The following is a 230,686-nucleotide window of genomic DNA, read 5'->3' as shown; positions in this document are numbered from 1 at the left end:
CGAAGAAGTGCTCGATGACCTGCAAATTAAGAGGGAAGAGACCAACGCACAGATTGAAGTCCAGCCGCTGCCAATGATCCAAGCTGACCCAATGCAGATGTCTCAACTATTCCTCAATCTAATCGGGAATGCGCTCAAATTTATAAAACCGGATAACACCCCAATCATTCGGGTTGAATGCGAGAAAGCGGAAATTTCTCACGCAGATATCACCGTGCCAGGATACCGTATTACCGTAAGCGACAATGGTATTGGCTTTGATGAGCAATACGTTGAAAAAGTTTTTTCAGCGTTTCAACGGCTGCATGGTCGCAATGAATACGAAGGGACGGGCATAGGCCTCGCCATCTGCAGAAGAATCATGGAGCGTCATTGCGGAGAAATTGACGCTAGCAGTACACCAGGGGTGGGAACAACTTTCGAACTATTAATACCAGAAACACCCCCTGTACAAGTAGAATATAATGATTCTGAACCGCGCTTACTCGATACCGGTTCGCAGTCGTATCAGAGCATTAAACTTTAAGAGAATGATTTATGCAGGCAGCCAAATCCATCAACATTGTCCTCGCGGATGATGACAAGGACGATCAGCTACTCACTCGCGAAGCGCTCGAAGAAAGCCTCGTTAAAAGCGAGCTCTCCATCGTAAATGATGGCGTTGAGTTATTATCATTTTTAAAACGGGAAGGCGAGTACGAACACCTTTCCAATGAATCTCTGCCCGACCTTATCCTGCTGGATTTAAATATGCCGCGCATGGATGGTCGCCAGGCGCTTGCGGCCATCAAAGCAGACCCGGATTTTCGGCGTATCCCGGTGGTGATTCTCACAACCTCTAAAGCCGAAGAAGACATGCTCAAGTCCTATGATCTTGGTGCAGCTTCCTATTTATCAAAGCCGGTCACCTTCGAGGGATTGGTAGACTTGATGCGCTCTTTGGGTCGTTACTGGGTCGAATTCGTTGAGTTTCCTGGTAAGCAACGGAGTTACCAGTAATATCCTTCCCCGCGGGGTACCAATAAATTAATCAGTCAGGCAGGTTGTTGAGATGAGCGTCACCAGGTTACTGCTGGTAGAAGATGACGAAGACGATTTTATTATTGCACGGGATCTTCTGCAGGACATTAATCCTGATGGCTACCAGATTGTGTGGGCTCGCTCGCCAGAAGAGGCTCACAAGCATTTTTGTTCCAGCAACTTCGATGTATGCCTGCTCGACTACTCCTTGGGGGCATTTACCGGCCTGCAGATTCTGGCAGAGGCCCAGCGACAGGGATTCGATGCCCCAATTATTATGCTCACCGGCCACGACGATAGCGCTCTCGATGCAGAGGCGCTATCAGCCGGCGCTGTCGACTATCTGGTAAAGTCCCAGCTCACCGCGGCCCGACTGAGCCGGGCTATCCGCTATGCAGTGGCGCGTCGGGATATGGAACAGGAGCGTTTGGAACGACTCAAAGCCGAAGCAGAGAACAAGTCAAAAAGTGAATTTCTGGCCCATCTGAGCCACGAATTGCGCACACCTTTAACCTCTATATTGGGCTATACCGACCTCCTACTACAAAATCAACCGGAGCAGCCACAGCTAGATCACCTGAGCATTATCAAGCGCAATGGCTACCATCTGCTGAGTTTATTAAACGATGTACTCGATTTATCAAAAATAGAAGCGGGCCGACTGGAAATACAATCCAGCGAACTGGCACTTCCCAGCTTTCTAACAGAACTCTATCAATTAATCACCATCAAGGCAGAAGACAAAGGCATTCGCTTTCACATAGAGGCCCTCACAGAACTCCCCTCCCAGATCATTACCGATGCAACGCGACTGAGGCAAATTCTATTAAATTTTCTCAGTAACGCTGTAAAATTCACAGATGAAGGAGAGGTGCGTCTCGATATTTTTGCCACCCGCTTAGAGGACAGCTGCCGTTTAAGCTTTCGTGTAATCGATACCGGGATTGGTATATCTCCAAGCGAACAGAAAAAACTATTCACCCCATTTGTTCAGGCCAAAGGTGAAAGTTACCGTTCAGAGCTGGGTTCAGGCCTGGGGCTTGCTATTAGTCAACAGTTAGCCCATCTGCTGGGAGGAGAAATATCCTTGCAAAGTGAAATTGGGGCCGGCAGCTGTTTCACCCTCACACTAGAGTGCAAACATCCCACAGAGTATCACTACCAAACCTGGGATCTTCAACAGCCAACAGCATCCATTCACTTTGAATCACCCTGTTTATCCGGTCAGGTATTAGTCGTCGATGACCTGAGAGAAATTCGCGAACTGGTCGCCCACTTATTGGAAGGCGCCGGCTGTAAGGTTCAACAGGCTGCGAATGGCCGTGAAGCAATAAACCTATTACAGATGGCTCGCGATAATAACAAGCCATTCGATTTGGTCGTGATGGATGTTCAGATGCCGGTGATGGACGGCCTCACCGCTACCCAGGAATTACGAAAACTGGAATTTGAAATACCCATTATTGCGCTCACCGCACAAACAATGCTTGGCGAACGGCAGCGCTGTCTGGATGCGGGCTGTAGTGAACACCTGGGTAAACCTGTGCAGCCAGACCAATTATTTGACCTTCTTGCGAAGTACCTCTCGGATTCAACAGTCGACAAAAAGCTAATTCTTATTGAAGACGATGAGGATGCGCGCAGTGCAACCCAGCAACTGCTCTCGGCATTGGGCTGGGAAGCGAAAGCTTGTGGTGATGGTGAATCTGCGCTGCAGCTCTTTGAAACTTACCAGCCAAGTCTCATTTTAATGGACATAAATCTCCCAGATATAGATGGTTTCACACTGGCCAAAAGAATGCGAGACATGGCCTACACCGGTAGACTCTTGGCCGCTACCGGCGAAATCCCGAGCTCAGACAAACTTGCCGAGTCTGGATTTGATGGCGTTCTCAGTAAACCCTATGACCTTAGTAAGCTCGCCCAACTATAATGGCCAACACTTTTTGCGATCCTTTTCCCATTTGTTCTTTTATCGGAACTGGAAACAGGTTTTCGTGAAAGATTTTTAAGCATGCCAAAATTGGGGCAGCCATAAGTGCCCCTCCAACACCCCAAATCCAAGTCCAAAAGACCACGGCCATAAAGACCGAGATTGGGGAGAGTTTCAATCTTTGCCCAACAATTGAGGGGGTAATCAAATGTCCCTCAAGCGTCGTAATCACCATAAAGGCTGCTGGCGCTAAAAGCCCCGCCCATAGCGTTTCATAGGACACCAATCCAACGATTGTTAGCAGGCAAACCGTTATTAGTGGACCGACATAGGGAGCAAAATTCAAAAGTCCTGCCAGACAACCCCATAATAAAGGGTTTGGGAAATTCAACATCCATAATACGAATGATGTAATAATCGCCTGCGCCAGATTGACTAACGCGATCGTATTTAAATAGGTTGATATTTGTCTTCTAATCTGCGTGGCAATACTCATTAAATGCCGGCGCCCTTGAAAATCACGACCAAACTGACCAATATGCCGGGCAATACTGCCGCGACTGGAGAGCAGAAAAAAAGTTAGAACAATAATGATCAATGCTTGACTGGACAGAGTTGGAATATCATCGGTAACAACACTTTTCAGCCAGCTTTCTTTTTCAACCGATACTGTTACATGGCTTTGATCTTCCGACTTACCCAGCTTCGCCACTTCATCCCCTGCCTTACGTAAATCCAGCAGGGGTTTTTGTACGATATTGAGTTTTTCTCGAACTTCAGCAGTTTTTTGTGGCCACCGCTCTATCCAATCACTAGCGGGTTCAGCCAATAGACGCCCTGCAAGAAATATCATAAACACAGCGATAAGAACCAAAACACCTGCAGAGATAGGGTTAGGTATCCCTTTTTGCGATGTCCAACGGACAATAGGGGACAATAGAAGAGAGCTCATCCACGCTAAAGTGAATGGCAGAAGGACTGTTCGCCCCAGGTAAAGGGCTGCTATGACCGCCAGAGCCGTTAATATAACGATGCAGGTGGTAAGAACTTTGAACTGTCGACCACCTCCAGTTTCAGCACAAATATTGGGAGATCCTATAGATTCTCGATTAATACTATCTTGTTCATTCACTCAGATATCCATCCTCGTTGAACCACCTATATACAGGCCCCCAACATATAATCTCTCACCAAGGTCTACTGATCTCCCCTCAAAGCTGTCACCCTATATAAACTTCTTATGACTTGTTTCTTCAAGAAGCAGCTGACCCGTCTTCGTTAAACTCATCCCAAAGCTGAAGGCCATAATCCACCAGGATGCTGTAGCTCAACCCAGAAAATAGGACTTTCAACCTTTCCTTACCTAACCCGGTAAATGCTCGCTCCGAAGCAAAACCTGCGCTACATATTGCCGCTAAGCTAATTGGTTTCACCGCAATTTTTTCCGAACAAGTTTTTAATCCAAACAAAGCTTTCTTAGTGTTAATCAAGCCATTTTTTTCAGTTAGCCTCGCTGCCTCGACAGCTGCTTTTTCATTTTTCAGTAGGAGATCCAGCATCGGGGGCCTCACTTTCAAAAACATTGAGATCAATAGTAATCAGGCGTAATAGACGCCTGCTTTGGCGCCACAACAGTACTATTGCCAGTAATTGCATACAAAAAATAACCGGCAAACCCCAGGCCCAATGACCCAGTAATTGCCATATGGCATAGGCTGCACTAAGGGAAAGAGCAAACCAGCTGAGCGCAATAACAGCACCAAGGCTTACGAGGGTAACCAGGGAAAGGGAGACGGCCGCCAGACTCAATCTCCACTGAGCCCCAATTAATGCCAAACGCCCTCTGAGCACTTGCTCTAATGCTGACAACAGCGCCTGAGCCGTTACGCTCAGACGCTGCCAGTCAGACACCTCAACAGAGTCCTCTACTCCAGAGCTGCATTGCTGTGCGTTTTTAAAGTCCGTCATATTTTAACGACGACGAATTAAGGCGCTGACAATCGCGCCAGTAGCAAACGCTATACCTGCGGCTGCCCATGGATTTTTCTTCGCAAATCCCTCTACTTCTGAACGGGTTTGGCTTGCCGTCTGCTTGAACTGGTCCCGTTTTTGCGCGAGAGAATCAGAGGAGCTTGCTGCGGTTTCCCGAATCTTCTCCTCCGCTACCGCCGCTCTATCAGAGAGACTATCTACCGCCGAGTGAGCTCGTTCTCTCGCCATTTCGGATAGAAGCGCTTCATCTCGTGCAACATCTTTACCGTTCACACTTTTATTCGCATTTTTTGAGTTCGCTGCTGTAGCCATGTGTATCACCTATTTTGCAAAGTTCGCTGAGGAACTTGCAGGTAGCATGCCAACTCCATTTCTGTCGCCCAAAGCTCTTTATAGCCTCTCTATAACCACCATAGAGACGCATCATTTAACAAAAGCAGGTTATAGCGTGGAAAGTTTTCACTTTTTACAAACAAGAAAATAATAATTTTGAAAATCTTACACAGGTGAATCAACTACCACGGGGGTTCAAATTATTTAATAAGCCTAAGGATCCACCTTCCTGAGTGCTTTTCACAAATTGAATTTACCTGAAACCCAATAAGCATGCGGGTTTCAGGGCAACCAAGAAAAAATTAACCTCCCTCTCCACAAAAGTTGGCATACCGGTTGCAACCATCACATCAAGCTTCACAGCTTAGAATCAAAAATACTTTTTTCGGTTTAGCCCTACAGGGAACACACCGACAAGTAGTGCAAATATTTTCATCTGAGGATTATTGTTATGAACTATGGAAAACTATTAGCTGCAATCACACTGACTACTGGACTTGCCGGACAAGCTGTTGCACAAGAAAGCTTTGACCGCACCAAGTCTGAATTTTATGTAGGTGGTGGTTACGGCCAATACTCCATTAAGTGGGATAACGAAGAAACCGATTTCGATGAAGATGCTGAAGTAGTCAAAATTTACGGCGGGATGAAAATCAATGAGTATCTCGGTGCTGAAATTGGTTACCTGAACTTTGATGAAGCCAACGATTTCGACAATAACGCAGAAATTGATGGCTTTACCTTTGCCGGAATTTTATCTGCACCACTTCATGAGCGTGTCTCTGTGTATCTAAAAGGTGGTTGGTTTACCTGGGAAGCTGAAGTGAAATCTGACCTACCTGTTATCGGCCGGGTTTCTGAAGACTTGGACGGCGGTGATTGGTTCTACGGAGCTGGGGTAAAAGTAGGTGTAATGGAAAATCTTGATCTGCGCTTAGAGTATGAACGCTTTGATCTGGATGATGACATTGAGCCGCAAATTGATATTGCTTCCGCTTCCTTGCAGTTCGCCTTTTAAAACGGGAAATCCACTTCACTGTAGAGGTACATGGACGTGCCTCTATCAGTGAATACCTAATTCATCACAGAAGGAGACAGACATGAAGTCACCAAAACTATTCGGCAGCCTGGCATTAGTCGCAGTAATTTCTGGCTGCGCCACAGGAACCATGCCCAGCAATGAGATTGCAGAGGCGAAAGTACATATCTCCACGGCCGAGGCCGATAAAAGTGAGAAATTCGCCGCTCAACACCTCGCTACCGCGAAGGAACATTTAGGCAGTGCGCAGAGTGCGGCCGATAAACATCAATTTGATCAGGCACGCATGTTCGCAGAGAAGGCTACAGCAGATGCCAAGCTAGCCAGTGCCCAAGCGCGCTCTGAGACAACCAAGCTGAAACTCCGTGAGCTGAATGCCACGCTCTTGCAGCTCAAACGTGAAATAGATCAGGGATCTTGATCTAGCCCATACATGCAAATATCACTGCTATTTGCCATTCAACAGATAGGATTTGATCATGAATAAGTCGTTAATCTCTCTTGGCCTCGCCACTGCAGTAGTAAGCGGCTGTGCGAGCACAGATATTCCAAAACCTTTGGCCGAAGTTGAACATCAATACCAGCTCATGAGTAACAATGAAATGGCCAATCGCCATGCGGCGACACCGCTCAGAGCTGCGGGTAAAAGCGTTAGTGAGGCCAAGACAGCGTGGCAGGATGGCAATGAAAAAAGTATGGCGCATCAGGTCTATCTTGCCGAAAGAATGCTAGGCGTGGTTGAGCATGAAATCGATATTGCCGATATGGAAGCTCAATTCAAGAACGCAGACATGGTACGCGCCGGCCTTGTGCTGCAGGGTAAAAATTCTGAACTCACTCAAAAGAATCAGGAACTGAAAGAGCTGAAGAAAGAGCTCGAAAAAATGGGCAGCAAGCAAAACTCTGAAGGCAACGTCCTCACTCTTGGCGATGTACTCTTCGCCTTCGATGACCACAAGTTGCAGCCAGGTGCCAAACCCACAGTGAGAAAAGTGGCTGACTTCTTAAGCGCCCATGAAAACACCAGAGTTGTGATTGAAGGGTACACCGACTCCCTTGGTAGTGAAGAATATAATGTCGGCTTATCTGTTAAGCGTGCACAGTCAATCCAAAAGGCCCTCGTCAAGGCCGGCGTGACTAACGAACGTATTACGGTTAAAGGCTACGGAGAATCCAATCCGGTCGCCAGTAACAAATCCGCTGTAGGACGACAGCACAACCGACGCGTAGAGGTCGTACTACTCAGTGAAAATGAAACCTATGAATCCCCAACCGTTGCGCGCATGAACTAATCCTCTCCGCTACCTCCCCCAAGGTAGCCTCGAAGGCCCATCCTTCGACCCTTTTGCCACGGACCGCCAATATCCGTGGCTTTTTTATTCCCGCCCCTAAATTCCATCAATGTTGGCTATGTTTATCAAGTCGAATTTTGGCCCAGGGAGTCAATGCTGATATAACAGGAATTTTCTTAGAAAACACGCATCAAAAGAGTGGAATCTAAGAATTACCGCACGAGGCTAGAAGCTTACAGGAAAGATTCAGAGTGCGTCTCTGGAGCAGTGTACCCCTCCCTTTTGATCCGGTGGAATTGCTAATTATGTAAAAAATAAAGTCCAAAATAAGTAAGAAAAAACTGTGAGTCCCATTCAGCTGGAAAAACCTAAAGATCTCTCTAAGGCCTGTAACAACTTGAGCATTTGGCTCACCCCTTACAAAGATCTGGCAAAGAGAGGCAAATAAAATAGGGAGGACTGATAAAAATTTGGAATGGATAAAAAGAAAGCCAGGAAAAAAGCCAAAAAAGAAAGGAGGCAAGATGCCTCCTTTCTTTAGTGAACTTACTTCACTACCCGCAGGGCGGGCTTTTTCACCGATTTCTTACCCAAACTGGTGGGTGGTGTCGGCTCTGGTGGCTCTGGAGTTTCCTCAGGCTCAAATACCATACCCTGTCCATTTTCGCGGGCATAGATACCAATAACCGCCCCCACGGGGACCTGTATATCGGTGGGCACGCCGCCAAAGCGCGCATTGAACCTGATGGCATAGTTATCCATCGTCAGGCCAACCACAGCGCTCTCCGAGACATTCAGTACTATCTGTCCGTCATCGTTGACATGCTGCTGGGGCACTAGGACACCAGACAGGTGGGTATCCACCAGGATATAGGGAGTGCACCGGTTATCGGTTATCCACTCATAGAATGCCCGCAAAATATAGGGGCGATTGGATGTCATAGCCGGCTTACTCACAGAAGTATCCTCAACGCATTTCCCGTTCGTACTCGGTCAGGCTCTGCTGGAAAGCCTCGCGAGCGAACAGGCGATCCATATAATCCAGCAGTGGCTTAACCTGCTTGGTTTTGGGCAGGCTGATTTCAAATTGTTCGAGACGCCACAACAGGGGGGCCATGCAGCAATCTACCAGGGAGAACTCTTCATTAAAGAAGTACGGCAACTCGGTAAACATCGGCGCGATGCCCACGAAACTATCGCGCAGTTCCTTCCGGGCGGAAGCTGCATCCTTCCCACCGGCCAGAATCTTATCCACTAACGGACACCAGTCGCGCTCAATGCGGTGCATGATCTGGCGGCTCTGAGCGCGGGCAACCGGGTAAACCGGCAGTAGCGGCGGGTGTGGGAAACGCTCGTCCAGGTATTCCATCATTACCTTGGTTTCAAACAACACCAAATCGCGGTCTACCAGGGTCGGCAACGAATTGTAAGGGTTGAGGTCAGCGAGCTCGGCTGGTTTATCATCGGGATCGACATCAATGATATCGACGGAAACTCCCTTTTCTGCAAGCACAATGCGCACACGGTGGCTGTAGTGGCTGCGACCATCGGAAAAGAAGGTCATTGAGGAGCGCTTGTTGGTAGGCACACCCATGTTCAATCTACCTCAAACTAGTCGGTCGGCAGGCGCCAACCTTTTATTCAAAATATAAAAGGGTGGCGGAGCAACTCCACCACCCATCAAAGAGAAACCGGCGAAACTTAGTGGTGTATGTCTTTCCAGTACTCGCGGTTCAACAGCCAAGCGAAGATAAAGAATACAAAAATAAACGCCAGCACGTAGAAACCAATGCGCTTGCGATCTTCAGCCATAGGCTCGGCAATGTACTCCATAAAGTTAACCAAGTCATACATAGCTTGGTCGAACTCTTCAGGATTCATGGAGCCCTTCACGCTGCCCACTTTCAGGCTGCCACAATCCGCATCCATAATGGGGTTGCCCAGCTCATCGCGCACAATCTTACCGTGGTCGCGCTTAGGGCCGGGAGCACACTCCGGCAAACCCTGCAGCTCCATCAAAACATGGGGCATAGCGACACTGGGGAATACCAGGTTGTTCACACCGGTAGCCCGACTGTCATCCTTGTAGAAACTGCGGAGATAAGTGTAGAGCCATTCCGGGGAGCGGGAACGAGCCACCAGCGTCAGGTCCGGCGGCGTGGCGCCGAACCATACTTTGGAGTCGTCTGGGCGCATGGAGATCTCCATCAGGTTACCGATCTTGTCGTTGCCCAGAACCAGATTCTGCATCATCAGCTCATTAGGGATATCCAGATCGGTGGCAACGCGCTCCCAACGGGAGTAGTTGGCACTGTGACAGCCCATGCAGTAGTTGACGAAGTACTTGGCACCGCGCTGCAGGGACGGCTTGTCCTGCAGGTCGATATCGATGTGGTCCAGCTCAACGCTGGACTCGGCACCAACCGCCTTAATCGGGATAAGGGTCAGTAGTCCGACAACCACGATACCAATAAACAGGATACCGAAAGTCTTCGCACCAGACGGGCTGGTTACACGCTCAGGCTCCGGATATACGTCATCGCGGTTAGTAATCCACGGCAGAGCGGCAAAGAAGCCCGCCAGCAGAAGGGTTACCACAGCCATGAAGGTATTCACAGAGAGGTTGGCAACGGCCATCCACAGGAACAGTACACCGAAGCCGATGCTTACAACCCAGGAACCAATGCCTTTTTTGCTCTTCGGATTCGTCCAGACCGGCATGGTCAGGAAGAAGGCGAAGTAGAACAGAGTCGCCACCTGAGACAGGAAGTTGCGTTCAGGGGTCGGAGATTTAACACCAAGATAACCGAGGATAATAAATACCGCAGCGAACACCAGCAGCAATGCCTTGGGCAACCAGCCTTTGTAGCGGATGGAACGCACCGGGCTCTTATCCAGCCAGGGCAATACAAACAGCACAGCAATCGCCGCGCCCATAGCAACAGTACCGAGGAATTTAGCCGGCAGAGGACCAATATCCATAGTTACTGCGCGCAACACAGCATAGAAAGGTGTGAAGTACCAAACCGGGGCGATGTGCGGCGGTGTCTTCAGCGGGTTTGCCTCTTCGAAGTTAGCGTACTCCAGGAAGAAGCCGCCCATCTCGGGGAAGAAGAACACCACGGTTGCGAAGATAAACAGGAATACCGCAATACCAACCAGGTCGTGAACAGAGTAATAGGGATGGAAAGGCACACCGTCTTTGGGGATACCGTTCTCGTCCTTGTTCTTCTTGATCTCGATACCGTCTGGGTTATTGGAGCCCACTTCGTGCAGCGCAAGAATGTGCAATACCACCAACAATACCAGTACCAGAGGCAGGGCAATGACGTGCAGGGAGAAGAAGCGGGTCAGAGTAATACCGGAAATCAGGTAGTCACCACGAATCCACTCCACCAGGGTGTCACCGATACCGGGAATAGCGCCAAACAGGGATACGATCACCTGGGCTCCCCAGTAGGACATCTGGCCCCAGGGCAGTACGTAGCCCATAAAGGCTTCCGCCATCAGCACCAGGTAGATACACATACCGAAGATCCACACCAGCTCGCGGGGCGGCTTATAAGAGCCGTACATCAGACCGCGGAACATATGTAGATACACCACCACGAAGAAGGCAGACGCACCCGTCGAGTGGAGGTATCGGATCAACCAACCCCACTCCACATCGCGCATGATGTATTCCACGGAGGCAAAGGCATCTTCCGCAGAAGGTGTATAGCTCATAACCAGCCAGATACCGGTCAGCAGCTGGTTGACCAGTACCAGCAGGGAGAATACGCCGAAGAAGTACCAGAGGTTAAAGTTTTTGGGCGCGTAGTACTTGCCCATATGCTTATCCCAGGCTTGGTAGATCGGCAGACGCTGATCAACCCAGTCACCGAAATTTGCTAGCCATTTCATGCAGCGCCCTCCTGGTCTACACCAATCACGATTACAGCATCGCTCTCATAGGAATAAGGCGGAACCTCCAGATTGGTAGGCGCCGGAACACCAGCGTATACACGGCCAGCCATATCGTACTTGGAACCGTGACAGGGACAGAAGAAGCCCCCCATCCAGTCGTCACCACCCAGGTCGGCAGCACCGACTTCAGGGCGGTACATCGGCGCACAGCCCAGGTGGGTACACAGGCCAACCAGAACCAACAGCTTCGGCTTGATAGAGCGGTTTTCCGGGTTTACATAAGCCGGCTGGATAGACTCCTCGGAATTGGGGTCCCGCAATAGCGGTTCCACCTTTTCCAGGTCTTGCAAAATCTCGTCGGTACGACGGACCACATATACCGGCTTGCCACGCCACTCAACGGTGACCATCTGGCCCGGCTCAATTTTGCTAATGTTGTACTTAACCGGAGCACCCGCAGCTTTCGCCTTGGCACTCGGCTTCCAGGAAGCGACGAAAGGTACGGCCACCCCAACCGCACCCGCACCACCAACTACAGAGGTAGCAGCGGTTAAGAAACGGCGCCGTCCTACATTTACACCGTCATCACTCATGACGTAGTTCTCCCATCACAGCGATCCCAGACAAGCCGGAAATGCGCTGGCCCAAACCCAAAAAGTCTTGAAAGAAGTCCCGCTCCGGCAGATTGCCCGCGCGAATAAACCCCACAAATCAAGCGGATACAAATCCGCGCAATGTTAAAGAAAATGCCATTTTGATACAAGGCAAAGACCTGGGGAACGTCTGGAATTGCGCGGTGAAATTGCGAGAAATTGAACAATTCCCGGTTGGAAATTCCAAATCACAACTACCGGATAGAAAAAAGCCCGGCAGTTGCCGGGCCAAAAAGAAAGCTTAACGCTTGGAGAATTGCGGCTTCTTACGCGCTTTGCGCAGACCCACTTTCTTACGTTCAACTTCACGGGCGTCGCGGGTAACAAAACCAGCGGCGCGCAGCGGTTGACGCAGCTCCTCATCGTACTGCATCAGGGCGCGGGTCAGGCCGTGACGGATTGCACCCGCCTGACCGAAGGAACCACCACCTTTAACAGTTGCGATGATGTCGAATTTCTCGACCATGTCGACCTTTTCCAGCGGCTGACGCACGATCATGCGAGCCACCTGGCGGCCAAAGTATTCGTCCAGGCTGCGACCATTTACGCTGATCTTGCCTTCACCGGGTACGATGAATACACGAGCAGTGGAGGTCTTGCGGCGGCCGGTACCGTAGTATTGAGTAGTTGCCATCAGATTTCTTCCCGTTTAGATCGCCAGTTCAATCGGCTGTTGCGCCGTGTGAGGATGTTCACTACCGCCGTATACTTTCAGCTTCTTGAACATGGCGCGACCCAGAGGACCTTTCGGCAGCATGCCTTTAACGGCGCTTTGAATGGTGCGCTCGGGCGCTTTTTCGATCAGCTTTTCGAAGCTGATGGACTTGAGACCACCGGGATAGCCGGAGTGGCTGTGGTAGATCTTGTCTTTGGCCTTGTTGCCGGTCACGCGAACCTTCTCGGCATTGATCACAATGATGTAATCGCCAGTGTCCACGTGGGGCGTGTATTCAGGCTTGTGCTTGCCGCGCAGGCGGTGGGCGATCTCGGCGGAAATACGGCCGAGGGTCTTGTCCGCAGCGTCAACAATGTACCAGTCGCGTTTTACCGCTTCTGGCTTGGCACTGTATGTCTTCATGTTATAAACACCTGTAATATGACCCCCTGGTATTAGGGGCCGTCCCACAAAAGAGCGCGGATAGTACAAAAGGAGTGCTCGCTTTTCAAGCGGTTTATACGATGGGGCTATTCCGGGCGGTGCGCCCTTTCCAGGTACTCCCTGGACTGCATTTCCAGTAGTCGACTGACCGTACGTTCGAACTCAAAACGCAGGTGCTGCCCGCCATAGAGTGTCTCTGCCGGCACCTCCGCAGAGATCACCAGTTTTACGCAACGATCGTAAAATTCATCCACCAAATTGATAAAACGGCGCGCCTGGGCATCCATACGCTCATCAAACTTCGGCACCGCCGCCAGAAGAACCGTCTGGAATTCCCGTGCCAGTTCTATGTAATCATTTTGTGAGCGGGGACCATCGCAAAGATCGGTAAAGTTGAACCAGGCAACATCATCCGCCACCTTTAGAGCCCGAATGGGGCGCCCCTCAACCTGCAAGTCCACATTACTGCGCACCTCGCAACCGTCCACGATTAGCCGGGAGAAACTGTTGGACAGGTTTTCGTCTGCCGCCTTGTCGAGCGGTGCGTGATAAAGCTCCAACAGTTCCAGGGTACGCAACCGGTAATCGGTGCCACCATCCACATTCACCACCTTGGTGTGGCGCTGTAAAAGGTCGATTGCCGGCAGGAAGCGGGCCCGCTGCAGGCCATCTTTATAGAGCCCCTCCGGCACAATATTGGAGGTCGCCACCAGCGTTACCCCACGACGGAACAAGGCCTCCAGAAGGCCCGCTAGGATCATGGCATCGGCAATATCGGACACAAAGAACTCATCAAAGCAGAGCACCCGTACCCTTCGCGCAATCTTGTCGGCCACCTTTTCCAGCGGGTTTTTCTCCCCCGCATACTCTTTCAGATCCTGATGCACCTGGCGCATAAACCTGTGAAAATGGGTACGCTGCTTCTGCTCAAACGGCAGAGACTCATAGAAGGCATCCATCAGATAGGTCTTACCCCGCCCTACCCCGCCCCAGAAATAGAGGCCCCGCTCAGGACCGACATCGGCGCCGCGCAAGCGTGAAACCAGACTTGCGAGAAAACCCCGCTTAGCCCTGGCCACCAGGCGCAGGTGTAGATCCTGCAGTTCCTGAACCGCCGCCCGCTGGGATAGGTCCTCAATAAAATCAGGGCGCTGCAGGTCGCTCTCATAGCGTTCAAGGGGGGAATGTAAGAGAGGTTTGGCGGGCAACATAGATGAAAATTTCTTCAACAACCGAGTAACAGGCGCGCACTCTAACAAATTCACCACCGAGCCGCCTAGGCGGCGAAGTTGCAATATATAGGTAGTACCCTTAGACCCTACCAATTATCTGATCCCCGTCCGATTCGCCAGCCAATACCGGCGATTCGGAACTGGCGGTAAATTGGCGTGTCGCAATTAACCAACAATCTTAATTGTCGGATTAATAATCGCGTATACTGGGCCCGCTAACAGGGGGCGACAGCCACTTGCAGATGGCTACCCAGGGTCCCAAGCAATAACATTGCCCAGGTAACCACCATCCATCACCATGCACCAGGGATCGCCAGTGCCATATAAGAGCAAGTTCGGGAGGTAGGAAGTGCACTCTACATCGGTATTAATTTTAGTTGGCATCCTCGGCATGACGCTGGGTGCTTTCTTGGCCTACCTGGCGATTCGGGGACGCACAAGTGTCGATCGCACTCAGGAGCTGGAGCAACGCCTGCGCGAGGCCAATAACAAACTCGAGGATTTTCAGCTGCAGGTCAATGAACACTTCGACCAAACCTCTCAGTTGGTTCACAACCTGACCGAAAGCTACAAAGAAGTTCACGAATACCTGTCCAACAGCGCCTTGAGACTATCCAATCAGGATATAGGCCGACAAATGCTGGAAGCGGGTAGTGGCAAGCTGAAAGAAGATGACAAGCAACTCCAAGAGATGGGACCGCCGAAAGATTGGGCGCCCAAAGAACCCGGTGCCAAAGGCACCCTCGACGAGGACTACGGCCTTGAAAAAGAGGCGCATGTAGGCAGCTAACCGCTACATCTTCAAAATTTCTGATCTCACTTTTTCAGTTGAGACCAGAAGAAAGGCAAAGAAAAAGGCGGGGTGACCCGCCTTTTCTCATTGAGCCTGAAGAATTACAGGCTCTGGTAATAATCCATCAGGATCTGCGCCACTTCCGGACGGGAGAATTCCGGCGGCGGGGCAATACCATCCCCAAGCATCTCACGCACCTTGGTGCCAGACAGCAGAATAAAGTCTTCTTTGGTGTGATCCGGCACATCACGCATCATCACCACCTTATTGAGCTTCTTTGAGTAAGCGGTGTGGTCGGCACGGAAGATTTCTATTTCCAAAGCCCCTTCAGGAACCTTCTCATCGAAAATAGTCTGGGCATCAAAAGCGCCGTAGTAATCTCCAACACCAGCGTGATCGCGACCTACGATCAGGTGGCTACAACCACAGTTCTGGCGGAATAACGCATGTAGCACGGCTTCACGAGGGCCTGCATAGAGCATATCGAAACCATAACCTGTTACCATCACGGTATTGGCTGGGAAGTACAGCTCTACCATCTTGCGAATCGAAGCATCGCGTACCGGCGCCGGAATATCACCGGGTTTCAACTGCCCCAGCAACATGTGAATCAAAACTCCGTCCGCCTCGACGGCCTCAAGAGCCATCTTGCACAGCTCTTCGTGGGCGCGGTGCATAGGGTTACGGGTTTGGAAGGCGACCACCTTGCTCCAGCCGCGCTCGGCAAATTCGTTGCGAATTTCCACTGCTGTACGGAAGGTATCCGGGAAGTCACTAATGAAATAACTAAAGTTCAGTACCTCAATCGGGCCTGAGATGAGCTTGCGACCAGCAGACTTAAAGGTGGCTACACCGGGGTGCTTATCATCCAGGGTACCGAAGACCTGTTCGGCCATGGTGTCCATCTGCTCATCGGAAACGGTTTCGATCGCCTCCACGTCCATAACCGCCAATACAGGATTGCCTTCAACATTCGGATCACGTAAGGCAATTCGAGACGCGCCCTCAATTGCGCTGGTGTCTTCAACAACATTTAGTACTGGTACCGGCCAAAACAAACCATCGACTGTGCGCAGGGTGGCAGCCACACTCAGGGCATCGGCAAGATTCATATAACCGTGCAGGGGATTGAAGTAGCCCGCACCCAGCATTACCGCGTTGGCGGCAGCGGCAGAGCTGACCACAATAGAGGGCAACGACTCCGCTTCATGCATCAACTGGTGATGCCGCTCGCTGTCATAAACAAAGCGAGGCTGCAGCTCAACACTGCCGTGGGGACGAACTAAGGACATTTTGGTCTCCAAATACAAAATTTGCCGGTTAGTCAATTATCGACTGGCTATTATACGCATCTGCACAGACTGACCAATGTCAAACCGATACAGAGAGGGCAGTATAGACCCCAGCTCTTTGGAGTTCGGCCGGCACAGGGAATACCAGCAACCAAAGATCCACCTCAACTATAAATACTCCAGCAAGCCGTCACTTCGGCAAGGGCGCAATTTCAAAAGGCGACGCATTGCTTAAACTGCAGCCCCACAGAGAAGAGCCTGTGAAATACAAGCCTCCGAAGAAGTATCGAGGGCTAATAACAGTAATCGTGAAATAGGGAGAGCACAGAGGAGCAACGCTAAACTTTTGCGCAGAAGCTCCCAATCAATCCCATAGAAAAGCTAAGAGGCTTTTAAAAGATTGGGGATTGATCTAGAGATGCCCGTAGAAATTATTTGGAGGATTTACAGTAAATAGTGATTGATAGAGCTGCTCTGAATACTAGCCCTCTATGAATAATACCTTTTAAGAACCAGGGCCCCCAAGAATAGATAGTCAATAAGCTTTACAGCGGCCCATTCATAGAAGCCACGAATGAGCACCTACTTTTCATTCCGATTAACTCTTCCTCGGTTCCTATGCAACACCACCAAAACAGCAGCAGGCTCCCTTCTCGGCGAATCCCCGACAAGACGTGTGTATAATCAGCGCAAAGAGGAGTCTCGAGTGTCCCAAAATCGCTTTTTACAGGATTGGGCCCTGCCTGCCCTGATCGGCTTGGCTATGGCCGCCCTGCTATTGGTTATATTTCCGCAACTGCGTGGCGTAAACCCCAAACCCTCCCAGGAGGATTGGCAGGGGCCGGTATCCTATGCCCAGGCGGTGAATATGGCTGGGCCCGCCGTAGTCAACATTTATACCCGCATGGCCCTGCCACAGCGGCAACACCCGTTATTTAATGACCCCCTTTTTCGCCGTTTGTTCGATAACATGAACGTCCCACAGAGGGAGCGCATGCAGTCAAACCTGGGCTCCGGGGTTATCGTCAGTGACAATGGCTATATTCTCACCAACCACCATGTGGTCGACCAGGCAGACGCGATCGTCATTCTGCTGGCCGATGGTCGCGAGGCGCAGGCACGCATGGTCGGCAGTGATGCTGACTTTGACCTTGCGGTTTTGAAAATTGAACTGGACGGCCTCACTTCTATCTCGGTAGGCGAGCCCGAAGCTGCCCAGGTAGGTGATGTGGTACTGGCAATCGGCAACCCCTTTGGAGTCGGTCAGACTGTGACCCAAGGCATTATCAGTGCCAAAGGGCGCCACCTGGAAAACTCCGGCACCGGCAGCCACCTGCAAAACTTCCTGCAAACTGACGCAGCAGTGAATCCCGGCAACTCTGGAGGGGCACTAGTGGATTCTCGTGGGCGCCTGCTCGGTATCAACACCTCAATCCTGAACCAGTCTGGATATTCCGGCGGAATCAGCTTCGCTATTCCCGCCAATATCGCCTTCAAAGTAATGCAGGACATCATTGCCTACGGCCGGGTTGTGCCCGGCTGGTTAGGCATTGAAGCCAGCGCGATCAGCCCGCAGATGGCCAAGGAATTCAACCTCGCCTCCACCGGAGGGGTCATGATCACTGCTATCTACAACGAAAGCCCTGCCCACAATGCAGGGCTCAAGCCCGGGGACGTAATCACCCACATTGATGGACTGCCTATTGGCGATGGAAAACAGGGCGAAGCCACCATGGCTACCCTGCGACCTGGAGACACCATTTCCATCACATTCACTCGTGAGGGGGCATCCCATACCGTGGAGGCGACAGTGTCAGTCAAACCAGATACGACAACCCCCGCAGAGTAATCCTTTAAGAAGCAAGGAAGCCAAGCTATGCGCGCAATCACGCTAACCCTTCTCCTGATTATGGCTGCGGGGCAGTCTAGAGCCGATGACAGAGAGGATCTCCAGAAACTGCTGCACCATTTTATCGACAATGCCGCTAGCAGTGCAGAAGCCCATCAACGCTTTTGGGCTGAGGACCTTATCTACACCAGCTCCGCAGGCAAGCGATTTGGTAAAGAGCAAATCATGCAGGGCATGGAAAAGGGCGCAGATGAGCCGATGACGGTGAGTTACGCTGCGGAAGATATCGATATCCGCCTGCTGGGAGATACGGCAGTAGTGGCATTCAAATTGGTAGCCAATGATAGCGGCAAAGGGGAGAAAAATTATTACTTCAACACGGGCACCTTTGTGAAGCGCCAGGGAGACTGGCATGTACTCGCCTGGCAGGCAACCCAAATTCCCAAGGAAGGGAGCAAGCCAATAAATTAACGGACCGCGAGGGCCGGGCTAGTTCCCGGCCTGTCTCTCGCGCCAGCTCTCACGAACATTGGCCATAAAGCGAGACTCACTGGGAACGTTCGCCTTGGCAATTAATCCCCGCGCAAAAGCCTCAACTTCTTCCCTACCTCTCCCCTCGCCGGAAAAAGAGGCACGCACTTTAATAAACTTATCCTGACGCACAAATAAATAGGTGTGGGTATCAAAGCGCTCCCCGTCTGCGGCAAGAAAATAACCTGAAAGCCTGGTTACAGGCAGGTCCTGCCCCTGGACATGCCAGGTTTCAGAGGCTTCCTCGTTAAGATCCAGCGCCTGCCACTGCGCCTCTTTCTCCACTAAGTGCAACTCCTGGCGAACTCTATCCAACTCCCGCACCTGTGCCAGCTGCAGATCCCCCCATTCCCAATTTGGGATTGGATAGACAAACACATCGACCGAGTCGAACTGAAACTGACGATGCACGTAGCGCGTCTGGGCACCAAATAAAGGATGACTGGCAAGCACCAGGGGATTGCTCACATACTCGCCGACCGACTCAGGCAAATTAAGAGTCGTGTGGTAATCACTCGCTCCAATTGACTGATAGAGATATTCCGGCTCCATTGCCCTATCGCCCTGTAGCTGCGAAATTAACTGGGATGCCACCACCTTGGCTAAATCTCGCTTCGCATTGACAGGAGAACTCAACAGACTGATTGTTGTTGTGAATGGAAATTCCAGTTGGTAGCGCTTTAAGGGCAGGCCATGCCAAGTCAGGATTGCATCTACATGGATGTCCCGGGTAGTTCGCACAGGAGCCAGCATCATGGTGGCCCCAGCAATCACTGCCTCACCGATATCCTCTATACCCTCTTCGGAATATCCAGCTGAGCTTACCAATAATTGATAGGGAACATCGTCATTGCCGAAATGCACAGAATTAAAGACGGTGGAGGCCTCCAACTCGTTAAACAATTCCGTGTAATCCACTACATCGTATTGGCAGTGTTTAAGTAAAGAGCTTTCAGAATAGTCATTACAGCGCCGTTCAAAATCCTCTTCAGGCATCTTGGCAAAGAGAGATAAAGAGGGAAGACTTTGCTCCGCATTAGCATACTCTGCCACGTTATTTTCATCAGTTGTCACACAACCAAACAACGACAGGACGGCCAAACACAGAAATAGTTTACGCATGATGTACCTTACTGGTGCCAGATACCGCAACAAGGTGAACGCTTACTTCTTGACCCGAAAGGCGGCAGATCGAGCATGGGCTTCCAACCCCTCACCCCGTGCGAGAGTGGCAGCCACACGACCGAGCTGATCGGCACCTTGCGGAGAACAAAAAATAATCGAACTGCGCTTCTGAAAATCGTAAACACCCAAGGGCGAAGAGAATCGCGCTGTACCACTGGTAGGTAATACATGATTGGGACCAGCACAATAGTCCCCCAGAGCTTCTGCAGTATAGCGGCCCAGGAAAATCGCACCGGCATGGCGAATTTTCGGCAGTAGAGATTCCGGATTCGCTACGGAAACTTCCAAATGCTCGGGAGCAATGCGGTTGGAAATTTTCAGCGCCTGCTCAAGGGAATCCACCAGGATCAGAGCACCGCGATCGAGAAGAGATTTGGCCGCTATTGATGCGCGAGGCAATTCTGCCAGCTGACGTTGCAGAGATGACTCCACCGCATCGAGAAATTCAGAATCGGGGCACAACAGTATGGATTGTGCCTGTTCGTCATGTTCGGCCTGGGACAACAAATCCATTGCGATCCAGTCCGGATCGGTAGCGCCATCACAAATAACCAAAATTTCCGAAGGTCCAGCAATCATATCGATCGCCACATGGCCAAAGACCGAGCGCTTAGCGCTAGCCACATAAATATTGCCGGGACCGACTATCTTATCTACCGGAGCAATTGTCTCGGTGCCATAGGCCAGCGCAGCCACGGCTTGTGCGCCACCGATGGTGAGTACTCGATCCACCCCGGCAATAGCCGCTGCGGCCAATACCAAATCACTGATCTCACCCTCAGGAGCCGGAACCACCATCGTCACTAAATCCACACCAGCAACCTTGGCCGGTATAGCATTCATTAACACAGAAGACGGGTAACTGGCTTTGCCACCAGGCACGTAAATGCCAACGCGTTCCATCGGGGTAATCTGTTGGCCGAGTACCGTGCCATCTGCCTCGGTATAACGCCAGGACTCCTGCTTTTGATGCTCGTGATACTCGCGCACGCGCTGGGCGGATATTTCCAGGGCTTCGCGTTCTTCTGAGCCGATACGTCTAAGGGCCTCACCCAGTACCTGCGGCGTTAACAAAAAGTCTTCTGCCTGAGTAAGATGACGACGGTCAAAGCGATTGGTGTATTCGATAACCGCAGCATCACCGCGAGTGCGCACCTGCTGCAGGATCTCAGCAACCGTTGCCTCAACCTGCTCATTGGCGACTGCCTCCCAGGCGAGCAGTTGCTTTAGTTGCACATCAAAATTTGTGTCAGTGGCATTCAGCCGGCGAATAACCTTGCGAGTCATAACTTCAAAATCTTCTAGTTTTGCGCGACAGCCGCCGACAATTTTTCGATCAGCTCACTAATGGGCTGATACTTCATCTTCATTGCAGCCTTATTGACGATCAAACGACTACTGATATGTGCAATCATTTCGCGAGCCTCCAGGCCATTAGCCTTTAAGGTATTACCGCTATCGACAATATCCACAATCTCATCGGCCAGATCCATCAGTGGGGCTAGCTCCATGGCGCCATACAACTTAATAATGTCTGCCTGCCTTCCCTGAGCTGCATAATGGCGCTTGGCACTCTCGACAAATTTCGTCGCCACTTTGATCCGCCCTGTTGGCAGGGCAGCCCCCTTCACTCCCGCAGTCATCAAGCGGCAGCGCGCGATACCCAAATCCAGGGGCTCATAGATGCCATCGGCGCGATGCTCCAGCAGAGTATCTTTGCCGGCAACGCCCATATCCGCGGCGCCATGCTGCACGTAAGTAGGAACATCAACACCGCGCAGGAGGAGCAGGCGCACCCCCTCGCAGTTGGTAGGGAAGATCAACTTACGACTTTTCCCCAGGTCTTCGAGTGGTTCCAGGCCCGCCGCCGCAAGTAAGGGTAGGGTTTCTTGCAGAATGCGCCCCTTGGTCAGGGCGATAGTGATTTGCATAGTCATTATTAAAGCCGGCTTATTTTCGAGGGCCGCCCTTGGCAAAAGGCGGCCGCCTCAATTTGCTAACCAGGCACTCGGCGAATATTCGCCCCCAGTTGCTGTAATTTTTCCTCGATACACTCATAACCCCGGTCGATATGATAAATACGGTCGACCGTGGTGGTACCTTCAGCCACCATTCCCGCAATCACCAAACTTGCCGAAGCGCGTAAATCCGAAGCCATCACGGGTGCCCCTTTAAGCTTTTCGACACCGGTGACAAACGCCGTATTGCCCTCAAGAGTGATATCCGCGCCCATACGATTCAACTCGTGTACTTGTATCAGGCGATTCTCAAAAATGGTCTCCACCACTGCAGCCTTGCCCTCGGCGACGGCATTCATAGCGGTAAACTGCGACTGCATATCAGTGGGAAACGCCGGATACGGTGCGGTACGGAAGCTGACCGCCTTAGGGCGATTGCCCTTCATATCCAACTCAATCCAGTCGTCACCGCAGCTCAGATGCGCCCCCGCCTCTTCAAACTTTAACAGTACTGCATCGAGGATATCCGCGCGCGTGTGTAGAAGGCGAACCTTGCCGCGAGCTGCAGCCGCCGCTGCGAGGAAAGTACCGGTTTCGATACGATCCGGCATAACACTGAAGGTGCATGGAGCCAGCTTGGGAACACCGTGAATACGCATGGTGTCAGTGCCAACACCTTCTATCTGAGCACCCATGGCAATCAGGAATTCCGCCAGATCGACGATCTCGGGTTCGCGCGCTGCGTTGTGTAATACCGTGGTGCCTTCGGCTAAGACCGCAGCCATCAGTAGGTTTTCCGTACCGCCTACAGTGACCTTCTCCATAACGATATTGGCGCCTTTTAGGCGGCCGTTAGAGCGGGCCCGGATAAAGCCACCATCAATCGTTATTTCGGCGCCCATCGCCTCTAACCCTTTCAGGTGGATATCCACCGGGCGACTGCCGATAGCGCAGCCACCGGGGAAAGAGACATTGGCTACACCGTGGCGGGCCAGCAGCGGGCCCAACACCAAAATCGAGGCGCGCATGGTTTTTACCAGCTCGTAGGGCGCCGTCAGATCGTTGACCGAACGGGGGTCTATTTCTACACCCAGCTTCTCATCAACCGTGATATCACACCCCATACAGCGCAGCAGGGTAATCATCGTAGTGATGTCATTAAGGTGTGGCAGGTTGTGAATATGCACCGGACCATCAGCCAAAAGTGCAGCGGCCAAAATTGGCAGTGCAGAATTCTTTGCACCAGAGATTCGCAGGGTGCCGGAAATTGGACTACCACCCTCTATTATTAACTTATCCATTCGGTCTCATATTTCGGGGGTCGCCTGGATACAGGCGACAGGTTATCGACTGGCTTCTTCTGGAGTAAGGGTCTGCATTTGCACGGCATGCAAGGTGCCGTCAGCAATTTTGTCGTTTAGCGCGGCATAAACCAGCTGCTGCTTTTTTAAGCGGCTCAGACCTTCGAAGGCACTACTCACCACAGTTACCATCAGGTGACTACCTTCAAAGGCGACATCGACATTACTCTCGGGGATATGACCCTCAATGAGGGCTTTGATTTCATCTGGTTGCATAGGAGGGATTTGCGTTAGTTGAAAAACAGCACGCAAGTGTACTTGAATCGAGGAGGGTGCGCAGCTGCGCACCCTGAAGTTCGCCGACTAGCTCACTTTATCGGCAACATCCTGCCCAGCGGACCAGTTGGAGATTACCTTATCGATATCCCCGTAGGACTGCATAGACTGGGAAAACTGGCTGCGGAAAGTTTTACCTAAATTAACACCATTCAAGATAACGTTGATCAGTTTCCACTCACCTGCACGGTTGCGCACCAGGGTGTAGGAGACTTTGGTGATACCTTCCTTGCTGCGCACTTCCTGCAAAACGTTAACCCGGTTACCGCTGGGTAAAGTCCCAGGGTTTACCACTTTCACATCGAGGTCGCCAAAATTCGCCACACCGCGGGCAAATGTTGCCACCAGATCCCGACGGAAAGTGCTGGCAAAGCGGGAGCGTTGGGTCGCGGTAGCCTGCTTGGCATAACGCCCCATAACACCGCGCGCAATAAAGTCAAAATCCACCACTGGGGTCAACACGCCCTCAACGGCGTTGTAGTACCTCTGCGGGTCAGAGTTGGCATATTGGGCATTTGAGCGAATAACACCCAGCAGCTTTTGGGAAACCCCCTCAATCATTACATAAGGGTTTTGATCGGCATTCGCAGCGGGGACCACAGCAGACACCAATGCTGCGCAAAGTACAAATCTTAGCCATCGGGAAAACCCGTACCGACCAATCCAAAATGATGTATTCACAAATACTCTCCAATTAGCAAATCATTCCTTGGACGCACACAGCGTAAATAAGTGCCATGACGAGACTGCTGGCATTTCTCCCCAGAAGTGGGGATTTGTCGTTCATCCGCTGAGTGACATAGCTGACAGCAGCGGCGGCAGACTATACCATGACCGCGCCCGGTGGTGTGGCAGTGTACGAGCGTGTCATTTGGCACTTCGGCTAGCGCCTGTGTTCCGACATACCTGTTACCTATTAGGAGTAGGCGCTCGTATCTCGTATATAGATTAGCACGACAATCACACCTGCTGCCGCGGCAAACACAAAGCAGGACGCCGGCATCCTGCTGGGCGAAGAAAGCCAGCAAAAATATCTTATAAAATCAGAAGTTATTTAATTAGAAGTCAGTTACCAGAGGCACCCAATGACCCAGGATTTGATATTGCAGGCTGGGCGACGCACCGTTCGTATGGAAACGGAAGCTGTCGCCGCACTGGAACAAAGGATCAACGGCAACTTCCAGCGCGCCTGTGAGATGATCCTGCAATGTCCCGGCCGCACCATCGTAACGGGTATGGGCAAATCGGGGCATATCGGGAGAAAAATAGCGGCAACCCTCGCCAGCACTGGCACCCCGAGTTTCTTTGTACACCCCGGAGAAGCGAGCCACGGCGATTTAGGGATGATTACCCGGGACGATCTGGTAATCGCTATCTCCAACTCGGGCTCTTCCGCAGAGGTACTCACTTTACTGCCGCTGCTAAAACGCCTGAGCATCCCCATGATCAGCATGACAGGCAAGACTGACTCGCCCCTGGCACAGGCAGCAGAAGTCAATCTGGATATTTCAGTCCAAACTGAGGCCTGCCCTCTTAACCTAGCGCCAACCTCCTCAACCACCGTCACTCTGGTCATGGGCGACGCACTGGCGGTAGCCCTACTTGAAGCAAGGGGCTTCACCGCCGAAGACTTTGCCTTCTCCCACCCAGGCGGAGCCCTTGGCCGACGTCTATTGCTAAAAGTAGAAGATGTCATGCATGCCGGGGAAGAGCTGCCCCAGGTCCAGCCAGACACTCTGCTGTCCAAAGCCCTACTGGAGATGACCAGCAAAGGGTTTGGTATGACCACCATTGTCGATCCAAAGGGAGAACTACTTGGTGTATTTACCGACGGTGACTTGCGCCGCGTGATCGACCACAAGATCGAGCTGGACAAGGCCACTATGGATCAAGTGATGAGCCGCCGCCCTAAAACGGTATCCGCCGAGACCCTGGCGGCAGAAGCACTGCGTATCATGGAAGATTACAAAATCACCGCACTCGTCGTAGAGGATGAAGCGCACTTCCCCGTAGGCGTATTGCATATGCACGATATACTGCGCGCCGGCGTAATCTGAGATAATCAAAAGATTTGCGGGGCAAAATGCCGCACCGCAAACAGCAAGTAAGGATAACTCTGGTGGTTTCAGAAAAAGAAATAAACGCGGCTCTGCAGAAAGTGCGCTGGCTGGTATTGGATGTAGATGGCGTCCTCACCGACGGCAAACTCTATTTTGACAACAATGGCAATGAGCTGAAAACCTTTAACACCCTCGACGGACACGGCATTAAGATGCTGCAAAACTCCGGGGTTCGCGTAGCCATTATCACAGGACGGCGCAGCTCCGTGGTGGAGCGCCGCGCTCACGACTTGGGTATCAATAAGCTGATTCAGGGGCGCGAAGATAAATTTACCGCGCTGCAGGAACTTTTGGCCGAGGAACCCTGCCGCTTAGAAGATATCGCCTACATTGGCGATGATTATCCGGATCTCCTGGTGATGACCCGCATCGGATGCCCCATAGCTCCTCCCAATGCCGCAGCCCCCGTCAGGGAGCGCGCTCTGTGGGTAACCCGAGCTCGCGGCGGAGAAGGCGCTGTGCGCGAAGCCTGTGATCGAATCATGCAGGCGCAGGGAACCTTTGACTCGGCTCTCGCCCCCTATATTGGAGAGCAATAATGCGCACCTGGCTGCCGCTGCTATTAGTAGTATCGCTAATCAGTGTTGGCCTGTGGCTTTCGGAAAGCCCGCCCGATCAGCTGCTGGGGATACGACCGACCCCCCAGCAGCATGACAAGGCCGCAGAACTGATCATCCGAAATGCCAAGACACGGCACTTCAATGAGGAAGGAAATCTCGCCTACCGGGTAGATGCGGATCAGATTACCTACTACCAGTTTAAACGTCGTGACCGGGCAGACCTGGCGGAACCCCGCATGCTCTTTTACCAGGATGACCAGCCGAAGTGGCGTACCGAGTCTCGGAAAGGGGTCGCTTACAATCGCGGTGAACGAGTAGTCTTGGATGGCGATGTCGTAATTGATGAACTACCCGCCCCCGGCGGTATCAAACTGGAAACATCGAGCATTACGATTCTGCCCGCGAAGGAATTCGCCGAGACAGACAAAGTTGTTACTATTAGCTCTGGCCCTAACCGCACAACGGGTAGGGGTATGCGCGCTTACCTGAATGAAGACCGGATGGAAATCCTATCCGACGTAAAGAGCATCTATGACACTGACTAAATACCGCCACCTGCTAAGAATCTCCGCTATTACCGCACTAGCGCTCATAGCTTCAACGGCTGTTGCACTGCCAGAAGATCGCCAACAGCGGATCAATATCAGTTCTGATGCAATGAATGCCGGCCTCAACAATAACTTGGTGGTATATAGCAACAATGTTGTTATCACTCAGGGTTCGCTGAAAATTCAGGCTGACCGCGTCGAGGTTTACTTCACTCCAGAAAAAGAAATCAGTCGCGTGATAGCCGTAGGCAAGCCCGCGCATTTCCAACAAAAGATTCTTCAGGGCGAAAATCCCGTCAAAGCTAGAGCCCAACGTATTGTTTACCAGGTGAGCTCTGAGGAACTGCAGCTCACAGGCAAGGCCCACGTTGACCGTGAGGGCAATACACTGGCCGCAGAAAAAATTGACTACGATCTCTCTACCGAACAAATGAGTGCCAAAGGGCAAACCGGTAAGGGGCGCGTAGAAATGACATGGAAGCCCGAGAAAAAAGAGAACACGCAAGGCGCCAGTGATAACCAGGAGCAGCAAACCCCCTAATTCTCACTCAGGCACTAAGCAACAGATATTATTTGCACCGGCGGGCATCACTCTGCCCGCGGCATGGATAGATTTCGGTACACACTATGCCAACGCTCAAAGCGTTACACCTCGCGAAACAGTATAAAAAAAGAAAAGTTGTCCAGGATGTCACCGTCAGTGTTTCCAGCGGGCAGGTTGTCGGGCTTCTAGGCCCTAATGGCGCCGGTAAAACCACCTGTTTTTATATGATTGCCGGGCTGGTTCAGGCCGATGCAGGTAGGGTGATGATCGACGATGAAGATATTACCCGACTGTCTATGCACGGGCGCGCACGCAAAGGCATCGGCTATCTTCCCCAGGAAGCCTCCGTATTTCGCCGCCTGAGCGTAAAAGACAATATTCTCGCCATCCTAGAAACCCGCAAAGACCTCTCACGAGCCGAGCGACAGCAACAGGCTCAAGCCCTGCTTGAGGAATTTAACATTACTCATATTGAGCAGAGCTTGGGCATGGCACTCTCTGGGGGGGAACGCCGCAGAGTGGAAATTGCCCGCGCCCTGGCCACCAATCCCAGTTTTGTCCTGTTAGACGAACCTTTTGCCGGCGTGGACCCCATATCGGTAAACGATATCAAAGAAATCATCCGCCACCTGCGGGATCGAGATATCGGAGTACTCATTACCGACCACAATGTGCGCGAGACCCTCGATATTTGCGAGACCGCCTACATTGTCAGCGAGGGCCACATCATCGCTGAAGGCACACCAGAAGATGTTCTTGCCAACCAGCAGGTTCGAGAAGTTTATTTAGGACATGAATTTACCATTTAAGATGAAGCGGCAATCCCCATCCTTAAATTCTTCAATTTGAGCTTAATTGCTCATGCTTCAGCCACTTCGAGCCTAACATTTATCACCGGGTCGGCACGTTTATTGCTTGTAATAAATTAGAGGGAGGGGTAGTCTGCGCCATCTTAGGACAAATTGATCTAAACACTGTCTTATCGGCCAGCGGCTCTCCACTATGAAGCAGTCACTCCAGCTCAAGCTCGGCACACAACTGACTATGACTCCCCAGTTGCAACAGGCGATCCGCCTTCTGCAACTGTCTACCCTCGACCTTCAGCAGGAGGTCCAGGCGGCGTTAGATAGCAATCCAATGCTGGAGGCGGATAGCGAGGAACAACCCTCAAAGCTGGAGAATGGCCAATCTCTGGCTGAGCACGAGTCAGAGCGGGTGCAGGACCATACTTCACAAGCGGCTGAGGAACGAGAGCTTGCTGAGGGGGACTGGGACCAGGCAATTCCCGACGAGCTTCCTGTCGACTCCCGATGGGATGATATCTACACCAGTCACAGCGGGAACCCAGAGCTGGATACCTCCAGCTACGAACGCAACTCCACCTCTGTCGACTTACAAGGCCACCTGCGCTGGCAGCTGAACCTGACGCCTTTATCCGAGCAGGATAAGTGGATCGGTGAAAACCTGATTGACAGCATAAGTCCCAGCGGCCTCCTGGGCACCTCGTTAGAGGAGGTTGCCTCCTCTTTAGCTGTAGATGAAGATGAAGTACTGGCAGTCTTAAAGACCATCCAACAGTTCGAGCCTGCCGGCTGTGGGGCTCGGGACCTAAAAGAATGCCTGCAATTACAACTGCAACAGTTACCGCCAACCACCCCCTGGCTCGACCAAGCGCAAAGCATCATTGAAAAACACTTAGACTTGCTCGGCAAAAGAGATTTTCGCCAGCTGAGTCGGCGCACACGCCTTAACGAGGCCCAGCTCGGCGAGGCCATTCGCCTCATCCAGACGCTAAACCCGAATCCGGGAGAGAGCTTTGGCGGGCAGGAGCCGGACTATGTGATCCCGGATATCATCGTTTCCCGCAAGGCCCTGCGCTGGCAAGTGGAATTGAATGCAGAGATCACTCCTAAGATTCGAATCAACAACCACTATGCCTCAATGGTTAAGCGTGCGGACAACTCGAGAGATAACAACTTTTTGCGCGACCACCTGCAAGAAGCTCGCTGGTTTATGAAGAGTCTGCAGAGCCGCCACGAGACCCTGCTAAAAGTCGCCAATTGTATTGTCGAAAAGCAGCAAGGCTTTTTTGAGGAAGGACCAGAAGCCATGCGCCCCATGGTGCTGGCAGACGTTGCCGAGTCCATTGGCATGCACGAGTCCACCATCTCCCGGGTAACCACCCAAAAGTACATGCTCACACCCCGTGGAGTGTTCGAACTCAAGTATTTCTTTTCAAGTCACGTGAGTACAGACTCCGGTGAGGATGCCTCCTCAACCGCCATTCGCGCCCTGATCAAAAAGCTGATTGATTCGGAAACACCGCGCAAGCCGCTATCCGACAATAAAATTACCCAGGAACTAGACCAGCAGGGCATCAAAGTAGCCCGCCGCACAGTAGCCAAGTATCGCGAATCAATGGGTATCCCCTCCTCCAGTGAAAGGAAGCGCCTAGTTTAATTTGCCCTTACCGGGCACGACCAAAAAGGCGGAGCAAGTCATAACCTGGCGCCAGTAGCGACGTCTTCACAACCGAACTCCAAACTTTGAGTGTATCCTTCCATTCTGGGCCACTTCCTAGTAGGGTTGCGACCCGAAAGGAGGCTCGCCGTATTGTGATGCACCTGGTAAGGAGAAATCCATGCAGATCAACATTAGTGGTCACCACGTCGACGTTAGCTCACCAATGCGCAACTACTGTGAGAACAAGCTGGAAAAGCTCTCAAGGCATTATGACAACATAACCAACGCGCAAGTTATTCTATCTGTAGATAAATTGATCCAGAAAGCTGAAGCCCGAGTACATATCAATGGTCACGACCTCTGTGCGGGTTCGGAAGACAAAGACATGTACGCAGCCATCGATGCGCTTACAGATAAGTTGGACCGCCAACTGAAAAAACACAAAGAGAAGTTGCAGAACCACCGCTAAATTATGACACTGGAAGCTTTACTTTCTCCCCGCCTGAGTCTTTGCCACCTGGCGGGGAGCAGCAAAAAGAAATTGCTGCTCAATATTGCCCAAGCCATTGCCGAACAATATCCACAGCATGACTCCGACACAACATTCAATCAATTGATCGCTCGAGAGCGCCTGGGTTCGACGGGTATTGGCGAGGGGGTAGCCATACCTCACTGCCGCCTTCCTGGCTGTGAGCAACCTATAGGCGTGCTTTGCACAATCGAACCCGCCATAGATTTCGACGCTATCGATAGACAACCTGTCGACTTACTCTTTGTCTTACTCGTCCCTGAAGATTCAGAACAACAACATCTGGACACACTGGCAGAAATCGCTGCGCTTTTTTCCAACAGCCAAGTCCGGGATAAGTTGAGAAAAGCCGACAGTAGTGATGAGCTCTACGCCCTAGCCATAGATTCTGCCGCAGCAGCCTGATTCTGGTTTTGTACTTTTATTCTGGTAACAACTGAGATTCTACTGAGTCGCTCCTTAAATTACCGTTAGGAATAAAAACACCATTTCTCAAGCGATTAAATGGTATAAAGAGCTAAAAAGAGGGGGTCCCCATGCGCTTGGTCATTATCAGCGGCCGCTCCGGCTCCGGTAAAAGCTCCGCACTACAATTGCTCGAAGATGTGGGCTTTAACTGCATTGACAACCTACCGATCAGCCTGCTGCCCGAACTAATTAAGCGGGCCGAGCAACAAACCCCAAAGGGAGACACTCCCCTAGCCTTGGGAATAGACGCACGCAACCTCTGGCAGGATATCAAGCAGGCTCCACGTGTCATAGAAGCCTTGCGCAGCACAGGTGTCCAGTGTGACATTATCTACCTGGATGCCCGTGAACCCGTCCTCGTTCAGCGCTTCAGCGAGACTCGCCGAAAACACCCCCTCAGCAATGACTGCACCCACTTACTCGAGGCCTTAAAACAAGAAAGGGAATTGCTGACACCGATCTCAGCCATGGCGGATATGGTGATCGATACCAGTAGCCTCGGCCTACATGAGTTGCGAGAGCTAATTAAAAGCCGAGTGGTGGGCGAACACTCAGAGGGAATGGCAATCCTTTTTCAGTCGTTCGGCTTTAAATACGGCGTTCCCGTGGATGCCGACTTGATGTTCGACTTGCGCTGCCTGCCAAATCCCTATTGGGAACCCAGTCTGAGAAAAAAAACCGGATTGGACCCCGAAGTAGCCGAGTTTTTACGCTCCCATCCAAAAACCAACAAAATGGAAGCGGACATCACAGGCTTTTTAGAAAACTGGCTGCCCTCCTTCCAAGAGAGCAACCGCAGCTATACCTGCATTTCCATTGGCTGTACCGGAGGAAGGCACCGCTCGGTATATATGGTTGAGCAACTAGCCCGTACTTTTCTGCATAAATTTGGCAATATTCAAGTCCGTCACCGCGAACAACAGAGATAGTCGAAACACCGCAAGCCCCTATGCAAAAGCAGCGTCTCATCATCATTAACAAACTCGGGCTACACGCCCGCGCAGCCAGTAAATTTGCCCAGACTTCTGCCCGCTTTTCTTCAAATATCAAAGTGAACTGCGGAGACAGATCCGTGGACGGTAAAAGCGTGATGGCGCTCATGTTGCTCGCCGCCGGCCAGGGTACTGAACTGGAGCTGGAGGTGGAGGGCCGTGATGAGAGCGACGCACTCGATGCCATCTGCACCCTGGTCTCTGAGCGCTTCGGCGAAGCCGAGTAGTTTGCAAAGGCAACCGGCAGTGGATAGAGTCCGCCATGGTATCAAAACGCCACGACCTTTCTGTGGCCTCTGCCCCCCTAATCACCGCTGAGCAGTAAGGATTTATCGTGTCCAGCCCACCCCAAGCCGAAATCAAGTTCCGCGCGCAAAACCAGCTCAGTGAGTTGTTCGCCGCTCTCGATAGTGGTACCGGGCAGGAAGTCCGGCGCATGCTCAAGACCCTTACACCCCAGAGCATTGCGCAACTGTTGGAAAGCTCACCTCCGCGTATCCGCCAGGTTCTGTGGAATCTGATCGACCGGGATGTCGAGGGTGAGGTTCTGCAAGAGCTGACCGATGAAGTGCGCAGCCAGATCCTCGACACCATGGATACTGAGGAGATGGTAGAGATCATGGAGGGGCTGGACGCGGACGATATCGCCGATATCCTCCAGCAGCTCCCCGAGCGTGTCGTCTCGGAAGTCCTCTCGGCAATGAGCGAAACAGACCGCCTGCGGGTGGAAAGTGTTCTCGCTTACGATGAGAACACCGCTGGCGGCCTGATGGACACCGATACCATATCGGTGCGGCCCAACCTGAGCCTGGATGTAGTACTGCGTTACCTGCGCCGTCATGAACAGCTGCCGGAGTCCACAGACAGCTTGTTTGTGGTCAATCGCCAGGGCCAATATATCGGTCTACTTCCGCTTTCCAAGCTTCTCACTACAGACCCATCCGTCACAGTTCGCGAGGTGGTCAATACCGATGTGGAACCGATACCCGCAGATATGCGCGATACCGAAGTCGCCCGGTTGTTTGAAAAGTATGACTGGATCACCGCACCGGTAGTGGATGAGGACAACCGCCTACTGGGCCGTATCACTATCGACGATATCGTCGACGTCATCCGCGAGGGTGCCGATCACTCTCTAATGAGCATGGCGGGTCTCGATGAAGAAGAGGATACTTTTGCCCCGGTTAGACGCACTGCCCGTAGACGCGCTCTATGGCTCGGTATCAACCTACTTACCGCCCTGCTAGCCTCCTGGGTCATCAGCCTGTTTCAGAATACGCTAGATAAAGTCGTTGCCCTTGCCGTTTTAATGCCCATCGTCGCAAGTATGGGCGGGGTGGCTGGCAGCCAAACACTCACCGTAGTGATCAGGGGTATGGCGCTGGGGCAGATTGGCAAGAGCAACCTCAGTTGGCTACTCTCGCGGGAACTCGGATCAGCAGCTCTAAACGCCCTACTTTGGTCCCTGGTGATGGGGCTGATCGCCGCGCTATGGTTTGACGACATTACCATTGCTGTCATCATTGTTGCCGCAATGGTCATTAATTTGATCGTAGCGGCGATGGCAGGGGCAATCTTGCCGGTTGTATTGCGGGCAATACGAATCGATCCGGCACTGGCCGGTAGCGTCGCACTGACAACCGTTACCGATGTGGTGGGGTTCATGTCCTTCCTGGGCCTCGCCACCTGGCATTTTGGCTGAGAGGCAATACACTGCCTGCTCAAACAGAACCGGGGCAGCCCGGAACCTATACACGGAACTCCAGATGTACGAATACGACGATGAAGACCTGCCTAAGAGTAAGACGCAGGTAAAGCAGGAAATGCACGAGCTGCAGGCCCTGGGCAAGCAATTGACCGAGCTATCCAAAACCCAGCTCGCTGAAGTGCCCATTGATGAGGATATGCGCGAGGCGATTGATACCCTGGGACGAATCAAGTCTAACGAGGCGCGCCGCCGTCAAATGCAATATATCGGTAAACTGATGCGCAGTGCTGACCACGAAGCCATTGAAGCCGTACTGAATAAATTCAAAGAGCGAGATCAGCAACACCTACGCTTTGACAAGATGGCAGAAGACTGGCGCGGGCGCTTACTCGAAGAGGGCAACAGTGCCCAAGAAGCTTTCTTTGATCAGTACCCCCAGGTAGACCACCAACAACTTCGTCAACTGGTGCGTGATTCCCTGCGCGAGATCAAAAATAGCAAGCCCCCCAGCAATCAGCGCAAGCTGTTCCGCTATTTGCGGGACTTTTTTATTCAGTCTTCACAGTAACCCAGCATCACTCTTGCACCGCTCGGGCGGCCTGGCACCGCCCAAAAATCTTTATATTGCAACATTGGCTAATGCTAAAACCAATCTAGCAACCGATAAGCGTTGCTAAAAAAGTTCCATTCTTTTTAACCGCCGTTTCAATTGGCTACAAGCCCAGTTGGTTACTGTTCACGCCCCTTTGCAGGTTCAAAGTCCAGGGCCAGAGAATTCAGACAGTACCTCAAGTTTGTCGGAGGGGGGCCGTCCTTAAAAACATGCCCCAGGTGCTCACCGCATTTCGATAATACTTCTGTACGCCTAAGCCCCCAGCTGAAATCGTCTTTTAATACGATATTTTGCGGGTAGGCTACATCCCAAAAACTGGGCCAGCCTGTGCCCGATTTAAATTTGTGCTCGGAGCTGAATACCGGCAGACGGCAACCTGCCGTAATGTAGACTCCTTCTTTTTCGTTGTATAACAACTTGCCGCTAAAAGCCCGCTCGGTATCCCCTTTCCAAAGAACTTTATATCGATCCTCAGGGAGTAATTGTTTCCACACCGACTTGGGAATCTGCTCCAGGCCTTTGCCCTCAGCGATACGTGTCTTAGCCTCTGCCACTGTCATATCTTGAATTCTCTGATCATCGGCCTCGGAACAGGCCGATAAAACCAGGATTAACACCACTAGAAGCGATAGCGTCGAAGTCTTCACCATATTGCAAACTCCTGTCCTCATTAGGTCATTACCTTAAAAGGTTAGAAAGCTGCGTTCACAGGCTTTCGGAGTCCTCCCCCCCAGACTTGTTAGCTCAATCAACAAGCGGGTTAAGAGCCGGCTCCGTCAGCTAACGGAGGGGATGGGGTATGGCTGGAATCCGCCACCCCCTGCTCTTGTCTTGCCTCTTTTCCAGATGCCTCAGAGGCCGCTCCCTGGCGCTCAGCGCCATCTCTATCAAAGAGTTTTTCAAAGCGCATCTGTGGATCGGCCCAGTCACCGCTAATGCGATAACTGACGCTGGCCATTTTCTTCACCTGCTTTTTAAAGGCTTTACTAATGAGGTAAACGCCCGCCGCGGCCGGGAGTCCTCCGGCCAGTGCAGCAACCAAAGCGAGGTTATTACTTACCGGCAGGGTAGCGACTAGAGTCAGATCCAAATCTTCACGTACCAAATTCACCCGCCCAGCCATCTGCAGCTCACTGGTGGGTCCCTCAACCTGGATAGGTACTGCAATTAACAGCTGCCCATCTCCTTCGAAAACCACCTCACCGCGCACCCGGTCAAAAGCCATACCACTTTTGTAAAGGTCAGAAAAATCCAAGCGCAGGCGGCGGGCCCAGGTGTCGAAATTAAATAGCGACAATAACCTTAGGACGGTTGAGCCTGCGGTACCGGTTGAACGAAGGAAGCGGCCATCGCGAATGTCTATTTTCAAATCTCCCGAGAACAAGCTGCCCCTGGCCATCGCGGGAGATCCGTCCCAGCGCAATGCCGTATCAAAGGTAGCGGATTTACTCTCAATCAGCGGCTCATGCCCCATTTCACGCTGAATATCCGCCAGGTCATCGGCTGCCAGACGCCCGATAAACTGGGATGAATTGTTACCCTCAGCATCACGCATCCACATCAGCTGCGCTCCCAGGGCTTTTTCACCACCGCCACGCCCCTGTAACTGGAAACCGCGCACACTGCCACGAATATTACTCAACACCAGGCGCTCTTTAGATGGCCGCACTTCAAGGGACCAACGTCCAAGCTCTTCCTCGCCTAAGCGCAGACTTTCCGTACTGAAATCAATCGATGGCAAGCTCTGGAAGTTAAAGTTCGCCCAGGGGTCCACCGACTCTTCTGAAAGGGGCAACTCAGTAGAAGCCTCCCCTGAAGCAGCCTGTTTTTTTTCAGGAGTGGGAAGACGCAGATGCGCCAATTTCATACGGAGAGGCTTTTTCCCCCCTAGCGTTCCAGAGAGTCTCCCCGCCGCCATTTCGCTATCGAAATCCAACTGCCACTTGGCACCCACCCCTCGGCCAGTGACATGTATATGCTCAATTTCCGCAGTGCCCAACTGCAGGCGGTCAGTACTGAGATCAAGGCTTACCGGTAAAGGACTGGATACTCTGGCCGTTGCCAGCGCACTTTGGGAAGAAGCTGTTTCGCCCTGGCTATCGGTCTTCAATTCAGGACTCTGTGTGAGCGTTTGCCCAGACTGAGTAGAGGGCTCAGACACCGCCGGTGCATCATCGCGGTATACACTCAACAGTTTTTCCCAGCGGGGCAGATCAACACTGGAGATATCCCCAAGAATACTTAGCCCCCTCTCTTCAGGCAGTTTCGCCTCGGCATTGAGTGCTATTGCTGCACGCTCAAGAGCCCCATCCACCAACCAAAACTGACCTTGCAGGTGTTCACCGTAATTCAAATGGAACAAACTACCCTGATCACCGATGGGGGCGCGCAGCACAAAATTTGTTTTTCTCTCAGCAGCTTTACCGAGGGGCTCAGGAAGATTGACTGCGACACTGGCAAGATTCGAGGTCAACTCAAAAACTGCAGCGTAGGGGGCCTCTTTTGATCTTGCCGGAATGGTCACCAATGCCCGGTAATCCATGGCACCATCTAACCATTTCAGCTCGGGGCGCTGACTCCAGCGGTAGATCGACTCGGTAGTAGCATTCCCATCCACTACCACCTGAGTATCCCGGGAATCGCCCTCACCAAAGTGACGAATACTCGCTTTTATCGGCCGGCCCCAGAGCTCGCCTTTCAGTTGAGTTCCCTCGAGACCAGCATCGCTGTCATAGATCACATCGCCAGCCAAAGCTTCAGCATGTAAACGCAGGTTCTGTAGCTGCAAATCACCACGATTAAGCTGCAAATCAACTCTTTGACTTGGGGATAATGCCGCGCCGCCGAGGGGCTGGGAGAGTCTCAGTTGTCCACGAATATCCCCAGACAACTGCCACTCATCAAATGCACTGCCTAGTTGCTTACGCAGAGGAGATTCCTTCAATAGACGCAATCCATCCTCAGCTGGCCCCTGTAGCTGTGCGGTTACATCCAGGCGTGACCCTTTCTCAGGTTGTGGGGTTACTTCAACTAAAACCCCATGGGCATCCACACCCCATATGCGCGCCTTATTGGCGCTGACGGATACGTTTCCGTCATCCAGCGAAAGGCGGCCATCCACCGACTGAACCCTGGGCCATTCATCGGCATACTTGAGACTGGCGTTGGAAAAGTCCGCGGCCAGCTGTACCGTTTGGCGCTGTGTATGAGCCCCCAGAGCGCGTAGAGACTCCTCCTTGCCATCTTTTGGATAATTGCTACCTCGATAGATAAACGCGGCAGTCTCAACCCGTCCAGGATTCTCGGCACCCAAACCGTCTTTTAGCCAACTGCGTAGGTCTTCACTAACCGTTGTCGGAACCAGTTTCTCTTGGGTTCCTACGCTGGCATCACGCAACGACAGGGACAAGGCCAAATCCGCCGCACGAGTATGTGGGCGAAAAGGCAGGGACAGCAAAAACTGTCCACGCACTTCTCCCACCTCACCATCCAACTGTAAGGGGCCAGAGAAGACATTGATTTCATTCGCACTCTTGTCCAGATTCCAAGCCAAGGTGCCGCTGGCCCGCTCAAAAGAAAATGTCTCGGTATACAAATTTGGAAAGCCCGCTTGTAAGCTGGAGCCATCAAGCTCCACCCGGCCGTCGCCCCCGGCAAATTCCAGGTAGCCACTCAATCCCGCCACCGAGGGAGCTCCGCGGTAGGCCTGAGTGGCTATATTGTGCAAATTAGCACTCAAGCTCACTGTCCCATCAGCTTCTTTTCGCAGCTGTACACGGCGCAGCTGGCCCTCGGGTTCCAGTGACTTTAACCAATCACCTGCAGCCCCCTGCAATACGTCCAGCCGCCTGAGAATATCGCTCCATCCCGCCAAGTCGATCACGTCTGCCGACAATGCAGTCCCCTGCCGATCACTACTTACCTGCAGGTTTAGCGGCGGCATTTGCAGGCCCTGCCAATCTACTTGGGTACTCTGTAGAGCCAGACGCCAGTGCTCACCGGGCAGCCAGCGACCTGAAATATCTCCAGAGAGCGCGCGCAGCGGAGCCATTATGTGGTCACCACCTTCCGTCAGCTCACCAGTGTTCCGCTGACCTTTCTCCAGCTCCACCTGTGTTTCATCCAGGTTTTCCACCTGGGCGAGGCCTACTCGCCCAAGCAGGCGATAGCCTTTATTGGCATCACTGTGCAGCCATAGGCGTCCATCCGCCCACTTGCGCCCCTGCCAATGGAATCGATCGGGAAGTGGGGTCAGCTGGTGAAGGAGAGAAACAATATCTTGGTCCAGTAGCAGCTCGTTGAGCTGCATATAGCCTCTCAGTGAAAAATCTTTTTTGTTTCGCGGATTACCGCGTCCCTCTACAACCAAACGAAGAGTCTCGGAATTGCTTGTGGGCTCTTCCCCCTCACGGGCAATAAAGGCGCGGGCAGTTAGGCGGTGAAAATCCCCTCGGTTTTCCAAAGAGATTTCCGGCAAATTGATCTCGGCGATCTGCTCATCAGGCAGCCTGACGGTGATTGCCGCATCGCTAATCCAAACCTTGGGACTGAGCTGGAAGAGCCGTGCCGGATCGGCCGCTTTGGGGTTGGACACAACTCTGCCGTCGGGCTTCAAGGAGATATCAGGAAAGCCGTCCAGGCGCCACTCTCCCTGTTCATTTCGACTGAGGCCGGCGGCAAAAGCGTGCATTTGCAGGTCTTTCCACACCAGCTCCCGGTTCCAAAGACTGGCGAGCAGATCCAGCTGGAACAATCCGTGCCCCATACGTAACTCGCCCTTCTCTCCCAGACGCAAGCCATCGAGCTGTAATGACACTTGTAGTGCCTCCCAGCGTAGGGAGATCCGATCCATCTGCACCGGCACTCCCAACTGGCCGGTGAGCCAGCGGCTGATCTGCGGGCGATATTCTTCCACTTGAGGGGATAGCAGGCGTCCAGTTTGCACAAGGATTGCCAGGGCAATCACCAGGCTTACCGACAACAACCAGAACTTTCGCGCGAGCCAGCGCAACAGGATCATTATCACCTCCACTCACTCATGGGGCGGCCGCAGGCATCGCAACGGCCAGTACCGAAAAGCTGTGAGGAGACGAAAAATGATTTATACAAGAACAATGTCGTACTGCTCCTGGTTGTAGATAGGCTCTACTTGAAACTGTATGGGCCTGCGAATAAATTCCTCCAGATCGGCGACGTTTGCCGACTCCTCATCCAGCAGCAAGTCGATCACCACTTGGCTAGCCAGAACCATGATCTTTTCACTGTCGTAGGCGCGTGCCTCGCGAATAATTTCCCGGAAGATCTCGAAACAAACCGTTTCTGCACTCTTTAGAGTCCCGCGGCCCTCGCACACCGGGCAGGGCTCGCACAGAATTTGACCCAGTGATTCCCGTGTACGCTTGCGGGTCATTTCCACCAAACCGAGCTCGGAGACCCCGGTAATACTGGACTTAGCGTGATCCCGCTCCAGGGCTTTTTCCAAGGTGCGCAATACTTGGCGTTGGTGTTCCGGGTCCTTCATATCGATAAAGTCGATAATGATAATTCCCCCCAGATTACGCAGGCGCAGCTGGCGGGCGATTGCTGTCGCCGCCTCCAAATTCGTCTTGAAGATAGTCTCTTCCAGGTTGCGATGACCCACAAATGCGCCGGTATTGACATCGATGGTACTCATCGCCTCGGTTTGTTCGACGATGAGGTAGCCCCCTGACTTCAGTGTCACCTTATGCTGCAGGGCACGGCGGATTTCCTCCTCAACCCCATAGAGATCAAACAAGGGTCGCTCACCGGGATAATGCTCAAGTCGCCCGGCTATTTCGGGTGCGTACTTACCGGCAAACTCTGCAGCGCGGCCGTGCGCCTCGCGGGAGTCTATACGAATCTTCTCGGTATAAGGGCGCGCAAGATCACGCAGGGCACGCATGAACAGTGGCAAATCCTCATAAATTACGGATGGCACGGCCCGCTCTTTGATACGCTGTTCCAACTCCCCCCAGAGTTTGTAAAGAAAGGGGATATCACGCAGCAATTCCTCCTCGCTGACGCCCTCCGCCACGGTGCGCAAAATAAAGCCGCCGTCAGCGGAAAGACCATCCTCAGCGAGGCGTGATGAGGCGGCTTCCACCAACTGTCGCAGGCGTTCCCGCTCACCTTCATCCTCTATACGATTGGAAATCCCAATGTGGCGGGTTTGCGGCATATAAACGAGATAGCGTGCAGATACCGACAAATGGGTGGTTAATCTCGCCCCTTTACTACTAATAGGATCCTTGACTACCTGTACAACTAAGGGTTGACCCTCCCGCACAAGAGCACGAATATCTGCCACTTCGGCATCCCTGGACTCCATGCCCTCATCATCCAGCGGGGCAATATCGGAGGCGTGAATAAAGCCGGCGCGTTCCAAGCCAATATCCACAAAGGCCGCCTGCATCCCCGGCAGTACCCGGATCACTTTGCCCTTATAGATATTGCCGACGATACCTCGGCGCGCACTGCGCTCCAGGTAAACCTCCTGCAGCACACCGTTTTCTACCAGTGCCACCCGGGTCTCAGTGGGCGCAACGTTGATTAATAATTCTTCGCTCAAGACTCGGCCTCCTGCCAGTAGGGAATTCCGGCCTGTTCCAACATCGGAACCAGTGCCTCCAGGGGCAGGCCAACCACATTGCTATAACTGCCGCTGATAGACTCCACCAATGCGCCCCCCCTGCCCTGAATACCGTATCCGCCGGCTTTATCGGTAGGCTCGCCTGTCTGCCAGTAGCCTTGAATGGTCTGGTGTGACAAATGGCGAAACCGCACACGGGTTTCCACCAGGCGGCTAAACTGCCGCTCTTGATTACGCAGGCAAATAGCGCTCATTACAGAGTGCTCCCTGCCAGACAGGGCCAACATCATGGACTCAAAGTCAGTGAAATTCTGTGGCTTCTCAAGCAGGCGATCACCACAAAGTACAACCGTATCGGCACCCAGCGCCCAGATCCCGGACTGCTCAGACGCCGTCAATAACCCGGCTGCAGACTTATCCTGAGCCAAGCGCTGAATATATTCTTGAGGAGTCTCTGAAGCTTGTTTCTGTTCAGGCACAGACGGGGGGCACTGAGAAAATGCAACGCCTATCTGTGCCAATAATTCGGCCCGGCGCGGCGATCCCGAGGCGAGAAGAAGACGGTTTGAAGAGGTGGTATTCGTCACTGTACTACATATTCCCTGTGGGCCAGCGGCTGATTATAGCGAAGTTGATCGAAAAATGATCAGAGTTTTACATTGATTTACAGACTGGGGAGACGCTCAGCGGACCTGCAACCGACCACAGAGGCGGTGCAACAGCGGCGCCACCCAAGGCCATAGCAGGGCCGTGGTGAGCGCGGGCCATAGGAAGGTTAATCCGGGGACGGTTTTTCCCTCCAAACCGTGCACCCAGTTACCCACCACCTGGTGGATACCCACCAATACAAACACCCATAAAAGCTGCTGGGCAGGATTGAAGGCCCTGGTACGCTGGTAGGTTAACAGGCTGAAATAGGCCAGAACCGCCAGAGCTAGCGCATGGGTGCCGAGACTGGCCCCACTAATCAGGTCTTCCAGTATCCCCACCAGCCAGGCAAAACCGACGCCCAAAGCCTGGGGCATACGAGTAACCCAGAAAATAACCAGGAGGGCCGGAAATGCCGGGCGAAACCACAGCCACTGCTGTGGTAAAGGCATAACCACAAGCAGCATCGAGAGGAAGAGCGTGAGCGCGATAAACCAGCGATTATTCGCCTGCAAGGCCCTACCCCCCATCCCCGATCACCGCCAGAACGAAGCGGCTGCGACTCATACGTCCGCGCGGAAGTACTTCCGCCTCGGCAAATGGTTGACCTGGATCTCGAGTGATCGACATTACCTCACCCACCGGGTAGCCCGCCGGAAAACGTCCACCGAGACCGGAACTGAGTAGCAGGTCCCCCTCGCGGATATCGCTGGTGTTCGCAAGATGCCTGAGCTTGAGTCGATAGAGGTCGCCAGTGCCCTCGGCGACAGCGCGCATACTGTTGCGCAGCACCTGAACGGGAATTGCGTGGCTGGAGTCGGTAATCAGGAGAATCCGGCTGGAGGTATCCCCAGCCTCAATCACCTGCCCGAGCAGGCCACTGGCGTCCATCACCGGTGTGCCTACATCGATACCGTGATCGCGCCCTTTGTCGATCAATAACACATGCTCGAGAGGGTCCGGTGAGACACCGATGACCTGGGCCACCAGTACCCGGTCATCAACCATTTCCGCCGAATTCATCAGCTCTTTCAAACGCGTATTTTCCGCTTTTACCGCGGCTAACAACTGGCTGCGCTGCTCCAGCAGCAGTACTTGGCGCTTAAGGCGGTCATTCTCTTCAAGTAATTCTTCGCGGGAACGAAACTGCTCACCAGCCCAGTCCCCAACGCGTTCCGGGGCACCAGTGATCCAATAAAGCGGGGCCGTAACACCGGAAAGGCGCTCGCGGGTGGACTGAAACCAATTGGTGTAGTGGTCGGCAACGATCAGAGCGATTGCCAGGGGCACTAATAACAGGAGGCGGAACTCAGGGGAGGGGCCGCGGGTAAAAAGCGGTTTCAAGGGCAGCCCCCTTTGTACAGGTCAGTGATTATTGGTCTCACAATATATCGGATGTCCCTGAAACGTGAAACTAACTGCCGACAGGACTACCGCAATTATCGCTAGGGTAACCTGCCGGCTTCAATCGACTCAGTTGGACATCAGGTACAAACGGCTGCGATCCAGCATATCCAGGGCCTTGCCGCCACCTCGGGCAACACAGGTGAGGGGGTCATCGGCAACGATTACCGGAAGGCCAGATTCCTCCATCAGCAAGCGATCCAGGTCCCGCAACAGGGCGCCGCCGCCGGTCAACACCATGCCGCGCTCAGCGATATCCGAAGCCAGCTCTGGAGGAGATTGTTCCAGGGCACTTTTCACCGCTTGAACAATTCCAGTCAGCGGCTCCTGCAGTGCCTCAAGAATTTCATCGGAATTCAGGGTAAAACTACGGGGCACCCCTTCTGCCAGATTGCGGCCGCGCACATCGATCTCCCGAACCTCACTGCCCGCGTAGGCGCAACCAATTTCTTCTTTAATACGTTCAGCAGTGGCATCACCGATAACGCTGCCGTAATTGCGGCGCACATAGTTGACGATAGCTTCGTCAAAGCGGTCGCCACCGATACGCACGGAATCGGAGTAAACCACACCGTTAAGAGAGATAATGGCAATCTCTGTCGTACCACCACCGATATCCACCACCATAGAACCGCTGGCCTCTTCCACATTCAGGCCAGCACCGATCGCCGCCGCCATCGGCTCTTCGATCAGGGATACTTCGCGGGCGCCTGCACCCAGGGCAGATTCGCGAATCGCACGGCGCTCCACCTCGGTGGACTGACAGGGAACGCATACCAGCACGCGGGGGCTCGGTCGCATCCAGCTGTTCTCATGCACTTTCTTGATAAAGTGCTGCAACATCTTCTCGGTAACCTGGAAATCGGCAATCACACCGTCCTTTAGAGGGCGAATCGCGGTGATATTGCCAGGGGTACGGCCGAGCATGCGCTTGGCTTCCACTCCAACTGCCTCAACGATTTTCTGGCCATTATAGTGACGGATTGCGACGACAGAGGGCTCGTCGAGAACTACGCCGCGATCGCGAACGTAAATCAGCGTATTGGCGGTTCCCAGGTCGATGGAGAGGTCACTGGAGAACATGCCCCGCAAACGTTTAAACATGGAATTCGATTACCTTGTACTAATTGTCAGCCCCCAGGTCGGGCACTGCGGGCGCGGCTTATTTTATGGATACAAATCCTAGTTAGTCCACGCAAATAATTCTGAGTTCCGAGCCGCATTTCGAATCGGAATTTACGCAATACGCCGGAGTCTCTGGGCGCCCGGCAGGATTGGGCAAACTCTAACAACGGCGCCGGTTCAGAGCAAGGCTGAAGCCCCGCTAATCGATTGCAGATTTACCCCTATAGCTGAGCCGGTGAGAATAGCAGCCTATTGTGCTAAATTTGCCGGCCCTGCCCCGTCCTTATACGGAGCAACCCAGATTCGCAACTGAAGCCGGAGGAGCTCTATTGCCATGGCTGTGGATACGCAAACCGTAGAGAAGCTGGCGGAACTCGCCCGCATCGCCATATCCGAAGAAACTATCGAAGAAGTCAGCGGCCGCCTTGGGGATATCCTGCAGCTGGTGGACCAGTTGCAGGCCGTCAACACTGACGGCGTCGCCCCCATGGCGCACCCGCTTGATGAAGTGCAGACCCTGCGCACCGACGCGGTAACAGAAACTGACCAACGCCAGAGTTTCCTGAACTTGGCCCCGCAATCTGAAGAAGGACTTTATCTAGTCCCCAAAGTCATCGACTGAACAGGGCCCCAAGCAAGCACCTAATTATTCGATTTCGCCCTGAGCCCGCCCAGAGCCTTTTAAGGGAATAACATGCACCAGCTTACTATTGCCGAGATGATCCGCGGCCTGCAGAGTAAGGCATTCTCCAGTGTGGAGCTAACTCGCCATCTACTCGCACGAATCCAACAGCTAGACAGCAACTACAACAGCTTTATTACCGTAACCGAAGAACTCGCCCTATCCCAGGCCGAAACCGCCGATCAACGCTTGGCTAAAGGCGGAGCACCCGCGCTGTGTGGGGTCCCCATTGCCCATAAAGACATCATCTGCACCAACGGCGTACGCACCAGTTGCGCCTCAAGGATGCTGGATAATTTTATTCCGCCGTACGATGCCACTATAGTGGAGAACCTCAATGCCGCCGGCACCGTAACCCTGGGCAAAACCAATATGGATGAGTTCGCCATGGGCTCTTCCAACGAAAGCAGCTTTTATGGCCCGGTGAAAAACCCTTGGAATACCCGTTGTGTACCGGGCGGCTCGTCCGGTGGTTCCGCAGCAGCGGTTGCAGCGCTACTGGTACCCGGCGCCACCGGCACTGACACTGGTGGCTCCATTCGACAACCCGCCGCTTTAACCAACACCACCGGCCTAAAACCCACTTACGGCCGTACATCCCGCTGGGGTATCGTCGCTTACGCTTCCAGCCTGGACCAGGCCGGCCCTATTGCACGCAATGCGGAAGATGCAGCTTATTTATTATCCGCCATGGCCGGCCACGACCCGAAAGATTCCACCAGCCTGAATCGCTCGCAAGAAGACTTCACCGTGGGACTGAACAACGCCATCGCCGGTCTCAAAATCGGTGTACCCAAAGAATACTTTGGGGAAGGCTTGAACTCTGAAACAGCCACCCGCGTACAGGATGCTCTTAAGGAATTTGAAAAACTCGGGGCCGAGCTGGTGGATATCAGCCTACCCCATACAGAGTTGGCTATACCGGCTTACTATGTCATCGCCCCAGCCGAAGCCTCCGCCAACCTGTCCCGCTTCGACGGGGTGCGCTATGGGCACCGTTGTGAAAACCCCAAAGATTTGCGCGATTTATATATGCGCTCCCGTGGGGAGGGCTTTGGCGAAGAAGTCCAGCGCCGTATTTTGGTTGGCACTTATGCATTGTCAGCTGGCTATTACGATGCCTATTACAACAAGGCCCAGCAGGTACGCCGCCTGATAAAACAGGATTTTGTAAAGGCCTTTGAAAAAGTCGATGTCATTATGGGGCCCACCACACCCTCCCCCGCTTTCGAGCTGGGTGCCAAAGGCGCCGATCCGGTGGCCATGTACCTGGAGGATATCTATACCATCGCCACCAATCTGGCGGGCTTACCAGGTATGTCTATCCCATGCGGATTGGTAAACAATTTACCCGTGGGGCTTCAGATTACCGGTAACTACCTGGGTGAATCTCGCATGCTCAATGTTGCGCATCAATACCAACAGGTAACCGACTGGCACCAAGCCAGCGCCGTATAAGGAGATCTATCGTGGAATGGGAAATCGTTATCGGGCTGGAAATTCACGTACAGTTATCCACCCAATCCAAACTTTTTTCCGGCGCAAGCACCCGTTTCGGTGCAGCACCGAATAGCCAGGCCTGCGCCGTGGACTTGGCCATGCCTGGAACCTTGCCTGTACCCAATGAAGAGGCCTTTCGCTACGCGGTAATGTTTGGCTTAGCGATGAATGCGGAAATTGGCAAGCGCTCTGTTTTTGAGCGTAAAAATTATTTTTATCCAGACCTACCCAAAGGCTACCAGACAACCCAGCTGGAACAACCTATCGTCGGGGCTGGCGAAGTTGAGATTCACCTGGAGGACGGCAGCAGTAAAAAGGTGCGCCTGCACCACGCCCACCTGGAGGAAGATGCCGGCAAGTCTCTGCATGAAGATTTCCACGGCATGTCCGGAATCGATCTGAATCGTGCGGGCACACCGCTGATAGAAATTGTCTCAGAGCCCGATATGCGCAGCGCCGCCGAAGCGGTCGCCTATTTGAAAAAAATCCATAGTATCGTCACCTATCTGGGCATCTCCGATGGAGATATGTCCCAAGGCTCCCTGCGCTGTGATGCCAACGTTTCTGTGCGATTAAAAGGTGAGGAAAAACTGGGCACACGCACCGAGCTAAAAAACATCAACTCCTTCCGCTTTGTTGAACGTGCTATCAAAGTCGAAGCCGAGCGCCAAATCGATACTCTCGAAGACGGCGGCAGCATAGTGCAGGAAACCCGATTGTATGATGCGGAGAAAAATGAAACCCGCTCCATGCGCAGTAAAGAAGTTGCCAATGACTATCGCTATTTCCCCTGCCCCGATCTATTGCCGGTAGTGATCACCGACACTTACATAGAGCAACTACGCGAACTGTTACCAGAACTGCCCGATGCCAAAGCCGAGCGCTTCCAATCAGAGTACAGCTTATCTGCTTACGACGCCGATCAGTTGACCCAGGAGCGCATAATTGCGGACTACTTTGAAGAGGTTTGCAAATCCTGCGGGGAACCAAAACTGGCCGCTAACTGGGTTACCGGTGAGTTAGCCGCACTGCTGAACCGCCAGGAAATCTCTATACAGGAGTCCCCGGTTAGCCCCCAGCAACTCGCCGGGTTAATCGTACGAGTCAAAGACAACACCATCTCCAGCAAGATTGCCAAACAGGTTTTTGAAGCTATGGCAGAGGGCGAGGGCAGCGCAGATGAAGTTATCGAGAAGCGCGGCCTCAAGCAGGTATCCGATACTGGTGCCATTGAACAGATGGTAGAGGCGGTTATCGCCGCAAGCGGCGCCCAAGTGGATAACTACCGCAAAGCCGACGAATCCAAGCGCCCCAAAATGATGGGCTATTTTGTCGGTCAAATCATGAAAGCCTCCAAGGGCCAAGCAAATCCACAGATGATCAATAAGATCCTCAAGGAAAAGCTCGACGCATTGCTTTAGACCTTTTAAACACAAAGCCAGGTCCGCGCCTGGCTATTCTCACAGAAGTAAGGAATTGATTTTGAGCCTGAAAAAAGACAAGCAAAAAGTCCTCGGCGAAGTGTTTGACGAGGAGCGAATTGCCGGCTTCCTGGTGGGGGAAGCACCTGAAAATACCAACCGGGATTTTCATTTACTTGAGCGCGCCTACCGCAGTATGAAAGCGGAAAGTTTTGCCACTTTTGTACAATTGTTTCTCGCCGATGGCCACGACCTCAACAGCACGGGACCCGATGGCAATACCCTGTTAACCCGCATAAGCGAGCACCGCCAGAGTAACGAGTATATAGAAATCCTAAAAGCCGCTGGCGCAAAAGACTGATTAACTGCCGCGCTCCCGCGAGAGGTAATTTTATGACTTCAAATCCAGTCCACGGTATTGACGCGCTGGTGCGCGGCGCCCGCTTGTTAACCCGGCGCGAGCTGCGCCCATTTATCCTTGTCCCCCTGCTGATTAACCTGGTGCTGTTTATTGTAATCAGCAGCATCATGATTACTCAGCTTGGCGGCCTCAGTGACTATATCAGCAGTCTCCTATCACACACCCCAGTAGATACCACCAATATGTCCTGGTGGGAAGCCGTCATGGCTAAAGGCGCCGCCTGGACCGCCAGCATTTTTCGCTGGCTCGCCTGGATTATTGCCATTCTGGTTTTATTTTTATTCTTCCTCGCTTATGGCTATTTGTTTGGAATAATCACCAATATTATTGCGGCCCCTTTTAATGGCCTCCTAGCCGAGAAAGTCGAAGAACTTCTCACCGGCAAAGCGCCTCCTGCTGAACCAATGATACAGATGGTATGGCGCACACTGGGACGGGAAATGCGCAAACTGGGTTACTTTATTTTCTGGGGAGTGATCATTTTTCTGATATCCACAGTAACCAGCTGGACCATAATTATCCCTGCCGTCCTGGCTGCAGTATGGGGTGCTTGGTGTATGGCAATACAATATGTTGACTACCCTCTCGATAATCACCAGCGTCCTTTTGGAGAATTAAAAAGTGTATTACGCCGGCGCAAACTAACCACGCTCGCCTTTGGCGGAACCGTGATGCTGGCCAAGATGGTACCGATTTTAAATATCTTTGTGATGCCCGCTGCAGTAGCTGGGGGTACCGCACTCTGGGTAGAGCGGCTGCGGAGAGAGGGAGATCCCGGCACAAACTCTCACCAATACCCAGCCTAGATAGAAACGATACATAGAAACAAGGTAATTGTCTGTCTCTTGATCTCTACCTAAATGTTTCCTCAACTCCAGTGAGTGGCAGAATAAGTCTGCCACTCACTAAAAATGCATAACACTGGCTAGGCAGTTACTCACTCATCTAATTATTAGTACAAGCGTTAATGAATATCCTAATGATTACCAATGAATTCCCACCCTCCATCGGTGGGGTTCAGACTCATGTGCTCGAACTCTCTAGAGCGCTTGCCAAGCTCAATCACTCAGTACACGTACTGACCAGAAAGCCTTATGAGAACACTCCCGGAACAGACTGTTTTGACGATGTAACTGTTGAGCGCCTGAAGTTGCCAGATAGTCATCTACTCTACGACTGGCTATTACGCAGAAAAATTCGCCAACAAGTACGTGAACGTAAAGTTGACATTGTGCATGTGCACGGCATGCGCCCTTTAAATGCCTGCAAGGGGCTAGATGTTCCCGTTATTTTCACCAATCATACCTCCTCATTTGTCAAAAGAGCACAAAAAGGGAAGAAAGCGCTCAAGAAGATGCGCAAACAATTGGATATTACTTCTAGCATACTTGCTGTCAGTGAAACCCTTATTGCCAACACTAAAGAAACTGGCTACCAAAAACCGATAAGCTTCACCTGTAATGGCGTAGATACTTCTGTATTTCATCCGGGAGAATCCTCCCTCAGAGAACAGTTATCGATCCCAGCAAGTGCTTATGTTATTGCTATCGGCTGTCGACTCGAGCGGGTAAAAGGTGTGCGTTTTTTAGCTGCGGCAGTTGCAGCGATTGATGACCCTCAATTGTATCTGGTTGTTGCTGGTGAGGGTAAAGAGTCAGCAGAAATTAAAGAGTTACTAAAAGATAAAATAAGCTCAGGACACGCACACTTTCTCGGTAATGTAAGCAACAAGGAGATGTCAAACATTTACCGTGCAGCAAACGCCTCTTCGCTACCTTCTTTTATGGAGGGAATGAGTATCGCCGGGCTGGAAGCAATGGCCTCGGGACTCCCCCTGATAGCCTCAAATGTTGGCGGCACGCCTTATATTGTCAACGATGGCATTACAGGCATTTTGACAAGGCCTGGCTCTGTGGAGGATCTACAAGGAGCCATTAAGCAACTAATGAATGATAGAAATTTGAGCAATCGTATGGGGGATGCCGCACTTGCCGTGGTACAAGAGAAATTCAGCTGGGAGAAAGTTGCCCACCAAGTACTCGCTCACTACAAACAGTTGACTCGCAAATAAAAAACCAGCTGGTACCAGAAAGCACTTACAGTAGAAATCAGCTTCGAAGAGACCACAACCGGGGTACATCAACTGGCTTATCTTTAATAACGGGGGACAAGCATCTCACAATTCCTTCAAGCTCACGTAATAACAATGGGTTTTCGGGGTACTCTCCCATCAGGCTTTGCAGAGATTCTCTTAACAGAGCATCGCGCAACTGTTGGGGATGCCTCACACCGGCAGATAGAATCTGCGGTAACCAAGAGGATAAATCCTGCAGGGTTAAATAGTCATTTCCCTCTTCTGGATACCCAGAAAAGTCATCACTAAATGCCAAACCCGAAGAATGTTTAAGAAAATTATTGTTAAGCGATTTATTACAGCACTCAAATCGCCTAAAGAAGCGCTCTGCCTCAACTTTTGCAGGGTAAGGCTCCAAAACTTCCAACCTCATCATCGGCTTGAGTTTTTTAATCTCCGACTTAGAAACGCCAAGCTCTATTAACTTATTAGTTAACAGAAATTCCTTTCGGCCGACTCCCTCATTCACACGAACAGATGGGATGCAAAAATCCACTCCAAGCAATGAGCAAAAATCACTAACCACATCGCCTTCACGCAAGAACTCAGTAGAGAAATCCCGCACATTCAGGGCAGCTTCCCCAAAAGCTGCAGCCCATATTTTTAACTTTGAAAAATAGTCAAAATACATCATTAAGTCAGTACTGAGATGTGGGAAAGCGCCTTCGCAATGCCCAAATAACAAGCTGGAGGGACTGACATCAGGTGCTGCCGCCCGTGCAGCCTGTCTTTTAAATGAGAATGCCTGTAAATCCTGCCGTCGCAAATAAACAACGACTTGGCAGCGATCGAAAAATCTTCGACACTCCTTGTAGAGGCTATCAATATCTTCAAAAGTATGCAGAAAACACAGGTGCTCCGCAGATACAACGACATTATCACCGCGACTTGATGCCAGTAAGTCACTAAGTCGCCGGTTCAGACGATAGGACATTCGGCCATTTTTTTTCTGGATATCTACAGTGCGAGAGGAACTGCCTTTTTTTCCAAGAGACAGGAATTCTATCCCTCTCGAACTTAATAACTTTGTGGATTGTTTTAAAGCAAGCTGTAGTGCACTAGAGCCAGTTTTATGGAAACCGATGTGAAGGAAGAGAGTTCGCATTCGAGTCTTTTTGATTTTACATAGGTAAAAACATCCGAACTCAAGGCCAATTAATTCAAGTATCAAAAAAACCTGACAGCCTACGGAATGGTGGTCCCAACAACAGAAAAAATCTTTTCAAGTGTAGTTCAAAGTAAGAGAGGGGAAGAAAGGAGAAAGAAAAAAAGACAAAAATTGGTACATTGACCACGATTTAAGTTAATAAAGTACTCAAATACCTGAGGGCGCCAATAGGCCATAATGACCTATTGGCATAATTAAGATCAGTAGCGAGAGCGCCCTCGGCCACCACCGCGGCGATTACCGTGCCCTCCACGATGATCCCTGTCGCCACCACTGCGACGCACTTCAACTCTCGGAGGCTCCTGTAGTAGCTCTTCCGGTGGCACTTCGCATTTGAGCTTCTGCCCCAGTAGCTGTTCGATTGGCTCCAATCGCATGGCATCATCTTCACAGGCGAAGCTGATGGAAGTACCCGTCTTGCCGGCTCGTCCTGTACGGCCGATACGATGCACGTAGTCCTCCGGCTCTTCCGGAAGGGTGAAGTTCACGACATGACTAATGCCGTCGATATGGATACCACGGCCGGCCACATCCGTGGCTACCAATACCTTGGTTTTACCCGACTTAAAGTCATCGAGAGTACGTACGCGCTTGTTCTGTGCCACTTCGCCGGAGAGTAGACCGGCGGAAATGCCGTGGGCAAGCAGGTGTTCATGCAAACGGCGACACTGATCCCGGCGATTGGCGAAGACAATCAGGCTGTCCACCTCATCCCGCTGCAAGATATTGTAGAGAAGTGCGTACTTCTCCTCACTAGCTGCCAGATAGACATGCTGCTCAACGGAATCGGTGGCAACCCGCTCCGGTTCGATTTCTACCACTACCGGCTCTTCGGTCCACTGCTCCACCAGGTCATCGACCTCTGGGGTGAAAGTAGCGGAGAAAAACATGGTCTGGCGATGGGTCTTGCGGGGTGTCTGACGAACGATTCGGCGCACCTGGGGAATGAAGCCCATATCCAGCATGCGGTCAGCTTCATCAATCACCAGCACTTCTACCTGATCCAGGAAGCAATCGCGGTTGCCGACAAAGTCCAACAGACGACCCGGTGTCGCCACCAAAATATCCACCAAACGCTCATTGAGATTACGCTGCTGCTTCTCGTAATCCATCCCTCCAACCAGGGTATGAATCTCCAGACCGGTGTATTTGCACAGCGCCTTGGCATCATCGGCGATCTGCATCACCAACTCGCGGGTAGGCGCGATAATCAGGGAGCGGGCCTCGCCGGCGTAGCGCTCCCCATCAAAGGGGTGGCGCAACAGATCATCAATAACGGTTATCAGGAAGGCTGCGGTCTTACCGGTGCCTGTCTGGGCCTTACCCACTAAGTCGTGGCCATTCAGGGTATGAGGTAGAGAACGCCCCTGGATCGGCGAGCAGTACTGGAATCCCAAGTCGTGAATACCACGCATTAATTCTGCTGGTAAACCCAGATCATGGAAACGGACCTTGCCCTCCTGTTCTGGAATCTGAAAGTCGTCCAGAGACCAGGGCGTTGCTGCTTCCGACTTGGGGGTATGGGTGCGCTGGCGCCCTCTATGGGAGCCTTTGCCGCTGCCCCGGCGTGAGCTCCCCTCACCTTGACCAGATTTCCCCTCGGCTTTTTGGCCCTTACGGGGCTTACTGGAGGGATTCTGGCCACTTTTACGCTGCTGGGAGCGTTCATCTCCCTGGCGGGGGCTCTTCTCCTCAGTAGAGGAGGAACGACGGAACAACTTTCCTATCAAGTGAAATACTCGCTCAAATGTTCAAATAATCGGCGAGTATACCACCACTCTATGTGGATTCTCGCCCGCTACAGTGGCGGCACAGCCAATAATCAATACTGAAGAAACGCCCGGCCCCACTGCACAGAAGTACCAACAGCATAATGAAGTAAGTCGCCGAAAACTCAATACCATTCTTCAGGACGGTGAAGCCGCCGGTCTCTGACAACCATTCATAGTTACCATGCTCTTTTAATAACTCTATGGCTTTCTCCTTGCGGGTAATGGCCTCATCAATCAGGTCCTTACGCCACTCCCAGGGGGGCATCAGGGTTTTATCCGGCAAAGCTGACCAACCATTCTCCCAGTGTGCAGTGACCGCAGCCACTGCCATCACAAACATCAGGGGGATTGCCACCAGCCGGGTGGCGAAGCCCAGGAGTATGGCAATGCCGCCAAAAAACTCCGTCAGTGCCGCCGCCCAGGCCATGAACAGGGGGGCCGGTAAGCCCAGCCCCCAATCTGGATTGCCAAACCAAGCGGCCACGCTGTCGATGTCCCCCATCTTGTTGAGCCCGGCCAAAATAAAAATCGGCGCCAAATAAATTCGCAATGCCAGCGGCCCCAGCCAGTCAATCTTCTGAACCCAGTGCACAAAGCAACCATACCAACGACCCAGGGTATTCATAACAGGACCATCCTTATCACCCTCTCTTCAGTGTATGTGTTCACTTTAGTCGAGCGACCCAAGCATCTCTTACACTGCCTCTGACTAAGCTTGTTCTTCCAGGTGACGGGATGAGGTCAGTACAAAGTGAATACCTACCTATTGGTGCATGGCTTATTTCTCGGGGGATGGTGTTGGGCCCCCGTGGCCAGGTTGCTGATTGCCGGCGGGCATCGAGTATTCACCCCCACCCAGACAGGTCTGGGGGAGAGGCATCACTTGCTTTCACCCTCGATTGGTTTGGATACCTTTATCCAGGACCTGGTGAATGTGATCGAGTTTGAGGAACTAGATCAGGTGATTTTAGTGGGGCACAGTTTTGGGGGCATGGCGGCCGCGGGCGCCGCTGACGCACTCCCCGAACGCATTCGTCATCTCGTTTACCTGGATGGAGCTATCCCCAAGCCCGACCAAGCGTTTATCGAACAATTGCCAGAAAATTTACGAGAGAAACGCCTGGCAGAAGCCAAAGAGATTTGTGGTACCCGCTGCTTTTTACCCATGGACCCGGCTCAGTTGGGAATTAGGGACCAGGAAATATTAAATTGGCTGCGTCGTCATATGACCCCGCACCCGGTGAAGACCTATTTGGACCCCATCCAAATAAAAGTGCCCCCTGAGCAGGGGCCGGCCTGCACCTATATTCGCTGCACCAAACCCCACTATCCCCCAGCAAATAAGAGCGGGGAGCGCGCACAAAAAATTCCGGGGTGGCACTACCGGGAAATTGACGCTAGCCATGGATGTATCTTTCTCACACCGCACAAAATTGCCAGATTATTAGAGGATATTTCTCAGTAGCGGCTGGGAGAAAACGCGAATTGGCCGTAGAATAATCTGCCTTTTTAGCGGCGGAATATCCGTGCTATAGAGTCCCTTACAGCCCCTCACCCCGCTTTAAGGGTTATTTGGCACAACTGACTGCCCAATTATTTTTTTCTGCCCAATCCCGGCTGAACTTGGCTGATATACCAAAATCATCGACAGGCTCCGCCTTAATAAATCTGGTTTTTCCCTTGCTCAAGATTTACCGACGCGCCATCTCCACCGAACTCTCGCACCTCACCACATTGGGAGGCCCCCTGGTTGTTAGTAACCTGGCCGTGGTGAGCATGGGCGTTGTGGACACGATTGTCGCCGGCAACGCCGGAGAGGTGAACCTGGCCGGACTGGCATTGGGCTCCAGCATCTGGGCTGTGTGCGCGGTTACCCTTATCGGTCTACTCGCCGCGGTTTCCCCGGTTGTCGCCCACCTGCGCGGCGGCCGCGATGAAGAGGGCTGCGCCGCCCAGCTACACCAGGCGCTTTGGATCGGCTTAGTCGGCGGCATATTGGTGCTGCTCGCCCTACTCGCCGTTCCGGTGTGGAGCCAGTGGATCGACACTGAAGAGCCAGTCCGGCAGGTATTGCAGGGTTATATCCTGGCACTCACCGTGGGCACACTGCCCTTCGCCTTGGGAACCGCCCTGCGCGGCTACTGTGAGGGTATGGGGCAGGTTCGCCCGGTCATGCGTATTTACCTGGCCGCCGCCCTACTCAATATTCCTTTGGATATTCTCTTTGTCTTTGGTGCCGGCCCCATACCCGCCATGGGAGGCGCAGGCTGCGGCTGGGCAACCGCTGCGGTCAGTACTCTGATCGCCATCGCCCTGTTCTGGCACGCCGCGACAGATCCGGCCTATCACCAGCTCAAACTTAAACTGATACCACCCAAGCCCGATTGGCCTATCTTGAGGCACCTTTTGGCAGTCGGGCTGCCAGTGTGTGTCGGCGCCGCCAGTGAGGTGACATTTTTTGCCAGCCTGACAATTCTACTCGCCCCCTATGGCGCAGCCATTGTGGCGGCTCACCAGATTGGTATGAGTATCGGCTCAATTTTTTACCTGGTAGCACTGGCACTGGCACAGGCTCTAAGTATTCGTACAGCACACCTGCTCGGGCAGAACCGCCCAAAGAGAGCGCTGTTTGCCGGTAAAGTGGGGATCGGCAGCGGTGTGGTATATGCCCTCGGTACCGGGGTATTGCTGATCACCTTTCGCCACCTGTTTGTCCAGGCTTATACCAACAACGCGGAAATTATCGCAGTGGCTTCTAACCTACTGCTGCTCTGCGCTGCCTACCAGCTGGTGGACGCCGCCCAGGCCATGGCCTGGGGCGCGTTGCGAGGCTACAAGGACACCCGCGTGCCCATGTATATCCAGTTGTTCTCATACTGGCTGGTGGGGCTCTCCAGTGCCTATTGGCTGGGCGAAAACTTCTGGGGGGTTTATGGCTACTGGACGGGCGTCTGTATCGGCCTGGGTACTGCCTCAATCCTTTTGGCGCTACGCCTGCGCCGCACTAGCCGCAAGGCAATCTCCAAAACCTGGGGAGTAGGGGCTAGATCACATTCCCAGGGAACACTTTGACTATACTGGCGCTCCAAGTCCCCAAGCGTGCCGGGCAACAACAATAACCGGCACTGCCCGCACATGTTGTTAACCGGAGTTACCGAATGATCCCGCGCCCTATTCCCAACAGGCCCCGGCGCCTGTTGAGCCTCGCCCTGCTATTGACCTCAGCCCAGACCTGGGCCCTGAGTGACTCCAGCGGCGCGCAAGAAAAACCCCAAGAAAAGGTGCAGGAAAAAGTACAGGAAGAAAATCAGGCGGAAGCAGTCTCCAAGGCGGAAAACTTAAAGCTGGACCAACCAGTAATCAACGAACTGGGCCCACCCACCGGCGTCGCAGAGCAAAATGAAAATCCGCAGGCAAATGCAGAAGAGCCCTCGCAGGAGTCCCTGCCCCAGGCGGAAAACCTACAATTAGACCAGCCCATCGGCGAGTTCGAAGGGACTCCAACAGGCTCCACAAACCAAGAGGCGCAAGCCAAACCCGCGGAAAAACCGGCAACTCCGCCAGAAGCCCCCCCAACCGGGAATGTTTCCCTGGAAGTGGAAAAGGCCAAGCCCCTGCGCCTACTCGGTGCCGAAGTTGCCCCGGCAACCTCCACCCGCCTGGCCTGGTCCCCCAGCCAGCACTTTGAGGGCGTCTACAGTCCCACCGCCGTATTGGTTGTCAACGGCGCCAATCCTGGGCCAGTACTCTGTTTGACCGCCGCCGTACATGGGGATGAATTAAATGGCGTGGAGACGGTGCGCAGGGTCATGTACAACCTGGATGCGAAGCAGTTGAGCGGCGCCGTGATTGGCGTACCCATCGTCAACCTGCAGGGTTTCCATCGCAGCTCCCGCTACCTCACCGATCGCCGCGACCTGAACCGGCACTTCCCCGGAGACCCCAACGGCTCCTCCGCTTCACGGATCGCCAATTCTTTTTTCCACGAGATTATCAGCCACTGTAATGCCGTGGTTGACCTGCACACCGGCTCTTTTTATCGCACTAACCTGCCGCAATTACGCGGTGATCTGACCAACCCGAGAATCGTGAAAATGACCAAGGGCTTCGGCTCCACGGTGGTGTTACACAGCGCCGGGGCCAAGGGCACTCTGCGCCGCGCCGCTGTGGAAGCGGGTATTCCCACAGTCACCTTGGAAGCTGGCGCCCCCATGGTGTTGGACGAGCGCTCAGTCAGCCATAGCGTGAAAGGGATTCGCACACTGCTCAACCAGCTGGGCATGGTAAATAAATTCCGCCTGTGGGGAGACCCGGAGCCCGTGTACTACAACTCCACCTGGCAGCGCTCCTCTACCGGCGGCATTATTTTCAGCGAGGTAGAGTTGGGAGAATTTGTGCGCAAAGGGGACTTGCTGGGCACCGTAACCAATCCCATCACCAATGTGCGTACGGAAATCCGCTCACAGCACTACGGCCGCATCCTCGGCATGGCGCTGGATCAGGTGGTACAACCGGGCTTCGCCGCTTACCACATCGGCATCCAGGCTCCGCAGGAGCAAATCAGCCCTCCAGAAGAGGTGGTCGCAGAAGAACCACCGGTGCAAAAGCCCCAGTCCCAGGCAACGAATGCTGCGAGCGAGCCTGGCGATGGCACCGCCGAATTAAGGGGTGACGAGGATTAGCCCACTACTGTGGATTACTCACCTTGTCGATAATCCTGGGCTGGGGCTGTACGAGAGGCTCCGGCTGCAGGGTGATGTGATCAATATCAAAGCGTTTGATTAAAGTCTCCCGCAAGCGCTCCAGCACCGCCGGCCAGGCGGTTAGATCATCCACCACAATATGTGCCGACAGGGAGATGGTGCTGGAGTCCAGGCGCCAGATATGCAGGTCGTGTACTGAGCGCACACCGACCACAGCTGCCAGGGTCTCACCCACCACTGGCAGGCTCAATTCCCGCGGCACACGCTCCATTAGCACATCCACCGCGTCACGCAGCAGACGCACGCAAGAAATCAGAATCAGAAAACAGATCAATAGCGATAACAACGGATCAATAGGTACCCAGCCAGTGAAGTAAATCACCGCACCCGAAACCAGGGCGGCTACTGAGCCGAGCATATCCCCCATCACATGAAGCAATGCGCCACGAATATTGAGTGTGCGTTCGCCACGCAGTAGTACCCAAGCCGCCAGAATATTGATCAACAGACCCGCTGCAGCAATCAACATCACCGTACTGCCATGCACCGGCTGGGGATTGCGCAGGCGATTGATCGCCATAAAGGAGATTCCCACTACAATCAGCAACATAATCAGGCTATTTGTCACTGCTGCCAATACTTCCGCACGCCCCCAACCAAACGACAATTCACGATCTGCCGGCTTTTTTGCCAGCACCGCGGCAATAGCACCCAGTGCCAAGGCAAAAGTATCTGTGAGCATATGGGCGGCATCCCCAAGTAGCGCCAGGGAGCCCGACAGCCATCCACCGATGGCCTCAACAATTGAAAAACTAAGCGTCAGAATCAGAGCAATAATTAGCGGGCGGAGGGCGCCATTTCCATTGCGATGGTGAACGTGATCGTGCATGAGTTCCCTCCCTTTAAATTCCTAGTAATACCCGCCCGACTAGTTTTTGCGTCCTAGGGTTATACGCTCCCAGCCGGAATAATCTTTGCGGCTCTCAACCGCGCAGTAACCCGCGGCGCTAAAAATTTCCCGTACAGACTCGGCCTGCTGCCAACCGTGTTCAACCATCAACCAGCCGCCGCCTTGCAAAAAGTCTGCAGCGCCTCTGGCGATCCTCTCTATATCCGCCAACCCCTCATGCGGAGCAACCAGCGCAGAGTGCGGCTCGAAGCGCACATCACCTTGGGCCAAATGTGGATCGGCCGCATCGATATAGGGGGGATTACTGACGATCAGGCCAAATTGCTGGGGCTGCAACTGTGCAAACCAATCGCTTTCAAGAACCTGAACATTGGCAAAGCCGAGCCGTTTTCGGTTTTCCTCAGCAAGTGCCAGGGCGGCTGGGGATTTCTCCGCGGCGACAATCTGCCAACCGGGCTTTTCCGAGGCCAGCGCCAGGGCTATGGCACCGGTACCAGTGCCCAGGTCGAGTGCGCACAATTTCTCTTGAGGGCAGAGTTCCAGGGCGGTCTCCACCAACAATTCGGTATCCGGCCGTGGAATTAATGTGGAAGCGTCGACCTTCAAAGTGAGCGACCAAAATTCCCGCACGCCAGTCAGGTGGGCCACTGGCTCACCGTTTTTACGTCGCGCCAGTAGGGCATCCAATTCCTCCTGCTCACTCGGGCTCAGCTCGTATTCCGGCCAGGTATAGAGCCAAGTGCGCTCGCGACCGAGAATATGCGCGAGCAGCACCTCTATATCGAGACGCGCCGACTCGCTATCGGTGAGTTCAATACTGCGGGAAAGATTGCCCTTCACACTGCTCATAGGAAAGTGCTACCCAATAGCGGCAAACAAAACGTCAACTATTGTCCCATCGCCGCCAGCTGATCCGCCTGGTGTTCGGTACGCAGCGGCTCAATCACCTCTTCCAGGGCACCCTGCATCACTTCATCAAGCTTGTACAAGGTCAGTCCAATACGGTGGTCGGTCACCCGGCCCTGGGGATAGTTGTAGGTACGAATACGCTCGGAACGATCGCCGCTGCCCACCAGGCTGCGGCGCGCGTCAGAAATTTCCCGCGCGGCGGCTGCTTCCTGCTCACTGGAGAGCTTGGCCTGTAACAGCGCCATCGCCTTGGCTTTGTTTTTGTGCTGGGAGCGTTCATCCTGACACTCCACGACGATACCACTAGGGAGGTGGGTCAGGCGCACGGCGGAGTCGGTTTTGTTAACGTGCTGACCGCCTGCACCGGAGGCGCGGTAAGTATCCACACGCAGATCAGCCTTATTGATCTCGATCGCGTCGCGCTCGTCCGGCTCCGGCATCACCGCTACGGTACAGGCGGAAGTGTGAATACGTCCCTGGGACTCGGTTTCCGGCACCCGCTGCACACGGTGTGCACCGGATTCAAATTTCAGTTTGGCGTAGACATCCTCACCGGCCACACGGGTGATAACCTCTTTGTAGCCACCGTGTTCCCCAGCATTCTCACTGACAATCTCGATGCGCCAGCCCTGTTTTTCCGCATAGCGAGAGTACATGCGGAACAGATCGCCAGAAAAAATCGCCGCCTCATCGCCGCCGGTACCGGCGCGAATTTCCAGGAAGACGTTCTTGCGATCATTGGGGTCGCGGGGCAGCAGCAGGGTCTGCAGCTCGCGCTCCATGGGCTCAACCTGAACCTCCGCCTCGCGCAACTCCTCCTGGGCCATTTCGCGCATTTCCGGGTCACTCTCGCCGAGCATTTCCCGCGCCGCCGCCATATCCTCCTGCAGCTGCTTGTAGCGGCCGTAGCACTTGACCACCTCTTCCAGCTCGGAGTATTCCCGCGACAGCTCGCGGAACTGGTCCTGATCGGAGATCACACTGGCATCACCGAGCAGCGCGGAAACCTCTTCGTGGCGCTCTTGCAAATTCTCCAGCTTGTTCAGTAGGGATTCTTTCATTTCTGTTTTTTCTCTAATTCGGTATCGGCGAGGTCGTCGAGCCCCACCACTTCGCGGGCAATACGCAGCCGCTCCAGGTCACCATCCGCAGTCGCTTTTCTCAGGCTGATCGTGGGAGCATGAATTAATTTATTGGTCAGTGAGCGGGCCAGCTGCTCCATCAAGCGCCTGGGATCTTCGCCCTTATCGAGCTGTAACAGGACTCGCTCAAGCTCGGCCCCACTGATTTGCTGGGCGCGCTGGCGGTAGCTGCGAATCGTATCCACCGCTCCGAGGGCGCGTCCCTCTTTGGTAAATTCCGCCGCAGCGCTATCTACGATCTCCCCGGCGGCCTCGGCGGCGCGCTCACGGGAGCGCATTCCTTCATCGATCACACCGCGCAGATCGTCAACGCTATACAGGTAGACATCGTCGAGTTCACCGACCTCGGTTTCGATATCCCGCGGCACCGCGATATCCACCATAAACATGGGGCTGTGGCGGCGCTTGCGCAGGGCGGACTCCACCGCGCCCTTGCCCAAAATCGGCAGCTGGCTGGCGGTGGAACTGATCACGATATCGGCACGAGCCAGGTGCTCGGGAATATCTGCCAACAGTATTGCTTCAGCGCCAAAGTTTTCCGCCAGTAACTGTGCGCGGCTCAGGGTGCGGTTGGCCACAATCAACTGCTTGATGCCCTGGTCCAACAGGTGACGCGCCACCAACTCCACCGTCTCACCGGCACCGATCAACAGTGCGGTCTGTTTCTTCAGGTCAGTAAAAATACGCGAGGCCAAGGACACCGCCGCATAGGCGACAGAGACCGGGTTTTCACCGATTGCCGTCTCGGTGCGCACCTTTTTCGCTATGGTAAACACCCGCTGGAAGACCCGGTGTAACTCGCTGCCGACACTGCCACACTCCCGCGCCACGGCGTAGGCTGACTTGAACTGACCGAGAATCTGCGGCTCCCCAAGAACCAGTGAATCGAGACCGCAGGCCACACGCATCATATGGCGCACCGCCTCCTCGCCGGTGTGGATATAGCTGCAACCCCGCAGCTGCTCCAGTGGTACCTGATGGTATTGCGCCAACCACTGCAGCAGCGGCTCCGCTTCCACATTCCCATAGATCTCGGTGCGGTTGCAGGTGGAGAGAATGGCGAGTTCCCGGCAGTCGAGCGCCTTGCGCGCATCCCCCAGGGCACCGGGCATCACCTCGGGCGCAAAAGCGACCCGTTCGCGCACCTCGATAGGCGCACTGTCGTGGTTGATCCCCAGGGTAACAATTGGCATAGAGTTCCGTCGGCTAAATCTAGAGGCGCGTCATCCGCATTGGGGGCGCATTTTCACGGGCTGTCGCTTCGCTTGCAAGCTGGTGATACGGTTTAATTGTGCGCTGATTTGTGCAACCGGCCCAGGGCCCGCACTCCAGGAGCGGATTCACGGCTAGAATTATATGGCGATAAACGTTTAAAACGCGCCACTCTTACACCGCTTCTCCGCAGCAGCCATGTATGGATACGATCTATGCTCCCATCCCGTCAGCCGCACAACCCTTGTAGAATCAAAGCTCCATCGCTCTGCGCATTCTGCCTGTCACTCGCCTACCTGCTGGGTGCCTGTGCTCAAGCGCCATCTCAACCGGCAACTAGCGAAGAGTCCCAACGCCAGACACAGGAACAGCGCAGCGATGAGCAGACGACTGTCGCCGCGGAAGAGAGCGAAGCTCGCAGCTTTCCCATCGATACCTTTTACACACTGCTGGTAGCCGAAGTCGCCGGTATCCGCGAACAGTATGACGTAGCTCTAGCCAACTACTATCACCAGGCTGAGGTCACCAAAGATGCCGGCGTTGCAGCCCGTGCGACCCGCATTGCACGTTTTCTCAATGCCCGTCAGGCCGCTCTGCGCTCAGCGCAGCTATGGGCCGAACTGGAGCCGGATAATGCCGATGCCCAGCTGGCACTAACTGCAGAGCTCACCCTAGCAGGGGAATTTTTAGAGGCCCTGAAACACGCGGAGAAGGCACTGGCTCTCGGCGGTAAAGCGCCGATGCAATCCCTCGCCGCCACCGCCATCGGCCACGAACAACTGGATGATAAGCTCCGTGCAGAATTTGCTCGGCTCGCCGAGATTTACCCCTACAACGATGAAGTGGTCATGGCCCACGCCATAGTGCTGCGCGATGCCAAACAGTACCGGCGGGCCCTCTCTCTGGTCCGCCGTGTTCAGGAGCAACACCCAGACCAGCTGGATGCCCCACTGCTGCAGAGCCACTTACTGGTGGACCTGGATAGACGCATAGAAGCTATCCAGCTACTGGAAAATTTAGTCAAAATTTACCCGGAAGAAACCCGTTTACGTTTGCAATACGCGCGCCTGCTCATCCGCGAAGATCTGGCCCTCGCACGCCAGCAATTCGCCGAGTTGGTCAAGCAACGCCCAGAAGACGGTAACCTGATTTTATCCCTGGCGCTGATCCACTATGAAACCAACCAGCTCGCTGAAGCCAAACCTTTACTCGACCGGCTACTAGAACTGGAGCAGCACGAATCCGCGGCACACTTTTACCTCGGTGGACTCGCGGAGAAACAGGGCGACAACGTCACCGCCGCCGCGCATCTCAAGCAAGTGGAGCCCGGAGCTGATTATGTAGAGGCCATCACCACGGGCACCAAATTGCTCGCAGCCAGTGGAAAACACCTCGAAAACAGCCAATGGTTTGCCGAGTTACGCGAGCGACACCCCGTACAGGCAGAACATTTTTTCCTGATGGAGGTCGAATTGCTGCGCAAGAGTGGCGAACCACAGATGGCGCTGCAACTGGCTGATCAAGCTGTAGCCACTCTGAGTAACAGCGGCCGCTTGATTTATACCCGCGCCCTGCTTAACGACCAGCTCGGCAATAGCGCGGAGTTTGAGCGGGACTTGCGCAAGCTGCTGGAACGCGACCCAGACAACGCCACGGTTTTAAACGCACTGGGCTACAAGTTGATCGATGATGAATCCCGTCGCCCGGAGGCCCTGCAGTTGATCAGCCGAGCCCTGGAACTGGAGCCCGAGGACCCGGCCATCATCGACAGCATGGGCTGGGTGCAGTACCGTCTGGGAAATTATCGCGCCGCGGAAAAATATTTGCGCCGGGCTCTGGAGAAACTGCCGGATCACGAAATCTCCGCCCACTTGGGAGAAGTACTCTGGGTTCTGGGGGATCGCGATGCTGCGCTCAAAGTCTGGAAAGACGGGTTGACCGCCAACCCCGAGAGCAAGATCATCCCGGCAGCGATGAAACGTCTGCAAATCAAAGAAACACTGGAACAACATGCATCTGACAACTGACGCCGCCAACCGTAAGTTTTCTTTTCTACTGGTAACAGTCCTCACCCTGTTGATCTCCGCCTGTGCCGGTCAGAAGACCAAGGAACCCGCTGCGTCGGAAAGCCCCGGCGAAACTGCAGCGCCCACATCGGTTGCCCAACTCAAGCAGTGGAGTATTAAAGGCAAGCTAGGTGTGCGCTCTCCGGCTGATAACGGCAGTGCCAACCTGACCTGGCAGCAGAGCGGCCCGCAAAATTTTCGTATTCACCTGAGCGGCCCTCTCGGTGCCGGTACTACGGTGATATCCGGTTCCGCTGGAGGTGTCAGCCTGGTGCGCGGCAATGAAGCCCCTGTGGTGGCCCGCGACGCTGCCCAACTCACCCAACAGACCCTGGGTTGGCCCCTGCCCGCCAAGGAAATGTTCTACTGGGTGCGTGGCCTTCCCGCGCCCGGCCCCAGAGGCGCGGAAAAACATAACGGCCGGGGAGAGCTTCAGAGCCTGCAGCAATCCGGCTGGTCCCTGCGCTTTAGCGATTACCGCCAAAACGGTCCCTACCTCCTTCCCACTCGCATTAAAGCCCAGACTAACGGTGTCGCCGGACCGGTACAGGTGACTCTGGTGATCAAGGAGTGGGGTTTTTAAATGCCGAACCCCTAGCATGCGGGTATTATGGTGCCACCAGAATTAACCGGCCCACTCATCCCGCATGCTGACTTTACCCGCCCCCGCCAAGCTCAACTTAATCCTGCGCATACTCGGCCGTCGCCCCGATGGCTACCACGAGCTGCAGACCCTTTTCCAAATACTCGATTACGGCGACAGCCTTGAATTCTCCCTGCGGGACGATGGGGTTATTAGCGTCGACGCGGGAACTCTGGATGTTCCCGAGCAGGACAATCTGGTCTACCGCGCAGCCCAGTTGCTTCGTAAAAATATACAGAAGCAAGATGTCGCTCTTCCCGGTGCTCATATCCGCCTGAATAAAAAACTGCCACACGGTGGTGGTATTGGCGGCGGCAGTAGCGATGCTGCCACTACACTGCTCGGCCTTAATTATCTTTGGCAATGTCATTTATCGATCGAAAGCCTCGCCGAGCTGGGCCGACAACTCGGTGCGGATATACCGGTGTTTGTGCGCGGGCGCACTGCCTGGGCTGAGGGTGTCGGGGAAAAACTCACACCACTTTGCACAGAAAAACGCCACTATCTAGTCGTAGCTCCCGGCTGCCAAGTGAGCACTGCAAAAATTTTTTCCGATTCCCGTTTGACAAGAGATTCCGTCGCAATTACATTAGCGGCCCTTCGCGAGGGGCAGCTCAATGAAAAGCCACTCAGCAGCAAGAAACTGGAAGCTTTTTCCGGTAACGATTGCCAGGCGCTCGTTGAGAGTCTCTACCCTGAAGTTCGCGATGCCCGAGAGTGGCTGCAGCAATTTGCTCCAGCACAACTCACCGGCACCGGAGGCTGTGTTTTTGCCGCCTTCGAAACTGAGCAAGCAGCCCAAACGGCACTTGCCAGGTTACCGCGAAAATGGCAGGGTTTTGTTGCAGCCGGCGTACAGGTTTCACCGGTACACCAGCGACTCGCGAAATTAACCTCAAGCGATTGAGGAAAGATGCTGGGGCGTAGCCAAGCGGTAAGGCAGCGGGTTTTGATCCCGTCATGCGAAGGTTCGAATCCTTCCGCCCCAGCCATTTTCTTTTACGCAGTGGCACCAGCAAAAACCCGGTTCCGACATGTTCCAGTCGACACTGACCCAACCGGCCAAGGCCACCCGTAACGGGCTGCAAAAAGCCTATCCCCGAATTCAAAGAAACAATGTCGAAGGCAGCTTTGCGCGCAAACCCCTGCCGGCGACCCGGAGGCTCTCCGAACGTCAAAGCAACCACCTGGGCGATCCGGGGCGGCCAGCGCATGTACCCGCTTCGCTACCCGTACTATCGCCCCCTATTAAAAGTGGTGCTATCGCATCCTAACTGCTAGCAAAAAATGCCGGCATCTACACTTCAACTCACTTCAAGACAGAATTAAAGGAACTCGCAGTGGCTGACTTAATGGTCTTTACCGGCAACGCAAACCCGGAACTGGCACAAAAGGTTGTCGACCATATGGCGATCCCCTTGGGCGAAGCTACGGTCAAGCGCTTCTCCGATGGCGAGATCGCTGTTGAAATTACCGATAACGTGCGCGGCCGCGATGTTTTCGTGGTGCAGTCCACCTGCCAGCCCACCAATCGCAACCTGATGGAGTTGATCCTGCTAGTAGACGCCCTGCGCCGCGCATCCGCCGGCCGCGTTACCGCAGTGGTACCCTACTTCGGCTACGCCCGTCAGGATCGCCGCGTGCGTTCCCAGCGAGTGCCGATCTCTGCAAAAGTGGTTGCCGATATGATGGTGAGTGTGGGCATCGACCGCGTACTGACCGTCGATCTGCACGCCGAGCAGATTCAGGGCTTCTTCGATGTCCCTGTGGATAACGTTTACGGTTCCTCCGTATTGCTCGACGATATCGAGCGTCAGAAGTACCAGAACCTGGTTGTGGTCTCCCCGGACATCGGCGGTGTTGTACGCGCCCGCGCCGTGGCCAAGAGCCTCGACTGCGACCTGGCCATCATCGACAAACGCCGCCCCGCCGCCAACGTTGCCGAAGTGATGAACATCATCGGTGAAGTCAGCGGCCGCACCTGCCTGCTGGTCGATGACATGGTCGACACCGCCGGCACCCTGTGCAACGCCGCCAACGCCCTGAAAGAACACGGCGCAGAAAAAGTCGTGGCCTACTGTACCCACCCGGTACTATCCGGCAACGCCATCAGCAACCTGAACAATTCTGTTCTGGACGAGCTGGTTGTTACCGACTCTATCCCGCTGGGTGACAAGATGGAAAAAGCCCCGAAAATTCGCCAGCTGACTCTGGCTGCCATGCTGGCTGAATCCATGCGTCGCATCAGCAACGAGGAATCCCTCTCCGCGATGTTCCGCTAAGAGCGCCCCATCAGGGGTCTCCAGTCGACAACCGGCAAATAGTTAAAGTGCCCCGCATCGCCGGGGCACTTTGCGTTTGGGCCCGATTCCCGTAGAATACGCGCCCGCCCGGCCTAGCCGGGCAATTACTTTTGGGCAAACGCCCAATTTACATAAACACCAGAGCGGTCCGGTCGCAGGTCTCTCTGGACAGACAACCCGAGGTTTTACCCATGTCTGATATCAAACTGAACGCCATTGCCCGCAGCGATGAAGGGAAAGGTGCGAGCCGCCGCCTGCGTCGCCTGGAAGGCCGTGTACCCGGCATCATTTACGGTGGCGAAGTTGAGCCGCAATCCGTATCCCTGCTGCAAAAGGACCTGTTCAAGGCCCTGGAAAACGAAGCTTTCTTCTCCTCCATGCTGACCATCGACGTCGACGGCAAAGAAGAGAAAGTTATTCTGCGCGATCTGCAACGTCACCCTGCCAAGCAACTGCTGCTGCACATTGACTTCCAGCGCGTTTCCGCCAGCACCAAAGTACACGTGAAAGTGCCTCTGCACTTCCTCAACGAAGACACCTGCAAAGGCGTTAAGGCCGGCGGCATCGTTTCTCACACCCTGACCGAACTGGAAGTCAATGCTCCTGCCGGCAAACTGCCCGAGTTCATCGAAGTGGACCTGGCGGACCTGGAGCTGGATGGCATCCTGCACATCTCCGACCTGAAACTGCCGGAAGGTGTTGAGTCTGCGGATCTGAGCCACGGCGAAGACCACAACCTGGTTGTAGCTTCTATTCACAAGCCTCGCGGCGCTGTTGAAGCTGAAGCCGAAGAAGCTGGCGAAGGCGAAGAGTAATCACCTTGGCTGCGGCACCGGATACTCCGATCCAGTTGATTGTCGGCCTGGGCAACCCCGGGCCGGAATACGACCGGACAAGACATAACGCCGGTGCCGACTTTGTTGTCGAGCTGGCACGCCGCCACGGCACTCAGCTCAGCTCCGACAGCAAATACCACGGCCTCACCGGCCGTGTGCGGATCGGCAACCGGGAAGTCCGGCTGCTGATTCCCACCACCTATATGAATCGCAGTGGCCAGGCTGTAGGCCCGCTGGCGAACTTCTTCAAAATTCCCCCGGAAGCCATATTGGTCGCTCACGACGAGCTGGATCTGGCCCCCGGTATCGCGCGCCTGAAAGCTGGCGGCGGTCACGGCGGACACAACGGCTTGCGGGACATTATTGCCGCACTGGGCAACAACCGGGATTTTATGCGCCTGCGACTCGGCATCGGCCATCCCGGAAGCGCCAGCGAAGTGGCGCGCTTTGTCCTCCAGCGCGCCCCCAGGGCGGAACAGGAAACTCTGGCTGACGCCATCGATCGCGCGATCGACGTGCTGCCCACCGCCGCCAGCGGCGACTGGGGCGCAGCCATGAAAACGCTGCACACCGCCAAATAGATCCCCCCGGGCGGCTTGCCTTTTGTCCCGGAAATCTCGATAGTGTGCTGCGCCAAATTGCCGGTATTTTCCCGGCTGGCCCGGATCATTCGGAGGCCGTGCTAACCAGCCCGCCCAGACTCCCGCCAGCGCAATCACTACCGGACTTCTAACGCAATTAGCAGAGCGCGCGGTACGCGCCTCGGGCAAACGGAAAAATATCACCATGGGTTTTACTTGCGGTATTGTCGGCCTGCCTAACGTGGGCAAATCCACCCTCTTCAACGCACTGACCAAAGCGGGAATCGACGCAGAGAACTTCCCCTTCTGCACCATCGAGCCCAACGCCGGCGTAGTGCCAGTGCCGGATCCCCGCCTCGACAAGCTGGCGGAGATCGTCAAGCCTCAAAAGGTGATTCCAACCACCATGGAATTCACCGATATCGCCGGACTGGTTGCAGGTGCTTCCAAGGGTGAAGGCTTGGGGAACAAGTTCCTCGCCAATATCCGCGAGACCGACGCCATCGCCCATGTCGTGCGCTGCTTCGAAGACGACAATGTCATCCACGTGGCCAACCAGGTACACCCGGTATCCGATATCGAAGTGATCAACACCGAGCTAGCCCTCGCCGACCTGGACACCGTAGAAAAAGCCCTGCAGCGCTTTACTCGCGCCGCCAAGGGGCAGGACAAGCACGCCATCAAGATGAAAGCGCTGCTGGAAAAAATCCTGCCGCACCTGAATGAAGCCAAACCGCTGCGCTCCTTCGGCTTGTCCGAAGATGAACTGGCGGACCTGCGTGAACTGAGCCTGCTCACGGTAAAGCCCACTATGTACATCGCCAACGTGCACGAAGACGGCTTCGAAAATAATCCACACCTGGACGCCGTAGCCGCCATTGCCGCTGAAGAGAACGCTGTACTGGTGCCTATCTGCAACAAGCTTGAAGCGGAAATCGCCGAACTGGACGACGATGAGAAGCAGGAGTTCTTGGAAGAACTGGGTATGGAAGAGCCCGGCCTGAACCGGGTGATCCGCGCCGGTTACCAGCTGCTGGGCCTGCACACCTACTTCACCGCCGGCGTGAAGGAAGTGCGCGCCTGGACCATTCCGCTGGGAGCCACCGCTCCGAATGCCGCTGGCAAAATCCACACGGATTTCGAAAAGGGCTTTATCCGCGCCGAAGTGATTAGCTACAGCGACTTTGTCGATCACAAGGGTGAGGCCGGAGCCAAAGACGCGGGTAAATGGCGCCTGGAAGGTAAAGATTATGTTGTCGCCGATGGTGACGTGATTCACTTCCGCTTCAACGTCTAATACCCTCCCACCTATCTTTCGCCTCCCCACCCGGGGAGGCAGTCCCTGCGGCGTAAAATCCATGGCGCAATCAAACTGGAAGATCGGCCTGCCCCTGGCGCTGATTACAGTGTTTATGTGGGCAGCCCTGCCCATCGCCCTCAAAGGCCTTCTGGAGCATATCAGCCCTGAGACCGCCACTTGGTATCGTTTTGCCGGCGCAGCACTGCTGGCGGGGCTCTACTATGGCCGTGCACGGCAATTGAAATTGAAAACACTCTTCAGCCGTGGCCTGCTGTTATTCACCCTGCTCGCCGTGGCCGGACTGCTGCTCAACTATCTCACCTATGCCAGCGGCCTCAACTACATCACCCCCGGTGCAGCACAGATCGTGATTCAGCTGGCGCCCCTGTTGCTGTTGATCTCCAGTGTGCTGTGGTTGGATGAGCGTTTTTCGCCGCGACAGTGGTGCGGCGTGGCCCTGGTGGTGATGGGCTTGCTGTTATTTTTCAACCAGCGCCTCACCGAGCTGGGCAGCGGTGCCGATAGCAACTACCTGCTGGGGCTTGGGCTGATCCTGATCGCCGCCATATCCTGGGCGGTGTATGGCTTTTTCCAGAAGAAAATCCTCAGCCGCGCCACGCCGCAGGATTTGCTGGTATTAATTTATATCGCCGGCACTCTGTGTTTCCTACCGATGGCCGATCCGCTAGATGTCGCCCACCTGGGCTGGCTGGATTGGTTGCTGCTGGCGTTCCTGACCGCCAACACCCTGATCGCCTATGGCGCTTTCAGCAAGGCCCTGGCCCACTGGGAGGCCTCCAGTGTCAGCGCTACCCTGTCACTGGTGCCAGTGATCACACTGTTGTTCAGCACCCTGGTAAGCAGCATCTGGCCCAATTACATCGCCGTGGAGCCGCTCAATTGGATCAGCTGGAGTGGTGCCGCCGCGGTAGTATTGGGCTCTGCCCTCGCCGCCATCCGTTCCGGGCGCCGTGCTTAAGGGTCGCTGACTCCAGATGAAAAAATCGCTAACTAACTGAAAAGAATACAAAAAAAGTGTTGACACACCCAGCCCATCGATTAATAATGCGCGCCCTCGGGACAGCCGAGACAACAAAAGAAATGGCAAGGTAGCTCAGCCGGTTAGAGCGCAGCACTCATAATGCTGAGGTCGGGAGTTCGAGTCTCCCCCTTGCTACCATTTCAAATCACAGAGTCTATTCTTTGTGAACCTTGAAACTGGGGCGTAGCCAAGCGGTAAGGCAGCGGGTTTTGATCCCGTCATGCGAAGGTTCGAATCCTTCCGCCCCAGCCATCTTACAGAATTTATCCCGCAGGCCCGATCCAGGGCAGCACTCAAAACTAGATTCTTCGTCAGCCGACATCTTTGTTCGTTGATATCAGCTTATCGCTGCCAGCACGCAATTGCGTACCAGCCACCACCAAGCATCCCTACCCGGCTTTAACGCCCGGCGCCAAGCTTTCCTCTATTGCAGCCGCCTCAGCTTCCGTAGCCGACGCAAATTCTGAGATGGCTCCACGACTGTGCTCGCGGCGCAATCCCAGCGCGCGCAGCCACTCAAACCCCAGTAGACACAACAGCAGCGCCAGCAGTACCAGCGGGCCGCCCAGACCACTCAGCGCCTGCCGCTCAGACACGCAAGTCCACACAAGCTGCACAACACACAGTAGAGCCACAATCAGTAGTGTGGGCCTGCGTCCGAGAAGACTCACGACAAAAACGCCCAGCGGTGCCCCCAAGGCCACCACCGGCGCCGCCGCCAGCCAATTGCCAAAGACCCCCGGCTGCCAATCACCGGCCAGCGATTTCACCAACACGCCCAGCACAGAGCAGAAGGCCATAATCACTACCGAAGTGGGGATCGCCACTTTCAGATCCACACGACTCAAAAGCACCAGAGCCGCATACACTAGCATATCCACACCCACGCCGGTCACGGAGACCACACAAAAACCAGCAAAAGCCCCCAGCAAAAAACCTACACGAAAATCCGTTGGGCACTGCGGATCACCCTTGTGCTCACAATCGGTAATCTCAGCGAGGCGGTATAAATGAAACACCCCAAAGCTACCCCAAAGCACTGCGAAGGAGAGTTTTACCCACAATTCAGGGATCAGTGGGGCGAACAGTAATATACCTGCGGGGATAGCCAATAAAGAACCGAGCAGAGCGCCGCGCAACATCGACCAGGCCAGCGCCTGTCGCCGACAGAGAATAAACAGGCTGGCACTGACCATACCGATGGACTGCACCGCAAAACTGAAATCGCGGCCGAGACTGGCCGGCATATCAAATAGCAGCACCAACACCGGAAAGCCAACAGTGCCTCCGCCCATGGGCGTGGAACCAGCGGCATAGCTGCCGAGCGCCATGGCCAGTGCCATGGACCAATGTTCCAGTGCCAGGGCCAGATTATCCCCCTGTAAAACAAGGAACAGCCACACTCCGTAAAACAAAACCAACCAGGCAAACCAGTAGCGGAGAGATAACCGCGCTAGGAATTTCATCTTATTATTCGCGAACTTAAACGTCAGAGGGGCTAATAGTGGTATGAGTGTAAAGCGGGATCAAGGTGGGAAAGTGACCGCTGATAACTACATCGCGAAAAGACGATGCGGAAAGACCACCCGGCAACCGCAGTCACCGGGCTTTACAGGATCAGTTCAGGCGCTTTTTGCGAATCAGATTTTGAACCTGCATGGAGGACATCATGGAAGCGTAAATCGCCGGCAGAGCACCGCGCTTACGCAGCTCCAGGAAGTCTTCATCAGACAAATTGTTCAGCTTCTCTTCGTCAATCACGTAGAAACCGGTCAGGTCGTAGGGCTTATCCTCTTCGTTAATACGCAGAGTCAGCTTCTTCTGGGTCAGCAGATCCTTGGATACCAGGAACTCGATAAAAGACTCGGTAACAGACACACGCTGGGCAGTTTCCACCACCGCCTGGGCACGGTTCTTCAGGTAGTCGGTCTGCTCACCTTCACCGTCGAACAGGGCCTCACCTTCGGCTTCACTCAGCATCTTGGAGTCTTCATCAATACACAGTACCGCCTGATCGGTATTCTCTGGGTTCTTCACCAGTACGAATGGGTAGGTGCGAACCTGCAGAGGAATGTAGCTGCCGTTCCAGCCGTCAGCGCCGGAGAACAGGTTTTCACCGGGACGCAGGCCAGTGAGGGCAACCACTTTGAACTGATCGGTGTTCTGGTCTTTTACGAACAGGATCGGATAGCTCTGGGCCGCTTGAACAATCTCCTGAACCACCAGCGGCAAAATATGATTGCTGCTCACATGGTCAAAAGTGATGTCCTGGGTGAGTTTCAGGTTGGCATGTGCCTTTTTATCCAAAGCTTTGATCTGTGCCATAAGTACAACTCCTAGCTACTTTTATAGTTACTTAATTTTCAGAGATACCCTAACGTACCACTTAATTGGCTTATAAACGATGACAAGCGCTTTCCTCTAGCCGTCGAATAGTCGCCGGAAACCAAAGCCAGCATTAAACAGCGAAGCGGCCCAACAGGCAATCTCGGCCAGTGGTAATTTATCTAAAGACAAATTTTCACCGACATGCCTCTCCCTGCTGAGACTAGGGTTTCAGCACACAGTAGGGGGAATAGGGAATAACAGCCCTGACCAGCGAAGGAAACCATCGGTGCACAATTATTTAAGGTGCCTCAAATAGCTAAGCAGCCCAGCCTGCCCTACAGCTAAAAAGCAACCCATAGGCAGGTCAGAACTGTTCAATAAATACGCAGTCAGAGAGCTGAGCCAGCGATCGAGCTTTTTAAGTCAGCGAAAGCCCTTTCCAGCACTTGGTCCTCACCTGATCGCACAGTATCCAGTGTGCGCTCTACAAGTATATCTGGCTGGATACCGTAGCCAACAAACTCCCGCCCATCAGGGTAAGTATCCCGCTTGGTACAGACTCTGAAGGTACCACCTCCAGGAAGGTCTACGAACATAGGTTCTCCCGTACTGCCAAAAGTGGGCTCACCTACAGTAGTGAAATGTTCGAGAGAATCTGCATACACCAAGAAATCTTCAGCGGCTGAAACGGTATTTCGACCGATCAACACATAGGTTGGCACTATGTGGTTGCTATCCAATTTGGGCTCAACTATATCCCCGGACTCCTCACTAAATTCCCATGAAGCACCCTCGGCATAGGGGCGATACTTCTCAAATTGCTCGAACTGATTGGCAAATGATCCCCAAGCTTTATAAGCCGCAATATGTTTGGGAGTTTTCCAAACAGAGCCGGGTAAATCCCGATCAGCCAAATAAGAGATTATCTCTCCGGCAAAAGCAGAGTTACCTCCACTATTAAAGCGCAGATCAATAATCAACCCTTTAGACTTAGTAATCTCCTCGTAGTGAGATTTAAACTGCGCAACAATCGCTTCATCATGAAAACCATTTAGCGCTACATAACCAATATCATTCTCCAGCCATTTGAACTCAAACAGCTCACCATTGGAGGCGGGCTGTTTGATTGAGGCATATTCGATCTCCCTACCCCGTGCATCCCGCTTAACCTGGATACTCTTGGTTGCCCCATTTGGAGTTTGAATAGTGAATTGGGCCATGCTGCCCGGCTTTCCATCAAGAGCATCCCGAACCGCAGTATCCCAGAGAATAGGCTGAGTAGAGCTGGCAATATATGGCATCACCTGCTCTTTTAAATGAGCTTCCACGGACTGCCCATCGATCGCGACGATAATTGAGCCAGGTGGAATTTGTGACTCCAGCCCCTTTTCAACTCCTGTGATCACTGCCTTACCCCCGGCCTCAGTTAAGCGAATAGCTGGCCAGTCTATATAGCTGGAGGACATACCCTTTGGATAATAAATATTGGTATGACCATCCTGCAGGAAGGCATTGAGGCGCTTCAATTCGCGGTAATATTCATAGGTGTTTTGTGTTGCTAAAACCCGTGGAATAAATTCCCGATACTTAGCATCGAAGTCCAACTCGGGAACCTGGTCGAAGAAAGCGAAGTTATAGCTAACCTCCTTCCAATAGAGAGAAAGCCCAAATAGTTTATCTGCATCAGATAAATTATCTTGAACTTTATTGGTATCCTCTGCACAAACAATACCAGCAGAGAAAGCAGCCATAGAAAACGCCAAAACAATTTTTTTAAGCACAGCAAAAGCTCGATAAATAAAAGGATTTATATTTTAGGACTTGGGGATAGATGGTAAATACCGGCTACCGTTAAAAACCTGCAATTTGTCGACTATGAAAATATAATATGGCTGTATTTTCCATCTAATAGCCCCTCCTATTTGGAAGCCCTGGAAATAAGTGCTAGAACTTCGTTTACCACCATATCCGGCTCATCATTTTGAGGGTAGTGATAACTCTTTTCTGTCAGCACCACCCGCCCCTGTGGAAATGCATGGGCCCAGTTTGAGTGTAATTCGCCCCACATATTTCGAGCCTCATCAGTAAAAAAGAGTAGCTGAGGGTCGTCATACTTCTTGATTGAAGCAATCACAGTAACGGGGATATCGGGAATTTGCGGGTAATCTGGCAAGGGACGCTTGGACCAAAAATCCAAGTACTGATTCGACATGCCATTCTTCATATCATCCAGTTTTACCTGAGCAATCTGCTTCTCAGCCAGCTCCAAATCCAGAGCACGCATAATATCTACATCGTGCTCAGAAGAGGGCTCAACCAACATCAAGGCAGCCAATTTCTCTGGATACTGCGCAGCAAAAGTTCGAGCAACATTTGCACCATAGGAATGTGCAATATAGATAACCTTACCTTTAACGCCCAGAGCTTCCAGTAAAGTCTTAACCCCTTGGGCATAATCCTCAGAGCTAAAATGCTTCCTAATAGCTGTGGAATTGCCATTACCAACACGAGAGTAACGTATGACTCTTGCGTGCTCCGCCAGCTTATCATAGATTGGATTCCAATCAGACATACCAGCCGAACCACCCGCTTCTAGAAATAAAGTAGCCTCGCCAGCCCCCTTGATCTCGTATTCAATACGGTATTCACCAACAGAAATTTTTTCTGGTACCGCAAAAACACCCAGGGGAAGAGCAAACATTATGAATAGCAGGACTAGACGCATATACAACCTCTAATAACGACCAAAGAATCGGGAGCCAAAATAGCAGGGTGCCGCTATGTTGCAGCTACTCTCTGCCCCAAACGCGCTTCGTTGCCGGGTCCAGGTTGCTCAGGCACCAACTGCGCCAACCCCAGCGAAACCAAAGCCATCAAAGATCCTGCAAAGAACACCATGGCCGGAGAGGTGAGCCATAGCAGACCGAACAGAACCGGTATAACAACCGCAGCGATATGATTAATGGTAAAGCTGACTCCAGCGGATGCAGCTATATCACGTTCATCCACGATCTTTTGGAAATAAGTCTTGATCGCTATTGCCATAGAAAAGAACAGGTGATCAATAATATAGAGTGCTGCAGCCATCGCCGCACTCTCCACCAGTGCATAGCCAGCGAAAACCAGTATTAAGCCGAGATATTCCAAAGTAAGAATACGGCGCTCTCCAAAACGGACAATAAATTGGCCTACTTTTGGTGCAATATATAAGTTAAGCAGGTGATTCACTGCATAGAGGGCAGCTATTTCGCCCACACTGTAACCAAATTTTTCCACCATCAAAAAACCAGCGAAGACAATAAAGATTTGCCGGCGCGCGCCACTCATCATTGTCAGAACGTAGTAAAGCCAATAACGTTTCCGCACTATCAGCTGCTTTCGCTGGCTGTGAGGCTGGGGAAACTGAGGAAAGAGTATCCAAGCTACCAAAGCAACCAAGACTGTAGTACCACCTCCAATCAGGTAAACCCAAGAATAATCCAATCCAGCCAAATTCATTAAGCACCAAACCAAGCCATAGGCCAGCAACGCGGCAAAGGAACCCGCCGCAGCCATACGCCCCATCCAAATTGCCGAGGTCTGTTTGGGAAACCACTGCAGGGCTAATGAAGTCTGCAAAGTTTCATAGAAGTGAAACCCAATGGACATCAATAGGGTTGTCAGTAACAGCCCTGTAAGTGAAGGGAAAAATCCTGTCAGCATGACTCCCACTCCCGTCGCAATGAGCGAAAGAAGCGCCAACCGCTGCTCACGGATGAGTAACAATACAAAGATTACCGTGAAAGCGAGGAAGCCCGGTATTTCCCGCACGCTTTGCAACAGACCAATATCAGCTCCAGTAAAGGAGGCCTTAGTAATTACAAAATTATTGAGCAGAGTATTCCATACGGAGAAAGAAAGGGGCATTGAAGCAGCCAAGAGCAACAATAATATTTCTGGCCGGCGGAGACGTTGTAACATAGCGAGACTCCTACATTAGGGGTTGCAATATACGCTATAGGTTACAGACGTGTAAATTGAGCCGAATTACTTAGAATGAGGAAGGAAATAGTACTCTTCATTTGGGATGCATATAGTTTATAGATCCTGGCCATTGAAAAGTAGAATCTTTCAACCACGTGCCTTAGGGGCCATGCGCTCATTCATTATATACAGGCAATAGAGTATAAAACCATACCGGGTATAAAAATACTAAATGATGTTGCTGGCCACACGTGAAAACTAGACTCAAGAGCTCTTTGGAAAACCCCTGCATAACTCCCAATATCTTTTTTCTTATGAGACACCATTAATCATCTAAGCTATGAACAACCTCTATCAGCCATACTCTCGATATCAACCACGGTAGCAAGTCTTTGTCCTTTAGAGGCGCTTAGTCAACGGAGCTGCTAAATGAATATATTCACTAAAATTTCCAGCTTATTGCTTCAAATTGCCATCTCTATCCTTTATGCGTTATCCACAGTCTCCTATGCCTCTCCCCAGGCCAATGCCCTGCCGGATCGCCTCACCTTAAAGGAATGGAAAGTGCCTTGGGAGGGGTTACCAAGGGACCCGCATGTGGATAACCAACAACAAGTCTGGTTCTGTGGACAGGCAGGCAACTATATTGGTCGATTTAATCCGACTAATAAAGAATTCAAGCAATTTGAGGTACCCGAAGGGACTCACCCACACAACTTGATTGTGGATAACCAAGATCAGATCTGGTACGCCGGTAACCGCAGCGCACATATTGGCCGGATGAATCCAGAGGACGGCAAAATTCATCAGTATGCTATGCCTGAAGGGGTTAATGATCCACATACACTGGTCTTTAACCAGGAGGGGAATATCTGGTTTACCGCCCAACAGAGTAATCGGATTGGCTTATTGAATGTATCCACCGGTCGTGTACAGATCGCCACGCCACAAACCAGTAATGCGCGCCCCTATGGCATTAAGGTAGACCAACAAGATCGCCCCTGGGTAGCCTTATTTGGCACCAACAAGCTTGCCTGGGTAGACCCCAAAACCATGGCGGTAACAGAAGTTTCTCTTCCACGCTCAAAAGCCCGCCCGCGCAGGTTGGAAATCGATCAATCTGGCAATATATGGTATGTGGATTACCCAGAGGGTTATATCGGTCGATATATTCCCAGTACAAAAAAATTCAAGGAGTGGAAAGTTCCCTCTGAAAACCCTCGACCTTACGGCACTGCACTGGACGATAAAGGCCAGCTCTGGATAGCGGACACTGGAGCTACGCCGAATATTATCTTTGCCTTTGATACCAAAACCGAGAAATTTACCAGCCAAACCGCAGTGCCAAGCGGTGGCAATATCCGCTACATGTATTTTAATAACAAAGATGGAAGTTTCTGGTTTGGAGTTGATACAGGATATCTAGATCAAGGCATACCTAAGAGCTAAACCCTCAAAGAAACACATGGAAAATACCTAAAAGTAAAGAGCCCAACCCTATTTAATACAAGCATAGGGCCCTAATTGTAAGGAGGTTGCCAATTGATCACAGGGGGATATGATTTATCTTCACACAACCAAATCACGGCTCGGACCCCAGGGCGAAGACCACTCTCTGGGGCAGAGACTTTTTGCCAATCACTCGGCTTAAATACGTTTCCCACAAGGCGAAACTGTTCTAGCAGCTCACTCCAACCAGACATAGAGAGTTTTAGATGCTCACTGGTGCCGTAATCAGTTTCCATCCACAACTCAAAGCTACCATTTACCAGCTTTAATTTAGACACCTTCCCTTGCCAAGAGGTTAGCTTATTCCTATCACAAGTAACGTAATCCGGTACGGCAAGCCGCTGAGCCTCAGTACCGATACTCAGTAAACACAGAGCATAAAGAATTAAGAAAAATCGAATGTTTCGCATAAGATAAAATATATCGGGGGGGGAGATCCCCCCGATTACCCCCTACAGCCCGCGATAAGTCGCGCTTTGCTGGTCTGCTCGTGTAGCCTGCCCTTCAGTGAACTCATACATGCAGCTATCGTCGGTATAATCCATGAAGTTTGTCACCGGGTCTAGCCCATCAGCATTTCTTCCCCGTGTACAGGAATCCCGCCCTATCGGACAGCCATAGGCGGCAGATCTTTCTGCGGGAGTATCTGAAACATAGTCTCCCCTGCCTCCACATCCCCCTTGGAAAGTATGATAAAGACCCAACCAGTGACCAACTTCATGAGTCAAAGTATCACCTTCATTGTAAGGGGCCGCATCACCACCAGGCACCGATCCAGTTAAAATCACCACCCCATCATCGAAGGGATCAGAGGCATAGCTGCTTGGAAAAGTTGCCCACCCCAATAAACCGTCACTAATTTCAGCTACATAAACATTTAAATCCCCAGCATCACCAACGCGCAAAGCATTTTTCATATTACTCTCTGCGGAGGAACCATAACCCACGTTATACCAAGAATTGTTAGCTGTTACCGAGGTAGAAACTAGATTAAAAGTAAAGGGGGTGTTTGCATATGCATTATTCAGCACATCCATTTGTGCATTGATAACATTGCTGGGAAGGGATCCATTATTGGAAGAATCAGTAATTACATGGAAGTACACATCAATACTAACGGAGCCATTCGGTCGTAATGTATGGCCTCCATCAGCAACAGCTGATTTCTGCCGCAAAGCAGTAAAATGCTGCTCTTTCAGCGCAGCCTCCTGAATAGATGGATGCTGAGTACCACAGTGCTTATATTTTGCTTTGCCATTACTACGCTCAATGTCTGAAATATTTTCAGCGAGACCAATAGAGGATGAAGTTAACAGACAAAGAGACAATACAGTTTTCATTGAAACTGAGAGAGCAGTCTTACTCATAACCTGGACCTTAAATTTATTATTGAAATTAGGTACCCCAAACAGCCCGTCAACTTTCTATGCTTAAACCAACTACTGTCAATAGTACCAACTCACAAAACCAGGATAATGACATCGGTTTCTTTAATGAGGCAGTAAGCTCAACCAAATGGCATGAAAAGTATTAGGATTAAGCAATCATTAAAATGAAGCCACTACAGCAGAAACACAATAAAGACAGGAAAAATAGTTTCACATGAAAACATATACATATGTGAAAGATAGTTACATATGAAAGCATGTGAAGCCATACATCTCGTAATGAGCAGGCACCATTACAGAAATAAAATAAAAAGACGATTGACAAAAACCCGAACTATCCACCTAGCAAATAACATAAAAACCTAACCAACCCTATCTTCACACGACCAAAATTCGAAAGGCGAAAATTTTGGTTATTTAACTTAGATAAAAATAAACATGGCACTTTAAGATTTCTTGGTTTCGGATAATAAGTGCAATTAGTAAAGAAGGCCTCAGCTAGTAGAGTCGGCACCTCTCATGACCAAGAGGAAGACTCTAATGAGCTACTACCAACTGAGCGAGAACGAACGATACAAGGTTTACAGCCTAAGAAAGCCGAACACTCTTAGAAAGCAATAGCAAAAGTGTTAGAGAGACATCCCTCGACGATCAGCCGAGAGCTATAACGCAATATAGGCTTGCAAAGATATCGCCCAGGGCAAGCACATAAGCTTGCAGAACTGAGACACCAGAAAACTGAAAGCTATTTAAAGAGACTTACAGCTGTATCGTTACATCATAAGACGATCTATCAACTAATTTATTTAGATCAGGCAAATGATGGAGACTTATATAAACACCTTAAGATTGCATCAAACGCTATCATAAGCGATACAGAAACGCGGAAAGATTAAAAACAAAGTGAGCATAGATGAACGGCCAGCGGTTATTGATCGGATGAATCGGATAGGTGACTGGGAAGGTGATACCATAATAGGCAAGGGACGTGGTGGAGCTTTGCTGACCATGGTTGAACGCAAGACGTTATTTACTGTTATTGTCAGATTAACGGGTAAACGATCAGACTTATTGGCTGAAGCAGCGGTTAGTCACATGGTGAGCTTCAAAGATAAAATCAGAACAATTACCTTCGATAATGGTCTTGAATTTTCTGGTCATGAAACAATTGCAGAAGGCTTAGGAGCTAATATTTATTTTGCTCACCCATATTCATCTTGGGAGAAGGGTATTAATGAAAATACAAACGGTCTCATTCGACAGTATTTCCCAAAGGATACCAACTTCAATAAAGTAACAAATGAGCAGGTTCAATTTGTAATGGATCGCCTGAATAGTAGACCAAGAGCGAGTCTGGGTGGGAGGTCACCGAATGAGTTATTTATGGGGCTGCAAGATGATCTGCTTGCGTTATAAAAGGATTGCACTTAATAGTTGAAACCAAGATCATTAGAATCGTACCTCGTGTTTCACTTTCTGAATACTTTATCAATAACACCTGGTTCCATCCATTTTCTTTTTGCATGCTCTAGTGTATCGAGACAACTCAACCGAATAATTCGATTATTATAACAAAAAAGCAGTTGAGTTATCATAAATATCAAAAGCCGCCTCTAAATCTACCCCCCCTTAAAGAAGGATTTAAAAAATCTCCATCTTCCAGGTTGTCACTTATCTTATATGAAGCTCTATATGCTAATACCTACCTATCCATAGAGTTAGACTCCTTTTAAATTAACAATATCACATTCCTCATAAAACGGCCTCCCTGCATAATAGGCAACCAATTCATCTGCAAAATAATAAAAAAGGTGAGGCTTAGATAACTTTTTTATAAAGTGAAAAGGAATTTTTGACTCTCCATAAAAAGCACCAGCTAGTTGGCCATATATTGCACCTACGGTATCGCTATCTCCACCAAGATTTACAGCTTTAACGAGTCCATCTTCAAAATTTGAAGAATTATAAAAAGCCCATAAGGCAGCTTCCATAGAGTCAATTACATAACCTGAAGAAACTATCTCGCCTCTTGCTTTCCCCTTATATGACCCGCATGCAACTTTTTTGACTTTAGAGCAAAGGGGATGAAACTCCCAATAGCGATCAACTGGTGCATACATCTCACTCAAAAGCACATCTTTTTTTTCACCATATAGAGCACCAAGGATTAAAGATGAGAAATACCGACATGAATCTACACACTCAACTGCACCATGAGTAGTTCTTGAGCTTTCACCGGACATTTGAATGCCATCCTGAGGCATGCTTGCAAAAAAAAGGGGGACAGGAGCCAACCTCATCAGAGATCCATTACCTGCAGATCTTTCGTGGTTAGATCCAGAAAATTCTAGCCCTGTATCACAAAATTTTCTGAGCGCTCTAACTGTAGTGTTCCCTATATCAAAGCAATTTCCCGTAGAGCTAAAAAGACCCTCTTTCCACCAGGCCACATATAGTTCCATTTGGTTTTTTGCATCAAAAGATTTTCTATCAAGCAAGCTATAGGCCAAGCAGAGAGCCATACTTGTATCATCAGTCCATTGGCCAGGTTTCAAATTAAATGGCCCCCCCCCTACAATCTCTTTTAAATCCTCTTCATCTCGCCTTTCACTAAACTCTAAAGTTGTCCCCAGGGCGTCACCAATAGCCAAACCCAGTAAGGAGCCTCTATAGCGATCAGCTAGAATGCTAGAGTTCTTTCCCATTGACCGAATAAAATTAAATAACTCAACTGGTGACCGAGAAGATTCTCGATAGATAAAGTAATTTAATAGCCACTGATTTTTAGTTTGACTTTCCTCATTAAATTTATTGGACAATGGGGGAATATTCACTTTAACAACCATCATTCTTCTTCCAATTCAATTCGCCAGATACCATTTTCATCTTTTTCTTTCTTAGTTATTTTAAATTCTGTTTCTGGGCGGAACAAAACCTCATCCTCAGAGGGGACAGCAGATATATCGTCTATCTTTACACCAGTCTTTGACTTTATAGTCATCTGTACATTTCCAGAAAAAGCTTTATCGGGGTCTGAAGTTGAGCTACTAAGCCCTTTATCTGAATATGTTTGTCCAACACCAGGAAAACGTTCATGAACTTTTTCTTCTTTCATTGGGGCACCGAGGTAAGTCATTCCCTCAAAGTTCCTTAAGGAATCAGCAGAGAGTTTTTCAAGCGCTCTACTTGCTGCACTATTAACAGGAGCCCACGTATCCGTTATTTCAGGGTACTTTCCTCTTAGTGCCCCATTCATTTGCTTATAGTAAGGACCAGTATAAGTACGAAGTGCTAAAAACTCATGCTGATAAAGATTTTCTGGTAATCCCTCTAGAGAGTCCTGTAACTGATTACTATTGTCGACAAAAGAGAAACCTGCATGTTGCTCAACGACATTATTGACATTTAAATCTTCAAGAAAATCAAAGTCATCTGGTATTTCATTTACTTCAGCCTTGGGGCAATCATCACTTTTTGCAGTAAGCCCAAATGGATCAACCCATCTCAGTGGATTAGGCGCATACTGATAATTATTAACCCCACCCAATAGCCCAATCGGGTCCTGCTAAGTAAACTCCCCAACCTGCGGATCGTAAGGCTAAACGGTTGCCTTTGACCTGAGTGGCGCTGGTCTGCCTCTTGGCTTCGTCTTTCGAGTTGGCGGCGGCCAGAATATTGTGTGCGGGGTCGTGCACAAAGTATTCGGGGTTGGGGCCGTCTACCTGGGTGAGGCGGTCGAGGGCGTCGTAGTGGTAGCTGCGGGTGCCGCGCAGGCTGTCCTCAATTTGAGCGATCTGGCCAGCTTTGTTGTACTGGTAGCTGCGCTCCAGGATGGAATTTGGCTGAGTCGGATCTGATACCGGACCATTGGCCTTGCCCAGGCGCAGTTTTTGCAAGCGGCCCTGAGGATCGTAGTCTCTCTGGCTTTCCAGCCCATTGCCGTGCTGGCGCTGGCTTTCCCTACCCTGTTCATCGTGGTTGATGCTGGTGATCAGTTGATCAGCGTCACCACCGACAGGGCGGCGGTGCAGGCTTTGGAATTGGCCGGCGGAGTTGAAAGCGAAGTTCAGTACTTCACCATCGGGTAATGTTGTGGCAATACGATTACCGGCGGCATCGTATTGGTGGCTCAGTTTGTCTTTGCCCTGCCAATCGGCCACAACGCGGCCATTGGCATCGTACTCCCAGCGCAATTTACGATGGGCATTTTCCGCTTCAATTAACTGCCCACTGCGGTTGTAGCGGAAGTTAGTAATGCCGTCTGGAGTGACTTCTTCTAACAGGCGGCCGAAGGGATCGCGCTCGAAGGTGGTGTCGATACCCCTACCAGTATCAGTGTCGGTTACGGCTCTGAAGCTGATCAGTTGGCCGGTGCGATTGTAGGCATAACGGGTAACGCGGCCATCGAAGCCGGTCGGCCAACACCCTCCGAGGGATTGAGACTGTATTGGGTGCGGGCATCACCTGCGCAGATTACCGCCTGGATACGATCCTGAGCATCGTATACGTAGACAGTAATCAGAAACCTGATTAAAGATTAATTAAACACCAATAATTTACTCTGATCCCAACTATTACCATCTGGAGTAATTAGCGCATGGATAAAATCCTTTGCATCGTACTCACAGCCGGTATTTAGAAGCCTAATTAAAGGTTAAAGAAACGTCAATATTTTATCCTGCCCCTATTATTCAGCTTGACTCCAAACATGACATCGCGCCACCCATCCACAATCATATGACCACCGGCATAACAGCCCAACAATCATTTCTTGAATATTTTATCCAAAACACCAAGTTCCTCCCATTTTCTTTTTGCATATCCCGGAACGTCGGCATGATTTAGCAAGTAAGGAGACAAACTGTGCAAGAGAGCGTACTCAAAATATCCCTTTTTTTTAGGTGACGTGTAAATGAACACTTCTTTTCTTGACAAATTAAACTCAACCTCTATCGAGTTTTTAAACTTCTTACAGTGAACAAAAACAGTATCCTTATCGCATATTTCTAGATCCACATTTAGACCGGTATTAACCTCAAAAATCGACTTTAAAACACTCAGATCTATCTGATCATCTTTTAGCTTATAAATCTCTCTACATAAAGCCATTATTGAAACCACTTATGAATTAATGAAGGAGTTTTTGCCCACCATGGAGGGTTTACCCCTCCCGCTTTTAATATGTCACATACAGCAGAGGTGCAACTATTATTGATTAAGTTGTATGGGCCAGCTGTTTCTTGAAAACTCATTTCATCTGCCTTATAAAGAGCCGCCCTGGCCTGTTCAATATCTACTTCCCTAGTCGCAACTTTGGTATTTTTTGAAATTTTTGCGCCATGCCTCAGAATTGTATCTTGCCCTCCGCGAATCAGGCCCATAACACCTCCTGCAGACTCTGTCATGACTAAATCAAACCATTGTGTTTCCTGCCCTGGCAGAGTGATACCGATATAAATATGCCCAACTGGTTTGTTAGGCCGATAAGCGACATGAATTTGTGCTTTTTGTTCCTCACATTTTAGGCCTAGAGGGTCGGTCCAACCTGTTGGGTTTGGTGCATACCGATAATTATTAACTTCACCTAAAAGTCCAATAGGATCCTGTTGAGTAAACTCCCCAAAAGGCTAAACGGTTGCCTTTGACCTGAGTGGCGCTGGCCTGCCTCTTGGCTTCGTCTTTCGAGTTGGCGGCGGCCAAAATATTGTGTACGGGGTCGTGCACAAAGTATTCGGGGTTGGGGCCGTCTACCTGGGTGAGGTGGTCGAGGGCGTCGTAGTGGTATTCCGGGCGGCTGCCATCTGGGTTGGTGCGGGTCTTAACCTGGCTTAGGCCGTCATAGGCGTAGCTGGTACTGCGACCTACGGAGTCGGTAACTTCGGCCAGCAACCCCCTGAGGGTTGTAGCTGTATTGGGTGCGGGCACCATCTGGAGTGATTACCGCAAGGATGTAATCCTGAGCATCGTATTCGTAGCCAGTGATCAGAAACCCGATTAAAGATTAATTAACGTCAATAATTTACTCTGACCCCAATTATTTTTGATAAATTGTATGTGATTTTTAGATTTTTTATTAACTTCTACTCATCACAACTCAAAATCACTCCATCCAGAAAAGGAGCCAGGAGGAGCTTTACGGCGAGAATTTTTACAATAAGGTGCTTTCACAAAATAAACAGGTTCAACTTTATCTTTATTTAGGAACTTGGAGAACCAAGCTCTCCAGAATGTACCATCTATCCCTTTCTCTACTCCTCCGCTCAACATTGAAGATTCTATAGATGAAATTAGACTTTCCGGGCAACTGGATCTTACTTCACTACCTAAGATGTGATTTAAAAATAGTTCAGGCATTTCGATATAATGATGCGTAAAGTAATGCAACAACCCTTTCTGCCAAACCCAAGTCCCATCGGTGTGGTATGACTCATAAATAAGATCTTCACATCCAAAAGGGCAATGCCTAATCCCAAGGAAGGGAACAGCGCAAGGACTTTCTTCTAAGTAATCGTAAATTTTTCTCACATTCTCCTGGGTATATGGATAACCACACCCTCCGTGCCTAACCAACAATTCATATTTATCATTATTCCCTAAGCTCTTTACGCTTTTCATTGCTACCCACCCTCCCCAGGCCTATACATAGTGAATTTATCGCTTCCCTCTAGCAGAATTACCTCTTCACTATCTGGGTTTTCTTCTAGATATATCTTAGTCGCCTTTTCATCTACAACCCCAATCGAACCATCATCGCCGACACCCATTCGTCCGTTGCCTGCCTATACTGGAACTCCTAAAGTATCTGCCAAGGCCTGCCTTGCAGGCCCTGGTTCACGACAACAAGCTATCACCTCAACACTATTAGGTGTAAAACCATATTGCTTAAGCTTGCCCCCGAGTTGCTAACCAGATACAAATAATGCTTTCTTTCGATACTTAGGCACAAATACCACGTGGTACCCGCAATAATGCTTCACGTGAGCTTGGCACTGCAAATCTCGCATATGGCCTCCTTTATAGAACTTGCTGGTTCATGGAGACCATATTTTTCATTCTGCACGCCGGAACGGCAGAGCCCTATCAAGTCTCACCGCCAGAGGCGGTGGTTTACCTATGTATTAATTAAATTGCGCTCGCCGTCGTAGTGGTATGCCAGGCGGCTGCCTTCCGAGTTGGTGCGGATCTTAACCTGGCTGAGACCATCATAGGCGTAGCAGGCACTGTGGCCTTGGGCGTCGGTAACTTCGATCAGTAACCCCTGGGAGTTGTAACTGTATTGGGCGCGAGTACCATCTGGGGTGATTACCGCATGGATGCAATCCTGAGCATCGTATTCTTAGCCAGTGATCAGAAAACTGCTTAAAGGTTAATTAAACGACAATAGTTTACTCTGACCCCATTTATTCTAAATACTGCCCGAATACTGATCATAATAAGAAAAATTATGAAACTGACTCGACACAAATACCAGCCTCACGAAAAAAATCAATTAAAATACCTTTATCTTTTACAGCTTTAGCCACCCCAAGCATAATTTCTTTAGGTTTACTTTTAGTTATCAAACCTAGCCGCCATCGAACAGGATGTTTTTTTTTCATATTTTCATTCCAGGTTTTATTTTCCTTCATATAAACTCGAAATTCAGCCTTCCCACCCGGTCGTTCTTTGGCAAGGATTTTCCTTATATTTTTCATTGGAAGCACTCCCTTCCCCCCTGACAACTGAATTTCTTTGCTACTTATTGTGCACACAACCTCATTAACATCTGTAGGCTTTTTCAACCACAAACAGCCTTCAGAATAAATTTCAACATGAAAGTCAGATCCATAAGCTTTATCCATCATTCTTCTCACTTGAACTAACTAGCTTTTTAATTGAGGAGTGTAGTTTTTTCGGCCTACGAACTATCTTACCTGCATCAGGAGGAGTCACTCCTGCAGCCTCACTAACCTCACAAGCAAAAATTGCACACTGTCGATTAAGTAGATTATATTTAAATTCTCCTGACTCTGTTTTATCCGCATATTCATAAATTTTCTCAAGTGCCTTATCAGCCTGCTCTCTTGTAATTGGAGTAGATAATGTCGCAAAATCTGGATTTCTTGCAGATATTTCAGCCAAAGTACCAGAATGAATATATCCTGGCGATCCCTTCAAACCATTAAATAAATCTTTAGGCCCAGTATAATTCTCCATAGATAAACCAGCTAAAATTTCATTTGGCATCGTACTCCCAACGCAATTTACGGTGGGCATTTTCCGCCTCAATTAATTGCCCACTGCGGCTGTAGCGGAAGTTGGTAATGCCGTCTGGAGTGACTTCTTCTAAAAGGCGGCCGAAGGGGTCGCGCTCGAAGATGGTGTCGATACCCTTACCAGTATCAGTGTCGGTTACGGCTCTGGAGCTGATTAAGTGGCCAGCGCGATTATAGGCATAGCGGGTCACGCGGCCATCGAAGCCGACTTCTTCAATCAGGCGCTCATTGAGATCGTATTTAAGCTGGTAGCGCTCTCCGTAGTAGTGGCACTCCAGGTGGCTGCCGACCTGGTTGATACGCGTCTTAACCTGACTGAGGCCGTCGTAGGCGTAACAAGTACTGCGACCTTCGGAGTCGGTAACTTCGGCCAGTAACCCCTGAGTGTTGTAGCTGTATTGGGTGCGGGCACCATCTGGGGTGATTACCGCATGGACGTAATCCTGAGCATCGTATTCGTAGCCAGTGATCAGAAACCCGATTAAAAGTTAATTAAACGTCAATAATTTACTCTGCCCCCATTATTTTTCAGTGTCTGCAGCTCGAAGCTGCCAGCGGGGCTTTTTATGGTTTTTGAGGTGGTGCCATTCTTGCGGTTGGGCTTATCCTTGCTGGCGAGGTGCTCCTCCAGCTCCGCTTTCATGGCAGCTTCAGTGAGTTGTTTGATCAGAGGGGTGAGGATGCCATCTTTGCCGCCAAGGTCTTTACCCTCAGCCAAGGCTTTGACCGCGGCATCCATATCGAAAGCAGGTTTGGTCATGGGTCATCTCTTTTTTGTTAATAGTAAAGAAATGACACAGAATTCTGAACACTACCAGCCAGTAGCCCTTGGGAGTTGTAGCTGTATTGAGCGCGGACACCGTCTCGGGTAATTACCGTATGGATCATCGTAATCTTAGCCAGCAATCTGAAACCTGATTACAGGATTAATTAAACGCCAAAATAATACTCTGACCTCATTTCTTCAATTTATCAGAAACCAAATAGCGCCAATAAACCTTCAGATCACAGCAAAAACTCATCATTCCGTCCCTGAACCCAAAATACCAGTGCAATTCAACCTCCGCCAATCCTTTCTACTTCCTCAGATATTGCATCCACAAATCCAGGCGGAGGCTTATAACCATACTTTGCTACCGCAAAAATTACACTTGAGTCAAAGTAATAATTATCACCGCAGTTATTATCAACCAATATGTCACACCTACCTATACCCTGGTGAAATCTTTGACCTTCTATATCAATATCCAGAAAACAGGCCTCCTCTTCGCCATTAGGCAAGCGTAAACTTGCAATATGCCTTCTTATATTTGCTTTACGCCCATTTTCAATAAGAAATAGCATATTTCGCAACAACTCAAATTTCTTAAGTTCTTCACTACCAGAAAAATACATCCCTCCTTGAAAAGGTTTTATCTCAATAAAATACTCTGGGTGCACTGTCACACCCCCCGGAGATCTTTTATTCATCATTCAACTTTAATCCAATCATTACCAGAGCTTTTATAAAAACCGTCTGCAGTTTCCTTGTAAACTCCATCCGTGTGATAAATGAGGTTCGAATTTGGCGAACTTGAATCATATGTACATGCTGCCCAGTGACATTCCCCCATATTTTCTCTAAGTAATTTATCTAATGTGATTGGACTATCAACCGTAACAGATGAGGAAGATATAGTTAGCTCTCCATGAGAGGGGTATAAAGTAAACTCTGGGACTTTATCACCGGGGCCATATACCTTTTTATAAGCATCATTCAGAGGAAGGTTATTCTCAATTGCAACACCTAAATCATCTGTTATTGTAGCCCCGTTTTTACTATATACGATAAGTGTAGTCCCTTCAGGAATGACTAGTTGTTTTTTTTCATTCACACTACCATGCCCAGCAAATACCGTTCGATTCTCTTCACAAGCAAGCCCAAAGGGATCAATCCATTTAATCGGGTTAGGTACATACCTATAATTATTATCCCCCCCTAAAAGCCCTATCGGGTCCTGCTGAGTAAACTCCCCAACCTGCGGATCGTAATACCTAAACCGGTTGTAGTGCAGGCCAGTCTCTTCATCAAAGTACTGCCCCTGGAAACGAATCGGTTGCTCTATCTGATTTTCATGGGCCAGAGCAATATTGCCATAACTCTTGTAGGCAACACTCCATACCACTTCACCATCCTGATTAGTGAGGGTATCTGGAGTTCCCAGGTGATCCAGATGGTAGTGATAAACCTCCTCTTTATCTTGTTTGTTTTCTTTTAATCCAACAGGTTTAAATGTGCCCGGCTCAAAGTAGTAGGTACGGGTATTGAGATCCTGCTTGGCTTGGGCATCACTTTTGTTTTCCTGCAGGAGGACATCGCCATCCCAGAGAAAATCGGTTTGTTCGCTTTCATTCGCTTTACCAATACGGCGGCCCAAGGGGTCGTATTGGTAGTGGATCACCTGCTGGAACTGTTCTGTGCCGTTTTCTACCTTAAGCTTTTCTATACGGGCCAGCTGTTGGCGGTGGTTGTAGTGGTAGCGGGTTTGCAGTTTTTGCCCTTTACCGCGCAGTTCGGCGATGCGGTTGCCATGAATATCGTAGCGGTAGTGGGTATCACCACGAAAAGCGAGGCGGTTGCCTTTGACCTGGGTGGCACTGGCCTGTTGTTTAGCTTCGTCTTTCGAGTTCGCGGCAGCAAGAATATTATGTGCGGGGTCATGCACAAAGTATTCGGGGTTGGGGCCGTCTACCTGAGTGAGACGATTGAGGGCGTCGTAATGGTAGCTGCGGGTGCCGCGCAGGCTGTCCTCAATTTGCGCGATCTGGCCGGCTTTGTTGTACTGGTAGCCACGCTCCAGGATGGAATTTGGCTGAGCTGGATCTGATACCGGACCATTGGCCTTGCCCAGGCGCAGCTTTTGTAGGCGGCCCTGAGGATCGTAGTCTCTCTGGCTTTCCAGCCCATTGCCGTGCTGACGCTGGCTTTCCCTGCCCTGCTCATCGTGACTGATGCTAGTGATCAGCTGATCGGAATCGCTGCCCAGTGGGCGGCGGTGCAGGCTTTGGAATTGGCCGGCGGGGTTGAAAGCGAAGTTCAGTACTTCACCATCGGGTAATGTTGTGGCAATACGATTACCGACAGCATCGTATTGGTGACTCAGTTTGTCTTTTCCTTGCCAGTCGGCCACAACACGCCCATTGGCGTCGTACTCCCAACGCAATTTACGGTGGGCATTTTCCGCTTCGATTAGCTGACCGCTGTGGTTGTAGCGGAAGTTGGTAATGCCGTCTGGAGTGACTTCTTCTAACAGGCGGCCGAAGGGGTCGCGCTCGAAGATGGTGTCGATACCCTTACCAGTATCAGTGTCGGTTACGGCTCTGGAGCTGATTAAGTGGCCAGCGCGATTATAGGCATAGCGGGTCACGCGGCCGTCGAAGCCGACTTCTTCAATCAAGCGCTCATTGAGATCGTATTTAAGCTGGTAGCGCTCTCCATTTTCATTGGTGAGGCCGACTAAGTTGCGCTCACCGTCATAGTGATATTCCAGGCGGCTACCGTCCTGATTAGTGCGGGTCTTAACCTGACTGAGGCCATCGTAGGCGTAGCTGGTACTGCGACCTTCGGAGTCGGTAACTTCGGCCAGTAACCCCTGGGGGTTGTAACTGTATTGGGTGCGGGCGCCATCTGGGGTAATTACCGCATGGATGCGATCCTGGGCATCGTATTCGTAGCGAGTGACTTGGCCGGGGGCATGCTGCACTTCTTCCAGGCGGCGAGCATTGTCGTAGCGGTAGTGCTGGGCACGGCCCATGGGGTCTTTAACTGCGGCCAGTTTACCCTCGGGGTTCCACAAGTAGCGGGTGGTATTTCCCAATGGGTCGGTAACGCTGCCGATCAGACCAACGGGGTTATAACCGTATTGGGTAGTGTTGCCGAGAGGATCTTTAGTGGCAACGATCTGACCTTTTTTGTTGTACTCGCGTTGCCACTTATTGCCTGCAGGGTCAGTAACTTTTGCGGGCAGACCTTCGCTATTGTATTCAATGCGGCGCTTATTGCCGGCGGCATCGGTTTTTTGTATCAGGCGGCCTTGATCGTCGTATTGATAAATCTCTTCGCGCAAACTGCCATCGTCGCATGGCAGCTGTACCTTAGTGATCTGGCCCAGGTCGTTGTAACTGTAAAGGGTCTCGGCACCTTCCGGGTCGCGGTGATAAATGGGCAGGGCGCGATCATTGAAGCGATAACGCTCTTTACCGCCGCGGGTATCAGTTACGGTGACACCCTTGCCATCATCATCCCAATCAAACTGGTAGTTGTATGTGGCCTGCCCATCGATAGGATCGCCCCACTGGCGTACACAGCGGGCCGAGGGACCTTCGGCATCCCATTCGAAGTGGAAGCGGTAGCCGGTTTTTAGGGTACGCTGCTTAATAACATGCTGGTGGTACTGATACTGCTCGCTGTGGCCATCGGCATCTGTGGCTTTGATCAGGTCACCTTCATCACTGTACTCATAGTTGGCGAGTACTTTAATGCGGCCATCGCGGGTTTCTTTTTTCAGTTCACCAATACGCAGACTGTTAGCCTGCCCTTCTGGTGGGCTGATATGCAGGGCTTCACCTAGACTGCTCTCAATGCAGATTAAACGCTCATCGATATAGTGGAACAGGTAGAAGTTGCCGTAGCCATCGCGAATTTCTGCGAGCTTAAGAGTCCCCTTATCCCCGATAGCTTTAAAATGCTTCTGCACTCCATTGGGGGCGCCGTAGGGGGTCACTATCCAATGTTCATCATTAACGCGAGTAAGCGTTAACTGCTCCACCACATTGTGGCTGCGGCCACTGTCACCCGGTGCCGGCAAGTTAATCACTCGGCCCTCGGCGTCGTGGAGCTGCACCGCTTTACCAGGCCGCCAAAGCAGTTTTTCACCCAGGGTATGGGTCCAGCCGTGTCCCAGGCCGAAGTCCTTGGGGTTACTGCTGCGGTAGGTGCGCGCTAAGGTAAGAGGCAGTGGGCCGTCCAATACCGTATCTACAAGCGAGAGGAACTCCTCACCAGTTTTTAAATTAACCGGATCACCACCATGGTGAGAGTTCTTAGCACACTGAGCCTTTTTACCATCAGGAGTCTCGCCGGTTTCACTATTGGCACTATCCGGCTCATTGGAAGTGGAACTGCCGTTGGCCTGGCTCCCACCATCGGCATTGGAGCCTGAACCACTACCCTGGCTGCTTTGATTGCCATTACTGGAATTACTGGAGGAGCTATTGCTAGAAGTAGAGCTACTGGAGGAAGAATTACTCGACGAGGGGCCGCCGGACGAAGTTGGTACCGCAGCTTCAGAGGAACTCAGGTCAGAGAAGCTGGCACCATTGCCCTTAGCATTACCGCCGCGTTTTTTGGAGAGCAGGTTGTGCTGTTTTTTCAGCTTGGCAAAATCCATCATCAGATCGCCGATGCCGCCAAAGGCTTTCAGCAGGCGTGTATTTTTGGCCATAGCGGCTACCGCACCAATGCCACCAGTAGCCGCCGCTAACACGATAGTGAGAATAATCTCAAAGGCACCACCGCCCGCTATTTCGGTGATTTCCAAGCTATGTTGGGCACTCGCGTAATCTTTGGCAAAGCGGATGAAGGTATCGCGCAGGGCTGGATCTTCATATATCAGCTCAGCCACCTCAACAGCCAGATCAAATTGCTGCTTGGTGATTTTGGTAGGGTCGAAGCCGAGCACATCCACGGCTTCCCGCTGGACCGCGGATAAATATTCCCGCTGGGACTCTACCAAGCTTTTATCATTGAGCAGGTAATTGACAATGGCTTTATTTTGCTCAAAGGACTGACGTATAGGATTAACCAGCGCCGCTACCTCGAGTACATCCTTACTCCAAACTACCAAACCCCAGGCAGCGTTGCCCAGGCCGGTAGCGCCGCGATCAATATAGGCACCCACCTTCTCAAGATCCGAGCGCTGTTCATGGCGCTGCTGAATCAGCGCGGCCTCCGCTCTCTCCTGGGCGATAATCTGCTGAAGCCCTAAGCGGATTTTACTCAGCAACTCAGCCTGCTTATCGGCCAATGCGGTGGCAGCAAATGGGGCTTCTTCAATAATCAGGCGGTTTTGCACCAGGGCCAGGTAGATTTCTTTTTCCCGGCTGCTTAGGTGCCCCGGCGCTTCACTCAGGGGCCCAAGATAAACCGTTCCGGCTTGGCTGGACTGAATACTGACACTCAGCGTATTGCAGGAAATACCATTCAGGCCGAAAAAGTGTTCATAGATTTCCTGAATGGCAACGTCCTCAAACATGGAGAGCAGTTGGGTGGCATCAACCTGCATGGGGATACCCATCTGGTACGCCCAGCCAACTCTCACCATATAACGAATGCCTTGCCTGTTCTCGACACTTAGCTGCATGGATAATCCTTCAAACGCCGTAAGCCCGCTTTGCGCCAGCTTCTTGTTATCTTTGCCAGATCCAATAAATCATCCCGACTTATCTTCTCATCTATCAACAACCCAGCCCCCGGGGCCTGGTACCGTCCCAACCCAAAATTGTTCAATTTACACACAGCAAACTGATTACTGCCCGCTGTAGTGCGTCAAATTTTGTTGGATTAGGGTATTCACAATTTGTGAAATCTAAAATAGTGAATCTCATTACCCCGAAAGTTTATGGAAAACTACTTGTCAATAGTTCCAATTCACCGGTACCTGGATGGGATGAGGCCAAAGCTACCGGTAAGGGATACCTGAAATTGCGACCTATCCGGGCAGATTACCGCAAATAGATGAAGGGGGGTAGATAAACGGCATTACACGAGTACGACAGCAGGGATTAAAATGAAGATCAACAAAATAATAAAATTATTTTGAATTGAGAGTATCAAGTTAATACTCAGACACCCAAACAGCAGATAATTTATTACAAAGCTCTAAAAGAAAAATCAAATTCGAATTAAACCAATCAATTTCAATTCAAATAATGCCAATCCAAATTAAAAGAGCACCGGATTCTGCAGTTTTCCTCATCACTTAAAGTAGCAAGTGATAATTGGAGCTATAGGGGCATTTAAAGACAAAAAAGATTGTGAACAGCATCACAATATGCTCTCAGGAAGGTGTGAAAAATAAAGATGAGGTTTAGCAGCAGGTGGGTCTAATGGCAGCTAAAAATATGCAGAAAAACTAATTGATAATCTTTTTATAGGCCAAAAGCCATTACTATTTTCGGATGCCCCAAAGTAAGTAATGGCTTACACCTAAGAATTTATTCGATCTCTTTAATGCGCATCGAATTGGTATGTCCACCCACATTGAGGCGCTCACCTTGGGTGATCAGCACGCGCTGACCTTTTTGCAGGTCGATACGCGAGCCCAGCACTTCAATAATAGATTCTGTGAGATGCCCGAGTGGTACTGTGGATGGGTCATAGCTGATGGGCTCTACTCCACGCAAAAGTACCAGCTGGCGTGCAACATTGGGGTGCCTTGTCATGGCATAAATCGGTAGGCGGGTATTGGCGCGGGACATCATACGCGGAGTACGGCCGGACTCGGTCAAGGCGGCCACCGCGCAGAGATTCTCTACACGGGAGGCCACATCAATCGCGGCCTGGGCAATCACCGTATCGATACGGTCCGAAGCGCCATGCTCCTCCGGTGCATAAGGCACACTGCCCAGATACTGCTCTGCCCCCACAATCACCTCGCTCATGGATTCCACCGCAGATACCGGGTAATCGCCAGCTGCGGTTTCGGCGGAGAGCATCACCGCATCGGTGCCATCCAATACAGCATTGGCCACGTCCATCACTTCCGCACGGGTGGGGGTCGGGCTGGTGATCATGGACTCCATCATTTGCGTCGCAGTGATTACACCGCGATTAAGCACATTGGCACGGTGGATCAGTTTTTTCTGTACTCCCACCAGAGCCGGATCGCCAATCTCCACCCCCAGATCACCGCGGGCCACCATAATCGCATCGGAGGCGAGAATCAGGGCATCCATCTGCGCATCGTTGGCAACAGCCTCAGCCCGTTCAATCTTGGCCACAATGGCGGCCTCACTACCAGCGGCCTGCATGGCTTTGCGCGCAGTCTCAAGATCCTCGGCGCAGCGGGGGAAACTCACCGCGAGGAAATCCACTTCCAATTCCGCAGCCAGTTCGATATCCCGATAATCCTTTTCCGTCAGAGCCGGCGCGGACAAGCCACCGCCGAGTAAGTTAATACCCTTGTTGTTGGAAAGCTTGCCGCCCTGCAACACACGGCAAAACAACTTGCTCGCGGTGGTGCCGGTTACCTCTAGGCGAATCTTGCCATCATCGAGCAGAAGAATATTGCCGGAATGGCAATCACTGATCAGGCTGGGATAATCGACCCCTACACGATGCTCATCGCCACCTTCTGCAGGGCAGTCGAGGTCCAGGGTGAATTCGTCATTGTTCTCAAGCGTCACACTGCCTGTGGCAAAGCGGGCAATACGAATTTTGGGCCCCTGCAAATCGCCCAATACTCCGACTGTTTTCCCCTGTGCTTCAGCGGCATCGCGCACTTCCCGCACCCGGCGACGATGGTCATCGGCGGTACCGTGGGAAAAGTTTAAGCGCACAACATTGACGCCGGCACGAATCATTTCATCGATCACTCGCGGCTTATCGGTGCCGGGCCCCAGGGTGGCGACAATTTTTGTATGGCGAATCATATGGTCCCATCAGATGTTTGAAGGAAAAAGAATTTCTGTGGCCGGCTAAGTTCTGCATAAAGTGAATTTAGCCTGCCCGCTAGTGTACAAGACGAACTCACAGGTTTTCCCACAGCAATTTTCCGATGCCGGGCCAACCAACCCATGACAAGTGTATGTTCAGGCAGATTCCGCCACCGGCATATCAAGCTGCAGGGCCGCCGCCATGGCCAGGCTGGTATCCAGCATACGGTGAGAGAAACCCCACTCGTTGTCATACCAGGCCATCACCTTCACCAGGTTGCCGTTCACTCGCGTGTGATTGGCATCGAAGTGGCTGGAAGCGGTGGTGTGATTAAAATCCACGGATACCAGAGGCTGGTCACAATAGCTGAGAACGCCGCCGCTAAGCTCTGCGGCGCTTTGCATAATACGGTTTACCTCTTCAACCGTAGTATCGCGGCCCGCGATAAACTGGCAGTCCACCAGGGAGACATTACTTACCGGCACCCGTACCGCCATTCCATCCAAGCGGCCTTTTAATTCCGGAAGCACCAAGCCTACGGCTGCCGCCGCACCGGTCTTGGTGGGGATCATATTATCGGCCGCGGCACGCGCCCGATAAATATCCGCATGCACCGCATCCTGGGTATTTTGATCGTTGGTATAGGCATGCACCGTGGTCATAAAGCCGCGTTCAATACCCAGCTCGCGATGCAGGGCCTGTGCCACAGGCGCAAGGCAATTGGTGGTGCAGGAAGCGTTGGAAACCACGCGGTGATCCGCCGTCAGGTTGCTATCATTTACGCCGTAAACCACGGTGAGATCCGCATCTTGTGAGGGGGCGGAAATCAGCACTGCGGCAGCACCGGCTTCGATATGTGCTGAAGCAGAAGACTTATCGGTAAAGCGGCCGGTACATTCCAGCACCAGATCCACTCCCAGTTTTTTCCAGGGCAGCTTAGCCGGATCGCGCTCCTGACAGACCTGTACTCGATCCCCGCCAATAATCAGTGCATCGCCATCCACTTTAACTTCGGTGGCAAAGCGGCCGTGAATAGTATCGAAACGAGTTAGATGCGCATTGGAGGCAACTGGAGCCAGATCATTAATCGCAACCAGCTGGATACGATCGCTATAGCCAGACTCGTAAATGGCACGGGTGACGTTGCGGCCGATACGGCCGTAACCATTGATGGCGACTTTAATTTTCATCTGGCTTTAACCTTTCTTATTAGCTTCTGGTTTTCCCCTGTTGCATCCATTGACGAATGCAGCCTAGCGAACTTTTATGACGATTTGGCTGGAGATAGAGCGCCCCTGTATCAGTCGTTGAAGTGCCACCGGATTAATACTGTGGTCGGCACTCAGCGCAGGTACCGAATTAAGATTTCAATGCCGTAGCCTGCTGCGACAGTCGGGTGATCTCGGCCCAGTTTTTCTCTCGCACCAGAGCGCTGGAGGCCATCCAGGAACCGCCCACACAAACCACGTTATTAAGGGCCAGGTAATCCGCAGCATTATTGGGGCTCACTCCGCCTGTTGGACAAAAACGCACTTCCGCCAATGGGCCGGCAAGGGATTTCAACATGGGCACACCACCGGCAGCCTGGGCAGGGAAAAACTTCTGGAAGCGGTAACCGCGCTCGTAAAGGCGCATTACTTCTGAAGCACTAGCGGCGCCGGGCAATAGAGGCACATCGCTTTCGTCGGCGGCTGCCAGTAATTTTTCTGTAGCGCCGGGACTTACCATAAAGCCCGCTCCGGCATCGACAGAGCGACGTAGGTCATCGCTATTTAATACTGTGCCAGTGCCCACATGTGCCTCGGGCAGGTGTTTGGCAATCTGCTCCACCGCGGCCAGTGCTGCTTCTGTACGCAGCGTAACCTCCAGAACATTCAAGCCGCCTTTAAGCAAGGCCTCCGCCAGGGGCAGCGCATCCTCAGCCTGTTCGATAACCAACACTGGGACAACGCCAGCAGGCTGCAAAATGTTGGCGATATTTTTCTGCATCAATCAATTCCAAATCGTTCGTTAAGGCGCCCAATACACAGTGACCGGTTTCAGCCCCTGCTTGAGAATACTGCGCACCGGCATCTCCAGCTCATCACTACCGAGCAGAGCTTCACGATAAACCTTGAGTTTTTCCTCACCGGTAATCAGCAGCTTGATGTTTTTTGCCTGCAAAATAGCGTTTAGGGTTAGCGTCATACGCTCGGTATTGGCACCAGTCACTGCACTCTGCTGCGCGGTGATTGCGCTACACAATTTATCGGAGTCCGGGTTAAGTGCTTCAGCAAGGCCCTGTGCACGGGGAAATAAAGAAGCTGTGTGACCATCATTGCCCATTCCTAGGATGCACACATCGAAGGGGCGCAGCAGCTCGCCATAAGCACGTTCACAGTCAGCTTCACCCTCTGCGGCACTGCTATGCGGATTTTTCATACCCAGCAAGGTGGCCTTAGCGGCATCATTCTGTATCAGGCTGTTTTCAATAAAGGCCTGATTGCTACCGCTATGGGTTTTATCTACCCAGCGCTCATCTACCAGCGCGGCGGTAATTTTTGACCAGGGCAATGGGCGCTTGGAAAGTTCACGATAAACCGGTTCCGGGGTGCTGCCTCCCGATACCAGAAAGGTAGCTTGGCCAGACTCTTTAATGCCTTTTTGCAGCTCGCAGGCACAATCGTGGACCAACGCCTGCACCAGGCGCTCGCGATCAGTAAAAAATTTTTCTTCTGCCATGAATATTTCCATTCATCATTGTGGATCACCGAAAAAAAGCCGGGTAATCCACAGATTCGTTACTTGGCGTTAAACCAGTGACGACCACTGCGGGCCAGTAATTCATTGGCCTCCTCTGGTCCCCAGCTGCCCGCAGGATAGGGCTTGGGCTGATTGTTGGTTTCACGCCAGTGTTCAATAATCGGGTCTACCCAGGCCCAGGCCGCCGCCACTTCATCGCGGTGAATAAATAGGGCCGAATTATTGGCGGCGGCATCCAGCATTAACCGCTTATAGGCATCACTGCGAAAACTGTCATAAGTGTCGGACAGGGTTAAGTTCAACTCCGCCGGTTGCAGCTCTGTAGTGAGGCTATCCATTTTTTTTGCCATCAGAATCAGTTTGATACTCTCTTCCGGCTGCAGGCGGATAACCAGGCGATTGGGAGTTACATTTCCCGCGCTTTCGTTATAGACGTGGTGAGAAACTTTTTTATACTGCACCACAATTTCTGCACAGCGTTTTTCCATTCGCTTGCCGGTACGCAGGAAAAACGGCACTCCCGCCCAGCGCCAACTGTCAATATGCGCTCGCAGTGCTACAAAGGTTTCAGTGGCGCTGGCACCATCGGCTAAATCATCCAGGTAACCGGGCACCTTTTGCCCATCGATTTCTCCGGCCATATACTGGCCGCGCACCACGTTCTCATTCACCAAATCACCTTTCAGTGGACGCAGCGCTTCCAGCACCTTGATTTTTTCTGCGCGAATATTTTTCGCCGTCATGGAGTTGGGGGACTCCATAGCGATCAGACACAGCAACTGCAAAAGGTGGTTTTGCACCATATCCCGCAGCGCACCGGTTTCATCGTAAAACCCGGCGCGGCCTTCCAGGCCGACAGTTTCAGAAATACTGATCTGAATATGATCGATGGTTTTTGCATCCCAAAGATGCTCGAACAAAACATTACTAAAACGCAGAGCCAGTAGGTTTTGAACGGTTTCCTTGCCCAGGTAGTGATCGATACGAAAAATACTACTCTCTGGGAAATAGCTCGCCATCTTGCTATTGATTTCTTCAGCAGTCTGCGCGTTATAACCAAGAGGTTTTTCCACTACTACCCGGGAATTTTTGCTAATTAATCCTTTAGCTGAGAGGTTTTCACAGCAGGGGCCAAAGACGCCCGGGGGAATGGCCAAATAAAAAATTCGCACTCGGTCCGGGTCTGATTCGAGGATATCTGACAAATGCGTCCACTGCTGGTCGGGTATAGAAATATCCAGGGCCACTGGGCGTAGTAACTGACTGAAACCTGTCCAGATAGAATTACAATACTCACCATCGCGCAAATATTGCTGCAGGGACTGAAGGGCCACATTTAAATATTGATCAGCGTCTTCCTGGCGGCGACAAACGGGGAGAATGCGGCAGCCCTCTGCCAAGCTGCCCTCCCGGTAAGCACGATACAGTGCCGGAATCAGCTTGCGCAGGGCAAGATCACCACCGCCACCAAACAACACCATATCAAATGGGTTAGACATAAAATTTGCTCTGAAATCGTTTCTCTTGCACCGCTATCTATGGGCGGCACACTTTAATAAAGAATACTGGCGCCGCTCTCGGCACCACTGGCAATAGCGCGCATATTGGCGAATAGCTCGCGCCCCATTCCACGGGTACTGCCCGACAAATCGCACTGCGCAAGTTCGCGCGCATTAAATTCCGCTTCATCCACCAGGACACGCAACACCCCGGCCTCAGCATCCAGTTCCACCAAGTCACCATCGCGTACTTTGGCGATCGGACCACCTTCGACTGCTTCCGGAGACATATGGATTGCCGCCGGCACCTTGCCGGATGCACCGGACATACGCCCGTCAGTGACCAGGGCCACTTTGAAACCGCGATCCTGTAACACCCCCAGGGTTGGGGTCAGCTTATGTAGCTCCGGCATGCCATTGGCTTGCGGCCCTTGAAAGCGCACTACGGCAACAAAATCCCGCTCCAACTCGCCGGCCTTAAATCGCTCCAGCAGTTCATCCTGGTTGTGCAGCACAATCGCCGGCGCCTTCACCTTGAGGTGCTGTGGTTTAATCGCAGAAACCTTAATGACACTGCGGCCGAGATTGCCCTCCAGTAACTGCAAACCGCCGTGATGGGAGAAGGGTTCACTCACCGGGCGAATCACCGTGGTGTCGGCACTCTCTTGCGCTGTTGGACGCCAAACCACACCATCACCGGCCTCATTAAGGAAGGGGTCCTGGCAGTAGGGCTCCAGGCCGGAATCGCCCATTACTGTGTGTACATCGCCGTGTAGCAGGCCTGCAGCAAGTAGCTCACTAATCAGGAACTGCATACCACCAGCGGCTGCAAAGTGATTGATATCAGCCGTGCCGTTCGGGTAGACATGGCACAACAGAGGCACGACTTCGGAGAGGTCCGCCATATCCTGCCAGGTAATCTGAATTCCGGCGGCACGCGCCATCGCGATTAAATGCAACGTATGGTTAGTGGAGCCGCCCGTGGAGAGCAGCCCCACAATGCCGTTAACAAAGGCTTTTTCTGTGAGAATTTTTGCGATGGGCGTGTGATGGCTGGGTTCGGTAATTTTGGCCAGTTGGGCCACAGCCGCTTCGTTCAATGCATCGCGCAGGCCAGTACCGGGATTCACAAAAGAACTGCCCGGCAGCTGCAGGCCCATAATTTCCACCAGCATCTGGTTGCTGTTGGCGGTGCCGTAGAAAGTGCAGGTACCGGCACTGTGATAAGAAGCGCTCTCCGCCTCCAACAACTCTGCACGGCCTACCTTGCCCTCGGCATAGAGCTGGCGAACCCGCACTTTTTCCGCATTGGAAAGCCCAGTGGGCATTGGACCCGCCGGAATAAAGATTGAGGGCAGGTGCCCAAAAGCGAGGGCACCGATGACCAGTCCCGGCACAATCTTGTCGCAGATACCGAGGAACATAGCGCCTTCAAAGACATCGTGGGAAAGTGCTATGGCGGTGGACATGGCGATTACATCGCGGGAAAAGAGGCTCAACTCCATACCCGGGCGCCCCTGGGTCACCCCATCGCACATCGCCGGCACTCCGCCGGCCACCTGTGCAGTGGCGCCGTGGCGCGCCGCCGCCTCTTTCAGGCGTGGTGGGTAGGTGCCGTAGGGTTGGTGCGCGGAAAGCATGTCGTTATAAGCGGTGACAATCCCCAGGTTGGGGCCGCGCCCGGAAGCAATAAGTTGCTTGTCCTTTTCTGGAGAGGCTGCAATGGCATGGGCCAGGTTACCGCAGGACAAGTGCTCAGTGGCACGCCCTTCAATATGCGCTTTTTCCACCTGGGCCAAGTACTGAGCGCGAGTTTCCTCACTGCGCTGGATAATGCGCTCGGTAACCGCCTGAACCTTGCTGTGAACCATGACTCTTCCGTATTAATTCTGCTGCGGTGCAGCCTGAGACCGGCACCGATGCCATATTGCGATGACCAAATAGCCACCAGTGATCTTTCTTCCCTGAAAGGGCCTGCGGCAAAAAGTCCCGCCGCTTGACTGGGTTGTAGTGCGGCCCGCGCCCTATCACCCGACTGAAGATGGAGAAACCGGAGAACTCCATTACCCATCTTGTGAAGAAATTGCGTTCCTGCTTCAAGAAGAAATAAAAGAGCACAGTTAAAGCCTATTTGAAGCTCTAAGTACGCACTTTCTTGCCAGAACCAATTTTTGCCGCTGCCCTCCAAGCCCACCAGATACTAGTGGGTCGACAAGAGCTAAACCTCCCCCTTCCTGGTGGAGTAGAGACTTCAGGATCTATGAGAAGTACAGCAGTAATGTCCGGCAAGCTGATGGAGCGCATTATGTAGTAAAACTACAAAAAAGATCAAGGGGCCTCTGGTGAGCAATACGATTATCCAGCTGGAAACTGCTGGATACCCAAAATTAGCGCTAATTGTCTCAATATAGAAAATCAAGCGCCATAAGACCGAGTAATACAGGAATAATTTTTTGGTGCCAAAAGGCAAAAATGTAAGAAAATTACAAAAAGATGAATGAGTGATAAGCCTTCATCACTCGCCAGCAGCGCCCACCCGGCCTGCCTTTCCAATAAAAGAATGTAAAGCCCCTTTGCACTGCCCCTGTGCCATATTCAATTGTTGTTAGAATCCGCCGCCAGCCGAGATTGTGAACAGCTGCCAAACTGTCTACACCGGGCACTCTCCATTGTTTCGGGTGGCTGAAGTAACAGAGAGAGCGATGAACAGGAGGCCTGCGCCTCCCCACGACGGGTTTTGCAAGAGGAAACGGTGCCGATGAAAGTCACCATTAACGATGTGGCCGAACGCGCAGGCGTATCGATCAAGACTGTTTCGCGGGTCATCAACAATGAACCCTCTGTGCGACCCAGTACCCGCGAGCGGGTTATGCGGGCGGTAGAGGCACTCAATTACCGCCCCAATTTGGCGGCGCGCAACTTGGCCGGCACGCACACCTATTCCATCGCCTTTATTTATGACAACCCCAATGCCTACTACGTGATCGACATGCAAAACGGCATTCTCGAAGCCTGTCGCGAACAGGGTTACGAACTGCTTATTCATCCAGGCAGTGGCCAAAGAGACACTATTCACGAAGAGTTACGCAAACTGGTGGAACAAAGCCGGGTTGCCGGGCTGGTGCTCACCCCCCCTTTTTCCGAGACTCAGGAAGTCATCGATACATTGAAATCCCTAAATGTGGAATTCGTGCGGATAATTTCCTCGGAGGGTTGCAGCCAGGGAGAAGAAAATTGTATTGAGATTGATGACGAGGCAGCCGCCTTCACCATTACCCAACATTTGTTGCAGCTGGGCCACAAGCGAATCGCCTATCTTGGCGGCGGCTCCGAGCATTTATCCACACACAGCCGACTCACGGGTTACAAGCACGCTTTACAAAAAGCAGGCCTACCTTTTGTAAAAGAACTGGTGATTGAGGGCGAGTATTCTTTTGATTCTGGTGTGGCCGGGGCTACCGCTTTGCTGCACTCCGCCAATCCCCCTACCGCTATTTTTGCCGGTAACGATGAAATGGCCGCAGGAGCACTGTTTGCCGCACGCATGCTAAATATTGAGGTACCACAACAGCTTTCCATCGCCGGCTTCGAAGACAGCCCCTTTTCACGCCAAACCTGGCCCAAACTCACCACCGCCCATCAACCCAACGAAGATATTGCCCGCTGCGCAGCAGAACTGGTGCTTGAACGCATTCAGTGCCGGGGAAGCCAGGAAAAAGAACAGCAAGTAAGAGCAAAGACGGACAGCAATTGTCGCAGCTTTACTCCCACTCTAATTGTGCGGGACTCCAGCGGGCCTGCGATGGAAGAAGTTTTTAACCAACAGGTGTAAGGCAGCCTTAAGAAATTAAGGAAAAGTCAAAGGGTTAATCACCATAAACCTGGCGCCCCCCTATCCAGGTTTTCTGTACCTGCAAATCCCGGTCGAGCAGAATAAAATCCGCTCTGGCACCGGGAGCAATCTTGCCGCTTTGCAAGCCCAGAAACTGGGACGGGTAGAGGCTCGCCATGCGCAGCGATTCATAAATATCCAAATCGCACCAACCGCTGATATTGCGCACCGCTCCCATCATATCCAGGTGCGAACCGGCGAGCTCACCGGTACTGGAAGTCAGCTTGTCCCCCTCTCGGGTCACCACCCGATCAAATAGCGGGAAACTTAGCGCATCGCTTCCCACCAGGGACATGGCATCCGTAACTAGCAAAAGTTTTCCGCGCGGCTTGGCCTTGAGAGCCAGGGTAATGGCCTCAGCACTGACATGATGGCCATCGGCAATAATGCCGCACCAGGCCTTATCGCTAATTAAGGCAGAGCCCACCATACCGGGCTCGCGGGAGTGCAACGGCGACATGGCATTGTACAAATGCGTAAAACCCACAGCGCCGGCCTGCAATGCCGAATGCACGGTTTTGCCATCGGCATTGGAGTGCCCCAGGCAAACCCGCACCCCCAGCGAGGCCAGCCTGTAAATATCCTCCACAGGTACAGTTTCCGGCGCCAGGGTAACCACCTTGATACCCAGATCCCCGCGCTCATAAATTTCCCACTCCTCATTACTGAGAGGGCGAATAAATGACTGCTCATGGGTACCCTTCTTGGGCACACTCAGGTGTGGCCCTTCAAAGTGGATACCGACCACGCCAGGCACCTGCTGACTCAATGCGGAACTGACCGCATTTGCGGCATTCTGCATAACATCGAGGCGGTCGGTAATCAGGGTGGGCAGGAAGGCGGTGGTGCCATAGCGGGCATGGGCTTCAGCCATGGTACGCAGCCCCTCGACAGTGGGCTCCTGATTAAACAGTACGCCACCGCCACCATTCACCTGTATATCCACCAGCCCAGGTGCCAGCAGTCCATGGAGATAGGGTGCTGGGGACTGCGGGTCTTCACCAATGGAAGCAATGCGGCCGTCATCGCCCACAACTAGGGGCACATCCTCCAGGATTTTTTCGCCCTCAAAAAGTTTTTCTGCGACCAAGGCAAAAGCCACAGCCCCTCCTTAACTCTGACTTACTAAATAAGGGGGAAGGAAAGGATACACTGCGCTCGGGACCGTATGAGGCATGGATGCCGATTACGAGCTTACAGGGATGTATTCACAGCGCGTCTTGAGCGCAGTGTATTCTTTCCTTCTGACCCAGTAGTAACTCTGAGTATTTTTTGTCGTTGGATTTCCGGCAGATTATTACACGGTCTGCGTGACCTTTTTCAGCCCCGCCGGCTCATCGGGATTAATACCGCGGTTTACCGCCACATGGGCAACATCGATATAAAAGCGCTGCAGCAAGGCCAGGGGCGCGACGCGAGGGTGCACCCCTTTGCTGGGCACGTGAAGATTAATCAGGCTTGCCCCCCTATGCACTATGTCATCAATCTGTTCGCTGTGCGCCGTGAATGACTCATCCTCAATAGGGACATTCACTACCGTCAGCTTGTCCTCAACGAGAGTAACCGGTCCGTGTAAGAACTCCGCACTGGAAAAAGACTCCGCGTGAATATTGCAAACTTCCTTCAACTTCAGCGCCAGCTCCCGGGTTATGGCATAACCGGGACCACGCCCGAGCACTACCAGGTTCTGTACTGAGGCCAGATCTTCGGGCCTCAACTGAATCTCTGCGCGCACCGCCGCCTGTAGCGTTTCGGGCAATTTTTCCAGCGCCTCACGCAGCGCTTTGTCACCACTCCAGCAGGCCACCAGCTGCAAAATTGCCGAGAGCGTGGCCAGATAACTCTTGGTGGCCGCCACCGCTTTCTCCGGACCCGCCTTCAAGGGAATCAGCAAATCGACGATATCCTTGATTGGCGCCTGTTCATCATTCACCAAAGCCACGGTATAGGCGCCGCACTCCTTGGCCATCTTGGCCTGAGCGAGGATATCTGGGCTGCGCCCCGACTGGGAGATCACCAGTACCAACGCCCCTTCCAATTTAAGCTCGCGGCCATACACACTGGAAACCGAGGGTGCTGCGGCAAAAGTAGGGGTCCCAGTTTCTATTTCTATCAAATACTTGGCAAAGACACCGGCATGATCGGAAGAGCCACGCCCAACAATCATGACAAAGCGCGGAGCATGAGCCCGCAAGCGCTCCCCAAGTTGCTCCATGACTTTGGCATTGCCTTGTAACTGCTCAGCAATTCTTGCCGGAGCCTCACGGGCTTCGGCCTCCATGATCGTCGTAGTCATTCCATCATTCACCCAGGCTGTCTATTCCTCCCGCTACAACCGAATTCACCCGCGCTAAACCAAGGAGGATTACAACTATCAGTCTATGTGCTGGCTAGACAGAGTGAGCGGCTGTGATGACTGCAGGAAATGTCATTGTCATCTTTTTTATCTATTCAACCCAGGAGCTGCTATTTATGGATCTGGCAAGGCCCGAAGAGTCCAGCTACACACAAGTCAAAACGAGTAATTTCACGCCATAAGAAGCCGATTACCCGATCATCTATGCTTTCTAATAATTCCCCGGCATCAGTCGGGCAATGTCTATAGGAAAAATCGATGACAAAGCTGGATGGCGCGCCAATACACCACTTCTGGCGTGTTATTGCACTTTTACTCTTCTTACTATTTATCAATAGTTGTTCCAGCATCCAATTTGCCTACAACAATGTGGATTATTGGATTCGCTGGAAAACCCAGAAATATGTGGAGTTGGACCGAGCCCAAAAAAGTGAGCTGCAGGGCGCCCTCAACAGCTTTTTTCGATGGCATCGACAAACCCAACTGCCCCGCTATGCCGACTTCCTGAACAATCTGGCGGAAAGGGTCGATAAAGGGGCATTGGAAAACCCACAGTTACAACCTGTCGAAGAGCAGGTCCACCAGTTTTTAGCCGCGGCCAGTGAAAATGCTTACAACCTAATGTTGCCACTGGCGGCGCAGCTCAATGAACAGCAAATCAACGAGCTGCAGGGCAATATGTGGAAAAAAGAGCAGAAGACCCTGGAAAAGTGGCAGCGATCACCGGAAAAAATACAACAAAAGCGAGACAAGATTATCCGCAGGGAAAGTGTTCGCTGGCTCGGTACCCTTACCGAAGAGCAAAAAAACCTGATTACTGCATGGGTTTCCAAAATGGAATACAGCCCCCTGCAGCGCATTGAGCAGCGAAGGCTCTGGCAATCAAAAACCTTCGAATTGTTACGCACTAAACCCGAGGGATACCTGGAAAAAATCCGCAGCCTGCTACTTAACCCGGAACAACTATGGTCACCTGAATATCGTCAAGCCCAGGAGCAACGCCAACAGCAGGCGCAGGTACTGGCAAAAAAAATATTAACGAGCACTAGCCTTGAGCAGCGCCGTCACCTCAGCCGCACCCTCAGGGAGTATGCCCAGGATTTCCACTCACTGGCTAATCAATAAGCGGCCGGAAAACAAAGATAAAAAGAACCATCCACGTGGTTATTACCCTCACATACCCGCGTAAGAAACCCCTGAAGACTCAGCCATGGGGCTGACGAAACCAGGCCCATACTGCTAAGCTCGCCACCTCTAATGACCAGTCAGGGGACATCACGTGCAAATCGAATCCGCCAGTATTGACCAGTTAGCGGAGTGGGAGAAAGAGCTGAGCACCCACTACGAGCGCATCCGCCAACACGAACTGAATCTGGATATCACCCGCGGCAAGCCTTCAACCGAACAGTTAAATTTATCGGATAAGCTCGACGGCATCCTCTGCAGCGATTACCGCGCCGCCGGCGGGACCGACACCCGCAACTACGGTGGTTTGATCGGGCTTACCTGTGCCCGTGAACTGGGCGCGGATATGCTGCAAGTGCCCACGGAAGAAGTCATTGCCGGAGGCAATAGCTCGCTCACCCTGATGTATCACGCGGTGTTGACCGGTTACCTGTTCGGCTTTGCCGGCAATACTCCCTGGCGTGAACTCAAAGCGCCAAAATTCCTCTGCCCGGTACCCGGATACGATCGACACTTCACCATCTGTGAACAGTTGGGGGTTGGCATGATCAATATTCCCATGAATGGGCAAGGACCGGATATGGACCTTGTAGAAAAACATATTCGCGAGGACAACGAAATTATCGGCATCTGGTGTGTGCCCAAGTATTCCAACCCCAACGGCGTCACCTACAGCAATGAAACCGTAGAGCGCCTGGCGCAGCTGGGGCAAATCGCCAATCCGGGCTTTCGTATTTTCTGGGATAACGCCTATGCCGTGCACGACCTGGGCCACTATGTCAGCCTAGCCAGTATCCGTGCGGCCGCTCTGGAAAATGACACTGTGGACTCAGTACTTCAATTTGCCTCCACCTCCAAAGTGACCCATGCGGGAGCCGGTGTGGCATTTGTCAGCGCCAGCAGCGCCAATCTGCAATCTTTGCAACAGCAGATGCAAGCGATGACTATTGGCCCAGATAAAGTGAACCAGCTGCGCCACTCTCGCTTCTTTACCGAGTTCACCACCCTTAAGGAACACATGCGCAAGCATGCGAATATCCTCAAGCCCAAGTTTGACTGTGTGCTGGAACACCTACACAAGGGGCTGGGCGATACGGATTTAGGCCAATGGGAAAAACCTGAGGGAGGCTATTTTGTCTCCTTTAACACGCGTCCGGGCTGCGCCAAGGCGGTGGTCAAGCTGGCAGCGGAGGCCGGAGTAAAACTGACTCCAGCCGGGGCCACCTTCCCCTACGGCAAAGACCCTGAGGATAGCAATATTCGTATAGCACCGAGTTTCCCCCCACTGGAAGAACTCGATACCGCCATGTCTGTGTTCGTAATATGCGTGAAACTAGCCAGTGTGCGCCAGAAACTGGAGCAACTGCGAAAGGCGGGATAGCAACCGAAAATAATTTTGGCAATCAATTAAGAGGGCGGCTCTTATAACCGCCCTCTTGAATTAAGCGGCATTTTCGCTGGAGAGGTAGCGCCGCGCGAACTTCTCATCGGCAAGGTGCAAGTCAACCACCACAAGCCCATCGACGGAATCACAGAAATCCGGATCGACATTAAAGGCGTGAAAGCTGGTGCCGCCCGGTTTCGTCAATGCGGCGTACTTTTTGAAAAGTGGTGGTAAAACCACCCCCTCTTCGCGCAACACCACCTTTAACTGGCGCATATCTGCGATAGAGTCCCCAGAAAGATCTGGCAGGGGTGCACCGGCTTGTAGAAAGGGCAGGCGCGCATCACCCAGTGAATTTTGTGGAGCGAAATAATGGGAGAAATATCTTACGATCGCCGACTTAGCCCGCACCGAAAATGTTCCCGGCATAGAGACAGGGCCAAATAAATAGCGCACATTATTGCGTAAAACCCACTGACCGATAGCACTCCAAAGCAGGTCTAACCCCTTTCCTCTCCAGTATTCCGGCAGTAAGAAACTGCGGCCCAGTTCCGCCGAGCCCGGTAGGCACTGACACGGTGGCGAGGGATAATTGAATAAGGTGCTGCTGTAGATTTCATCCTCCGCCAGGCTCTCGGTGCCAGCAATGCGGTAAGCACCAGCTATCTGCTTGTTCTTATGGTCCCACAGCAGCAAGTGGTCATAGTGTGCATCAAATGCATCCCAGTCCCGGCTCTGTCCGGTTCCCTCACCCACTGCGCGGAAGGCCACCTCACGTGTACGCGCCAACTCACGCATTACCGGGCAATCCGGCCTCTGGCGATATAAGCGCACGGAAAAGTCCCCTTGGGCGGTCAGGGCTTCACAGCTCTCTATAATTCTCTCCACCTCGCCACGAGGCTCCGCAGCAGCGATAAGATCGGGACCCAGGGGCGCGGGAGACCGATGTAGCGTGTATACATGTTTGCGCCATAGCGCGGCCTGGGCGCGAGGGGTTAGCGGCCAACTGCGAAAATGTTCCGCTTCCAGGGGGCGGCCAATTCGGATATCAATGCCACGACTGGCCTGCTTGAACATTTCTCGAATAAGCCAGAGGGTCGAAAGGGGTTTATTCAGCATCGACAGACCGTAAAACCACCAGGAATTTCTGCCGAGTACTTGTACCGGCAGAATCGGCGCATTCGCCTTCTCCGCGAAGCGCACAAATCCAGGGTTCCAGCGCCCATCACGCACACCCTGGGGACTGAGGCGCGAAACCTCACCGGCGGGGAAAATAATTACAGCCCCACCCTGCCCCAGATAATCGTAAATACCCTGCACATCCGAACGGCGGGTGCGCCCATTAAAATTATCCACCGGCAAAAAATAGGGGCGCAGCGGATGAATATTCCATAAAAGCTGGCTGGCAATTGCACGCACATCCTTGCGCACCCGGGCAACCATATCAATCAAGGCCAGGCCATCCAGGCTGCCCAACGGGTGATTCGCCACAATAATCAGGGGGCCTGTCACAGGCACCCGTTCCAATTCCGAGGGATTTAATTCATAGCGGAAATTAAGGTCACTAAATAGCTGGCGAATAAAATCCAGCCCTCCCAGATGGGGGTAACGCCGTCCAAACTCTACAATTTGCTCCTCGCAACAAATTTTTTTAAGAGTGGCGGAAACCAGTTTCCGTGTTGGCTTCTGCGGCGCTGCGCTATACCAGGCATTTTTTTGCAACAGTGTTTCGAGCTGAATCATGCGGCCACCACCTCTGTCATTATGCTGGCTATTTTGGGGGCCCGGTACCAATGGAGCAGTTCCAGGCTGCCATCTTGTTGTTCTACCACGGCACTCATCGAATCGACCCAATCGCCGCAATTGGCGTAGGTCACAGTGCGCTCGCCCTTGTTTTTACTGCGCAGTGCGGGGCGATGAATGTGTCCACAGATAACCCCATCCATGCCTTTGGCCGCTGCTTCAGCCACGGCGATATTTTCGAAATCGCTCATCATTTGCCTGGCAGCGCCAACGCGGTTTTTTACCTGGCTGGCCAGAGACCACCAGGGTTTATTGAAACGACTACGCCAGTAATTAATCCAGCGATTAAATCGCAGCATCAGATAGTAACTGCGGTCCCCAATGTGGTAACTGAGCGGATTAATTTTGATGTGGTGTTCAAATTGGTCTCCGTGGGTTACCCAGTAACGTTTACCGCTAGCAGCTGTGTGAATCCAATCGCGCTCGATACGGATATTACCCAGGCGTTTGCCCGCCCAGCTGCGCATGGGGGCATCGTGATTTCCGGGAATATAAATAACTTCCGGGGTGAGACTACTTAACTCCGAAAGCATACCCAGCAACATGGAAGATGCCTGACACCAGGTGCCCTTCCCTTTGGACAGGGCGTACATATCGAAAATATCCCCCACCAGGTAAACCTTGTCAGCACGATTTTGTGCCAGGAAATCTGCTAATCGGTGGGGCTCACTGTCTCTACTACCCAAATGGACATCCGATATCCACAACGCGCGGTAGCGATTGCTCATAGCAAGGTTCCAGCCATTAACCCGTAATCAGCTCGTGTAAAGACAGATAATCAGCCTGGCGCGCCAACCTGGCGCTACAGTGGAATTTATCAGTCAATAGCTTGCAAGCCGCGAACAGGCGAGTACTTATTAGATATCGATTAAATACCAATAAGTCCGGTGATCGCCTGCGCTGTCACTTTGCAGCGATTTGATGACAGTCCGGAGGACCTTTATTGAAGCTTATATTGCAGTGAAACCCGGCAGACTGCGAGGGTTTTAGGCGCCCGAATCAGCCTGCCCGAAGGCCCGCTGATCCGGTGAAAAGAATGGTTGATTACTCGGTATCCTGGGGATGGCGAATGGGCGGCGCGAAGGGAAATTTAGCTACTTTATCGCCTTTAACCTCGACAATTTTGCCGGTCCCCTCTTTTTCCACTTCATCGATTCGCACGATGCTGTGCATAGGAATATAGGAACGGGTTACCGAGGCAAACTCGGTTTTCAGCTTTTCTTCGCTGGGGTCCACTACCAGCTGGGCCTTCTCCCCAAATACGAACTCCTCGACCTCGATAAAGCCGTACATATCGCTCTGATAAATCGCCCGGGCATAGAGTTCATATACCTGGTTCTGGTTGTGGAAAATCACTTTATATATCGGGTTGGCCATAAGTCTCTCAGGATGGGGAATACCCCGAAGCTCGAAGTTGTTCAGAAAGCGGGCAATGCCCGAAAAAGCGCGCAAGAATAGCACAGGTTCTCAAGCGCTAATATAGCCATCTATGCAGTGCCGGGTCCTGTCGCTATAATGCCCCACCCGTTTAATTGACCAGTTTTTAATCAGGCACGATATGTCCGATACACCGGCGAAAAAGCTATACATCAAAACCCACGGCTGCCAAATGAATGAGTACGATTCCGCCAGGATGCGCGATCTGCTCGGCGAGTCACACGCGATGGTACCCACCGACGATCCCGAAGAGGCGGACGTACTACTGGTCAATACCTGTTCTATTCGCGAGAAGGCCCAGGAAAAACTGTTCCATCAGTTGGGTCGCTGGAGACGTCTCAAGGAGAAAAATCCCGAGCTGGTTATCGGCGTTGGTGGCTGCGTGGCCAGCCAGGAAGGCGAGGCAATCGCCAAGCGCGCCCCCTATGTTGACCTGATCTTCGGCCCACAAACTCTGCACCGCCTGCCGGAAATGATGGAAACCAAAGAGCAGAAAAATGGCGTAGTGGTTGTGGATATCAGCTTCCCGGAGATCGAGAAATTCGACCGGCTGCCGCAACCCGAGGCCGATGGCGCCACCGCCTTTGTCTCCATTATGGAAGGTTGCTCCAAGTACTGCACCTTCTGTGTAGTGCCCTACACCCGCGGCGAGGAAGTGAGCCGGCCAGTTGCCGATGTGCTGGAGGAAGTCGCCCACCTGGCAGAGCAGGGCGTGCGCGAAGTCAACCTGCTGGGCCAGAACGTCAATGCCTACCGCGCTGCCGGAGTGGATGGACAAGAGGTGGATTTCGCCGAGCTGATCACCTATGTAGCCGCAATAGACGGTATCGACCGCATTCGCTACACCACTTCGCACCCGGTGGAGTTCTCTGACGCTTTGATCGACGTCTATGCTCAGGTACCAGAACTGGTCAGCCACCTGCATCTGCCGGTACAAAGTGGTTCCGATCGCATTTTGATGGCGATGAAACGCGGCCACACCGCATTGGAGTACAAGTCTAAGATCCGCCGCCTGAAGAAAATACGCCCGGATATCTGCCTGTCCTCTGACTTTATCGTGGGCTTCCCCGGTGAAACTGACAGGGACTTCGAAGCCACTATGAATCTGATTCAGGAAGTGGGCTTTGACCTCTCTTTCAGCTTTATCTACTCACCGCGCCCAGGCACCCCGGCAGCTGATCTGCCCGACGACACCCCGGAAGAGGTCAAAAAAGAGCGCCTGCAGCTACTGCAAAACCGTATCAACCAGCAGGCCCAGGCCATCGCGCGGCATATGGTCGGCAATACCGAACGGGTTCTTGTGACCGGAGTTTCCAAGAAAGACCCCGGTCAGCTGCAAGGGCGCACCGAGAACAACCGAGTGGTTAACTTCCGCGCCGACGACCTGGCCCTGATTGGCAAATTTGCCGATGTCCTGATTGAGGATGCCCTGCCTAACTCCCTGCGCGGCACACTGATTACCTCGGAGCTGGAAGAGGACCTGTTCTAAGGGGTGGGGATTACTTTAAATCCAGGCAAGGTGTGCTTAAAAACCACACCTTGCCGCCCAAATATCCTAACAGCACCACTGAAATTACAAGCTGTAATTAAAATCGGGTAAAGTTAGAACCTATTGGTAACACCCAAAGCTTTCCCATACAGGGAAAATGGGTATACCCTAGCAATGAACCCTACAGATTAAGGTGCCGGAAACCAGTTTGGAAACGCAAACCCTCGCTCACAGTATCACCCTCGAGCCCAACGACGCTCGCCGCCTCGCCAACCTCTGCGGTCAGTTCGACCAACACCTACGCCAAATAGAGCAGCGACTGGACATTGAGATCCGCAATCGCGGCAATCAGTTTGCCGTCTACGGTGAGCCAGATAAAGCCAAGGCCGCCTGTGAATTGTTGAGCTTTCTCTACAAGGAAACCGGTTCGCGCGATCAACTGACCCCCGATGAGATCCACCTGGCCCTACAACAGGCCGGTGTGGAGGAACTGCTAAATAAGGGGGAGAAGGGCGAATCCAGCGAAGCCGACCAAGTGGTACTGATTCGTACCAAAAAGTGTTCTGTTCGCCCCCGAGGCCTGAACCAGCGCAAGTATGTGCAGGCGGTTCAGAGCAACGATATCAATTTCGGCATAGGCCCAGCCGGTACCGGCAAGACTTATCTGGCAGTGGCCTGTGCAGTCGAAGCCCTGCTCAAAGACCAGGTAGAGCGCATCCTGCTGGTGCGCCCAGCAGTAGAAGCCGGTGAGAAACTCGGCTTCCTTCCCGGTGACCTGAGCCAGAAAGTGGACCCTTACCTGCGACCACTGTACGACGCACTCTACGAAATGCTCGGTTTTGAAACCGTCGGCAAACTGATCGAGCGCAATGTGATTGAGGTAGCGCCCCTGGCTTATATGCGCGGACGTACCCTCAACAACGCCTTTGTGATCCTCGACGAGAGTCAGAACACAACCCGTGAGCAGATGAAAATGTTCCTGACCCGGATTGGTTTCGGCTCCACTGCGGTGATTACCGGTGACCCGAGCCAGGTCGACCTCCCGCGAGGACAGGCCTCAGGGCTGCGCCACGCGGTAGAAGTCCTCGGCAAGGTTAACGGTATCAGCTTTACCCATTTCGGCGCTAAAGATGTTGTCCGCCACCCCCTCGTGCAGCGCATCGTAGAAGCTTACGATATTCACGAAGCCGAGCGGGAAGTTAATATCGGTAGCAAAACCGACGAGAATGCCGCCTGAGGTTCCCCCGCAGAGTTATGATTGATTTGACCCTTGATGTGCAGCGTGCCAGCCGCTGCACAAACCTGCCCCCCGATGAAAAGATCCGCACCTGGGTCACCAACGCCCTGTCCGGCCGGCGCAAAGAGGCTGAAATGGCTGTGCGCATCGTCGACGAAGCGGAGAGCCAACAGCTCAACTTTCAGTATCGCGGCAAAGACAAGCCGACCAATGTTCTGTCTTTTCAAACAGACTTTCCCGCCGAATTAAACCTACCAATACTGGGCGACTTAGTCATTTGTGCTCCAGTTGTGGAAAAGGAAGCGGAGCAACAGAACAAAACGACTGAGGCGCACTGGGCACATATGCTGGTCCATGGCACACTGCACCTTCTGGGTTATGACCATATCGAAGATAGCGATGCGGAAATCATGGAAAAGCTGGAAACGGGCCTGTTGACCCACCTCGGCTTTGCCGACCCCTACACCCCTCTCGATGAGGCGGGATGACAAGGGGTCAAAATGAAATTACCCACTTACGATTATTGATTGAAATAGACGAGAGATATCCGGAGCATGGCCACTTCCATGACCACAGACGAGCCCCCAAGTAGTCACTCTTCCAGCAAACCCCGGTCGAGTGAGAAGAACTGGCTGGAAAGATTGTTTGGTGCATTTTCTGCCGAACCCAAGTCCCGCGATGAACTGCTGGATATCATCAAGGACGCCGCTGAAAATCAGCTGGTCGATGCCGAGGCTCTATCCATCATCGAGGGTGCCCTGGATGTGTCCAACCAGCAGGTGCGGGAGATAATGATCCCCCGCTCGCAGATGGTGGTTGTGGGACTGCAAGATAAGCCCGAGGTATTTCTGCCCAAGATTATCGAGTCGGGCCACTCCCGCTTCCCCGTTGTCGGTGAGAGTATCGACGATATCCGCGGGATACTGCTGGCCAAAGATCTGCTCCCCCTCCTTCTCAAAGGCGTTGAAGCATTCCAGCTAGAAGACATCATTCGCCCGGCCAATATCATCCCCGAGAGTAAGCGCCTGAATATCCTCCTGCGGGAGTTCCGTGAAAATCGCTACCATATGGCCGTTGTAATCGACGAATATGGCGGCGTTTCCGGCGTTGTGACCATTGAAGATATCCTTGAGGAAATCGTCGGTGAGATCGAAGACGAAACCGATGAGGAAGAAGCGGATAGCTTTATCCGCCGGGTGGGTGAAAATGACTACATCGTCAAGGCACTCACGCCCATCGAGGAATTCAATGAATTTTTTGATTCCGAATTCAGCGATGAAGAATTCGACACGGTTGGCGGTCTGATTATGCAGTCTTTCGGCCATCTGCCCGGCCGCGATGAAGTCACCCGCCTCGGAGACTTCCTGTTCCGGGTACTCTACGCGGACAGCCGGCAAATCCACCTGCTGCGCGTAGCCCATATGCGTAAGCCGCCCGATGAAGACTGAACTGGGCACCTATAGATCTAGTCAAAACATTCTCTGCTAGGGATACAGTCGCAGCTGCGGCTACCGATTAAGCGAGTCTATGCGAAGAATACTATTATCTCTCGCCGGTGCGGGTGCCGGCGGGCTAATGACACTTTCCCTGGCACCCTTCAACTATTGGGTGTGTGGACTCCTGTCTCTCGCCCTATTTGCCTGGCTGCTCCTGTTCGCCTCCCGCGGTCAGCCAATGCGCGGACGCAGCACCTTCTGGTTGGCCTTCTGTTATGGGCTTGGCCTGTATGCGACTGGTGGCTCCTGGGTCTATGTCTCAATCACTAACTTCGGCAACTCTTCGCCTCCCCTGGGGTTTGCGCTCACCGGCGGGTTTGTCGCACTCATGGCGGTACTCCTGGCGGCGCCTTTCTCTTTTCTCGGTCGCTTTACCGCCAACAAATTTAGCTTTGCTCTCGCCTTTGCCGCGCTCTGGTTTATCAGTGAATGGTTCCGCAGCTGGATGTTTACCGGCTTCCCCTGGCTATTCGCCGGCTATGCCCATCTTGGCACCTGGATGTCTGGCTGGGCGCCAGTATTGAGTGTCTATGGTATCGGGCTGTTACTGGCCCTCTCTGGAGCCGTGCTCGCTCTAGCCACCAGCGGCCGTCTGGCTCCCCTCAAGCGACCGGCGCATATAGCACTGATTGGTGCAGCAGTGCTGCCCTGGCCTCTCGGAGCTGCCCTCGCCAATATTCAGTGGACCCAGGCCGAGGGGGGCATAATCACCGTTGGGATGGTCCAGGCCAATATTCCCCAGGAAAAAAAGTGGCTGCCGGAGTTTCGCGGAGAAACTATCAGTCGCTACCAGGAGGGCACTCGCTCACTGAGCGAACGGGATGTGGATGTCATTATCTGGCCGGAAGCGGCACTGCCTATGCTTTACGGCCAGGCCCCAAACCTGATGCAAGCCCTGCAGCGCAATGCCGAGAAAACCGGTATCGATCTGATCAGCGGTATTCTCTACGACACCCATAACTCCGAGGATGGTACCCGCAAGGTACATAACTCCGCTGCAGTCTTTGGACGCAGCCCCAGTGTTTACCACAAGCGTCACCTGGTGCCTTTTGGCGAGTATGTCCCTCTGGAGAACCTGATCAGGGGTACTATTGAATTCTTCAATTTGCCCACTTCTTTTATTCGTTCCGGGCCCGACCAGCAAGGGCCTCTCAATGCCGGGGGAGCCAGCTGGGCGCCTCTTATCTGCTATGAGATCGTCTATCCCCGCCTGGTGGCGGATAGCGCTCTCGCTTCCCAGGTACTCCTAACCATCAGTAACGATGCTTGGTTTGGCGAGTCCATAGGGCCGCTGCAACATATGCAAATGGCGCAAATGCGCGCGCTAGAGACCGGCCGCTATCTTGTGCGTGGCACCAATACCGGGGTCACCGCGATCGTCGACCCCCGCGGGCGTATCATCGAGCAGCTACCCCAATTTGAGCGGGCAAATATGACCGGTGATATACGCGCAATGCGCGGCTCAACGCCTTTCATGCTCGCCAGCATTTTCTCGGTGTTTGCCCTGGCCCTGCCTATGTTGGCCCTAGCACTCCTTCTCAGCCGCAAGCGGTCCGATACTGCTGATAAGCCCATCCCCGGAGGAATCACCGAGTAATCATCTTCTGCCACCAATCACTTCACCGCATGCTGCCAAAACACCCCGCAATTGGGGATGACTGCTATGCTGCATGCAATTTACCTGTGAAATTTTGGCGGGGATGGGCTGTTTATGCATTGCTTGATCAGTGGTGGCACCGGCCTAATTGGTAGACTCTTTTGCCAGCGCTGGCTAGCCCGTGGCGATACTCTTACAGTACTAAGTCGCAACCCCGATAAAGTGCACCAACTCTGCGGCGAATCCGTCAATGCCTGCAGCTCGCCGGAAGAAGTACAAGAACCGGTAGATGTCGTGGTGAATCTGGCCGGGGAACCCATCTCCACTCGCTGGACCGAGAAACGTCGCGCCGAGATTCGCAATTCCCGTCTAAATATTACCGAACAACTCGTGCGATGGGCCCTCGCCCAGAGAGAGCGCCCCAGTTACTTCCTTTCAGGATCGGCTATCGGTTATTACGGAGATCGCGGCGGCGAACTGCTCAAGGAGGACAGCCCACCGGGAGGAGGGTTTTCCGCACAATTATGCCGTGACTGGGAAGCGGCCACGCTGCCACTACAACGGGCTGGGATGTGTGTTGGAACCATACGCACCGCAATTGTGCTCTCCAGGCGCGGCGGTGCACTACCAAAGATGCTCCCAGCCTTTCGCCTGGGACTCGGTGGGCCAATGGGTTCTGGTGAGCACTGGATGAGCTGGATTCACGAAGAAGATGAAGTGGGTTTATTACTCCACGCTATCGACCAGCGTCTGTGTATACCTTTCAACGCGAGCGCCCCAGAGGCGGTTACCAATAACAGCTTTAGCCGCTTACTAGCAAAACAACTACACCGCCCATGCCTATTCCGTTCACCCGCCTGGTTGCTGAAAACACTATTTGGGGAAATGGCAGAAGAGCTACTCCTCGCCAGCGAAAGGGTGGAGCCTCACGCCGCCCTCAATAGCGGCTACAGCTTCCAGTTTCCCACACTGGAACAAGCATTGGCCGACCTACTGGATAAAGACAATGCCAGTAACAAGGTGCGCGCCTAGAAGCAGACTATTGTTGCCAAAGTGCTCAAGCCTTTTGGTTTAAGCCGCAACTACACCGCTCTCCAGGGCCTGGGTCAGATAGCGCCGGCTAGATTCACTAGTGACTAAATCTCCGTGGCTAGCCATCGGTGCAGAGCCAACCCACTGCGCATGCCAGCGGTACCACTGGGACTCCTCTGCATTGACACGCAGTTCGATAAACTCCACTTCCGCTGGATCGAGACCAAACTCGCGGACAATTTGCCCAGCAAAAGTCTCAAAATTTTTGTTTAACTGAGCCCCACTTTCGGCCCCGCCGCACAGGAAAAAAAGCGTTCTACCATCCTGATCTACACGCTTGAAGCCAATCCATACCGCCCGATTGAGCCTGTTGTGTAACTGGATGGGAGCAAAGGAAACCGGGATGCCCTTCATCATAAGGTTATCTCGTTTATTGTTATGGTTGTTATCCACAGTCGCTACTCCATATTAAGTAGTAATCAGCGGGTGAGATCTGTGGCGCCAGTCGCCTATTTGCCCGATACAACTAGCCAATAAAACAGATGCATTCCCTAGCCGACGCCTACTCCCTCATGCTTAATAAATCTCAGAGACCCCTTCGCCACAAAAGTTCCTCAGCACTTTTTTGCCTGTGGAAGCGGTCGAAATTGATACCATACCTGCGCCATAAGCTCTCTCCAATAGGTCTGAGTTTGTAACAGCGCCTCCGCATTGGGTATCCAGTGTATAACCCTACCCCGTGCCCTCGGTGACATCTCAGAAATACTGCCCACCGGCAGGGGCTGTACCTTTAGACCCGCTCGTTTAAAGACCGCAGCGGCCCTGGGCATGTGCCACCAATGAGTGGCGAGCACAATAGTATCCACACCTGCGCCCTGCAATATCGCTGCGCTGTTTACCGCGTTCTCTGCGGTAGTGTGACTGCAAGCATCGCGCCAACTCACCGGACGGGACAACTCTTCCAGCAAGCCTGCCATCAGTTGTGATTCAGAGGCATGCTCATCCGGTGAGACACGACCGCCAGACACCAGGATTGGCATGTCTTCTGGTCCTTGCTGAGCCGCCCAAAGCACCCGCTCCATACTGGATGTGGACAGAGATTCATAGCCAGATTCACCGTCCCGATAAACCCCTCCACCCAACACCACCAAAGCCTTGGGCGCTGGTGCCGCATCTGGCAAGTCTGCCGTTGAGCCCAAACACTTGCCGAGCCAGCTGGAAAAGGCCGGGGTGGCACTGAGCCAAAGCAGGCAAAATGAAAAAACCGCCAACGGCAGGGACGACTTCTCCAGCAGAGAGCCCTCTGGAAAAAAGCGAATAAAGAATGCCAGAAGCAGCCCCAGCATTGGCGCCAGGGGCGGCATCAGCACATTAATCGCTATTTTATACAGCTCAATCAATACTCAAGGCCGCCTTCTATCTGCCTGAAACAACCATATCCACAGCGGTGACAGGGAGTAATTTGGCTATTCTCCGGCGGCTGGGCGAGATAACCGCAGCCCAGGCACTGCAACTCCTCATCGGCCCCCACTGTCTCACCGGCGAGGGCCCAGGGTTTGCCTTCACGGATACAGCGCATAAGATTGGGCCAGGCCGTTTCTGTGGGGTCCGCGGCATTCAGTAACCAGTCGCCCCCGCGCTCCTCCAGAGTCAGTAGTTCTCCTCCCAAGCCACGCATATAGTCCCCCGCCCGATGTAGATCATCTTTTAACCAGGCGCGAAGAAAAGCGACTTTATTTGCGGTAAGGTTCTCTACCGCCAGTTCACCCTCGACCAAATCCTCCAGGTCTTCACGAAACTCATCGGCCAGATCGTCCTTCGGCGGCAACTTCGGTTCCTTCGTCACGGTATCCCTCCTATAATCTCGCGTTTACGCATCCTAATAGATGCTCAGGGGGAAGTCCTTGATCGCAGTCAATCCTTTTGCTTGCCGATCCAGAACTTCTCCCACTAAAACACTGAATATTTTCCCCGCAAAATTTGATCACAGAGTATAGGTCCCCAATCAATGGAAGAGCAGTACAACCCCTCCGCAGTCGAAGCTTCCGCCCAGGAATTCTGGGAGACAGAGAAAAGCTTTGAGGTTCAGGAAGATACCGGCAGGGAAAAGTTCTACTGCCTATCCATGTTCCCCTACCCCAGCGGCAAGCTGCATATGGGCCATGTGCGTAACTACACCATTACCGATGTTATCTCCCGTTTCCAGCGTATGCAGGGGAAAAATGTCCTGCATCCTATGGGCTGGGATGCCTTCGGCTTACCGGCGGAAAATGCCGCCATCCAGAATAAAACTGCGCCGGCCAAGTGGACTTACACCAATATCGATTATATGAAGGGTCAGTTGAAAGCCCTCGGCTTTGGCTTCGACTGGTCCCGCGAGCTGGCCACCTGCCAGCCGTCCTATTATCGCTGGGAGCAATGGTTCTTCACCCGCCTCTATGAAAAGGGCTTGGTTTACAAGAAAAACTCCGCAGTAAACTGGTGCCCCAATGACCAGACAGTGCTCGCCAATGAACAGGTTGAAGACGGAGCCTGCTGGCGCTGCGGCACCACCGTGGAAAGACGCGAGCTGGCTCAGTGGTTTATCAAGATCACCGACTATGCCGAAGAGCTTCTCGAGGATCTGGATAAGCTGCCGGAGTGGCCAGAACAGGTCCGCACCATGCAGCGCAACTGGATCGGCAAGAGTCGCGGCGTGGAGCTGAGCTTTAGCCTGCCCACCACTGTGGCGGGGATGGACCATTTCGATGTATACACCACCCGCCCAGACACCCTGATGGGCGTCACCTATGTATCCCTCGCCGCCGAACACCCTATTGCACTGGAATTGGCAGAGTCTAACCCGGAGCTGAAAACCTTTATCGCGGAGTGCAAAAAGCAGTCCCTGTCCGAGGCCGACATGGCCACCATGGACAAGAAAGGCATGGATACCGGTCTCAAGGCCATCCACCCCATCAGTGGGGAGGAAGTCTCCGTCTGGGTAGCCAACTATGTTCTGATGGATTACGGCTCTGGTGCAGTTATGGCCGTACCCGCTCACGATCAACGCGACTGGGAGTTTGCACACAAGTACCAGCTGCCAATAACCCAGGTCATCGCTCCCACCAATGGCCAGGAGATTGATCTGGACAAGGAAGCCTTCACTGAAAAAGGCAAGCTGGTGAACTCCGGCAATTTCGATGGCCTGGATTTTGATGGCGCCTTTACCGCAATATCCGAAGTGCTGATCGCCGCCGGTAAGGGACGGGTAACCACTAATTACCGTCTGCGCGACTGGGGCGTGTCCCGCCAACGCTACTGGGGCGCACCTATTCCCATGTTCAACCTGGCGGACGGTGGCGAAATCCCAGTGCCAGCCGATAAGCTGCCCATTTTGCTGCCGGAAGATGTGGAGCTGGACGGAGTTCAATCCCCCATTAAAGCCGACCCTGAGTGGCGTAAGGATGAACTCAACGGCACGCCGGTCGAGCGCGAGACAGATACCTTCGATACCTTCATGGAATCCAGCTGGTACTACGCACGCTACACCTGCCCGGATTTTGATGAGGGTATGCTGGACCCTGATCGCGCCAACTATTGGTTGCCTGTCGACCAGTATGTAGGTGGTATCGAACACGCCATCCTGCACCTCCTCTATGCACGCTTCTTCCATAAGCTGATGCGGGATGAGGGGCTGGTCAACAGCGATGAACCCTTCAAGCAGCTGCTGTGCCAGGGCATGGTTTTAGCCGAGTCTTTCTATAAAGAAGAAAATGGCCATAAAACCTGGATCAACCCCGCCGATGTAGACGTGGAGCGCGATGACAAGGGCAAACCCATTAAAGCGGTCGAGCGCGCGACCGGTGAGGAAGTGGTCGCCGGCGGTGTTGTTAAGATGTCCAAGTCAAAAAACAACGGCATCGATCCCCATGCCGCTGTTAAAGAATACGGTGCCGATACGGTTCGCCTATTCACCATGTTTGCCGCTCCTCCCGAGCAGACCCTCGAGTGGCACGATGCCGGCGTTGAGGGCGCCAGCCGTTTCCTGCGCAAACTGTGGAAGACCGTACATTCGCATGTTGCCACAGGCACCTGCAGCACTCAGATTGACCAGCAATCCTTAAACGACCAACAGCAACAACTGCGTCGTAAAACCCACGAGACGATTCAGAAAGTGGGCGACGACTATGGCCGCCGCCAAACCTTTAACACTGCTGTCGCCGCAGTGATGGAGCTTCTCAATGAGGTGGGCAAGCTAGCGGATCGCAGTAGTGAGCAAGGGCTTGCAGTAGAGAGAGAGGCCCTGCAGGCAGCAGTCTTGCTACTGGCTCCGGTCACTCCACATATTTGCCACCAACTGTGGCAAATCCTTGGTAATACCAGCGCCTTGATCGACGCTCCCTGGCCAGTAGTAGATGAAAAAGCACTTGTGCGTACGTCCATTACCTTGGTTGTTCAAGTCAATGGTAAAGTGCGTGCAAAGCTGGATGCGCCTGCTGATGCGGACAAAGAGGGTTTGGAAAAGCTCGCCCTTGCCGATGAGAACGTCCAGAAATTTATTGGCGATGCTACTGTGCGCAAAGTTATTGTCGTACCGGGCAAACTGGTTAACATTGTCGCGAAGTAAAAAATCTGCGCAGTAAAAACCAACCGACAGCCGGGAGCACCATGCTCCCGGCTCGTATCTGCAAAATCCCTGTTTACTGGTACAAAAAAGCCAGGTAGTTTATGAAAATAATCGCACGTCGTATCGTCCTTCTATTTGCCATTGTGACCACCGCCAGTTGCGGTTGGCACCTACGCGGAGCTCCAAAGAACTTTCCTCCTGGCAGCACCATTTATATTTCCAGTGAAAATCCACGCAGTGATATTGCGGATGAAATCAGCCGCCTTCTGGAAAATGGTGGGGTCCCTGTTGCCGCATCTCCTATTGAGGCAGATTACCTACTCACTATTCACAAGGAAATGGAACGTAAGCTTACTGTTGCGGTGGATTCTGAAGGTCGGGCTTCTGAGTACGAATTGATTACTAGCGCTATTTATAGTGTACGAACACATAGTGGCGAAGTGCTTTTAAATAAAGCGCAGGCCGATGTCTACAGATCACTGGAGTGGGACGTTTCAGAAATTGTCAGTAAAGGGGAAGAGGAGCGTCTCTTACGTGCAGAGATGCGCCGGGAACTTATTAGCCGGATGATCAACCGTCTGCGCCGTATTGATGTCAATGCACCACTGCAAGACAAGAGCTACTAGGTAGCTCCGCCATGCGTATCAACCCCCAACAACTTTCCCAGCAGCTTAGAAAAGGGCTGGCGCCGGTTTATATCATCTCAGGCGATGAACCACTCCTTGTACAGGAGTGTTGCGACCAAATACGTGCGGCAGCAAAAAAAAACGGTTTTGGCGAGCGCGAACTTCTTCATGCTGAACACAATTTCGATTGGGGATTATTACTTGCCTCAGCCGGAAATATGTCCCTGTTTGCGGAAAAAAAACTTATTGAGCTGCGCGCACCCGGTGGCAAGCCAGGGGATAAGGGTAGCAAAGCCTTGCAGGAATTTTCCTCGCTTGCCAGCCAGGATTTAATATTACTGCTGATTCTGCCCAAACTTGATAAGTCTCAGCTCAATAGTAAATGGATTAAAGTCCTTGAGCAGGAAGGTGTGCTGGTACAAATTTGGCCGGTCAGCGCCCAGGAGATGCCACACTGGATTAGCCAAAGAATGAATGCCACGGGGTTAACCGCCGAGAAGGAAGCTATAAAAATTCTAGCTGAACGGGTAGAGGGCAATCTACTTGCTGCCAGCCAGGAGATCGAAAAGCTTAAGCTTTTAAATAATGACGGCGCAACAATAACTGTTGAGCAACTGGAACAGAGTGTTACCAGCTCTGCTCGCTATAGTGTTTTTGACCTAATTGACCGGGCACTGGCGGGAGAGCCTGAAAAAGCGATTAAGACTTTGCAGGGTTTACGCGCAGAAGGTATTGAGCCACCGGTGGTACTCTGGGCCCTGACAAGAGAGATACGCTCACTGTTAGAGCTAGGTGAAAAACTCAACCAAGGGCAGCCCATAGCAAGACTGGTTCGTATAAAAAAGCGCCAACCACTCATACAAGCTGCGTTATCCCGCTTAACGCCCCACAAACTGGAGGCTCTTCTGCTAAAAGCCAGAGCTGTGGATTCCTCAATTAAGGGTGGCAGTAAATACCAGTCCCCATGGAATGGTCTCCTGGAACTCACTCTTAATCTGAGCGGGCAAAGAAGCATCTAGGCAAAGAGCTGTTCAAACAAGCGAAAGTTGGATTTTATATTCGACCAATAAAAAACCCCTCCCCTAAACGGGGAGAGGTACTGACAACAGTCGCTATAGCGTATTAGTTTTGGGAAACTGCAGCCATATTGCCGTTACCCATCTGGTGGACACTCGCCATGTTGAAGTTGCCTGTCTGGGTAACAAAGGTAGCGTTTTCGCTACCAGATTGTCCCAGGTGAGCACCATGCTCAAAGCCAGTTTGAGATACAACCATTAAGTTGAATTCCCCCATGTCTTGGTGGATTTCAGCCAGGTTCAGCTCACCGGCCTGATCAATATCTAGCGTATTGGCCATGCCATCGGTATAGCCGAAGGCTGAGTTAGCGCTACCAGACTGGTCAATGGTTGCTACGTTTAGGTCCCCTGACTGGGAGAACTCAGTCCAGTTTAGGTCACCATTTTGTACCAAAGTAGCAGCATTGTTGTTGCCATACTGATACATATCACCGATGTTATTAGTGTCATTCTGAGTAACAGTCATCACGTTGGCATCGCCGTATTGACCGGCTGCGCTGGAGTTACCGGTACCAGTCTGGGCAATAGTGGTAACGTTATTGGCACCATCCTGGGATAAATCCAAGTAATTGTAATCGCCAGTCTGTACCAGGTTAGCCGTGTTTTCCACGCCGCCCTGATAGACGAAGCCAACGTTACCTTCACCTACCTGACCACCTAAGAAGCCATCTGCCGAGCTGTACCAAGTGCTGCTCCAAACACTGTTGCCTTCACCTGCTTGGGTGCTGACAAACAAGTTGCCGTTGCCATCTTGTTGCAGGGCGGCCATATTGTCATTACCGTCTTGAACTGCATCAAGGGTATTGTCATTAGCCTCGGTGTACTGATCCAGGTGCATGGTGTTTTCACTACCAATTTGAGTAGCGTAAGCTGTGTTTCTCGCACCATCCCACTGGTGAATAACACCTTGGTTACCCTCACCTTGCTGGTAAGTATAGGCCTGTGAGCCATTTTGATTATATTGATCAGTTTCAGAATAGTTGCGGTTACCTACCTGGGTCTGGTCAATATAGTTAGCATCGGCTGAAGACTGGCTTGCATTAGCGCGGTTATCGTCACCTTCTTGCCATTGGTAAGCAGCGTTATTGGTGGACTCAAACATTTGGTAAATGTCTGCAGCATTATTATTGCCAGTCTGTAACTGATCACCATAATTACTATCGGCCATGGCCTGCCCAGCACCAACAAGCATTGCAATCGCAGCAGCAAGTGAAAGCTTTTTCATTTATGCATCTCCATCAGACTAAATAAACAAATACGAACAAAAAGAAACAGTGCTTTAGTCATATTGAACTACTTGCACTGCATGGTTGTCACCGAACTGCGCGACAAATCCAAATAGCCCATCTCCGTTTTGGATGATATTGGCTGAATTGGCATTACCCACCTGATTGATGAGGGCAATATTATCTATTCCATTTTGAATAGCTGTTGCCTGGTTATAAGCACCAGACTGGGAAATGGCAGCGTAGTTATATTCACCAGCCTGCTGAATTACAGCTTCATTCGAATAGCCTTCTTGAACCAGAAAAACTTGATTGTACTGTCCAAACTGGGATGCTTCGGCAACGTTATAGTCCCCACTCTGAACAACTTCAGTCAGTTGGCCCGTAATAGATTCATCACGCTGTAACATAAGATCCAGCGTCCCCTGACCAGAGGACAGCTCATCGTAGCCATCCAAATCGCCTGCCCAAACAGCGGGAATACAGGTAACCAGCAGGAGTAAAAAATAAAAACTCGCCTTGATAGCGCCCACCCAAATCTCCCTTAGTGAAATTGAAGCAAGAGCGACTTCGCCCACCGGAGACAACTATAGAAATATAAGAAGGGACAATAAATCAGAAGAAAGAATATTTTTCTTAAAAATAATGCGAAAATCTTAAGACTTTTGTATGAGACTCTTGATGATTAAGAGGATTTTCTAAGAGACCAACAAGAGGCCAACAAGAGGCCAGATGGGAAGCCGCACAAATTACACAAACTTACGCTCAAACACAAGGAAATATTTCCTAAAAGTAAAAGAGCGTAAGCTTTCTTAAAATATAGCCGACAGATATAAAAGAAAAATAATCGAAAATTATTTAAAGTATTTTCACAGTAGCATCTGCATATTCACTCAGCACAGAGCTAGGGAATTCATTAACATCTTGCATTGCCCATAAATTGTTGGTTACACCGTTGGCGATTAAATGTATGACTGCTGACTCAATCGCAGAAAGAACACAAAGCTGAGCGGGGTCATTGGTCGTCATCCCTGCTTCAATTTCTAGCAATCGCTTATACTCCACGAATGTATAAACATCACCCTGTATTTGCCTTGATAGAATTTTTTTACTTGTCAGGATACTATTTAAAACTCTACCAGTTCTAACATCAACTGCGCGTAAGTTAACAGTAACTTCATCTACTCGATATTGTTCATTGAGTCCAATCCCGAAATAACGGGCACCAGCACCACCAGTTTTAATATTGGTATCATAGGCGACTATCCCGCCCTCCAACATTATATTGGCGGACATTAAGGATGGCAGTTCGAATGGTGCTGAAGATTCTTGCTCTTTGATAGCTGCTCGAATTATTTTCCGTTCAGTAAGCAAGTTTTGTAAACCTTCCCGCTCTAGAGTGACAAACCAACCTGACTCATTGAGCACTTGAACAAGCATTGAGGCAGCGCCTTGTGTTACGGCAGTAGAGAAAGAGCTGGATGGAGCTGGCCTATATTGACCAGTTTGATCGCTAAAGCCATAAACAGCTACCACAATCTTTCCCCTAGGGGGTGGCAGACTCAATAGATCCGCATAAGTACTCATTCTATCCGTTAGAGTGGCTTTCTGTTCACCAGGACCAAATAAGGCCTCACCAGCACCTTGAAAAAAAGTACAACCACTCAAAAGTAGAACAGAAACTATAAATATTATTCTCACCGCCATCACCACCACCCCTAAAAACAAACCATCCGCTGGCCAATTAAATCAGTTACCGGGATTTAGGCCAACGACTACAATCTCAGAAAGCTCTCCTGTGACAGCATCTGTAATAGTTATAGTCAAAGTACCATCTACATCGAGTATATTTACAATGAAATCATCAGTTACCAAAGTACCGTCATTCCCATTGCCGACATCAGTAAGCAGCTGAGATAACAGTCTTGACTCAAGGGTATCTGTAAATCTATCGAGTGATGATGAATCAGAGTAAGGCGACTTCCCTGCTTTAGGATCCTTCTTACTATTCTGTGCACTGGCGTTGTTTAATAAGTAATTACCATTGAGAGGGTTACCTCCAAAAGATGGGTTTACTGGGGTATATATAAGCTCTGTCGCAGAAACAGAAGTAGACAACAGAATAGCAACCAAAAGTAATGAGAACCTCACTACAGCTCCTCCCCGGCCAAATCTAAATTTTGTGAAAATAATGCCTGCAGTCTCTGCTGCCTAACATTGTTGTTTATTTGAGCAACAGCTTGCTCAACCACCTGACCAAAACGCCTTCGACCTGGATAGATAACAGTCCTAAATACTTCTTTATTTTCATAATCTACCCATACAACACTACCCCATCTCGCAGAGGGCCTCTCATGAACAGTAAGGTTATAATCAAAGTCTGATAGATTGGACGAAATATAAAGAGAAAGGGAGCGTGCAAACTCATGCCCAATACCGCTCACTGTATTATCTATAACTAGTCCAGTAAGAATGGACTCTTCGCTCTCAGAAAGTACTGACTCCTGAGAAATTGATGAGACTGGCAAGCCCCCTAAAGAAAAAACCAATAGAAGCTTAAAGCAAAATAAATAAATTTTTTCCATATCACAAATTCTGACTTGCCCAACTACTTGCTTCCAGCCTGTTCTTACAACCAATCTTCTTATAAACTTTATACAAATGGCTTTTTACAGTGTGTTCACTGACACATAAGACTTCAGCAATATCAGCATTCGTTCGACACTCGCAGATCAGCTCCAATATCTGCCTCTCCCTTTGAGTGAGATTTGAGGAGGAACTCATCCACCTTTTGGGACGCCTGTGCTGCCGAAGGAAATTATGTAATACCTCTCTAGGAAACCAATACTCTCCAGAGAATATCCTCCCTAACCGTTCCATTATGACACCAGGTTCAGACCTAGCTGGCATGAGCCCGAGCACTCTCTCCCAATGTAGGACAAAGTCAACTTCATTAGGGTCATCAACATTTAAAAGAATAATGCTGGGCGGATTAATAGAGGCGTGAATGTCTCGCAATAAATGATCAAGATCTGACTTCAAAAGTCCCACGCAGTCTAGCAATAAATAATCAACTTTTAGCCCATCAATGGAAAAAGATGGGGTACGCTGTACGATAGAACATCTCGTATTAAACTCTTCCTCAATATGTCCCGCAAAAATTGAACTCTGTAAGTTGACCGAAGAAGTTAAGAAAGCAACGGCCGGCCCCTTACAAACTTTTTCCGGTGAAACAACTTTGAGACGTGCATAATCCTTATGCAAATTCATCTGGGTTCCCCCAACACACATACCTTTAAGATTTAATCTGACGTTCTCTTACTTTTTTATTATTTTCTGTCCGTAGCATATTTGGTATGAGCTAAATCTATTCGATCAACCCTAACACTGCAACAGGTAGTGAAGCAGATAACAAAAATTCAATCTTAAGTGTGCCAACAAATAAGACAAAAGTCATTTTTTAATACAAAGGTACTACAATTTCACAGGATTACATCTCCGGAGGGCATGCTTTTGTATAAAGCTAAAAGTATTTTTAGAGCATAGAAATAGCAAAAAAATTGTACTAATCCGCATATTTAATGGATTTATTTTAACTAAAAGGTAGCCGAAAATTTCCACCTGGAGCATCAGAATGCCCCCGCTTACCGACACAAGCCAAACCATAAAAAAATTGAAAAGACATCTATCCAACTACTTTCAAATAAAGAATATGTTTCTCATAAAGAAAACGATATTGTTTTGAATAAACCACATACGAGTTTAATTGAATCAAAAATTATTCATGCTCATTGTATATCTCATCGAAATCGATCAGTGTTTAAATAACGTACAAAGGTAGACTGTTTTATAGTTTTACATTGGTAGTATCTGATCATTAATTTCATCGGGAAACTGGCAAATTTGTACCAAATAGACCGAGCCTAGAGACCTTACCCCTCATATTTGTAAACCCTAGAGGCCCTGATCATGAGCGATCAACTTCACCCCTCAGCCCATGCAACTACTCATCGCGTAAACAATCAAACCCCACCCCTATGTGGACACAACTTGTATGCTGGCGATCAAGCTCTAATTGATTCAGTGCACCTCAATGGTGGTCATTGGGCTGAGGATGATTTGCAGCGTTATGGTGAGGTTTGCGGAAGACCTGAAATGATAGAGCGGGGCTATGCTGCCAATGAGTTCAAGCCAATATTTGAAAGCCATGATCGAACCGGTAACCGCATAGATCTGGTTCGCTACCACCCGTCCTACCACCAACTTATGCAACTTGCTTTATCAGAGGGCCTACACTGCTCTCCATGGAGCGCCCCCCGTAATGGGGCCAATGTAGCTCGAGCAGCAAAGAATTATTTACATTGCCAACTTGAAGCGGGTCACGGCTGCCCTATAACAATGACTTTTGCCTCTATCCCCTCGATAAAATTAAATCCAGAGATAGCGGAGGAGTGGATTCCCAAGATTCTCAGTCGCGGCTACGATGGCAGTAACCGCCCATACTTTGAAAAACACTCCCTCACTATTGGCATGGGTATGACTGAGAAGCAGGGAGGCTCGGATGTACGGGCAAACACATCCACTGCCGTCCCTACGGGGGATGGTACCTACGAGCTTCTCGGCCATAAATGGTTTATGTCTGCGCCTATGTGTGATGGTTTTCTGATTTTGGCTCAAGCGCCTGGAGGCCTTTCCTGTTTTCTGGTTCCCAGATGGCGTCCGGATGGAAGCAAAAACCCACTGGAAATCCAAAGGCTCAAAGTAAAGTCAGGTAATGTATCCAATGCTTCATCAGAGGTTGAGATGCGAGGTGCTTTGGGGTGGCTACTGGGTGAGGAGGGCCGTGGGGTCAACGCAATCATCAAGATGGTAGCAATCACACGTTTTGATTGTATGGTCGGATCCTCTGGGGGCCAGCGACAGGCCGTAGTGCAAGCAATTTATCACGCAGCACAAAGAGAAGCCTTTGGGAAAAAGCTAATAGACCACCCCCTAATGCAAAATGTCCTTGCGGACCTTCAATTAGAGCTTGAGGGATCTGTTGCCCTAACAATGCGTATGGCTAGGGCGATGGACCATGAGGATCAAGAACATGAACAAATGCTACTCCGACTGGGAGCGGCAGTCGGCAAATATTGGATCTGCAAGCGCAGCCCCCATCACGCCTATGAGGCTATGGAGTGTTTGGGCGGGAATGGAGTTATTGAGAACTTTATCACCGCCCGTCTCTACCGAGATGCGCCAATTAATGCTATCTGGGAGGGGTCCGGTAATATCCAGGCCCTTGATGTACTGCGGGCTATCATGAAAACACCCAGTGTGGTTAACCACTGGTTGGATGAAATGGCAATAAGCATTGGTATTGATGTCCGGTTCGACAAAGCAGTAGATTCTCTAAAAAAAGAGCTTTCCGACTTGGATCAATTTGAATACAGAGCACGCGGTATTGTAGATAAAATGGCAATCACAATGCAGACACACCTACTACTGCAAGCTGGTAATCAGTCTGTCAGTGATGCTTTTATTCGTTCAAGGCTGGAAACAAGAGGAGCCCATAGTAGTGGAAGCCTACCAATAGGTATAGATATCGAAACACTACTCAGACGAGGTGATCCACTTACAATAAATAATTAAGCAAGCTCAAAAAAAACAACTCGCCAACAGACGAGTTGTTTTTTTAAAAAGTAAAACGTTCGGCTATAAAACTGTAGCGAAAAACCAATTGTCCACAAACTCCGCAATACTCTACCTGCTTGGATCTATCTTTATCACCTATATAGTAAGTTAATGGTTCATTAGTAAGATTTAAGGCTTCAGCAAAGACAACCAGCTTGTCACTCAACGTGTAATTTGCTCTCATATTCAGGCTAGTATAAGGCCCATAGTATTGATCTTCATTTTTATTGGCATCATGCTCCTCAATATACTCGCCCTTACGATTTTGAGTCAGGCGAATGGAAAAAAGCACCGTCGTCATAATAGGTATGAGAGATTATGCAATAAACCGGCTTAACGAGAAATTGGTACAGATTCATCTCGACCCGGAATATGCATTTTTGAATCCATTAAGGTAACATTTGCTGAGCCCCCCAATATTGGACAGGAATCCTGGCAAGAAATCTAACTTGTGAACCAGGTTAAACTCCAAGCCTCTCAGCGAGGTATTATCACCATTATCCGGGCTATAAACCTCAACTCCAGAAACCCCATTATACGCTCCCTCTTTCACATCTGTAAAAATTGGATCAGTAATATCTTTATAGAAAAGACCCGCAGATAATACCCCCGAATTGTTGAAATAATATTCGTACAACACATCAAAGTTCCAGGAGTAAGTGGGTTCAAGATCTGGATTACCACCTATAAACTCATTATCTTGCCCGGCATAGTAACCACCTGGATTGAGATCACCAAAATCTGGTCTTGCAAAGGTTCTAGTTAGTGCAAACCTGAGATAACTCTCTTCTGAGAGTGCATACTTTAGATGCGCCGAAGGCAAAATGGATAAATAATCTTTATCCACATTAATAGCAACTTCTTCTCCGCAGATCAGGAGCAGGCAGGCTTGGTTTTTAGTGGCCTTTCCGGTGCGGATTTTACCGTACACGCTATAGAGGAAATTTCTTCTGGGCATGTGGATTTTCTATTCCTACATCTGGATGATCCCGATGGTGCCGGTCACAGTTCCTGTTTTGGCGATCGCTATAACGAAAGTATTCAGACGAGTGATACAAAACTTTGTGAGCTGTTAGATGCCGTAGATTCGCGCATTGCTAGCAGAGAAGAATGGCTGGTGCTGGTAACCACAGACCATGGTCGCGATACCCTGGGCTGTGATCATGGATTACAGACGGTCAATGAGAAAACTATATTTATTGGTAGTAACCAACCATTAAATTCTGAGCACAGCGATTACGTTGAGGATATCCATAATAAAAACTTCGATGGTATTTATGGCTATTCGGCACAAACGTCGATAGCCCTACAATACTGCGTTTTATGGGTATCGATCTGCAGACAACCTGGAAACTGGATGGAAATCCATTGATTGGCACAGCCCTGGCACGCGTAAATTAATGTCGGCCAGTAATATATCCATCAATTGGTATTTCATAGGTAGCGGCCCAGTAGAAATCTATCAGAACGATCGACTTATTGATGTAGTAGACGCTAGTACACGGAGTTGGACTGACTACACAGGCGTTCAGGGCATTCTAGATTATGTACTCGTCTATAACGATACCCCAGTCGCTCTGCGTAAAAGCGCCCCGGAGATTATTGCCGGTCTTGACTGGAACGGCTCGCGTGCATACTACTTTCGTGGAGACAACCATTATGTTCGCTATAACAAAATTCTAGACAAAACCGCAAATGATTATCCACGTACAACAGATAACAGTAGTTGGTCAGGATTAGAAGATTATGCCAATCAGGTTGTCGCTGCCTTTAAAGCCAATAGTGATAAAGGTTATTTCTTCTTAAGCGATGGAGGTTACCTGCGTTACGACCTCAATGATGATCAGGTGGACTCCGGCTACCCCAAACTCGTGGATAACAATAGTTGGCCAGGTATGGCTTCCTACGCGTCAAAAATTCGTGCAGCCTTGAAGTGGTCGAATAGCAAAGTCTATTTTTTTCTGGAGGAGGGAAATTATTTGCGCTATGACTTGGAAGATGATCGGCTTGACAGTGGTCACCCAAAACCTATCAATGACAATACTTGGCCGGGGCTCGGCGCCTATGCTACGAAGATTACGGCGGCCCACCAGTGGAACACGTTTCGCGCTTATTTCTTCCTGAAAAATCAACGCTATATACGCTATTACATCACCACTGACCAGGCCAACAGCGGATATCCGCGAATAACAGACGATAACACCTGGCCAGGCTTGAGAGCCCCTGATTACCTACCAGGGTAAGCGGCTACCATCCCAAAAAAACAGGTTACCGCTATCGGCAGGGGCGAGTTGTTGCAGTACATCTACAATACGCCCGGCACTCAGTGCCGGGCTGTATAATTTGCCCGGAGCAAGGTTACTTTGGAATGGTTTCGAAAGTGCCGTATCCGTCGTTCCCGGATGGATTGCCACCACACAACTCTGTTCCAAACGGCGCCCCCATTCAATAGATAGGTTTTTTACCAGCATATTGAGCGCTGCTTTGCTGAAACGGTAGCTATACCAACCCCCTAGAGCATTGTCACCAATACTCCCCACTTTGGCTGAAAGGGATGCCCACAGCAGCGGCTGCTTTCGCAGTAACTTCCTGTCCAGAGCCTGGGCCAGGTGCAAGTGAGTCAGAAGGTTGATTCGCATGGACTGTATCAACCAATCATCCTCACATTGAGCCAGGGATTTTTCCGGGCCATGGAATGCATCGTGTAACAGCCCACAGCAATGAATCACCCAGTCGGGCGGAGAGGAAAACTCAGAGAGAAAGGTCTCAACGGATTTAACAGAGTGCTCATCAGCGAGGGAAACCGCCAGGTGCCGACGCTCCCCGGCATGCCCCGGCACCCGATCCATAGCGGCGCGACTCAAAGTTACCAGTGTAATATCGGGATAGCGTCGAACTATTTCAGCGCCTATTGCACGAGCCAAACCGCCCGAAGCCCCAGCAAGCAATACCGTCCTTGGTTGATCAAACATACCGGCCTCCATGCCGGATAGCTCATATCGTTTTATTTAGTCTTTTTAGCACCGGACTTCTTGTCTTTGACTTCTTCAATGCCTGGCACATCCTTAACCACGCGCAGCATGGGTTCATCGGAGCGGAAAATCAGACCGTGAATCTCCGTGGTATTTTGCCCCTGTAATAACTGCTGTAGGAACTGCACGATCTGTGCGGAAATTTCCTGCCCGGGAACCAGTACTGGAATACCCGGCGGGTAAGGCACTATCTCATCAGCGCTGGTGCGGCCAACCAGATTCTGCGTAGCGTTAACGCCGTTATCCATCAATGGTAGCTCTTCTGTCTCAGCAAAGTAGGCATCCGCTGGCAGACAGGTAAAGCGGGTGAATTCAGGCAAACGACGCGGTGTACCCACATGGATACGCTTATGGGTATTGCCCGCCAGCTGTTTGAGCGCGTGAATCAGACGCAGCAATTTACTCTCAGTGCTCCCCAGAGTTACCAATACCGTGATGGTATTGTAGGTGGTCTTTTCCACCTGAATACCATACTGGTCAAACAGCTTGATCTGCATTTCATTGCCCGAGTAGCCACTGCGGGAAATATCGATCGTTACCTTGGTGGGGTCCAGACGGATGTTGTCGCCAGACAGGGGCTCGGCAATCAGGTCGTCGCGAGTCAGGGCGCGGAATACGCCTGTTTCGTTCACTGCGCGACGCAGGGTTTCCACCATCTGCAGGCACTGCTTGAGGCGCCCGTAACCCTCCATTGCCATCTGCTTGCGGGCTACATCAAGACTGGCAATCATTGCATATTGCGGACTGGTGGAAGCGTGCATGTTCAGGTTTTCGCGGAAGCGGAACTCGTCAAAGTCCGGGTCCTGCACATGAATCATGCTGGCCTGGGAGAAGGCCGACAACATCTTATGGGTACTCTGGGTCACGTAGTCAGCGCCACACTCGAGCGCTGTCGGACGCAGTTCCGGGTGGAAGAAACCGTGGGCAAACCAAGCCTCATCGACCAGCACCTTAACCCCGCGCTCGTGGGCGTAATCGATGATGGGCTTCAGATCGTAACGCAGCCCGTCGTAGGTGCAGGAGGTGATAACCAATAGACGCGCATCACTGTGTTCATCCAGGGCCGCCTCAATATCAGAGCGCTTCACCGGACCATAAATGCCGAATTCTGGGTGCAACACCGACTTTAGGTAGACCGGCTCACAGCGGTTCATCACTATCGCATGGTGAACCGATTTGTGGCAGGCCTGGTCGACAATAATCTTACCGCCCCCACCGAGGATCTGTTGAATCACTACTTTGTTGGCGGTGGAGGTGCCATTGGTCAGGAAAAAGGTATGGCGCGAGCCAAATGCCTGGGCCGCGAGATCCTGTGCTTCCTGGATTACCGAGTGCGGTTCCAGCAGGCTATCCAATATCTGCACCGAAACAGACAAGTCTGTATTGAAGACGTGCTCGCCCATAAAACGGTAGAAATCCCCCACCCAGGGGCTATTGCGCAGACTATCGCCACCAGAGTGACCGGGGGTATGCCAGGCGTCACGTGCGGAGAAAACGTATTCTTTCAGGGTATCGGCAAAAGGTGTGGAGGCTCGACGGGCAATAAACGCCTGCACCAGGCGGAACATGTGGTTAAAGTTGCCTTCCCGGCGGTCAAACAACTCATCAAAACGCCTGCGCAGACTGGCCAGTGACTTAACGCCACTCTTACCCGCCAAAGGTGTGCCGCCAGCGACATCACTCTGGGCCACCAAAAAAATATTGAGCTGGGAACGAAGTGCATGTATCTGGTCGGCAAGCATATCAGCGGCCTCCAGCCCCTGAGCATCAGTGCCACCATCCACGATCATCGCTTGCAGGCGGCCTTCCTGCAGCGCCAGATTTTCAACCTCCGCAGGAACCACCGCCTCAAAAACCAGGCCGAAGGGATTCTCATGCAGAGCTGCGGTGTTGTTGAGGGCGCTAACCCAGTCTCCCGCCAATTTGCTGTCTGCGCTCACCAGCGCTACGTGGCATTCCAGCTTCTGTGCGCTGTGCTTCAGGTTGCCCAATTCAGGCATCTTCATGTCCAAACCCATATTCTTATCCACCAGCATAGCCCGCAACTTCTCGAGGGCCGCTGCTTTAATTATTCAACTGTTTGATTTTATTAACTTTTATTAAGTCCCCCGGCAATAGCGGAGAATCTGGAGTTCTTGGGTAAAAAACCAGGGGGCAAATACTAATAGAGAGAACTAGGGAATTCCGCGATGTCAGTGCTTTTGGCGAAAATCGCCAAAAGCGTGCTGACCGACCAGATCTATTGCCAAGGAAGGGGATAAAGTTAGAACTTTGCGCTGCGAACAACGCCATCGAACTCGAGACAGTCCCTGACTCTCTGCCGCTGCACCTCGGAGAGGCGCTCAAGGGGAAAATAGGCTACCTCTGAGTGCTCACTAGATAGGGTGATGTGCCTTCTATCGGTGAAGCGGGCGCGAAAAATAAAAACATGGGAGTTGTAGACCTTGTGGTAATAGACACCACTGAGATATTCGATACCCACCTCCCGGCCCAACTCCTCACGGCACTCTCGCCGCAGAGCCTCGTGGATAGTCTCTCCCGGGTCCAGGGCACCACCGGGAAGCCCCCAGCTGCGATTGGCATATGTTGCCAGCAACTGTAAGACTTCCCCCGCATCATTGGTAATCACCGCATGCGCACTGAGTCGGTAACTGTCTTCAAATCCCATCGGTCCCTTCCCTGAACCACTTCTCCCTGACCCACTTCTGACTCATCCTTTAACAGGGGCTAGAACCCCTGAGCCAGGGTGAAACCGAAGCCAAGAGTCTGCACTGACTCATCGTAGTCAATCAGGCTTTCTCCGTAACCGTTAAAGTAGCGAATATAGCCATCCACTCGGTCACCAAGGGGGAAGCCCCAGGTGAGCTCAAACGCACCGTGGTTATCTGAGCGCAAATTATTGCGCACCATAACGGCTATGGTGTGATCGCCATCCCGGTAGCGCCCACCCAGCTCAAAATGTCCCATGTAATGCTCTATATCCGGGTTGTCATCATCGTCACGATCCTCCGGGAGTCGATACCAGGGCTTGATGCCAACGGAAAAATTATCCTTCTCAAACAGGAAGTTAGCGTATACCCGGTTCCAGCTTCGGGAATAGGGTTCATTGCGGCCGTTGGACTGGTGGTTGAAGGCGATCTGGTTCGCCACATTTTGCCAGCCAAACAAACTCCAATCATTGAGCCAGGTAAGAATCAATTCCGGTTCGTGGTTGGTTTCACGAAAGGGTGATGAGTTATCGGAGTTATAGGCCTGCCAAAAACTGCGGTTGGTGTAGGCCACACTCATAAATGAGGCACTGCCGAGGAAGCCCCGCCACACAGGTACCTGCACCGACAGCTGGAATTGCACCTCGATATTATCCAGGTCTTTACCTTCACCTTCATAATCCGACAAGCCGCCCTTCTCGGGAGACGGGTTATAGGTAAATGGCAATATATAGTTGGTCTTATGGGAGGCCAGGGTAAAGGGGTTGCTGGCAGCATCGCGAATAGCTTGGGCACGGCCACCGAGCAGGACCTTATCCGTGGGCAGTTCCTCTGAGTACTCCTCCACCACCGGATCGACCTCAAAGAAATCCTCCTCCAGACCCAGCTGAGCCCTGACCCGGTCAGCACAGAGCAAGCGAATCTCCCTCAGAGTGGTCTCAGCAGAAGAAATTAACAGTTGCTCTTGCAAACACTGCTCCTGCTGTTTTTCCGGTGCTTTATCCAGCTCCTTGAGCTCTACCTCTGTCTCTTCATCGATACTGGCCAGAGCGACATTAAAGGGTAACTGTGAAGTCACAAATAAGGCGACCGCCAGCGGCATCCCCCAACGGGAATTAGATTTGATAAAAGGCAAAATGGCTCCCCCATTAGCACAATAGTGACGCAAGCTTACACTGCGGTTCTGAAAAAATCCCGCCGTATAAATTTGTCAGTACTTTCTCAAAGATCTGTTACGGGCGGTTGACTAGGATGCCCACTGGAGACTAAAAGTTCAAAACGCTGGGGACGGAAGGCATTTGGGGATAATTTTCACAAGTCGTAGAAACCCTGAAAGTTTTTCAGGATGAATGAGACGTCAATCAATATTCATTATTCACTGGACTGATAATTCAGTTGTGTTCACAAACTTCAGCCTAAGTGAACACAACCACAGAAAAGAGAAGGGATATTAAAAAAGCAGGCTGGTTAGACTGGGGGACCACTCCAGGTCTCTGAGCCGAACCTGCCACAGGCGACCAGTGCTGGAAGGCCAATCATAGCCAACCAGCAAACTACGATTATCGACATAGCAGTGCGCATCCCGCTCAGCTTCATCGCCCTGATAAATATAACCGCTAATATCCGAACCCAGGTCCTGGGTGCGCTGGCTAGCCTGGTCTCCTGCCATAATTCGTGCTGTGCGGTGACTCACCCTTGGGGACAATAATTTGCCCCGCTGAGAGGGGTCCACAATATCCGGTGAGACGACCTCTAGGCCTGCTGGGTGTTTTATCAGTGTTTTCAATAGCGGCCCCATAAAAACTCGCATCAGAGGAAACAGCAGACGGTTATCACCACCTACCCGCAATTCCTGCGGGCCATTGGGCCCACTCCAGCTTGCCTTTATTTCATCACCTAAACGGGGAGAGTGTCTCTCAGGAGAGCATAAATGATACTGGGCAGTGACTTCGTCAACCTCATCGCGCCAGCTCACTTGGCACTCACTCACCAAACCATTACTTAAGAGCGCAAAGACCTCTATGCCGAAGCCCTGATCGCCCACCAGCCTCTGACTGACCAGAGAGCGGCGCCCCTGGGCGTCAAAGCCCAACTGCCAGCTGTCCTGTACGGGCATTTCGCGTCCGTCGCAGCTGTAGTGATAACGCCCTTGTGCAAGGGTTGAGTTCAAACGCATTACAGATTTCCTCCCTGCTCACTGCATGCACTAGACCAATGGTTCAGTACCCAAAAAGTATTGCACAAGGAGTATTGGGCACACCGGCTTTGGCACTTTATTCAGCTATATATTTATAGTTTTTTTAAGAGGTTATGATCACAAATAAGGGGTTTTAAAATAGATATATCCCAACGCTATCAAAACGAAGAACTTGAGGATTTACGGAGACCACTCAGCTCTCACCTAGACCATTTCCAGAGGAAATACAGAAATAACTGATAAAAAAATCAGCCTTTGAAATAATTCGTTAATAAACTCCAAGTTAATGACAAGCTTGGAAACAGGAAAAACAATCTCAAAGGCCGAGCAGTGTTTTTAAACGATTACTTTAATTGCGATTAAAAAACACAGAAGTTAAGTCCGATATTTACCACCAGAACCTGAAAGCGATTTTTTAGCCGTCATAAACGCTTTGAAGATCAGTCAGAAATCCTGAGTTAAAAAATAATATCGCGCCAATTTTTAGCGACAAATGCCTGGACCTACCAAGCCATATTTACAAAGAAGGCTGGCTTTTCTTATTAAGAAACGGTATTAAAGAATAAATCTGATTCGACGATTCAATAAAAATGAGTAGCCGATATGCCAACCTTTGCCTACCAATCCATTAACTCTAACGCCAGTACCAATCGTGGTGTGAGTGCCTCCAATAGCCAACACTTCACTCGCGTCACCCACAATCACCAAGCTGCTCAACAAAGCCCCTGGTTTTTGGTAATGCCAACAGCCGAAAGCCTGGAACCCCACATTCCGATCTGTGGCCCAGCCCAGTTGGTTGCTCAAGCACCACAAGGTTATATGGCCAAAGGCCAACACAATAACGGTCAGTTTCTTAGCATGATTGAAGGTAAGGCGCGGCAAACCCACCAACATCTCTATCGCTCACTCAGGAAACCTTGTGACCTGCTGGTATATGGCGAAATGGATGGAGCCCATAGCGAATGGGGTTCCATGCAGCAGCACGCAGGCGATTTGGTAGGATCAAGCTCTACCGGTAAAGCCTGTAACAGCTTTAGCGTTCATGCTGCCAATACCACTCAACACCAGATTCTGGGTTCGGGCATGGGCTGGATCGCGGTAAAGACAGGTAATGTGAATGCTGTATTTGTGCATGTCCCCAACAGCATTGCCAAAAGTGAAGGACAGGCAACATTGTTCTACCAAAATATTAATAAATTTTTATTACAGCAAGGTCACGGTAGCATTGATCTCGTGATGGGAGACACCAACCAAGGCAGCAACAGCTTTACCCCATCAGTAATTAGCCGAGCAACAAACAATATATTTCGTGACGCTCACCCCGCTACTGAGGTGACGCCTTCGGACTCTTATCAACGCAGTTTTTCCGGCACCAATAGTACCGCTAGTCAAAAATATGATGTAGCTGTCTACAACACTGCAACCATCAAAATTGTTAATGTGGACTATCTATCTCAAAGCACGGTGGTCAGCATTAATGGAGCCAATAAAGCCGCTGCGGTTACTGACCATATGGGTATTTTTATTGACGTTGCCAAGTGATACTTGGGACGATGATATTCAGAGGAAGGATTGTAGAAAAATGGTTTTTCCGTGACCGGCCTCTCTGGTGGGCACCAGAAGGTCGGTCACGGTTTCCCCTATAAACTTACGCTACAGCAGCTTGCTGAGTTTGAGGGGTAATCCATTTCATAAAGTTGCTGGTTTGCTGGTTGTCATACACAGCACTGCCATGCAAGTCATTCACCACTTGCGCAGCACGCCAGGACGATAGACTCAGCTGTGGTTCAGCAATTCCATGGCTGGTACGGCCCGTGCCAAGGAAATACAAACGGCGACCACTCTCATCACCGCTGAGTTTTGCCGCAAAGGCATCATCCAGTAACAAACGACCCTCTGCATCACGGGCGATATGTTCCTGTAAGGGCGCCAGGCAAGGGGGCAAAGCCTCGCAAAGGCCGGTGCACAAAATAACGATATCGGCATTTATCCATTCGGTTCCGTCCGCCTCTCCCAGCAGGTGATTTTCCAGCTGCAACTGGTAGTCACCACGGTGAGACATATCCATCAGCTCGCGGTTAGGCATTAATGCCACTCGCTCAGCATCTTTTTCCAGGTGCACAAGGCGATAGAACAACTGGTAAAGCTCCTTAAGAGTATCCGGGGAGATACCATCGGAAGCCAGCTTTTGCTCTGCGACAACTTCTTCACGACGCTGTGGGCTCAATTGACGGAAAACATCGACATATTCCGGGGTAAACCAGTCATTGGTAAACGGTGTCTCATCCAACGGCAAGTAGTTGCTGCGGCGGGACACCCAGGTTACCTGCTGCGGACGACCCCAGTGTTTGCTCAGAAGATTAATAACCACTTCTGCACCTGTCTGACCGCCACCGACCACGGCTACACGCTTACCACTGACATCTGGATTACGCAGGGCAATTTCCAGTGCATGGAAACAGTTGTCTGAAAGGAATGGGCGGCTGCACTCTGGGATATTCGGTTTTTTACCAGCGGCTACACATAAATTCTTGGCAAGCACTTGCTCGCGGCCATTGGGTCCATGTACATCCAGCTCAAAGTATTCACCATTATCCACTACGCTTTGGACACGGCTACTCATTTGAATGGAATCCAGGCGACGCGCAGCCCAAGCCAGGTAATCGGCAAACTCACGGCGAGTTACGGTGCGCTGCTCCGCATGCAGGAAGTCATAGAAACGCTTATTTTCCACCAGGTACGCCAGAAAGCTGCAAGGGTTGGTGGGATCGACCGGTGTCACCAGATCCTTCAGATAAGAAGTCTGCATCATAGCGCCGGGCAACATTAAACCCGGGTGCCAGGAGAATTCCGCTTTAGCATCAAAAAAGCGATGGCTCAAAGATTTGTTCCGCATTAGGGCGGCAACGGCCAAATTAAAAGGACCGGCTCCGATACCGGCGAGATCTAGGATATTACTCATAATTAAGCCTCTAAAGCGGAAGCGGTTTCAGGTTGGTTTTGTTGTGACTCTTGTTCAGCGAGCCAAAGTGGATTGGTCAGGTCTCCACCGACAATGGGGACAGGACGCTCGGCACTGTCATCGTAGCCCTGGCGCAAACGCACGCGATTAATACAGACACGTTCAATATGGGGACGGAATAAATTAAATTGCTGGAAACGCTCTGTCATATCAGCGTTATCCTGTTGCGCAGATTTTTGATAGCGGCGCAAAACCTTAGCTAAAACGCCGTAGAACTCCAGCTCACCCAAACCGATCTCTGTCATCAATTGGGCAGATAAATAGCGCAGCACTGTGACAAAGTGGCCAGTGAACAGGTCGTGAATAATATAATTCGCTGGCAGCTGATCGAGGACCTGTGCCGCAGACTCTGGCAGGTCTGCACGGTCCGGGAACTCACCCTGGGCAAGGCGTAGGTCTCCCTGGAAATCCTTTAAAAGAACGCGCACCACTTTGTTATCGCGCAATACTAGTGTCAGATTTTGTGAGTGCGCCACCAGGCCTATGCCATAGCGGCTAAGCAGGTGATAAAGCGGCACCACCGTAGCGTCGAACAGGTGCGTGAGCCAGGCTTCTACAGAGAGACCGGAAGCCTCTATCAAAGCGGCAGCCACAGATTTACCGCCGGCATCTTTTTGCAGTAGCGCAGCCATTAAAAGGTGGCGCTCACCTTCTGCACACAAGCCCGCCGGACTCTGCCGCCAAGTGGCTCCCAGTAATTCACGGTAACGATAAGGCGTGCCCTCAACCGACTCTTGATGTGAGTGCGGCACATGTAGTCCGGCTATTTCCTGTAAAACCCCCGTACCGCGCGACTGCAGTTGCTCATCACGATCACAAAGTGACTGCATCCACTCGGATAATGCCGGCCCGCAGCGCATAAACTTGCCCGGAATCCCACGGTAGCAAGAAGTATTTAATACCGTTAACGGCAGCTTTACATGCAAGGCGCGCGGGCGCTCAAGGTTTGACAGAGTGCGCAGTGATACCTGAGGCAGGTAGCTATCGCCAAATTCACCGAGCAGGACCAGATCGCCGCGGAAAATTTGTTGTGCATAATGCTGGCGAATATGATGCTGCCACTGCCATGGATGTACAGGCAATGGCAAAAACTCTTGCCAGCTGACCCCTTTTTCACTACAAGTACGATCCAGCTGCTGCAGCTGTGCCTCATCCAAGCTCTCGGCTAATAGCTGTGGCCAATCCCATTGCTCGCTATTGCCACTCACGGCCAAATCCCGACGAACGGCTAACCATAAAAGCCGAACCCCCTGAGCCGCCTCCGTGCCGTAAGCATTAAATTCCTGTGCTCCCCAACCGATACGCCCTTTATTCACCATGGCCTTGGGGTGCCCATCCAGCAGGCATTGCAATTGTTCATCTGGCAATGTGGCCAGAGCCTGAGCATCCATCCCTTCGCGCTTTTGCAGTAGGACGACATCGGCAACCAGAGTATTGGCAAGTTCGTGCAATAAATTGCCCAGTGTGCTGGAAGTAGCCTCTAAATCTTCGCTAGCATCGATAAAAAACTGTGCCGCATCATCTGCAGGCAATGCCTGCCCTTCAAATTGCCGCTCGATGGTTTGCGCGTCAATCAACAGCCAGTCCCAAACTGTCAGCTGGCCCTTAAAGCTATAAATAACACCTGATTTAAGAGTCACAGAGTAACGGCCTGCACCCTCGTCCTTAGCGATAAGTGCCTGCTCGTAGCAGAGCTCCGCTAATGACTTTACCAACAGAGTCCTGTTGACCTGCTTCCAGTATTTATCCGTGCTCATACTCCCCCCATGCTCCGGAAAAATTCATCCCGCTTGCACATCACCAGTGCAGCGCGCTTGTGCGGAAAATCAAACTCTTTAATTTTTTTCCAGCCAAAGGTGCCGTTGATATACTTGAGTAAGGCGCGGTTATCTGCGCGCGGCTCTCCAACTAAAGTTTCGGTGCGCGCATCGTCCAGAAACATAAAATGACTAACACCATTGAACCAAGCCTGGGCAAAGCGCCCGCCCAAAAAACGCTGGTTGCCAACTAACATATGCGCACCCCGATCAAATGGCTGGCTGTCGTAGTAGGGTGCAATACGATCTTCGAGAGCCCAATAAATTTCAAAGTAGGCAAAGGGCTCATCGTCAAAGCAGGCAATTAACGGGTGCTTGTGGGGGTCCTGCATCACAGAGTCGATAAACTGTCTCTGTTTCTCGGCATCGCCCTCTTCCTCCCAAAAAAGCGCAACGCGTTCCTGGTTCATCCAGTCCGTAAAACGCTCCAAATCCTCCTGCGGGTCCAGATGACGCAAACTAAAATCCATTCCCAAGGAGTGGAAGTGGCGACGGTAAACCTCTCCTTTTGGCGGCTCTGCACGGAGAGGGTGACGAACCCCCTGCTCATTCACCACCCACTGCAGTGGAAACTTGCCACCATTGTTGCCCTGATACCAAAGCTCGGTCCGCTGATAAAAGCCACTGCGGGATACACGGCTTACGACAGTATCTTCTTCTGCGATATCAATAGTTTGAAGTGTCGCATTCAGCGAAAAAAACCAGTCGAACCAAAGGTCCAACTCTGCCAGTTGATTATCACCGGACAGCAGAATAAAACGCGCAGTTTCTTGTCCGGGTGTATATTCAATCTGAAAATAATTTTCGCCACTTGAATGGCAACGATATCCGCCCGCAATAGTTTGCCATGCGCGCCCATCGGGGAGCTGACCGCGCTCCCCTGAAGAAATTTCAAGCGCAGCTGTTGAGCTGGTCATAATTCTTTCCTTTCAATTTTCATCGACACAGGTTTCAGGCTTCCGCAGCTTCAGCTTCTACTGCCGTTTGCAGTGGATTCACCATGGTGTGATAGATGGAAAGCGGGTCATCGGTGGTCGTTTCATTCATACCAATCACCGCACATTGAAAATTGCCTTTTGCCCAAATTTTATCGGCGGTGAGCAAATACTCCAGACAACTGCTGTCACGTCTCTGCCCCTCATAAAGCAATTGCAGGCGTTCACGCAACTGACGTAACAACGCATGCTCAGATAATAATCCCGCAGAGGAAAGCGCACAGATCAAACCAAAGCAGCTATTAACAATCAGGTAATAAACAAACAGGCGATTGGCCATCTCTTCATCAATAACATTCTCACTGTCCTGGGCCAGATCAGGCAGGTAAGGTTTGAGCAGTTCCTCGCCCAGACGGCTATAGCCACTGCCCTGGCAGTCTCTGAAATAACCTGCCACAGGCAGAGCACCATCAAATGACAAAATCAGGTTTTGCTGGTGAGCACCAAATAAAATGCCAAAATCGGCCTGGGCGATTAGCAAAGGCTCGATCACTGCATCGAGAAAAGCGTTGAACCAACGCTTGGTAGCGGCTTCTGTGGAAATTTTTTCCTCTTCAGCAAGACGCTGCACCAACTGTGCTGCCCGACAGGGATCACCATTGGGATGATCCTGGGTCAGAGTGGCCAGCAAGCAAGTATTTTCTGCAGAGGATTCCAGGAATGGGTTTTCCCTGAACATTACCAGGCTTTCTATAATCTGCTCGCCACTGCTATCGGCAAGCATCAGATAAGCGGGTTCCGCCAATACCTGAAAGCGCGGGTAGCGGCTGGCAAACTCCTGTCCCAGTGGCGTATTGCGAACTTTTAAAACTTCGAGACCGCGCACCATTTCTTTTGGCTGCAAGGTGCGCACCGAATTTGTCAGTCGCAAGCTGAGGGAAAACTTCAGCATATAAGGGCTTTTGCCACTATAAATAGCGCGCAGTGAGGAGGTCGCCCGCCATGGCTCACGACCTTCGCCCAGCTCAATAATTTTTCCGCTCGCAACTAACTCTGCAATGCGAGGATCTTCACCAAGTTGACGCCACTGCCAGGGGTGTGCCGGGATAGCTACAAACCCCTGCGGGGCGGCCGGAGCAGCATCTGTTGCACGGACCAGTTCGGCAAACTGCGCTTCACTGATTTCCGCCCCACTGGCTCCGCGTAAATAATCCAGGTCCACCCCCAACCACACCAGGGCAAAGCTATTGCCAAATTCTGGTGCAAAACGTTCGGCATCCTCATCAGTGAATGGATCACGACTTTTAGGGGTCGGGTGAATAGAGTGGCCACACAAAAGTGCCTGCTCCGCCTCGGCAAAAGTCAGCGGCTGCGTAAATAGCTTTTCAGTATCGGTTTTGCGTGCTGCCAGCGCCTGAGCCATGTTTTTTACGCTGGCCGAAACCCGGCGGGTAAACTGCACTCTCGACTCTGTGGTAGCGCCGGGAAAAAACGCGGGCTCCTGGGCAACCAACTGTGCCGCTTCGGCTAGCTCAATAGCTTTGCTGACGCCATCCGCAGTTTTCCATACCATAGGCAAGGCGAACTGATGCCTGCCACATTCACTGCGGTAAAAAGCATTCAACCAGAGTTCGTCACCACTGGCGGGCAGAGGAATACTCACCGCTGGCACGCTGATACCTTCGGGGAGTTGCTCGCCAGTCCGCTCATGCCAGACAGCACTATCCGTTTCCCGGATTAGCGCATTGAAGAAACAGTTGGCTGACATTCTTTCCGCAGCCATATTGACCTCGGTAAGCCCGGCGGTCATAACTGGGTTTTGAGCAAAAGCATCGCCATCAATGCAGCCGGCATTAGCCGCATCGGATTGAGGATTATTCATGGTGGTGATTCTTTTTTGAGCTAAATCTAAGTGAGAATGGTTTGCATTAGCCTTATGATGCAGGTAAATTTCTCGCACTTCAAGCCCGCTGCTAGAGAAATTATCTGGCTGTGAACTCATGCACAGGAAAGGGTCGCACTTTTTTGTGCATTCTTATTTATTTGTTGTGGAGCCCCGGATGCGGAAACCCCAGAACCGCTCAAAGAATCACCAGCGTAAAATCAATATGGTGGTGGCCAGCCAGGGAGCCGCCCAGGTTGTCCTCCTGACTCAAATTCCGCTCATAGTCGAGCGCTGCGGCCTAAGCCTGGCCAGTATTGGGGGGCTTGTAGCCCTGGGAACTTTTTGCCTGATGATTGCCGGGCCACTCTGGGGGGAAATGGGTGACAGGATTGGCCGCAAGCCAGTACTACTCGCAGGCTTAACCGGTGCCCTACTGGCCCAGTGCCTTTTTGTTGCACTGCTAGTAGCCATGTCCCAGGGATATCTTGACGAAGGCAACGCTCTTATCGCACTGGCGATCAGCCGAATTATTTATGGATTAAATGCCGCGGCCATCTATCCCTGCTGCCAGGCTTGGGCCATCGACTTGGGAGAAGCGGATAAGCGCTTATCCATTCTTTCAGGCTTGAGTGCGGCAGCCAATCTGGGACGAGGTCTCGGCCCCCTGCTTGCCCTGCCGGCACTTCTGGCTGGTGCACTGTGGCCGTTGGCCTGGTTGATCCTGTTACCGTTAAGTGCCCTGCTGCTAACTGCCGGATTGCCCAAGGGAGAGAGTCATGTGCCGGAAGTACAATCCCCCGATAATTCTTCTCTCCCCTCCGGCGCTATTGCGCTTTTTGCCACCGCTCTACTGGGTACCATTAGTGTTGGTCAGCTACAGGTGGTTATGGGCCCTGCTCTTCAGGATCTTTACGGTCTCAGCGCTATGGGGGCTTCGTCGACCACCGCCGTATTGTTGGCTGCGGTGGCGATTTGTGGGTTCCTGGTTCAAGTGGGGTTGGTGCGAAAGCTCAAAGCGCCACAAATGAGTTTTATGCTAGGAGTGACCTCCCTGTGCACGGGCACCATATTGCTAGCTAGTACCTTGGGTAGCCTGTTCGCCGCTGCCGGACTACTGATCTTTGTGGTGGGGGTCGCTTTTTTGGTGCCGGGCTACAGCGCGCTTTTAAGCCAATCGCAACAGCGTGGCGGCAGGCTGTTTGGGCTGCTGTCACTGATGCATACCGGTGGCTACACCATCGGCTTTGCTGTCGGTGGCTGGCTGTATGAGAGAGAACCACAGCAACCCTTACTTGGATTGCTGATCAGCGTCTCCTTAATCGCGCTTTTTGCCGTAGTCGCCAGCTTGATCGGCAAGAGGAAAAAACTGCAGCAGGCGCAATACGATTGTTAAATCTGTATCTAATGGATCGAGAGGAGGGGTGGCTAGATGTCCCCCCAAAACTTACCAAAATTTACTAAAGCTCAAAGGTACCGTTGCCAAAATTCTGCCTGACCAAATTCTTCTTCTAAGGTGTAGGGTTTGAAGCCCACCCTGCGGTAAGCATTCTTTGCCGCAAGATTTTTTTCCAACACCTCCATCGTCAGTTTGCAACACCCTCTCTTTTTTGCCTCTTGCGCCACAAAATCTATCATTGCGGCACAAACGCCCTGCCCCCGGGCACGCTCGCTGACGATAACATCGTGAATGTTCACCAGGGGCATACACGCAAAAGTCGAAAAACCAGTAAAACAATTCACCAAGCCTAAGGCTTTATCATCGTCATAGGCCAATACACTGAAAGCACCGGGAAAATCCGCGAGTTTAGATACCAATTCATTGCGGCACTGCTCCGGTAATGGACCCCCGCCACCAAAGGGATGACGGGAGTATTCTTCCATTAAAGTAATGATGTCTTCAGCATGGCGGCGGTCTGAATAATTCGCCAGAACCACGCGAACTGCAGTGGAAGTCTCCTGGGTAACCAAGGCCATTTTTATTTCTCCGAAATTTTTTCTGCTGGAAAAGCGCGCAACGGCTCATTGGACCCTATGTAAACAAATTTTTGATAATTTGGCGATTAATACTCAAAATTTAAGTTGGTCGAGCTTTCCGCTCATTTCTTTCTTTTCTGGAATCCAACAGAGAAGAGAAAATCAAACCAAGGGCTCCCTTTCCAGCTCTTGATTAAGTGGAATATCCACCTCGCCCGCAGCATCAACAACATCTATCTCTTCAGAGTTAGAGAGGTAGCCACGCAAGCGGGTTCGCCGGGCCTGCAGCTGTCGCATACGCAAACGGTGCCGATCGACAAATCCAGAACGCACAGATCTACGTTGTCGTCTGCTGGGACCCGAGTGATTTCGCCTCGCCATTATTCTTCCCTTTATAAGACCCAAACCTAAAAACTAGTCATCCTTGAGGTTAGTTCAAACCCCCTTGGCCCGCAGGAATAAAGTCGCTATCCTGCCAACATAATGTCCAATTGGTCATCTCAGGATACAACAGCATTGCACCCGCTAGATCATCTCTTAAAAAATAACCACCACTGGTCCGAGGCCACCCGCAAGGAAAACCCGGACTTTTTCCTCAAGCTGTCCAAGCAGCAATCACCAGAATATCTTTGGATAGGCTGCGCAGATAGCCGCGTGCCGGCTAATGAAATTGTCGGCCTGCTGCCCGGTGAACTGTTTGTACACCGCAACGTCGCCAATGTAGTGGTGCATTCAGACCTCAACTGCTTATCTGTTTTGCAGTACGCCGTAGAAATTTTGAAGGTGAAGCACATTATTGTTTGCGGCCATTACGGCTGTGGCGGTGTACAGGCGGCCCTACACAACGAACAGCTCGGTTTGATCGACAATTGGTTGCGCCACATTCAAGACGTGCGCGACAAGCATCACACTCTGGTCGACCTATTCCAGGAGCAGCAGCGCACTGACCTACTATGCGAGCTCAATGTCCTTGAGCAAGTCATCCATATTTGCCAGACCACAATCGTGCGCGACGCCTGGCGCTCAGGGCAGCCACTCTCCGTCAACGGCTGGGTCTATGGATTGAAAGACGGCTTGGTACACGACCTGGGAATATCCATTCGCCACCCCGGAGAGATCGCCGACGTTTATCAGAATGCGCTGGCCACTATTTCCCAAGGCAATAACGAATAGCAGCGCCCTCCTACAGTCTCCCTTATATTTGCCTAGGGTCTGTTAACAATAAGTACCCAACCCCGGCTGCCTTAACAGCCGGAGACTGCCAGTTAACGCGGGGGTGCCATGCCTAAATATCGCCAGTGGGAATGCCAAAACTGTGGCTGGATCTATGATGAGGCCAAAGGCTGGCCGGAGGACGGTATTGCTCCAGGCACCCGTTGGGAGGATATCCCCGAGGATTGGTGCTGCCCCCAGTGCGGTGCCAGTAAACAGGATTTTTCAATGCGCGAGCTGGGTACACCGGAAGGTGGCGCAGCTTCCCCTGAAACAAGCCCTAACTCCCCTTCGCCATCCCATAAAAGCACCTTCACTTTTCGCATTTGGGAGTGCATGGTTTGCGGATGGGTCTACGACGAAGCACAGGGCTGCCCGGAAGAGGGCATAGCGCCCGGCACCCGCTGGGAGGATATCCCGGAAGACTGGTGCTGCCCGCAATGCGGTGTGGGCAAGGAAGACTTCGATATGGTGCTGGTGTCTTCGGCACCAGAGCAAATAAAAAGCGACAAAGAACCGAGCCATCATAAAGCCCCCACGGCCCCCATGGAAATCCGGGCCCCACTGGTGATTATCGGCACCGGCCTGGCCGGATATAACCTGGCGCTGGAATTCCGCAAACACGACCGCACCACCCCCCTAATGCTGATCTCCAGTGACGATGGCACCTTTTACTCGAAGCCCTTATTGTCCGCTTCTCTTTCCCATGGCAAAACAGCCCAGCAATTATGCCAAGCCAGTGCCGAGGAAATGGCCCGCAGGTTGAACGCGCAAATTCTGGTGCATACCCATGTCGTTTCTATATCTCCCCATTCCAGAGCACTGACCCTGCGGCAGGAAGCCGGGGGCCACACAGCAGACATCCATTACGACCGACTGATATTGGCCACAGGGGCCCAGTGCCGCAAACTGCCAGCTATCGCTGGTGATGCCCACGCGCGGCTATTTCGAATCAATAACCTGACTGACTACCATCGCTTTCGCACCGCGCTCGTCGGGTGTCAACGGGTGCTATTGATGGGCGCAGGTCTCATAGGCTGTGAATTTGCCAACGATTTGGTGCAAGCTGGCTTTAACGTAACGGTAGTTGACCCACAAGACTGGCCCCTCGTCTCTCTGCTGCCAGAGGCCGCTGGTCGCGATCTTCAGGGGGTACTGAGTGATAATGGGGTGCGTTTTAACCTGGGCAGGTCCATACGTTCACTGAGTCACAGTTCAAACGGCATTGAGGCCAAGCTCGATAACGGTGAAATATTAGAAGCTGATATTGCCCTGGCAGCATTGGGCCTGGAAGCCGATACCACTTTGGCCGAAACTGCGGGACTCAAAATTCAACGGGGAATTACCGTCGACCGAAGCTTACAGACCAGTGACCCATATATATTTGCTATCGGCGACTGTGCAGAACTGGAAGGCCACCAGCTCTTTTATGTCGCCCCTCTAATGACTTGTGCCCGCGCACTGGCGCTAACTTTAAGCGGTGAACCCTGCCCTGTACGCTATGGGGTTATCCCCGTTGCGGTTAAAACGACACTGCGCCCAACTACCGTATGCCCACCCCAGCCAGATGCCGAGGGCAGCTGGCAAATTTCTTCTGACAATGAAGGCGTCTGTGCCGAGTTTCGCAATAGCCATGGGGAACTGCTGGGCTTCGCCCTAACAGGTGCTGCAATTGCAAAGAGAGAGCGGCTCGCCAGCGAATGTGCGCCACTTATGAACAATAAGTCATTTGAATAGCAGTATTCGAACATCTTTCACTAGCTTGCGAGGCAAGACGCGCAATCAGTACGCTTTTGCCGTAAAATGGTCGGCTAGCACAGTTTTTGTACAAGCAACCATCGTATGTCGACAGAAAGAAGCCCTATTATCACGCCTTCCCCTCAACAAAGCCGCCTGTTGCGCGATACTCTGGGGCAATTCGCCACCGGGGTCACAGTGATTACCACTCGGGATTCGGAGGGCCAACCTGCGGGAATGACCGCCAACAGCTTTAATTCTGTATCCCTAGACCCCGCTCTAGTGTTGTGGAGTATCGACAAACAGTCTCTAGGCTATGAGGCCTTCACCACCCGCGAACACTTCGCCGTACACGTACTGCGCGCTGACCAGCAGCACGTTTCCAACCTGTTTGCCGGACGTGGGGCTGATAAATTTGGACAGATTCAATGGAAAGAGGGCCCCGATGGCATACCTCGCCTGGAAGAGTGCGCCGCCTATTTCCATTGCCGTCGAGCCCAATGTATTGAGGGCGGTGATCACACCATCCTATTGGGAGAGGTACTGGAGTTTTGCGCTTACGGCGGCGAACCCCTGGTTTTCCACCGGGGGCGCTACCGCGCCTTGGCTGGGGAATAGGAATCTATAGAGGGATTCCACAGGCAATTTTTCAAAGAGGGCCAAGGGCCCTCTTCCTTTATCCTGTTTCTATTCATTAAGTCTGTACAAAATATTTCGAATCCTACCGAAGTTTGCAGCCGATAAACTTTGGTAACCCAATCATCCCATCGTCATAATTCCATGACAGACTCAAAAGATTCTCCGGGGAGTTTAGCGACAGTGAATCCAGGCACTCTTTTTTGCTTCGCCCATCGTGGATACCAGCTTCGAGCCAGTGAAAATACCCTGCAGGCCATAAGCCAGGCTCTGGAATTAGCCGTCGATGGTATTGAAATTGATGTCTGGAATATCGGCGGACAATTGCTAGTTACACACGATAGGCGCTTGGGAAGGCTGCTTTCCGGCAACGAATTGATAACCGATCTTCACCCGGATACTTTACGTGAGCGTACCTTACCCTGTGGCAACAAAATTCCGACCCTACGGGAAGTATTGGAATTAGTCGGCAGCAGTGCCCAACTCAATATAGAGATCAAGGGCCCCGACTCAGCAGCGCTGGTAGCGAAAGAAATCCGAATGTTCGTCAGCGACGAAGGAGCGAGCTTCGAACAATATATTGTTTCCTCTTTTGATCATCGCCAGCTGCACGAGTGCTTGCATCTAATACCAGAGGTGCGCCGCGGTGTTTTATTCAGCGGTATTCCTTTGGATCTGGCCGCGAGTACAGGGCCTCTCAAAGCTTACTCATTACACACCTGCCTGGATTTTCTCGAGGCCGATTTGATCGCCGATGCGAAACGCAGGGGTTTAAAAAACTATGTTTTTACCGTTAACAACCCAGACGACTTATTACTGCTAGCCACTCAGAGGGTGGATGGTGTCTTTACCGATGAGCCACAAATAGTACTGGACTTCAATACGCAGGTTCTTGCGGGTGCAAAATCCAGCTGAGGAATTCTCTCTAATGAGGGTAATGAATCAACACCAAAAAACCCGGCATACGCCGGGTTTTTTGGTGTTGACAATAAGAAGCTATAGAAAAGCTAGATTGGCAATGATCATCCTTTAAAGAAGACTAAGGAAATCGCCCCAATCAAAACACTCTGTCTCGTTAAAATTCTGCACTCGCACGCAGATACCAGAAGCCTCCATTAAAGCCAAACGGTGAAGTTAGAGCGTGACGCACCCCTAAATACTGCAAAGTACCATCTTGCTCATCATCAGGCTGTACATCTAAAATATTTTCACCACCTATGGCTAATTTATAATTCTCATAGAGGGTAAAAGTTGCCTCTAAATCCACCAAAATTTCACTACCGTAGCTGTAGGTATCCGAAGCGTCACCTGGCCCAAACAAACCACCAGTAGACTCCCAATCACTATAACGGTTCAGGCGCAAATAGCCGCTAAATATAGCGCCAGTATCAATATCAAAAGTCAGTGTGGTGCGGTCACTGGGAACCTGATTTTCCAGATCAAAAACTCTGGAGGCATTAATAGTATTGGCAGCGACATTACTCACTTCCTGCTTATTGTGATTGTGGCGTAAATCCACAACCAGTAAATTGCCTGCCAGCTCAAAGTCACTGGTAATGGCCAGATCGATACCGGAGACTTCTGAATCGTATGCATTGACAAAATAGTTGGCATTGCTGCCATTTAAAAGCTCCGCATTTTCAATTCCTGCACCAAGTAATAAATCAATCTCAGCGGTCCCTATCGCGTTGCTGCGTAAAGCCAACCGATCCTCAATATCGATATTGTAATAATCAATAGTGATGTTGGTATTGTTAAACGGCGCAAACACGGCCCCCAAAGTAAAGCTGGTAGACTCTTCCGGGCTTAACTCCTTCGCCCCCAGGGCCATCGCTATCGGATGATTCACTGGGTAGGTACCATTAGGAATTAAGTTACCGCTGGAGTCCGCCGTAGTGGTGACATTGAGGGTGTTCACCTGCCCAGGTGTTGGGGCACGGAAGCCGGTATTCACAGTGCCACGTACGGCTAAGTTTTCATTGATGTCGTATCGAGCTGAAAGCTTCCAGTCTGAAGTAGATCCAAACTCATCAAACTCTTCGATGCGCACTGCTGCACCAAGTGTCAGTGCATCCGTTATATCAGCTTCAAGGTCGATATATGCGGCAATACTCTCACTACTATAACTACCTACCGCTTCTGAGGGAAAACCTTGGAACCCATCCGAGCCCACGCCAAAATACATCGCAGTGGGGCCTACTTCTGTGGATGCGGCATCGCCGGCACCAATTGAATAAGTTTCTTCTCGCCATTCCGCACCAAAAGCGATATTCAATGGCGAAGCAAAGGCGGCGATATCGATGGGTTTCACAAAATCTGCATTGAGGCTGGACTCTTCCTGGGTGAGAGTACCAGGTTTAAAGCTAGTGGGTGACAATAACCCAAGACTGGGGTTAATAGAGTCTTTTAAAACATATTCTACTTCGTTCTCTGCAACCCGAGCGCGCAGATCCCAGGTTAAACCATTTTGAAATTCTCCACGAGCACCCACAACAGCGGAAATATCATGAATTTCTGCTCCAAATTGCGGGTTGTAGCCACCGGGGAACTGGGAATAAATTGGGTTACGCAATACATAGCCGCTGGGGCTGGAGTCATCTGCTACCAGATAATCAGACGGATTTAAGCCCTGACCGACAATATAATCAATCAGTGACTGTGGTGCCGGATCTGGAATATAGTCGATACTATCTGGATTGCTGGGGTCATTGGGCATATCAACCTGCAAAGTACCCCGAGCGGTGAACTCGTATTCAGGATCTAATACAGGACCGCGATAAAAGAAGTCAGAAATAGTTTCATTCGTGGAATAACCGAAGTTTCCGTACAGTTCCACATCGTCGTTGATATCCAAACCGCTGTTGGCAAAGAGTTTTAAAGCCTCCACATCTGGGTCACCCCAGCGTTGGCCAAGGCCATCTAATGGCACCAGATTTTCACCAACTACAGAGCCCACAAACGCTGCATCTGGACGAGCAACACTTCGCCAGGTTTTATCTGCCTTTGAATATTCCACCGTGGCATTGACAAAGCCCTGATCAAAAAGGCTAAAACCTGCATTGGCGGCAAAAGAATTGCGGGTACCATCTCCCTCAAAGTATTCACCGGTCTGAGCGGACAGCCCAAAACCCTCGGCATCATCCTTTAGGATGATATTAACCACACCAGCAATAGCATCAGAGCCGTACTGGGCCGAAGCACCATCGCGCAGTACTTCCACCCGTTCGATAGCCATGGATGGCAGTGTGGAAAAGTCCACCGCCTGGGCCCCCTGGTTTACAGTGCCCAGAGGAGCGAGCTGCAAGTTCACCAGGGCAGAACGGTGCCGGCGAGTGCCATTGACCAATACCAAAGTCTGATCTGGGGATAAATTGCGCAGAGTCACCGGTCGAATAAAAGCTGTACCATCGGCGATAGGAAAACGCTGGGTATTAAAGGATGGAGCAATTTTTGCCAGGGATTCGGTGAGATCGAAGCCTGCTTGATCCACCAGCTCCTCCCCTCCCACAACATCGACCGGGGAAAGCGTTTCTGTTGGGGAAACCCCTTCCTTCCGAGTACCGGTAGTAATCACCTCTTCCATTGTACGATCATCGGCAGTCGAGGCTTTTTCACCTCGATCCTGAGCAAAGGTACCTGGAGCCGTTAGTGCGACAACGATTGCCAACGATAATGGTTTTAGCAAATGGGTTTGCATATTGCCCGTCCTCTCTTCTCATTATTGATATGGACAGCACACCACCTGACACCCCAAGAAGTGATGCACAGTAATTTACACACGCAAGTAAAATAACCGAGCGCTCTTTCTTATGAGGGAATATGTCAGCTCGCCTCAATGATTAAAATTTTGGCCTCAGCGCAAATGCTTCTAAGCTGTTGGCACTTCCCCTCAGCTGATTAGACAACAGTTACTCAAGAAACCAAAACTCATGGCGTTTAAATTTATTTAAAACAATAGCTGACACACCCAGCTAGCAGTCATTACTGCCAGGTATGCCATTTCTCAGACTAAAAGTAAAATCAAGAATGGAATTAAAATGCCCAGGGTGAGGTTTACCCCGGGCGCTCGTTGATTATTGTGGGGTATAGGTGACATCCAACTCAAAGCTAGAAGTCTGCCGGCTGTATCCGCGGACCATGATATAAGCCTCGCTATCACCAGTTGGCACTTGTAACGTGCAATTTTCGGCAGAACCATTGTCGTAGGGCCGACAATCATAGTAACGCCAGGTTGGAGCAGCCCCAAATCGCACATATAAATCTGCGTCATTTGTACCGGTCATATCCGCCACAAAGCTGGTGCCGGGTGTTACGCTAAACGGCCCGTAATGCTCTTCACCTCCTCTCGATACACTACCGGAGAAACTTTCAGTTTGCTCCTGGCCGGGATCTGGGTCTGGATCAGGGCCGGGATCATCACCAATCGCTCCCTTAGCCAACTCTGCCACATAAGCTGCCGCCAGCTTGCCAAACTTCACGGCATGGTTGGCATCGCCGCCGCTATTGGCCAGGGTGTCGTTGATAGTATGGATGTAGGGATTAGAACCATTAAAACTGGCCTCAAAAGGGAAGGAAGCCGCAAAGCCCTGGTCATGCCATGAGGCATGATCGGAACAGGCATAGCCACAAGTAGTCGTGCCGACGCTGAGGTTACCCTGGTAAGTCTGCACCAGATCTTTCAGGAAAGCATTCTGTGAACTGTTTGTGTAATCACCAATAATATAGATGTCACTATTGGAGCCGTAATAGTTGGTCATATCTAACTGCATAACGCCAACCACATTTTTATTCTGGCTCTTATAGTCCGAAGCAATATCATCAGAACCACGCAGGCCAACTTCTTCGGCCGCATACCCCATAAATGCCAGGGTTTTCGCCGGTTTATAGCCTGTTGCCACAATGGCATTCACCACATCGGTCAGAGTCGCGATACCCGAAGCATCATCATCAGCACCCGGCGCCCTGGTGCCCTCTCCTGTACTCCAGCCAACGGTGGAATCCAGGTGTGCTCCCAGCACCACGATTTCGTCGGGGTTTGTTTGCCCCTGAATCGTGAGAATAACCGAAGGCTGTGCCCAGCTATGGCTATAGAGCTGCACCGAAGCATCACTGCGAGAGCTCGTCAAGGCCTGCCATTTGTCCCGAATCCACTCAGCCGCATCGACGCCTGTAGAAGTGGTGTAATAGCGATTGGTAAAGTTGGAAAGGCTGGTAATTGTCGTGCGAATATTTGCTTCAGAGATTTCTGCCTGCAGGGCATTCACAACATCCGCATTATCAATGGTGTAGCTGACAATACTCGACACAGTATTAGCCAATGGGGAAAGCTGAGCATTTTGCGCCTCCTCTAAAGAATCATGCACCATAAAGCCACCGCAACGATTGTGGCTGTTATGCATTATTGTAGAAATATCGGATAAATTATCTTCATTTACCTTCAGTATGGTTATACCGTTGCGCTCTCCTTGTGCATCTAGAGCCTCTTTAGCCATTAACGCACTGTTTTTTTTCAAGGATTGATAACCATCGCTGCCGATCGTTATCCATAACTCCTGTGCCAAAATTGTACCGGGCACAACCAGCAACCCTAGTAGCGATGTACAAATCATTTTTTTCATTATCTTCTCCACATTGATTGATTCTCCCTGCGCAAGCCGGCAATTCCCCAAGAAATACAGGAAGACATCAAAGACTCATGCAAAATCCTTGCACAAACTGCAAGATTAAATGCCGGCAATATTTGAAAAACCCATAAAAACCGATCTTAAAGACGCAACCTGACTCAAGAGGATATGCTGCAAGACATATGGATTTATTTTTATTATTTAAATTTTGGAAAGCGCAGTGATTAACAGATATAAAAACTCAAAAAAATCAAAAAAACCAGCACCAACAAACGAATGGTACTTGAACAATTTAGCACCATTCCCAAAAAAACAAATAATAATTTTTAAGACTTAAGAGAACTTAAAAAACACTGGATAGACAAGTATTGCTATTGGAAATATATAAAGAGAAAATCTAAGAAAAATGAAATCCAATAAGGAGATATTAGAAAAGACTCTCGCTTGATAGCCATAATAAAGATAGTTAGATTAGTAAACCTTGTTTATCCTCCTGAGTAACCCCCTTTACCTTTGCATAAAAAGCGATCACCGCATAATTTGTTCTGTTCTCAGTTGTAGATACTCACAGTGTTGTTACACCATGCCGATGAGATCTAGGTGCCGAACGACCACTAAGCGAATTAATGACTCCAATTGATGCAGATTGGCCTCTTATTGGTTTTCTTCAGCTCGCAGTCAGGTTGATTCCTGTAAACTGCCCTTTTCTCCCAATCACAGGAAGTAGCAGTGAAGCTAAGATTTGGAACCCTCTCTCTAATCACCCTGATCTTCTTGAGCGCTGGATGCGCCACCATGAGTGAAGATGAGTGTCATGTAGCTGACTGGCAAGCACTAGGTTATGAAGATGGAGCCGAAGGAAGAGCACTAAGTCACATGGGTAAGCGGCGGGAATCTTGCGCTAAGTATGGTGTTCAGCTCAACACCAGCACCTACCGTATTGGTCGGGATGAGGGCCTGGAGCTATTTTGCACAGAACTGCGCGGCTTTTCTGAGGGGCGCTCAGGGGAAAACTACGCCGGCGTCTGCCCAGCAGGCCTGGAAGGACTCTTCTTAAAGGGTTATGAAACCGGCCGGGATCTTTTTGTTGCCAAAAGTGCAGTAGAGGAAATAGAGGCAGCTATCCACGATCGGGAGCTTGAGCGCGAGCATCTATTAGATGATCTGACTGAATTAGGTACCCTGCTGGTGGGAGATGAGGCTACACGAGATGAGCGAGTTTCAATGCTAGCCGACATTGCGCGCTTTAAAGTACGCCACACGGAAGTAGGACTGGAGATTGACGACCTGAGGTTCGAGCTGGCGCAAAGGCGTATGGAATACCAAAATTTGCTAGCTAGATCCCCCTACCCTCAATAAAAAACTGCATTCAACTGGGCAGAATAATCTGGCATCTGGCATCTGGCATCCAATTACTTTGCGAATATTTCCTGGCCACCTGTAATAGATGCCAAGCAAGTATCATAGGGTTTTGAGTGCGCAATTTACTCTATTTTCCTTTTGTGCAAATTTTTTCCGTGTAGCCTTACATAATTTATTTATGAATTTACTACGCTAGTGAGAGCACTTTTGTACATCACAAGTTAATACCGGCTCCTAGCGACTATAAGCTATCGATGGGTAATTGTCTTCAATTACCCAGACTCGCTATACAAAAATTACTATAGAAAAGTTACCTAAAAACCCTCTTCCGATTTAATCCCTGATCTTTCCTCGCATAGCTTTTACTTGCGAGCGGCGACTTTTACTTTGCAAACGCCGCTCCTTTGCTCCCCGGCTGGGTTTCGTTGCTATGCGCGGCTTATGCACTCTAGATACCTGTTCAATCAACTGTTGCAGGCGCTCCAGGGCATCCGTTCGATTCTTCTCTTGGGTGCGAAAACGCTGCGCCTTAATAATCACAATGCCATCGGCAGAAACTCTTTGGTCCCGCAACTGTAACAGCCGGGATTTTATTTCCTCTGGAAGTGAGGATTTTTTGATGTCAAAGCGCAAGTGAATCGCACTGGAGACCTTATTTACATTCTGGCCTCCCGCCCCCTGAGCACGGACAGCACTGATCTGCACATCAGCCGGATCGACCTTTAACCGGGCATTTAACATATTTTCAGGTCCAAGATTTAATCCATATCTACCAGGGAGAATACCCATATTTTACCGGAACTCCCGATTCATTGGGGAGAAATACCTTGCGGTACTCGGGTACCTGTCACTCAGGTGAAAACACTTGCCCTCCCTCAAAATAAATCGCACCATGCAGCGAGTGATTAAAAAGCTGTAGCGCATTTACCTAAAAACAATCATTCAGTACTATTGCGCCACTTTGTAGCGTGCCTCAAGGCCACCTCATAAAAGAGGTGACCAAGCAGCCAGCCACTTTACCCGTGACTTATTTTATTGTTCGGGTCAATTCGCTAGTATTGCCGAGCTTCCTTGAGGTACAGGAACAAAAAACAATAAAAGATGCACGCCCAGTTGTTTCCTCTGGATTCCTCCCGATGTCTCCGCGGGTGTGCGATTACCGCGACTAGGAGAAAACCATGCCCAACGCCAAGCGCAGCCTTGCGGCGGCTATTGCACTTGCATCCCTCACCAGCGTTTCTGCAATTGCAGAAGAATCGGCCTTCAGCCAGGTTATTGCTTTTGGTGACAGCCTCACCGACTTAGGCAACTACGATGTATTCACTAATGGTGGCGATGCGAACGATATCGCTATTAATATCCTGTCTCAGAATTTGGGGCTGGGTTCTTTAGCAGCATCCTGTGCTGGTATGCAATCTTCTCTCTGCCTACCCAGTATTGACCCTGCATTGATGACTGACCCCGCCAAGCTTGAAGCAGATGTTTCGCGACAGGTTTTTAACGGAGTCAATGAAGCAGGGTCTGTATGGGCTGTTGGTGGCCACAAAGCTGCTGACGTACTGATGAATATTATCGGTACCGAGAACTACATGGCTTTCCTTCAAGCTAATGGTTTAGACCCTGACGTCAATCGACATAATCTTCTTAGCGCTTTTATGCCAGCTGTAGATGCCGAAGGAAAACCAGCCTACCCAGACCAACAATTGGCCGGCTTGCTAAAACAGAAGTTAACCGAAGCTGGGACCTACGCCGCTATGGCAGAAGCCGCGAAAGCGCAAGGTGATTTAGTCGCTGCAGCCGGGTATCAGCAACAAGCATTAGCAGCCAAAGGCGAGGCTGATCAAGCTCTAGAAGAATTAGGCACTAATGGCAACCCACACCCTCTGGGTAGAGGTTACTTAGAAACTACTCTTGGAACTGCCGATGGGAACGCCCTTTACTGGGTAAATGGTGGTGGCAACGATCTGCTCACAGGCTTCAAGAAAGTCTCTTCTGGTGATATGACCATGGAAGAGGCCACTGCAGAAATTGGCGTCGCCTCTGCAATGATGGCAACGGCAGCTAGCGCACTCTCTGGTGCCGGTGCCAACTATATATTGGTATCTAATGTTCCAGATATCAGCAAAACTCCAGCTATATATGCAGGCGTTTATGAGAAAGTTAACGCTGAGTTGACTCAAGCAGTTGCTGCGGGCCAAATGACCCAAGAGCAAGCTGATGCAGCTTTGCCTGCCGCTATTGATGAAGTGCTGATAGAGGCCAGCAAAGCCTCTGAAGCCTTTAACGCCAGCCTGCTAGCCCAAGCTAAAGATATCGACGGCGTGCTGATGGTGGACCAGGCTGGCCTGCTTAAAGTCGCTCTGAACAACGCCGGTCAACTGGGCCTGTCTGCCGAATTCGATCAAAGCCAATTCTGCTATGACGGCAGTGGCGGTGAATGCATCGAGCATCCTGTCTACGGTATTAGCCAGGACACTGCCGACGCTTCCAAGCTGATCTTCAACGATACCGTACACCCCACCCAGGTTGGCCAGCAGGTTCTCGCCGACTACTACACCGCTATTGTGAATGCCGCCCAAGTGGCCGGCCAGCTTCCGGACATTGGCGCCCAGGCTGCCCGCACTCACATCAATACCTTGGATGAAAATCTGGTTGGTGTTCGCTACAGCCAGGCTCAAACTGCGGTCTTCGCTGGTAGCGTTTTCGGTGATATCGACTACGACAACAGCTTTGCTGCGGATATGAGCGGCGATAGCAATGCCAATCTGATCGGTATGACCTACGCCCTGCGTGACAACCTGGAGCTGGGCTTCGCGGTTAGCCGCTCCGACATCGATGTGGATAATGCCCGTTCCGATATCGAGTCCACCTCCACCAACTACAGCCTGTTTGGCCGCTTCCATCACGATGTCTTCTTCGTGGAAGGTAGCATGACTCTGACCGATGTAGACTTTGACCAGGTAAACCGCGCTCTGACCCTCGGCAACAGTTTTGCTTCCGAGCTGGAAGGGGATACCTCCGGTGAGAACACTACTCTGAGCCTGACTGTTGGTGCCAACCTGTTCAGTGAATCCAGCTACCAGCTTGGTCCCTTCATTGGAGTCACCCGAGCTACCATGGAAGTTGACGGTTATACCGAGAAGGCTATTGAAAGCTTTACTTACACCGATACTCAAAGCAATGAGTACGACCCTCTGGGTATGAACTATGGCGACCAGGAGCGCGACTACAATACACTGCGCTTTGGTGCCTTCGCCAACAAGAGTTGGAACACCGTCAATGCTTACGCTCAGATTTGGTATGAAGATACCAACGGAACTGATGACGACACCCTTGAGGTTGGCGTTAAGTCCATGGCAGGCAACATGAATGCTATGCCTAGCTACTCCAGCGTCGATCAGGGCCTCTTCGATGACGGCATGGGCCTCATTGCCGGTATTCGCTGGCAAGCGGCTGATTCTCTCGCATTGAGTGCCAATGTGACCTCACGCCCCGCGGCTGAGCAAGCTTCTGTCAATGTGACCTACCGTTTCTAATCCGGCTAGTGCTTGACAGTGTGCCCCCTCAAGGGGGCACAACTTTCTAGAACCCCCTCCCTGCCCCCTCCCAATAACCTCGCCAAACACAGTTTCCACAGGCAAAATAAACGCCTTCAGATTTCCCTGAATGGCCAAATTCATGTTCCAACTCAACACGCCTAATTTAATACTGCGTGAGCTCCGTGAATCCGATGCTGAATTAATCCTTCAACTTCTAAATGATGCCGATTTTTTACGAAATATCGGCGATCGAAGAGTCCGCAACCTGAAGCAAGCACGCCAATATATCCAAAGTGGCCCTATGGCGATGTATCAAGAGCATCAATTCGGCCTCTATAAAGTCTCACTTCCAGACGGCACCGGAGTTGGCACCTGTGGACTGATCAAACGGGATGGACTCGAAGATGTGGATATTGGCTTTGCTTTTCTGCCGGAGTATCGGGGAAGGGGTTATGCACAGGAAGCCGCCCGAGCGATTATGGATTATGCCCGCGGCCAACTGGCACTGAAACGCATCGTCGCTATAGCGCGCCCCGATAATACCGCCTCTGTAAAACTTCTGGAAAAAATAGGCTTAAAAGCCGAGGGAAGAATTACTTTGCCTGGCGAAACCATGGAGTTGCTATTGATGGCCTGGGAGGCCTGAACTATCAGTAATTCGCAAAATCTATAAAAAATGTTGTTTATAGTTTCAAAGGTAATTTGATCCTCCCACCAGACTAACAGCAGTAAGGACAAGAATTTTTCGCCACCACATTGATTTATACCAATGCTAAATACCTTATGAAATCTATGGTTTCTCATTGACAGAGGATGGGGCTGAACTAGTCTCCAACTTACTAACCAGGAGAAGACAGCCATGATTATCGCGACAGATATGCCTGAAGTGAGCAGATGTGCCGCAACTCAATGCGCATACAATGCCAACGACGCCTGCCATGCCAGAGCTATTACTATTGGTGAAGGCGCGGACCCGGATTGTGACACTTTCTTCACTAATTCCAGACACACCCGTAGTTCCCGCACCGCCGGTGTTGGCGCCTGCAAGATGGAAGACTGCAAGTTTAATGATGACTTCGAGTGCTCCGCAGATCGCATAGAGGTCGGACGCAATGGCAACTCAACAAATTGCCTGAGCTACACCCACTGAGCTGACTACTTTAAATAGTAAGCCCTAATAAAAAAGCCCGATAACAACTTGCTATCGGGCTTTTTAGCCTTAGAAATTAGGCCACCTCAATCCACCGCCTGCAAATCTGGCTGAGTTTTTTGTGGAGTTAAAGCATCTCGAGATTCCCAAACCACCCCCTGGGTATCAGCATGTTGCTTAAACAACGGCTGATAATAGGATTCCAGCACTTTTCGCTTAATTTTAAGTGTCGGAGTCAGGAACTCATTGAGAGGGGTCCATTCCTCTTTACAGATAAAGATTGCACGAATGCGCTCATGGTGTGGCAGGCGTTCATTCACTGATTCGAGCACACGCCGAAGCTGTTCATTGACGTCAGCTCTCGGCAGCTTTTCCGCAGACTCTGACAGGGTTGCCAACATCACCGGTTGATCCATACCATGCCCCAACACACAAAGTTGTGCCAGAAGGGTTTCATTACCAAAATGTCCCTCCAACAAGCTGGGCTGGATAAACTTGCCTTTACTGGTTTTAAAGGTTTCTGAGATGCGACCGGTAATATGAAGCAGCCCCTTCTCATCGATGAAACCTGAATCCCCTGTGTGGTAATAACCATCACGAATAGCTTCAGCGGTTTTCTCCGGCTCTAAATAGTAGCCTTTCATCAGAGAGCCACTCTTGAAAAGAATTTCACCCTCATCAGAAATTTTTACCTCGCAACCGTGATATGGCTTGCCTACAGTGCCCGGTACCGGATCCTCACCTGGCATAACAAAGCAGCCATAGATAAAGTTCTCTGTCATCCCGTAGCCATCGGCTATCTGCATACCCATGCGCTCATACCAGCGCAGCAACTCGATAGAAATTGGCGAGGCCCCACTTACCAGCATTCGCGCTTGATCCAATCCGAGCCCGGCACGCACCTTATTTTTCAACCAGCTATTCAAGCCAGGGATGCGCAGCAATACATTTTGCAACGCAGGCGGAATCTTCTCATCAATTCCCTCCTTAAACTTGGTCCACAGCCTGGGAACCGAGAAGAACATAGTCGGCTTGGTACGCTGCAAGTCTTCCAGGAAGGTATCCAAGGATTCGGGAAAGTGGACTGGCGTACCCGAGTAGAGGCAGTGGAATTCCACCAGAATTCGCTCGGCGGCATGGGCCAAGGGTAAATAGGAGAGCACACGGTCGCTCTCATTGAAGCCATAACCGCGGATCATATTAGGCACAACAAACACCACGGATGACCAGGTGTGCATCACACCCTTGGGGTTACCGGTAGTGCCAGAGGTGTACATGATAGTGAAGAGGTCATCCTCAGCAAAAACAGGACTCTCTTCATAACGCTCATTAGAAGCAATAACAGCTTCGAGTTCTTCATTACAATGTATTTCACAGCGCTGTATTGCCACAGAAGGTAGGGTGTCCGCAACCTCCTGTAGGGCGGCGTTGTTATCGGTCGCCCCACAAAATAGCAATTTCGATTCGGAGTGCTGCAAAACATAAGACATAGAGGAGGCGGATTGCCCCGGATACAAAGGCACGCTGACCATACCGGCGAGCATGATACCCACATCGACAATAATCCAGTCGGCACAGTTCTTACCGTGAATAGCAATACGATCACCGGGTTCGAAACGGCTGCGCAGGTAGCCGGCGATACGCCTGGCCCTATCCATTACTTCACGCCAAGTATAGTCCTGCCACTGACGACGCTGCATCTGTCGAAGGAATACCGTTTCTGGCTCTTCGGCCTCTCTCTTATAGAGAAGCTCTAAAGGCTGCAGGCCCTTAACCTTCTCGTATCGCTCTTCCGGGGTCATCGCTTTCTCTCTCATTATTGTGTTTATAGTGGTTTGATACTGACCAGCACTACAGGAACCTGTACTCAGGTACTCGCAACAGCTTAATTCCAGATAACCGGCTCATTAGACCGCAAAAATGAATCACCTTTTTAGTGCGCTTTAGTACGCTCTGACCAGCCCCTTTCTTTGAGTGAGAGCTGCTACAGAAATGAGGGCCAATCCCGGCTTATCGTAATTATTTGGCCTAAAGTTACTGAATATGTCCCTCCAGTGCAATTCCCAGACACCAAAGTAAGGTATACCACCCACACAAGAGTGTAGACTATATAGTCTAATCGCTGAGAAGGTTATATTGGTCCGCCTTTTTAAAAGATTAGGAAAAAAAGTATCTACAAATCCTTGATTTAAAGGTATACGCAAAATAAGAGTGAGCTTAGGGTTCTGCTATCTACCTCTCCCCTAAAAAGTGAAGTGTTTTATCCATATACACTCGCTCTAAATAAAAAAATTTCCTCAATACTGCCTAAACATTTCACCAAACCTCTATCCGCAAACCCAGTGTACCGCTCCCGATTAGGGGAAAGCCTCTTCTCAGCCTTTAACTGAACCTAAAGATTTATACTTAAAAAATAGTAAAAAATGCGGGAAACCAATTAACCTTCATGGTTGCTTGAGATAGGGATACTGCTTAAAAAGATGGGCGAATGCCTCCAACACGCATCACCAGCACTGCGGATCTTTACCTTTTTCCACTGAAAATAAATAGGGTATCGTGAGTGAATAATTCCACAACAATCAAAAAAATTTTTTTGAGCTGGAAGTAACTGCCGAAGCCTTCAATATATTGAAAAAATGTATACGGCGGAATTGAAAAGATAAAAGTGAGGGGAAACTAAATTAGATATATAAAATTATTAAAAAGGGGAAGCGCACTGCGGTCCCCCTTAATTCAACTTTAACTCACCTTCTCTCCGTGAGCCTGCTTATCCGCATGGTAAGAGGAACGCACCAGCGGGCCGCAAGCGGCGTGCTTAAAGCCGATTTGCTCGGCGTAGCGGCGGTATTCATCAAACTCATCGGGGTGAACATAGCGCTGCACAGGCAAATGTTCCTTACTCGGCTGTAGATACTGGCCGATGGTGAGCATATCAATATCGTGCTCGCGCATATCGTCCATTACCTGGAAAATTTCTTCCTTCTCCTCACCCAAGCCCACCATCAAACCAGACTTGGTCAGTACATCCGGGCGGCGTTTTTTGTATTCCTGCAACAGCTTTAAGGACCACTTGTAATTAGCACCTGGGCGGGACTCGCGGTACAAGCGTGGCACAGTTTCCAAATTATGGTTGAATACATCCGGTGCCTGCTTTTCAAGGATATCCAGAGCGATGTCCATTCGTCCGCGGAAATCCGGGGTGAGGATTTCCACTTGTAAGTTCGGGGATAGATCCCGTGCTTCGCGAATACACTCGGCAAAATGCTGAGCACCGCCATCGCGCAGGTCATCCCGATCTACCGAGGTAATGACAACGTAGCGCAGACTCATCGCGGCAATGGCCTCCGCCAGATTCTTGGGCTCTTCCGGATCCAGAGGATTGGGCTTACCGTGGCCAACATCGCAGAAGGGGCAGCGGCGGGTGCAGATTTCCCCCATGATCATAAAGGTGGCGGTACCGCCACTAAAGCACTCGCCCAAGTTCGGACAACTGGCTTCTTCACATACCGTCGAGAGCTTTTGAGAGCGCAGAATACTCTTGATACGATCCACCTCTTTAGAGGCCGGCACTTTTACCCGGATCCAATCTGGTTTACGCAGCACGGTATCACTGGCAATGACCTTGACCGGAATACGCTCTACTTTATCGCCATCACGCAGTTTTTCCCCCTGCTGGAGGCGGCGGGTGCGCTTTACCGGCACCAGATCGGGTTTATCAGCCATTACTCAATTCCTGCTGTTCCGCGCTCAGTTGCGCCAATACGTTTTCTTCTAACGGCTGCCACTCCGCTGGGGGCAGCTCCAAAGTGCACAGTAACTCACGCACAAAATTCTCAGCTACCTGTTTCCAGGTAGGGACCTGCGGCAACAGCTCGGCCATTTGCACCATTTGCATGCCGGCATAACCACAGGGGTTGATTCGAAGGAAGGGGGCCAGGTCCATATCGATATTGATGGCAATACCATGGAAACTACAGCCACGGCGTACACGCAGCCCTATGGAGGCAATTTTGTTGCCACTGCGCGGCCCTTCTAGCAGATAAACCCCTGGTGCATCGGCGCGGGGGGCGGCCGCAATCCCAAAGGTGGCCAGCATCGCTACGGTGGCCTTTTCCAGGGCAGTCACCAAATCGCGTACGCCAATTTTGGCGCGGCGCAAATCCAACAGTGGGTAGACAACCAGCTGACCGGGGCCGTGATAGGTCACCTGGCCACCGCGGTCTACCTGTACCACCGGAATATCGCCGGTATTCAACAGGTGCTCCGCCTTGCCGGCCTGCCCCTGGGTAAATACCGGTTGATGCTCCACACACCAAATTTCATCCGCGCTGTTTTCATCGCGAAGGTCGGTGTATCGAGACATGGCGCGCCAGACAGTCTCGTAATCCCGCCGGCCAAGGTTGCGAACAATGGCCATCAAAGCACCATATGTACCGCGGGATGAACTTTCAGCTCTTCAAAGAGGGCTTTGAGCTGATCCTCACCGGTAGCGAGGATAAAGAAAGTCATAGAAGTAAACTTCCCCGTGCTGCTATCACGCAGGGTTATGCGCTCTTCATCCAGGCCTGGGGCATGGCGGCGCATGACTTCCAGCACGAACTGGTGCGCTTCTTCATTAGCGTCACGCACTACTTTGACCATATAGTCTTCGCAAGGGAATTCTATCTTCGGGGGATTCTGATTGGGATCTTGACTCATACCACTCTCCGGGACCGGCCTATAGACATAGAGAAAAGCTTAGGTGCAGCCGGGCGGCGATTATACAGCGAGCGCAGAGCAGTGGACAGGGAATGGCGGAGGAACTGGTCAGAGATGCGGGCGAGCCGGCCAGGGAGGCAATCTTGCCACCCCTAGCCAGTCAATTGAGCAAATTTAATTGAAAAAGCCCATGACAAAGCGCTTGATGGAGTCCCACATACGCTTAAAGAAACCGGCGCGATCAACCTCTTCCGCAGCGACTGCTTTCACATCGGCAACCGTCTCGCCATCGAGAGTCACAACGACCTTACCAACTGGCTGGCCTTTCTCGACCGGAGCTTCCAGCTCACCGTCTACGATCAGATCCGCCTTGATACCCTCTTCACCACCGCGGGGGATAGTGACAAAGATATCCTTCTCAACCGCGATGCCGACGCTGGGCTCTTTACCGCCCCAGACACGCTCGCTCTGCAGAACTTCACCCTGACCATATACCTTGTGAGTCTGGTAGTAGCGGAAGCCGTAGGCCAGCAACTTCTGGGTTTCTGAGGCGCGCTTTTCATCGCTATCGGTGCCCACCACAATGGCAATCAGGCGCATGCCACGTTTCATTGCAGAGGCCACCAGGCAGTAGCCGGCCTCTTCGGTATGGCCAGTTTTGATACCATCCACGGCGGAATCACGCCACAGAAGACGATTGCGGTTGGGCTGGTTGATACCGGAGTAGCTGAAATACTTCTCAGAGTAGATATCGTAGTGCTCGGGGTGGTTGGTGATCAGCGCACGCGCCAAAATACTCAAATCGCGGGCAGTAGTCATATGCCCTTCTGCCGGCCAACCGGTGGCATTGACGAAGTTCGTATTTTCCATACCCAGAAGCTCAGCCTGCTGGTTCATCACCTCGGCGAAAACTTCTTCACTACCAGAGACATGCTCAGCGAGGGCGATACTGGCGTCGTTGCCGGACTGGATAATCACGCCGCGCATCAGGTCCATTACCGGAACCTGGTCGCCAACCTTAACGAACATCTTCGAGCCGCCCTTGCGCCAGGCTTTCTCAGAGATACGCACCTTGTCGTCTTCTTTGATACTGCCTTTGATCATCTCTTCCGAGACAATATAGGCCGTCATCATTTTGGTCAGACTGGCGGGTGGAACCTCTTTATCAGCCTCGTGTTCTACCAACACCTGGCCGGTATTGGCATCCACAAGCAGGTATGAGGTGGCTGCCAGCTGAGGCGGAGCCGGAATGAGTGATTGCGCCTGGGCCAGGCCCGCACAAAGCAACAAAAAAGAGCAGGCGATAATCCGTGTGATCATAGGTGAGAGTCTCATTAATCCTCGTGTTCGTTGGCTGGCTGTTAACCCATTACTTATTTTAAGCGATTAATTCACGGTATAGGTTTGTCACCAAATGCCGCGAGCCAGTAATACATACAAAATACAAGAAAATTCGCGCCAGTGCGCAGTATTTTGTGAACGGCCATTCTTGTGACCGTCGAATCCAGTAGTGGTCACTTACCGCCGGGTAAAGGCCCTGCACCACATCTACAATTTAAGACTGGTTGCATAAGGCCTTTCAATAACCTGCATAACTTTCAATAACCTGCATAAATAGTACAGCTCTAAAAATTACAGCTGACTATGCATGGCAGCAGTACATCTCTACAAGCGTGAATATTCACCGCTCAGACCGCTCATTTTTCCGAGCAAGACCTTATTCGTACACTATCTGGGGGTCTCCCAGTTGATTCCCTTGCACCGCTTCCCGCGCATTGGCCAGGGCTCGCTGCTGGGAAATCGGCCCTATACGCACCCGGTAAAACTGCTTGCCACTGCGCTCAACCGGACTGACAAAAACAGGATAGTCAATTGCTGCCGCCAAGTGAGCTCGAACTTTCTCAGCTTGGGCTGGGTTACTGTACGCCCCCACCTGCAGGAAAGTATTTTCCGGCAGTCGGATACTCGTGTCCTGCGGCAGACCACCGCTGACATCGCCGGCCAAAAGAGTTTCAGTGACGGGCGGCAGAGTGTTGGGGTCCAGCGCCTCCACTTCGACACGGGCAACGCCCTTATTCACATAGCCCAACTTCTGAGCGGCGGTATAGCTCAAGTCAATAATTCGACCGTGGACAAAGGGGCCGCGGTCATTGATACGCACAATAATACTGCGCCCATTATCCAGGTTGGTCACCTTGGCGTAACTGGGTAAAGGTAGAGTTTTGTGGGCCGCGGACATGGCATACATATTATATATTTCGCCATTGGCAGTGCGCCGACCATGAAACTTGGTGCCGTACCAGGAAGCCTTGCCACGTTCTTTATAGCCTTTGACCGCATTACGCACGTGATAGGTAACACCGTTGACCTTGTAGGGAGTTTTATTCCCGGCAGGCCCAATTGGCTCACGCACTGGTGTGGGTTCCGGTGTGGCAAGCATATTCACCGGTTTAGCCGGGCCGCTATCTTTGACCTTGTCGAAGTCTCGTTCGCCCTGTTTGGCTGGCTTGATTTGCGGGCCGCCACAAGCGACCAAAAACAAAGCGGCGAGTAAAAAGACTCGCCGTATATTGCGCTGAAACATAATCCCCCCGGCGCGCGGCAGCTCTAGGCTACCGTCTCCCAGCCGCTGTTATCTATGACTGCTCAGTGAAACAGAAAAATTTCGATTACGACTACCGCCATTAGTTCCCCAATTCTGGCAAATTTTCTCGGGGATTATTCGTGTATTAATTAGCTTTTTCCGCCACGTGCCTTGACGATTTCCTGGGCCAACTCATTCACTGCCATGGCGTAGAGGCGACTGCGATTGTAAGTGGTAATGGTCGAGAAGTTATTGAGCCCCAGCCAATACTGTTTGCCCTGCTCTGTCTGCAGGGAGAAAACGATCGCGGGCATTTCCGGCGCAACCTGACTGGTCGCGTTAAAGCCCTTTTCCGCTAATTCACCCACAGTCCACTCGGGCTGCAGGGTATCGTTGACAATGGTCATATCCGCATTGGGGCGCGGGTTGGCCAACACCGTGGTTGGTTCGCCAGGTTTCCAGCCGTGCCTTGCCAGGTAGTTGGCGACACTGCCGATCGCATCGGTGGTGTTGGTCCAGATATCCACCTTGCCGTCTTCACTGAAATCCACCGCATAGGCGCGATAGCTTGAGGGCATAAACTGACCAAAACCCATGGCGCCCGCATAGGAGCCCTTCAGTGCGAGGGGATCCATACCCTGCTCGCGAGTCAGAAGGAGGTAATTTTCCAGTTCCTTGGTGAAGAATTCAGAGCGACGAGGATAATTGAAAGCCAGGGTGGAGAGCGCATCTAATACCCTGTAGCCCCCCATGTTGCCACCGTAGCGGGTTTCAATGCCGATGATCGCAACGATCATCTCAGCTGGCACGCCGTATTTTTTCTCGGCCTCCGCCAGCGCTTCAGCATTCTTATCCCAGAAATCCACACCACCGGCAATGCTCTGCGGTGTCAGGAAAAGCTTTTTATATTCATACCAGGGCTTGGCCTTTTCCGCGGGACGCTTGATCGCCTTGAGGATGGAGTCCTTGCGTTTGGCATTACGCATCAATTCCTGCATCTCTTTGCGGTCAAATTGATGCTCTTGCACCATATATTCCACGAACTTTTGCGCATCGGCATTATCGCCATGGCCGGGCTCCTGCGCACAGGCTGCCAGTACCAGCCCCATTCCAATCAAAAGTCCCGAGGTCCACTTCAAAACCACCGCTCCTATCTTCATCTCGCGTCTCTACATCCAGTTTTTTATTTACGCCGCATGTCCACTAAAAATGCACCCTGCGTCGCTCGGTCCCTACGGCCATGAGAATACCGAATCCCGCCATCAAGGTAATCAGTGAGGTGCCACCGTAACTGATTACTGGCAAGGGTACCCCTACCACTGGCAACAATCCCGTAACCATACCAATGTTTACAAACACATAGACAAAAAAAGTGAGGGTTATACTCCCCGCCAGCAGGCGCCCAAACAGATGTTGCGCCATAAAGCTAATATAGATACCGCGGGCAATCACCAGCACATAGAGTAAAAGCAGCAGTAAAACACCGCGCATTCCCCACTCTTCCGCCAGCACCGCGATAATGAAGTCGGTATGACTCTCCGGCAGGAAATCCAGCTGCGACTGCGTGCCCTGCAGATAGCCTTTGCCATAGATCCCCCCGGAACCGATAGCGGCTTTGGAATTAAAAATATTCCAACCGGCCCCGAAGCGATCGTCGTTGGGATTCAGCAACGTCAGGATACGCTGGCGCTGGTAGTCCCTGAGCCCCCACTGCCAGATTGGCCAGGCGGAAACCACCAAGCCCATGGCCGCTGCTCCAATCATTTTCCAACTCAACCCGGCCAAATAAAGCGCAAACAGGCCAGAGGCAGCAATCAGGATAGAAGTCCCCAGATCTGGCTGGCGCACAATCAAAGCGGCCGGAATCGCCACAATGGCCAGGGCCCCTATAACAGTCACAAGAGATGGGGGTTGGGCACGCTGATGCAGGAAAGCCGCCACCATCATCGGCACCCCCAATTTCATCACCTCCGAGGGCTGGAAGCGAAAGCCGGCAATCTCCAGCCAGCGCTGAGCGCCCTTGGCGCCGGTACCAAAGAGCAACACTCCCACCAATAGGGCACACCCCCCTAGGTAAGCCCAGGGAGACCAGCGCCGGTAAAAATCCAGTGGGATTTGCGCAACAATAAACATGCCGGTAAAAGCCAGACACATAAAAATAGACTGGCGTCGCACGTAAGTCATATCGCCGCCAGAGGCACTGTAGAGCACCCCTAGCCCCACTGCGGCCAGAACCAGCAACAGCACCAGTAGCGGCACATCCATATGCAGCCGCCGCGCCAGGCTCACCGGTTTTCGAAGGCTACCGTGGGCATCGGACAGCCGGTGGGAAAAATCTCGGCTAGCCATTATCCGCCCCCTCAAACAACCTGGTTTCCTGTGCCGTCTTCTGCTGGGTGTCCGGGCGCGGCACCCACTCGGCAAATACTTCACGAGCCACCGGCGCCGCCACTTTGCCGCCGCCCTCGCCGTTTTCCACCAGAACGGCCACTGCGATTCGAGGCTCATCCACAGGCGCAAAAGCGACAAATAAAGCGTGATCCCGATGACGCTCTGCCAGAGCTTCTGAGTCGTAGCGCTCCCCCTGGGCAATGCCCACCACCTGGGCGGTACCGGACTTACCGGCAACACGGAAATTCAGCCCTTTGCCGGCACGTTTACCGGTACCATTACTGTGGTTTACCACCGCTTCCATTCCCTCAAAGACCAGGTCCCAATTCTCCGGGCGCGCCTCCAGGTTATGTAAAATTTCCGCGGGTTGTTCCACACCGTTGATGCTTTTCACCATCTGTGGGCGATAGTGAGTGCCGCGGTTGGCGATGGTGGCAGTCATCACCGCCAGCTGCAGAGGTGTCGCCAATACAAAGCCCTGCCCCAGTACCGCATTCAGGCTATCACCAGGAAACCAGGGCATACCTCGCGCACCGCGCTTCCAGTCCCTTGAGGGGAACAGGCCCGCACGCTCCATAGGCAGATCAATACCCGTCTTGGAACCCAAACCAAAGTGGGTAGCCATATCGTGCATGCCATCGATATGCCAGCGGTGGGCCATATCCCAGAAATAGACGTCGCAGCTCTGCGCCATAGCCTGAATCAAATCCACTTTTTCTCCATGCCCCCAGCGCACATGGTCGCGGTACAGACGCGGATCATTGGGTAGCTTGTAGAATCCCGGATCCTTAATTTTGGTATCTCGGGTGATCAGTCCAGCCTCGAGCCCCCCTAATCCCATCAACGGCTTCAGAGTCGAACCCGGCGGGTATTGGCCCTGCACGGCACGGTTAAAAAGGGGCACATCGAGGGAGTCGCTGAGGGCGCGATAATTGGCAAAACTGATCCCGGTCACAAACAGGTTGGGATCGAAGGAGGGTTTACTCACGAAGGCCAATACGCCCCCGGTATTCACATCGATAGCGACAACCGCACCGCGTTGGTCGCCCAGGGCATCGGAGGCCACCTGCTGCAAATGGGCATCCAGATGCAGGCTCAGGTTCGAGCCAGGCTTGGGGTCCTGGCGTTCCAGCACCCGCAACACCCGCCCGCGTGCATTGATCTCCACATTTTCATAACCCACTTCACCGAGCAGGGTTTTCTCATAGGAGCGTTCCAGCCCCACCTTGCCGATACTGCGGGTACCGCGGTAGAGGCGCACGTCCTCTTTGGTGAAATTGCTCAGGTCGCGATCACTAATACGCCCCACATAACCGACACTGTGGGCAAACAGATCCCCCAAGGCGTAGTAGCGCACCGACTCGGCTTCTACGGAGACCCCGGGCATACGGAACTGGTTGACACTGATACGCGCGATTTCCTCTTCACTCAGGCGAAATCTCAGAGGTATCGGCTCAAACGGACGGCGGCGTCCCAGGCGCTTGCGAAATTTGGCCACGTCGCTGTCGTCGAGGCGGATCAGGTGACCAATCAATTCGAGGGTCGCGTCCAGGTCCTTCACCCGTTCGCGCACGATGGAGAGGTTGTAACTGGCACGGTTATCGGCCAGCAGAATTCCGTTGCGATCGTAAATCAGTCCGCGAGTCGGGGCGACAGGACGCACCTGGATACGGTTCTCATCGGACTGGGTGCGGTAGTCGTCGTAATTAACCACCTGCAAGTTATAAAAACGCGCAATCAAAACTCCCAGCAGTGCAATCACCCCTACAATGGCCACCAACATACGGTTGCGAAACAGTCGCTGTTCCGTGTGCGGGTCCTTGAGGTGATGATCGTGGGGCATTGGCGTTTTTTAAACGATTATGACTGGCGCGGGAAAAGACTAATTCGGACTACATTACCACAGCGAGCGCGCGGAGAGAGAATCCCAGTTGGCAAATCTCTCCGCACTTGGTCGCAAATGTCCTATTTGTGATAGGGATGGCCGGCAAGCAGTGTCCAGGCGCGATAGATTTGCTCAGCCAAAACTACACGCACCAGAGGATGCGGCAGGGTCAAAGCCGACAGGGACCAGCGCTGCTGTGCCCTGCTCAAGCAGTCTGGAGAGAGCCCATCCGGGCCACCAATCAACAGGCTGACATTTTCCCCCAACAGCTGCCAGTCGCGCAGCTGATCGGAAAGTTGCTCTGTGCTCCAGGGCTTACCTTTAACATCCAGTGCCACCACGTGATCGCGCGGACCAAGGGCGGCGAGCATTGCCTCGCCCTCTTTCTTGCGCGCCTTTTCAATCAGCGCCGCAGAGCTTTTCTGGCCCCGCTGCCCCAGAGGGATCTCCACCATTTCCAGGGCAATTTCACGGGGCAGGCGCTTGGCGTATTCGGCATAACCCTCTTGTACCCAATTGGGCATTTTGCCTCCGGCTGCGAGGATGCGTACCTTCACCCTAATCAGCCCTGGTGGGGATCGCTGCCATCCGCCTCGTCGCGGGTATTCGGTGTCATAGACCAGAGTTTTTCCAGGTCGTAGAAATTCCGTACGTCTGCCAGCATTACGTGCACCACCAGGTCGCCGTAATCCACCAGTACCCATTCGCCCTGTTCTTTGCCCTCAACACCGATCGGGCGCACGCCCTCTTTCTTGAGTTCATCGACCACATTGTCTGCCAGCGACTTCACCTGACGACTGGAGGTACCGGTGCAGATCACCAGGTTGTCCATCACATCGGAGAATTCAGAAACATCCAAAGCAACAATGTCTTTGCCCTTGAGATCTTCCAGAGCGTTCAGCGCGATATCTTTAATATTTGTCATAACACCTTGATTCATTACTGGTCACCATTGGTGACCGATTCTGTATAGAGTTGATGGTCTTCAATATATTGCAACACAGCTGCTGGCAGCAAAAAGCGCGGCGATTGGCCGCTACCCAGCAGCTTGCGAATCTGTGTGGCGGAAATTGGCAACAGGGTTTGCTCGCGCAAAACCAGGCGGCCGTAAGCGTGCTTGTGTAAATCGGCCACAGTGCCGGAATGCTGCTGTAGTATTTTCGCCAGTTCAGCATTACCACCAGGCTCACCCACTTCCGGCAAATGCCAGCCGGGTCTAGTCACCACGACCAAGTGAGCTAACTCCAGCAGCCGATGCCAGCGATGCCAGCGATGCAGGGTCAACAGGGAATCGGTGCCCATACAGAAACTGATGGACACTTGCGGCCCCAATTCCTTACGCAGTGCTTCGAGAGTATCCACCGTATAGGTATCACCGCCACGCTGCAGTTCCTGCTCATCCAGCTGTAATTCATCGCAACCCGCCAGCGCCAATGCCAGCATTTCACTGCGCTGACGCGAGGAAACACCTGGGCTCTGTCGGTGACGGGGCTGGTGGCTGGGTAGCAGACGCATTTCATCGAAATCCAGAGCCTGGCGCAGCTCCAACGCCATGCGTAGATGGCCAAAGTGCACCGGATCGAAAGTGCCGCCAAATAAAGCAATGGTCTGCCGCTTAGTTGCCAAAATTACCTCTTTGTTGGCTGCCGAACCCGGATATTATCGGCGGATATGCCCGTCACCGAACACGATCCACTTCTGCGAAGTGAGCCCCTCAAGCCCCACCGGTCCGCGGGCGTGGATTTTATCAGTACTGATACCAATTTCCGCCCCCAGGCCGTATTCAAACCCGTCGGCAAAGCGCGTGGAGGCATTGACGATCACCGAACTGGCATCCACTTCGGCGAGAAAGCGACGGCTACGGCTGTAGTCCTGGGTCACAATGGCCTCGGTATGGCCTGAGCCATAGCGGGCGATATGGTCCATGGCGCCATCCATATCCGCCACAACACGGACAGCAAGAATTGGCGCCAGGTATTCCTCACTCCAGTCGCCATCACTGGCGGCGTTGATCTGCGGCAGTATCTCGCGAGTGCGCTCACATCCACGCAATTCGACGCCCTTCAGCGTATAAGCCTCGGCCAGGCGCGGCAGCATTCTCTCGGCAATGGCCTCAGCGACCAATAGCGTTTCCATAGCGTTGCAAACGCCATAGCGGTGAGTCTTGGCATTCAAGGCAATTTCAAAGGCCTTCTGCTCGTCAGCAAGATCATCGATATAAACGTGGCAAACGCCGTGCAAGTGTTTGATCACCGGTACACTGGCCTCGCGGCTGACCCTTTCGATCAAACCGGTGCCACCACGCGGCACAATCACATCCACATAGTCGGGCATGGTGATTAGGGCGCCCACCGCAGCGCGATCGCTGGTATCCACCACTTGTACCGCGGTTTGCGGCAAGCCCACCTCAAGTAAACCCGCACGGATGCAGGCAGCGATAGCCCGATTGGAGTTCAGTGCCTCACTGCCGCCACGCAAGATGGTCGCGTTGCCGGATTTCAAGCAGAGACTGGCCGCATCGATAGTCACATTGGGGCGGGACTCATAAATAATGCCCACGACACCGAGGGGGACGCGCATTTTGCCCACCTGAATTCCGCTGGGGCGATAGCATAAATCCTCAATTTCCCCTACAGGGTCCGGCAGATCGGCCACCTGCAGCAGGCCTTCGATCATACCGTCGATACGCTCATCATTGAGTTCCAGTCGATCGAGCAGCGCCGCATCCAGACCGCGCTCGCGTCCGGCCTGCATATCAGCCGCATTGGCCTCGGCTAACTGAAGGCGCTGGGCCTCAAGCTCAGCGGCTATAGCCTTGAGAGCACGATTCTTGGCCTCGGTATCGGCGCGTGCCATCACGCGAGAGGCCTCGCGGGCAGCTCGGCCCATTTGTTCGAGCTTGTCGCGGGTGGATTGCTGATCAGTGGTAGCAGTCGTGGTCACTTGGCTCTCCGTGCGAAATCCGGTCGGCCGCGCAGTATACCCCAGCGGCCGGGGGTTTAAACGGCATAAATATGGAGCTGCAGGAGGATTGTTACAGTCGGGTCACTCCCGGCTCCAACGATCCAGGTTCTCGGCGATATTGGCGAGACGCGCTAGCGGATCTTCCAAACCCAGCAGATCCACCCTGGCTTTATCTTCAAGAGGTAACAGCTGGGCCAGCTGCCAGGACAGCGCATCGGCGGAATCGACATTATCAAACTTGAGCGAGAGGTCCTTAGCGCGCTCCTTTAACTCCTCCAGCACTACCAACAGGCCATCGCAATCGGCAGGTATCGGCCGGGGTGTGCTGTCTGGCAACCACTCCACATCGCCGAGCAAAAGACCGTCCTCAGCGCGCTCGGTATGATTTATGCGGAAACGCCGCCGTCCCACCACCTGCACATGCAGCAGCCCCTCCTCACCCTGACTCCAATCGACAATATGCACGTAGACCCCCAGGGGCCAAACAGAGGCATTACCCACCTCCCCGCCAGAGCGAATCAACACCACACCAAAACCGCTCTCACTTTTTAGGGATTCGCTGACCAGATGTAGATAGCGCTGCTCAAAGATACGTAGTGGCAGGGCAACCCCTGGATATAGAGGCACACTCAGGGGAAAAAGGGGAATCTGTTGCAAAACGCTCTCTCGTCGGCTGTGTTTGAACACTAAAGATACCATTGCCAATAGGCTCACCGAGATGACTGATGAGACGTTTTAACGCCAATCCGGCAAACTGAGACCTAAATTCACCCGTATCCCGACAATTGTCGGTGGCAAGAGCGGCTTGCAGCCATTAAGCTGCAGCGGTTTATCAACGAATGGAGACTATTCATGCCCAAAGCAACAGCCCGCCATATCTTGGTTCAGACTGAAGACAAGTGCCTGGAATTGAAAGACCAGATTGAGAATGGCGCCGATTTTGGCAAAATCGCCGAGCAATTCTCCCAGTGCCCTTCCGGCCGTTCCGGCGGTGACCTGGGCGAGTTCAGCAAGGGTATGATGGTACCGGAATTCGACAAGGTCGTTTTCTCTGAGGAACTGCACAAGGTACACGGTCCAGTGAAAACCCAGTTTGGCTACCATCTGCTGGAAATCACCAGCCGCCAGGATTAATTGCTAAAGCGCAATTAGCCCAAAACCATCAAGCGCCGGTTAGCTCAGTGATTATTGCTGACTGGTTGGCAAAAAATCCGGAATCCCTCCAAGGACTCCGGATTTTTTTATATTTCTGCCCGCCGGTGCCTGCAAACTACTTTGCCGTACCAGAAGAGTACCGGGTATTACTAGCACCTGATTGCATCATTCCCGCAATTGGAGGTTGCCCACAATAGGAGTTTATAGAATCGAGACCAGCGTTTATATCTTGCGTAAAACGCTTTCCCTAAGCATGGCATCGCACCCCAAGAGCTGAGCGATATTTCGACTATCATCTAAGCCTGAATGCTGCCTACCTTTAAATTCAAGCCCCTCCAGCTGAAGAGCCCTGCCGAGGCCGACGCTCTGCCCCCTTTTCCGAGAGAATAGCTCTTTGATGTTTATATGAGGCAAATACTCCAAAGGATTAGACAACACCTTGGCACCCGTCTCCATTTGTATTTGCTCAGCATCGAATGCACCCCAGCTTCCCCATGCAGATAAATCATAGAGAGAAAGCCAATCACTAAACAATTTCAATACCTCTGCCAAGGGCGGCGCACGATCAACTTCGCCCTGAAGAATCCCAGTTAAGTCAGTACAAAATGAGGTTAACTTGCTGTGAATCGAAGGACTGACGTAAAACTGCCTTTCATCCAAGATGAGAAATGAGTCTCCTGACAATTTAGCAACAATGGCGCCCAGCTCGATAATCTCCATCTCTTCACGCGCTATAGCAGGTGCATCATTACAGGTACATTCGAGATCGACGATTAGAATTGATACCTGGCTTTCCATTAGAAATAATGATTTTTTTGACATACCTATAAGTAAAAGAGGATACAACCGTGCCTGCAGACTCAATATCAAAATACTGCCAATAGATGAACTTGAAAATAGCTTTAAAACGCCGAGTATTTCTTCAGCCCAAAGCACTAAAAAAATAAGCAGCCGACAATAGTATTGCAACCTGACAAGAATACTTCCGACTCAAACTGCAGGCCCCCTTTACTCATCGCAATACTCCGTCTTCCCTTTCAAGGGGGTCATCATTTTTTGACTCATTAGAGAGTTAAGCGCCCATCGGCAATCAAAACTTACTCCATAGCCTTTCGCACTACAAAGTGAAAATCCCGCATTCTAATGCCCGCAACTCATACAGCAAGACTATAATTTTCCCCTTGATGAAAAGGAAAAACTGTCTACTCAGCAGCGCGATCTTTTACAAAAAATGTAACAGAAATATTCACTAAACTTGGCACACCGCGGCAACACACAACCAACACAGCAAACTCAATATCGTGTCGCAAAATATTTTTCTTTATGGAGCCGGGAAATTGGACACCGACAACCGTATAAATAGCTGGCAACCACCAGCGTTAGCGGACCCAGCCAGATATTTAAAGCTGACAGATAACCCCTGGTTTAACCTATTGGTAGATCTGCAAGACATCATCACCCGAGAAACCGCAGCATTCTGGAAAAAACGGGGCATTGGAACCGTTCACCTGCCAGTGACCACGGGAAGTATCTCGAGCCCAAATGGGTTGGGCAGCGATTCAATGCCTGTTCGCATTCAAATGGACGGCCATGAAACTTATTTGGCCGACTCTATGCAGTTCCACCTGGAGTTGTGCTGCCGAATGAAGCCTCAGGGGGTTTATTACTTGATGCCCTCTTTCCGCGGGGAGGACTGGGATACCACGCATTTATGTCAATTTATGCACAGCGAAGTAGAAATAAACGGCGGACTGCACGATGCCATGGCCCTAGCCGAAAGCTATATCCGCTCACTCTGTAACGCTATCCTCGCTGAACAGGCAGAACCTGTTCTAAATGCCGCCGGCGGCTTAAATCACCTAGAGGAATTGGCCTCAGGCAAGTTGGAATTCAAAGAGATTACATTCGACAAAGCCGCCGATCTACTTCGCGAAAAGCCTGGTTTGATAGAGTCAACCAAATACGGGCGACATTTAACTCGAGGGGGCGAGAGGGAGCTGATTAAAACCATTGGGCCTTTTGTCTGGGTTACCAAATGGGATCACGGTGTTGTTCCTTTTTATCAGGCGCTAGATAAAGATGGACACAAAGCGCTAAACGCTGATCTCCTATTCGGCTGTGGAGAGGTAATAGGTTGCGGTGAACGACATATCGATCACTTGGCCACACTCGAAGCCATGCAGGCCCACGGCATAAATCCAGAGCTTTATGAATGGTATACAAATATGAAGCAACAATGCCCAAAGCGAACGGCTGGATTTGGTATGGGCGTGGAACGGTTTCTTCTGTGGGTCCTCAATCATGACGATATTCGTGATCTTCAGATCTTACCCCGTCGAAACGGATTCGAATTGACACCATGAATTCACTGGATGGCCAATCTCCAATTGGTAAAACCCTAGATCACAGCGACAACTTTACTTCGGAAAAAAATACCCAAAAAATCCCGAAGCACTTACGTCCTATGTTTTTATTTGTAAATTCATGGATTGAGGAACAGGAGCGGCCGTTAACGGTATCTATTGGTGGAAGTATTGTTTCCTGTGAGGCCGATGTTTTTAGCGATCTAGACTTTACATTTATATTCTCCTCTAATCTTGCACGCGATATGGCCAAGATTCACTTCGAGCAATCGCTTAACAGACATTTTTCAATTTCAGTATCCTTTACCGCAGAACACGCAGGACTACCCAACCTACTTGTGTTCTACTCAACAGATAGCAACTGGGTAGTAAAGCTCGATGTGAGTTTTGAGACTTGCGTTGGGCCTCATTATTCCATTCCAGCACCACAAATTTTTTTGCGCAAGGATATACCGGTCCAACTCAGCAAAAAAAATTACAACACCCCATTATCTGTGGAATATATATTGCGACGCTACTGCGGGTGGCTTTGGTTTACTCATACGAAAATCAAACGTGGTGAATATTTAGCCGCTTGTGACTCCCTCGCTTTCACACGTAAACACGCAATTGTTCCATTAATCCAAATGGCCACGGGTACCAATTTACAAGGCGATAGGAGATTGGAAGAGCGATTACCCACTAGTTGGGTGGAGCAACTTCACCAGTCGCACCCCACAAGGCTTACGGAAGAAGATCTTCAGTCCAGCCAATTGACTCTTCATCAAATTTTCTTACGCGCACTTAAAGGAGCCAGACAGAATCACTTACTTATTAAGAACCCGCAGTACAAAAAAATTATCGACATTTTACGGCAGCAAGGATTATCCCTTGACTGGCCAAACTAAGATCTGCAGCACCCAACCCATACCGTCACTTGTGTTGATAATATGACTATTGCGTTTCGCCCTCGCCTCACACCTGGAAAGGCAATCGCTGTTTTCTCACCGTCTTCCAATGCGGCAAGTAAATACCCAGTCCGCTTGCAGCAAGGTATTAAGTCCCTAGGTGCCGCGCTGAATGTCGAGGTTGTACTACCCACACAAGTCACTTACTCAACGGGATTTACCGCCGGGAGTGCAGCACAACGCGCACAAGTCCTAGAGGATTTATTACTGGACGATTCTGTTACAGCGATCATTTGTGCAATCGGTGGTTTTAATTCAGCAGAGATATTAGAGCACCTGGATGCAGAGGTCGTTCGCCGTCACCCTAAAGTGGTTGTTGGCAATAGTGACGCCTCCGCCCTACTCCTGGGCATCTACGCAATGGGTGGCTGGATCACCTACTTTGGCCCAGCAGTTTTACCGCAGTTTGGTGAATACCCTGATCCATTCCCTTTCACAGTTCACAACCTGCAAGCCGTTATATCCAATGAAACCGACCTTACAGAATTAGGTGATCCAAGGGCGTGGACTCAGGAATTTGCAGACTGGGGAAAGAATCCCCGTCAGCGACACTTGAAGACAGAAGGTAGTCAGCGGATTGTTTATCGAGCAGGTAGTGGGAGTGGCATATTATTTGGTGGGAACATTGAAACTCTCAACATGCTGATTGGAACTCCATACTTAAAGGTTCCAATGGATAGTATTTTTTTTTGGGAAGCACATGCTGAAGAGGCTCGCCTCGAACGAGTCCGACGGGCTTTAACTCACCTTCGCCAATCTGGTGTGCTCTCCCATGTTAGAGCCATGCTAATCGGCCGCTCCCCCCGATGTATAGAAGTTGCGGAGCTAACCTTAAAGGACATCGTACTTGAAGCCTGTGAGGATTATGATTTTCCGATTATTGCCAACCTAAGTTTTGGCCACACAGATCCCATGCTCACCCTGCCAATAGGAGCGGAAGCCTATGTTGTAGCAGAACAAAGGAAAGAGGCTCGTATCACCCTTGTCTAATCTACCCTCTAAACAATCAGACTGTCCCTGTGGATATTGCCTTAACAGTTCAGAGGAAAAATCGCTGTTTACTGTTTTCAAGAATGACTGTGCCATAGCGATGGTACCAGAGCGACCCAGAATTCCAGGCAATGTGGTAATTATCCCCTATATTTATCACACTGACTTTACCTCTCTGAGCAAAAAGGAGTTTCACGGATTATTTCTCTGTGTCCGCGAAGCCACGCTAGCGGTGGAAAGAGCTTATGACCCTGACGGCACAAATGTATGGTGTGACTGGGGTGATATCACAGGCCGATCTTATCAGCACTTGGTCTGGGAAATTGTGCCGAGAAATGATCGTAAGGAAGGGAGAAAATATCGCTATAAAGATATTCATTTGTGCCCAAAATGGACACAGGCACAACGTGAAGAAGAGGCAACACGGCTGAGAGAAGCCCTTCATCACTCAAGATAATTTCTATACTTTTTTTTAGATTTCAGAATAGCTCCTCGGTATCTTTAGCTGTCAGTCTGGCTCGCAAAGAGGCTCAGCAGAGAAATCATGGATCGATTATTTGGTTACTCTAACTTACAACAATCTGCGTTGAGTTTATTGTGCCTTACACATTTCGGGTTCGAAGGCCCTGTCCATTATGCACTCTAATGCACTCCAATATCCCGCTGATACAGGTCAGAAAGCATGCCTGTCTGGCAATTAATCCGCGACAACGCAGCAGAGGAGCACTGCTGGTAATGCCTTTTACGCACACTCACCATCTCACGGATTGTAATCCGCAAGAGTTATCCGACATTAGTGATTTGACGCTAACTGGAATACATTTACTAAGGGAAACACTGGAACCTGACGGCATTCATACCTTCTGTAATTCCGGCATGGCAGCTGGACAGTCGGAAGATCACATGCATGTGCAAATCATTCCAAGATATGCTCAAGAGCCATACTCTTTCGCACCCAGCGATGAAATACCTATTTCAAGCGATGATGAACTGATGAGCATTGCGATCAGTTTACAGAGGGGCAAGGAGAAGATTAAGTAATTCTACTGTTCATTGCGGCGGCGATATGGGCGAGCTCAACAAGGTCATTTTCTCTGAGGAACTGCACAAGGTGCTCGACCCGATAAAACCCGGTTTGGCTACCACCTGCTGGAAATCACCGGCCGTCAGGACTGATTCCCAGCGGGATAATCTGCCAATAAAAAGCCGGGCTGTTGCCCGGCTTTTTATTGTTAGTTTTGTAGAGTGTCCCCTCAGGCCTTGGCCGCACCCTCTGGAATGTCTATCTCACCACTATCTACAGAACCGGCTCCCAGTGGCTTAACCATCACCAGCAGCAGTGGCAGTAACGTCAATGAGCCCAGCAGTGCCGCGGACATCGCCAAGGCGGTCAAGAGACCAAAGTAAATAGAAGGCACAAACTTGGACAGCGCCAAAATTGAAAAGCCGGCAATAATCGTGATGGCCGTGTAGAACATGGCACGACCGATTGTGGCGTGGCTGCGATGCATGGTAGCCAAGTAATCGCCGTCTTTGGCAAACTCGGCGCGGAAGCGGTACAGATAGTGAATCGCGTGGTCCACACCAATTCCCACGGTAATCGCGGCGATAGTGATCGTCATCATATCCAGTGGAATACCAGCGAGGCCCATACCACCAAGCACCACACAAGCCGCCAACATATTTGGCACCAGCGCAATGATGGCAATCGACAGAGAACGGAACAACACCAGGAACATCAGCAGGATGCCCACAAACACCGCACCCAAGGTCAGGATCTGGGACTTAAACAGGCTCTGCAGCATATTGTTATAAAGCACTAGCAGTCCTGTTTGGTGGATGTTTTCCGGTGCTATGCCCATCTCGTTATGCGCGTAATCGTAAATGCGCTCGATCAATTCACCACGGCGCAGATTTGGATCTGTCTCCATCACCCTCAGGGTGATGCGGGCCTGGTTGTGCTCTGCGGAGAGATAGGGATCGACCAATACATCGCGAATTTCCGGCGGCAGGCTGGTATTGGCCACTGCTAGTTCGAAATCATTCAGCTGGCCGCCTTTTAGATCCCGCGCCACCTTGTACAGGGTAGCCAGGGACTGCACCTTGCCAATCTCGGGTTGCTCTTCCAGGTAGTCGTGCAACTGCTCCAGCGTGGCGAGACCGGCTACGGTAAACCAGTAACTCTGCTGCGGGGCCGCTTCCTCACTGCCGAAGGGGTCTTCTTCGGAAGCGGCGAAGGGATCCTCCTCTAGCGCAAACGGATCTTCTTCCGCTTCCACGGCAAAGGGATCTTCCTCGCCCTCGAAGGCCACCGCCTCTTCTTCGGGTTTATCGAGGATGATATCCAGGGTTACAGTGCCGCCCAGGCGGCGGTCAATCACCAGCATCCCCTGATAAATTTCGGTGGAGTCATCGAAATAATCGATAAAGCGGTTTTCCACTTTGAGCTGAGACATGCCCACCACACTGACTACCGCAGCAATCAGGGAGACCCCCAGCACCACGAACTTATGGCGCTCGGCAAAGCTGGAGAAGCGCAGGGTGAAGGCATGAGAATTATCCTCACTCACTTTGCCCTGGCGCTTAGGCAGGATCATCAGAAAGCTGGGGATAATCAGGAAGGACAACACCAGGGCCAGGGTGACGCCCATCGTCATCATCCAGCCAAAGTCGATTACCGGTCGAATGCCGCTCACCACCAGTGACACAAATGCAACGATAGTGGTCAGGGCCGTGTACAAACAGGGTTTGGCCATAAACCGCACTGTCTGCAGAACCAGTGTCTCACGGCTCCAGTCGGGGTTTTGCGCAATATATTCGCGATAGCGCACCGCTAAGTGGATGGTGATGGCCAGGGTGATAATCAACAGCAGAGCGACAAAGTTGGCGGAGATTACGGTCATACGCCAGTCGAGCCAACTGAGCAGGCCAAGAATCATCACTGCGGTGGTGACACAGGTGAGCAGCGGTAACAGCACCCAACGGGGCTGACGGAAGATCAGCAACAGGGTAAGGATAATAAAGGCGAGGATGCCCAACCCGAACACCAGCAGATCGCTCTTGATAAACGAAATCATATCCGCGGTGATCATGGTGACACCGCCGAGGAAAAGCTCAGCGTCATCATCGTAACCGGCGAGAATTGCTCGCACCGTATCCACCCGCTGGTGGGCTTCCTGCTCTTGAACGGTGCGGTGCTCCAGGTAAACGGCACTCACCTCTTCCAGGCGCGCAGCCTCTTCCGGGCTCAGGCCCTCGCTATTGCGTTTGCGGCGCAAGGCATCGCGCTCGCGCACCAGTTCAATACCGCGGCTGTCCAGCGTCAGGTTGGCGAGCAGTGCCGTGGTCTGGCCGTCTGGACTCAGAATCAATTCTCGATAGATAGGGCTGGAGAGAAACTCCTGACGAGCCAGGTCCCGATCGGTGTCGGACTGGGACAGGGTGCGAATCTCATCGGTTATATCAGTTAGAGACAGTTTTGGGCTGTACAACAGCGGTACATCCAGAATGGACTGCACACTGGAAACGCCATCTACTCCGGCCAACTCATCACGCAGCCTGCCCAGCGCCTCCAGGGACTTATCGCTAAACAGGTCGCCATCTTTGTAACGGTAGGTCACCACTAGGAAATCACCGCTGGCATAGCGCTCGGCGATCTCGCGGAAATAATCCAGCGATTTGTCTGCTTCCAGGGTGAGGGAGTCCGCCGAAGCATCGATTTTGAAGCGGGGCAGACCCATCGCTGCCAGCAGGGTGAGTAGGCCGATAACCACCAGTACAGCCAGTGGCCGTTTGGTTACCAGGAATTCATAAGAGTTCTTCAGAGCTGACAGCATAGGTTTCCGCTTGTATCCAATAAATCAGTGGGCCGCAGTACGGCGCATATTTTGATCGCCTCGGCAGTGCTGGTGCAAATACAAAATTTGCGTTTACACGGCGCTATTGGAAATATTTTCAGGGAGTATCGATATGTCCCAGGTCGCGCTCGGGAAATAGCAGGTCCCGCACGCGCCGCTTGAGTTCCTTTGCTCCGGGAAAGCCGCCATCGCGTTTGCGCTCCCAGATCAAATTTTCACCAATTCGGATTTCGAATATTCCTCCAGTTCCGGGTTGTAATGCAACCTGTTGAAGGTCATCCGCAAAAGTGTGAAGCAACTCTTGGGCCATCCAGGTGGCCCGCAACATCCAGTTGCACTGCGCACAGTAGTGAATAGTTATGCTCGGTTTCACTATTTTTTATCTCCCGGTGACCTACTCACCCCAGGGCGGTAGTAACTTTTGTTCCACGCCCAGCTGGTCGAGTAACCTCGCCACCACAAAGTCGACAATGTCCTCGACCGTACGCGGCTTCTGATAAAAACCGGGGCTGGCGGGCAGAATCATCACCCCCATACGGGTGAGTTTGAGCATATTCTCCAGATGAATCTCCGAGTAAGGTGCCTCGCGCGGAACCAAAATCAGCTGGCGGCGCTCCTTCAGTGCCACATCCGCTGCACGCTCAATCAGATTATTAGAGGCTCCACAGGCAACCGCCGACAAGGTGCCACCGCTGGCCGGGCAGATCACCATACTGGCCGACGCTCCAGTGCCGGATGCCACCGGCGAAAACCAGTCGCGCTTGCCAAACAATTTCAACTGGCCCTCTTGAGCGCCGAAGCGATCGGCGAGAAAGGCCTGCAGTGTATCGTCGTCCCCCTCCGGCAGTTGCAGGTCGGTCTCGGTGTTGATCACCACCTGGGCCGCCTCGGACATCAACAGCCAGACGCGCACGCCGGAGGCGAGCAGGCACTGCAACAAACGCAGGCCGTATTGGGCTCCGGAAGCCCCAGTCATGGCCAGGGTGACAGTTTTATTAAATGTGGCTTGCTGCAAGATCACTTCCCCGATCACTAAAGTGCCGACTCTGTTCAGGTCGAATAGTTATATTTTTGCTCCAGAGCTCCGATCAAACGCTGATGGATACCACCGAAGCCACCGTTGCTCATCACCACGATATGGCTGCCTTCACCGGCGAGCTGTAGTACCGATTCGACCCCATTCTCGATAGTGTCAAAAATCTTGGCCGGCACCGGAGAGTGGTGAGCCACTTCATCCAGGGACCAATTCATGCCCTGGGGCTGATACCACAGGACCATATCCGCGCCGCTACAGGCATTGGCCAACTGGCCCTGGTGCACGCCCATGCGCATGGTGTTGGAGCGGGGCTCTATTAAGGCGATGATCTTGTCCTTGCCCACTTTGGCCCTGAGGCCCGTAAGCGTGGATTCGATCGCAGTCGGGTGGTGGGCAAAATCATCGTAAACGCGGATACCCGCCACTTCGCCCAGACATTCCATACGGCGCTTAACGCCCTGGAAACGCCCAAGAGCAGAGGCGCTCAACTCCGGCACCACACCCACATGACGAGCTGCAGCCATGGCGGCGAGACCATTGCGCACATTGTGCATACCGGTGAGATCCCACTCCACACGCGCCACTTCGGCACCCTCGAACAGCACACTAAAGCTGCTGCCATCCGCGGCGATATCCACCGCTCGCCAGTCGCCGGCACTGATCCCCGGCTGGTCTTCACTGGCAAAGCGCTGAACTTCACTCCAGCAACCCTGCTGCAATACCTTCTCCACATTATCTTCTGCGGCGCTGACAATCAGGCCGTTGCCGGGCACCGTGCGCACCAGATGATGAAACTGTCGCTGGATCGCCGCCAAGTCGTCGAAGATATCGGCGTGATCGAATTCCAGGTTGTTGATAATCACTGTACGCGGGCGGTAATGCACAAACTTAGAACGCTTATCGAAGAAAGCCGTATCGTATTCGTCCGCCTCCACCACAAAGAAGGGGGATTCCCCCAAGCGCGCCGACACTCCAAAGTTGCCTGGCACACCGCCGATCAGGAAGCCCGGCTGCATATCCGCCGCTTCCAGAATCCAGGCCAACATGCTAGCAGTCGTGGTCTTACCGTGGGTGCCCGCTACTGCCAGTACCCAGCGCCCGCCGAGGAAATGGTCGCAGAGCCACTGGGCACCAGAGGTATAGGGCAAACCTTGCTCAAGCACCGCTTCCACGGCGGGATTACCGCGGGACATGGCATTGCCGACAATCACCAGGTCCGGGGCCGGCTCCAGTTGAGCCGGGTCATAGCCCTCGGTAATTTGGATACCCGCCTGCTGCAACTGAGTGCTCATGGGGGGATAGACATTGGCATCACTACCGGTGACCCGGTGTCCTTCGGCTACCGCCAATTGGGCTAGGCTGCCCATAAAGGTGCCGCAAATACCGAGAATATGGATATGCATGGCGAAAATCTGTACTCCTGGGGGTTGCGGCGCAAGCTTAACACGGCCAAACAGACCAGTAATTGCCAAATACCCCGTTTGCCATGCAATTTACTCGCTATTCCATTAGACTCCGCCCCCGCACAGATCGGCCTCACCCCCGTTAGGGTGGTAGGAGTTTTCCAGCTACGGCCGACACCCGATACGAGCTCCCGGAGTTCCCCACTGGCGCCGCCAAAGAGCGCTCGGCGGACAACCGGATCGGGTCACTTCCCAAGATCGCTATGAAATACAGGATAACCATGTCGAAGAAGAATGCCTTTTACGCGCAGTCCGGTGGTGTGACTGCCGTAATCAATGCCTCCGCCTGCGGCGTAATAGAAGCGGCCCGTGAAAATCAGGACAAAATTGGCAAAGTCTACGCGGGGCTGAACGGCATCCTCGGCGCACTGCGCGAGGAACTGATCGACGTGAGCCAGGAAAGTGTGGAAGACATCGCCGCACTACGTCACACCCCTTCCGGCGCCTTTGGCTCCTGCCGCTACAAACTGAAGAGCCTGGAAGAGAACCGCGCAGAGTACGAGCGCCTGATCGAAGTGTTCAAGGCCCACGATATCGGCTACTTCTTCTATAACGGCGGCGGCGACTCTGCCGATACCTGCCTGAAAGTCTCACAGCTGTCTGAGACCATGGGTTATCCAATCCAGGCCATCCATATTCCCAAAACGGTCGACAACGATCTGCCGCTAACCGACAACTGCCCCGGCTTCGGCTCCGTAGCCAAATACGTTGCAGTTTCCACCAAGGAAGCGGCCATGGACGTCGCCTCCATGTGCGCCACCTCCACCAAGGTCTTTATCCTCGAAGTAATGGGTCGTCACGCGGGCTGGATTGCCGCCGCCGGCGCCCTGGCCCAGGAAGAGGAAGGCGATGCACCGCACATCATCCTGTTCCCGGAAGTGGCCTTCGATAAAGAGAAGTTCCTGGCCAAAGTGCAAAAGACCGTAGACGAGAAAGGCTACTGCGTAATCGTCGCCTCCGAGGGTGCCCAGTACGAAGACGGCACCTTCCTCGCCGATGCCGGCACTACCGATGCCTTCGGTCACAAGCAGCTGGGCGGTGTGGCACCGACCCTCGCCAATATGATCAAAAGTGAGCTGGGCCTGAAATACCACTGGGCACTGGCCGACTACCTGCAACGCGCCGCCCGCCATATCGCCTCCGCCACCGATGTGGAGCAGGCCTACGCCGTCGGTCGTGCCGCCGTGGAAATGGCGGCAGCCGGCAAGAACGCCATTATGCCGGCAATTATTCGTGCAGAAGGTGAAGAGTACAGCTGGTCTATCGCGGAAGCACCACTGTCTGAAGTGGCCAACGTCGAAAAATTTATGCCGAAAGAATATATTAGCGAAGACGGCTTCGGCATTACCGAAGCGGGACGCGAGTACCTGTTACCGTTAATTCAGGGCGAAGACTACCCACCCTACAAAAACGGCGTGCCCCAATATGCCAAGCTGAAAAAGCAGCTGGTAGAAAAGAAACTGGATACTGAGTTTAAAGCTTAAGCGAAGATCTTATCGCCTAGAATAAAAAGCCCCCAACTAACAACGGGGGCTTTTTTATTGGGTGCGTTTCACAAATTTACTCTTACTATTCCATATCTGACCAAACTGCGAACTCATTGCCACTGGGCTCGGTAAAATGAAAACGTCGACCGCCAGGAAAAGAAAAAATTGGCTTAATCACATTACCGCCACAGCGCTCTACTTTTTGTAAGGTATCTTCTAGGTCAGAGCTGTATAAAACTACCAGCGCTGCACCGTTTTCGGTTTTACTCTGCTGCTCGGCCAGGAAGAATCCACCATCGAGGCCTGCATTGGAAAATGCAATATATTCTGGGCCGTAATCAGTAAAACCCCAGGCAAAAGCCTCTGCAAAAAAATCCTTGGCCTTCTGTAAATCTTTGGATGGAAATTCTACATAATTAATTTTTTCATGAGCGTGCATCTTAGCTTCCCTTCCATTAATTGTGTGAGTTGTGGGATTTAGGTGGCCGATTTAGCTGGAGTCTCCGCCACCCGAAAACTGCCATTTGCTATTGCTAGCGGTCTGTCATTATGCACTATGACCGCTCGATCCAACATCAGGTCAAAATCCAACATCGCGTACAGTACAACACCACGACGCCCCTGGTAGACCTCTGGCCAGTAGATCAGTGTCGCCATACGCACCCCCATGGGTTCGTAACAATAACGCGCCTCTCCTACCAGCTTTCCCGAGGCAGTGACATAACAGTTGGAATCTGTGTCATAACTGACGATATGGGTGGACAGTTCGGGGAAATCCCCTTGCTTGGAATAATGGGTGCCAGTCCATTCCAGGCTCAGCCCGGTAAGACTTTCGTAGGTACGCGACATAAAGGATGCTGCCCTGCATTTCTATGTCTAACCATTATGGCTTCTCCGCCCAATTACAAAGGATGGGGATAGAATTTTTTCGGAAAAAAACTGTATCGGAAAAATAAAAAAGACCGCACCACCAGGGTGCGGCCATTCGCTTCTAGGGAAAAGCTATCAACTCAAAGAATCCTGGTGAAGCGACGACAGGAAATGCAAAACCCCAGCGCCAGGGCAACCAGAATATTTATTATTAATCAAAAATTGACATATATCAGCGTGGCCAGGAAATTTTTACTACTTGGGAGGCGCTGTCTTCTGCACCCTCACTATCACTCACTGTGAGGGTAATTTCGTAATTGCCGGTTTGTGCGTAGCGATGTAACGCCCAACGTCCGTTGCGCTGCACTCCATCCCCAAAATCCCAGTGGTATTGCAGTTTATTATCCCCACTGTATTGGCTGCGATCTTCCACCCATACCCAACGAAAAAAACGATGCAGCTTAAAGTCGGCTTGCAAAGAATCGGCATTTTCCTGCACTTCAACGATCTGCTCCTGTGTGGAGACCGCACCGCGATCATCTTCCACTTGCAAACGTACCAAATAGCTACCCGGTGCATCGAAGTGGTGGCTGGGGTTTTGCTCGGTACTGGTTACACCGTCACCGAAATCCCAGAGCCAGCTCAGCAGTTCACCATCCGCATCGCTACTGCTGTCGATAAAATCAACCAACAACCCTTTGGATTCCCAACTAAATTCTGCCGTGGGTGCCAGGTTATCCGCACCCAGGTCCAGCTCGACAATTAAGGGATCGTGATCGGATGCGCGGAAAGGCCCAATGGAATAGAGATTTTCCTGTTGCTCGGCGCTCTTGTGCTCAATGTTGTAATCCAGCACACGGGGTTCGTCCGCATTGATGTGCCAATCCACCGCGGCGGTAACCAGCGGAGCCAGTGAGGGGCTGGCGAGTGCGTGGTCCAAATAGCCAGACTGGCCGTCGTAGACATAGGAATAAGCCTCTCCTGCTCCGTACCATTCGAGCAGGTCGGTATAACCCGCACCCTTCAAAGTGGTAATGGGGTTTTCCATGGCGTAGCTGTTGAGGTCTCCCAGTACCAGCACGCGATCAATTCCGGTTCCGGTGAGATCACTGTCGACCCAGCTCACCAACGCATCGGCAGCTTGAGTCCGCAAGGCATTCCAGCAACCTTGGCCATCCCCCTGATCACTATTCAGGCTGCCATCATTAGGGCAGCTACCCTTGGATTTAAAGTGATTCACCACCACGGCGAGCTCCTCGCCGGAGGAAAGTTCAGCGAAAGCCTGCAACAGCGGCTGGCGGTTACCGTCATCAAAAGGGTAATCCTGCAGAGTAACGGCGCTGCCAATCGGCATAACGCGGTCACTGCGGTAGATCATCCCCACGGCGATCTCATCACTACCCAGCTGCGTGAGGTCCGGCTGCACAAACTGGTAGCTCTGTCCTGATGCGGCAGCATTGAGCCCATTAACCAGATCCTGGATAGCGCTGTCGGCTCCATAGCCATCATTTTCCAGTTCCATCAGGCCGACGATATCGGCTTCCATACGCAGGATTGCAGAAATAATTTTATCTCTCTGGCGCTCAAACTCCTCCAGAGTATCGGCACCGCGCGAAGTGGGGAATCCACCTCCGTTGCCGTCACCATTGAAGTAATTCAGCACGTTAAAGCTGGCAACGCGCAGGCTGCCATCGCCCGGCAGAATCGGCGCTTCATCGCGGAAATTGACCGGAGTAAATTGAGGCACTTCCACTGGGTGTACACGGTAAGCACCAAAACCATAACCCATCACACCGGTGAGCCCTGCTAAGGTATCGCCGCTGCGCAGCGTATTAGAAGCGCTGAGACCGGAGGCCGGATAGGGCATTTCCTCAGGATTTTGTACGGTGGAGCCATCGTCCAGAATCATCTGGTTGAGTGCATTGGCTTCCACTTGAGCTGCCGCCGCGGCGCCCGGCATATTGTTGTGGGTGGGGATATACAGGCGACCGTTGGACAAGATCACTTCGCCATAGCGACCCAGGTTGTAATGACCGTTGACGGTGAGGCTCTGCGGGAATTCAACTAGCATGCCTTCGAGCCGCTCCTGCTCTTCTACAGAGCTAAATGGCATCTGCACATTAGCGGGCGTTACCTGATAACCGCTTCCACAAATGCTGACACCGTCGATTTGGTTCAACTCGGTGAAATCAAAAAACTCATCGACGATACCGCCAACACGCACTAAGTCGCCAACCTGTACGTTCACACCAAAGGCATTGTCGTGTACAAACAGCCCTTCGGAAGTCGCATCCACGCCATCCTGATCACTGTCCTCTTCCTGCAGGAAGAAGCCGGCCAGGCCGGTATTGGGATCTTGGAAATTGCCGACAACCACCGCCTCGATTTCGTGGCGCTCGCCTTCAAGCGCACTCGCGCTACCGCTGCCCTGTATCTGGCTGATTAAGGTTGCTGCATCACCACAGGCTCCAAGCTCGACTCCGCCATTGTCATTGTCATCACCACCTCCGTTGTCATCGCCTCCATCGGCACCGTGCCAACCGAGATGATCGAAGCTATTTAGGCCAGCGCTGGACCACTCCAGAGCGGGATCGAAAGCGCTGCTGCCATCGGTGCGGCCAGTCTGCACATCCAGGTTGCGGGTCAGTGTCTGATTCTGTGTTCCAAGGCTGCTATTGCCCCACTGGCTACCGGGATCTGTACCAATTTGGCCGATCACATCGACAAAACCATTGGGGCCTACCAGCGCTACGGCATCATCACCATTAAACAGGCCGCTGGTATAAATCTGGTCGGCCTGATCCAGCAAGGCTGCATCGGCACTGCCGTGGGCCAGAACAAATACCGCACCGCTCTGCAGGGTGCCACTCAAAGCGATATTCGCTGAGGCACTATCGGAACCGTTGAAAAAGAGCTGGATTGAGTAATCGCTCAAATCAATCACAGTTTCGCTGCCGTTAAAAATTTCCAGCGCCTTATTGTTACCACTGCCCTCGATGTATTCCGAAATAATGAGGTCGCTGGCTTGGACCTCTGCAGCCATCAGTGGAAGACCCAGGGCTGCCAGAGCAGCCAAGCCAAATTGTTTCATCGTCGTTATTCCCAGTTGCCTGATACGGATTAAGCGGCGCACAGAGTGGCGGGGAATTCCTAAATTTCGATGAAACAAATGTTAAATTTCGGTTTCAATTCTGCGTACTTAGAAACACTCGGCATTTGCTGATAGTGGAAAATGCGAGATCGCGACCAACTGCGATCAATTGAAAGGTTAACGGGATCACAAGAGTTAGGTGAAATCCCGCAGCAGAAAGAGATGCTCTACAATTATTTATATAAGCACTTATATAAATTCAACGCTATGAAATACAGCCAGCTGGGTACTCGCCTCAGGCATTTAATCGAATTACTGGATGGCGATGTCGCAGATAGTTACCGCGTCTGCGGTATTAAAAACTACAAGCCGCGTTATACACCGGTAATGCGAGCCCTTATCCACAAGAGCCCGGTCACCATCAATGAAATAGCGGCCAGTGCCGCAATCTCCCAGCCGGCGGTCAGCCAGACGATCAGGGATATGCTTCAACAGGGGTTGGTAGAAACCCTCACCGGGGAAGATGCGCGCCAGCGCAAGGTCCGCCTCAGCCGTAAAGGCCAGCGCTTACTACCAAAGCTTGAAGTCCACTGGCAAGCCACGGTTGAAGCGGAACGTTCATTAAATCGGCAACTGTCTACACCTCTAACAGCACTCGTCGAAGAGGCGATTGCCGCTCTGCAGGAACACCCCTATCTCAATCGCATTCAGCAGTGCATTGCCAAGGAGAATAAAAAGCCATGAAACTGATTGCCGCCTTCAGCCTGGCCCTGTGCCACACTATCTCTTCAGCGGCTTACGCAAGCGATGAGGATTGCCAGTTTAATCCCACCGTAGTTATCCAATCCGCCGCCAGCGCTATTGCAGAAACTTATGTACTCACAGAGAAAGCCCACAGCGTTTCCTTGGCGTTGTCTGAGATGGCCAGTAGCCCTGAAGCTTTGCGCCTTTGTCGGGACTCCGAAAGTTTTGCCACGCTAATTACCGAGAAAATCCGAACACTGTCCGGAGACAAGCATTTCTATTTGGAGCCGGTAAGCCCTGATGAAGATTCCAACAACTGGATAGCACAGTGGCGGGCCGAGGCGCCCAAGAGCAACTATGGTGTAAAGAAACTAGAGTTATTGCCCGGTAATATTGCCTACTTCAAACTCTCTTCATTCCATACTTTTGAAAATGCCCGGCAAAGCCTGGCCGCGGCATTTACCCTGTTGCAACACAGTGACGGTCTGATATTGGACCTGCGCAATAATGGCGGTGGTGATAGTGATACAGCCACTGCCATCCTCGAGTCCTTTGTGGACCCCACTAACCCCCTGCCATATGTCATTGAAACCAGAGAGAAGCAACATTCCCCTGAACGCATCAAAGAACTTCCTTGGCCGGCCTATGGCACCCAGAGACCCATGGTAGTACTGATCAATGGGCGCTCCTTCTCTGCATCAGAAAGCATCGCCTTCTCACTGCAACAACTCGGTAGAGCCACTATTATCGGTAGTGCCAGCGCCGGCGGAGCCCATATGATGGATGCGCCTCAGCCCCTGCCATTTAGCTTTGAAATTGGAATTCCCTCTAGTCGCCCGGTTTCGACTTTATCGAAGGAACTGGTTAACTGGGAGGGTCAGGGGGTGAGGCCGAATATTGAAAGCAGCGAGCAAGAAATTTTACAGGTGGCGTTAGAGGTTCTTAAAAAATAAACTGCGTTTTAAAGCACACCCAAACTTTAAAGCAATGGAAATGTAGAACTCAACAATGCGTACCTCTTTACAACCTATAACCCAGAATAACTATGAGGCGATCTGGGTGTCGCCGAAGCGCAGCAAGAATACGTCGCCTGCAATATGTGGTCACTGGTGGAGGCACAGTTCAATTCTGGATATGAAACCCGTGCGATTTATACGGGAGAAAAGCCCGCTGGTTTTCTTATGTGGGTGAAAGAGAGCCGTGAAAAAATTTCCATTTGGAGATTTATGGTTGACCAGAATCAGCAGGGGAAGGGGATAGGTAGGGCTGCGCTTCAGCTAGCCCTGCAAGAAATCCGGCAAACACCCAATATCGAGCAAATAAAAATCTGCTACAACCCCAAAAACCCAGTGGCTAAAGACTTTTATTCCAGTTTTGGTTTTACTGAAGTGGGCATGGATAAGGACAACGAAGATATGCTTGCCATTATCAACCTCACCAACAAAATTCCTGAAGGGGCTGATGCTATTTAAACGGGCAGGCGGGCTTAGTACCACTCCAGACCGGTAAATCGAGATCTTCTTTATTGTCTGATGGCGCTCCTGTGCGACTCTTAAAAGAACCTTCCTCTATGGTCAGGCGCATTAGGGCCGTACCCTTGCGTTCCTGAGGATTTGGAGCGCGCACTTGGTTCCAGCGGTCGGGCTCGATATCTTCGATAATAGATTTGAAAACCGCATCAAACTCCTCTGGGTCCTGCACCCGCGCACCGCGGCAAAACAAAACTGCCGAGCGATAGTTGGCACTGTGATGAAAGGCGGATTTAGCCAGGACCCATTCGTCATAGTTGGCAAAGGAAATACACACCTGCTGCCCCGAATCCAGTAACTTCTGCAGACGGCTTTTATTGGCCACATGTAAATACAAAAAGTCCCCATGGCGCCATACAGTCATGGGGATAACAATCGCTTCGCCATCCTGAGTAAAACCAATATGCCCCAGCTTCAGTTCATCGACCAAACGATAAATATCCTCGCGACGATAACTGGCCCTCTTGGCAGCAAGGCGCACCCGGCTTTTCGCAGTTACCGGCAGTTCACTCTTTGCGGAATCTAAAACTACCATTCTTAAAAACTCCCACAACGATTTATCAAAAACAGATATCGCCAATATAGGGAGTTGCTGGTACTCTGATTAGATCCAGTTTTAATCAGTTAATGGTGCCAGTTTGAGCAGCCCCGATTTTGCCGACTTAACCCTGGACCCCAGGCAACCGTTACAAAGCCAGCTATACCGCAACCTGGTGGAGTGGATTTGCAGCGGCCGTCTCACAGCAGGGAGCAAGCTCCCCTCCTCTCGTAGACTATCCTCCACCCTGAATATCAGCCGTAATACGGTCACACTGGTGTTAGAGCAGCTCAAATCAGAGGGCTTTGTTACCAGCCATGTCGGGCAGGGCGTTTTTGTATCTAACGCCCTGCCCGCTTACGTACAGAAACCACAGCACCAGGCATGGTATTCCCAAGACTCCGATGGCACAGCTCCCTTACCAGGGCTCTCAGCCCTTGGCCAAAAGCTGCAGACTGCAACGGCATTTAAAACCGACAGCGGTGTATCTCTACCTTTTTCACCGGGTATACCGGATCTCAATGCCTTTCCCTTATCTATTTGGTCCAGACTCTACAGGCGCCACAAAGATAGGTTTCCACTGCTTGGCTATGGGCACAGCCAGGGCCATCCACCCTTACGCCAGGCACTGGCAGAATACCTGCGCAGCTGCCGCGGAGTGCTCTGTGATGAAGACCAGATCATCATAACCAATGGCGCCCAGGAAGCCTTGAGCCTGTGCGCACAAGTGCTACTTGGCCCCGGAGATACCGCCATCATGGAAAACCCTGGCTACCGCCGCGCCCGCTGGGTGTTTCAAGCCTGCGGCGCCAGGTTGGCATTGGCCGAATTGCAAAGCGGCTATTTAGACGTGGATGCACTGATTAAAAGCCAACTGCACGGCAAAGTCCTCTACACCACGCCAACCCATCAGTACCCCATGGGCGGAGTCATGCCTGCCAGTGAACGGCTAAAGCTGTTGGACTGGGCCAGCAAGACGCAATGCTGGATTTTAGAGGATGACTACGACAGCGAATTTTCCTTTAAGCACAAACCTGTCGCCGCTCTCCAGGGAATGGCAGAGCATACCCCGGTTATCTATATGGGCAGCTTCAGTAAAAGCCTGCAGCCCGGCCTGCGTTTAGGTTACATGATCGTTCCCAAAGCCTTTGTACAGGCATTTGCTCGGGCAAAGGAAATACTCTCCGGCCACTCCCCCCTACTTGCCCAGGCGGTTGTTGCCGACTTTATTGACGAGGGACACTTCGTACGACACCTGCGCAAAATGCGCATCAACTATCGGGAAAAATGGCTGCATTTTTGCGATTTGGCACGAGATAAACTGGAACCCCAGGCGCAACTCATCGCAAGTAGTGCTGGAATGCACGTGGTACTCGCCACGCCCGGCAGGGATGACCTAGAACTGTCAAAGCAATTAGCTCTGCACCGCTTCGGCAGCACACCGCTCTCATTTTTCTATCCCGACAATCCATTGAATATGGGCTTGGTTCTGGGATTTGCCAATACCAGTAAACAACAGCGAGAGGATTGCATTGATATTCTAAAAGGCTACTTAATAAGCTGACGCAACCAACTCACTACTTTCACCTGACTTGTCTTCGGCAATAGCTTTGACAATAAATGGAGGCGATAACAACGATAGATAAAGTGCGTTTGCCATCTTATCCAAGCTTCTTACGCAATATCTTCCTTTACCCACCGTATCAATCCTAGCCTTGACTGATCCGAACCTTTAGCTGTCGGCAATAAGGGTTAAGCTGTTCTAATAAATTTAATCTACAAGTTTTTTTGGCATACGTATTGAGATGTAGTTGTCTGATTCAACTAGGCTAGGGTTTATGCACAATTCCAGCCAAAGTTTAGACTCAGGCCAAGCAAAAACAGAAATCTCGCCAACCGCATGGCTAGGCATGATAAGTCTGTTTTTAGGCGCCGCCTGCATTCAGCTAGTCATTATGCGCTACTTTAATGGCGAGATGGCACCGCAGGCCTTCGCAATAGGGTTAGAGCAGCTTATAAAAACCGAAGAAGCGCCGGCGGCCATTCAATCTTTAGCCATATTTTTCACTCCCCACATCAACAGCCTGACCTTCTCACTGCATTTTGCCATTCTACTTGCCGGGATACTCTTAGTATTGCGAGTATTGATAACTCTAGGTTCCCTATTAATGTTTATTAGCTTTATATTGCTATGGGGCTTTACTTATATGGGCGAAAACAGCTGGTTCTTTGAGTTCTTATCACCAGCTTTATTTGCGTTAGTCCTGGCTGTAAGCAGCTATAGCTTCACCCCGGATATCCAGACACCTTATCGCCAGCGCCTATTGGGCAGCATTCTTGCACCCGACATAAGCCTTTTGTCGTGGAGTCTTTGGGTGATTTTGGCATCTGGCATTCTGTTTGTGATATTTTTGATGTCGCGCAATGGCGGCAATCACATACTACTAACCAGCCTTTTATCCAGCATTACCATTGCTGCCTTAGCAATATTTTCAAAATTTTTAGACCGATATCGCATGGTCGTACAGACAGAACAATCCAACCTACTGGTAGGGCGTTGGATTAACCTGTTCACCATCGCCATTGGTGTTATGTTGATTTTCCAGATTTATGAAGACAGCTTACTGAACTGGTTTACCGTAGAGGGCTATCGGGGGCTGGTGAACTCCTATGTAGAATACGGAAACACCCCGCTATGGTTTCGCAACGCATTAGCTTGGGTTGCAGAACATGCCAATATTTTTATGCCCATTCAAAGGGTTTTCGAAGTCTCTGCCGCAATTTGCATGGTCATATTAGTTTTTCGGTTCCCTATCGTTCTATTGACTACCGGACTATTTGCCATTCTTTCCTTTACCGAGTTCGGCGTGACCAACGTTTGGCCCCCGGCCCCTGGCAAGCCCCCGGCCTGGGTGTTTGAGCTACTACTCACAACTTTAGTGAGCTTAACCTGTGGCCTCTACTATCTTTTTGATACTTTAAAATACAAATCCTGGCGTTACTGGCTGCTTGGTTCCAAGGTGTTGGATTCCATATCTAAGCTGGATAAACATCTATTGTTTATCTTGTTTTTCATCCTGGAAATAATTGTATTTTCAGTGAGCCCATCCAGCAAAGAAAACGATATAATAGCATTGCACTTGGCAGCACTCACACTGATTCCTTTATTTTATATATTGATACTTGTAGACATTTATAGAAAAGACAATACAAAACACTAATCATCAATCAGACTTAATCTTGGATATACTGACATCCAGCAACACACAGTTCCTCACTCTCTCACTTATACTTTTTATTTTTTAGAAAAAATCATAAAAAATACAATATGGGGATTAGAGCAACCTTTGACAAAGACTTATACAATAAAATAAAAATAGTAAGAATAGCATTATCGAGAATTTAAACAATGAATAAAATACCGAACCATAAAGCCTACGATACAAATAGATTTAGAGCACCCTGGCTATCCATTCCACTTATCATTTTATATGCCCCAATCGGGATAACCCTAGCATTTATCCGAGCTTTGCTCATCCTTCTCACATTACTTATCCTTCCAGGAGCTTTCTCTCACCACAAAAGAAAAATACCCAACAAATATTTCAAAATACTATTTCGAATCTGTGGATTTATCTTCATCTCTCATGGAAATAAATTACTAGAAGAATTCAAGTCTGGAATCATTATCTGTAACCATATTTCTCTGCTGGATTCACTTTTCTTTGTGGAAAGAGGGATTGGTGTTGTAGCCACACGTCTAAATGACAAGAGAGTAAATAAGATATTTTCATCATCAAAAGAATTATACCCGTCAATCTTAGAAGTAACCGGTAACGGAATTGATAAAGATATTATCAACTACTTATCAGAAAACAAAAATAATAAAGTGGTAATCTTTCCAGAAGGAACTATTGGAAGTGTACATACAGTACACAAGTTTCAGAAGTACCCTTTTAGAATCGGGAATGAAGTACTACCAGTTTCAATTAGCATAAAATGGTCTTTCTTTATCAACCCGCATCCTTTGGGTGCGAATCACAATGTTAATATGCTGTGGTTTCTATTCTTACCTTTTATTGTATTTAAATATCACATCCTCAACCCCACAAAGAAGAAAGATAATGAATTGGTATCAGAATATTCAGCGAGAATCAGAGATCTTATTGCAGAAGATCTAGGAGCTTCAAGCATTCAAAACACGTTTAAGCATAGAGCTCAACTGGAAGATTTTTAATTATTATTTGGCAAAGCATGTCTTGAAAAAAACCTTATTAATTGGGGAGCCTTCTTAGGCTCTCATTAAACCACAATATAAATTCAATCTATGCTCCTACTTTGACTTATTTCATTAGAAAGTAAAGAACTTATACTGGCATAGGCGATTAAAAAACATTGCTTTCAATTAATAAGTGCAATTTATTTTTACTACAGGAAGATCAAATAATATCGCCTACCCTGCCACCTATCCGATTCATTTGGACAACACTCGTTAGCTGATTAGTTATGTTCACTCTGTTTTTGATCTTTCCACGCCGATCATACTTGCCATAGCGTTTGCGACAGGGTTTTAATGCAATCCTAAGATATTTTATAAGTATCCATCATTTTTCTGGTCTAAATAAATCGATTGATATCTCGTCTAGTGATGCAAGGATACACCGGGATATCACTTTAACCGATGGCTGCCCGTTGAAAATTTAGCGCTTTCCGTATTTTATAATTGCTTTGTAATAGTGCCCGGCTTTTCTTTGGATATAAATCTGGCATATTTCGATCTCACTCAGTTGGCTGTAGCTCATTGGTACCAATCTTTTCACCAGGAGAGAAGCCGAATCTACCAGCTTAATCCATCCTTAATAATCGCAATTAGTATCTCAAACCAAATTTATACTCAATAATATTTTATTAAAAAAATGCCCGCCTTAGCGAGCATTTTTTTGCTATTACTTAAGGAATAAAAGTAGTTTTAGGAGTCCATACTCTGGTATCACTGCTGCTACAGTCGCCCTTTGAAATAACAGGCCAAGACTTTTCAGAAGTTATTTCAGTCAGTAAACAATCACCTGTAGCTCTATTTTTAATATTATAATAATCTACACCAGAAATATTATATGGCCCGAGAAAATCCCAGGTCGTGGAGTCACTTGGCTCATCACTTATGCCTATACTCTCATAACTGTAACCAGCAGTATCATTATCCTCAATATATTGATCATTAAGAATATCATAGATCATATATCCACCATTATATTTCACAAGACCAACGTCTCCCCCACTACATTCTGTAGTAATAACTGCAGTAAAATCTCCGTATGTCCACTGCCCGGTCAAGCATCTTTTTTCAGAAGCATGATATAAGAAAATTTTCTCTCCATTTGAAGCATTGGCTAAATTGACAATATCAAAGGTGAATAATTCACTTAGATCTGGATCAAGTTTACAACTAGTAGCAATTAAACTTCCATCTTCGTAGTCAAGGCACATATCGGTGAGTCGATTTACTAATCGGAAAACACCATCACTATTCCAGTCCATAATATCCCAGGTCGCAACATCCCCTAGACCACCGATAAACAATATTCCAGAATCCCCTTTATCCTTCATATTTTTTCCGCCACGCTCAATACGATATCCATCGTTATAAGGAAAAATTTGATAGATAACCGAATTTGTATCACAGTTTACGGCAGCGTCATCGGCACCAACACATACATTCTCTTCTATATGTCGCATACTAACCAAAGAGTGAGTATCAGGGATATCTATTCCATCAAGATCCCAGATGTTGTTATCAATTTCATCACAATTAACTGCTGTAAGGCTAGAATTTTCATCAAGAGCTAAACACCTTCCCGTAAGTGCATTTACAAAGTTAGGGTAAGGGTCAAGGCCAAAAGCACCCGTAAAATCAGCGTACCACTTAGATACCTCTCCAGAGCCAGAAAGAATAACAAAACCTCCTGATTCTTCACCTTTATCTTTAAAGTTTTTGTTATCAGATATGCGCGTAATTTGGTAACCATCCCCATAAGGACGGAACATAAACAAATTTTGGTTAACTTCGCATGTATGTTGCGCTATAGAATCTGAACCAACACATAGATCTGTATCTATATACCTAAGCCTAACTCCACTATAAGTTGGCACCGCAAAAGCTTCATAGAGTCGCATTGTATCTTCATCTAGTTGGGCCACAGCTTCCGGAGTGACATGACTATACCAATCCCATGAATCCACAACGGCGGCCAAATTATGTAGAATAAGATTCCTTTCTGCTTCTGCAGTGAATCGATAATCATCATAAAAGACATCTTGGGGGGTGATCCTGTTTACATGAAGCCCCCTCACAAATTCACAACGACTTGACTCACTAGATTTTTCAGTATGACTGTAATAATCATCTGTAAAATTATGATCACTATCACATTGGTTAAGCATCATTTCTCTATAAGCGCCCAATTCTGAATTATATACATCAACGGATGCTGAAATCATGCCTGGAAATTGTGTGTTTTCGGAGATGAATATACCTAGCTTTTCCAGTACTAATTTATATGAATCAAATTCATCGCCAATTACCCGATCAAATGTCAAGAAAGTATTATAATCTGCATTGCAGTTTGCTACAGAACCCTCTGGTGTAGTTAAATAAGAATCAATAAATTCCGAATCATTATATTTAATTGTATCCAATAACTCAGGATCAACAAGCCGATTACTATCTATACCATTCCAGGTTGGATAAACTTCCTGATTAAAACAGAAACGGTTAAACTCCCTCCTGTGTAGCAACTCCATCTGAATAATGGAAACAAAAGCTGGCGCAACATTGTAAACTAGGGAGTCATATGTAGCCTTTTTTATTGAGGGATTCTCCTCATACACTTCGTCAAGTGTATTTTTTATTGTGTTCCCTAATTTTACTGCAAGTGCTTGATAGGCGTCTGCAGCATCGTCATGGTAGTCCAAATTACCTAAATCAATAATTTCTGTTTTAGATCGTGATAAAATTGAATTTAGTGTATTGAGATCTGCTTCAACAAAGGCCGATTCCAGATCAGAGATCCTATTATTAAATTGCTGCAAACAACCAACAAGCTCTGGATCGGATCCATCTGTAGTTTCTGTTACAAATCCCCCAGTTATTGAACCATAAATAATTGGATACAAACCTTCCAATAATGAAAAGCCAGAAACACCAAGCGCTGTGTTAATTACATTGTTAGCAACAACCATTCCTATCGCTTGACCATCAAGTTTCACTGCCGAGGTCGGCTCCCTTGAAGCATAGTCATAACAGGCGCCTGTTAGCTCCGCTGCACTAGCAGACTGATAAGTAATGGCTAGGGCAATACCGGCACACAAGCCAACCCTTTTCATAATTTTCATTTAAATAGACCTTTGAGGAGAGTTTATATACATAAATTTGATCAAATTCCCATTTAAATTTAGCCAAATAAGCTCAGCAAAAGTAAGGTCCAGTTTAGAAAAAACCATAGTGCCAGAAAAAAGGGGGTTTAATCTTGAAAACAAACCTTGAAGTACAATAAATCCACAAAATAACCTAGTTTCAAGTGAAACCATTTGTCGTATTAATACATCACAGTTCAAATTTGTGAAATCCATCAATTTTTTTGTTTTGCAATTTTTAAAGAAGCTTAAGCTAATAATCATTTGATGACACGCTGTAGATATAATACAAAAAAATAGTAAAATTTAATTTTTAATACTTCTTGGTGCAGGTAGTGAGTGCTCCAGACCTTTCTGTCCTATCTCTTGATCGAAATCGCCCCTGTCAAAAGCAGCTTTATCAAATATTGATAGATTGGATAGTGAACGAGCGACACACTAAGGGGACAAAGTTGCCCTCTTCACGAAGAATGTCTGAGAGCCCGAATATCAGCAGAAACACTGTTATCCAAGTGATTGAACAATTAAAAAAAGAGGGATTTCTTGTTAGCAAGGCAGGTAAAGCTATTTACATCTCCAGCAACTTAGCTTTCTGTACACTTGAAACAACCGAAAATTCTACTCTGAGCAAGAATAATCCAGCGTTCTCCTTACCAGCACTCTCAGATTATAGTAAGACAATAAAATCTCGCCCCAAATTTAAGTCGCGCTGGCCCACCCTTCTTCCTTTCTCACCAGGTGTGCCAGATTTAAAGTTATTTCCCTTTGCTATCTGGAATAAAATATATCGACAACACCAAGATAGGATACCAATTAGCGGGCATAAAGATCCACAAGGATACTTAGCAATAAGAAATTGGGTGCACTACTAATTAATTTACACCCATTTGGAGCCATGTATAAAACTTAATAAAACTAGTACAACCACATTTGCAATTATCAAAACCTCTAGTCATTATTATATATATCTGAATGATATGATTTACCAGAGAGATTTTTGGAATGATCCTTTACTGACGCTGACGAACTAAAATGTCTGATCTAATTTTGAATGCACTAATACGACCTATCTTTTACTCTCATAGCTCTGCAAATATCTAGAGCATCATTTAAAAAACCAAATAAAACCCGCTTTAAAAGCTTTTGCTTTAATTAAAATGTGACCATTCCATAAATCTAGCCAAGAACAAAAATACATCTATATTCTTTAACTATTAATATACCAACAACAAAGAATACATCTTTATTAAAGGAAAATTCAACACACGATGAGCCTTGACTTACGACCAACAATCATACTTATAACAAATAAATTGTTCATTGAAATAATTTTACCCGGTAATAAACGCTTAATTTAAGACACCCACCTGAAAAAAAGGTCCAGTTTTAGAAAAATCATGGTACCACTCACTGATAATAATAATCATGATTTAAAATTGTATACCTGACTGAAAAATTTAGCGACAACTCATTTACCGCAAATAAAGCCTTACATTCTTAACTCAAACATGAGACTTAAAAACCCTAAGTTTATTTTTAAGACACCATAAAAACTATGAACCTTAAAAATTATTGGCAGTTGCATTTCGTAAAAAAATCCTTGAGTCAACATGAAATAGATTGCACAAAAAAACAAAACACAACATGTAAGAAAGCAAAATAATTTATTGTTAGGTGGATGTTAATAATTTAACAATCATCACCTCCCTAAAATTCTTAAACCTGATTTAATGGTATCTACGGTGAGTTCTCCAGAAATTTCTGATTTTACCCTAAATCGAAAAAAACCTCTCCAGAAGCAAATCTATAACGCCTTAATAGATTGTATAATTAGTGGTAGATATGCAGCTGGGGTAAAGCTGCCTTCATCCAGAATAATGTCTGAATGCCTACAAGTCAGCCGAAACACTATTACTCAAGTAATAGAACAACTAAAAAATGAAGGATTTCTTTTTAGTGAAGCGGGAAAAGGAATTTTTGTTTCTTATTCTCTACCACATTTTGTAACAGATTCAAACAAGTCAAATTTAACCAGTGGAACTGGTAATAATAACAATGATCTTCCAGCGCTTTCAAACTATTGTGAGATGTTAAAATCTCAGTCTTCTCTTATGGCACGCTGGCCACCAACCCTACCATTTTCTCCAGGCATGCCGGATCTAAGAGCTTTCCCTTTTTCTATTTGGAATAAAATATATCGACAACATCAAGATAGGATTTCCATTAGCGGATATGGTGATCCAATTGGATATCTCCCTTTAAGAGAGAGACTTGCAGAATATTTACTCTTATCTCAGGGTGTTCGCTGCACTCCAGAACAAATTATTATAACAAACGGGAGGCAGGAAGCCTTAAATATTTGTGCTCAAACCATATTAAATCATGCTGACCCTGTAATTATTGAAAATCCATGCTACAGAGGTGCAAGAATTGCTTTTGAAGCAAAAAATGCAAAAATAAATTTGATTGACTTAGATGCAAATCGATTGGATGTGGCCAGAGTTTTAGAAGCCAATATAGAAGCAAAATTAATCTATACAAGTCCAACTCATCAGCACCCTATGGGTGGTATTATTCCACCGTATGAAAGAGATAAACTCTTAGACTGGGCAGAAAAATCTAATTGCTGGATATTAGAAGATGAATCTAATAGTGTGTTTTCGTTTGGGGAAAAACCGATAGCGGCTTTACAAGGAATGCGTGAAAATAGCCCAGTGATATTTATCGGTAGTTTTAATCGTGTATTAAAACCAAATTTACGCTTAGGCTATCTTGTAGTACCCAAACCCGTAGTATCTTCTTTCACATATACAAAAGCCACACTCTCAGGACCTTCAACACTACTTTATCAAGCAGTAATATCTGACTTTATTGCCGAAGGACACTTTGTGAGACATGTGCGAAAAATGCAAAAACATTATCGGGATAAGTGGAAGCATTTTTGCGAATTAATCATAAATAAACTCGAACCAAGTGTTAAGCTGATTAGAAGCAGTGCATCTATGTATGTTGTTATTAGTACACCAGGCTTTAATGACATCAAACTTGCACAAAAACTCAACCAGAATGGATATGGGAGTTCAGCGCTTTCCCTATCTTACGCAAATCAACCAGCCAAGTCTGGATTAATTATTGGTTGTGTAAATACAACACAGATTCAGCGAGAGCAGTTTGTGGAGCATTTAAAAAATCTACTAAAGGACAAGTTAAATTATATTTGATATAAATTATACTGCTTCAACTCATTGATTTCACCCACCCTTAGACTGTATTTATTTTAAATAACTACAGTCTATGATTATCTCCTGATAATATATCCTGCAATACCTATCCGCAAACTTCCACTACTACATTGCCTTATGATATGTATTATAAGCCCTATAAATTATAGTCGTATAATAGCGGAGTATTATTAGTCCGTAACAATAATTTAATTATGCTTATCACCACTGACTTGGCACCGAGCTCTCCTAAAAAAAAGAAGTGTCCCCCGGGAAGGGATATTGAAAAGTGGCTACCAGAGCATTCAACTAGCTCTTGAAGACGCTCCCACTGAGCAGGAGAGAGGTCCTTCAATGCATTATCCCCAAGTATCCTTTTAATGAGCACTCTATTTCTAATAAATGCCCAATTAGAATTATTGAGCAGTATATTCTCAGCATCAGATATCGAATTACCATGAATAACCACAGGAAAAGGATAATCTTCATAGCCGAAAGTGTTGGCGGATTGGATAGTTGTCAATAAATCTTCTTCAAAGTGGCCATGCCTATACATCAAGCCTGTACAGATTAATGCTACAGGAGTGGCCCCCAGCATCCTCTGCCCATAAATATCTTTTGGGAGAATAGTATGGCCATTATAGGTACTTTGATCCTCCAGCGCCTGAAAAAACCAGGGGTATAAGCTCTCCCGATTTGCCAGCCCTTCTGGCGTCATAGCGATATTTTCAGTATTTGCTTTTGGCAAGAAGCCCGGAACAGCGGGATCTCCCGACATAGCAACAAACATCACTATTGAGAAGCTCTTACCAATCACCTCCTTCCCAAGAGCTCCGGCAATCTTGCATCCCATACTCCAGCCACAAACGATCACTTCTCGCTGTAAGCTATTCTCAGAGACAATCTTGTCAATTACTTCCGCGACCTGCTTGCCCCAGTCTGCGATGGTGAAATTGGGGTAATATCCATCAAAGGCTTTATTAGCGATGGGGAAGGATATCGCGAGAAAAGGGTGGCCTGAACGATGTACCCAATAACTGATAAAGTCTTCTTCCCTGGCCTCGGGGCAGCCATAAAAGATACGGGCCAAGTGAGAGTTACCCGGCACAAATACCATTAGAGGTTTGGATTTATCTGCAGCTATATAGCGATAAAGAACGGGGAATCCTGCTGCAATGCTCATTACCTCCCCTTCTTGCAATCTGCCAGATTCGGTGTTCCCCATGCCTTTTACCACATCTGAATTGTCTTAGTCAGGAGACTCATGCGCTTTGAGGGCATCACTAATTGGGGGATCAAAAAAATCCTCACCCATCAGCTCTTGCTCTTACTTTTTCCTTTACCCCAAACATCCTCAAGCCGCTGATCCCGTCCACAGCGGAAACGGTAGTATTTATAGCGGAGAGGATTACGTTGATAATAATCCTGGTGGTATGCCTCTGCTGGATAAAAAGTAGCGGCAGGCTTTATCTGGGTGACAACTTTCTTACCCAGCTCAGCCTCTACTTTCTTCTTACTCTCTTCGGCCAGCTTCTTCTCTTCTTCATTACCGTAAAAGATCTCAGCACGGTACTGATCACCCCGATCACAAAACTGGCCACCGGCATCAAAGGGGTCTACGTTGTGCCAAAAGATATTGAGTAACTCAGAATAACTCACTTTGTCTGCGTCATATTTAACTTGCACCACCTCGGCATGGCCGGTACCACCAGCAGAGACCTGATCATAGGAGGGGTTCTTTACATGACCACCGCTGTAACCCGAAGTGGTTTCCAGTACGCCATTCACTTTGTCATAAGGCGGTTCCATACACCAGAAACAACCTCCGGCAAAAATAGCGGTGCGGATGTTAGGGGAATCTTGGGCAAATCCTAGAGTGGCTGCAAAAAGAATAAACAGAGTAAAAATACTGCGCATAACCAATTCCTGTGAAAAATTCTATTGATAGGCTCTCTTCTGTCGGACCTTAGGAGCAATTTCTTACAGTGCAATATTGCCCTGGCAGGCCCGTAGGAAAATATCGCGATATTCCACGGCATTGAAAGAGATAGGGTTGCTACTTGCGGAGGGGTCTTCCGCGGCCATACAACCGATCTTATCGGCATCATCGGTTTTAATGCCGATATCCATTAAGGTATTTGGGATGCTCAATTGCTGACGCAAACCAAGGATCCAATTCAGCACCGCGTCAAAACCACTCTCGAACCTGTCTTTGCCCGTTAATTGCAGTGAGAGGGCCAACTGCCCCATGGGAATCTCTATGGCGGGCCGGTTGGCTACAAGCACATAGGGCATCAATATGGCGTTGAGTAAACCGTGGTGCTTGTCATAGAGGGCACCAAGTGGATGTGCCAGAGCATGAATGGCTCCCAAGCCGCGCTGAAATGCGGTGGCCCCCATACAGGAGGCCACCAGCATCTGTTGGCGGGCTTTCAACTCAGTGCCAATCATATAAGCACGGGGTAAATAGTTTTTAATCAGACGCATCCCCTGCAGTGCGATGCCCTCAGCCATGGGATGGTAAATGGGGGAATAATAAGCTTCCAGGTTGTGGGAGAGTGCATCCATGCCGGTGGCGGCAGTAATCTGGGGTGGTAAACCCAGAGTTAGCTCTGCATCCAATATAACGATATCCGGTAATAGTTTGGGGTGAAAAATCAGGCGTTTCAGCTTCGCCTGTTCATCGGTTATGACCGCCACCCGCCCTACCTCCGAGCCGGTGCCTGCGGTAGTGGGCACGGCGATTACCGGGACCATACCGTCGGGGTCCACTTGTTTATAGTTATCGCCAATATCTTCAAAATCCCAAATGGGACGACGCTGCCCGGCCATTAGAGCAATCGCCTTACCGGCATCTATGGCCGAACCACCACCGAAAGCGATTACACCGTCGCAGTTTTTATCTCGTAACAGCTCGACACCACAGTCAATATTCTCACCGTTGGGATTCCCCTTGATCGAGGAGAAAATATCCACCTCTAAACCATATTCCTTACAAGGCTCTAATGCGCGTTGAAGCAATGGCATGCCTGCAATATCGGGATCGGTTACCAGTAAGGGGTGCTGCATATTGAGTTCAGAGCAGGCTTTGGCAAGATCTGATATCCGGCCGGGACCAACCCAAATATTGGTAGGAAAATTCCAGTTTACCCGGTATTTATCCACATTAGCCTCTCTGCCTTTACCGCTTAAACATTTAAAATTTCTAGTTATCCACAAACTTTATGTATTTTGCCGATCAAATAAGGTTAAAAAACTGTCTGTTCATAACCTCACTGCTATCTACCTATCTAACCTGTCAAAGCTCGGCGCTATAATCCTTAGACCAAACTCCAGCTGAAAAAAGCACGATTTTCATTTTAGTAATTGGACCTATAGAATCAGTAGACGCATCATTAATCGACTACATCCTCAACAGGCTCGATAGATTCAATCACCTTAGTCACTGGTGTGAAATCTGCCGAATTACAGTCACCCTGAAAATGCGCAATTAGCAGATCATGCCCATCTCCCAGGAACCAATTTGCCAAACACCTTCCTTCCGATGAAAAAGTGACAAAGTAGCCTGAATATTTGCCAACCTGGATTGAGGAAACTGGATGTTCCACCGGATGGTTTTTTAAAAATGCGCTGGGATCACCCCCACTACTCAACATTCCTTTTCTGAGAATGAAGGCCATCAGGTTACCCGTGTGCTCCTGACGAGAACCAACCCCTACATCATTATTGTAAGGATCTTTGTATCTCGACCAGCCATCAGGAATCTCTAAAGTAATATTTTCATAAAGGTAAGGTTCCGCGCTTGATGCCAGAGGATAAATTAAAAACAATCCATAAATACAACAAGTAATCCACCTCACAAACTTTCCCTCTTTACTGGTTTGCTAACCTCTAACTTTAAAGTGAAATGATTTGGGCCTGGTTAGCTGCTCAAATCCAATTCTGGACAAGGTACATCCCCTGCCAGACTGTTTGACTCCAGTCCAGGCCAACTCCGGGTCCAGGTAGTCGCAGCGATTGAGGAAAACGGTGCCCACTCGCAAGTAATCTCCAATTGCCAGGGCAGTTTCTTCATCTCGAGAAAAAATAGCTGCTGTGAGACCAAAGCGGCTGTTATTCATCAATTCTAGAGCCTCACCATCGTCATGGACTTTTTGCACCCCTAAAACAGGACCGAAAGATTCCTCGCGCATTAGCCGCATTTTGTGGCGCACACCGGTGAGTAATTGCGGCGCCATATACTGAGTGCCGCGTTTGTCCTTGGAAAATTTATTACTCTGAAGATGGGGCTTGGCGCCCTGTGCCAGTGCTTCGTCAATTTGAGCGCGCACTTTGTCGGCAGCCTCCGCATTGACCAACGGACCCAGGGTTGTTTGGGGATCATCGGGCCGCCCCAATTGGTAGTCACCCACTAATGTAGCGGCACGCTCAACAAATTCATCAAACAGATTTTCATGCACATAGGCGCGCTCAATACCACAGCAGGACTGGCCAGAGTTAAAAAAGGCTCCATCCACAACTGCTTCTACCGCCTGTTCAAGGTCTGCGTCTTCCCGCACATAAGCCGGATCTTTACCGCCCAATTCCAGCCCCAGCTGGATAAATCGGCCAGCAACAGTGCGCTCAATATTGGCCCCCGCATCTACAGAACCGGTAAAAGCAATATGTTGAATTTCATCAGCACAGGCTAAACGTTGTGTATTTGAATGATTGAGATTTAGAAACTGAAAAACCCCGTAAGGCAGGCCCGCCTCCCTAAAAGCCTCCACCATGCGCTCCGCGCATAAAGGCGTTTGCGCAGAGTGTTTTAATATGACCGCATTGCCTGCGAGCAAGGATGGCACCACCGCATTAACCGCAGTTAAATAGGGATAGTTCCAGGGGGCGATCACCAGGGAAGTCCCCAGCGGCTCACGGCGTATAAAGCGGGAAAATCCCGGTTTGATTGGCAAATGGATATCTGCGAGAGCCTCTTCCGCCAAGTTCGCCATGGCGATGGCACGCTCAGCAAAACCATCTATTTCTCCCGGCGCATAGCGAATGGGCCTGCCCATCATCCAGCAGATTTCCTCTGCCAGTCGATGCTTTCGCTCAGTAAAAAATTCCACCGCACGGTGGACTATGGCGATACGCTCTACCATAGGGGTCAAGCGCCAGGCCCTTTGCGAAGACGCCGACCTATCCAGGGCTACACGAATTTCAGCCTCGCCGGCCAAGGCCCGCTCTAGATACACACTGTTATCAACAGGGGAAATACAGCGCAGGTGGTGCATTTTAACTATCCGTTATCGCCGGTATCACCGGCATACATTGATATCCCTTCAATATAAAAAACCACTGAAGCGCACTGTTAGAATGCCATTTAAATAATTTCGAAATACCTATCCAATTCCCAATCGGTGACGTGACGGCGATACTCGCGCTCCTCCCACTCACGGCTGGCGGCGAAGTGCTCAATAAATTCGCTGCCGAATAATTCGTGAGCGGTCTCGGAATTTTTTAGGCGCTGGGTGGCATCCCACAAAGTGGTGGGTAATTCCTGCTGTGCCTCTCGCGCCAGGGCATAGGCATTACCTTCAATTGGCGCACTGGGTTGCCACTGTTGCATTACCCCGTAAAGGCCGGAACCCAGGGCTGCAGCCAGCGCCAGATAGGGATTGGCATCCGCTGCGCCCAAGCGGTATTCCACCCGCTGTGATTTTTCACTGCCGGGAATAGCGCGCAGCGCCGTGGTACGGTTTTCCACGCCCCAGTTCGCACCAGTGGGCGCCCAGAAACCGGGTACCAGGCGTCGATAGCTGTTAACAGTAGGGGCGAACAACGCCAAGAATTCCGGCATCAGGCGTTGCTGGCCGGCAATAAAGTGGCGCATGGTTTCACTTATCCCCTGGGGCTGGGAGCCATCAAAGAAAGCGGCACTGCCACTATCCAGATCTCGTAGCGACAAATGAATATGGCCACTCTGTCCCGGGTAATCACTGCTCCAGCGCGACATAAAGGTGGCCATCAGGCCCATACGTTGCGCCAGCACCTTCATAAAGGTTTTAAACAGTGCGGCTTTGTCCCCAGCAGCCTCTGCACTATCCACGGCAATGGCCGCTTCGAGAACACCCGGGCCGGTTTCTGTGTGGAGCCCCTCCAGAGGAAAATCCATGCACTCACCCATATCGAGGATTTCTCGGTAGAGTTCGGCGTGGACCGAGTTGCGCAGCATCGAGTAGCCAAACCAGTCCGGCGTGAAAGGCTTCAGGTTGCGAAAGCCCTTTTCCCGTACCGACTCAGGTGTTTCATCAAATAAAAAGAACTCATATTCCAGGGCCGCGAAGGGTTCAAATCCAATAGCCCGGCACCGGTCTACCACGCGCTGTAAAGCCGCGCGAGGGCAGACTACCTGGGCTCGCTCATCAAACTCCGCCAGAAACAACAGCATATTGTCTTCAAAGGGAATATCGCGGCAGCTGTGCGGCAAAATGCGTACCGGCGCATCCGGGTAGCCCGTATGCCAGCCGGTATAGCGGGTGTTATCGTAGAGCTGGTCTTTGACATCCCAGCCCAATACCACATCACAAAATGAGAATCCCTGCTCCAGGGAAGAGAAGAATTTTTCGCGACTCATATATTTGCCGCGCATCACCCCATCCAAATCAAACAGGCCCACTTTGACATGACTGAGGCCGCGCCCCTCAACGATGGCTCGAGCCTCCTGAACGGTTTTTACCTCCCGCGCTTTGATCATGGCCTTCCCTGCCCCATTGTTGTTATCAATGACCTACAGGATAGACCCGCCAGCCGAGCCTTGACGCCCCATATTTCCTTTAGGGGCGTGGCTTTCAGCCGTGCCGAACTGCATATATAATCCGCGCTCCAAATTTTTCGTTTTACCCAGTTCAGGAACAGCAATGAGCTTCGACAAGATCCCCGCAGGTAATGACCTGCCCAGCGATATCAACGTAATCATCGAGATCCCTGCCAACTCCGACCCCATCAAGTACGAGGTGGACAAGGACTCAGACGCCGTATTCGTGGATCGCTTCGTTGCCACTCCCATGTTCTACCCGGCCAACTACGGCTATGTACCCCAGACTCTGTCCGAAGACGGCGACCCCCTGGACGTGCTGGTAGTAGCACCCTACCCGGTAATGGTTGGCTCCGTGATCCGCTCCCGTGTGATCGGCGTGCTGAAAATGACCGATGAGTCCGGTGTTGATGCCAAGCTGCTGGCGGTACCTCACACCAAACTGACCAAGCTGTACGATCACGTTCAGGAAATTGGCGACCTGCCCGAGCTGCTGCTCAAGCAAATCGAACACTACTTCGAAAACTACAAGGCTCTGGAAGCCGGCAAGTGGGTGAAAGTGGAAGGCTGGGCCGACGCTGAAGAAGCGCGCAAAGAAGTACTGGCTTCCCGCGAGCGCTACCTGAAAGAAGAAGGCTGATCACAGCTTCTTTAAAGCCCGGCACGATTTTTTATTGGCCGGGTTGGCAGGCATAAAAAAACCGGCAAATTGCCGGTTTTTTTATGCCTGGGCGTTCCCTGTAATGGGAACTGCAGAAGATCTAATTGAGATCCCACTGGGGAATACTGACCGCTACAGCGGCTGTCTCAGCCCGCTCGCTCTCATCCAGTAACAACCCCTCCGCCGCACGTAGGCTGATATGCTCAGTGGACACCTGCACTTCCACCACCTGCTCGCGCTCATGATCTTTCACCAAGTTGCCCTCCATAGGCGCAAGCGTCCAGTTGGGAGCAAGAGGCCCTTCTGGTTGCGATACCTGCGTTGGCTCAGCAGCCTTGGATTCTTGCGCACGCTTGGCGATATCAGAACCGCCCTCATTCTTGAGAACCACCTGGGCACCAACCTTGGCCAGGGTGGCTTGAAATTGCTCCGCCTGGGCGCGGCTGAGTCCCTTGCGAAGTACCAGCGGCCGACCACTAAACAGTTTTTCCACTGCCTGGGGGCTGCTCTTAAACAGGCGCGCCAAATTGGCCTTCACATCACCGGCGGTAAAGCCGGCAATCAGGTCGCCGCGGAATATCAGGCTATAGGTGGCTTGGCTCATCACTCAGTCCCTATGTGTAATGCTGGTTGGATAATGCTTGGCGTGGCTACTTTATTCTTCGGAGCCCAGGGTTTGATCCATGGTCAGAGCGGGGGCGCCCTCTATACGTCCTCCCACTTGACGTGCGGGGACGCCAGCCACCGTGGTGTGATCGGGAACGTCCTGCAGAACCAGGCTACCGGCGGCTATCTTCACATCCTCACCCACCCGCACAGGCCCCAGAATCTTGGCTCCGGCGCCAATCATCACGCCATGACCAATTTTCGGGTGGCGATCCCCAGAACCGCGGCCGCTGCCGCCCAGAGTCACCGAATGCAAAATGGAGACATTGTCGCCCACCACCGAGGTCTCTCCCACCACCAAACCCGTGGCGTGGTCAATCATGATACCGCTGCCAAACTTGGCCGCAGGGTGGATATCCACAGCGAACTGCTCCGACACACGGCTCTGGAAATACAGCGCCAGAGTCGTGCGCCCCTGATTCCACAGCCAATGGGCGATACGGTGCGATTGCAGTGCGTGAAATCCCTTGAAGTAAAGAAAGGGGGTGAGGTATTGGTCGCAGGCGGGGTCCCGGTCATACCAAGCACAGATATCCGCCAACATACTGCGGGATATACTTTCATCTCCCTGTAGGGCGGAGGCGATCACTTCCTGCAAGGCGGTGGACGTGAGCGCATTGTGATCGAGGACTGAAGCTAACTGGTCTGCAATCGCGTGCTCAGGCGACTTGTGGCGCAGCACGGTATTGTGGAAGTAACTCGCCAGAATCGGCTCATCCCTGGCGGCTGCGGCAGCCTCTGCGCGCATAGCACTCCATACGTCTCCGGGCTCAGTTTGGCTGTCGATAATCTGTTCCTCACCTTTCTTACTCATTTTCCCAGGGCTTTCCCTCCCAGTGCCGCCTTATTGTATCTAATCTGCTTGAATCTAATCCGGGCCCCTGAGCTCGCGCAGCTTCGCAGGAATGTCAGGGGCTTTCAAGCGCCACTCATCTTAGGAAACCACCGCAGAATCCAGTGGCGTAGATCTTTCTCAGAGCGGCATTTCTGCCGGATAACAGTGATCTGGAATCCACACAAAGCGCGTATAGATGTGCTCCAGTTGCTCGCAAATCGTATCGCACAGCGCCAGGTCACTGGAGCGCAGCTGCGCTTCCAGGCGCTCCAGGGTCAACAGGTGCTGTAGCTCCAGGGCTCGCGGTGCATAGCTCAAATGCCAGCGTTCCGGTGCCACACCACCGCGATCCTCGGCATAAGGGCGAAACAGGCCGTAACTCTGCCCTGCAGCTATGCGCTGGTCCAGCCACTGGTGAAAGGCACCGAAAACCCCATCATCAGCCACTTCCTGTGGGGTTAGCTGTACCTGGTAGTCCTCTGCTACGGCAGCGGAATCGATAATATCGAAATCTGTACCCCAGTGATGGCGCGAGGCACCAGGCAATGCCGACCAACGCAGTATGGCGAGCACCAGCTCCCCCTGTGGCAGCTCGGAGATTTCAAGCGCTTCTCCATCGTTGTTAAGCACCGGGCGCTGCCCCTGGGCTTTGCCATTCCAGATGGTGCGCTGGCGCTCAAAACTGCGAAAGCCGGAGACAACCTTGGGATCAAAGCCGGCATCGCGCGCATCGCGCCGCAGGCGTTGAAAGGCGACCAGGGCCTCCGGGTGCAGCAGCTGCCCAGAGGGAGGATCGAGAATAACGTGATGATCCGTGAGCCCGAAGAGCATGCTCTTTAGTGGTGTAGATAACATTTGGCTCCTATCGGCAGGCGATTCTTATAGGGCGGTCTAAAGTGAGTAAACACCCGGCTACTCTACCAAAGAGCGGCGTGGAATAAGTGAGCCCACCGCAATTTGCTAGATAAAGTAATAGGCGCTGTCTTAAAGCCCGCGGCGGTAATCTTTGTTGGCAGTTTGTTAATGTATGTTAAGTTCAGTCCCGCGATTGAGGATTGATCGCAACCACTGGACGGAAAACCTTGCAGGGAAAACTGAATGCACCCCAGTCAATCAGAATTACTCAAGCTGAAAAATTTGGGGCTCGCCTCCGTCAACATCCTTCACTCCATTGGTATTCGCACCTACGAAGACCTCCATCGTATTGGCCCGGTTGAGGCCTTTATCAGTATTCGCAACCGCGGCATCAACGCCTCGCGTGTCATGCTCTATGCACTTCAAGGTGCCCTCCTGGACGTTCACTGGAACGACCTGGATCCGGATCTCAAGCAGCAGCTGGTCACTGAAGCCGATCGCCTGCTGGCCACGCAGAATTCTGACTAGGGCCTGTCCCTAAAACAATAGAAGGAATACACTGCCTACCGAGCTGTAGGAAGCCTGTGGTATGAGTGCCAATTAAGAACTCACAGGAAGCTGTTTCCGGCGGACCGCTAAATCAACACGTTCTTTATTACTTCCGCCCGGCAGTAACACTAAATTTTGTCACACAAACCACCACACCCTATCTAAACTTGTCTAAGGGCAAAGAGACGGAGAGAGCCGATGTTGCGCATTGGACTATTCCTGCTGACTAACCTGGCGGTATTGGTTCTAGTCGGCATTATTTTCAATATTTTCGGTATTGGCGGCATCCTCCAGGCCAATGGTGTCGACCTGAACCTGGGTGCATTGCTGCTTCTCTGTGCGCTATTTGGTTTTGGCGGCTCTTTTATTTCCCTGTTTCTCTCCAAGACCATCGCTCGTATGAGCACCCGCACCCAGATTATCACCGAGCCGCGCAGTGCCGACGAGCAATGGCTGGTGGAAACGGTGCGCGAGCTATCGCGCAAGGCGAATATCGGTATGCCGGATGTGGGTATTTTTCCCATGCCCCAGGCCAATGCTTTCGCCACCGGCTGGAATCGCAACAATGCCCTGGTCTCTGTGAGCGCCGGGCTATTGCAGCGCTTCAGTCGCGAAGAGGCGCGCGCGGTGATCGGCCATGAGATCGGTCACGTGGCCAACGGCGATATGGTAACTCTGGCGTTGATTCAGGGAGTGGTGAATACCTTTGTGATGTTCTTTGCACGGCTGGTCGGTTTCTTTGTCGACCGGGTGATACTGCGCAATGAGCAGGGCCTGGGCATCGGCTACTACGTTACCTCTATCGTGATGGATATTATTTTTGGCTTCCTCGCCATGTTTATCATCGCTTGGTTCAGCCGCCGTAGGGAGTATCGCGCAGACCACGCCGGCGCCACCCTGGCGAGCCCCAACTCTATGATTGCCGCACTGCAACGGCTCAAAGTGGAATCTGAACGGGGTCACGAGGAACCGCTGCCGGGCAATATGAAAGCCTTTGGTATTTTCGGCAATATGGGAGCTATGCTGGCCACCCACCCGCCGCTAGATGACCGCATCCTCGCCTTGCAAAATTTCCGCAAGTAATAGCCAGGTTGCTGTTTACACGCTTCGGGGGCGGGTTTTAATTCATTGCCGCGCCCCCATCTTCACTCCCTCACAGCGAGCAAAGTAAACTTTTCAGTAAAGTGATAAAGCGAAGACGGCAACCCATGACACCGCTTAAAACTCTGCCCATTATTCTGTCGGCCCTTTTGTTCTCTTTCATCGTTCCCCTGTATGCAGAGGTACCGGAGTTCGCCACCGATGACGAGCGCAACACCATGCAGGTGTTTAATTTTGCCAGTCCATCGGTGGTGTATGTCACCAATGAAACTCTGGTTCGCGATCGCAGAACCCTGCGCCTGCACGCGGTGCCCAAAGGCGCCGGCAGTGGATTTATCTGGGATGAGCAGGGGCACGTGGTCACCAATTTCCATGTCATCGAAGGCGCACGCCAAGTCACCATCACCCTGCAGGACCGCAGTGAATGGCCCGCCACTCTGGTGGGTACCGCACCGGAAAAAGATCTGGCCGTATTGAAAATTGAAGCACCGAAAGGATTGCTCAAACCTCTGGTAGCAGGCACTTCAAGCAACCTGTCTGTGGGGCGCAAGGTACTCGCTATCGGCAATCCTTTTGGCCTAGACACCACCCTGACCACCGGAGTGGTCAGCGCACTGGGGCGAGAAATCGAAGCCGCCAACAACCGCACCATCCGCAATGTGATTCAAACCGACGCCGCTATTAACCCTGGCAACTCTGGCGGTCCTCTGCTCGATTCCCTCGGCCGCCTGATCGGTGTAAATACCGCTATCTATAGCCCGAGCGGCGCCAGTGTGGGCATCGGTTTTGCTATTCCTGTGGATACCGTAAAGAAAATAGTGCCGCAGCTAATTAACTACGGCCGCCTGGTTCGGCCAATTCTCGGCATCGAATCGGCGCCGGACCAGTGGAGCAGTCGCTACGGCTTTGAAGGTGTTGCCGTGCTGCGCACTGCGCCCGGCCTGCCGGCGGAAAAAGCCGGGTTACAGGGCATCTACCGCACACGCCAAGGGGGGTGGCAACTCGGAGACGTTATCGTGGAAGTCGAACAACAACCCGTCCGCAGCTACGACGACCTGCTGAATGCACTGGAGAAGTACCGCGCCGGGGACCAGATTACCCTGGGAATAATGCGCAACGGGACAATCCGCTACACCTCGATTACACTCGCGGCGCCCCAGTAAACAGGGGCAGAATCCGGCGCAGCTTCCCCAAATCAACATATCTGGAGAGAAGGCGCCGCAATAACCAATAAATAATTGTGCCTAAGGCCGACCAGTTATGCAGAAATACTTCCTGTGTCGTTACGATGAGTTAACGGAAGGACAATCCAAAGGCTTTTCCCTCGGCGATACCGCCGCAGGCACCGACAATGTGTTTGCGGTAATGAAAGGGGGTGAGGTTTTCGCCTATAAAAACACCTGTCCCCATCGCGGCATCAATCTCGACTGGCAGGAAGACCAGTTTCTCGATCCCGATGGCGCATTGATTCAATGTGCATCCCACGGAGCGTTGTTCACCATCGAAACCGGCGAATGCATTGCCGGGCCCTGTACCGGGGATGCTCTAACGCCAGTGCCAGTGGAATACGCTCAAGACGGTCTCTACGCCCTGCTGCCGGAATAAACTGGCCTCAATAAAATCGCAGGAATGAGATTTTATTGGCTGGCCGAATTCCGCCCAGCCAATAAACCAAATTCTCTCAGCGAAATGGCAAAGCTTCGCTCAGAACAATTTCAGCGGCATTCATCTGTGCCTTGTAAGCGAGCACCTGCACACCGGCAGACACAGCGCTATCGAGGGCCTTGGCATAAACGGGGTCGATCTCTCGCGCTGCTGCCACACTCTCGATACCGCTGTGTTGTACACAGTAAAAAAGCACTGCACGCACACCACTTTCAGCCAATTTCTGCAACTCACGCAGATGTTTGGCACCGCGGGCACTTACCGCATCGGGAAAATAACCGCGCGGCCCATCTGCAAGAGTGACATTCTTGACCTCCACATAGCAGTCGCCGGCATCACCGGACAATAGAAAATCAATACGGCTATTTTCATCGCCGTAACGCACTTCCCGACGCAGGGATTCATACCCTTGCAACTCACTGACCACTCCGGAATTTATGGCCTCTTCCACCAGGGCATTGGCGCGCCCGGTATTAACGCCGGCCAAGGCGCCGTCTGGGGTTGTGCAGATTTCCAGCGTGTGACGGTACTTGCGCTTGGGATTGCCCGAATCCGAATACCAGCATGCGCCCCCTTCAATCCAACAGTTTTTCATAGAGCCTGTATTTGGGCAGTGGATGGTAAACATCTCGCCATTAGCCGTCTCCACATCGGCGAGGAAACGTTTGTAGCGACGCAACAGGGTGGCCTTTTGTAATGGAGGAGAAAACTTCACTGGCTGGCACTCTTGTACATTTCAGCGCCACAAAATAGCAGACAACTATTTGTGGCGCGAATCGCGCAGATTTGATAGCTTCCTCGCTCTCGGTCGCCGGGGGTCTCGGTAACCGAGGCAAGGATTAGCCTGCCACCGCAACTGCTTGAATAGGTGAAAAAAACATCACCCAAAAAGATTCCGGTCTAGGCTAGATTGAATTTGGTGGTATCGCCCCCATTATCGGGGGTCCGTAAAGAAAGAGAGGCAACGACTATGCCCAAAACTGCTGCGAGCACCGATTCTCTGCACGGCTTTGAGCCCTACAAGGAGACTAAGGGCGAAGAGTACATGAATGAGAAGCAGCAGGAGCATTTCCGCAACTTGCTGTTGGCCTGGAAGGCCGAACTGATGGCGGAAGTGGACCGCACCGTTTCCCATATGAAAGACGAGGCCGCAAACTTCCCCGACCCCGCCGATCGCGCGAGCCAGGAAGAAGAGTTCAGCCTTGAACTGCGCACCCGCGATCGCGAGCGCAAGCTGATTAAGAAAATCGACGCCACCCTGGAACTGATTGACCAGGATGACTACGGTTTCTGTGAAGCTTGCGGGGTTGATATTGGTATCCGCCGCCTTGAAGCGCGCCCCACTGCAACCCTGTGCGTGGACTGCAAAACCCTGGCTGAGATCAAGGAAAAACAGCTTTCCGGCTGATTTTTTCCCTTCGCATTGCGGCGATCACCCCAGATCGCCCAGCTGGACAGGGCGGTCGACGGGACCGCCTCTACCATCTTGAATAGCAAGACTCCCTATATCGGTCGCTTCGCTCCTTCGCCGAGCGGTCCCCTGCATTTCGGCTCGCTGGTGTGCGCACTCGGCAGCTATCTCGACGCCCTCGCGCATGGTGGGCACTGGCTCGTGCGTATGGAGGACCTCGATCCCCCCCGCGAGGAACCCGGCGCAGCTACACGCATCCTGAAAACCCTGGAATCCCATGGACTGCATTGGCACGGTGCGGTTGAATGGCAGAGCAAGCGCCACGCACTCTACGAAGAGACCCTCTTTCGATTGCGCCAGCAGGGACTCCTGTACGCCTGTTACTGTTCACGCACTCAGATCCGCCAAAACGGTGGTCACGATAACTTGGCCTGCCGAACTAGGGGTACAGGGGATAAAAACGATAGTGTCTGCGCCCTGCGCCTGCATTGCGCAGGCGGAGAAGAGCACTTCGAGGATATTTGGCGCGGGACACAAAGCCAGTCAGTACGCGAAGACACCATTCTCAAGCGCCGCGATGGCCTCTACGCCTATCAATTGGCAGTAGTGGTCGATGATATTGCCCAGGGCATCAACCATGTCGTGCGCGGTGCCGACCTGCTAGACACCACCGCCGCACAAATCCGCCTGTTTCACCTGCTCGGCAGCGAAGCGCCGCACTTTGGCCATCTGCCGTTGGTCATGGGGCCGGGGGGAATGCAAAAACTCAGCAAGCAAAACCACGCACCGGCGATTGACGACAGCAAGGCCGCCAGCAACCTCTGCACCGCATTGGATTTTCTCGGCTTCCATATTGCGGATGATCTGGAGAGAGAGGCACCGGAACATATTCTGAAGTGGGCTGCGGCGCGCTGGCAGCGTCACCAGGTCGATAAGCGCGACCGGCAATTGCACTGATCGCTGGGGACAATTAACATTTTTGCGCCAGCCGAAACCCGGCCAACCATTTACCTTTTCACCCTCCACGCGGATTTACATAACAACCTATGAGCAACCGCACCCTGCTAATTCTGCTCGTGCTGGTGGGCTATGTGTTCTCCCCCACCATATTTACCTGGATGATCAACCCCGTTGGCGCCTGGTATCGGCCCTTTATTCTCTGGTTCGTACTGATCCTGCTGGCGATTTTTATCCAGTGGAGGCGCAAGTCGAATGAGCTTTGAGATAGCCCATATCGCCCTGATCGGGGTCGCCTATATCGCCACCCTGTTCTTTGTCGCTTTCGCCACTTCCAAAGGATGGCTGCCCTCGCGCTGGGTGCGCCATCCTCTGGTGTATGTGCTCTCGCTGGGGGTCTCTCTATCCGCCTGGACCTTCTACGGCATTGTCGACCTCGCCTGGCAATACGGTTACGGAGTGCTCGCCTACTACTTGGGCACCGGTGCCATGTTCCTGTTCGCACCGGTGGCGCTGGAACCCCTGGCTCGCCTGGCCCAGCGCTACCAGCTCTACTCCCCCGCTGATCTATTGGTATTCCGCTACCACAGTCGCCAGGTGGGCACCCTGGCCACCCTGTTTATGCTACTGGCGCTGTTGCCGCTGGTGGCTCTGCAGATCCAAGCGGTGTCTGAGACCCTGGCACTGCTATCTCGGGACAGCGTCGCTGCACTGGGGCTGCCGGATAGCGGTGTCTCCAGCAAAAACCTGATCGCCTTCTTCTATTGCGTACTGTTGGCAGTGTTTACCAGTATGTACGGCGCCACTCGCGAGCGCGGTGAGGGCCTGGCCAGCGCCATGGCACTGGAATCCCTGGTTAAGCTGGTGGCGCTGACCGCAGTAGGGGGCTATGCGGTTTACGGTGTATTCGGTGGTTTTTCGGGACTCGACCAGTGGCTGCTGGAAAACAACGATATGCAGCAACTGCTCTACACCCCTATTGAGCAGGGTTCCTCGCATACGCTGCTGCTGGTCTTTATCGCCACCGCCGTGGCCATGCCCCATATCTTTTATCTGAGTATTGCCGAGCGGCCCACCGGCCAGGCCCTGCGCACCGCCAGCTGGGGATTCCCGCTATTCCTGTTGCTGATGGCGCTACCGATCTTTCCGATAATGTGGGCGGGTTTCGCCCTGGATGTGGCCGAACCGGTGCAGTACTTTTCGCTAGCAGTGCCGCGAGCCAGCGGCTCGGCGCTGCTGACCACCCTCGCCTTTATCGGCGGCCTCTCCGCCGCCACCGGCGCACTGATTATGATGACCCTGGCGCTGTCCACCATGGTGATGAACCACTGGCTACTACCGGGCACCCGCTGGCATTCTGAAGACAATATGTATCGCCAGCTGGTATGGCTGCGCCGGGCCTTGATAGCCGCATTGTTTATCGCCGGTTTCGCCTTCTATCTGCTGCTGGACAATCGCCTATCCCTATCGGATCTGGCCCTGCTGGCTTTTATCGGCTCGCTACAGTTCCTCCCTGGTATCTTCGCCGTTATTCACTGGCCGCGGGGCAATCGACGTGGTCTGATCGGCGGGCTTCTGGCTGGGATGCTGATCTGGGGTTGCGGCTTGCTGCTGCCATCGGTGTTCGAGATTACCGGCATCACCCTGCCCGGTACTTCTCTTCAGATCCCTTTGGGGATGTCCATCTGGACCCAGATCACCACCCTGTCACTCGGCGTCAACATACTGCTGTTCGTCAGCCTGTCGCTGTTCACTTCGACGAGCAGCCTGGAACAATACGCCGCTGACCTGTGCAGTGACGACACCATCGCCCAGGCTCTGCGCCTTGGCCTTGATGTGCAGTCCGCAGCGGACTTTCGCCTGCGCCTGGCGGAGAGCCTGGGGGCGGCGACCGCCAACACCGAGGTGAAACGCGCCCTCAGCCAGCTCAACCTGCCCGATGATGAACGCCGCCCCTACGCCTTACGCCAGCTGCGCAACCGTATCGAATCCAACCTGTCGGGGCTGCTGGGGCGGGTGCTAGCCGGCCAGATTATCGATCGCCATTTTCCCTTCCAGAACAGCGATCAGCCGGCTAACAAGGATATCCACCTGATCGAAACCCGCCTGGGGCGTTACAAACACCAGCTCACCGGGCTCGCCGCAGAATTGAACAACCTGCGCCTGTATCACCGGCAAATGCTCGAAGAGCTACCCATGGCCGCCTGCTCCCTGGGGCGCGATGGCGAGATACTGCTGTGGAATTACGCCATGCAGGATCTCACCGGTATTGCCGCCGTAGAGGTGATCGGCTCCAAACTGGAATATCTGGCTGAGCCCTGGCGCAGTCTGCTGGCGGAGTTCGCCGAATCTACCGATGCCAGCCGCTTCAAGCAGCAGGTCAGTCTCGACGGCAACAGCCACTGGCTCAACCTGCACAAAACCCGACAGAAACGCAGCCGCAGCGGGCCAGCCCGCAACCAGCGCGGCGATGGACAGATGTTGCTACTCGAGGACATTACCGAAACCCAGATATTGGAACAGGAGCTGATTCACAGCGAACGCCTGGCCTCGGTGGGGCGTCTTGCCGCCGGTGTCGCCCACGAAGTGGGCAACCCGGTGACCGGCATCGCCTGCCTGGCGCAGAACCTCCAGTTCGATTGCGACAATCCGGAAGTGCTGGAAACCGCCGACCATATCCTCAGCCAGACCCAGCGCATCAGCCGTATCGTGCACTCACTGGTGAATTTCTCCCACAGCGGCAGCCAGGAAAGTGAACGCGCGCCAGTGGACCTCTATGCCTGCGTGCAGGAAGCCGTACATTTATTGTCCCTGCAGCGGGATAAAACCGAAGTGCGTTTCGAAAATGCGGTGCCCGCAGATCTGATCGCCCCCGGAGATAACCAGCGCCTGATCCAGGTATTTATCAACCTGCTCAGCAACGCCCGCGACGCCAGTCCCGATGGCGGCCTTATCCGCATTGAAGGCCGCGAAGCCAGGGGCTGTGCCTGTGTGTCTGTTACCGACGACGGCCCCGGTATTTCGGCCCAGCACCGCGAGCGCATCCTGGAACCTTTCTTCACCACCAAAGAACCCGGCGAGGGCACAGGCCTCGGCCTGGCGATGGTGTACAGCATTGTCGAGGAGCACGGGGGACAGCTGGAACTAGAGAGTCCGGCTAATCCGGAGACTGGCCGCGGCGCCAGATTTACTGTGCAGCTGCCCTTGGCAGGTTAAGAATCCAGCCGGCAAACCGGCCAGATATTGGGCAAAAATAACCCGATTCTCCGTTTTTGAGTTGCATAGAAACGGCGGCCGGGTAAAACTAGGCGTTTGTTGAGCATTTTGTAACCAGGCGTAACATATGAGCCACATCCTGATCGTCGAAGATGAAGCCATTATTCGAACGGCGCTGCGCAAACTGTTAGAGCGGCACCGATACAAGGTCAGCGAAGCGGGCTCAGTCAGGGAGGCTCTCAGTAAATACCGAGTTAACGAGGTCGACCTGGTTATCTCAGATCTGCGCCTTCCCGGTGCGCCCGGCACCGACTTACTCAAACACGCCGGTGAAGTGCCGGTACTGATCATGACCAGTTACGCCAGTCTGCGCTCCGCGGTGGACTCCATGCGCATGGGCGCTGCGGACTATATCGCCAAGCCCTTCGACCACGATGAGATGCTCGCCACTGTTCGCCGTGTCATCGGCAAGGCCGAGCAGAGCCGCGCTCAAGCTCCTGTGGATAAAGGCAACCCCGGCACTATCGCCGGGATGATCGGCGACAGCCAGGTTATGCGCGAACTCTACGGGCGCATCCACAAGGTGGCCCCCACAGATGC

210 protein-coding genes, 3 tRNA genes and 2 pseudogenes (2 of these 215 cut by a window edge) are annotated in these 230,686 nt (G+C 51.3%); 94 read left to right on the top strand and 121 right to left on the bottom strand.

The window, feature by feature from the left end; all coding sequences use genetic code 11:
* The 3 genes in view from ACXAFI_RS04010 to ACXAFI_RS04000 are tightly spaced (at most 52 nt apart) and all read left to right on the top strand, a layout consistent with a single transcriptional unit that may run on beyond the window.
* Nucleotides 1-526 carry the 3' end of a sensor histidine kinase gene (locus ACXAFI_RS04010; RefSeq protein WP_475107773.1) on the top strand. 1,043 nt of this gene lie to the left of the window's left edge, so 526 of the gene's 1,569 nt are visible here — the last part of the coding sequence; the start codon falls outside the window, past its left edge; its stop codon occupies nucleotides 524-526.
* A gap of 11 nt (nucleotides 527-537) precedes the next feature.
* A complete protein-coding gene (locus tag ACXAFI_RS04005; protein ID WP_475107772.1) occupies nucleotides 538-999 on the top strand; it encodes a response regulator in 462 nt (153 codons plus the stop codon).
* 52 nt (nucleotides 1,000-1,051) lie between these two features.
* Entirely contained in the window at nucleotides 1,052-2,953 is a 1,902-nt protein-coding gene (locus tag ACXAFI_RS04000; protein ID WP_475107771.1) for a response regulator, read from the top strand.
* On the opposite strand, the gene ACXAFI_RS03995 is transcribed toward ACXAFI_RS04000, so the two are convergent.
* The 4 genes from ACXAFI_RS03995 to ACXAFI_RS03980 form a co-directional block, all read right to left on the bottom strand.
* Complete coding sequence (locus tag ACXAFI_RS03995) at nucleotides 2,931-4,085, bottom strand: AI-2E family transporter (RefSeq protein ID WP_475107770.1); 1,155 nt, start codon at nucleotides 4,083-4,085, stop codon at nucleotides 2,931-2,933. The genes ACXAFI_RS04000 and ACXAFI_RS03995 overlap by 23 nt on opposite strands.
* Before the next feature lie 121 nt (nucleotides 4,086-4,206).
* Nucleotides 4,207-4,512, bottom strand: a complete 306-nt coding sequence (locus tag ACXAFI_RS03990) for a hypothetical protein (RefSeq protein WP_475107769.1) — start codon at nucleotides 4,510-4,512, stop codon at nucleotides 4,207-4,209.
* Nucleotides 4,487-4,921 carry a hypothetical protein gene (locus ACXAFI_RS03985; protein WP_444919738.1) on the bottom strand — a complete coding sequence of 145 codons (435 nt, stop codon included), beginning with the start codon at nucleotides 4,919-4,921 and terminating at the stop codon, nucleotides 4,487-4,489. Before ACXAFI_RS03985 ends, ACXAFI_RS03990 begins: the two co-directional genes overlap by 26 nt.
* A gap of 3 nt (nucleotides 4,922-4,924) precedes the next feature.
* Nucleotides 4,925-5,257, bottom strand: a complete 333-nt coding sequence (locus ACXAFI_RS03980) for an ElaB/YgaM/YqjD family protein (protein WP_475107768.1) — start codon at nucleotides 5,255-5,257, stop codon at nucleotides 4,925-4,927.
* Nucleotides 5,258-5,729: 472 nt separating this feature from the next.
* On the opposite strand from ACXAFI_RS03980, the gene ACXAFI_RS03975 reads away from it, so the two are divergent.
* The 3 genes from ACXAFI_RS03975 (at nucleotide 5,730) to ACXAFI_RS03965 (ending at nucleotide 7,609) form a co-directional block, all read left to right on the top strand.
* Entirely contained in the window at nucleotides 5,730-6,296 is a 567-nt protein-coding gene (locus ACXAFI_RS03975) for an outer membrane beta-barrel protein (protein WP_444919740.1), read from the top strand.
* A gap of 82 nt (nucleotides 6,297-6,378) precedes the next feature.
* On the top strand, nucleotides 6,379-6,738 hold the full coding sequence (locus ACXAFI_RS03970) for a DUF4398 domain-containing protein (protein WP_475107767.1): 360 nt from the start codon (nucleotides 6,379-6,381) through the stop codon (nucleotides 6,736-6,738).
* 58 nt (nucleotides 6,739-6,796) lie between these two features.
* Nucleotides 6,797-7,609 carry an OmpA family protein gene (locus tag ACXAFI_RS03965; RefSeq protein ID WP_475107766.1) on the top strand — a complete coding sequence of 271 codons (813 nt, stop codon included), beginning with the start codon at nucleotides 6,797-6,799 and terminating at the stop codon, nucleotides 7,607-7,609.
* 546 nt (nucleotides 7,610-8,155) lie between these two features.
* On the opposite strand, the gene ACXAFI_RS03960 is transcribed toward ACXAFI_RS03965, so the two are convergent.
* The 7 genes from ACXAFI_RS03960 to zapE form a co-directional block, all read right to left on the bottom strand.
* Nucleotides 8,156-8,551, bottom strand: coding sequence for a ClpXP protease specificity-enhancing factor (locus tag ACXAFI_RS03960; RefSeq protein WP_152456408.1), 396 nt, complete (start codon nucleotides 8,549-8,551; stop codon nucleotides 8,156-8,158).
* Nucleotides 8,552-8,576: 25 nt separating this feature from the next.
* Complete coding sequence (locus ACXAFI_RS03955; protein WP_152454548.1) at nucleotides 8,577-9,203, bottom strand: glutathione S-transferase N-terminal domain-containing protein; 627 nt, start codon at nucleotides 9,201-9,203, stop codon at nucleotides 8,577-8,579.
* Between the two features lie 107 nt (nucleotides 9,204-9,310).
* A complete protein-coding gene (locus ACXAFI_RS03950) occupies nucleotides 9,311-11,512 on the bottom strand; it encodes a ubiquinol-cytochrome c reductase (RefSeq protein WP_475107765.1) in 2,202 nt (733 codons plus the stop codon).
* Nucleotides 11,509-12,108: a ubiquinol-cytochrome c reductase iron-sulfur subunit gene (gene petA / locus ACXAFI_RS03945; protein WP_475107764.1), complete on the bottom strand. Its 600-nt coding sequence runs from the start codon at nucleotides 12,106-12,108 to the stop codon at nucleotides 11,509-11,511. The genes ACXAFI_RS03950 and petA overlap by 4 nt, the downstream gene beginning before the upstream one ends.
* A gap of 301 nt (nucleotides 12,109-12,409) precedes the next feature.
* A complete protein-coding gene (rpsI, locus tag ACXAFI_RS03940) occupies nucleotides 12,410-12,802 on the bottom strand; it encodes a 30S ribosomal protein S9 (RefSeq protein ID WP_152454551.1) in 393 nt (130 codons plus the stop codon).
* Nucleotides 12,803-12,817: 15 nt separating this feature from the next.
* Nucleotides 12,818-13,246 (bottom strand): 50S ribosomal protein L13, encoded by a 429-nt coding sequence (gene rplM / locus ACXAFI_RS03935; RefSeq protein WP_475107763.1) that lies wholly within the window; start codon nucleotides 13,244-13,246, stop codon nucleotides 12,818-12,820.
* A 107-nt stretch (nucleotides 13,247-13,353) separates the two neighbouring features.
* Nucleotides 13,354-14,478 (bottom strand): cell division protein ZapE, encoded by a 1,125-nt coding sequence (zapE, locus tag ACXAFI_RS03930; RefSeq protein ID WP_444919746.1) that lies wholly within the window; start codon nucleotides 14,476-14,478, stop codon nucleotides 13,354-13,356.
* Between the two features lie 370 nt (nucleotides 14,479-14,848).
* Here zapE and ACXAFI_RS03925 point away from each other — a divergent pair, with 370 nt between their 5' ends.
* Entirely contained in the window at nucleotides 14,849-15,289 is a 441-nt protein-coding gene (locus ACXAFI_RS03925; protein ID WP_444919747.1) for a Z-ring associated ZapG family protein, read from the top strand.
* A 104-nt stretch (nucleotides 15,290-15,393) separates the two neighbouring features.
* Here ACXAFI_RS03925 and sat read toward each other — a convergent pair whose 3' ends face one another.
* Nucleotides 15,394-16,584, bottom strand: coding sequence for a sulfate adenylyltransferase (sat, locus tag ACXAFI_RS03920; protein WP_475107762.1), 1,191 nt, complete (start codon nucleotides 16,582-16,584; stop codon nucleotides 15,394-15,396).
* A 706-nt stretch (nucleotides 16,585-17,290) separates the two neighbouring features.
* On the opposite strand from sat, the gene ACXAFI_RS03915 reads away from it, so the two are divergent.
* The gene (locus ACXAFI_RS03915; protein ID WP_444919749.1) at nucleotides 17,291-18,433 is read left to right on the top strand and encodes a trypsin-like peptidase domain-containing protein; all 1,143 of its coding nucleotides are present in this window, start codon (nucleotides 17,291-17,293) and stop codon (nucleotides 18,431-18,433) included.
* Nucleotides 18,434-18,460: 27 nt separating this feature from the next.
* Nucleotides 18,461-18,904 (top strand): nuclear transport factor 2 family protein, encoded by a 444-nt coding sequence (locus tag ACXAFI_RS03910; protein WP_475107761.1) that lies wholly within the window; start codon nucleotides 18,461-18,463, stop codon nucleotides 18,902-18,904.
* A gap of 18 nt (nucleotides 18,905-18,922) precedes the next feature.
* Here ACXAFI_RS03910 and ACXAFI_RS03905 read toward each other — a convergent pair whose 3' ends face one another.
* The 6 genes from ACXAFI_RS03905 to ACXAFI_RS03880 all read right to left on the bottom strand — a co-directional run bounded on the left by ACXAFI_RS03905 (nucleotide 18,923) and on the right by ACXAFI_RS03880 (nucleotide 24,425).
* Nucleotides 18,923-20,086: a hypothetical protein gene (locus ACXAFI_RS03905; RefSeq protein ID WP_475107760.1), complete on the bottom strand. Its 1,164-nt coding sequence runs from the start codon at nucleotides 20,084-20,086 to the stop codon at nucleotides 18,923-18,925.
* 42 nt (nucleotides 20,087-20,128) lie between these two features.
* Entirely contained in the window at nucleotides 20,129-21,436 is a 1,308-nt protein-coding gene (gene hisD / locus ACXAFI_RS03900; RefSeq protein ID WP_475107759.1) for a histidinol dehydrogenase, read from the bottom strand.
* A gap of 14 nt (nucleotides 21,437-21,450) precedes the next feature.
* Nucleotides 21,451-22,086 (bottom strand): ATP phosphoribosyltransferase, encoded by a 636-nt coding sequence (gene hisG / locus ACXAFI_RS03895; protein ID WP_444919753.1) that lies wholly within the window; start codon nucleotides 22,084-22,086, stop codon nucleotides 21,451-21,453.
* A 59-nt stretch (nucleotides 22,087-22,145) separates the two neighbouring features.
* Entirely contained in the window at nucleotides 22,146-23,408 is a 1,263-nt protein-coding gene (gene murA / locus ACXAFI_RS03890) for a UDP-N-acetylglucosamine 1-carboxyvinyltransferase (protein ID WP_152454560.1), read from the bottom strand.
* 42 nt (nucleotides 23,409-23,450) lie between these two features.
* A complete protein-coding gene (locus ACXAFI_RS03885; RefSeq protein WP_152454561.1) occupies nucleotides 23,451-23,684 on the bottom strand; it encodes a BolA family protein in 234 nt (77 codons plus the stop codon).
* Nucleotides 23,685-23,771: 87 nt separating this feature from the next.
* Nucleotides 23,772-24,425: an MlaC/ttg2D family ABC transporter substrate-binding protein gene (locus ACXAFI_RS03880; protein WP_152454562.1), complete on the bottom strand. Its 654-nt coding sequence runs from the start codon at nucleotides 24,423-24,425 to the stop codon at nucleotides 23,772-23,774.
* A 404-nt stretch (nucleotides 24,426-24,829) separates the two neighbouring features.
* Between ACXAFI_RS03880 and ACXAFI_RS03875 the strand changes: the two genes are divergently transcribed.
* The 12 genes from ACXAFI_RS03875 to yjgA all read left to right on the top strand — a co-directional run bounded on the left by ACXAFI_RS03875 (nucleotide 24,830) and on the right by yjgA (nucleotide 34,244).
* A complete protein-coding gene (locus tag ACXAFI_RS03875) occupies nucleotides 24,830-25,801 on the top strand; it encodes a KpsF/GutQ family sugar-phosphate isomerase (RefSeq protein ID WP_475107758.1) in 972 nt (323 codons plus the stop codon).
* A 62-nt stretch (nucleotides 25,802-25,863) separates the two neighbouring features.
* A complete protein-coding gene (locus tag ACXAFI_RS03870; protein WP_475107757.1) occupies nucleotides 25,864-26,403 on the top strand; it encodes a KdsC family phosphatase in 540 nt (179 codons plus the stop codon).
* Complete coding sequence (gene lptC / locus ACXAFI_RS03865; RefSeq protein ID WP_475107756.1) at nucleotides 26,403-26,969, top strand: LPS export ABC transporter periplasmic protein LptC; 567 nt, start codon at nucleotides 26,403-26,405, stop codon at nucleotides 26,967-26,969. Before ACXAFI_RS03870 ends, lptC begins: the two co-directional genes overlap by 1 nt.
* A complete protein-coding gene (lptA, locus tag ACXAFI_RS03860) occupies nucleotides 26,956-27,513 on the top strand; it encodes a lipopolysaccharide transport periplasmic protein LptA (RefSeq protein ID WP_475107755.1) in 558 nt (185 codons plus the stop codon). The genes lptC and lptA overlap by 14 nt, the downstream gene beginning before the upstream one ends.
* Nucleotides 27,514-27,599: 86 nt before the next feature.
* The gene (gene lptB / locus ACXAFI_RS03855; protein ID WP_444919757.1) at nucleotides 27,600-28,325 is read left to right on the top strand and encodes an LPS export ABC transporter ATP-binding protein; all 726 of its coding nucleotides are present in this window, start codon (nucleotides 27,600-27,602) and stop codon (nucleotides 28,323-28,325) included.
* A 193-nt stretch (nucleotides 28,326-28,518) separates the two neighbouring features.
* Nucleotides 28,519-29,976, top strand: coding sequence for an RNA polymerase factor sigma-54 (locus ACXAFI_RS03850; RefSeq protein WP_475107754.1), 1,458 nt, complete (start codon nucleotides 28,519-28,521; stop codon nucleotides 29,974-29,976).
* 181 nt (nucleotides 29,977-30,157) lie between these two features.
* A complete protein-coding gene (hpf, locus tag ACXAFI_RS03845; protein ID WP_152454569.1) occupies nucleotides 30,158-30,448 on the top strand; it encodes a ribosome hibernation-promoting factor, HPF/YfiA family in 291 nt (96 codons plus the stop codon).
* A 3-nt stretch (nucleotides 30,449-30,451) separates the two neighbouring features.
* Nucleotides 30,452-30,913 (top strand): PTS IIA-like nitrogen regulatory protein PtsN, encoded by a 462-nt coding sequence (gene ptsN / locus ACXAFI_RS03840; protein WP_444919759.1) that lies wholly within the window; start codon nucleotides 30,452-30,454, stop codon nucleotides 30,911-30,913.
* 131 nt (nucleotides 30,914-31,044) lie between these two features.
* The gene (gene rapZ, locus ACXAFI_RS03835) at nucleotides 31,045-31,905 is read left to right on the top strand and encodes an RNase adapter RapZ (RefSeq protein ID WP_475107753.1); all 861 of its coding nucleotides are present in this window, start codon (nucleotides 31,045-31,047) and stop codon (nucleotides 31,903-31,905) included.
* 20 nt (nucleotides 31,906-31,925) lie between these two features.
* On the top strand, nucleotides 31,926-32,195 hold the full coding sequence (locus ACXAFI_RS03830) for an HPr family phosphocarrier protein (RefSeq protein WP_152454572.1): 270 nt from the start codon (nucleotides 31,926-31,928) through the stop codon (nucleotides 32,193-32,195).
* A gap of 107 nt (nucleotides 32,196-32,302) precedes the next feature.
* The gene (gene mgtE / locus ACXAFI_RS03825) at nucleotides 32,303-33,670 is read left to right on the top strand and encodes a magnesium transporter (RefSeq protein ID WP_152454573.1); all 1,368 of its coding nucleotides are present in this window, start codon (nucleotides 32,303-32,305) and stop codon (nucleotides 33,668-33,670) included.
* Between the two features lie 64 nt (nucleotides 33,671-33,734).
* Nucleotides 33,735-34,244 carry a ribosome biogenesis factor YjgA gene (yjgA, locus tag ACXAFI_RS03820; protein ID WP_475107752.1) on the top strand — a complete coding sequence of 170 codons (510 nt, stop codon included), beginning with the start codon at nucleotides 33,735-33,737 and terminating at the stop codon, nucleotides 34,242-34,244.
* Nucleotides 34,245-34,405: 161 nt separating this feature from the next.
* Here yjgA and msrB read toward each other — a convergent pair whose 3' ends face one another.
* The 7 genes from msrB to ACXAFI_RS03785 form a co-directional block, all read right to left on the bottom strand.
* A complete protein-coding gene (msrB, locus tag ACXAFI_RS03815; protein ID WP_475107751.1) occupies nucleotides 34,406-34,939 on the bottom strand; it encodes a peptide-methionine (R)-S-oxide reductase MsrB in 534 nt (177 codons plus the stop codon).
* A gap of 110 nt (nucleotides 34,940-35,049) precedes the next feature.
* A complete protein-coding gene (locus tag ACXAFI_RS03810) occupies nucleotides 35,050-39,309 on the bottom strand; it encodes a YhdP family protein (RefSeq protein WP_475107750.1) in 4,260 nt (1,419 codons plus the stop codon).
* An 81-nt stretch (nucleotides 39,310-39,390) separates the two neighbouring features.
* Entirely contained in the window at nucleotides 39,391-40,878 is a 1,488-nt protein-coding gene (rng, locus tag ACXAFI_RS03805; protein WP_475107749.1) for a ribonuclease G, read from the bottom strand.
* Nucleotides 40,875-41,486: a Maf family protein gene (locus tag ACXAFI_RS03800; protein ID WP_475107748.1), complete on the bottom strand. Its 612-nt coding sequence runs from the start codon at nucleotides 41,484-41,486 to the stop codon at nucleotides 40,875-40,877. Before ACXAFI_RS03800 ends, rng begins: the two co-directional genes overlap by 4 nt.
* A 96-nt stretch (nucleotides 41,487-41,582) precedes the next feature.
* A complete protein-coding gene (mreD, locus tag ACXAFI_RS03795; protein ID WP_152454579.1) occupies nucleotides 41,583-42,062 on the bottom strand; it encodes a rod shape-determining protein MreD in 480 nt (159 codons plus the stop codon).
* 4 nt (nucleotides 42,063-42,066) lie between these two features.
* The gene (gene mreC, locus ACXAFI_RS03790; protein ID WP_475107747.1) at nucleotides 42,067-42,891 is read right to left on the bottom strand and encodes a rod shape-determining protein MreC; all 825 of its coding nucleotides are present in this window, start codon (nucleotides 42,889-42,891) and stop codon (nucleotides 42,067-42,069) included.
* 129 nt (nucleotides 42,892-43,020) lie between these two features.
* Nucleotides 43,021-44,055, bottom strand: coding sequence for a rod shape-determining protein (locus ACXAFI_RS03785; protein WP_020412569.1), 1,035 nt, complete (start codon nucleotides 44,053-44,055; stop codon nucleotides 43,021-43,023).
* Nucleotides 44,056-44,410: 355 nt separating this feature from the next.
* Between ACXAFI_RS03785 and gatC the strand changes: the two genes are divergently transcribed.
* The 6 genes from gatC to ACXAFI_RS03755 all read left to right on the top strand — a co-directional run bounded on the left by gatC (nucleotide 44,411) and on the right by ACXAFI_RS03755 (nucleotide 50,171).
* Nucleotides 44,411-44,698: an Asp-tRNA(Asn)/Glu-tRNA(Gln) amidotransferase subunit GatC gene (gene gatC, locus ACXAFI_RS03780; RefSeq protein ID WP_444919769.1), complete on the top strand. Its 288-nt coding sequence runs from the start codon at nucleotides 44,411-44,413 to the stop codon at nucleotides 44,696-44,698.
* 72 nt (nucleotides 44,699-44,770) lie between these two features.
* Nucleotides 44,771-46,216 carry an Asp-tRNA(Asn)/Glu-tRNA(Gln) amidotransferase subunit GatA gene (gene gatA, locus ACXAFI_RS03775; RefSeq protein WP_475107746.1) on the top strand — a complete coding sequence of 482 codons (1,446 nt, stop codon included), beginning with the start codon at nucleotides 44,771-44,773 and terminating at the stop codon, nucleotides 46,214-46,216.
* An 11-nt stretch (nucleotides 46,217-46,227) separates the two neighbouring features.
* Nucleotides 46,228-47,679 (top strand): Asp-tRNA(Asn)/Glu-tRNA(Gln) amidotransferase subunit GatB, encoded by a 1,452-nt coding sequence (gene gatB, locus ACXAFI_RS03770; protein ID WP_475107745.1) that lies wholly within the window; start codon nucleotides 46,228-46,230, stop codon nucleotides 47,677-47,679.
* Nucleotides 47,680-47,740: 61 nt separating this feature from the next.
* Entirely contained in the window at nucleotides 47,741-48,040 is a 300-nt protein-coding gene (locus ACXAFI_RS03765; protein ID WP_475107744.1) for a PA4642 family protein, read from the top strand.
* Nucleotides 48,041-48,072: 32 nt separating this feature from the next.
* Complete coding sequence (cysZ, locus tag ACXAFI_RS03760; RefSeq protein WP_475107743.1) at nucleotides 48,073-48,906, top strand: sulfate transporter CysZ; 834 nt, start codon at nucleotides 48,073-48,075, stop codon at nucleotides 48,904-48,906.
* Between the two features lie 173 nt (nucleotides 48,907-49,079).
* A complete protein-coding gene (locus ACXAFI_RS03755; protein ID WP_475107742.1) occupies nucleotides 49,080-50,171 on the top strand; it encodes a glycosyltransferase family 4 protein in 1,092 nt (363 codons plus the stop codon).
* A gap of 37 nt (nucleotides 50,172-50,208) precedes the next feature.
* On the opposite strand, the gene ACXAFI_RS03750 is transcribed toward ACXAFI_RS03755, so the two are convergent.
* The 3 genes from ACXAFI_RS03750 to ACXAFI_RS03740 all read right to left on the bottom strand — a co-directional run bounded on the left by ACXAFI_RS03750 (nucleotide 50,209) and on the right by ACXAFI_RS03740 (nucleotide 53,799).
* Complete coding sequence (locus ACXAFI_RS03750) at nucleotides 50,209-51,339, bottom strand: hypothetical protein (protein ID WP_475107741.1); 1,131 nt, start codon at nucleotides 51,337-51,339, stop codon at nucleotides 50,209-50,211.
* 263 nt (nucleotides 51,340-51,602) lie between these two features.
* Nucleotides 51,603-53,132: an ATP-dependent RNA helicase RhlB gene (rhlB, locus tag ACXAFI_RS03745; protein ID WP_475107740.1), complete on the bottom strand. Its 1,530-nt coding sequence runs from the start codon at nucleotides 53,130-53,132 to the stop codon at nucleotides 51,603-51,605.
* 49 nt (nucleotides 53,133-53,181) lie between these two features.
* The gene (locus ACXAFI_RS03740; protein ID WP_475107739.1) at nucleotides 53,182-53,799 is read right to left on the bottom strand and encodes an HvfX family Cu-binding RiPP maturation protein; all 618 of its coding nucleotides are present in this window, start codon (nucleotides 53,797-53,799) and stop codon (nucleotides 53,182-53,184) included.
* Nucleotides 53,800-53,925: 126 nt separating this feature from the next.
* On the opposite strand from ACXAFI_RS03740, the gene ACXAFI_RS03735 reads away from it, so the two are divergent.
* The 3 genes from ACXAFI_RS03735 (at nucleotide 53,926) to ACXAFI_RS03725 (ending at nucleotide 57,856) form a co-directional block, all read left to right on the top strand.
* The gene (locus ACXAFI_RS03735; protein WP_475107738.1) at nucleotides 53,926-54,639 is read left to right on the top strand and encodes an alpha/beta fold hydrolase; all 714 of its coding nucleotides are present in this window, start codon (nucleotides 53,926-53,928) and stop codon (nucleotides 54,637-54,639) included.
* Between the two features lie 215 nt (nucleotides 54,640-54,854).
* A complete protein-coding gene (locus ACXAFI_RS03730; protein ID WP_475107737.1) occupies nucleotides 54,855-56,246 on the top strand; it encodes an MATE family efflux transporter in 1,392 nt (463 codons plus the stop codon).
* A gap of 86 nt (nucleotides 56,247-56,332) precedes the next feature.
* On the top strand, nucleotides 56,333-57,856 hold the full coding sequence (locus tag ACXAFI_RS03725) for a succinylglutamate desuccinylase/aspartoacylase family protein (RefSeq protein WP_475107736.1): 1,524 nt from the start codon (nucleotides 56,333-56,335) through the stop codon (nucleotides 57,854-57,856).
* A gap of 4 nt (nucleotides 57,857-57,860) precedes the next feature.
* Here ACXAFI_RS03725 and ACXAFI_RS03720 read toward each other — a convergent pair whose 3' ends face one another.
* From ACXAFI_RS03720 to hemA, 4 genes are read right to left on the bottom strand one after another with little or no spacing between them, the layout of a single operon-like run.
* Nucleotides 57,861-58,766 carry a cation diffusion facilitator family transporter gene (locus ACXAFI_RS03720; protein WP_475107735.1) on the bottom strand — a complete coding sequence of 302 codons (906 nt, stop codon included), beginning with the start codon at nucleotides 58,764-58,766 and terminating at the stop codon, nucleotides 57,861-57,863.
* A 39-nt stretch (nucleotides 58,767-58,805) separates the two neighbouring features.
* Complete coding sequence (prmC, locus tag ACXAFI_RS03715; RefSeq protein WP_475107734.1) at nucleotides 58,806-59,636, bottom strand: peptide chain release factor N(5)-glutamine methyltransferase; 831 nt, start codon at nucleotides 59,634-59,636, stop codon at nucleotides 58,806-58,808.
* A 38-nt stretch (nucleotides 59,637-59,674) separates the two neighbouring features.
* Complete coding sequence (prfA, locus tag ACXAFI_RS03710; RefSeq protein ID WP_475107733.1) at nucleotides 59,675-60,757, bottom strand: peptide chain release factor 1; 1,083 nt, start codon at nucleotides 60,755-60,757, stop codon at nucleotides 59,675-59,677.
* Nucleotides 60,754-62,031 (bottom strand): glutamyl-tRNA reductase, encoded by a 1,278-nt coding sequence (gene hemA / locus ACXAFI_RS03705; protein ID WP_475107732.1) that lies wholly within the window; start codon nucleotides 62,029-62,031, stop codon nucleotides 60,754-60,756. The genes prfA and hemA overlap by 4 nt, the downstream gene beginning before the upstream one ends.
* 234 nt (nucleotides 62,032-62,265) lie before the next feature.
* On the opposite strand from hemA, the gene ACXAFI_RS03700 reads away from it, so the two are divergent.
* From ACXAFI_RS03700 to ACXAFI_RS03650, 11 genes are all read left to right on the top strand, one after another.
* Nucleotides 62,266-64,077, top strand: coding sequence for a tetratricopeptide repeat protein (locus ACXAFI_RS03700; RefSeq protein ID WP_475107731.1), 1,812 nt, complete (start codon nucleotides 62,266-62,268; stop codon nucleotides 64,075-64,077).
* Nucleotides 64,061-64,699 carry a lipoprotein insertase outer membrane protein LolB gene (gene lolB / locus ACXAFI_RS03695; RefSeq protein WP_475107730.1) on the top strand — a complete coding sequence of 213 codons (639 nt, stop codon included), beginning with the start codon at nucleotides 64,061-64,063 and terminating at the stop codon, nucleotides 64,697-64,699. The genes ACXAFI_RS03700 and lolB overlap by 17 nt, the downstream gene beginning before the upstream one ends.
* 64 nt (nucleotides 64,700-64,763) lie before the next feature.
* Nucleotides 64,764-65,666 (top strand): 4-(cytidine 5'-diphospho)-2-C-methyl-D-erythritol kinase, encoded by a 903-nt coding sequence (gene ispE, locus ACXAFI_RS03690; RefSeq protein ID WP_475107729.1) that lies wholly within the window; start codon nucleotides 64,764-64,766, stop codon nucleotides 65,664-65,666.
* Between the two features lie 10 nt (nucleotides 65,667-65,676).
* Nucleotides 65,677-65,751: transfer RNA gene (locus ACXAFI_RS03685), tRNA-Gln, on the top strand.
* Nucleotides 65,752-66,111: 360 nt separating this feature from the next.
* Nucleotides 66,112-67,041, top strand: a complete 930-nt coding sequence (locus ACXAFI_RS03680; protein ID WP_444922630.1) for a ribose-phosphate pyrophosphokinase — start codon at nucleotides 66,112-66,114, stop codon at nucleotides 67,039-67,041.
* 212 nt (nucleotides 67,042-67,253) lie between these two features.
* Entirely contained in the window at nucleotides 67,254-67,877 is a 624-nt protein-coding gene (locus tag ACXAFI_RS03675; RefSeq protein WP_475107728.1) for a 50S ribosomal protein L25/general stress protein Ctc, read from the top strand.
* Between the two features lie 5 nt (nucleotides 67,878-67,882).
* Nucleotides 67,883-68,479 carry an aminoacyl-tRNA hydrolase gene (gene pth, locus ACXAFI_RS03670; RefSeq protein ID WP_475107727.1) on the top strand — a complete coding sequence of 199 codons (597 nt, stop codon included), beginning with the start codon at nucleotides 67,883-67,885 and terminating at the stop codon, nucleotides 68,477-68,479.
* Nucleotides 68,480-68,684: 205 nt separating this feature from the next.
* Nucleotides 68,685-69,776, top strand: a complete 1,092-nt coding sequence (gene ychF / locus ACXAFI_RS03665) for a redox-regulated ATPase YchF (RefSeq protein ID WP_152454601.1) — start codon at nucleotides 68,685-68,687, stop codon at nucleotides 69,774-69,776.
* A 61-nt stretch (nucleotides 69,777-69,837) separates the two neighbouring features.
* The gene (locus ACXAFI_RS03660) at nucleotides 69,838-70,758 is read left to right on the top strand and encodes a DMT family transporter (RefSeq protein WP_475107726.1); all 921 of its coding nucleotides are present in this window, start codon (nucleotides 69,838-69,840) and stop codon (nucleotides 70,756-70,758) included.
* 124 nt (nucleotides 70,759-70,882) lie between these two features.
* Nucleotides 70,883-70,959 (top strand) — tRNA-Met (locus ACXAFI_RS03655).
* Nucleotides 70,960-70,998: 39 nt separating this feature from the next.
* Nucleotides 70,999-71,073 (top strand) — tRNA-Gln (locus ACXAFI_RS03650).
* A 137-nt stretch (nucleotides 71,074-71,210) separates the two neighbouring features.
* On the opposite strand, the gene ACXAFI_RS03645 is transcribed toward ACXAFI_RS03650, so the two are convergent.
* The 5 genes from ACXAFI_RS03645 to ACXAFI_RS03625 all read right to left on the bottom strand — a co-directional run bounded on the left by ACXAFI_RS03645 (nucleotide 71,211) and on the right by ACXAFI_RS03625 (nucleotide 77,109).
* Nucleotides 71,211-72,287, bottom strand: a complete 1,077-nt coding sequence (locus ACXAFI_RS03645) for a sulfite exporter TauE/SafE family protein (protein WP_475107725.1) — start codon at nucleotides 72,285-72,287, stop codon at nucleotides 71,211-71,213.
* Nucleotides 72,288-72,438: 151 nt separating this feature from the next.
* Nucleotides 72,439-73,146 carry a SapC family protein gene (locus ACXAFI_RS03640; protein ID WP_152454604.1) on the bottom strand — a complete coding sequence of 236 codons (708 nt, stop codon included), beginning with the start codon at nucleotides 73,144-73,146 and terminating at the stop codon, nucleotides 72,439-72,441.
* Between the two features lie 392 nt (nucleotides 73,147-73,538).
* Nucleotides 73,539-74,900 carry a S41 family peptidase gene (locus ACXAFI_RS03635; RefSeq protein ID WP_475107724.1) on the bottom strand — a complete coding sequence of 454 codons (1,362 nt, stop codon included), beginning with the start codon at nucleotides 74,898-74,900 and terminating at the stop codon, nucleotides 73,539-73,541.
* Between the two features lie 167 nt (nucleotides 74,901-75,067).
* Nucleotides 75,068-75,874, bottom strand: a complete 807-nt coding sequence (locus tag ACXAFI_RS03630) for an alpha/beta fold hydrolase (protein ID WP_475107723.1) — start codon at nucleotides 75,872-75,874, stop codon at nucleotides 75,068-75,070.
* A 53-nt stretch (nucleotides 75,875-75,927) separates the two neighbouring features.
* On the bottom strand, nucleotides 75,928-77,109 hold the full coding sequence (locus ACXAFI_RS03625) for an MFS transporter (protein ID WP_475107722.1): 1,182 nt from the start codon (nucleotides 77,107-77,109) through the stop codon (nucleotides 75,928-75,930).
* A gap of 432 nt (nucleotides 77,110-77,541) precedes the next feature.
* Here ACXAFI_RS03625 and ACXAFI_RS03620 point away from each other — a divergent pair, with 432 nt between their 5' ends.
* Nucleotides 77,542-78,561 carry a Vgb family protein gene (locus ACXAFI_RS03620; protein ID WP_475107721.1) on the top strand — a complete coding sequence of 340 codons (1,020 nt, stop codon included), beginning with the start codon at nucleotides 77,542-77,544 and terminating at the stop codon, nucleotides 78,559-78,561.
* A 71-nt stretch (nucleotides 78,562-78,632) separates the two neighbouring features.
* On the opposite strand, the gene ACXAFI_RS03615 is transcribed toward ACXAFI_RS03620, so the two are convergent.
* Both ACXAFI_RS03615 and ACXAFI_RS03610 read right to left on the bottom strand, forming a co-directional pair.
* Nucleotides 78,633-78,899, bottom strand: a complete 267-nt coding sequence (locus tag ACXAFI_RS03615) for a hypothetical protein (RefSeq protein ID WP_475107720.1) — start codon at nucleotides 78,897-78,899, stop codon at nucleotides 78,633-78,635.
* Between the two features lie 174 nt (nucleotides 78,900-79,073).
* Entirely contained in the window at nucleotides 79,074-79,988 is a 915-nt protein-coding gene (locus tag ACXAFI_RS03610; RefSeq protein WP_475107719.1) for a zinc metalloprotease, read from the bottom strand.
* Between the two features lie 561 nt (nucleotides 79,989-80,549).
* Between ACXAFI_RS03610 and ACXAFI_RS03605 the strand changes: the two are divergent.
* Nucleotides 80,550-81,425, top strand: a pseudogene (locus tag ACXAFI_RS03605) (IS30 family transposase).
* A gap of 302 nt (nucleotides 81,426-81,727) precedes the next feature.
* On the opposite strand, the gene ACXAFI_RS03600 reads toward ACXAFI_RS03605, so the two are convergent.
* From ACXAFI_RS03600 to ACXAFI_RS03560, 9 genes are all read right to left on the bottom strand, one after another.
* Nucleotides 81,728-82,858: an ADP-ribosylglycohydrolase family protein gene (locus ACXAFI_RS03600; RefSeq protein WP_475107718.1), complete on the bottom strand. Its 1,131-nt coding sequence runs from the start codon at nucleotides 82,856-82,858 to the stop codon at nucleotides 81,728-81,730.
* Nucleotides 82,855-83,556 carry an ADP-ribosyltransferase domain-containing protein gene (locus tag ACXAFI_RS03595; protein ID WP_475107717.1) on the bottom strand — a complete coding sequence of 234 codons (702 nt, stop codon included), beginning with the start codon at nucleotides 83,554-83,556 and terminating at the stop codon, nucleotides 82,855-82,857. Before ACXAFI_RS03595 ends, ACXAFI_RS03600 begins: the two co-directional genes overlap by 4 nt.
* Nucleotides 83,543-84,202: an RHS repeat domain-containing protein gene (locus ACXAFI_RS03590; protein ID WP_475107716.1), complete on the bottom strand. Its 660-nt coding sequence runs from the start codon at nucleotides 84,200-84,202 to the stop codon at nucleotides 83,543-83,545. Before ACXAFI_RS03590 ends, ACXAFI_RS03595 begins: the two co-directional genes overlap by 14 nt.
* Nucleotides 84,203-85,117: 915 nt before the next feature.
* Nucleotides 85,118-85,390: a hypothetical protein gene (locus ACXAFI_RS03585; protein WP_475107715.1), complete on the bottom strand. Its 273-nt coding sequence runs from the start codon at nucleotides 85,388-85,390 to the stop codon at nucleotides 85,118-85,120.
* Nucleotides 85,391-85,589: 199 nt separating this feature from the next.
* Entirely contained in the window at nucleotides 85,590-85,937 is a 348-nt protein-coding gene (locus tag ACXAFI_RS03580) for an RHS repeat domain-containing protein (protein WP_475107714.1), read from the bottom strand.
* Nucleotides 85,938-86,096: 159 nt separating this feature from the next.
* Entirely contained in the window at nucleotides 86,097-86,624 is a 528-nt protein-coding gene (locus ACXAFI_RS03575) for a hypothetical protein (protein WP_475107713.1), read from the bottom strand.
* Nucleotides 86,625-87,451: 827 nt separating this feature from the next.
* Entirely contained in the window at nucleotides 87,452-87,853 is a 402-nt protein-coding gene (locus ACXAFI_RS03570) for a hypothetical protein (RefSeq protein ID WP_475107712.1), read from the bottom strand.
* Nucleotides 87,843-88,235, bottom strand: a complete 393-nt coding sequence (locus ACXAFI_RS03565) for a hypothetical protein (protein WP_475107711.1) — start codon at nucleotides 88,233-88,235, stop codon at nucleotides 87,843-87,845. The genes ACXAFI_RS03570 and ACXAFI_RS03565 overlap by 11 nt, the downstream gene beginning before the upstream one ends.
* Entirely contained in the window at nucleotides 88,225-88,455 is a 231-nt protein-coding gene (locus tag ACXAFI_RS03560; protein ID WP_475107710.1) for a hypothetical protein, read from the bottom strand. Before ACXAFI_RS03560 ends, ACXAFI_RS03565 begins: the two co-directional genes overlap by 11 nt.
* Here ACXAFI_RS03560 and ACXAFI_RS03555 point away from each other — a divergent pair.
* Nucleotides 88,423-88,641, top strand: a complete 219-nt coding sequence (locus tag ACXAFI_RS03555; RefSeq protein WP_475107709.1) for a hypothetical protein — start codon at nucleotides 88,423-88,425, stop codon at nucleotides 88,639-88,641. The two genes, ACXAFI_RS03560 and ACXAFI_RS03555, sit on opposite strands and share 33 nt — an antisense overlap.
* Nucleotides 88,642-88,778: 137 nt before the next feature.
* On the opposite strand, the pseudogene ACXAFI_RS03550 reads toward ACXAFI_RS03555, so the two are convergent.
* The 9 genes and pseudogenes from ACXAFI_RS03550 to edd all read right to left on the bottom strand — a co-directional run.
* Nucleotides 88,779-89,024, bottom strand: a pseudogene (locus ACXAFI_RS03550) (IS256 family transposase); the annotation flags it as partial.
* Nucleotides 89,025-89,320: 296 nt separating this feature from the next.
* Entirely contained in the window at nucleotides 89,321-89,737 is a 417-nt protein-coding gene (locus ACXAFI_RS03545) for a hypothetical protein (protein WP_475107708.1), read from the bottom strand.
* Nucleotides 89,734-94,665, bottom strand: coding sequence for an RHS repeat-associated core domain-containing protein (locus tag ACXAFI_RS03540; protein WP_475107707.1), 4,932 nt, complete (start codon nucleotides 94,663-94,665; stop codon nucleotides 89,734-89,736). The genes ACXAFI_RS03545 and ACXAFI_RS03540 overlap by 4 nt, the downstream gene beginning before the upstream one ends.
* A gap of 853 nt (nucleotides 94,666-95,518) precedes the next feature.
* On the bottom strand, nucleotides 95,519-96,955 hold the full coding sequence (pyk, locus tag ACXAFI_RS03535) for a pyruvate kinase (protein ID WP_475107706.1): 1,437 nt from the start codon (nucleotides 96,953-96,955) through the stop codon (nucleotides 95,519-95,521).
* A 159-nt stretch (nucleotides 96,956-97,114) separates the two neighbouring features.
* Entirely contained in the window at nucleotides 97,115-98,149 is a 1,035-nt protein-coding gene (gene gap / locus ACXAFI_RS03530) for a type I glyceraldehyde-3-phosphate dehydrogenase (RefSeq protein ID WP_475107705.1), read from the bottom strand.
* Between the two features lie 169 nt (nucleotides 98,150-98,318).
* Nucleotides 98,319-98,948 carry a bifunctional 4-hydroxy-2-oxoglutarate aldolase/2-dehydro-3-deoxy-phosphogluconate aldolase gene (locus ACXAFI_RS03525; protein WP_475107704.1) on the bottom strand — a complete coding sequence of 210 codons (630 nt, stop codon included), beginning with the start codon at nucleotides 98,946-98,948 and terminating at the stop codon, nucleotides 98,319-98,321.
* A 21-nt stretch (nucleotides 98,949-98,969) separates the two neighbouring features.
* The gene (gene pgl, locus ACXAFI_RS03520; RefSeq protein ID WP_475107703.1) at nucleotides 98,970-99,680 is read right to left on the bottom strand and encodes a 6-phosphogluconolactonase; all 711 of its coding nucleotides are present in this window, start codon (nucleotides 99,678-99,680) and stop codon (nucleotides 98,970-98,972) included.
* Between the two features lie 59 nt (nucleotides 99,681-99,739).
* Nucleotides 99,740-101,200: a glucose-6-phosphate dehydrogenase gene (gene zwf / locus ACXAFI_RS03515; RefSeq protein WP_475107702.1), complete on the bottom strand. Its 1,461-nt coding sequence runs from the start codon at nucleotides 101,198-101,200 to the stop codon at nucleotides 99,740-99,742.
* Between the two features lie 53 nt (nucleotides 101,201-101,253).
* Nucleotides 101,254-103,071, bottom strand: coding sequence for a phosphogluconate dehydratase (gene edd / locus ACXAFI_RS03510; RefSeq protein WP_475107701.1), 1,818 nt, complete (start codon nucleotides 103,069-103,071; stop codon nucleotides 101,254-101,256).
* Between the two features lie 887 nt (nucleotides 103,072-103,958).
* On the opposite strand from edd, the gene ACXAFI_RS03505 reads away from it, so the two are divergent.
* On the top strand, nucleotides 103,959-105,032 hold the full coding sequence (locus tag ACXAFI_RS03505; protein ID WP_475107700.1) for a LacI family DNA-binding transcriptional regulator: 1,074 nt from the start codon (nucleotides 103,959-103,961) through the stop codon (nucleotides 105,030-105,032).
* Nucleotides 105,033-105,066: 34 nt separating this feature from the next.
* Here the strand turns inward: ACXAFI_RS03505 and nagA are convergent, their stop codons facing one another.
* The gene (gene nagA / locus ACXAFI_RS03500; protein WP_475107699.1) at nucleotides 105,067-106,194 is read right to left on the bottom strand and encodes an N-acetylglucosamine-6-phosphate deacetylase; all 1,128 of its coding nucleotides are present in this window, start codon (nucleotides 106,192-106,194) and stop codon (nucleotides 105,067-105,069) included.
* A gap of 195 nt (nucleotides 106,195-106,389) precedes the next feature.
* Nucleotides 106,390-107,388: a glucosamine-6-phosphate deaminase NagB-II gene (gene nagB-II / locus ACXAFI_RS03495; protein ID WP_475107698.1), complete on the bottom strand. Its 999-nt coding sequence runs from the start codon at nucleotides 107,386-107,388 to the stop codon at nucleotides 106,390-106,392.
* Between the two features lie 318 nt (nucleotides 107,389-107,706).
* On the opposite strand from nagB-II, the gene ACXAFI_RS03490 reads away from it, so the two are divergent.
* Together ACXAFI_RS03490 and ACXAFI_RS03485 are read left to right on the top strand one after the other, a co-directional pair.
* Nucleotides 107,707-108,573 (top strand): DUF6279 family lipoprotein, encoded by an 867-nt coding sequence (locus ACXAFI_RS03490; protein WP_475107697.1) that lies wholly within the window; start codon nucleotides 107,707-107,709, stop codon nucleotides 108,571-108,573.
* Between the two features lie 154 nt (nucleotides 108,574-108,727).
* Nucleotides 108,728-110,014, top strand: a complete 1,287-nt coding sequence (locus ACXAFI_RS03485) for an aspartate aminotransferase type Ic (RefSeq protein WP_475107696.1) — start codon at nucleotides 108,728-108,730, stop codon at nucleotides 110,012-110,014.
* A gap of 60 nt (nucleotides 110,015-110,074) precedes the next feature.
* On the opposite strand, the gene olsF is transcribed toward ACXAFI_RS03485, so the two are convergent.
* The 3 genes from olsF to ACXAFI_RS03470 all read right to left on the bottom strand — a co-directional run bounded on the left by olsF (nucleotide 110,075) and on the right by ACXAFI_RS03470 (nucleotide 113,197).
* Nucleotides 110,075-111,760 (bottom strand): bifunctional ornithine lipid synthase OlsF, encoded by a 1,686-nt coding sequence (gene olsF, locus ACXAFI_RS03480; RefSeq protein ID WP_475107695.1) that lies wholly within the window; start codon nucleotides 111,758-111,760, stop codon nucleotides 110,075-110,077.
* The gene (locus ACXAFI_RS03475) at nucleotides 111,757-112,548 is read right to left on the bottom strand and encodes a UDP-2,3-diacylglucosamine diphosphatase (RefSeq protein ID WP_475107694.1); all 792 of its coding nucleotides are present in this window, start codon (nucleotides 112,546-112,548) and stop codon (nucleotides 111,757-111,759) included. Before ACXAFI_RS03475 ends, olsF begins: the two co-directional genes overlap by 4 nt.
* A gap of 316 nt (nucleotides 112,549-112,864) precedes the next feature.
* Nucleotides 112,865-113,197, bottom strand: a complete 333-nt coding sequence (locus ACXAFI_RS03470; RefSeq protein WP_172975496.1) for a DUF1820 family protein — start codon at nucleotides 113,195-113,197, stop codon at nucleotides 112,865-112,867.
* Between the two features lie 181 nt (nucleotides 113,198-113,378).
* Between ACXAFI_RS03470 and miaB the strand changes: the two genes are divergently transcribed.
* The 6 genes from miaB (at nucleotide 113,379) to ACXAFI_RS03440 (ending at nucleotide 120,108) form a co-directional block, all read left to right on the top strand.
* Nucleotides 113,379-114,746 carry a tRNA (N6-isopentenyl adenosine(37)-C2)-methylthiotransferase MiaB gene (gene miaB, locus ACXAFI_RS03465; protein ID WP_475107693.1) on the top strand — a complete coding sequence of 456 codons (1,368 nt, stop codon included), beginning with the start codon at nucleotides 113,379-113,381 and terminating at the stop codon, nucleotides 114,744-114,746.
* Between the two features lie 208 nt (nucleotides 114,747-114,954).
* Nucleotides 114,955-115,983: a PhoH family protein gene (locus tag ACXAFI_RS03460; RefSeq protein ID WP_253868680.1), complete on the top strand. Its 1,029-nt coding sequence runs from the start codon at nucleotides 114,955-114,957 to the stop codon at nucleotides 115,981-115,983.
* Nucleotides 115,984-116,000: 17 nt separating this feature from the next.
* A complete protein-coding gene (gene ybeY, locus ACXAFI_RS03455; RefSeq protein WP_475107692.1) occupies nucleotides 116,001-116,471 on the top strand; it encodes an rRNA maturation RNase YbeY in 471 nt (156 codons plus the stop codon).
* Nucleotides 116,472-116,537: 66 nt separating this feature from the next.
* Nucleotides 116,538-117,431 carry an HlyC/CorC family transporter gene (locus tag ACXAFI_RS03450; RefSeq protein ID WP_371416930.1) on the top strand — a complete coding sequence of 298 codons (894 nt, stop codon included), beginning with the start codon at nucleotides 116,538-116,540 and terminating at the stop codon, nucleotides 117,429-117,431.
* Between the two features lie 79 nt (nucleotides 117,432-117,510).
* Nucleotides 117,511-119,076 (top strand): apolipoprotein N-acyltransferase, encoded by a 1,566-nt coding sequence (gene lnt, locus ACXAFI_RS03445; protein WP_475107691.1) that lies wholly within the window; start codon nucleotides 117,511-117,513, stop codon nucleotides 119,074-119,076.
* Nucleotides 119,077-119,190: 114 nt separating this feature from the next.
* On the top strand, nucleotides 119,191-120,108 hold the full coding sequence (locus tag ACXAFI_RS03440; protein ID WP_152454636.1) for a TIGR01777 family oxidoreductase: 918 nt from the start codon (nucleotides 119,191-119,193) through the stop codon (nucleotides 120,106-120,108).
* Nucleotides 120,109-120,147: 39 nt separating this feature from the next.
* Here the strand turns inward: ACXAFI_RS03440 and ACXAFI_RS03435 are convergent, their stop codons facing one another.
* The 3 genes from ACXAFI_RS03435 to ACXAFI_RS03425 form a co-directional block, all read right to left on the bottom strand.
* The gene (locus tag ACXAFI_RS03435; protein ID WP_444919830.1) at nucleotides 120,148-120,525 is read right to left on the bottom strand and encodes a hypothetical protein; all 378 of its coding nucleotides are present in this window, start codon (nucleotides 120,523-120,525) and stop codon (nucleotides 120,148-120,150) included.
* Between the two features lie 197 nt (nucleotides 120,526-120,722).
* Nucleotides 120,723-121,508 (bottom strand): YdcF family protein, encoded by a 786-nt coding sequence (locus ACXAFI_RS03430; RefSeq protein WP_475107690.1) that lies wholly within the window; start codon nucleotides 121,506-121,508, stop codon nucleotides 120,723-120,725.
* On the bottom strand, nucleotides 121,505-121,954 hold the full coding sequence (locus tag ACXAFI_RS03425) for a zinc ribbon-containing protein (protein WP_152454639.1): 450 nt from the start codon (nucleotides 121,952-121,954) through the stop codon (nucleotides 121,505-121,507). The genes ACXAFI_RS03430 and ACXAFI_RS03425 overlap by 4 nt, the downstream gene beginning before the upstream one ends.
* 162 nt (nucleotides 121,955-122,116) lie before the next feature.
* Here ACXAFI_RS03425 and leuS point away from each other — a divergent pair, with 162 nt between their 5' ends.
* The 3 genes from leuS to holA all read left to right on the top strand — a co-directional run bounded on the left by leuS (nucleotide 122,117) and on the right by holA (nucleotide 126,359).
* A complete protein-coding gene (leuS, locus tag ACXAFI_RS03420; protein WP_475107689.1) occupies nucleotides 122,117-124,714 on the top strand; it encodes a leucine--tRNA ligase in 2,598 nt (865 codons plus the stop codon).
* A 101-nt stretch (nucleotides 124,715-124,815) separates the two neighbouring features.
* A complete protein-coding gene (locus ACXAFI_RS03415; RefSeq protein ID WP_444919833.1) occupies nucleotides 124,816-125,340 on the top strand; it encodes an LPS-assembly lipoprotein LptE in 525 nt (174 codons plus the stop codon).
* Between the two features lie 11 nt (nucleotides 125,341-125,351).
* Nucleotides 125,352-126,359 (top strand): DNA polymerase III subunit delta, encoded by a 1,008-nt coding sequence (holA, locus tag ACXAFI_RS03410; protein WP_475107688.1) that lies wholly within the window; start codon nucleotides 125,352-125,354, stop codon nucleotides 126,357-126,359.
* 103 nt (nucleotides 126,360-126,462) lie between these two features.
* On the opposite strand, the gene ACXAFI_RS03405 is transcribed toward holA, so the two are convergent.
* The 6 genes from ACXAFI_RS03405 to ACXAFI_RS03380 form a co-directional block, all read right to left on the bottom strand.
* Nucleotides 126,463-127,641, bottom strand: a complete 1,179-nt coding sequence (locus ACXAFI_RS03405; protein WP_475107687.1) for a hypothetical protein — start codon at nucleotides 127,639-127,641, stop codon at nucleotides 126,463-126,465.
* A gap of 54 nt (nucleotides 127,642-127,695) precedes the next feature.
* Nucleotides 127,696-128,175, bottom strand: a complete 480-nt coding sequence (locus ACXAFI_RS03400) for a hypothetical protein (protein WP_475107686.1) — start codon at nucleotides 128,173-128,175, stop codon at nucleotides 127,696-127,698.
* A 325-nt stretch (nucleotides 128,176-128,500) separates the two neighbouring features.
* Complete coding sequence (locus ACXAFI_RS03395) at nucleotides 128,501-129,349, bottom strand: CsgG/HfaB family protein (RefSeq protein WP_475107685.1); 849 nt, start codon at nucleotides 129,347-129,349, stop codon at nucleotides 128,501-128,503.
* A 42-nt stretch (nucleotides 129,350-129,391) separates the two neighbouring features.
* The gene (locus ACXAFI_RS03390; RefSeq protein ID WP_152454646.1) at nucleotides 129,392-129,793 is read right to left on the bottom strand and encodes a curli assembly protein CsgF; all 402 of its coding nucleotides are present in this window, start codon (nucleotides 129,791-129,793) and stop codon (nucleotides 129,392-129,394) included.
* Entirely contained in the window at nucleotides 129,793-130,227 is a 435-nt protein-coding gene (locus tag ACXAFI_RS03385) for a curli production assembly/transport protein CsgE (protein ID WP_475107684.1), read from the bottom strand. Before ACXAFI_RS03385 ends, ACXAFI_RS03390 begins: the two co-directional genes overlap by 1 nt.
* Before the next feature lies 1 nt (nucleotide 130,228).
* Nucleotides 130,229-130,912, bottom strand: a complete 684-nt coding sequence (locus ACXAFI_RS03380) for a helix-turn-helix transcriptional regulator (RefSeq protein ID WP_475107683.1) — start codon at nucleotides 130,910-130,912, stop codon at nucleotides 130,229-130,231.
* Nucleotides 130,913-131,611: 699 nt separating this feature from the next.
* Here ACXAFI_RS03380 and ACXAFI_RS03375 point away from each other — a divergent pair.
* Complete coding sequence (locus ACXAFI_RS03375; RefSeq protein ID WP_475107682.1) at nucleotides 131,612-133,276, top strand: acyl-CoA dehydrogenase family protein; 1,665 nt, start codon at nucleotides 131,612-131,614, stop codon at nucleotides 133,274-133,276.
* Between the two features lie 43 nt (nucleotides 133,277-133,319).
* On the opposite strand, the gene ACXAFI_RS03370 is transcribed toward ACXAFI_RS03375, so the two are convergent.
* Entirely contained in the window at nucleotides 133,320-133,619 is a 300-nt protein-coding gene (locus tag ACXAFI_RS03370) for a hypothetical protein (protein ID WP_475107681.1), read from the bottom strand.
* A gap of 54 nt (nucleotides 133,620-133,673) precedes the next feature.
* A complete protein-coding gene (locus ACXAFI_RS03365) occupies nucleotides 133,674-134,276 on the bottom strand; it encodes a TonB-dependent receptor domain-containing protein (RefSeq protein WP_475107680.1) in 603 nt (200 codons plus the stop codon).
* Between ACXAFI_RS03365 and ACXAFI_RS03360 the strand changes: the two genes are divergently transcribed.
* On the top strand, nucleotides 134,277-134,690 hold the full coding sequence (locus tag ACXAFI_RS03360; protein WP_475107679.1) for an alkaline phosphatase family protein: 414 nt from the start codon (nucleotides 134,277-134,279) through the stop codon (nucleotides 134,688-134,690).
* Nucleotides 134,691-134,718: 28 nt separating this feature from the next.
* The gene (locus ACXAFI_RS03355) at nucleotides 134,719-135,561 is read left to right on the top strand and encodes a hemopexin repeat-containing protein (protein WP_475107678.1); all 843 of its coding nucleotides are present in this window, start codon (nucleotides 134,719-134,721) and stop codon (nucleotides 135,559-135,561) included.
* Here the strand turns inward: ACXAFI_RS03355 and ACXAFI_RS03350 are convergent.
* The 5 genes from ACXAFI_RS03350 to ACXAFI_RS03330 all read right to left on the bottom strand — a co-directional run bounded on the left by ACXAFI_RS03350 (nucleotide 135,550) and on the right by ACXAFI_RS03330 (nucleotide 141,234).
* A complete protein-coding gene (locus tag ACXAFI_RS03350; protein WP_475107677.1) occupies nucleotides 135,550-136,290 on the bottom strand; it encodes an SDR family NAD(P)-dependent oxidoreductase in 741 nt (246 codons plus the stop codon). The two genes, ACXAFI_RS03355 and ACXAFI_RS03350, sit on opposite strands and share 12 nt — an antisense overlap.
* Nucleotides 136,291-136,322: 32 nt before the next feature.
* Nucleotides 136,323-138,350, bottom strand: coding sequence for an aminotransferase class I/II-fold pyridoxal phosphate-dependent enzyme (locus tag ACXAFI_RS03345; RefSeq protein WP_475107676.1), 2,028 nt, complete (start codon nucleotides 138,348-138,350; stop codon nucleotides 136,323-136,325).
* 263 nt (nucleotides 138,351-138,613) lie between these two features.
* Nucleotides 138,614-139,018, bottom strand: a complete 405-nt coding sequence (locus tag ACXAFI_RS03340) for an NUDIX hydrolase (RefSeq protein ID WP_152454655.1) — start codon at nucleotides 139,016-139,018, stop codon at nucleotides 138,614-138,616.
* A 59-nt stretch (nucleotides 139,019-139,077) separates the two neighbouring features.
* The gene (locus ACXAFI_RS03335; protein WP_475107675.1) at nucleotides 139,078-140,193 is read right to left on the bottom strand and encodes a phospholipase A; all 1,116 of its coding nucleotides are present in this window, start codon (nucleotides 140,191-140,193) and stop codon (nucleotides 139,078-139,080) included.
* A 315-nt stretch (nucleotides 140,194-140,508) separates the two neighbouring features.
* Nucleotides 140,509-141,234, bottom strand: coding sequence for a hypothetical protein (locus tag ACXAFI_RS03330; protein ID WP_475107674.1), 726 nt, complete (start codon nucleotides 141,232-141,234; stop codon nucleotides 140,509-140,511).
* Between the two features lie 759 nt (nucleotides 141,235-141,993).
* Between ACXAFI_RS03330 and ACXAFI_RS03325 the strand changes: the two genes are divergently transcribed.
* Nucleotides 141,994-142,797 (top strand): hypothetical protein, encoded by an 804-nt coding sequence (locus tag ACXAFI_RS03325; RefSeq protein ID WP_475107673.1) that lies wholly within the window; start codon nucleotides 141,994-141,996, stop codon nucleotides 142,795-142,797.
* A 106-nt stretch (nucleotides 142,798-142,903) separates the two neighbouring features.
* Here ACXAFI_RS03325 and ACXAFI_RS03320 read toward each other — a convergent pair whose 3' ends face one another.
* The 4 genes from ACXAFI_RS03320 to ACXAFI_RS03305 are packed head-to-tail and all read right to left on the bottom strand — an operon-like array spanning nucleotide 142,904 to nucleotide 148,911.
* Entirely contained in the window at nucleotides 142,904-144,217 is a 1,314-nt protein-coding gene (locus ACXAFI_RS03320; protein ID WP_475107672.1) for a lysine N(6)-hydroxylase/L-ornithine N(5)-oxygenase family protein, read from the bottom strand.
* A 2-nt stretch (nucleotides 144,218-144,219) separates the two neighbouring features.
* Nucleotides 144,220-146,034, bottom strand: coding sequence for an IucA/IucC family protein (locus ACXAFI_RS03315; RefSeq protein ID WP_475107671.1), 1,815 nt, complete (start codon nucleotides 146,032-146,034; stop codon nucleotides 144,220-144,222).
* Nucleotides 146,031-147,011 carry a GNAT family N-acetyltransferase gene (locus tag ACXAFI_RS03310; RefSeq protein ID WP_475107670.1) on the bottom strand — a complete coding sequence of 327 codons (981 nt, stop codon included), beginning with the start codon at nucleotides 147,009-147,011 and terminating at the stop codon, nucleotides 146,031-146,033. Before ACXAFI_RS03310 ends, ACXAFI_RS03315 begins: the two co-directional genes overlap by 4 nt.
* A gap of 34 nt (nucleotides 147,012-147,045) precedes the next feature.
* A complete protein-coding gene (locus ACXAFI_RS03305) occupies nucleotides 147,046-148,911 on the bottom strand; it encodes an IucA/IucC family protein (protein ID WP_475107669.1) in 1,866 nt (621 codons plus the stop codon).
* Nucleotides 148,912-149,089: 178 nt separating this feature from the next.
* On the opposite strand from ACXAFI_RS03305, the gene ACXAFI_RS03300 reads away from it, so the two are divergent.
* Nucleotides 149,090-150,307, top strand: a complete 1,218-nt coding sequence (locus ACXAFI_RS03300; RefSeq protein ID WP_475107668.1) for an MFS transporter — start codon at nucleotides 149,090-149,092, stop codon at nucleotides 150,305-150,307.
* 71 nt (nucleotides 150,308-150,378) lie between these two features.
* Here the strand turns inward: ACXAFI_RS03300 and ACXAFI_RS03295 are convergent, their stop codons facing one another.
* Nucleotides 150,379-150,888 carry a GNAT family N-acetyltransferase gene (locus tag ACXAFI_RS03295; RefSeq protein ID WP_475107667.1) on the bottom strand — a complete coding sequence of 170 codons (510 nt, stop codon included), beginning with the start codon at nucleotides 150,886-150,888 and terminating at the stop codon, nucleotides 150,379-150,381.
* 162 nt (nucleotides 150,889-151,050) lie between these two features.
* Entirely contained in the window at nucleotides 151,051-151,269 is a 219-nt protein-coding gene (locus ACXAFI_RS03290) for a hypothetical protein (RefSeq protein WP_475107666.1), read from the bottom strand.
* Between the two features lie 135 nt (nucleotides 151,270-151,404).
* Here ACXAFI_RS03290 and can point away from each other — a divergent pair, with 135 nt between their 5' ends.
* The 4 genes from can (at nucleotide 151,405) to ACXAFI_RS03270 (ending at nucleotide 155,388) form a co-directional block, all read left to right on the top strand.
* Nucleotides 151,405-152,061 carry a carbonate dehydratase gene (can, locus tag ACXAFI_RS03285; protein WP_152454666.1) on the top strand — a complete coding sequence of 219 codons (657 nt, stop codon included), beginning with the start codon at nucleotides 151,405-151,407 and terminating at the stop codon, nucleotides 152,059-152,061.
* A gap of 108 nt (nucleotides 152,062-152,169) precedes the next feature.
* Entirely contained in the window at nucleotides 152,170-153,837 is a 1,668-nt protein-coding gene (locus ACXAFI_RS03280) for an FAD-dependent oxidoreductase (RefSeq protein WP_475107665.1), read from the top strand.
* A gap of 105 nt (nucleotides 153,838-153,942) precedes the next feature.
* On the top strand, nucleotides 153,943-154,455 hold the full coding sequence (locus tag ACXAFI_RS03275; RefSeq protein WP_444919859.1) for a flavin reductase family protein: 513 nt from the start codon (nucleotides 153,943-153,945) through the stop codon (nucleotides 154,453-154,455).
* 201 nt (nucleotides 154,456-154,656) lie between these two features.
* Nucleotides 154,657-155,388: a glycerophosphodiester phosphodiesterase gene (locus tag ACXAFI_RS03270; RefSeq protein WP_475107664.1), complete on the top strand. Its 732-nt coding sequence runs from the start codon at nucleotides 154,657-154,659 to the stop codon at nucleotides 155,386-155,388.
* Nucleotides 155,389-155,548: 160 nt separating this feature from the next.
* Here ACXAFI_RS03270 and ACXAFI_RS03265 read toward each other — a convergent pair whose 3' ends face one another.
* Both ACXAFI_RS03265 and ACXAFI_RS03260 read right to left on the bottom strand, forming a co-directional pair.
* Complete coding sequence (locus tag ACXAFI_RS03265; protein ID WP_475107663.1) at nucleotides 155,549-158,170, bottom strand: TonB-dependent receptor plug domain-containing protein; 2,622 nt, start codon at nucleotides 158,168-158,170, stop codon at nucleotides 155,549-155,551.
* Nucleotides 158,171-158,546: 376 nt separating this feature from the next.
* A complete protein-coding gene (locus ACXAFI_RS03260) occupies nucleotides 158,547-160,091 on the bottom strand; it encodes a M20/M25/M40 family metallo-hydrolase (RefSeq protein WP_475107662.1) in 1,545 nt (514 codons plus the stop codon).
* Nucleotides 160,092-160,826: 735 nt separating this feature from the next.
* On the opposite strand from ACXAFI_RS03260, the gene ACXAFI_RS03255 reads away from it, so the two are divergent.
* Complete coding sequence (locus tag ACXAFI_RS03255) at nucleotides 160,827-161,456, top strand: DUF2799 domain-containing protein (protein WP_475107661.1); 630 nt, start codon at nucleotides 160,827-160,829, stop codon at nucleotides 161,454-161,456.
* A gap of 336 nt (nucleotides 161,457-161,792) precedes the next feature.
* Here ACXAFI_RS03255 and arfB read toward each other — a convergent pair whose 3' ends face one another.
* A complete protein-coding gene (gene arfB, locus ACXAFI_RS03250) occupies nucleotides 161,793-162,200 on the bottom strand; it encodes an alternative ribosome rescue aminoacyl-tRNA hydrolase ArfB (RefSeq protein ID WP_475107660.1) in 408 nt (135 codons plus the stop codon).
* 437 nt (nucleotides 162,201-162,637) lie between these two features.
* Here arfB and ACXAFI_RS03245 point away from each other — a divergent pair, with 437 nt between their 5' ends.
* The 3 genes from ACXAFI_RS03245 (at nucleotide 162,638) to ACXAFI_RS03235 (ending at nucleotide 166,148) form a co-directional block, all read left to right on the top strand.
* A complete protein-coding gene (locus ACXAFI_RS03245; protein WP_475107659.1) occupies nucleotides 162,638-164,995 on the top strand; it encodes an autotransporter outer membrane beta-barrel domain-containing protein in 2,358 nt (785 codons plus the stop codon).
* Nucleotides 164,996-165,125: 130 nt separating this feature from the next.
* The gene (locus ACXAFI_RS03240; protein ID WP_475107658.1) at nucleotides 165,126-165,644 is read left to right on the top strand and encodes a GNAT family N-acetyltransferase; all 519 of its coding nucleotides are present in this window, start codon (nucleotides 165,126-165,128) and stop codon (nucleotides 165,642-165,644) included.
* Between the two features lie 213 nt (nucleotides 165,645-165,857).
* Nucleotides 165,858-166,148, top strand: coding sequence for a DUF1540 domain-containing protein (locus ACXAFI_RS03235; protein WP_152454676.1), 291 nt, complete (start codon nucleotides 165,858-165,860; stop codon nucleotides 166,146-166,148).
* Nucleotides 166,149-166,234: 86 nt separating this feature from the next.
* Here the strand turns inward: ACXAFI_RS03235 and ACXAFI_RS03230 are convergent, their stop codons facing one another.
* The 14 genes from ACXAFI_RS03230 to ACXAFI_RS03165 form a co-directional block, all read right to left on the bottom strand.
* Nucleotides 166,235-167,950 carry an AMP-binding protein gene (locus ACXAFI_RS03230; RefSeq protein ID WP_475107657.1) on the bottom strand — a complete coding sequence of 572 codons (1,716 nt, stop codon included), beginning with the start codon at nucleotides 167,948-167,950 and terminating at the stop codon, nucleotides 166,235-166,237.
* A gap of 937 nt (nucleotides 167,951-168,887) precedes the next feature.
* A complete protein-coding gene (lipA, locus tag ACXAFI_RS03225) occupies nucleotides 168,888-169,871 on the bottom strand; it encodes a lipoyl synthase (protein WP_152454678.1) in 984 nt (327 codons plus the stop codon).
* Nucleotides 169,864-170,565 carry a lipoyl(octanoyl) transferase LipB gene (gene lipB / locus ACXAFI_RS03220; RefSeq protein ID WP_152454679.1) on the bottom strand — a complete coding sequence of 234 codons (702 nt, stop codon included), beginning with the start codon at nucleotides 170,563-170,565 and terminating at the stop codon, nucleotides 169,864-169,866. The genes lipA and lipB overlap by 8 nt, the downstream gene beginning before the upstream one ends.
* Nucleotides 170,565-170,846 carry an HP0495 family protein gene (locus ACXAFI_RS03215; RefSeq protein WP_152454680.1) on the bottom strand — a complete coding sequence of 94 codons (282 nt, stop codon included), beginning with the start codon at nucleotides 170,844-170,846 and terminating at the stop codon, nucleotides 170,565-170,567. The genes lipB and ACXAFI_RS03215 overlap by 1 nt, the downstream gene beginning before the upstream one ends.
* Nucleotides 170,847-171,020: 174 nt before the next feature.
* On the bottom strand, nucleotides 171,021-172,166 hold the full coding sequence (locus ACXAFI_RS03210; protein ID WP_444922632.1) for a D-alanyl-D-alanine carboxypeptidase family protein: 1,146 nt from the start codon (nucleotides 172,164-172,166) through the stop codon (nucleotides 171,021-171,023).
* 397 nt (nucleotides 172,167-172,563) lie between these two features.
* Nucleotides 172,564-173,430, bottom strand: coding sequence for a septal ring lytic transglycosylase RlpA family protein (locus ACXAFI_RS03205; RefSeq protein ID WP_475107656.1), 867 nt, complete (start codon nucleotides 173,428-173,430; stop codon nucleotides 172,564-172,566).
* 149 nt (nucleotides 173,431-173,579) lie between these two features.
* Nucleotides 173,580-174,590 carry a lytic murein transglycosylase B gene (gene mltB / locus ACXAFI_RS03200; protein WP_444919871.1) on the bottom strand — a complete coding sequence of 337 codons (1,011 nt, stop codon included), beginning with the start codon at nucleotides 174,588-174,590 and terminating at the stop codon, nucleotides 173,580-173,582.
* A gap of 43 nt (nucleotides 174,591-174,633) precedes the next feature.
* Nucleotides 174,634-175,779, bottom strand: a complete 1,146-nt coding sequence (gene rodA, locus ACXAFI_RS03195) for a rod shape-determining protein RodA (RefSeq protein WP_475107655.1) — start codon at nucleotides 175,777-175,779, stop codon at nucleotides 174,634-174,636.
* The gene (gene mrdA, locus ACXAFI_RS03190; RefSeq protein WP_444919873.1) at nucleotides 175,772-177,664 is read right to left on the bottom strand and encodes a penicillin-binding protein 2; all 1,893 of its coding nucleotides are present in this window, start codon (nucleotides 177,662-177,664) and stop codon (nucleotides 175,772-175,774) included. Before mrdA ends, rodA begins: the two co-directional genes overlap by 8 nt.
* Nucleotides 177,665-177,786: 122 nt before the next feature.
* Nucleotides 177,787-178,263: a 23S rRNA (pseudouridine(1915)-N(3))-methyltransferase RlmH gene (gene rlmH / locus ACXAFI_RS03185; RefSeq protein WP_475107654.1), complete on the bottom strand. Its 477-nt coding sequence runs from the start codon at nucleotides 178,261-178,263 to the stop codon at nucleotides 177,787-177,789.
* Between the two features lie 5 nt (nucleotides 178,264-178,268).
* Nucleotides 178,269-178,646 (bottom strand): ribosome silencing factor, encoded by a 378-nt coding sequence (gene rsfS, locus ACXAFI_RS03180; protein ID WP_172975429.1) that lies wholly within the window; start codon nucleotides 178,644-178,646, stop codon nucleotides 178,269-178,271.
* On the bottom strand, nucleotides 178,646-179,332 hold the full coding sequence (gene nadD / locus ACXAFI_RS03175) for a nicotinate-nucleotide adenylyltransferase (protein WP_475107653.1): 687 nt from the start codon (nucleotides 179,330-179,332) through the stop codon (nucleotides 178,646-178,648). Before nadD ends, rsfS begins: the two co-directional genes overlap by 1 nt.
* A gap of 33 nt (nucleotides 179,333-179,365) precedes the next feature.
* Nucleotides 179,366-180,649, bottom strand: a complete 1,284-nt coding sequence (locus ACXAFI_RS03170; RefSeq protein WP_475107652.1) for a glutamate-5-semialdehyde dehydrogenase — start codon at nucleotides 180,647-180,649, stop codon at nucleotides 179,366-179,368.
* A 102-nt stretch (nucleotides 180,650-180,751) separates the two neighbouring features.
* Entirely contained in the window at nucleotides 180,752-181,327 is a 576-nt protein-coding gene (locus tag ACXAFI_RS03165) for an LON peptidase substrate-binding domain-containing protein (protein WP_475107651.1), read from the bottom strand.
* A gap of 195 nt (nucleotides 181,328-181,522) precedes the next feature.
* On the opposite strand from ACXAFI_RS03165, the gene ACXAFI_RS03160 reads away from it, so the two are divergent.
* A complete protein-coding gene (locus ACXAFI_RS03160; RefSeq protein WP_152454689.1) occupies nucleotides 181,523-181,804 on the top strand; it encodes a peptidylprolyl isomerase in 282 nt (93 codons plus the stop codon).
* Between the two features lie 243 nt (nucleotides 181,805-182,047).
* Here ACXAFI_RS03160 and ACXAFI_RS03155 read toward each other — a convergent pair whose 3' ends face one another.
* Nucleotides 182,048-182,794, bottom strand: a complete 747-nt coding sequence (locus tag ACXAFI_RS03155) for a 3'-5' exonuclease (RefSeq protein WP_475107650.1) — start codon at nucleotides 182,792-182,794, stop codon at nucleotides 182,048-182,050.
* A 368-nt stretch (nucleotides 182,795-183,162) separates the two neighbouring features.
* Here ACXAFI_RS03155 and ACXAFI_RS03150 point away from each other — a divergent pair, with 368 nt between their 5' ends.
* The 5 genes from ACXAFI_RS03150 (at nucleotide 183,163) to ACXAFI_RS03130 (ending at nucleotide 187,166) form a co-directional block, all read left to right on the top strand.
* Complete coding sequence (locus ACXAFI_RS03150) at nucleotides 183,163-184,188, top strand: amino acid--tRNA ligase-related protein (protein ID WP_475107649.1); 1,026 nt, start codon at nucleotides 183,163-183,165, stop codon at nucleotides 184,186-184,188.
* Complete coding sequence (locus ACXAFI_RS03145; protein WP_475107648.1) at nucleotides 184,185-185,075, top strand: hypothetical protein; 891 nt, start codon at nucleotides 184,185-184,187, stop codon at nucleotides 185,073-185,075. The genes ACXAFI_RS03150 and ACXAFI_RS03145 overlap by 4 nt, the downstream gene beginning before the upstream one ends.
* Nucleotides 185,076-185,117: 42 nt before the next feature.
* Nucleotides 185,118-186,125 carry a S66 family peptidase gene (locus ACXAFI_RS03140; RefSeq protein ID WP_475107647.1) on the top strand — a complete coding sequence of 336 codons (1,008 nt, stop codon included), beginning with the start codon at nucleotides 185,118-185,120 and terminating at the stop codon, nucleotides 186,123-186,125.
* Nucleotides 186,118-186,582 carry an HIT family protein gene (locus ACXAFI_RS03135; protein WP_475107646.1) on the top strand — a complete coding sequence of 155 codons (465 nt, stop codon included), beginning with the start codon at nucleotides 186,118-186,120 and terminating at the stop codon, nucleotides 186,580-186,582. Before ACXAFI_RS03140 ends, ACXAFI_RS03135 begins: the two co-directional genes overlap by 8 nt.
* Nucleotides 186,583-186,770: 188 nt before the next feature.
* Nucleotides 186,771-187,166: an HIT family protein gene (locus ACXAFI_RS03130; RefSeq protein ID WP_475107645.1), complete on the top strand. Its 396-nt coding sequence runs from the start codon at nucleotides 186,771-186,773 to the stop codon at nucleotides 187,164-187,166.
* 212 nt (nucleotides 187,167-187,378) lie between these two features.
* On the opposite strand, the gene ACXAFI_RS03125 is transcribed toward ACXAFI_RS03130, so the two are convergent.
* From ACXAFI_RS03125 to mpl, 4 genes are all read right to left on the bottom strand, one after another.
* Nucleotides 187,379-189,961, bottom strand: coding sequence for an efflux RND transporter permease subunit (locus ACXAFI_RS03125; protein ID WP_475107644.1), 2,583 nt, complete (start codon nucleotides 189,959-189,961; stop codon nucleotides 187,379-187,381).
* Nucleotides 189,962-190,079: 118 nt separating this feature from the next.
* On the bottom strand, nucleotides 190,080-190,355 hold the full coding sequence (locus tag ACXAFI_RS03120; protein WP_152454696.1) for an Rdx family protein: 276 nt from the start codon (nucleotides 190,353-190,355) through the stop codon (nucleotides 190,080-190,082).
* A gap of 21 nt (nucleotides 190,356-190,376) precedes the next feature.
* Nucleotides 190,377-191,003, bottom strand: coding sequence for a flavin prenyltransferase UbiX (locus ACXAFI_RS03115; protein ID WP_475107643.1), 627 nt, complete (start codon nucleotides 191,001-191,003; stop codon nucleotides 190,377-190,379).
* A 29-nt stretch (nucleotides 191,004-191,032) separates the two neighbouring features.
* Nucleotides 191,033-192,421: a UDP-N-acetylmuramate:L-alanyl-gamma-D-glutamyl-meso-diaminopimelate ligase gene (mpl, locus tag ACXAFI_RS03110; RefSeq protein ID WP_475109793.1), complete on the bottom strand. Its 1,389-nt coding sequence runs from the start codon at nucleotides 192,419-192,421 to the stop codon at nucleotides 191,033-191,035.
* A 281-nt stretch (nucleotides 192,422-192,702) separates the two neighbouring features.
* Here mpl and ACXAFI_RS03105 point away from each other — a divergent pair, with 281 nt between their 5' ends.
* On the top strand, nucleotides 192,703-193,965 hold the full coding sequence (locus ACXAFI_RS03105) for a 6-phosphofructokinase (protein WP_475107642.1): 1,263 nt from the start codon (nucleotides 192,703-192,705) through the stop codon (nucleotides 193,963-193,965).
* A gap of 85 nt (nucleotides 193,966-194,050) precedes the next feature.
* Here the strand turns inward: ACXAFI_RS03105 and ACXAFI_RS03100 are convergent, their stop codons facing one another.
* From ACXAFI_RS03100 to ACXAFI_RS03090, 3 genes are all read right to left on the bottom strand, one after another.
* Nucleotides 194,051-194,407 carry a VOC family protein gene (locus ACXAFI_RS03100; RefSeq protein WP_475107641.1) on the bottom strand — a complete coding sequence of 119 codons (357 nt, stop codon included), beginning with the start codon at nucleotides 194,405-194,407 and terminating at the stop codon, nucleotides 194,051-194,053.
* Between the two features lie 38 nt (nucleotides 194,408-194,445).
* On the bottom strand, nucleotides 194,446-194,817 hold the full coding sequence (locus ACXAFI_RS03095; protein ID WP_475107640.1) for a hypothetical protein: 372 nt from the start codon (nucleotides 194,815-194,817) through the stop codon (nucleotides 194,446-194,448).
* Between the two features lie 253 nt (nucleotides 194,818-195,070).
* Complete coding sequence (locus ACXAFI_RS03090; protein WP_475107639.1) at nucleotides 195,071-197,929, bottom strand: ExeM/NucH family extracellular endonuclease; 2,859 nt, start codon at nucleotides 197,927-197,929, stop codon at nucleotides 195,071-195,073.
* Nucleotides 197,930-198,070: 141 nt separating this feature from the next.
* Here ACXAFI_RS03090 and ACXAFI_RS03085 point away from each other — a divergent pair, with 141 nt between their 5' ends.
* The 3 genes from ACXAFI_RS03085 (at nucleotide 198,071) to ACXAFI_RS03075 (ending at nucleotide 200,145) form a co-directional block, all read left to right on the top strand.
* Nucleotides 198,071-198,673 carry a MarR family winged helix-turn-helix transcriptional regulator gene (locus tag ACXAFI_RS03085; protein WP_475107638.1) on the top strand — a complete coding sequence of 201 codons (603 nt, stop codon included), beginning with the start codon at nucleotides 198,071-198,073 and terminating at the stop codon, nucleotides 198,671-198,673.
* Complete coding sequence (locus tag ACXAFI_RS03080) at nucleotides 198,670-199,626, top strand: S41 family peptidase (protein WP_475107637.1); 957 nt, start codon at nucleotides 198,670-198,672, stop codon at nucleotides 199,624-199,626. Before ACXAFI_RS03085 ends, ACXAFI_RS03080 begins: the two co-directional genes overlap by 4 nt.
* A gap of 144 nt (nucleotides 199,627-199,770) precedes the next feature.
* Entirely contained in the window at nucleotides 199,771-200,145 is a 375-nt protein-coding gene (locus tag ACXAFI_RS03075; RefSeq protein WP_475107636.1) for a GNAT family N-acetyltransferase, read from the top strand.
* Here ACXAFI_RS03075 and ACXAFI_RS03070 read toward each other — a convergent pair.
* On the bottom strand, nucleotides 200,138-200,737 hold the full coding sequence (locus ACXAFI_RS03070) for a pyridoxamine 5'-phosphate oxidase family protein (RefSeq protein WP_475107635.1): 600 nt from the start codon (nucleotides 200,735-200,737) through the stop codon (nucleotides 200,138-200,140). The genes ACXAFI_RS03075 and ACXAFI_RS03070 overlap by 8 nt on opposite strands.
* Before the next feature lie 103 nt (nucleotides 200,738-200,840).
* Between ACXAFI_RS03070 and pdxR (ACXAFI_RS03065) the strand changes: the two genes are divergently transcribed.
* The 3 genes from pdxR (ACXAFI_RS03065) to ACXAFI_RS03055 all read left to right on the top strand — a co-directional run bounded on the left by pdxR (ACXAFI_RS03065) (nucleotide 200,841) and on the right by ACXAFI_RS03055 (nucleotide 204,977).
* Complete coding sequence (pdxR, locus tag ACXAFI_RS03065) at nucleotides 200,841-202,304, top strand: MocR-like pyridoxine biosynthesis transcription factor PdxR (RefSeq protein WP_475107634.1); 1,464 nt, start codon at nucleotides 200,841-200,843, stop codon at nucleotides 202,302-202,304.
* Nucleotides 202,305-202,578: 274 nt separating this feature from the next.
* Entirely contained in the window at nucleotides 202,579-203,961 is a 1,383-nt protein-coding gene (locus ACXAFI_RS03060; RefSeq protein ID WP_475107633.1) for a hypothetical protein, read from the top strand.
* Nucleotides 203,962-204,149: 188 nt separating this feature from the next.
* Nucleotides 204,150-204,977, top strand: coding sequence for a lysophospholipid acyltransferase family protein (locus tag ACXAFI_RS03055; RefSeq protein ID WP_475107632.1), 828 nt, complete (start codon nucleotides 204,150-204,152; stop codon nucleotides 204,975-204,977).
* A gap of 713 nt (nucleotides 204,978-205,690) precedes the next feature.
* Here ACXAFI_RS03055 and ACXAFI_RS03050 read toward each other — a convergent pair.
* Nucleotides 205,691-208,132 carry a hypothetical protein gene (locus ACXAFI_RS03050; protein WP_475107631.1) on the bottom strand — a complete coding sequence of 814 codons (2,442 nt, stop codon included), beginning with the start codon at nucleotides 208,130-208,132 and terminating at the stop codon, nucleotides 205,691-205,693.
* A gap of 347 nt (nucleotides 208,133-208,479) precedes the next feature.
* Between ACXAFI_RS03050 and ACXAFI_RS03045 the strand changes: the two genes are divergently transcribed.
* Both ACXAFI_RS03045 and pdxR (ACXAFI_RS03040) read left to right on the top strand, forming a co-directional pair.
* The gene (locus ACXAFI_RS03045) at nucleotides 208,480-209,025 is read left to right on the top strand and encodes a GntR family transcriptional regulator (protein ID WP_475107630.1); all 546 of its coding nucleotides are present in this window, start codon (nucleotides 208,480-208,482) and stop codon (nucleotides 209,023-209,025) included.
* Nucleotides 209,026-209,895: 870 nt separating this feature from the next.
* Nucleotides 209,896-211,374 carry a MocR-like pyridoxine biosynthesis transcription factor PdxR gene (gene pdxR / locus ACXAFI_RS03040; RefSeq protein ID WP_475107629.1) on the top strand — a complete coding sequence of 493 codons (1,479 nt, stop codon included), beginning with the start codon at nucleotides 209,896-209,898 and terminating at the stop codon, nucleotides 211,372-211,374.
* Nucleotides 211,375-211,531: 157 nt separating this feature from the next.
* Here pdxR (ACXAFI_RS03040) and ACXAFI_RS03035 read toward each other — a convergent pair whose 3' ends face one another.
* From ACXAFI_RS03035 to ACXAFI_RS03010, 6 genes are all read right to left on the bottom strand, one after another.
* On the bottom strand, nucleotides 211,532-212,557 hold the full coding sequence (locus ACXAFI_RS03035) for an alpha/beta fold hydrolase (RefSeq protein WP_475107628.1): 1,026 nt from the start codon (nucleotides 212,555-212,557) through the stop codon (nucleotides 211,532-211,534).
* Between the two features lie 131 nt (nucleotides 212,558-212,688).
* On the bottom strand, nucleotides 212,689-213,291 hold the full coding sequence (msrA, locus tag ACXAFI_RS03030; protein WP_475107627.1) for a peptide-methionine (S)-S-oxide reductase MsrA: 603 nt from the start codon (nucleotides 213,289-213,291) through the stop codon (nucleotides 212,689-212,691).
* A gap of 63 nt (nucleotides 213,292-213,354) precedes the next feature.
* The gene (locus tag ACXAFI_RS03025; protein WP_444919899.1) at nucleotides 213,355-214,539 is read right to left on the bottom strand and encodes an iron-containing alcohol dehydrogenase; all 1,185 of its coding nucleotides are present in this window, start codon (nucleotides 214,537-214,539) and stop codon (nucleotides 213,355-213,357) included.
* 230 nt (nucleotides 214,540-214,769) lie between these two features.
* A complete protein-coding gene (locus ACXAFI_RS03020; RefSeq protein ID WP_444919900.1) occupies nucleotides 214,770-215,234 on the bottom strand; it encodes a hypothetical protein in 465 nt (154 codons plus the stop codon).
* Between the two features lie 24 nt (nucleotides 215,235-215,258).
* Complete coding sequence (locus tag ACXAFI_RS03015) at nucleotides 215,259-216,647, bottom strand: aldehyde dehydrogenase family protein (protein ID WP_475107626.1); 1,389 nt, start codon at nucleotides 216,645-216,647, stop codon at nucleotides 215,259-215,261.
* An 89-nt stretch (nucleotides 216,648-216,736) separates the two neighbouring features.
* The gene (locus ACXAFI_RS03010) at nucleotides 216,737-218,110 is read right to left on the bottom strand and encodes a glutamine synthetase family protein (RefSeq protein ID WP_444919902.1); all 1,374 of its coding nucleotides are present in this window, start codon (nucleotides 218,108-218,110) and stop codon (nucleotides 216,737-216,739) included.
* Nucleotides 218,111-218,273: 163 nt separating this feature from the next.
* Here ACXAFI_RS03010 and ppa point away from each other — a divergent pair, with 163 nt between their 5' ends.
* Entirely contained in the window at nucleotides 218,274-218,810 is a 537-nt protein-coding gene (gene ppa, locus ACXAFI_RS03005) for an inorganic diphosphatase (RefSeq protein ID WP_152454713.1), read from the top strand.
* A gap of 121 nt (nucleotides 218,811-218,931) precedes the next feature.
* Here ppa and ACXAFI_RS03000 read toward each other — a convergent pair whose 3' ends face one another.
* The 3 genes from ACXAFI_RS03000 to ACXAFI_RS02990 all read right to left on the bottom strand — a co-directional run bounded on the left by ACXAFI_RS03000 (nucleotide 218,932) and on the right by ACXAFI_RS02990 (nucleotide 221,187).
* Nucleotides 218,932-219,435, bottom strand: coding sequence for a hypothetical protein (locus tag ACXAFI_RS03000; RefSeq protein ID WP_475107625.1), 504 nt, complete (start codon nucleotides 219,433-219,435; stop codon nucleotides 218,932-218,934).
* Between the two features lie 51 nt (nucleotides 219,436-219,486).
* Nucleotides 219,487-220,311 (bottom strand): serine O-acetyltransferase, encoded by an 825-nt coding sequence (gene cysE / locus ACXAFI_RS02995; RefSeq protein ID WP_475107624.1) that lies wholly within the window; start codon nucleotides 220,309-220,311, stop codon nucleotides 219,487-219,489.
* 159 nt (nucleotides 220,312-220,470) lie between these two features.
* The gene (locus ACXAFI_RS02990) at nucleotides 220,471-221,187 is read right to left on the bottom strand and encodes a M15 family metallopeptidase (protein WP_475107623.1); all 717 of its coding nucleotides are present in this window, start codon (nucleotides 221,185-221,187) and stop codon (nucleotides 220,471-220,473) included.
* A gap of 243 nt (nucleotides 221,188-221,430) precedes the next feature.
* On the opposite strand from ACXAFI_RS02990, the gene ACXAFI_RS02985 reads away from it, so the two are divergent.
* The 4 genes from ACXAFI_RS02985 (at nucleotide 221,431) to ACXAFI_RS02970 (ending at nucleotide 224,442) form a co-directional block, all read left to right on the top strand.
* Nucleotides 221,431-221,715, top strand: a complete 285-nt coding sequence (locus tag ACXAFI_RS02985) for a TfoX/Sxy family protein (RefSeq protein WP_152454716.1) — start codon at nucleotides 221,431-221,433, stop codon at nucleotides 221,713-221,715.
* 219 nt (nucleotides 221,716-221,934) lie between these two features.
* The gene (htpX, locus tag ACXAFI_RS02980; RefSeq protein WP_475107622.1) at nucleotides 221,935-222,819 is read left to right on the top strand and encodes a protease HtpX; all 885 of its coding nucleotides are present in this window, start codon (nucleotides 221,935-221,937) and stop codon (nucleotides 222,817-222,819) included.
* 125 nt (nucleotides 222,820-222,944) lie between these two features.
* Nucleotides 222,945-224,000, top strand: a complete 1,056-nt coding sequence (locus ACXAFI_RS02975) for a S1C family serine protease (RefSeq protein WP_475107621.1) — start codon at nucleotides 222,945-222,947, stop codon at nucleotides 223,998-224,000.
* Nucleotides 224,001-224,097: 97 nt separating this feature from the next.
* The gene (locus ACXAFI_RS02970; RefSeq protein ID WP_444919909.1) at nucleotides 224,098-224,442 is read left to right on the top strand and encodes a Rieske (2Fe-2S) protein; all 345 of its coding nucleotides are present in this window, start codon (nucleotides 224,098-224,100) and stop codon (nucleotides 224,440-224,442) included.
* Nucleotides 224,443-224,518: 76 nt separating this feature from the next.
* Here ACXAFI_RS02970 and sfsA read toward each other — a convergent pair whose 3' ends face one another.
* Nucleotides 224,519-225,217 carry a DNA/RNA nuclease SfsA gene (gene sfsA / locus ACXAFI_RS02965; protein WP_475107620.1) on the bottom strand — a complete coding sequence of 233 codons (699 nt, stop codon included), beginning with the start codon at nucleotides 225,215-225,217 and terminating at the stop codon, nucleotides 224,519-224,521.
* 255 nt (nucleotides 225,218-225,472) lie between these two features.
* Between sfsA and dksA the strand changes: the two genes are divergently transcribed.
* From dksA to ACXAFI_RS02940, 5 genes are all read left to right on the top strand, one after another.
* A complete protein-coding gene (dksA, locus tag ACXAFI_RS02960; RefSeq protein ID WP_152454721.1) occupies nucleotides 225,473-225,910 on the top strand; it encodes an RNA polymerase-binding protein DksA in 438 nt (145 codons plus the stop codon).
* 78 nt (nucleotides 225,911-225,988) lie between these two features.
* Nucleotides 225,989-226,870 carry a tRNA glutamyl-Q(34) synthetase GluQRS gene (gene gluQRS, locus ACXAFI_RS02955; protein ID WP_475107619.1) on the top strand — a complete coding sequence of 294 codons (882 nt, stop codon included), beginning with the start codon at nucleotides 225,989-225,991 and terminating at the stop codon, nucleotides 226,868-226,870.
* Between the two features lie 89 nt (nucleotides 226,871-226,959).
* The gene (locus ACXAFI_RS02950; RefSeq protein WP_169337099.1) at nucleotides 226,960-227,136 is read left to right on the top strand and encodes a hypothetical protein; all 177 of its coding nucleotides are present in this window, start codon (nucleotides 226,960-226,962) and stop codon (nucleotides 227,134-227,136) included.
* On the top strand, nucleotides 227,126-230,086 hold the full coding sequence (locus ACXAFI_RS02945) for an ATP-binding protein (protein ID WP_475107618.1): 2,961 nt from the start codon (nucleotides 227,126-227,128) through the stop codon (nucleotides 230,084-230,086). The genes ACXAFI_RS02950 and ACXAFI_RS02945 overlap by 11 nt, the downstream gene beginning before the upstream one ends.
* 127 nt (nucleotides 230,087-230,213) lie before the next feature.
* Nucleotides 230,214-230,686, top strand: the beginning of a protein-coding gene (locus ACXAFI_RS02940) for a sigma-54-dependent transcriptional regulator (protein ID WP_475107617.1). It continues 919 nt past the right edge of the window; only the first 473 of its 1,392 coding nucleotides appear in the window; it begins with the start codon at nucleotides 230,214-230,216; its stop codon lies beyond the right edge, outside the window.

It is taken from the genome of Microbulbifer sp. ABH2_005, assembly GCF_056160005.1.
Note: the sequence above shows the minus strand (reverse complement) of the source record. Positions and strands in the feature narration are given on the sequence as shown.

Coding starts and splice junctions, on each gene's coding strand:
- ACXAFI_RS04005 (WP_475107772.1), top strand. CDS start 538: ATGCAGGCAGCCAAATCCATCAACATTGTCCTCGCGGATGATGACAAG.
- ACXAFI_RS04000 (WP_475107771.1), top strand. CDS start 1,052: ATGAGCGTCACCAGGTTACTGCTGGTAGAAGATGACGAAGACGATTTT.
- ACXAFI_RS03990 (WP_475107769.1), bottom strand. CDS start 4,512: ATGCTGGATCTCCTACTGAAAAATGAAAAAGCAGCTGTCGAGGCAGCG.
- ACXAFI_RS03985 (WP_444919738.1), bottom strand. CDS start 4,921: ATGACGGACTTTAAAAACGCACAGCAATGCAGCTCTGGAGTAGAGGAC.
- ACXAFI_RS03980 (WP_475107768.1), bottom strand. CDS start 5,257: ATGGCTACAGCAGCGAACTCAAAAAATGCGAATAAAAGTGTGAACGGT.
- ACXAFI_RS03975 (WP_444919740.1), top strand. CDS start 5,730: ATGAACTATGGAAAACTATTAGCTGCAATCACACTGACTACTGGACTT.
- ACXAFI_RS03970 (WP_475107767.1), top strand. CDS start 6,379: ATGAAGTCACCAAAACTATTCGGCAGCCTGGCATTAGTCGCAGTAATT.
- ACXAFI_RS03965 (WP_475107766.1), top strand. CDS start 6,797: ATGAATAAGTCGTTAATCTCTCTTGGCCTCGCCACTGCAGTAGTAAGC.
- ACXAFI_RS03960 (WP_152456408.1), bottom strand. CDS start 8,551: ATGACATCCAATCGCCCCTATATTTTGCGGGCATTCTATGAGTGGATA.
- ACXAFI_RS03955 (WP_152454548.1), bottom strand. CDS start 9,203: ATGGGTGTGCCTACCAACAAGCGCTCCTCAATGACCTTCTTTTCCGAT.
- ACXAFI_RS03950 (WP_475107765.1), bottom strand. CDS start 11,512: ATGAAATGGCTAGCAAATTTCGGTGACTGGGTTGATCAGCGTCTGCCG.
- petA (WP_475107764.1), bottom strand. CDS start 12,108: ATGAGTGATGACGGTGTAAATGTAGGACGGCGCCGTTTCTTAACCGCT.
- rpsI (WP_152454551.1), bottom strand. CDS start 12,802: ATGGCAACTACTCAATACTACGGTACCGGCCGCCGCAAGACCTCCACT.
- rplM (WP_475107763.1), bottom strand. CDS start 13,246: ATGAAGACATACAGTGCCAAGCCAGAAGCGGTAAAACGCGACTGGTAC.
- zapE (WP_444919746.1), bottom strand. CDS start 14,478: ATGTTGCCCGCCAAACCTCTCTTACATTCCCCCCTTGAACGCTATGAG.
- sat (WP_475107762.1), bottom strand. CDS start 16,584: ATGTCCTTAGTTCGTCCCCACGGCAGTGTTGAGCTGCAGCCTCGCTTT.
- ACXAFI_RS03910 (WP_475107761.1), top strand. CDS start 18,461: ATGCGCGCAATCACGCTAACCCTTCTCCTGATTATGGCTGCGGGGCAG.
- ACXAFI_RS03905 (WP_475107760.1), bottom strand. CDS start 20,086: ATGCGTAAACTATTTCTGTGTTTGGCCGTCCTGTCGTTGTTTGGTTGT.
- hisD (WP_475107759.1), bottom strand. CDS start 21,436: ATGACTCGCAAGGTTATTCGCCGGCTGAATGCCACTGACACAAATTTT.
- hisG (WP_444919753.1), bottom strand. CDS start 22,086: ATGACTATGCAAATCACTATCGCCCTGACCAAGGGGCGCATTCTGCAA.
- murA (WP_152454560.1), bottom strand. CDS start 23,408: ATGGATAAGTTAATAATAGAGGGTGGTAGTCCAATTTCCGGCACCCTG.
- ACXAFI_RS03885 (WP_152454561.1), bottom strand. CDS start 23,684: ATGCAACCAGATGAAATCAAAGCCCTCATTGAGGGTCATATCCCCGAG.
- ACXAFI_RS03875 (WP_475107758.1), top strand. CDS start 24,830: ATGACCCAGGATTTGATATTGCAGGCTGGGCGACGCACCGTTCGTATG.
- lptC (WP_475107756.1), top strand. CDS start 26,403: ATGCGCACCTGGCTGCCGCTGCTATTAGTAGTATCGCTAATCAGTGTT.
- lptA (WP_475107755.1), top strand. CDS start 26,956: ATGACACTGACTAAATACCGCCACCTGCTAAGAATCTCCGCTATTACC.
- lptB (WP_444919757.1), top strand. CDS start 27,600: ATGCCAACGCTCAAAGCGTTACACCTCGCGAAACAGTATAAAAAAAGA.
- ACXAFI_RS03850 (WP_475107754.1), top strand. CDS start 28,519: ATGAAGCAGTCACTCCAGCTCAAGCTCGGCACACAACTGACTATGACT.
- hpf (WP_152454569.1), top strand. CDS start 30,158: ATGCAGATCAACATTAGTGGTCACCACGTCGACGTTAGCTCACCAATG.
- ptsN (WP_444919759.1), top strand. CDS start 30,452: ATGACACTGGAAGCTTTACTTTCTCCCCGCCTGAGTCTTTGCCACCTG.
- rapZ (WP_475107753.1), top strand. CDS start 31,045: ATGCGCTTGGTCATTATCAGCGGCCGCTCCGGCTCCGGTAAAAGCTCC.
- ACXAFI_RS03830 (WP_152454572.1), top strand. CDS start 31,926: ATGCAAAAGCAGCGTCTCATCATCATTAACAAACTCGGGCTACACGCC.
- yjgA (WP_475107752.1), top strand. CDS start 33,735: ATGTACGAATACGACGATGAAGACCTGCCTAAGAGTAAGACGCAGGTA.
- msrB (WP_475107751.1), bottom strand. CDS start 34,939: ATGGTGAAGACTTCGACGCTATCGCTTCTAGTGGTGTTAATCCTGGTT.
- ACXAFI_RS03810 (WP_475107750.1), bottom strand. CDS start 39,309: ATGATCCTGTTGCGCTGGCTCGCGCGAAAGTTCTGGTTGTTGTCGGTA.
- ACXAFI_RS03785 (WP_020412569.1), bottom strand. CDS start 44,055: ATGTTTAAACGTTTGCGGGGCATGTTCTCCAGTGACCTCTCCATCGAC.
- gatC (WP_444919769.1), top strand. CDS start 44,411: ATGGCTGTGGATACGCAAACCGTAGAGAAGCTGGCGGAACTCGCCCGC.
- gatA (WP_475107746.1), top strand. CDS start 44,771: ATGCACCAGCTTACTATTGCCGAGATGATCCGCGGCCTGCAGAGTAAG.
- cysZ (WP_475107743.1), top strand. CDS start 48,073: ATGACTTCAAATCCAGTCCACGGTATTGACGCGCTGGTGCGCGGCGCC.
- ACXAFI_RS03755 (WP_475107742.1), top strand. CDS start 49,080: ATGATTACCAATGAATTCCCACCCTCCATCGGTGGGGTTCAGACTCAT.
- ACXAFI_RS03750 (WP_475107741.1), bottom strand. CDS start 51,339: ATGCGAACTCTCTTCCTTCACATCGGTTTCCATAAAACTGGCTCTAGT.
- ACXAFI_RS03740 (WP_475107739.1), bottom strand. CDS start 53,799: ATGAATACCCTGGGTCGTTGGTATGGTTGCTTTGTGCACTGGGTTCAG.
- ACXAFI_RS03725 (WP_475107736.1), top strand. CDS start 56,333: ATGATCCCGCGCCCTATTCCCAACAGGCCCCGGCGCCTGTTGAGCCTC.
- ACXAFI_RS03720 (WP_475107735.1), bottom strand. CDS start 58,766: ATGCACGATCACGTTCACCATCGCAATGGAAATGGCGCCCTCCGCCCG.
- prmC (WP_475107734.1), bottom strand. CDS start 59,636: ATGAGCAGTGTGAAGGGCAATCTTTCCCGCAGTATTGAACTCACCGAT.
- prfA (WP_475107733.1), bottom strand. CDS start 60,757: ATGAAAGAATCCCTACTGAACAAGCTGGAGAATTTGCAAGAGCGCCAC.
- hemA (WP_475107732.1), bottom strand. CDS start 62,031: ATGCCAATTGTTACCCTGGGGATCAACCACGACAGTGCGCCTATCGAG.
- ACXAFI_RS03700 (WP_475107731.1), top strand. CDS start 62,266: ATGCTCCCATCCCGTCAGCCGCACAACCCTTGTAGAATCAAAGCTCCA.
- lolB (WP_475107730.1), top strand. CDS start 64,061: ATGCATCTGACAACTGACGCCGCCAACCGTAAGTTTTCTTTTCTACTG.
- ispE (WP_475107729.1), top strand. CDS start 64,764: ATGCTGACTTTACCCGCCCCCGCCAAGCTCAACTTAATCCTGCGCATA.
- ACXAFI_RS03680 (WP_444922630.1), top strand. CDS start 66,112: ATGGTCTTTACCGGCAACGCAAACCCGGAACTGGCACAAAAGGTTGTC.
- ACXAFI_RS03675 (WP_475107728.1), top strand. CDS start 67,254: ATGTCTGATATCAAACTGAACGCCATTGCCCGCAGCGATGAAGGGAAA.
- ychF (WP_152454601.1), top strand. CDS start 68,685: ATGGGTTTTACTTGCGGTATTGTCGGCCTGCCTAACGTGGGCAAATCC.
- ACXAFI_RS03660 (WP_475107726.1), top strand. CDS start 69,838: ATGGCGCAATCAAACTGGAAGATCGGCCTGCCCCTGGCGCTGATTACA.
- ACXAFI_RS03645 (WP_475107725.1), bottom strand. CDS start 72,287: ATGAAATTCCTAGCGCGGTTATCTCTCCGCTACTGGTTTGCCTGGTTG.
- ACXAFI_RS03640 (WP_152454604.1), bottom strand. CDS start 73,146: ATGGCACAGATCAAAGCTTTGGATAAAAAGGCACATGCCAACCTGAAA.
- ACXAFI_RS03635 (WP_475107724.1), bottom strand. CDS start 74,900: ATGGCTGCTTTCTCTGCTGGTATTGTTTGTGCAGAGGATACCAATAAA.
- ACXAFI_RS03630 (WP_475107723.1), bottom strand. CDS start 75,874: ATGCGTCTAGTCCTGCTATTCATAATGTTTGCTCTTCCCCTGGGTGTT.
- ACXAFI_RS03625 (WP_475107722.1), bottom strand. CDS start 77,109: ATGTTACAACGTCTCCGCCGGCCAGAAATATTATTGTTGCTCTTGGCT.
- ACXAFI_RS03620 (WP_475107721.1), top strand. CDS start 77,542: ATGAATATATTCACTAAAATTTCCAGCTTATTGCTTCAAATTGCCATC.
- ACXAFI_RS03610 (WP_475107719.1), bottom strand. CDS start 79,988: ATGAGTAAGACTGCTCTCTCAGTTTCAATGAAAACTGTATTGTCTCTT.
- ACXAFI_RS03600 (WP_475107718.1), bottom strand. CDS start 82,858: ATGATGGTTGTTAAAGTGAATATTCCCCCATTGTCCAATAAATTTAAT.
- ACXAFI_RS03585 (WP_475107715.1), bottom strand. CDS start 85,390: ATGGGCCTGATTCGCGGAGGGCAAGATACAATTCTGAGGCATGGCGCA.
- ACXAFI_RS03580 (WP_475107714.1), bottom strand. CDS start 85,937: ATGGTGCCCGCACCCAATACAGCTACAACCCTCAGGGGGTTGCTGGCC.
- ACXAFI_RS03575 (WP_475107713.1), bottom strand. CDS start 86,624: ATGAAAAGCGTAAAGAGCTTAGGGAATAATGATAAATATGAATTGTTG.
- ACXAFI_RS03570 (WP_475107712.1), bottom strand. CDS start 87,853: ATGATGGATAAAGCTTATGGATCTGACTTTCATGTTGAAATTTATTCT.
- ACXAFI_RS03565 (WP_475107711.1), bottom strand. CDS start 88,235: ATGCCAAATGAAATTTTAGCTGGTTTATCTATGGAGAATTATACTGGG.
- ACXAFI_RS03545 (WP_475107708.1), bottom strand. CDS start 89,737: ATGATGAATAAAAGATCTCCGGGGGGTGTGACAGTGCACCCAGAGTAT.
- ACXAFI_RS03540 (WP_475107707.1), bottom strand. CDS start 94,665: ATGCAGCTAAGTGTCGAGAACAGGCAAGGCATTCGTTATATGGTGAGA.
- pyk (WP_475107706.1), bottom strand. CDS start 96,955: ATGATTCGCCATACAAAAATTGTCGCCACCCTGGGGCCCGGCACCGAT.
- gap (WP_475107705.1), bottom strand. CDS start 98,149: ATGAAAATTAAAGTCGCCATCAATGGTTACGGCCGTATCGGCCGCAAC.
- ACXAFI_RS03525 (WP_475107704.1), bottom strand. CDS start 98,948: ATGCAGAAAAATATCGCCAACATTTTGCAGCCTGCTGGCGTTGTCCCA.
- pgl (WP_475107703.1), bottom strand. CDS start 99,680: ATGGCAGAAGAAAAATTTTTTACTGATCGCGAGCGCCTGGTGCAGGCG.
- zwf (WP_475107702.1), bottom strand. CDS start 101,200: ATGTCTAACCCATTTGATATGGTGTTGTTTGGTGGCGGTGGTGATCTT.
- edd (WP_475107701.1), bottom strand. CDS start 103,071: ATGGTTCACAGCAAGGTTCAGGCGGTTACCGAGCGCATTATCCAGCGC.
- ACXAFI_RS03505 (WP_475107700.1), top strand. CDS start 103,959: ATGAAAGTCACCATTAACGATGTGGCCGAACGCGCAGGCGTATCGATC.
- nagB-II (WP_475107698.1), bottom strand. CDS start 107,388: ATGACTACGACGATCATGGAGGCCGAAGCCCGTGAGGCTCCGGCAAGA.
- ACXAFI_RS03490 (WP_475107697.1), top strand. CDS start 107,707: ATGACAAAGCTGGATGGCGCGCCAATACACCACTTCTGGCGTGTTATT.
- olsF (WP_475107695.1), bottom strand. CDS start 111,760: ATGATTCAGCTCGAAACACTGTTGCAAAAAAATGCCTGGTATAGCGCA.
- ACXAFI_RS03475 (WP_475107694.1), bottom strand. CDS start 112,548: ATGAGCAATCGCTACCGCGCGTTGTGGATATCGGATGTCCATTTGGGT.
- ACXAFI_RS03470 (WP_172975496.1), bottom strand. CDS start 113,197: ATGGCCAACCCGATATATAAAGTGATTTTCCACAACCAGAACCAGGTA.
- miaB (WP_475107693.1), top strand. CDS start 113,379: ATGTCCGATACACCGGCGAAAAAGCTATACATCAAAACCCACGGCTGC.
- ybeY (WP_475107692.1), top strand. CDS start 116,001: ATGATTGATTTGACCCTTGATGTGCAGCGTGCCAGCCGCTGCACAAAC.
- ACXAFI_RS03450 (WP_371416930.1), top strand. CDS start 116,538: ATGGCCACTTCCATGACCACAGACGAGCCCCCAAGTAGTCACTCTTCC.
- lnt (WP_475107691.1), top strand. CDS start 117,511: ATGCGAAGAATACTATTATCTCTCGCCGGTGCGGGTGCCGGCGGGCTA.
- ACXAFI_RS03440 (WP_152454636.1), top strand. CDS start 119,191: ATGCATTGCTTGATCAGTGGTGGCACCGGCCTAATTGGTAGACTCTTT.
- ACXAFI_RS03435 (WP_444919830.1), bottom strand. CDS start 120,525: ATGATGAAGGGCATCCCGGTTTCCTTTGCTCCCATCCAGTTACACAAC.
- leuS (WP_475107689.1), top strand. CDS start 122,117: ATGGAAGAGCAGTACAACCCCTCCGCAGTCGAAGCTTCCGCCCAGGAA.
- ACXAFI_RS03415 (WP_444919833.1), top strand. CDS start 124,816: ATGAAAATAATCGCACGTCGTATCGTCCTTCTATTTGCCATTGTGACC.
- holA (WP_475107688.1), top strand. CDS start 125,352: ATGCGTATCAACCCCCAACAACTTTCCCAGCAGCTTAGAAAAGGGCTG.
- ACXAFI_RS03405 (WP_475107687.1), bottom strand. CDS start 127,641: ATGAAAAAGCTTTCACTTGCTGCTGCGATTGCAATGCTTGTTGGTGCT.
- ACXAFI_RS03395 (WP_475107685.1), bottom strand. CDS start 129,349: ATGGCGGTGAGAATAATATTTATAGTTTCTGTTCTACTTTTGAGTGGT.
- ACXAFI_RS03385 (WP_475107684.1), bottom strand. CDS start 130,227: ATGGAAAAAATTTATTTATTTTGCTTTAAGCTTCTATTGGTTTTTTCT.
- ACXAFI_RS03380 (WP_475107683.1), bottom strand. CDS start 130,912: ATGAATTTGCATAAGGATTATGCACGTCTCAAAGTTGTTTCACCGGAA.
- ACXAFI_RS03375 (WP_475107682.1), top strand. CDS start 131,612: ATGAGCGATCAACTTCACCCCTCAGCCCATGCAACTACTCATCGCGTA.
- ACXAFI_RS03370 (WP_475107681.1), bottom strand. CDS start 133,619: ATGACGACGGTGCTTTTTTCCATTCGCCTGACTCAAAATCGTAAGGGC.
- ACXAFI_RS03365 (WP_475107680.1), bottom strand. CDS start 134,276: ATGCCCAGAAGAAATTTCCTCTATAGCGTGTACGGTAAAATCCGCACC.
- ACXAFI_RS03355 (WP_475107678.1), top strand. CDS start 134,719: ATGTCGGCCAGTAATATATCCATCAATTGGTATTTCATAGGTAGCGGC.
- ACXAFI_RS03350 (WP_475107677.1), bottom strand. CDS start 136,290: ATGTTTGATCAACCAAGGACGGTATTGCTTGCTGGGGCTTCGGGCGGT.
- ACXAFI_RS03345 (WP_475107676.1), bottom strand. CDS start 138,350: ATGCCTGAATTGGGCAACCTGAAGCACAGCGCACAGAAGCTGGAATGC.
- ACXAFI_RS03340 (WP_152454655.1), bottom strand. CDS start 139,018: ATGGGATTTGAAGACAGTTACCGACTCAGTGCGCATGCGGTGATTACC.
- ACXAFI_RS03330 (WP_475107674.1), bottom strand. CDS start 141,234: ATGCGTTTGAACTCAACCCTTGCACAAGGGCGTTATCACTACAGCTGC.
- ACXAFI_RS03325 (WP_475107673.1), top strand. CDS start 141,994: ATGCCAACAGCCGAAAGCCTGGAACCCCACATTCCGATCTGTGGCCCA.
- ACXAFI_RS03320 (WP_475107672.1), bottom strand. CDS start 144,217: ATGAGTAATATCCTAGATCTCGCCGGTATCGGAGCCGGTCCTTTTAAT.
- ACXAFI_RS03315 (WP_475107671.1), bottom strand. CDS start 146,034: ATGAGCACGGATAAATACTGGAAGCAGGTCAACAGGACTCTGTTGGTA.
- ACXAFI_RS03310 (WP_475107670.1), bottom strand. CDS start 147,011: ATGACCAGCTCAACAGCTGCGCTTGAAATTTCTTCAGGGGAGCGCGGT.
- ACXAFI_RS03305 (WP_475107669.1), bottom strand. CDS start 148,911: ATGAATAATCCTCAATCCGATGCGGCTAATGCCGGCTGCATTGATGGC.
- ACXAFI_RS03300 (WP_475107668.1), top strand. CDS start 149,090: ATGCGGAAACCCCAGAACCGCTCAAAGAATCACCAGCGTAAAATCAAT.
- ACXAFI_RS03295 (WP_475107667.1), bottom strand. CDS start 150,888: ATGGCCTTGGTTACCCAGGAGACTTCCACTGCAGTTCGCGTGGTTCTG.
- ACXAFI_RS03290 (WP_475107666.1), bottom strand. CDS start 151,269: ATGGCGAGGCGAAATCACTCGGGTCCCAGCAGACGACAACGTAGATCT.
- ACXAFI_RS03280 (WP_475107665.1), top strand. CDS start 152,170: ATGCCTAAATATCGCCAGTGGGAATGCCAAAACTGTGGCTGGATCTAT.
- ACXAFI_RS03275 (WP_444919859.1), top strand. CDS start 153,943: ATGTCGACAGAAAGAAGCCCTATTATCACGCCTTCCCCTCAACAAAGC.
- ACXAFI_RS03265 (WP_475107663.1), bottom strand. CDS start 158,170: ATGCAAACCCATTTGCTAAAACCATTATCGTTGGCAATCGTTGTCGCA.
- ACXAFI_RS03260 (WP_475107662.1), bottom strand. CDS start 160,091: ATGAAAAAAATGATTTGTACATCGCTACTAGGGTTGCTGGTTGTGCCC.
- arfB (WP_475107660.1), bottom strand. CDS start 162,200: ATGTTAAATGCCCGGTTAAAGGTCGATCCGGCTGATGTGCAGATCAGT.
- ACXAFI_RS03245 (WP_475107659.1), top strand. CDS start 162,638: ATGCCCAACGCCAAGCGCAGCCTTGCGGCGGCTATTGCACTTGCATCC.
- ACXAFI_RS03240 (WP_475107658.1), top strand. CDS start 165,126: ATGGCCAAATTCATGTTCCAACTCAACACGCCTAATTTAATACTGCGT.
- ACXAFI_RS03235 (WP_152454676.1), top strand. CDS start 165,858: ATGATTATCGCGACAGATATGCCTGAAGTGAGCAGATGTGCCGCAACT.
- ACXAFI_RS03230 (WP_475107657.1), bottom strand. CDS start 167,950: ATGACCCCGGAAGAGCGATACGAGAAGGTTAAGGGCCTGCAGCCTTTA.
- lipA (WP_152454678.1), bottom strand. CDS start 169,871: ATGGCTGATAAACCCGATCTGGTGCCGGTAAAGCGCACCCGCCGCCTC.
- lipB (WP_152454679.1), bottom strand. CDS start 170,565: ATGGCCATTGTTCGCAACCTTGGCCGGCGGGATTACGAGACTGTCTGG.
- ACXAFI_RS03215 (WP_152454680.1), bottom strand. CDS start 170,846: ATGAGTCAAGATCCCAATCAGAATCCCCCGAAGATAGAATTCCCTTGC.
- ACXAFI_RS03210 (WP_444922632.1), bottom strand. CDS start 172,166: ATGATCACACGGATTATCGCCTGCTCTTTTTTGTTGCTTTGTGCGGGC.
- ACXAFI_RS03205 (WP_475107656.1), bottom strand. CDS start 173,430: ATGTTTCAGCGCAATATACGGCGAGTCTTTTTACTCGCCGCTTTGTTT.
- mltB (WP_444919871.1), bottom strand. CDS start 174,590: ATGAAGATAGGAGCGGTGGTTTTGAAGTGGACCTCGGGACTTTTGATT.
- rodA (WP_475107655.1), bottom strand. CDS start 175,779: ATGGCTAGCCGAGATTTTTCCCACCGGCTGTCCGATGCCCACGGTAGC.
- mrdA (WP_444919873.1), bottom strand. CDS start 177,664: ATGCCCCACGATCATCACCTCAAGGACCCGCACACGGAACAGCGACTG.
- rsfS (WP_172975429.1), bottom strand. CDS start 178,646: ATGAATCAAGGTGTTATGACAAATATTAAAGATATCGCGCTGAACGCT.
- ACXAFI_RS03160 (WP_152454689.1), top strand. CDS start 181,523: ATGCCCAAAGCAACAGCCCGCCATATCTTGGTTCAGACTGAAGACAAG.
- ACXAFI_RS03145 (WP_475107648.1), top strand. CDS start 184,185: ATGAATTCACTGGATGGCCAATCTCCAATTGGTAAAACCCTAGATCAC.
- ACXAFI_RS03140 (WP_475107647.1), top strand. CDS start 185,118: ATGACTATTGCGTTTCGCCCTCGCCTCACACCTGGAAAGGCAATCGCT.
- ACXAFI_RS03130 (WP_475107645.1), top strand. CDS start 186,771: ATGCACTCCAATATCCCGCTGATACAGGTCAGAAAGCATGCCTGTCTG.
- ACXAFI_RS03125 (WP_475107644.1), bottom strand. CDS start 189,961: ATGCTGTCAGCTCTGAAGAACTCTTATGAATTCCTGGTAACCAAACGG.
- mpl (WP_475109793.1), bottom strand. CDS start 192,421: ATGCATATCCATATTCTCGGTATTTGCGGCACCTTTATGGGCAGCCTA.
- ACXAFI_RS03105 (WP_475107642.1), top strand. CDS start 192,703: ATGTCGAAGAAGAATGCCTTTTACGCGCAGTCCGGTGGTGTGACTGCC.
- ACXAFI_RS03100 (WP_475107641.1), bottom strand. CDS start 194,407: ATGCACGCTCATGAAAAAATTAATTATGTAGAATTTCCATCCAAAGAT.
- ACXAFI_RS03095 (WP_475107640.1), bottom strand. CDS start 194,817: ATGTCGCGTACCTACGAAAGTCTTACCGGGCTGAGCCTGGAATGGACT.
- ACXAFI_RS03090 (WP_475107639.1), bottom strand. CDS start 197,929: ATGAAACAATTTGGCTTGGCTGCTCTGGCAGCCCTGGGTCTTCCACTG.
- ACXAFI_RS03085 (WP_475107638.1), top strand. CDS start 198,071: ATGCGAGATCGCGACCAACTGCGATCAATTGAAAGGTTAACGGGATCA.
- ACXAFI_RS03080 (WP_475107637.1), top strand. CDS start 198,670: ATGAAACTGATTGCCGCCTTCAGCCTGGCCCTGTGCCACACTATCTCT.
- ACXAFI_RS03075 (WP_475107636.1), top strand. CDS start 199,771: ATGTGGTCACTGGTGGAGGCACAGTTCAATTCTGGATATGAAACCCGT.
- ACXAFI_RS03070 (WP_475107635.1), bottom strand. CDS start 200,737: ATGGTAGTTTTAGATTCCGCAAAGAGTGAACTGCCGGTAACTGCGAAA.
- ACXAFI_RS03060 (WP_475107633.1), top strand. CDS start 202,579: ATGCACAATTCCAGCCAAAGTTTAGACTCAGGCCAAGCAAAAACAGAA.
- ACXAFI_RS03055 (WP_475107632.1), top strand. CDS start 204,150: ATGAATAAAATACCGAACCATAAAGCCTACGATACAAATAGATTTAGA.
- ACXAFI_RS03050 (WP_475107631.1), bottom strand. CDS start 208,132: ATGAAAATTATGAAAAGGGTTGGCTTGTGTGCCGGTATTGCCCTAGCC.
- ACXAFI_RS03035 (WP_475107628.1), bottom strand. CDS start 212,557: ATGAGCATTGCAGCAGGATTCCCCGTTCTTTATCGCTATATAGCTGCA.
- msrA (WP_475107627.1), bottom strand. CDS start 213,291: ATGCGCAGTATTTTTACTCTGTTTATTCTTTTTGCAGCCACTCTAGGA.
- ACXAFI_RS03015 (WP_475107626.1), bottom strand. CDS start 216,647: ATGCACCACCTGCGCTGTATTTCCCCTGTTGATAACAGTGTGTATCTA.
- ACXAFI_RS03010 (WP_444919902.1), bottom strand. CDS start 218,110: ATGATCAAAGCGCGGGAGGTAAAAACCGTTCAGGAGGCTCGAGCCATC.
- ppa (WP_152454713.1), top strand. CDS start 218,274: ATGAGCTTCGACAAGATCCCCGCAGGTAATGACCTGCCCAGCGATATC.
- ACXAFI_RS03000 (WP_475107625.1), bottom strand. CDS start 219,435: ATGAGCCAAGCCACCTATAGCCTGATATTCCGCGGCGACCTGATTGCC.
- cysE (WP_475107624.1), bottom strand. CDS start 220,311: ATGAGTAAGAAAGGTGAGGAACAGATTATCGACAGCCAAACTGAGCCC.
- ACXAFI_RS02990 (WP_475107623.1), bottom strand. CDS start 221,187: ATGTTATCTACACCACTAAAGAGCATGCTCTTCGGGCTCACGGATCAT.
- ACXAFI_RS02985 (WP_152454716.1), top strand. CDS start 221,431: ATGCACCCCAGTCAATCAGAATTACTCAAGCTGAAAAATTTGGGGCTC.
- htpX (WP_475107622.1), top strand. CDS start 221,935: ATGTTGCGCATTGGACTATTCCTGCTGACTAACCTGGCGGTATTGGTT.
- ACXAFI_RS02975 (WP_475107621.1), top strand. CDS start 222,945: ATGACACCGCTTAAAACTCTGCCCATTATTCTGTCGGCCCTTTTGTTC.
- ACXAFI_RS02970 (WP_444919909.1), top strand. CDS start 224,098: ATGCAGAAATACTTCCTGTGTCGTTACGATGAGTTAACGGAAGGACAA.
- dksA (WP_152454721.1), top strand. CDS start 225,473: ATGCCCAAAACTGCTGCGAGCACCGATTCTCTGCACGGCTTTGAGCCC.
- ACXAFI_RS02950 (WP_169337099.1), top strand. CDS start 226,960: ATGAGCAACCGCACCCTGCTAATTCTGCTCGTGCTGGTGGGCTATGTG.
- ACXAFI_RS02945 (WP_475107618.1), top strand. CDS start 227,126: ATGAGCTTTGAGATAGCCCATATCGCCCTGATCGGGGTCGCCTATATC.